The organism is Sphingomonas sanguinis (assembly GCF_019297835.1).
GTDB lineage: Bacteria > Pseudomonadota > Alphaproteobacteria > Sphingomonadales > Sphingomonadaceae > Sphingomonas > Sphingomonas sanguinis_D.
Genome location: NZ_CP079203.1, coordinates 3,919,115 through 4,085,000, shown reverse-complemented (window position 1 = coordinate 4,085,000; position 165,886 = coordinate 3,919,115). Strand labels below are relative to the sequence as shown.

The window sequence follows — 165,886 nt, the reverse complement described above, 5'->3', positions numbered from 1 at the left end:
CGGTCGAGCATATGATCGCCGATGCGCGCGCCGCCGCCGACCGGATCGGGGGATCGAATGCCAGCGACTTCACCGATGTCGTGCTGGCGAGCGAGCGGGCGGGGTTTGCGATCTCGCGGGGCTGGTCGCCGGCGGGGCACCTCCATTCGGTCGCCGACACACCCGAGCTGCGCGCCGCCTATGCCGAGGCGCAGGCGATGCTGGCGGAGTATGGCATGGAGGCCGGTCAGGACCCACGCCTGTTCGCCGCGTTCAACCGCGTCGATCTGGCGCCGCTGACCGAAGCCGAGGCGCGCGCGGTCGAATTGGCCCGGCGCGACTTCACCCTGTCGGGCGTCGGGCTGGACGACGCGGCAAAAGCGCGGTTCCGCGAGATCGGCGTCGAGCTGAATCGGCTGAGCACCGAATTCGGCAATGCCGTGCTCGATTCGACCGAAGCGTGGAGCGAGCATGTCACCGACGAGGCGTTGCTGTCCGGCCTGACTGACAATGCCAAGGCGATCCTCGCCGCCTATGCCGCCGAGAAGGAACTGGACGGCTGGCTCGTGACTTTGCGCGAACCGAGCGTGCAGGCGATCCTGACCCAGGCGGATAATCGTGAGCTGCGCGCGCGTGTGGCCAAGGCCTATGCCACACGCGCCTCCGATCAGGCGTCCGACCCCGCGCATGACAATAGCGCACGCATCGACCGGATCCTCGAGCTGCGCCACGAAGCGGCCAAGCTGCTCGGCTTTAACGATGCCGCCGCCCGCTCGGTCGAGACCAAGATGGCGCAGTCGGCGGACGAGGCGCTGGCCTTCCTCTCCGACCTTGCCGTGCGCGCCCGTCCGCTGGCGGAACGCGAACTGGCCGAGGCGAGCGCCTATGCCGCCGAGAAGTTCGGGATCGACAAGCTGGAGCCCTGGGACATGGGCTATGTCGCCGAGCATATGCGCCGTGAACGCTTCGGCGTCGATCGCGAGGCGATCCGTGCTTACTTCCCCCTGCCCCGCGTCATGGAGGGCACCGTCGCGCTGATCGAACGGCTGTACGGCATCCGCTTAGTCGAGCGGCAGGACGTGTCGGTGTGGAATGCCGATGTTCGCTATTATGATGTGCAGGACAAGAGCGGCGAGATCGTCGCGGGCGTCTATTGCGACTTCCATGCGCGCGCGGGCAAGCGTGGCGGGGCCTGGATGGACGTGTGCCGTCCGCGCTTCCGCGATGCCGATCGTTTCCACCGTCCGATCGCCTACCTCACCTGCAACTTCCCGCCCGCGACCGGCGACACCCCTGCGCTGTTGGCGCATGGCGATGTCGTCACGCTGCTGCACGAGTTCGGCCATGTGCTGCACCATCTGCTGACCGAGGTCGACCTGCCCTCGATCGGCGGCATTTCGGGTGTCGAGTGGGATGCGGTCGAACTGCCCAGCCAGTTCATGGAGAATTTCGCCTGGGACCGCGACACACTGACTGCGCTGTCGGCGCATGTCGAGACGGGCGAGCCGCTGCCCGAGGCGTTGTTCGCCAAGATGCTGGCGGCGCGGCGCTTCCAGGCGGGGCTGTTCCTGCTCCGTCAGGTCGAGTTCGCGACCTTCGACCTGCGGCTGCACCGCGATTACGATCCGGCGCTGGGCGGCCGCGTCATGGAGGTACTGAACGGCGTTCGCGACGAAGTGTCGGTGATTCGTCCGCCCGAGTGGAATCGCTTCCCGCACAGCTTCAGCCATATCTTCGCGGGCGGTTATGCGGCGGGCTATTACAGCTATCTTTGGGCAGAGTTGCTGTCGGCCGATGCCTTTTCCGCCTTTGCCGAGGAAGGCCAAGTGGCGGGCGACCGGTTCCGTCGCGAGGTGCTGGCACGCGGCGCAAGCCGCCCGGCGGCCGAGAATTTCCGCGCTTTCCGAGGGCGCGCGCCGGAGCCGGACGCGCTGCTCCGCCATCACGGGCTGGCCGCCTGAAACGAAAAGCCGGGGTCGTTTCGGCAGCCCCGGCCCCGTTCCCCTATTGTAATCTGGATCATACAGAAAAATTGCAGGCAATACCGCTTCTTAACCATCCCGGACCTAGCCATGACGGCAGGAGGATGTGCCGTGAGCGGATCGGAACATATTGATTTTGAACAGCGATTGGCCGCGTTCGACTATAGCGCGGGAAGCTATTCGACCTTCCCGACGATCAAGCGCGCGATCGAACGTCATGCGCCCGCCGCGCTGACCGCGCTGTACCGGCACATCGCCAACACCGTGCAGATCCGGGGCCTTTTCGCGTCGCAGGCGCGGATGGAACATGCCCGCGACAAGCAGATGGAACATTGGCAAAAGCTGTTCTCGGGACCGCTGGACCGCGACTATGCCGCGGCCTCGACCCATATTGGGCAAGTCCATGCGCGGATCGGGCTGGCGCCGACCTGGTATATCAGCGGCTATGCCCGGATGCTGGAATATGTCCTGCCCAAGCTGATCCTGGGGCGACTGTTCTGGCCGTTCGGCGCACGGCGCCGGGCACGGGCGGCGACCGCGCTGGTCAAGGCGTCGCTGATCGATATGGACATCGCGCTCGCCTCCTATTTCGAGGCCGAGCAGGCGGGGCGCCGGGCGGTGATCGAGCGGTGCGGCGCAGTCTTCGACCGGATGGCAAAGGGCGACCTGACCGCCTCGCTCGACGGCCTGCCGTCCGAATATCAGGCGCTGGCCGACAGTTTCGAGGCGATGCGCGCGCAAATGTGCGCGACGCTGGGCGTCGTCACCCAGTCGGGCGAGCATATCCGCGTCGGCTCGGGCGACATCCGCCAGGCGTCGGACGACCTGTCCGACCGCACCAAGCAGCAGGCCGCCTCGCTGGAGGAAACCGCCGCCGCCATGCAGCAGATCACCTCGACCGTCCGCCAGACCGCCGACGGCGCCTCGCGCGCCAACCGGATCGTCGGCGAGGCCCGGACCGAGGCCGAGGAATCGGGCCAGATCGTCCGCCGCGCGGTCGAGGCGATGGGCGGCATCGAACGCTCGTCATCCGAGATCAGCGAGATCATCAGCGTCATCGACGGCATCTCGTTCCAGACCAACCTGCTCGCGCTGAATGCGGGCGTCGAGGCCGCCCGGGCGGGTGAAGCGGGCAAGGGCTTCGCCGTCGTCGCCAGCGAAGTGCGCGCCCTGGCGCAGCGCTCGGCCGAAGCGGCCAAGGATGTGAAGACGCGCATCCTCGCCTCCTCCGACCAGGTCGGCGCAGGCGTCGAACTGGTCAACGAGGCGGGTGAGGCGCTTCAACGGATCATCGGCCGGATCGGCGAGATCAGCGACCTCGTGTCGCAGATCGCCGCCTCGGCCAGCCAGCAGTCGATCGGCCTGCAACAGGTCAACACCGCCGTCGCCGAGATGGACGGCGTGACCCAGCGCAATGCCGCCATGGTAGAACAGGCCACCGACGCCGCCCGCACCCTGGCGCAAGAAGCAGAGACGCTGGCCCGCGAAGTCGCCCGCTTTCGCTTGGCCGACATCACGGGCGACCCACGCAACCCGGTTCACCAGATGCAGCGACGACTCGCTACAGGCTGATCCTCAATCCCCCGAGGACAAACTGGGCTCCGGCGAAAGTCGGGGCCTTTTTCTTTGGGCGATCGGGATCGAGGCGAATTGTAGAACATGACCGATCCGGTACGATGCCTTTCATGCGCGCCCTTCTCATCGCCTTTGCCGCCCTATCCCTGATCGCCGCTGCGCCGAGCGCCAGGATCAAGCCCGTACATTATCGGCTCAAGCCTGAATTGGCGGGCAATATGCTGATCGGCTTGCGTGTTGAGATAGACTTCCAGGGCGATCCATCGGGTACCACCGATCTGCACTGGAACAGCAGTTGGGCGGGTGAAAAGCGGCTATGGCAATGGGCGCGCGACATGAAGGTAGAGGGCGCCACCGCGCTCAAGGCTGAAGCGGGAGGCCATTGGCGGATCATCGCGCCGCCGGGCGCTCGCCTGACCGCGACCTATCGCATCATTTCCGCTTATGACCATGACCCAACCGTAGAGGATAGCGAACAGGCGCGCCCGGTGATCCGTCCCGGCTGGTTCTACGCGGTCGGCAATGCCCTGTTCGCGCATCCTGGTACCCGAACGGATATTCCCGCAACCTTCGACTGGGTCGGCGCACCCGGCATCGGCTTTGCCTCCGATTTGGAGCATCTCGCGGGACAGCAGCGGAAAGCGAAGCGGCCGGGGACGATCGACGATATAGACGAGAGCATCGTGATCGGCGGCCGGGAGCTACGGCTGTCTCCGGCAACGGACGGATCGGGCGTCCGCATCGCCAGTGTCGGCCGTTATGCCTTTTCGTCCGAAGAACTCGCGGATTTGTCGCGCCGGATCATCGGCGTGGAGCGGGACTTCTGGAACACCGATCGCGGTGCCCCTTTTCTCGTCACGGCCGCACCGCTCGTCGCCAAGCCGATGACCAGCAGCTATGGCGGTACCGGCCGTGGCGATGCCTTTGCGCTGTGGATGGACCAAAGGATGTCCGCCGAAGACCTGAAATGGCTGCTGGCGCACGAATATTTCCATAGCTGGAACTCGCCGCGGCTGCGCAATGTCGACGATCGTGAGGAGCAGTCGCATCCGGAATATTGGTTCAGCGAAGGCTTCACCGACTATTACGCTCGCGCACTTCTCCTGCGCTCCGGGTTGATCACCCCGGAGCGATTCGCTGAAATGTGGAACACGATGTTCGCGCTCTACGCCGGATCGACGGCCAGGGGCATGACGGACGCCCAGACGACCGCTGCCTTCTGGAGCGATCAGGCGGCCGGAAAAATGCCGTATCAACGCGGCGCGATGCTGGCCGCACTATGGAACGCCCGGTTGCTCGCCGCGAGCGGCGGACGACGCAATCTGGACACGGTTCTGCACGATCAACTGGCCCGCGCTCGCACCGTCAAGGGAACGGCGGCCGCACTGTTCCGCCAGAGTGCGCAGGCAAGCGGCCTGGACATAACGACCGACGAGCGGCGCTATCTGAGGGAAGGACAGCCCATTCTCCTGCCCGCCGACGCGTTCGGTCCCTGCGCGACCATGGTTACCTCGCAGCGCCCGGTCTTCTCGCGCGGCTTCGATACCGAGGCAACCGCCGCATCAGGCAATATCGCGACCGGGGTGGATCCCGCCCTGCCTGCCTATGCGGCAGGACTTCGCAATGGCATGAAAATCCTGGAGCGGGTCGAGGGGGAACCGGGCAACGCCATGCGCTCCTATGCCCTGCTGGTCGACGATCACGGTACGCGGCGGACGATCCGCTATCTGCCGCAGGGGCTGACGCGCGAGACGGTGCAGCAGATGCGGTTGACGCAACCCGTCAACACCGACTGCCGTCGGACGCTCAGTGGAATGCGTGTCATTACGACCAACCCATAAAGGCCACCTACGGTGAAACCGGGATGGCGTCATGTTTGGGTTATGTCGGAAAAGATGGTGGAGCCGAGGGGGATCGAACCCCTGACCTCTGCAATGCCATTGCAGCGCTCTCCCAGCTGAGCTACGGCCCCATCGATTTCGGCGCGGGTCCGGCGGGATGCGGACTGGCCTGTCAGCGCATGGTCACATGCGGCTGTTTCGGCGGAATGGTGGAGCCGAGGGGGATCGAACCCCTGACCTCTGCAATGCCATTGCAGCGCTCTCCCAGCTGAGCTACGGCCCCGTTCCGCTGTGGAGGCAGCCCACTAGCGGGGCCGCCGTGGCTCGGCAAGCACTTTTTTCAAGCACCCGCCGAGCCCCTTCGGACAACTCAGTGTTCGTCGTCCTCGCTGGACGTTTCCACGCCCAGATCGTCGTCGCCGCCCAGATCGACTTCATCGTCGGGCGAGGGCTCTTCGTCCTCACCGGTGATGTCCAGATCTTCGTCGTCACCGCCCGCCAGATCGCTGTCGGCTTCCTTGTTCTCCGGCTTGGCCTGCTCGAACGGCAGGGGCTGCTTGGACTTCAGGATGGGCTCGGGCTCCCACTGCGTCCCGCAATTGATGCAGGTGACGGGGTCGTCCTTTTCGAGGTCGTAGAAACGCGTCGCGCATTTCGGGCACGTACGCTTCGTGCCCCATTCCGGCTTGATCATGCCGTTCATACCTTTCGGAATTGGGTTTTCCGCCGGAGCGAAAAGTGGGCGCGCCTTGCCACAGCGCAAGCCCCCTGTCAAAAGCCCGCGCCATCTATGGCGCACACCCTTCCCCAGCCTCGCACCGTTCGAGCCGCCGCCGCCCTTCGTGGCACCATCGCCGTTCCAGGCGACAAATCGATCAGCCACCGCTCGCTGATGCTCTCCGCGCTCGCGGTCGGTGAAAGCCGCGTCGAGGGCCTGCTGGAGGGCGAGGACGTGCTCGCCACCGCCGCCGCGATGCGCGCGATGGGCGCGGACATCGTCCGGCAGGATGACGGGGTGTGGGTGATCCACGGTGTCGGCGTCGGCGGGCTGCTCCAGCCCGAGACCGCGCTCGACATGGGCAATTCGGGCACCTCGACGCGGCTGCTGATGGGTCTGGTGGCCAGCCATCCGATCACCGCGACCTTCATCGGTGACGCCTCTTTGTCGAAGCGCCCGATGGGCCGCGTGATCGAGCCGCTGTCGCAGATGGGGGCGGAAGTGCAGGATACGCCGGGCGGTCGCCTGCCCCTGATGGTCCGGGGCACCAATCCGGCCGTGCCGATCCGCTACACCCTGCCCGTCGCCTCGGCGCAGGTGAAGTCGGCGATCCTGCTGGCGGGCCTCAACACACCGGGCGAGACGACGGTGATCGAACCGATCGCGACCCGCGACCATAGCGAGCGGATGCTGGCGGGCTTCGGCGCCGAGCTGACCGTCACCCCCTCGCCTGAGGGCCGGATCATCACGATTCGCGGGCAGGCGGAGTTGAAGCCGCAGAATATCGTCGTGCCGGGCGACCCGTCCTCGGCCGCCTTCTGGCTGGTCGCGGGATCGATCGTGCCGGGTGCCGACGTGACGATCACCAATGTCGGCATGAACCCGACCCGCACCGGCATCATCGAAGCGCTCAAGATGATGGGGGCCGACATCACCGAACTCGACGCGCGCATCGTTGGCGGCGAGCCGGTCGCGGACCTGCGTGTCCGTCATGCCCCCCTGTCGGCGATCGAGGTCCCGCCCGAACTGACGCCGAGCATGATCGACGAATATCCGGTGCTGTTCGTCGCCGCCGCCTTCGCGACCGGCACGACCATCGCGCGCGGCGCCGAGGAACTGCGCGTCAAGGAATCGGACCGCATCACCGCCATGGCGAACGCGCTCGGGGCATGCGGCGTCCGTTGCGAGGAATTCGAGGACGGCATGGCCGTCACCGGCACCGGCGGCGATCCGATCCCCGGCGGCGCGACCATCGCGACCTTGCTCGACCACCGGATCGCGATGAGCATGACCATCGCGGCGCTGAACGCCCGCGATCCCATCACGCTGGACGATGCCGCACCGGTCGCGACGAGCTATCCCGTGTTCTTCGACACGCTGGAAAAGCTGGGAGCCATGGCATGATCATCGCGGTCGACGGCCCCGCCGCCAGCGGCAAGGGCACCATCGCCCGCGCATTGGCCCGGCATTATGGCCTGCCGCATCTCGACACCGGCCTGCTCTACCGCGCGGTGGCGGCGACGGTGCGCGCGATGCATCTCGACCCGACCCGCGAGGCCGATGCCGTCGCGGCGTGCAGCTTCGACGATAGCCTGCTGGCCGATCCCACCCTGCGTGATGACGAGACGGGCAAGCTCGCCTCGGTCGTGTCGGCGCACCCGCTGGTCCGCGCCGCGCTGCTCCAGCGGCAGAAGCGCTTCGCCAACCAGCCGGGCGGCGCGATCCTCGACGGGCGCGACATCGGCACGGTCATCGCGCCGGACGCGGACGCCAAGCTGTTCGTCAAGGCCAGTTCCCAAGTCCGGGCACGGCGGCGGCATAACGAATTGGCGGCGAACGGCTCGGACGTGTCGTTCGAGCAGGTGCTGGCCGATATCCGCGCCCGCGACGAACGCGACAGCGGCCGCGCCACGGCTCCCCTCACCCAGGCGGCCGACGCGGCGGCGCTGGACACCTCCAGCCTGACGATCGAAGCCGCCGTCGCCCGCGCGATCCAGTTCGTCGACGCGCAAGTCGCCACGAAGGCGCGCTGACCCAATCCTCCCCAGCATGGGGAGGTGGCAGCGCGTGAGCGCTGGCGGAGGGGGGCCAGCCCCAAGCGATGTCATTCGCGGCAGGCCCGCTCCACCACCGCTTTGCGGCGATCCCCCCTCCCCGTGCCGGGGAGGATCTCCCTCACCTTGCGTAAAACCCCATTTTCCGCTAAGGCGCCCCCGCTCGCGGACCCTGTTCCGCGGAGAGGCTGACGCGGGGCCTTGCCCCAGCGTCCTTTCCGCATTTGTCGCGGACCGCCGCTTTTCCGTGTTTCAGCATCATCTTCGGGCCTGGTGGCGTCGACATGGGGTCGGCGCGGCCATCGTCGAAGACCGGGGCCGAATCCCCGACCGGAGACGAAAAACTCTCAGGAACCTAACCCTTTTATGGCAACCAACCCCCAGCCCACGCGCGACGATTTCGCGGCGATGCTCGATGACATGTTCGGCGGTGCCGACAGCTTCGAGGGTCGCGTCGTGCATGGCACCGTCACCGCGATCGAAAACGACATGGCCGTCATCGACGTCGGTCTGAAGTCGGAAGGCCGTGTGCCCCTCCGCGAATTCGCTGCCCCCGGCCAGAAGGCCGACCTGAAGGTCGGTGACGAAGTCGAGGTCTATGTCGACCGCGTCGAGAACATGCACGGCGAAGCAATGCTCAGCCGCGATCGCGCCCGCCGCGAAGCCGCCTGGGACAAGCTGGAACTCGAATTCTCGAAGTCGGCCCGCGTCGAAGGCGTGATCTTCGGCCGCGTGAAGGGTGGCTTCACCGTCGACCTGAACGGCGCCGTGGCGTTCCTGCCCGGCTCGCAGGTCGATATCCGCCCCGTCCGCGACGTCACCCCGCTGATGGACATCCCGCAGCCGTTCCAGATCCTGAAGATGGACCGCAAGCGCGGCAACATCGTCGTGTCGCGTCGCGCGGTCCTGGAAGAGACCCGCGCCGAGCAGCGTTCGGGCCTGATCCAGAGCCTGGCCGAGGGTCAGATCATCGACGGCGTCGTCAAGAACATCACCGATTACGGTGCGTTCGTCGACCTGGGCGGCATCGACGGCCTGCTGCACGTCACCGACCTGTCGTACAAGCGCGTCAATCATCCGTCGGAGATGATCGCGATCGGCGACACCGTGAAGGTGCAGATCATCCGCATCAACAAGGACACGCAGCGCATCTCGCTCGGCATGAAGCAGCTCGAGAGCGATCCGTGGGATGGCGCCGGCGCCAAGTACCCGGTCGGCGCGAAGCTGTCGGGCCGCGTCACGAACATCACCGAGTACGGTGCGTTCGTCGAGCTGGAGCCGGGCATCGAAGGCCTGGTTCACGTGTCGGAAATGTCCTGGACCAAGAAGAACGTCCATCCGGGCAAGATCGTGTCGACCTCGCAGGAAGTCGATGTGGTCGTCCTCGAGGTCGATCAGGAAAAGCGCCGCATCTCGCTCGGCCTCAAGCAGGCTCAGGCCAATCCGTGGGAAGCGTTCGCCGCCGCCCATCCGATCGGCTCGACCGTCGAGGGCGAAGTCAAGAACGCGACCGAGTTCGGCCTGTTCATCGGCCTGGACAACGATGTCGACGGCATGGTCCACATGTCCGACATCGCCTGGGGCGTGTCGGGTGAGGATGCCCTCAACCTGCACCGCAAGGGCGAAGTCGTTCAGGCCGTGGTTCTGGACATCGACCCCGAGAAGGAGCGTATCTCGCTCGGCATGAAGCAGCTCGAGCGCGGCGGCCCCGTCGCCGGCGGCGTGGCTGCGGCTGGCGATCGCCTGAACAAGAACCAGGTCGTCACCGTGACCGTCCTCGAAGTCCGCGATGCGGGCCTCGAAGTCCAGGCGGGCGACGATGGTGCGACCGGCTTCATCAAGCGGACCGATCTGGGTCGCGACCGTGACGAGCAGCGCCCCGAGCGCTTCCAGGTCGGCCAGAAGTTCGACGCGATGGTCACCGGCTTCGATCGTTCGAAGAAGCCGACCTTCTCGGTCAAGGCGATGCAGATCGCCGAAGAGAAGCAGGCCGTGGCGCAGTACGGCTCGTCCGACTCGGGCGCGTCGCTGGGCGACATTCTGGGCGAAGCGCTGAAGGCGCGTACCCAGAAGTAAGTAAGTTACTGGACCGGGGCGCGTTTTTCCAAAAACGTGTCCCGGTTTCGGGCAAACGACACCGCTGCGTCGTTTAATCGTATAATAAAAATACTTTCAGCAGCGAGAAACACAGGTTAGGAACGGTTCGTCTGAAGCTTGGGACTAGACGATGATCCGTTCGGAACTGGTGCAAAAAATCGGTCAGCGAAATCCGGGCCTGAACCCGCGTGAAATCGAGCTGATCGTCACGATTTTCTTCGATGAAATCACCAAGCGGCTGGCAGATGACGGTCGCGTCGAACTGCGCGGCTTCGGCGCCTTTTCGACCCGCGCGCGCGGTGCCCGCACCGGCCGCAACCCCCGCACCGGCGAAACCGTCGATGTCTGCGCCAAGCGCGTCCCCTATTTTAAACCCGGCAAGGAAATGCGCGCGCGCCTGAACGTCGAGGCGGAGTGATCGCATTGCGGTCCTGAGGCGATGAGGGCGCGGCGATTCCGGTTTTCCGACGGCTCCGCCCTTGACCTTCGCAGCATCCTGGTATCTTCGTGGGCCGGTGCGCGGACGTGGCGAAACCGGTAGACGCTGCCGACTTAAAATCGGCTTCCTATGGAGTGCGGGTTCGAGTCCCGCCGTCCGCACCATGGCGATGGGTGCCGTCCTGCTGGCGACGGCAGCCTGCGAGCGTCATGCCGATCATGGGGCCGTAATCGTCAGCACGGTCCAGTCCGGCCCATCCTCCGCTTCATCCCGAATGCTTGCCGCCACCGATGGCGATACGTCGCACCGCGTCCTGCGCGACGCGCTGGCGCAGGGGCTGGTCCGTTTCGACGCCAATGGCCAGATCGAGCCGGGGCTGGCCGAACGCTGGATCGTCATCGACGAGGGCGGCAGCTTCATCTTCCGCCTGCGTGAGGCCAAGTGGAATGATGGCTCGCCCGTCACCGCCGAACAGGTCGTGCCGATCCTGCGTCGCCTGGTGTCGCCTGGCTCGGGCAATCCGCTGGCCCCCTTTCTGACCGCGATAGACGAGATCGTCGTCATGACGCCGCAGGTGATCGAGATCCGCCTGTCGCGTCCCCGCCCCGACCTGCTCAAGCTGTTCGCACAGCCCGAAATGGCGATCATCGACCGGGGGCGTCGTGGCACCGGACCGTTCCGCATCATCCGGTCGGGACCGCCACCGCTGCTGCGTCCCATTCCCGATCCTCGCCGGGCTGAACCCGATGATGAGGCAACTCCCGCACCCGAGGATGATGTCCGCCTGATCGCCGAAAGCCCGGCGCGCGCCATCTTGCGGTTTGCGGGAGGGCAGTCGGACCTGCTGATCGGCGGCCGGTTCGAGACCTGGCCGCTGCTCGACGCGGTTCGGATCAACCAGGCCGCCGTCCGCATCGATCCGGCGGCGGGGCTGTTCGGCCTGGGTATCGTCAATCGCGACGGCTTCCTGGGCGATGCCGCCAATCGGCAGGCGCTATCCGCCGCTTTCGACCGGGGAGCCATGCTTGCGGCGATCGCACCCAATTGGGAAGCCACCGACCGGTTGCTGCCCGACGCGCTCGATTCCGATGCACCGCCGCAAATCCCCGGCTGGGCGCTGCTCAACCTGGACGAACGGCGCGGTGACGCGCGTGCGCGGGTCGCCGCCTGGGGGCAGCCGGTGCGACTGCGCATCGCCTTGCCGCAGGGACCGGGGGCGAACCTGCTCTATGGTCAGATCGGCGCGACGTTGCTGGCCGTGGGCATCACGCCGGAGCGGGTGGCGCTCGATGCCCCCGCCGACCTGCGCTTGATCGACGCGGTCGCACCCTATGACAGCGCGCGCTGGTATCTCGCGACGGCCTGCGCCCCCTGCGGCGAGGCGGCGATGGCGGCGATCGAGGAGGCGCGGCTCGCTCCCACGCTGGCGGGACGAAGCGCGGCGATCGCGGCGGCGGATGCGGCGGTGAATGCCGACACGCCCTTCATTCCACTCGCCCGCCCCTTGCGCTGGTCGCTCGCCACCCCGCGCCTGCGTCAGTTCCAGACGAACAGCCGCGCCTGGCATCCATTGAACCGATTGCGCGCCGTCACCAACTGAGGGACATGGCCCACACGTCCCGCATAGATCCCACGGCATTCGACGCTCTGCCGCTCGACAAGAGCATCGCCGCCAGCCGCCAGCGGATCGAGGCGATGGAGCGCCTGCTGGAACGTGTCGTCGTCCTTCCCGGCCTCAACCGCCCGATCGGGCTGGACGTGGTGCTGGGGCTGGTCCCCATTATCGGCGACATCGCCGCCGCCGCGCTGGGCAGTTATATCATTTGGGAAGCGCGAAATCTGGGCCTGTCCAAATTCCAGATGGCGCGGATGATGGGCAATGTCGGCTTCGACGCGCTGCTCGGCTTCGTGCCGCTGATCGGCGACGCAGCCGATATCATGTTCCGGTCGAACACCCGCAACCTGCGGATCATCCGCAAGCATCTCGACAAGCATCACCCCTCCAGCGTGGTGCTGGAGGGGTAGCCCCGCTCAGCGTGCGCCGCGCCAGATTTTCAGCGGCGCGTTGGGCGACAATCCCCCCTGATGCGCCGGGCATCGGGCGGGGCGGAACGCCTTGTTCAGACATATCCAGATTTCGTCCAGCCAGCCTTGCCGCGTGGCGGTGACGCGCATCATGTCGGCGGTCATGCCCCGATTGGCCGCGGCGAAGGCGCTCGCCAGATCGCCCGCCGTCAGCGCGTTGCGCCGCGACAGCCCGTCCATGTCGGGGAAGCGCAGCCCGTAATAGAGCGCGTTCGACCGTTGGAAATAACGTGCCGGGCTATATCCGCTCATGCAGGTGCCGTGCTTGGACCATTCATGCTGCATCAGCTGCGCCGAGGGGGTGGCGCAGATGTGGCGGCGGACCACCGCCTGCGGCAGGATCGCGGTCGGGCGACAATATTGCGGCCAGTCCTTGCCCACGCCATCGGGCCACAGCCCGTGCAGGGTAAAGCCGAAGCGGTTGGCGCCGCCGCACTGAAAGCTGCTGTCCCCCTTGGGATCGCGGCAATATTGCGGGCTCCAGGTGATCGCCAGCGTATAGCCGCCGATCGGCAGCACGCGGGTCGGCTGGCTCTGGCTGGGCAGATCGGGACGGATCGACTGCGGACCGCTCGGCGCGGTGCATTGCAGCGTCTGCGCCGACAGGACCTGCGGCGCGGCCAGCAGCGCCATGCCGATCATTGCGTATTTCATGCTTCGCTCACCTCTGCCATCGCACGATACCAGGCCAGGGCGTTGGGGCGCATCAGCATCACCACCGCGACCAGCGACGCCGCCGCCTGTACCGCCGTCAACACGCCGAACACGCCCTCGGCCAACGCACCCACCGAAACCTGATAGAGAAAGCCGAGCAGGTTCAGGATGGTCAGCACGACCAGCAAGCCCAGCCCGACCCGGCTGGCGAACCGGGTGGTCAGCAGCGTGCCGAGCAGGAATAACCCGATCAGCAGGCCATTGGCGATCAGCGCGATCGCGAGCCCGGCCTGCGCGACCGTATCGCCCCAGCCGATGACCGCGAGCACCACCAGCAGCAGGATGGCGAACAGCGACAGGCGCTCGCCCAATATCACCGACTTCGGTCGCACGATCTTCCCCTTCCAAGCCCGCCTCAGGCGGCGGCGAAATCCAGTCCGATATCGGCCGCCGGGGCCGATTGGGTCAAGCGACCCACGCTGACATAGGTGACACCCGATTCCGCCATGGCGCGAATGGTGTCGAGGCGTACGCCGCCCGACGCCTCGGTCGGCACCCGGCCCGCGACCAGCGCAACACCCTCGGCCAGCTGCGCCGGGTTCATGTTGTCGAGCAGCAAATGGGTCGCCCCCGCCGCCAGCGCCGGTTCGATCTGGTCGAGCGCGTCGACCTCGACGATGATCCGGGCGATCCCCGCCTCACGCGCCGCCGTCGCGGCCGGACCGATGCCGCCCGCGACCGCGACATGATTGTCCTTGATCATCGCCGCGTCCCACAGGCCCATGCGATGATTCTGTGCGCCGCCCATGCGGGTGGCGTATTTCTCGACCAGACGAAGGCCGGGAATGGTCTTGCGCGTGTCGAGCAGGGTGGCCCCCGTACCCGCGATCGCCGCGACATAGGCCGCCGTCATCGTCGCGATGCCCGACAGGTGCTGGACGGTGTTGAGCGCGGACCGCTCGGCGGTCAGCATCGCGCGCGCCTTGCCCGACAGGCGGAGCAGATCGGTGCCGGCGGACACGCTCGTGCCATCCTCGACCAGCCGCTCGATGACGACATCGGCGTCGAGGTGGCGGAAGAACGCCTCGGCGATGGGCAGCCCTGCGACGGTGATCGCATCGCGGCTGGCCATGGTGCCGAGGAAGCGCGCCTCCGCCGGGATGACCGCCGCCGAGGTGATGTCGCCGCCCGGCCCCAGATCCTCGGCCAACGTCGCCTTTACGAAAGCGTCGAGGTCGAAACCCTCTATTACGCCTTCGGTCACGGACGCGGACCCAGATCGCCCTTGCCGACCGTGCCGCTGGCGAGCGTCAGCATCGCGTCGAGGCTCTTCTTGGCCTGAAGCCGCAGCCCCTCCTCGATCTCGACGCGCGGGGTCAGGTCGCGCAGCGCGAGGTACAGCTTCTCCATGGTGTTGAGCGCCATATACGGGCAGATATTGCAGTTGCAGTTGCCGTCCGCACCCGGCGCACCGATGAAGGTCTTGCCCGGCATCGCCTTTTGCATCTGGTGGATGATGTGCGGCTCGGTCGCGACGATCAGCGTGTCGCTGGTGACGGTCTGCGCATATTCCAGGATGCCGCGCGTCGAGCCGACATAATCGGCGTGGTCGAGGATCACGGCCGGGCATTCGGGATGCGCGGCGATCGGCGCGTCGGGGTGTTCGGCCCGCAGCTTGAGCAGTTCGGTCTCGCTGAACGCCTCGTGCACGATGCACACGCCCGGCCACAGCAGCATGTCACGGCCGGTCTTGCGCGCCAGATAGCCGCCCAGATTGCGGTCGGGGCCGAAGATGATCTTCTGCGCAGGGTCGATCTGCGCCAGGATCTGCTCCGCCGACGAGGACGTCACGATGATGTCGGACAGCGCCTTCACCTCGGTCGAGCAGTTGATATAGGTCAGCGCGATGTGATCCGGGTGCTGCGCCCGGAACTCGGCGAATTGTTCGGGCGGGCAACTGTCCTCCAGGCTGCACCCGGCGGCCATGTCGGGCAGCACGACGATCTTGTCCGGCGACAGGATCTTGGCCGTCTCCGCCATGAAGCGCACGCCGCAAAAGGCGATGACGTCCGCGTCGGTCGCCTGCGCCTTGCGGCTGAGGTCCAGGCTGTCGCCGACGAAATCGGCCAGGTCCTGAATCTCGGGCTTCTGGTAATAATGGGCGAGGATGACGGCGTTGCGTTCCTTGCGGAGGCGATCGATCTCGGCGCGCAGGTCGAGGCCCGTCAGATTCGTCTGGATGGTCATGTCATTCCCCCTAGGCGCAAGGTGGTGCGGCGACAATCGGGCACGTCAGCCGGCGTTGCTGAGAACCTCTTGCACGGTCCGTGTCGTATCCCAGCGTTCGTCATTGGACGGCTCGTCCGAGAACCTGACCTTGACGCTGGCCTCCACGCCCGCCGCGCGCAGTGGCATGGCGAAGCTGCGCTCTACCGCGCGCCGGGTCGCGTCACGGGCCAGCTTCATCGGTGCGGGCGCCCGCGCCTGCCGCATCAGCTCGACTTGCCCCGCCGTGCGGTTGGCGGCGTCCAGACGCTGTTCGGCATCGGTGAAGGTGGTCAGCAGGCCGCCCGAGCCATATTCGCGGATCGCCGACAGATCGACCTGCGGCCCATCGATCTCGACCGGGGGCAGCGTCACCGACAGCACATGGTTGGTCGCGTCCCAGCGCACGTCCTGCTGGCGCAGCTTGCCCAGATCGACCTCGTAACGGACCATGCCCGGCATGATGAGCGTCCGCTCGGTCGAAAAGCCGAGCTGCGACTGGCGCGAGGTGACGACCGCGACATAGCGCGCGGCAAAGGCGGAGAGGCGGTTCTGTTCGCGCAGGCCGTCCAGGCTGGCACGGGCGATGGTCGTCGGATCGGGCGTCAGCCGATCCTCGACATAGCGCTGGACACCCCACACCACGATCAATCCGGCCAGGATCAGCAGAACCAAAACGCCCGCCACCTTGGTCAGGAACAGGCCGACGCCACCGCGCGCACGTGGTCGGGATGGCGGCGTTTCGACAGGCGGGGTCACGCCGCGCTGATCCATGATGCTCCTTCCTCGCGAACCAGCCCGCGGTTTCGCAGGTCATAAAGATGCGCCAGCACCGATCGTTCCGCCGCCGGAATCAATTTGGGGTTCAGCCCGACATACATGCGCTCGGTCATCGCCGTGATGGCAAGCCCCTCGCCCGCCGCCAGCAGCCGCAATATCTGCCCCTCGCGCTGCTTGCGATGGCCGAGCATCCCGCGCACCAGACGCTGCGGATTGTCCACCGCCTCACCATGCCCCGGATAATAGACGCGGTCCTCGCGTGCCATCAGCTTGTCGAGGCTCGCCATATAGGCCGCCATGTCGCCATCCGGCGGCGAGACGATACTGGTCGACCAGCCCATGACGTGATCGCCCGAAAACAGCGCCTTCGTCTCGGGCAGCGCGAAGGCGAGATGGTTAGAGGTATGGCCCGGCGTGGCGATCGCGCTCAGCGTCCAGCCATCGCCGTGCACCCCCTCGCCCTCCGCCAACACCCGGTCGGGGGCATATTCACGGTCGAACGCGGCGTCCGTCCGCCCGCCGTCATAATCGGCGGCGAAGGGCGCCGCGCCCATGATCGGCGCGCCGGTCAGCCGGGCGAGCGGGCGGCTGGCCGGGCTGTGGTCGCGGTGGTGATGGGTAATGAGGATTGCCACCACCGGCCGCCCGGCGATCGCACGGGTCAGGGCATCGATATGGGCGGGCTCGTCCGGCCCTGGATCGATGACCGCCACATCGCGGGCGCCCACGACATAGCTCTGCGTGCCCGTATAGGTGAAGGGCGACGGATTGGGGGCGAGCACGCGGGTAACCAGCGGCTCAAGCAGGATCGGAATGCCGGTCGGGTGCTCAGCCATTAGTTGTCATGTGGGCAAGCCGCTGAAAAAGAGCAAGCCCCGCACCTAGGAACCGGCGCGGGGCTTGCGGATCACAGGGTCAGTCGATGTCGGGATGCGCCATCTCGGCCTTCAACTCGGCGGTCGCCTCGTCCAGATCCTTCAGCGCCTCGCGACGGTCCTCGTCGGACAGGTGACGTTGCTGCATGATGGTCGTCCGCGCGATGGCGATGCTGGCCAGGCCGCTCGCCATTTGCTGCTTGGCGGTCTGCTTGGCGAACTGCGCCGACCGCATCGCCGCCGTGGCCTGCATCGACGCGGTGCGCGCGTCATTTTCGATCCGGTCGGTGCAGATCACCGTCACCTGGCGGCCGCTGTTGCGGTCGGTGGTGGTGAAGCTGGTGCGGCCATCGACGCCGCCGATGCCGCACAGGCGCGATTCGACGCGTGGCATGTTCTTGGCCACTGCACCCGCCTCCGCCGCGTCCCGGCGGATGCGGTCGGTGCAGATCACGGTCACGGAGCGCTGCGTCCGACCATCGGTGGTGGTGTAGCTCGTGCGCGTGTCGCTGCTCCCCGTGCCGCAATTGCGGGCCTGAACCAGCGGAATACTGGAGGCGGGGATCGCATAGGCACCGTCGGTGGTGATGACGCGCACACGCTGGCCGCTGCGCGTCGTGACGATATGCGTCCGGGGCGTGGCGGGGGTTTCCGGCGTTTCCGGCGTCTGGGCGACGGCAGCGGCGAGCGGGGCGACCGGTGCCGTGGTCGTCAGGATCTCCGGAGCCGTCGTCGTCAACGCTTCCGGAGCCTCCGGCGCGACAGGCGGATTGGGCATTTCGGGTGTCGTCTGGGGGACGGCGGGCAGCACCGCGACCGTGCTGGTCAGGTCGACGCCCAGCGTCCGCTCCACCTTCTTGGTCAGCGCCGCCGCCGCCGGGGTGCCGGAGGCGGTCGCCCCCAGCCCGGCCAGCACCAGCAGCGATACGGTCGCTCCTCCCATCGCCAGCTGGCGACGCGATTTCGGAGAAGTCGTCAACATCTTCAGCCTCCCTTTCAGATCATCGATGGTATGCAGATGACAGGCACCCGACAGCGCGCGGCCATGCGCGGCCTTCACGATGGCGCAGGCATAGACATGGCGATCGGCGCGACTGCGCCCCTTCAGGACGCGGGCGTCATTGGCGAGCTCCTGATCGGCACGGAAAGCGTGGAAAGCCCGCCACGCCAGCGGGTTGAACCAGTGGAGCGCCAGCACGGCGAGCGCGATCCAGTTGGCGATCAGGTCGCCGCGGGCATGGTGGCCCAGCTCATGCGCCAGCGCCAGATCGCGCTCGTCGGCGTCGTAGCGCTCGGCGAAATCGCGCGGGAAGGCGACGTAGCGCCGCCAGATCCCGAAGGCGAGCGGCCCCGGCGCGCCGTCGCTGGCGACCACGCGCACGCCCTCGACCGCATCCAGCGGCTCGGCATCGGCGAGCAACCGCGTGCGGAACCGCCAGTGCCGCAGCGCCTGGAACCCCAGAAACCCTGCCGCCCCGACGATCCAGAACAGCGCGATCCCCTGCTCCACCATCGGCCAGATGCTCGGCGCGTCGAGCGTGGCGGGCATCTGGGACGTCACCTGCGCCGTCATCGGCAGCACGACATAGGTGGTGAAGCGCTCGCTCGCGGCGGCCAGTGGCGGGGTCGCCTGCTCGGACAGGCCGCGCGGCAGCGGCGGCAGGATCAGCCGGAGCAGCGGTAAGGCCCAGAGCGCATAGGCGATCTGCGGCCCGAAGGCCTGACGGACATGGCGACGGGCCAGCAGGACCAGCGCCATCAGCAGGGTCGAGGCGATCATCGCCTCCACCGCCCAGCCAAGCTGCGCGCCGCTCACGCCTTCAACTCCTTGAGCAGCGCCTCGATCTCGGAAATGTCCTGCGCGGTCAGTTCGTCGCGCTCGGCCAGATGCGCAACCAGCGGGGTCAGGCGGCCGCCGAACAGCCGGTCGATCAGGCGACGGGACTCGCCGACGACATAATCGTCGCGCGCGACCAGCGGGCGGTACAGGTAACGCCGACCCTGTTCCTCATGTACGATGGCGCTTTTGGCGAGCAACCGGCCGAGCAGCGTCTTGACGGTGTTGGTGCTCCAGCCGCGTTCGGGATCGACCCGCTCCGCGACATCCTGCGCGGTCAGCGGAGCCTCCTCCCACAGGACCTCCATCACGGCATGTTCGGCATCGCTGATACGCTCGGCCATCGACTCGCCCTCTGATTGACTACAAGCGTAATCCTATTCCGATTACAGGCGTAGTCAATAGGCAGTCTTTATCCTCCCCGGTACGGGGAGGTGGCAGGCCGCAGGCCTGACGGAGGGGGGCTTCAACACAGGACGGCCCTTGGGGCGATCCCCCTCCACCATGCTGCGCATGGTCCCCCTCCCCTTGCAGGGGAGGAATGAAAAAGGGCCGGATTTTCATCCGGCCCTTCGTTACATCACGCGGTCTTCACGTCCTGGACCAGCTCGGCCAGTTCGCCGCTTTCGTACATCTCCATCATGATGTCCGATCCGCCGACGAATTCGCCCTTCACATAGAGCTGCGGGATGGTCGGCCAGTCCGAATAGGCCTTGATCCCCTGTCGGATGCCCTGATCCTGAAGCACGTCGACGCTTTCGAACGGCACTTCCAGATGGTTCAGGATCGCCACCGCACGGCTGGAGAAACCGCATTGCGGGAAGAGCGGTGTGCCCTTCATGAACAGGAGGACGGCATTGTCCTTCACCAGCGCGTCGATCCGCGCATTCGTATCGTCGGTCATATCAATCGTCCTTGAAGGAAACGGGTCAGGCGGCCGGAACCGCGGTGGTCAACTGCAGCGCGTGAAGCTCGCCCCCCATGCGTCCGCCGAGCGCGGCATAGACGGCGCGGGTGCGCGCGACGCGGCTCATGCCCGCAAAGCTGGCGGCCACGACATGCGCGGCATAATGGTCGCCGTCCCCGGCCAGGTCGGTGATCTGGACCTCGGCATCGGGAATGGCGGTGCGGATCATCGTGGCGATGTCGTCGGCGGCCATCGGCATGGTCAGCGGCTCTCCATCAACTGGCGGCGCGCCTCGACTTGCTGCTCGTCCAGCGCGCGGCGGACCTCGACCTCGTCCACGTCGATCCCGGCGGCGGTCAGGTCGCCGAGCAGCTTGCGAATGACATCCTCATCGCCCGCTTCCTCGAAATCGGCCTGCACGACCGCCTTGGCATAGGCGTCGGTCTCGGCGGGCGTCAGCTTCATCCGCTCGGCCGCCCATTGCGCGACCAGCCGGTTGCGCCGCGCGGTGATACGGAACAGCATGTCCTGATCGGCCACGAACTTGGCCTCCAGGCCCTTCCTGCGATCGTCGAAACTGGTCATCGGTTCGCCATCCCCCAACCCCTATGGGCCATTCCATCACTGCGACCGAGATAGGGGGCGGCGCGCCCGCGTGCAACCGATGCGCCGATCATGTGTTGACCACGCCCGCGAACACCGTTGCGCAGGCGTAACGAATGGAACCCGGGAGGCCAGTGGAGCGTAGTGTAAATGAAAGCAAAACGGGACGGATCCGGCCACTTCCGGACCGTCACCGACAACCTAGGAGAGTGTCATGCCTGATCCCCGCGTCATGCCACCGGATCGTCGGGGCAACCCGATGCTCGGCATCGTCAACGGCGTTATCGGATCGCTTGCCATGTGGGCGCTGATCGCGGGTGTGGTCGTCGTCGCGTCCTGATCGCGCTCAGGCGCTGGCCGCCGCCGCATCCAGCCGCTGCCGCCCGGCGATCCAGGGGCGTCCCTCGCCCATCTCGCCCTCGAAGCGGCCGATCGCTTCATCGCGCGCCAGGGTCAGCCCCACCTCGTCCAGCCCCTTCATCAGGCATTCGCGGCGGAACGGGTCCAGTTCGAACGCAAAGCGATCCTGGAACGGCGTCGTGACGGTCATCGTCTCCAGATCTACGGTGATCGGCTGGTCCTTCGCCACCTCGATCAGCCGGTCGACCGCATCTTGCGGCAGGACCACGGGCACAATGCCGTTCTTGAAGGCGTTGCCCGAAAAAATGTCCGAGAAGCTGGGCGCGATCACTGCCTGGATGCCCATATCGGCCAAGGCCCATGCGGCATGTTCACGGCTGGACCCGCAACCGAAATTGTCGCCCGCGATGAGGATCGGCGCGCCCGCATAGCGCGGATCGTCGAAGATATTGCCCGCCTGCGCACGTACCGTCTCGAACGCGCCGCGCCCCAGACCGGCGCGGGTGATCGTCTTCAGCCAGTGCGCCGGGATGATGACATCCGTATCGATATTCTTGGCACCCCAAGGGTAAGCGGTGCCGGAGACGGTCGTGACCGGATTCATTCCATCATCCCTGTATTCGAAAATTTCGGCGTCAGCCCGCGCGCGCCGGACGCTGCTCGGCCACCGCAGGGCGCGAGGCGATACCGGCCGCATAGGCGGCCGCGCCGCACAGAACCGCGCCGGTAACGAGCATGACCAATACGTGCTTCATGATGGCTTCCCCTATCGTCCCTGTCAGAGTCGTCGCTATCAAACGTCTTCACGATCGAAATCGTGCGTCTTCAACTCTCTAACATCGAAAAGGCGCCCGGTCACCGCCGCCGCCGCCGCCATGGCGGGGGAAACGAGATGGGTCCGCGCACCCGGCCCCTGCCGACCGACGAAATTGCGGTTCGAGGTCGAGGCGCAGCGTTCGCCCGCGGGCACCTTGTCCGGGTTCATCGCCAGGCACATCGAACAGCCCGGCTCACGCCATTCGAAGCCCGCCTGCACGAAGATGCGGTCGAGCCCCTCTTCCTCGGCCTGGCGCTTCACTAGGCCCGAGCCGGGGACGACCAGCGCGCGAACGCCGTCGGCCACCTTGCGGTCGCGCGCCACGGCGGCGGCGGCGCGCAAATCCTCGATCCGGCTATTGGTGCAGCTGCCGATAAAGACATGCTGAACGCCGATGTCCTGCATCGCGGTGCCGGGGGTCAGACCCATATAATCCAGCGACTTGCGCGCTGCTTCGCGCTTGGAGGGATCGGCGAAGCTGTCGGGGTCGGGCACGACGCCGGTGATCGGCACCACGTCCTCGGGGCTGGTGCCCCAGGTCAGGTTGGGCGCAATGTCGGCGGCGTCGAGCGTCACGACCTTGTCGTAGACCGCACCCCGATCGGTCGGCAGCGTCCGCCACCAGGCGACCGCCTTGTCCCAATCCGCGCCCTTGGGCGCCATCGGACGGTCCTTCAGATAGGCGAAGGTCGTCTCGTCCGGCGCGATCAGGCCCGCGCGGGCACCGCCCTCGATCGACATGTTGGCGATGGTCAGGCGACCTTCGACCGACAAGTTGCGGATGACGCTGCCGGTGAACTCGATGACATGGCCGGTCCCGCCGGCCGCGCCGATCTTGCCGATGATCGCCAGCACCACGTCCTTGGCCGATACGCCGTGGCCCAGCACGCCGTCGACGCGGACCTCCATCGTCTTGGACGGGGAGAGCAGCAACGTCTGGGTCGCCAGCACATGCTCGACCTCCGACGTGCCGATGCCGAAAGCCAGCGCGCCCAGCGCACCATGCGCCGAGGTATGGCTGTCGCCGCAGACCAGCGTCGTGCCCGGCAGGGTGAAGCCCTGTTCGGGACCTACGACATGGACGATGCCCTGCGCCGCCGCCGTCGCGTCGATATAGTCGACGCCGAACTCGGCCGTGTTGCGGCGAAGAGCCTCCAGCTGCTGCGCGCTTTCCGGGTCGGCGATGGGCAGGAGGTTGCCGTTCGCGTCCTTGCGCGGCGTGGTCGGCAGATTGTGATCGGGGACGGCCAGCGTCAGCTCGGGACGACGCACCTTGCGCCCGGCGGCACGTAGCCCCTCGAACGCCTGCGGACTCGTCACCTCGTGGACGAGGTGACGGTCGATATAGATGAGACAGGTGCCATCGGGCCGCCGTTCGACAACGTGCGCGGCCCAGATCTTCTCGTACAGAGTCTGGGGTCGTTGGGCCATGATGGGGGCGCTGTTATCCGAAAAGGCACGCGACGCAAAGGTGTGGCGCAATGTTATTTCGATTTCGGTGGGGATTCCCTTGGCCTTCGACTTCGCTCAGGCTGAACGGAGCGAGCGAGGCGGCCCTTCACAACCTCCGTTCAGCCTGAGCGAAGTCGAAGGCCACGCCCCGCCCTTACCCCTTGGCGCGATAGTCCGCCGTCACGCCGCCGCACTCCGCCAGTTCGATTTCATGATCCGGGTCGCGCCACGTCTCCGCCAGCGCCTGCGCTTCCCAATCCCGCATCGCTGGATGCGCCAGAACCGTCTCGACCCATGCTGCCCCCACCGGGCCGACATCGATGCCGTAGGTCCGCACCCGGAACGCGACCGGCGCGTAGAAGGCATCGACCGCCGAGAACCGATCACCCGCCAGCCAGGGCCCGCCAAATTGCGACAGCCCCTCGCCCCATAATTCCGCCAGCCGTGCGACATCGCGCTCCAGCCGGGGTGATGCTGGCTTGGCGTCCACCCGCACCCCGATATTCATCGTTCGCTCGGCCCGCAGCGCGCCGAAGCCGCCATGCATTTCCGCCACCGCGCACATCGCCCAGGCCCGCGCCGCTTCGTCCTCGGGCCAGACACCCGGATGCCGTTCGGCCAGATACAGCGTGATGCCCAGCGAGTCCCAAACGGTCCGCTCGCCATCGATCAGCACCGGCACCTGCCCCGTCGGCGAGAAGGCGCGGAACGCCTCGTAGTTCTCCGCCGCCGCGAACGGCTCGATCCGGTCGGTGAAGCCGATCCCCAGCGCCTTCATCAGCAACCAGGGGCGCAGCGACCAGCTCGAATAATTCCGGTTCGCGGTGACGAGCGTATAGGTCATCAGCGCTCGAACTTCGCCGTCGTCTTCGCCGCCACCTCATCGGCGGTGACGCCGGGCGCGCATTCGATCAGGCGGAAGGCGCTGTCGTGATCGGGGCGCTGGAAAACCGCCAGGTCGGTGACGATCATGTCGACGACGTTGCGGCCGGTCAGCGGCAGGGTGCATTCGGGGATGAATTTCGGGCTGCCGTCCTTGGCATTATGCTCCATGACGACGATGATCTTCTTGACGCCCGCGACCAGGTCCATCGCGCCGCCCATGCCCTTGATCATCTTGCCTGGGATCATCCAGTTGGCGATGTCGCCGCCCTCGGACACTTCCATCGCGCCCAGCACGGTCAGGTCGATATGCCCGCCCCGGATCATCGCGAAACTGTCGGCGGACGAGAAATAGACCGAGTGCGGCAGCTCGCTGATCGTCTGCTTGCCCGCGTTGATCAGGTCGGGATCGACCTCGTCGTCATAGGGAAACGGCCCGATGCCCAGCATCCCGTTTTCGGATTGCAGCGTGACTTCAACGCCTTGCGGGATATGGTTGGCCACCAGCGTCGGGATGCCGATGCCGAGATTGACGTAGAAACCGTCCTTCAGCTCCTTGGCCGCACGGGCGGCCATTTCGTCGCGGGTCCAGGCCATCGTTACTCTCCTGTCGGGTGCCACCGCCGGTCGGCGGGGAAGATGTCGTCGGCGCTGCCCTTCAGCGCCTTGCCATAGACGGGGTTCGGGAAGACGAACCAGCCGCGTCCCCACAGCGCGGCGATACGCGGGGCGTCCGCACGGCTCCGGCGCTGCGCCACCGTGGCAGAGGTGTTGAACAACTCGCTGAAATCGCCGAGCTGATCACCGCCCATCGCGATCACGCAGTAACGCTGCGCGATCTGCCAGCGGCGCGGGTCCTTGTTGTCGCCGCTGCCCGTGTCGGGCCGCACGAACAGCGTGTCGCCATGCACCGCCGGGCCAAGCCCCGCCGCCTCGATCACCCGCGCGGCCCCGGCGGGATCGTCGCGATTGGTGTTGAAGATCACCGTCACGCCCATCGCGCGCAGATCGGCGATCGCCTCCGCCGCGCCGGGGGTGGGCAGGACGGCATGGCCATCGCTCTGCTCCCAGGCGCGCCAGCGGGTCGGGAAGTCGCGGTCGGGACGGCCGGTCAGATCGTCATATTCGAAGCCGAGATTTTGAAGGACCGTCTCGTCGACGTCGAAGACGGCCGCCGGGCGCTTGCCCGTGCAGGAGGTGAAGCGCGGGTTTTCCAGGCTCGCGCCCTGGGCCAGCACGACGCTGTCGGCTTGCGGACGGCGTACCCGGTCGGCGGCATAGGTGACGAGCGCGTTCCAGGCCTGGCGCGAGATCGCGTCGGCTTCGGCCGAACCGTAGAGATATTGCATCCCTGCCAGCTTTTCTTTCCCGGTCGGGACGGAGGACGACGGGGCTGGACTGTTATTGCCGACCGCTACGACGCAGCCGGACAGGGTCAGGGCGGTGGCTAGCGCCATGCCTAGCCTCAGAACGGCGTTCCCTCCCTCGCCCCCCCCCGCCTGCGGGAGGGGAGAGGTTTTGCTGCTACCGTTTTGCTTCCATGACATGCGTTTCAGCCCCCTATGTCCGCCAAGCGCGCTCCCCCTCCCGCAGGCGGGAGGGGGTCGGGGGGAGGGCTGGCGCTCTCCGCATCCCCCTCCCCCAAAAAATCAGACCCGCTCGCGCACCGTGCGGAACTCGATCTTCTTCTCATACGGCGCGCCGACGATCATCCGCTTCACATAGATGCCCGGCAGATGGATCTGGTCGGGATCGAGCGAACCCACCGGCACCACCTCCTCCACCTCGGCCACGCAGATGCGCCCCGCCGTCGCCATGGGCTGGTTGAAGTTGCGCGCGGTCTTGCGGAAGATCAGGTTCCCGGCCTCGTCGGCCTTCCACCCCTTGATGATCGACAGATCGGCGCGGATGCCGCGTTCGAGAATATAGTCCTCGCCGTCGAAGCTCTTCACCTCCTTGCCCTCGGCGACCTTCGTGCCGACCCCGGTCTTGGTATAGAAGCCAGGAATGCCCGCGCCCCCGGCCCGGCAGCGTTCGGCGAGCGTCCCTTGCGGGCAGAACTCGACCTCCAACTCGCCGCTGAGATATTGCCGCTCGAACTCCTTGTTCTCGCCGACATAGGACGAGATCATCTTCTTCACCTGATGCGAGCGGAGCAGCTTGCCCAGACCCACGCCGTCGATCCCGGCATTGTTGCTGGCGATGGTCAGGTCCTTGACCCCGGCGGCCTCGATCGCGTCGATCAGCCGCTCCGGGATGCCGCACAGGCCGAAGCCCCCGGCGCAGATCGTCATGCCGTCATGGAGCAGGCCGTCGAGCGCGACGGCCGCGTCGGAATAGAGCTTCTGCATGGGCGTCCTCCCTATGATGGCGCAAGCGTTAGGCGGAGGCACGGAGCCGGGTCAAGCCAGGCTTTACGCTTTGCGCAGGCGAGCGTTTGCGCTTTGTCACGAAGCGGCGTTAGGCTGCCGTCCATGACTTTGAAAACCGGCGGACGCCTGCTTGTCGATGCGCTTCTCGAACAGGGGTGCGACCGTATCTTCACCGTGCCGGGCGAGAGTTTCTTGGCGGTGCTCGACGCGCTGCACGACACGCCCGCCATCGATCTGGTGACGTGTCGGCAGGAAGGCGGCGTGACCTTCATGGCTTGTGCCGACGGCAAGCTGAGCGGGCGGCCGGGGATCGCCTTCGTCACGCGCGGGCCGGGCGCGACCAACGCGGCGATCGGCGTGCATGTCGCGCGGCAGGATTCGCAACCGATGATCCTGTGCATCGGCGACGTCGACCGGGGCACGCGCGACCGCGAAGCCTTTCAGGAGGTCGACTTTCAGGCGATGTTCGCCCCGCTTGCCAAATGGGCAGCGCGAATCGACGATGCCGCGCGCATCCCCGAATATATCGCCCGCGCCTATGCCACCGCGATGAACGGGCGACCGGGACCGGTGGTGCTCGCCCTGCCCGAGGATATGTTGTGCGACTTGGTGGAAGGCATGCCCCGCCCCCGGATCGAGCGGCCTGCGCAGGACGTATTGATCTCCGACGCGCTGGAGGTCCAAGAGCTTATCAACGCCGCCGAGCGCCCGGTGGCGATTGTCGGCGGGGCTTATTGGAACGACGATGCGGTTCGCATGGTCGCGCAATGGGGCGAAACCTCCGGCATACCGCTCGTCGCCGCGTTTCGGCGCCAGGATGCGGTGCCGAGTTCATGCCCCGTCTATGCGGGCAATCTGGGCTATGGCCCCAACCCCGCTTTGGTCGCACGGGTTCGGGAGGCCGACCTCCTGATCGTGCTCGGCGCGCGGTTGGGCGAGGCGACGACGGACGGCTATGCGCTCATCACACCGGATCATCCGGGACAGAAGCTGGTCCATATCCACCCCGACCCGCAGGAACTGCACAGCGTCTATCGCACCGATCTGGCGCTCTGCTGCGACGTGTTCGAGGGCGCGGCGATGCTGGACGTGCTGGCGCGAGATCGCGGAGCGACTCACATGTCCGGCGCGAAGGCCCATGCCAACTATCTCGCCTGGTCAGAACCCGCGCCGCGCGAGGGCGTGACGCTCGACCTGGGGCAATGCGTCGCGGCGATGCGAGAGGCGCTTCCGGCTGACTCGATCCTGTGCAACGGCGCGGGCAATTATTCGGGCTGGTGGCATCGCTATTGGCGCTACGAGCCGGGGTGCCAGCTCGCCCCGACCTGCGGCGCGATGGGGTACGGCGTCCCCGCCGCCACCGCTGCCGCGCTGCGCCACCCGGACCGCATGGTCGTCGCGTTGGCGGGCGATGGCTGTTTCCTGATGAACGGGCAGGAGCTGGCGACCGCCGTACAGCACGGCGCGTCGATGCTGGTCATCGTCGTCGACAATGGCGGCTATGGCACCATCCGTATGCACCAGGAGCGTGAATATCCCGGCCGTGTCGCAGCGACGAGTCTCGCCAACCCCGATTTCGCCGCGCTGGCACGGGCTTATGGCTGCTGGAGCGAGACGGTGACGCAGACGCAAGACTTCGCCCCTGCCCTCGCCCGCGCCATGGCCGAAACGGGCGTCCGCTTACTGCATCTGAAAACCGACATCGAGGTGATTACCCCGGTGACGACCCTATCCCGCATCGCAGGGCGGTAAGGTCGATCGCACGTCGAGCGAACCCGCGCCATGTCGATGATGGTGCGGTTCAAATCACACGAGAAAGCAAAGATACCGCTACCATACAATCGATAGCAACCGTGATAAGCTACAACAGACAAAAGAAAACCGCCCCGGCATAACCGGGGCGGCGAGTTCGTTGCTGATTGCTTTAGTCAGAAAACGGCTAGCAGATTCAGATGTTGTCGCCAAGGGCGCCCTTGACCGAACCCTTCATCTGCTGGCCCTTGCCTTCGACCTGCTGGGCTTCGCCTTCGGCGACGAGCTTGTCGTTGCCGTTGTGCTCGCCAATCGCTTCCTTGGCCTTGCCAACCAGCTCGTTGACATTGCCCTTGATCTTGTCGGTCAGCTCACCCATTGCGGCCTCCATTTACTGGGGATTGACAAATCCCGTTGAACACTCGGAAGCAGAACGGTTCGTTACGCGGCAAGTTCCCTGAAATTAATGTCAGATGAGGCCTGCAAGCGGGCTGGAAGGGTCGGCGTAGCGCCGCATTCCCATGCGCCCGGCGCGGTAGGCCATGCGCCCCGCCTCGACCCCGGCCTTCATCGCGCGGGCCATCAGCACGGGGTCCTTGGCCTCGGCGATGGCGGTGTTCATCAACACGCCGTCGCAGCCCAGCTCCATGGCGACGGCCGCCTCTGACGCGGTGCCGACGCCCGCATCGACCAGCACGGGCACCTTCGCACCCTCGACGATCAGGCGAATCGTCACCTTGTTCTGAATGCCCAGCCCCGAGCCGATCGGCGCGCCCAGCGGCATGATCGCGACTGCCCCGACATCCTCCAGCCGCTTGGCCGCGATGGGATCGTCGACGCAGTAGACCATCGGCTTGAAGCCTTCCTTGGCCAGGATTTCGGTCGCGCGCAGCGTCTCATACATATCCGGGTAGAGCGTCTTGGCCTCGCCCAGCACCTCCAGCTTGACCAGCTCCCAGCCGCCCGCCTCGCGCGCCAGCCGCAGCGTGCGGATCGCATCCTCGGCGGTGAAGCAGCCCGCCGTGTTGGGCAGATAGGTGATTTTCTTCGGGTCGATATAGTCGGTCAGCATCGGCGCATTGCGGTCCGACACATTCACCCGGCGCACCGCCACGGTGACGATCTCCGCCCCCGCCGCCTCGACCGCCGCGGCGTTCTGCGCGAAGTCCTTGTACTTGCCGGTGCCGACGATCAGGCGTGAGCGGAAACGCTGTCCGGCGACTTCCCACGAATCATCGTCCAGGATCGGTGCGGCATGATCGCCGCCGCCGACGAAATGGACGATCTCGATCTCGTCGCCATCCTCGACCTGCACGTCCGCCAGCGTCGAGCGCGGCACGACCTCCAGATTGCGCTCCACCGCCACCTTTTCGGGCACCAGCCCCAGCTGGCTGGCCAGATCGGCGAGCGACAGTCCGGCGGCAACCCGCTTATGCTCGCCATTCACGGTGATCGTCACGGTTCCATCGGTATGGGGCATATGCGTCACTTACCATGCAAGTCGCTGCCCGCTCGACGTGGGATAGGGCATGCGGTTAAGGAAGGCCCTCGATCTAGGCCCGGCCATCCCGAGCCGCAACCATGGGAGTGCCGATGCCCGCGACCGTTTATGTCCTCAACGGGCCGAACCTGAACCTGCTCGGCCTGCGCGAGCCGCATATCTATGGCCATGACACGCTGGACGATATTGCGGGGCTGCTGGAGGACCGGGCACGCGAGCTCGATCTGGAGATCGACATGCGTCAGTCCAACCATGAAGGCCATCTGATCGACTGGCTGCACGAGGCCCAGGCTTATGAAGCGAAAGCCGTGCTGCTCAATGCCGGGGGCTTTACCCACACGTCGATCGCGATCCATGATGCGATCAAATCGGTGACGACCCCGGTGATCGAGGTTCACCTATCCAACCCTCATGCACGGGAGCCATTCCGTCATGAGAGCTTCATCGGGCGTGCCGCAAAAGGCACAATCGCGGGTTTTGGCGCGCATTCCTATCTGCTCGCGCTTGAAGCCGCCGCCCGGTTCTGACAGGAGCGCGTCCCATGACCGAAAAGACTGAACAAGCGATGAAGGTCGATGTCGACCTCGTCCGTCAGCTCGCCGAGCTGCTCGACGCCACCGCCCTGACCGAGATCGAGGTCGAGCATGGCGACCGCAAGATCCGCGTCGCGCGCAAGGCCGCTCCGGCCGCGCCGGTGGCCTATGCCCCGGCACCCGCCGCCGCGCCCGCTCCGGTGGCCGCCGCCCCGGTTGCAGCCGCTGCGCCTGCGGAAGCCGCAGCGCCGGCCGTCTCCGCCAATGCGGTGAAGTCGCCGATGGTCGGCACCGTCTATCTGTCGGCCGAGCCGGGCGCCAAGCCCTTCGCCTCGGTCGGGCAGAAGGTCGCCGCCGGTGACACGCTGCTGATCGTGGAAGCCATGAAAGTGATGAACCCGATCACCGCGACCGCAGCGGGCACCGTCACCGCCGTCTTGGTCGAGAACGGCCAGCCGGTCGAATTCGACCAGCCCCTGGTCGTCGTCGAGTAAGCCGCCTTGGCGCAGATCAAGAAACTCCTGATCGCCAATCGCGGTGAGATTGCGCTTCGCATCCACCGCGCCTGTCACGAGATGGGGATCGAGACGGTCGCCGTGCACTCCACGGCCGACGCCGATGCCATGCATGTGCGCCTCGCCGACCAAGCGGTGTGCATCGGCCCGCCCGCGGCCGCCGACAGCTATCTCAACATCCCGAACATCATCTCGGCGGCCGAGATTTCGGGCGCGGACGCGATCCATCCGGGTTACGGCTTCCTCTCGGAGAACGCCAAGTTCGCCGAGATCGTCGAGGCGCACGGCCTGATCTTCGTCGGCCCGAAGCCCGAACATATCCGGATCATGGGCGACAAGGTGGAGGCCAAGCGTACCGCCGGTGCGCTCGGCCTGCCGCTCGTCCCCGGTTCGGACGGCGCGATCTCGGATCTCGATGAGGCCAAGGCGCTGGCCACCAAGATCGGCTATCCGGTCATCATCAAGGCGGCCTCGGGCGGCGGCGGACGCGGCATGAAGGTCGTGTCCTCCGAGGACCAGCTCGAAACGCTGATGCAGCAGGCCGGTTCGGAGGCGAAGGCCGCGTTCGGTGACGCCACCGTCTACATGGAAAAATATCTGGGCAACCCCCGGCATATCGAATTCCAGGTGTTCGGCGACGGCAACGGCCAGGCGATCCATCTGGGCGAGCGCGACTGCTCGCTCCAGCGCCGCCACCAGAAGGTGCTGGAGGAAGCCCCCTCGCCGATCATCACGGCCGAGGAGCGCGCGCGCATGGGCGGCGTGGTCGCCAAGGCGATGGCCGACATGGGCTATCGCGGGGCGGGCACGATCGAATTCCTGTGGGAAGACGGCGAGTTCTATTTCATCGAGATGAACACGCGCCTGCAGGTCGAACATCCCGTCACCGAGATGATCACCGGCCTGGATCTGGTGCGCGAGCAGATCCGTATCGCCGAAGGCCATCCGCTGACCCTGCGCCAGCAGGACGTGCAGTTCCGGGGGCACGCGATCGAGTGCCGCATCAACGCGGAAGACCCGCGCACCTTCGCCCCCTCGCCGGGCACGGTGAAGATGTATCACGCGCCGGGCGGCATGCATGTCCGCGTCGATAGCGGCCTGTATCAGGGCTATAAGGTTCCGCCTTATTACGACAGCATGATCGCCAAGCTGATCGTCTACGGCACGACCCGCGAAGGCGCCTTGCGCCGTCTGCGCCGCGCGCTGGAGGAGTTCGTGATCGAGGGGATGAAGACCACCATCCCGCTCCACCAGGCGCTGCTCGACGATCCGGAGTTCCAGAAGGGCGACTATACGATCAAGTGGCTCGAGGAATGGCTCGCCAAGCAGGGCTGATCCGAACCCGGCCCGGGGATTAAAAAACGGACATGTGCGAACCACCGCACATGTCCGTTTTTTTTGAAAGCGTCGCTGATACAGACGGTTGCGTGGCGGGTCTTCCAGAGTCTACATCCGCCCCTCATGAAATCTATTTCATCCGTGGGAACGGCCTCTCACAGGGCGCATTTTCGCAATGCCTTTAAACGAGAGGGGTTTTTCAGATGAAAATGCTCAAGACTTTCGGTTTCGCCGCCGTGCTTTCGGTCGCTGCGGTTTCGTCCGGTGCTTTCGCCCAGAGCGTCTATGAACAGGCCCATGTGCCCGGCAAGAATGGCGTTCGGGTCATCGAAGTGCTGAAATCGGGCAAGAAGATGGAAACCGTCTCCTGCCACGATTTCGGGATGCTCGATGAGAGCTTCCGCCCGCAGGCCATCGTCTATGCTGCTAACTACGGCCCTAAGGGCAAGCCGCATCCGACCTACACCGTCGACGGCGTCGAAAAGATCGTCCCCGTCGTGGTTGATCAGTGCAAGGCACGGCCCGGCGATCACTTCGTGACGGCCGTCAAGCGCGCCATCAAGCAGCAGCCCTAATCGTCGCCGATAGAGCGGGACGGGTCGTGCGCCTGTCCCGCTCGCTGCGCGCATCTCGACCTTGGCTTTCGCCATCGCGGGGCGCATACATCGGTCATGGCCACCCAAGCGACCATCTATCACAATCCGCGCTGCGGCACCTCTCGCCAGACGCTGGCTCTGTTAAGCGATGCGGGCGTCGACCTGACGGTCATCGAATATTTGAAGACCCCGCCCGCTGCGGACGAGCTTCGCCGCCTCTATGCGAAGGCCGGGCTGTCGCCGCGAGACGGCTTACGCAAGACCGAGGCCGGGGCGGAAGCGCTGTTGTCTGCGGAGGATGATATCGTCCTGGCCGCCATGGTTGCGCAGCCGATCCTGATCCAGCGTCCACTGGTCGAGACGGAGAAGGGCGTCGTCATCGCCCGTCCGCCCGAAACCATACGGAGCATATTGTGAGCACTGCCCGTTATTTGGGCAGCGAGCAGGGATATGCCCGTTTTGCGGGCGCAATTCTTAGCATTTTACTACCCTCCTACGAGGGCGACGCAATTGGCACGGTCCATGCTACGCATGCGATCGGGCGAGGGTTCGAACACCAGCGGGGACAGCAAGGCTCGTGAAAAAGATTGAGGCGATCATCAAGCCCTTCAAGCTCGATGAGGTGAAGGAAGCGCTGCACGAAATCGGCGTGTCCGGCATCACCGTCACCGAGGCCAAGGGCTTCGGCCGCCAGAAGGGGCATACCGAGCTGTATCGCGGCGCCGAATATGTCGTCGACTTCCTTCCCAAGGTGAAGCTGGAAGTGGTGGTCGAGGACGGGCTAGCCGAACGCGTGGTGGAGGCGATCGCCGCCGCCGCGCAGACCGGCCGGATCGGCGACGGCAAGATTTTCGTGATCCCGGTCGAAACCGCCTTGCGCATCCGCACCGGCGAACGCGACGACGCGGCGATCTGACGCAACCCCACCCTCACCGTCATCGGACCGACATCCGGGCCGATTAAGGTTTTTCACCGGCCCCGGTCATCTCCGGGCGTCGGATCTAAGCAGAGAGAGAACGGCACATGGCGAATACGGCCAGCGACATCCTGAAGAAGATCAAGGACGAAGAGATCGAGTGGGTCGATCTGCGTTTCACCGATCCCAAGGGCAAGTGGCAGCACCTGACCATGGTCGCTTCGATCTTGGGCGAGGATGAGTTCACCGACGGCCTGATGTTCGACGGTTCGTCGATCGAAGGCTGGAAGGCGATCAACGAGTCGGACATGGTCCTGAAGCCGGACCTCGACGCCGTCTATACCGATCCGTTCTCGGCCACCCCGATGCTGATCGTGTTCTGCGACGTCGTCGAGCCGTCGACCGGCGAGCTGTACGCCCGCGATCCGCGCTCGACCGCCAAGCGCGCCGAGGCGTTCGTGAAGACCACCGGCATCGGCGACACCGTCTATGTCGGCCCGGAAGCCGAATTCTTCATGTTCGACGACGTGCAGTTCGACACGACCTATTCGTCGTCCTACTTCAAGATCGACGATATCGAGCTGCCGACCAACACCGGCCGCGAATATGAGGGTGGCAATCTCGGCCACCGTCCGCGCGCCAAGGGCGGTTACTTCCCCGTCGCGCCGGTCGACTCGGCGGTCGACATCCGCGGCGAGATGGTCACCACCATGCTCGAAATGGGCCTGCCCTGCGACAAGCACCACCACGAGGTTGCCGCCGCGCAGCATGAGCTGGGCCTGACCTTCGGCACGCTGACCCAGACCGCCGACCGCATGCAGATCTACAAGTATGTCGTGCATCAGGTCGCCCATGCCTATGGCAAGACCGCGACATTCATGCCCAAGCCGATCAAGGAAGATAACGGCTCGGGCATGCACACCCACTTCTCGATCTGGGAAGGCAAGACCCCGCTGTTCGCCGGCAACGGCTATGCGGGCCTGTCGGAAACCTGCCTGTACTTCATCGGCGGCATCATCAAGCATGCCAAGGCGATCAACGCTTTCACCAACCCGACCACCAACTCGTACAAGCGTCTGGTGCCGGGTTACGAAGCGCCGGTGCTGCTCGCTTACTCGGCGCGCAACCGCTCGGCTTCGTGCCGCATCCCGTACGGCACCGGCCCGAAGTCGAAGCGCGTCGAAGTGCGCTTCCCCGACGCGCTGGCCAACCCGTACCTTGCCTATGCGGCGCTGCTGATGGCAGGTCTGGACGGTATCCAGAACAAGATCCATCCGGGTGAGGCGATGGACAAGAACCTGTACGACCTGCCGCCCGCGGAGCTGGCCCAGGTCCCGACCGTCGCCGGTTCGCTCCGCGAAGCGCTCGACTCGCTGGCCGCCGACCACGACTTCCTGCTGAAGGGCGACGTGTTCACCAAGGACCAGATCGAAAGCTATATCGAGCTGAAGATGAGCGAAGTGATGCGCTGGGAAATGACCCCCAGCCCGGTCGAGTACGACATGTACTACAGCGGCTGATCCCTGCACGATGTCACTACGGGGAAAGGGGCCGCAAGGCCCCTTTCTTTTTGGGGGAGTGGAAGGTGCTTTTCAGCTTCGGCTTTTCCGCCCCGATCGACCTGTTGAGCTGGGTCGTCGCCCTCATGCTCGGTGCCAAGCTGATCGCCACGCTGGTGCTGCTGCTCCTGGGTAAAGAGGTCAGCGATCGGCCCGGGTGGGGACCGATATTGTGGTGGGTCACCAAGCTGACGCCCATCGTCGCGATCCCCTGCGCCATTGCCATCGCCCTGCTGCAACGACAATTCGACGCAGCTTTGCTCTTCGGTGCCATGGCTCTGTTCGTCGCCGTAGCCGTGCCGCTGAAGGTCAGGCAGCGACAAGCGCGCATCGCGGGGGACACGTTGAGCGAACAGCCTAAAACCATAATTCAGGTCATGCGCGGTTCGCCCACCTCGTAAACGACCAGCCGACGCTCGCCGATGCCCAGTTCCGGCCAAGCAGCCCGCCACTCGGCGATTTGCGACGAGGCGAAGTGCCGATCAAGCGCCCCCTGATCGGTCCACAATTCCTTCACATGGATAAGGCCGGGGTCGAGCACATCCTCGGCATAGCCATAGTCCAAGCATCCCGGCTCGGCGCGGCTGGCCTCCACCATGCGCCGCATGACCGGCCGTGCGTCATTAAGGTTTTCCGGCGGTAGACGCACGGTGCCGACGATCAACAGCATGTCACTTTGCCAGGGTCACCCGCTTGGCGGAAAGGATCTTCACCGGCGCGGCGAGCATCTCGCCCTTGAATGGTCCCTTGGCGGGGTCGGCGGGCTGGTCGAGGATTTTGTGGATCACGTCCATCCCCTCGACGACATGGCCGAAAGCGGCATAGCCCAGATTGTCGCCGGGCTTGGACGGATCGGCGTCGAGCGAGGGCTGGTCGCCGACCATGATCGTGAAGTCGCCGCGCGCCGATCCGGGGGCCAGGCGTGCGATCGAGATGGTGCCGTCCGTATGCTTGATGCCGGTCTTGGTCGTCGGCTCATGCGCGATCGGGGGCAGGATGCGCTTGGGCTCATTCTGGATACCGAACTGGACGAAACCGAAATCGGGCGCGACGCGGACGGAGCGATAGAAGGTTACGCCGTCCAGCCGATGCTGGTCGACATAGCGCAGGAAATTGGCGGTGGTGATCGGCGCATGGGTGCGGTCGAGGTCCAGCACGACGGGTCCGAGGCTGGTCTGCATCGCGATGCGGACCATGACGGGCTTGGGGGCCTCGGTGGTGGCGGGGGCTGGCGGGGTCGCGGGGGTGGTCTGAGCGGCAAGCAACGCGAGGGGCAGGAGCGCGATCATCTAGGTCTCCGGGTGCGGATTTCGGCGGCAGGTTAGCGGGGTTTTCGGGCGGGGTGTATCCGTTGGGCTTCGACTTCGCTCAGCCTGAACGGGGGTTTGGAAGATCACACCAAAACACCCGAAGTCGAAGCCCACGCGCCCACCCTCACGGAATAAGAATCGTACTCCCCACCGTCTCCCCCGCTTCGATCGCCCGGTGCGCCTCGGCCGCATCGGTCAGCGCGAAGGACTGGCCGATCTCCGGCGTGATCGCGCCCTTTTTCAGCATCGCGAAGACCCGCGCGATCAGGCTGCGCTTCTCATCCGCCGTCACCGCATAGTCGAACAGGGTCGGACGGGTCACGAACAGCGAGCCCTTCGCGGCCAGGATGCCCAGATTGACGCCGTCCACCGCGCCCGAGGCATTGCCGAAGCTGACCACCAGCCCGCGCCGCGCCGTGCTGTTCAGCGAGGCTTCCCAGGTCGCCTTGCCCACGCCGTCCAGCACCACGGGCACGCCCGCGCCGCCGGTGATCTCTCGCACGCGGGCCGCGACGTCTTCCTGCCGGTTGAGGATGACGTGATCGGCCCCCGCCGCGCGGGCCTTCTCCGCCTTGGCCTCGGACCCGACGGTCGCGATCACGGTCGTGCCGATCGCCTTCAACCAACCGACCGCGAGATGCCCGACCCCGCCCGCCGCCGCATGGACCAGCACGGTCCAGCCGGGTTGCACCTTCGCGCAATCCTCGATCAGGAAAGCGGTCGTCGCGCCCTTCAGCAGGATCGCGGCCGCCGTCCGGTCGTCGACATGATCGGGCAGCGGCACCAGCAGGTCGGCCGCGACGTTGCGCGCCGTGGCATAGGCCCCGCGCGCCGGGCCGAACACGCCCACCCGGTCGCCGACCGCGAAGTCGGTCACGCCCTCGCCCACCGCCTCGACCACGCCCGCCGCTTCGGAGCCGAGCTTGCCCGGCAGGTCGATCGGGTACAGCCCGCTGCGATGATAGGTGTCGATATAGTTCAGCCCGACCGCATGGTGGCGCATCCGCACCTCGCCTTTGGCCGGCGGGGGCAGTTCCTCGTCCCGCCATTGGATGACCTCTGGCCCGCCGGTCCGGTCGATATAGGCGGTCTTTTCCATCGGTTCGCTCCTCTTCGCATTCGCGCGGGCCAACGCCTCAATAGTCCTTGGATATCCGCACATTCAGATTCTGCCGCCCCAGCGTCGAGATGCTGGAGAGCAGCGATAGCCAGCGCGTCACCTGGAACTCGATCTGGGTCGCAGAATAGCCCTGCCCGTCGGTGATGATCTCGGCATAGAAACGCCGGGTGATATATTTGCCCGCCGCGACCGAGGTGCCGCGCCCGATCTGCACGTCGGCGGGCAGCACGCGAAGCCGGTCCAGCCCCGCCGCACGCCGCACCGCGTTGATCGGGTTCAGCCCGTTGCCACCATCCTGAAGCGCGGCCACGGCGGCGGCCAGCTGCAACGCCTCCGGTGCCGACAGGCTGGCGATCGAGGTGCCGAACAACAGGCGCGACAGCAGCTCGTCATTGGGCAGCGCGGGCGTGCTGGAAAAGCCGATCTCGGGCTTTAGCGCGGTGCCGGTCACGCGGATCGTCGCGCTCAGCCCCTGCACATTGGCGTTGGCGGCGATGTCGAGCGCGGGGTTGGCGGGCACTTCTCCGCCGAAGCGGATGATGCCGCGCGCCAGATCGAAATCGCGCCCCGCAAATTCGTAATCGCCGCGGATCAGCGTCGCCTGGCCGGTGATCGCGGGATTGTCGGGCGTGCCACCGATCTTCAGGTCCGCCGACCATTCGCTGTTCAGCCCCAGGCCGGACACGATCAGGCCGTTGGGCGCATGGGCCTTCACCGCCAGCGTCCAGGGCTTGCGCGGGACATCGTCCTCCTCGCCGCCGCCCGGGATATTGATCTCGCGGATGTTGAGCTGCGGCACGGCAGTCGCCGCCGTCGCGCGGCCCAGCCGATAGCGGCTGCGGTTGAGCACCACATCGCCGCCGATCGTGCCGCCCGCGCCGTCCGAATGGAAGGTCAGCGGCCCCGTCACGGTGGCGCCGATATCGTCGCGCGCGATCATCACCGCATTGCTGGCATTGAGCGCCAGGTCGAGGCCGACGCCCTTGGCGGCGGCGAAGTCGAACTGACCGGTGCCGCTCACCCGCCCGTCCTTGCCCGCCTGTGCGGCGAAGCGATCTATGACGAGACGCGATCCGCCGAACCGGCCGCTGGCCTGCACGTCGGTTAGGACGGTACCGGTGGTCGCACTTTCGATCCGCGCGCCGACCGCCTTCACCGCACCGCGAATGACCGGCTGGTTGAGCGATCCCGTCACGTCCGCGCCGATCGCGACCGGACCGGACAGGTCGAACATCTCGACACCGGTCAGCCGCCATAAGGTATCGGCAGGCCCGGCATAGCGAAGCTGCGCGATCAGCCGTCCTGCCTGCATCCGGCTGGCCCAGTCGCCTGCGCCGCCGGGCACGATCCCAGGTACGATCAAAGCCTGGCCGCGCCCGATGATCTTGCCGCCCGACGCCATGACGGCGCGCACGCCCAGACGGTCGGCGGACAGCACCCCCGCCACACCCATGTCGATCGGACGCGAGGTCAGGACGAGCCCGGCGCGGGTCAGCCCACGGATGGTCAGGTCCGCCTTGCCGGTCGGCGCGCCCGTCGCCTGCCGGATGGTCAGCGTGCCCGTCGCGGTGCCGCCCAGCCCCAGCCCCGGATAGCCGATGTCGAGCACGGCCAGCGGCATCCGCGTCAAGCTGGCTTGAATCTCGGTCGCATCCCGGTCGAACCGGCCCGCCAGCTTCGCCTCGCCGCCCGCAAAGCTCAGCCGGGTCGGCGCGAGGGCCCAGCCATCGCCGTCGCGGGTGACGATGGCGGGCGACAACAATTGCAGCGGCCGCCGGTCGAGCGTCCCTTGTGCGGTGGTCGAGAAACGATCGGGCGACACCTGCGTTACCGTCTGGATCGAGAAGGCACGGCCCCGTGATCCCGAAATGCCGACCCGCACCTCGCCATTGCCGCCGCGCATCCGCGCGGTGCCGGTCATCTGCGCGATGTTGAACGCGCCGCGCCGCAGCCCCTGCGCATTGGCCGTTCCCTCGACAGAGGCTCCGGCCGGATCGAGCAGCGCGATCAGGTCGACCCGGCCCTGGCGGACGATGACGCCCGAAAGCTGCGCCTGCCGCGCGGCCAGATGCGCCTCGATCCGCTGGACCTCACCGACCGGGCGGAACAGCAGCTCGCCCGACAGGCCGCCGCCGGTCACGTCCATCCGTCCGGCAAAGCCACCCTGCACGACGTTCAGCGCGCCGGTCGCACGCGCACCCGCCACCAGCAGCGGCTGGATCTGGATCACCGCATCCTGCCCGCGCGGCAACAGGATCGCGCCGCTTGCCTGGAACGGCCCCAGTCGCGAGTTGCCTGCCGCGCGATAGGCAAAGCCCTGATCGGTCGGGTCAAGATGCGCGCGCACATCGCTCAACCCCGTCGCGGCATTGGGCGAGGCGAGTATCAGGTCGAGCGTCGGTTTATCGATCCGCCCGTCCAGCACCATCTGGACCGGGCCGTAGCGCCGCTGCCGCCCGCCGCCGACGAAGTGGAAGCTACCGTCGCGCCGCCGGATCGCCTCGCCGGTCAGGCGGATGTCGGGACCGGTCAGAACCAGATGGTGGAAATGGAAGACGCCGTCCGTCCCCCGCTCCAGATCGGTGGTCAGATGCGGCAATCCGCCCGCCAGCGAACGCAGGAATGCGTTGTCGAGCCGCCGGACCTGGGCCTCCCCTCGCCCGACGACGCGCGTACCATGGCCATCCGGGCCGGGCACGGCGCTCAGCCGCGACTTCACATCGACGATGCCCAGACCGGGGATCAGATAACGCTGGAGCGCGCCGTCCAGCCCGACATCGTAGCGGCCGTTGGTCAGGTCGATGCGCAGGTTGAGCCGCCCCGCCAGCTTGTCGGAACGCAGCGCCAGCCCCTGCCCCATGATTTCGCGCGGGGTGATGCGCAGGTCGCCCGCTGCCGACAGCCGGTGTAATATGCCCCCCGCCGCCTCGCCCACGCCGGTCACGCGCGCGGCGGTGAAGCGTACCGGCAGGATCAGCGGCCAGCGTCCCTGCAACCGCCCCTTGCCCACCGCCGTCGCCTGCTCGAACCCCGTCCGGTCGAAGGCGAAGCGGGTCGCCGCCAGCCGATAGTCGAACGCCGCCCGGTCGAAGGCGCCATCGAGGCGCAGGGTCATCGCGATCGCCTGCCCGCTCATGTTGCGGAACAGCGCCTCGGGCCGGACGAGCTTGGCGTCTACCCGCAGCCCGTCGAAACGGTTCGCGCCCAGATCCACCACGCCCCGCGCGCGCACCCGCAGCACGGGCGAGTGGAGAACGAGCGCGCCGTTCAGCCGACGCTCGGCGAAATCGGCTTGCCCGGCGACGATAACGCGGGGCGCGGTGAGCCGCTGAAGCCGTCCGTGGAGCACCAGCGAGGGCGCGACCTGCCCCGACAGCGCATAGCGGCCCGCCCTTGCCGACAGGCGCAGATCGACCGCACGCTGGCCGCCGATCCGGCCCTTCGCCGTTCCGTCCCAACGCACCCAGCGGCCCGCGCCCGCAACGTTCAGCGTCACGGGTGCACGAACGCCCACCGCCTTGGCCAGCACGCCGTCCTTCGCGCCCCACGCCTCGACCGCCAGATCGAAACGGTCATAGTCGGGCCGGGCATCGAGATGCAGGCGGAGCCGGTCGCTGCCCGCCACCACGCCGTTCAGCGTGACGACCGCACGGCCATCGCGAATGTCCGCCCGCCCCTCGACCTTCGCCACCCGCTCGCGGCCCAGCACGCGCGGCGCGAGGACCAGCCGATCGAGCCGCAGCCGGTCGATGCGGATGTCGAAATTGGGCAGGATCGGGGTCTGCCGCCCGGTACTGCGGGTATGCGGCACATGGAACAGCGTCGCGGTCGCCGCCTCGACTCGGCGAATGTCGAGCGTACCGCGCGCCCAATTCAAGGGCCGCCAGTCGAGCCGCGCCTGCGGGACCTGCACCAGCAGTCCGTCCAGATCATAGACACGCAGATCGACCAGCCGCATGTCGGAATAGAGCGACCCGTCGATCCGCCCGACCGAGAAGCGAAGCCCCGTCGGCGTACGGATGGTCGCGATCCGGTCCGCGACCCAGCGATGCCCGATCGACGTATCCACGACGCCCAACGCTGCCAGTACGATGCCGACCAGCGCCGCCACCGCGATGGCGATCGCGCGTCCCCAACGAAATGGCGCGCGAACAGGCGGCGGAGCGTCCTTTTCCTCGGTCAAAAGGCCTGCCCCAGCGAGACATAGACCGCGACCCGGCTATCCCCCTTTTGCGGATTGAGCGGCGTGCCGACGTCGAGACGGATCGGCCCGAAATTGGAATAGTATCGCACGCCCAGCCCCGTGCCGAAGCGCAGGCCCGTCAGACGCGGCAGCGGCGAGGTCGAGATATTGCCCGCATCCAGAAAGGGCACGACGCCGAAATGGCCGAACGTCCTGACCCGTGCCTCGATCGAGAATTCGGCGAGACTGCGCCCGCCGATCGGATCGTTGTTCGCATCGCGCGGCCCGATCGCCTGAAAGCCATAGCCGCGCACAGAGGCACCACCGCCCGCATAGAAACGCCGCGACGGCGCGATCTGGTCGCGCGGCGCACCCAATATCGTGCCCAGCCGCGTCCGTGCCGCCAGCACCACCCGGTCGCCGAACGGATGGTAGAGGCTGGCGTCGATCTGCGTCCGCGTGTAGCCGAAAACGCTGCCCTGCAGCGACACTTCGGGGCTGATCCGCCCGCCCAGCCGGAAACCGCGCGTCGGGTTCAGCAGATCGTCCGAGCCGTCATAATTGAGGCTGGTCGGCAGCGCGCCGATGAAGAAGGTCCGCCTGCGCGGCTGGCCGGTGCTCTCGATCACGTCGCGCTCGTCGGAGGTCAGCAGCTCGGCGCCCAGCGACCATGTCCAGGTCTTCTGGAAGAAGATGTTGGTCTGGCGCTCCAGCCCGCCCGACAGCGACAGCGTCTTGGCCTCATAGGCGTCACGCAGGATGTGCGCGGCCGAGAATTGCGCGGTCAACACCCGGTCGCGACCCTGAAAATTGTTGCGCCGGAACACGACGGCGCCCAACTGCTCGCGGGTGCCGAGCACGCTGCGCAGGGTCAGCGCACCTTCGGGCGGGAAGAGGTTGCGGTCGGTCCAGTTCACCGTCGCGCTCGCGCCTTCGCCGGTGCCGTAACCCAGCTCGCCCGCGATGGTGTGCGGCGGCGCAGGCTCCAGCGCGACCGCGACGTTCACCGTCTCGGGCGCATCGCCGGGCACAGGCTTCACATCGACCGACGACACGAGGCCCGTCTGCACCAGCGCGCGGCGCAGATCGTCCAGCCCGGCGGAGTCATAGGGCTGGCCGGGTGAGAAGCGGGCAATCTCCTGAACGTGCCTGGCGTCGAACAGCTTGTCGTTGGCCATCACGATCCGGCCATAGCGGCGGGACGACCCCGGATCGACCGACAGATCCAGCGTCGCGGTACGCGCGGCGCGGTCGACCACGATCTGCGGATCACCGACCTTGGCGAAGGGGAAGCCCTCCTCGCCCACCACGGTCTTCAGCCGCGCCTCGCCCGCGACGATGGTGTCGGCATCGACCGGATCGCCTGGGCGAATCCCGAACGCCTTTTCCAGCGGGGCGGCCTTGTCGCCCGCCGCCTTCACCCCGTCCAGCGTCACGCCCGCAAAGCGATAGAGATTGCCCGGCACCGCTTCCAGCAGGACGGTCGGCTCGTTGCCCGGCTCGATCCGGGTCGTCACCTGCGCGTCGTAATAGCCTGCGCCGCGCAGCAAATTGGTCAGCAGCTGGGCGTCCTCGCGCGCGCGGCGGTCGAGCTGCGCGGCATTGGCCGGCTCGCCGTCATTGGCATCGAGCGTCGAGAGCTGCTCGAAACGCTGGCGGACCAGCGCGCCCGCACCGTCGATCCCCTCGACCCGCCAGCGATAGCGCCGCTCGGCAGCGGCATCGACGGTTGCGGTCATCGTCGCCATTGGATCCACCGGCGCCGTCGCCAGATCGGGCCAGGCGACGCCGATCTCCGACAGGGGCGCCAGCGGGGCCGAGGGGTCGAGCATGGTCGGATCGTCGGGCAGATCGCTGCCCGGTATCGTCTGCCCCATAGGCGTCGTGGACGTCGGCGGGGTAGCAGGGCTCGCAATCTGCGCAGCCGCGACGGCGGGCCAGCCCGCGCCGCCAAGACCCATTGCCAAGCATATGATGGCGGCCGAGCGGCGCGGCCGCCCGACGCGGACCATCATGCGCCAATCCCTAGCCGGGCGGATGCGACAGCGACACCCCAAAGCACCATCATCTTGACAGATTTGCCGATCCGGTCGTCGCGAAGCCAAGCGGGTCCGGCGCTCGCACCGATCAATGAACGGTGCCGACCGCCTCTTCGCTGGACAACAGGTCGATCAGCCGCTCTATCTGGCGCCAGCGGCAGAAATGGATGTGATTGCCCAGATCACGGCTGCGATCCGCCCGCGCCGCCGCTTCGCCGCCCGCTGCCAGGCCGAAGGTCTCCATCATCTCGGCGGCGTCCGCCACATCCCGATCGGTCAGGAACGGCGCGACATAGGCATCGCGAAAATCGCGCATGGAATCTCCCCCCGGAACCGCGCTGTGAAACTTCGGAGGGCACCCCTAGGCGCGGGTTATGAATTTAGCCACCCCCTGAAATGGTTAACCCGATTTCGACCATGGATGGCTGGTTTCGCGCCCGCGCATATGGCAGGACAGACGGCATGACCGACCCCCGAAGTCCGCGCCCGCCCCAGTCGTCCGCTCATGCCGGGGGCATCTTCATCGCACTGGGCGTGGTCGGCGGGATCGTCGCGGGGCTGGCGACCGGCGAGGTGACCATGGGGGTGCTGATCGGGCTGGCGATCGGGGTTGCCGTGGCACTGCTGGTCTGGTGGCGGGGTAGGTAAAAACATTCCTCCCCTGCAAGGGGAGGTGGCAGGGCGAAGCCCTGACGGAGGGGTGTAACCATCGGCGAGGATGGTCCCAACTCACGACCGGCGACACCCCTCCACCAGCTTCGCTGGTCCCCCTCCCCTTGCAGGGGAGGAATACATTCATCAGCTCGGCAAGCGCATCTGCCAGACGACCCGCCCGATCACCGCGATCGGACCGTCCGGCACCGGCGGCGCGGTGGGATTGTCGCTGGTGGCGATCAGCCCCCTTGGCCCAGCGCGTACCCGCTTGACCATCAGCGCATCGCCGACCCGGATCACGTAAAGCCCGCCGCGCGCGTTGGGCCGGACATCGCGCTGGTCGACCACCAGATGATCGCCGTCGAGCAGCCCCGGCGCCATCGAATCCCCCCGCACCCGGATCACCGAGGCCGCCCCATCGCTGAGGCCCAGCCGCCGGGCCAGCCCGCGATCGATCGCCTCGACCCCGATCATCACCTCGTCATCGACCGTCGCCCCCGGCCCCGCCGACGCCGCGACCGCCAGCCGGGGCACCAGCATCGGCCCCGTTTCGGGCAGGGCCCCCAGCCGCGTCTCGGCCACCCCGAAAAACTCCGCCAGCTGCCGCCGGTCGCCTTCCGCCAGCACGCGCGGCGTGCCGCGCTGCACGAATTGCTGGAGATAGGCATCGTTGCGCCCGATCATCCGCGACAGCGCCGCCAGGCTCACCCGGGCGTCCGCCGCAAGCGCCTGTAATGTCGCCCTGATATCCGCCTCCGCCATAGGACCGAATATAGGCATAGGATTTTTCCTAGACAAGTTGGAAATCGGAACAGATCATGAACAGAGGAACAGGAATCGGACTTTGGGAGAATGTCCATGGAATTGTTGCGCATGATCGACCGCTATCTGAAAGCCAGCCTCATGCCCGAGACGAAGTTCGGGCGGCTGGCGGTCAATGATCCCCGCTTGGTCAGCGACCTGCGCAAGGGGCGCGAGCCGGGGCCTGAGATGATCGCGCGCGTCACCGCCTTCATCAAGGGACAGACCGCATGACCGTCCATGCCCGGATCGAGCGTGCCATGCCGCCGCGCACCATCCCCTGCCGCCGCCCAGCCGATCGTGGCGAACGGCTGGCCCGCACGCTGGTCGCCCATGCGGCGCGCGCCGGATGCGTGGTGCGGTTGACCGTCGCCATGGTCGAACCCTGGTGCTCGGCGACGTTCAGCGGATCGGTGATCGCCCTGACACTCGACGCCATGCCCGGCCCCGCCCTGACCCGCTGGCTGGCCGCCCTGCCCGAGGCGGACATTCCGCTCGGCCGCGACCTGATCGCCGACATCGCGGTGGAGGCGGAGCCATGCCGGTTGCGTGTCCTGCTCTGTCAGGACGCGGCGAACGGATGACAGGCGCATGAAATTTTCCTTGATATGTTGTAACAAGACTGTAGTCGGCATGGCATCACAAATCGGAGCCGTCCCTTGTTCAAGCCCGTCCTCCTGTCCGGCCTGTCCGCCACCGCGCTTGCCAGCCTGCTGGCCGCTCCCGCCACCGCGCAGACCGCCAATGCCACGACTACCAATCGCGGCCGTGAGATCGTCGTGACCGCACCGGTCCAGCAGTCGGAGGCCGATGTGCTGTCGGGCACCTCGATCGTCACCGGCGCGGAGTTGGAACGCTCGATCCGCCCGACCATCGGCGAGACGCTGGCCCGCCAGCCGGGCGTGTCGGCGACGTCGTTCGGCCCCAACGCCTCGCGCCCCGTGCTGCGCGGTTTCCAGGGCGAGCGTATCCGCGTGCTGACCGACGGCATCGGCTCGATCGACGTGTCGAACACCAGCGTTGACCATGCCGTCGTCATCAACCCGCTGCTCGCCGAGCGGGTCGAGGTGCTGCGCGGTCCCTCCGCGCTGCTGTTCGGATCGTCGGCGGTGGGCGGCGTGGTCAACGTCATCGACACGCGCATCCCGCGCTCGGTACCGGAAAAGGGCTATCGCCTGTCGGGCATGGCGACCTATGGCTCGGCCGCGACCGAACGTTCGGTCGCGGGCGCGGCGGATGTGGCGGTGGGCAAGCAGTTCGTGCTGCACGCCGATGGATCGTACCTGAAGACCGACGATCTGAAGATCGGCGGCTACGTCCTGTCCCCGCGCGCCCGTGCCGAGGCGCAGGCCTCGGCGGCGCAGGCCCCCAACGATCCGCTCGACTTTGCGGGTGTCGCCAACCTGCGCGGCCGCCTGCCCAATACCGCCAGCGAGACCTGGACGGCGGGGGTCGGCGGGTCGCTGATCACCGACACCGGCTCGCTGGGCATCGCGTACAGCCATTATGACAGCCTGTACGGCGTGCCGATCCGCTACACGCTGACGCCCGGCGGCGAAGAGCCCGAGGCCCCGCGCCTCAGCCTGGTCCAGAACCGCCTCGACCTGCGCGGCGAGATCGAGACGGGCGGCGGCTTCCTCGACCGCATCCGCCTGCGCGCCGGGGCCGCCGAATATCGCCACTTCGAGCTGGAAGAGGATGGTGAGGTCGGCACCGCCTTCTACAACAAGGGCATCGAAAGCCGCCTGGAGCTGGTGCAGGCCAAGCGGAACGGCTGGCAGGGTGCGTCGGGCGTGCAGTTCTTCAACCGCGACTTCGATGTGCGCGGCGACGAAGCCTTCCTGCCGCGCAACAACACCGCGCAGGTCGGCCTGTTCACCCTGCAACAGCTGGATCGCGGCGCATTCAAGATGGAGGCGGGTGCGCGCTATGAGCACACCTCGCTGACTGCGCGGACGGCCGTCAGCGACGACCGCTTCTTCCGCGGCCAGCGCAGCTTCGACGCCTTTTCGGGCTCGATCGGCGCCAGCTACGGCTTCGCGCCCGACTGGCGGGCGGGCCTGAACCTGTCGCGCACCGAACGCGCGCCGTCCGCCGAGGAACTGTTCGCCAATGGGCCGCACGCCGGGACCGAAGCCTATGAGCTGGGCAATCCGGACTTCAAGAAGGAGTCGAGCTGGGGCATAGAGGCGACCGTCCACGGCCATGGCGAAGGCTACAGCTTCGACGCCTCGGCCTATTACAACCGCTTCTCCAACTATATCTATGACGCGCTGGTCCAGCAGGGTCCGTGCGAAGCCGCTGCCGCGCCCTCGGGTCGTGAGGTCGACCTGCCCTGCTTCACTTATGCCCAGGCCGACGCCCGTTATTACGGCATCGAGGCGGAGGGCTCGCTGCGACTCGCCACGATCGGCGGCTATGCGATCAATGCCGACCTGCTGGGCGATTATGTCCATGCCCAGATCATCGGCACTGGCCCCGCGCCCCGCATCCCGCCGCTTCGCCTGCTCGGCGGACTGGAAGCGCATTCCGACAGCGTGAACGCCCGCGTCGAGGTGGAACGTAGCTTCAAGCAGAGCCGCGTGCTGGGGCTGGAAACACCGACCGACGGCTTCACGCTGGTCAACGCCTCGGTCCAGCTGAAGCCCTGGGGTGCGGTCAATCCGACGACGCTGACCCTGTCGGCGAACAACATCTTCGACGTCGATGCCCGCCGCCACGCCAGCGTCCTGAAGGACTTCGCCCCGCTGGCCGGTCGCGACCTGCGCGCGACGCTCAGCTTCAAGCTCTGACGCTCCCTCAATCTGCGTTGGAGCACTGGCCCCTTCCCGCTCCAGCGGGCTGGGGCCTTTTCTTTGTCGATACGATTGCGAAACAGACCGGGGGTGATAGCGTGACGACGGTTTTGTAAGGGGGGAGGTAACGACATGCCACGCTGGTCATGGTTGGGGGCAGCATTGCTGCTCGGGTGCGCGGGGGCTGCTTCGGCCAAGGATAGCCAGCCCTGTGCGAAGGACATGATCTGCGCCAGTGCCCCGACCACGGTCGGCGGAGCCATGATCATGGCGGGCTATCAGGGGCTGATTGACACCGATGGCGAAGGCGATCCGATGATCGTCAGCTCGGCTGCGGGCTATAAATTCTACGTCTATTTCTATGATTGCGAGCAGCACAAGGAATGCGCCTCGCTGCAATTCTCGATGCGGCTGACCCCGTCGGCGCCGCGAGACCTCACCTTCGTCAACAAGTGGAACAGCGAAAAACGCTTCGCCCAGATGGCGCTGACCAAAGAGGGCGATCTGCGGCTGACCCATGACGTGTCGACGATCGGCGGCATCAACCGCGCGAATTTCACCGACATGGTCGAATGGTGGTCGACGATGATGGGCATGCTCGACACGTTCATGACGGCCAATCCTCCTGCGGCGGCCAATGCTACCGTGCCGACGCCGCCCGTCGCCAAACCCAAGACCTGACGTGGCGAAGGCCGGGGGTGGACAAAACTCCCGCCCTTCCCGAGAAGCGGCGGACATAAGGAGAGAAACCAATGTCCCCGATGGGCAAGTTCGACTGGGCGGACCCGTTCCTGCTCGACGACCAGCTGAGCGATGACGAGCATATGATCCGCGACACCGCGCGCGCCTATGCCGACGACCGGCTGGCCCCGCGCATCATCGACGCCTTTGCCAACGAACACACCGATCCCGACATCTTCCGCGAGATGGGTGAGCTGGGCCTGCTCGGCCCCACCATCCCGGAGGAGTTTGGCGGCGTCGGCGCATCCTATGTCGCTTACGGCCTGATCGCGCGCGAAGTGGAGCGGATCGACAGCGGATACCGCTCGATGATGAGCGTCCAGTCCAGCCTCGTCATGTATCCCATCCATGCCTACGGCTCGGACGAACAGAAGCATCGCTATCTACCCAAGCTGGCGAGTGGCGAGTGGATCGGCTGTTTCGGCCTGACCGAACCCGATGCGGGTTCGGACCCCGGCGGCATGCGGACCACCGCGAAGAAGGTAGAAGGCGGATACGTCCTGTCGGGTGCCAAGACCTGGATTTCCAACTCGCCCATCGCCGATGTCTTCGTCATCTGGGCCAAGTCGGAGGCGCATGGCGGCGCGGTCCGGGGCTTCGTGCTGGAAAAGGGCATGAAGGGGCTGTCCGCGCCCAAGATCGAGAACAAGCTCTCCTTGCGCGCCTCGATCACCGGCATGGTGATGATGGACGAGGTCGCGGTCGGCGACGACGCGCTGCTGCCGCATGTCGAGGGGCTGAAGGGGCCGTTCGGCTGTCTCAACCGTGCGCGCTACGGCATCAGTTGGGGCGCGCTGGGTGCGGCGGAATTCTGTTTCCACGCGGCGCGCCAATATGGCCTGGACCGCAAGCAGTTCGGCCGCCCGCTCGCCGCGACGCAGCTCTACCAGAAGAAGCTGGCCGATATGGAAACCGAGATCGCGCTGGGCCTGCAGGCCTCGCTTCGGGTCGGGCGGCTGATGGACGAAGGCCGGTTTGCGCCCGAGATGATCTCGATCGTGAAGCGCAACAATGTCGGCAAGGCGCTGGATATCGCCCGTGTCGCGCGCGACATGCATGGCGGCAACGGCATTTCGGGGGAATATCAGGTGATGCGCCACCTGATGAACCTGGAGACGGTCAACACCTATGAAGGCGCGCATGACGTCCACGCGCTGATCCTGGGCCGCGCCATCACCGGGATCGCGGCGTTTTGATCGCTACCCAAATCCTCCCCAAGCTATGCTTGGGGAGGGGGGCCATCGCCTCAGCGATGGTGGAGGGGCTTATGCCCCTACCCCTCCACCACGCCCTGCGGGCGCGGTCCCCCTCCCCATCTTGCGATGGGGAGGATTGAACGTGGCCAAGCCCGCCCCCCTAACCGGCCTGAAGGTCGTCGAACTCGCCCGCATCCTCGCCGGCCCCTGGGCGGGACAGGTGCTGGCCGACCTCGGCGCGGAGGTGGTGAAGGTCGAAAGTCCCGAGGGCGACGACACGCGCCGCTGGGGACCGCCCTTCATCCCCAACCCGGACGGCACGCAGGACGCCGCCTATTTCCACGCGGCCAATCGGGGCAAATCCTCGGTCGTCGCCGACTTCGCCACGCCCGAGGGGCAGGCGAAGGTCCGCGCACTGATCGCCGAGGCCGATGTCGTCATCGAGAATTTCAAGCTGGGCGGCCTCGCCCGTTATGGTCTGGATTACGAGAGCCTGTCGGCGATCAATCCGCGCCTGATCTATTGCTCGATCACCGGCTTCGGGCAGGACGGTCCCTATGCGCCGCGCGCCGGGTACGACTTCATCGTGCAGGGCATGAGCGGCATCATGGACCTGACCGGCGAACCCGGCGGGGCGCCGCAGAAGATCGGCGTGGCGCTGGCCGACATCATGACCGGGCTCTACGCCGTCATCGCGATCCAGGCGGCCCTTCATATGCGCGAGCGAACCGGGCGCGGCCAGCAGATCGACATGGCGCTGCTCGATACGATGACCGGCGTGCTGGCCAACCAGGCGATGAATTATCTCGCCTCGGGCCGGACGCCGACCCGGCTGGGCAATGCGCACCCCAATATCGTGCCCTATGCCGCCTTTCCGGCGAGCGACGGCTGGTTCATCCTGGCGGTCGGCAATGACGGTCAGTTCCGCCGCTTCGCCAGCGTGGTCGGGATTGACTGCGACGAGCCGCGCTATGCGACCAATGCGCTCCGTTGCGAACACCGCGCTGAACTGACCCCGGTGATCGAAGCCGCCACCGCCCGCTGGCCGCGCGACGCGCTGCTGGCGGCGCTGGAAGCAGCAGGCGTTCCGGCAGGGCCGATCAACACGGTCGAACAGGCCTTTGCCGACCCGCAAGTGCTCGCGCGCGGCCTCGCCATCCAGCCCGAGCGGCCGGACGGCTCGACCGTGCCCGGCGTCCGTACCCCGATCCGCTTCTCCGACGCCGACCTTTCGCTCGACCGCGCCGCGCCGATGCTGGGTCGGTAGCCCCCGCCCCGCGCATCGGCTAAGCGGGCGTTCGCGATGTCCAGCTTCACCGTCAACAACCAGCCCGTCCGCTATCGCCTGCCGCCCGACACGCCCTTGCTCTGGGCGCTCCGCGATGCCTCGAACCTGACCGGTACCAAATATGGCTGTGGCACGGGCGATTGCGGCGCGTGCACGGTCGACATAGACGGCCGCGCCGTCCGCAGCTGTCAGGTGCCGATCGGCCGGATCGAGGGCAGCGTCGTCACCACCATCGAGGGTCTGTCGCGCGACCGCACGCACCCCGTCCAGCAAGCGTTCCTCGCCGCCAATGTCGGCCAATGCGGATATTGCATCCCCGGCATGGTGATGGCCGCCGCCGCGCTGATCCACAAGAACCCCGACCCGTCCGAAGAGCTGATCCGCAGCCAGATCACCAATCTCTGCCGCTGCGGCATCTACCCCCGGCTGGTCGAGGCGATCCAGCGGGCCGCCCGCGCCGCACGGGGCGAGGAGACCATTCCCGCCGCGCCGATGCCCGGCACCGATCCGGCCGACGCCGCCCGCACCGTACCGGCGCTGGTCCCCGGCGCGATGCGCGAAGAATGACGCGGCCGCCACAATTCTTTCCCGTTGCTGACAGGCCAGTTCAGCAACCGCTCAACGCAGGTGTGGCAGAAACCGTCTCATGATCGGGGTCGGCTCGTGCGCCGACACATGGGACTGGGCGACGATGAACAGGCATTGGATGGCGGCTCTTCTGGCGGCGACCGCGATGGTGGCGGGGGCGATGCCCGGCATGGTGAGCGCGCAGGCGGTCATGGATCACGGCCCGCAAGGTCGCCGGGAAGGCGGCCCGCCGCGTGGCGATCCCGGCGGCCCCGCTGGTCGACTGGAGCGCAGCGAATCGCGTCCGGTCTTCAACAACCGCGAATCCTTCCCCGAAAACCGCCCGGCCTTCCGCCCGGATCATGCCGAGGCGCCGCGCCCGCCGCAGCCCGCTCCCCAACCCGGCCCGCGCGACGGCGGCGGACGCGGCGAGCGCTGGCGCGACCGGCCCGAGCCTTCGCCCGCCCCCGTCCCTGGCGAGGAGCGCGCCTGGGGCAATCGCGGCCGCTGGCGCGACCAGGCGCAGCCCGCGCCCATGCCCCGGCCCGATCCCGGCCCCAGCGGCGTGCGGGTCGACCGCCAGAATAGCGGCCCCGGCGGCTGGCGCGACAATCGCCAGTCCCGCTGGCAGGACGAGCGCCAATGGCAGGACCAACGCCAGTGGCAGGGGCAGGACGGGCGCTGGCGCGACGACGAACGTCGCCAGCGTGACGACCGTGACCGCTGGCGGCGCAGCTTCGGCGACTGGCGCGACCAGAGCAACCAGTCCTATGGCTTTGCCGAGCGTCGCGCCTGGGCGGACCAGTGGAACCGCAGCTGGCGGCGCGACCGGCGCTATGACTGGATGAGCTGGCGCTCGCTCAACCGCGGCGCCTATCACCTGCCCCGCTATTACGGGCCGAATGGCGGCTATAGCTATCAGCGTTTCTCCAGCGGGGTGATCCTGGAGCCGATGTTCTTCGGCCAGAATTACTGGCTGGACGATCCTTACGCCTATCGCCTGCCGCCCGCTTACGGCTCGTATCGGTGGGTGCGTTATTACAATGACGCGATCCTGGTCGACCTGCGCAGCGGGCTGGTGGTCGACGTGGTGTACGACATCTTCTGGTGATCGGGGCGGGAGGGGCGCGAAGAGCGTCCCTCCCCTCTTGTCTTTGGCCGCGCATCGTCGCACATCGGCGACCATGTCGTTCTTCCAGAGGAAGCCGAAGGGCCATCCCGCCGCCTCTCCGTTGCGCGCCCGTTTCGGAGTCACCGTCGCCGAGCATCTCGATGCGAACCCGGCCGTGACCCGCGTGGCGACCGATACGGCGCAAATCTATTATTATCCCGACTTCCTGACGCCCGCGCAGTGCGGCACGCTGATGGAGATGATCGACGCCAATCGGCGACCCTCGACCCTGCTCTCCGACCGGCCCGATTACGGGTTCCGCACCTCGGAAAGCTGCGACATGGCGCGCTGGTCCCCCGATGTTCAGCCGATCGACGAATCGATCGCCGCGCTGCTTGGCATCGCTCCCGAGCAGGGCGAGACGATGCAGGGACAGCGCTACGCCCCCGGCCAGCAGTTCCGCGCGCATCACGACTATTTCCACGAAAGCGAAAGCTATTGGGAAAAGGTGCGCGTCCATGGCGGACAGCGGACCTGGACCGCGATGATCTACCTGAACGACGTGCCCGAAGGCGGCGCGACCTGGTTCCCCCAGGCGGGCATCCGCGTCGCCCCGCGACAGGGCCTGCTGCTCGCCTGGAACAACATGAAGCTCGACGGCAGCCCGAACGAAATGACGCTGCACGAGGGCATGCCCGTCATCGAGGGCACCAAATACGTCATCACCAAATGGTTTCGCGAGGGCAACTGGGTCAGCTGATCGGGCTTCCCGGTCGCGACGTGCCCTTGTCGCGACTCTGCGCTCCGTGGCATGGCGTTCGCGTGACGTTCCCCCATTTCAAGTTCCGCCCATGACCGACGTTCTCGGCATCGCCCAATCGATCCTGGGCCAGCCCTGGCGCTGGCGTGCGCTCGCCGCCGATGCGCGCGATGGCTTGGGCCATGACGATCTGGTCGCTCAGCTGCTCCTCGCCCGAGGATGCCCGCCCGACGAGGTCGAAGCGCATCGCACGCCCTCGATCCGGGGTTTCATGCCCGATCCGTCGATCTTCCGCGACATGGACCGGGCCGCCGCCCGCCTCGCCGACGCCGTGATCGCGGGCGAGCCGGTCGCCATCTTCGGCGATTACGATGTCGACGGTGCGACCTCGGCCGCCGTGCTGGTACGCCTGCTCCGCGATCTGGGCCTGTCGCCGCGCGCCTATATTCCCGACCGCATGACCGAGGGCTATGGCCCGACCGAGGCGGCGCTGCTGCGCCTTCAGGCCGAGGGCGCGAACCTGATCGTCACCGTCGATTGCGGCGCCCAGGCGTTCGAGCCGCTGGCGGCCGCGCAAGACGCCGGGATCGAGATACTGGTCGTCGATCACCATAAATGCGCGACCGAATTACCCCGCGCGCATGCGGTCGTGAACCCCAACCGCCTGGACGAGGCCGAAGGCGCGGCGCACGGCCATCTGGCGGCGGTGGGCGTCTGCTTCCTGCTCGGCGCCGCGCTGATCCGCACCCTGCGGACGCGCGGCTTCTTCGCGGACCGGGCCGAGCCACGCCTGCTCGATCTGCTCGACCTCGTGGCGCTGGGCACCGTGGCGGACGTCGCCCAGCTCAAGGGCCTGAACCGCGCCTTCGTCGCCCAGGGCCTGAAGGTCATGGCGCAGCGACGCAATATCGGCCTCGCCGCACTGACCGACGCCGCCCGATTGACCCGCGCGCCGACCTGCTCCGACCTGGGCTTTGCGCTGGGGCCACGGATCAACGCAGGTGGCCGCGTCGGCCGTGCCGATCTGGGCGTGCGGTTGCTGACCACCGATGATCCCGCCGAGGCGCGCGCCATCGCCGAGGAACTCAACCACTTCAACGACGAACGCCGCGCGATCGAAGCGGGCATGCAGGCCACCGCTGAAACTACCGTAGACCGCAATCGACAGGTCGCGGTGGTTTCGGGCGAAGGCTGGCATCCCGGCGTCATCGGCATCGTCGCCGGTCGGCTGAAGGAAAAGCTGGACCGCCCCGCCATCGTCATCGCGGTGGACGAACATGGGATCGGAAAGGGCTCGGGCCGCTCCATCTCCGGCGTCGACCTGGGTGCGGCGATCCTGGCCGCCAAGGAGCACGGCCTGCTGATCGCGGGCGGCGGCCACGCCATGGCGGCGGGCCTGACGGTCGAGGCGCACCGTATCGCCGAACTCGCAGACTTCCTGGAGGAACGCCTCGCCGACACCGTCGTCCGCGCCAGCGCGGGCCGCGCGCTGCTGGTCGATGCGGTGCTGGCCCCCGGCGGGGTCAATCCCGGCCTGGTCGGCGCGATGGAGGCGGGCGGCCCCTATGGCATGGGCTGGCCCGCCCCGCGCATCGCCGCCGGACCGTTTCGCGTGATCCGCGCCGATCTGGTCGGCACGAATCACGTCCGCGCCATCGTCGCGGGCGCCGATGGCCGCAGCCTGAAAGCCATGGCCTTCCGCCAGGCCGACACCGCGCTGGGCCAGGCGCTGCTCGGTGCAGGCAGCACCCGCCGCCTGTGGCTGGTCGGCCGCGCCAAGGTCGACGACTGGTCCGGCCGCGACGTCGCCGAACTCCATGTCGAGGATGCCGCATGGGCCGACTAAAAAAAGCGCTTGACGGTTCTGGCACCCTCCCTTAGAGGCCCCTCCACGCCACCCGGCGGCCCCTTCGTCTAGCGGTTAGGACGCGGCCCTTTCACGGCTGAAACACGGGTTCGATTCCCGTAGGGGTCACCATTGTAAAGGCAAAAGCGACAGAAATCTGCGCTTTATGCCGACATGGTGCGATCGGCGACACTATCTCGCCCCCCCAAAACAATATGGCGGCACTGGTTCGCGATGAACCTTTGGATCGGACGTTGTCGATCCGCCCCTCCTATCGAAGCTGAGGGACCACCTTCAGCCTGACTACCGCCTCATCGCGTCGCATCCCCGCGCCTCGGACGATACCCGTTGACTCTTAAATCTACATATGTTGCCATGGGGCATGGCACGGAACAGGCAACCTTCGAAACAGATGCGCCTTATCCTGGCGGCCCTGTCCAGGCAGCGCAGCGAATGGCGGCATGGCTATGACCTGTTGAAAGACACGGGGCTGTCATCGGGTACGCTGTATCCGTTGTTGATGCGAATGAGCGACAATGGACTGGTCGAAGCGGAATGGCGTGAGCCTGCGCAGATCGGGCGTCCGCCCCGCCATGTCTATCAGCTGACCGCGAGCGGCTTCGCGCTGGCCGTGGAATTGGCCGGAGAGGACGGCGCGCTTTCGGGCAAGGAGATGCTGGCATGACGCTATCGTTGTCCCGCGCGATCATGGCGATCGCGACGGCGTGCATGGGGGAGGACCGGCGAAGCTGGTCACAGGCCATGAATGCCGAATATCATGTCGCCGCCGACGATGGCCAGGCGCTGTCCTTTGCGGCAGGCTGTCTCGTGGCGGCGTGGCGGGAAATGTTGGGCAGCGCGAAAGGACGGTTTGTCCTGACCAGCTATGCCCTGGCGCTGGGCATCATGGTGCCCATGGCCGCGATCGAAATCGGCTGCGCGGTCCTTGGCCTGCCCTATCTCTATCCCGATCAGCGCGGCCTTTCCGGGGCACTCCTCGTCGGGGCATCGCATGAGGCGTTGCTGCGTCCCACTTATCTGGGTGCCATTCCGGCGCTGGCTCTCCTTCAACTCGGCGCCGGAACCGGGCATTTGCGGCTGGCATGGTCGCTGCTGGACCGCGACTGGCCCGGCGCGCTTCGCTGGTCGCTATGGACACTCGCCGGGATGACCACGCTCGTCATCTTCATGAGTGTATTCTTCCTCGATAGCCGACAGGCCCTGATCCAGGGCTGCGTCGTCGGGATCGAACTGGCGATCCTTCTGGTCGTCATGCGTCGGCATGCCGAGCTTTACGGGATCGGTCCCACCGAGCAGCCGGGCTGATCCTTTCGACGGCGGACGACTGACGGATTTTTGCGAACCCTTCGGAATCATCATTCCGAAGACGGCGAGGACGTGCCCGCGCCGAGGCGGTGCCTTGGCCATGTATGGAGAGGTCACATGCTGCGTTTGCCATTACATCGACCGGCCTTCTTCCTGGCCGTTGCCGCGACCATATCAGGCGTGGCCAGCCGAGCCGCCGCCCGACAGGAAGTCGTACGACCGGAGGCCACAGCGCCATCGCCGTTCATGGGCCAATGGGAGTTGGACATGACACGAATGCCGAGCACCTACGGACCACCGCCCAAGCAGGTCGTCTACGGCTTTCAAGGCATCGGTGATGGCAAGTGGCGGATGGTCGTCGACATTACAGGGCGGGACGGGAGCGTTCGGCACATGGCGACATCCTTCCGTCCCGATGGAACGATGGCACCCAGCGAGGGAGAAACCAGCGAGGCGGACAGCGCCGCCATCATGACGCCGGCGCCCAACATACTCGTGCTCAATCTTGCCAGGGCCAAGATGCTCGGATCGGTACGGGTCTATATCGTGTCGGCGAACGGCCAGGAGATGACCGAGTCTGCGGCAGGACTCAACGGTCAGGGCGAGCCGTTCGTCCGCAATTTCCACTATAAGCGATTGCGGTGACAAACCGGCGGCTCCTTCCGCCGGATCGCTTAACAGGGCGGGCTTAGGGTGGTTCGGGAAGCCAATGAGGCGTTAGCGTCCCTCGCAAACATCTCAAAAAAACAATCCCCTACGCGGCGGAAAGCCAGCCGCCCGAGAACCCGGCGCGCTCCAGCCCGGTGCGGATATAGGGGTTCTTCTGCATCGTCTTCCAGATCAGCCCGCTGCGCCAGTTCTCGATCATGCAGGCGATCGGTCCCTGATCGATGCCCAGATAATCGTCCGCGACCCAGCCGATATACGGCACGACCTTGCCATGCTGCAGCTTGACGTCGGTTCGCGTCAGCGTCGGGTTGAAGCTGTCGCGAAAGCCGTAACGGTCATAGATCGCGGTGCCATAGGTCGAATACATCGCACGCGCGGCAGGCAGCACGATTTCCGGCGCGAAGGCCACCGATCCGAGCGCGGCGGTCGGTGCGATCGTCCCGTCGTCGCGGTCGCCCGGCCCCCGCGCCGAGTAGGAGAAGAATTCGCGGTTGCGACCGTCGATCTCGCGGACGAAGTCGCCCGGCCCGTCGCAGGCGGTCAGCCCCCAGACATTCTCGCCATAGCCGCGCCAGCGGCCGGGATTGTTGATCGCATAGCGGCGCTGCGCATAGGTCGCGCGGCGGCTATTCTCGAAATAGCCGAACCCACGCCGCTTGGAATAAGTGTCCATCAGGCCGCGAAAATCGATCCACACCTGGCTATATTGATGCCCGAACAAGGGCGGGAACGCGGTGAAGGGATCGTCATATTTCTCGTCCCAGGACGGGTCGAACTTGGCGGTCCAGGCGTCCCAGGTCGTGGGCGGCAGCGCGTGCGTCGGCGAGCCGAGCGCGAGGACGTAGAGGATCAGGCTCTCGTTATAGATGTTCCAGTCCGAGCCGATGAAGCCGCTCTCCGGGTGCCATCCCATCGAGACGAAAGGCTTGCGCGGCGTAATCCAGTCCCATTCGACTGCGCGGTAGAGCTGGTCGGCCAGCCCCCGGATTTCGCGCTCCGCCGGGTCGGCCTCGTCGTCGAACCAGGTCTGCGCAAAGAGGACACCGCCCAGCAGCAGTGCGGTGTCGATCGTCGACAGCTCGGTCTTGGCGAAGCGATGCCCCTTGGTGACGCCCAGGAAATGATAGAAGAAGCCCTTATAGCCGGTCATCCCCTCCTTGTCCGGCCCTTGCGGGGCGTTCGCGAAGAAACGCAGCGTGGCCAGCGTGCGTTGTGCTGCGGCGGCTCGGGTAATCCAGCCCCGAGTCGCCGCGATCGGATAGGTGGTCAGCGCAAAGCCGACCGCGGCGATCGAGGCGAAACTGGGCGTCGGCCAGCGATCGGGGGCGAGCCCCGTCACCTGGTCGGTGGTGTTCCAGAAATAGCTGACGGTACGCCGCTGGATATCATCCATCAGCGGGTCGCTGGCGCTCGCCGGGGTGGTGCCGATCTTGGGCAGCACGCCGGGGAAGGCCAGCTGCGGCGCGCGTCTGGGCGCGAGCGGCCCGGCGGTACACCCCGCCAGCCACCCCGCCCCGCCGAACGCGGCGGCGCGCAGGATATCGCGTCGGTCGAACGTCATGCGGTCAGGCATCCTCTCCTGTCATTTCAACCGTCTCTGCTGCCGGTCAGGCCGTCATCCCGGCACAAGGCCGGGATGACGATCAGGCATCAGAAGTTGAAACCGGCCGACAGCTTCACGGTGCGCGGCGGATTGCCGCCGATGCTGTAGGTCGACACTTCCCGGTAGATGCTCGGCGAGCCCGGGGTCCGCGTCGTATCGCTGGGGTCGTTGTTATAGTCGACATAGTTGCGGTCGTTCATCGCGTTGATGATGTCGACGCGGAAGCGGATGCGCGTCGCGTCGCTGATGAACTTGAGCGGCACATATTTGGTGAACGCCAGGTCGAGCTGGCGACGGCCCCAGCGATCGCCCAGCCCGAACACTTCCGAGCCGACCAGCGTCCGCTGATACGGGTTCGACGTGTCGAGCAACGCGCGCTGGAAGGTCGGGCTCTCGATCTGGAACTTCGCCGACATCGTCACGCCCAGCGGCGTGTCGACGCTGCCCGCCACCACGAAGCGGTGACGCGGCACCACGCCCGAGCGCAGCATCGGGTAATCCGACGCCTTCGGGAAATCGAGCAGGAAGTAGGACGACTGGTCGTTGTTCGGCCGGTTATCCACCGCCGCGGTAAAGGTATAGGTGGCGTCGATGCTCCACGGCGAGGCGGCCGAATAGGCCTTGGTCAGCTTGGCATAGGCCGAGTCCGCGCGCGTCTCGAGCCCGTTGTCGCCCAGGATGATCGCGCCGTAGCCGCTGGGCGCGAAGCTGGTGTTCGGCCCCTGCGGCGCGCCGGTGGTCGGCGACGGCGCGAAGAACGACCCGTCGGGGCGGCGCGTACCGAGCAAATAGACGAAGCCGTCCTTGCTGACGATCCGGGTATAGCCGACTTCCAGCTCGACCGGGTTGAACCGCCCGCGCACGCCCAGGCTGAACTGGTCCGAATAGGGGACCTTCAGATCGTTGTTGATGAAGCGGAACTCGCGCCCGCCCGGGCTGCCATTGCCGATCAGCTGCTGGCGACCGGCATCGGTCAGGTAGATCGGGTTCCAGGGAATGCAGTTCGGTCCGGGCGTGCACGGATTGATCGTGTCGGCACCCTGGAACAGGAACTCGCGGCGCTGGAAGCGGCCATTGGCCAGTTCCTGCTGCAGGAAGTCGAACTGGTTGCGATCGTAGGACCGGCCATAGCCGCCGAACACCGCGAACCGGCCCTGCTCGTCCAGGCGATAGGTGAAGCCGACGCGCGGCTGCCATGCGCCCTTGAACGCCTTCCGATTGCTGCCGGTCGAGATATAGTCGCCGATCTTGTAATCCGCGTTGACCAGGTTCGGATAATTGGCGGGCGACACCGCGTTGATGTTCTCGGCGGAGGTGACATAGTTCAGGAACGCCGGGGTCCGCTCATAATCCCAGCGCAGGCCGAGGTTCAGCGTCAGCCGGTCGGTCACGTCCCAGTCGTCCTGCGCATATAGGCCCAGCTGGAAGTTCTTCGAGCGGATGCGCGGATCGCCGAGACTCCCGTTCGCGCCGAATTGCAGGCTATACGGGATCTGGTCGTTGAACCCGCTCGCCGAGGGCAGGGTGGTGTCATAGAGATAGAGCGGGTTGATCAGGTTCTGCTCCAGCGAGTTGAGCGTCACCCATTTCGCCTTCGCGCCGACCTTGAACGTGTGGTTCTCGACCCCGGTCCAGGTGAAATCGTCCTGGACGGTCCAGCCCCGCTGCCCCTTGTCCTGGAAGCCCAGCCCAGCGCCGGTGCGGAACAGGTCGAAGGTCGACACGCTGCTGCCGTTGCGTGTCGTGGTGCGGAACTGCTGGCCGATGCCGTTCTCGGCGGGCTGCGGCGACCAGGCGACATCCTCATAAGAGACGCGCACGTCGTTGATCCACTGATCCTCGGTATGCTGCCAGCGCAGCATGCCGCGCTTCTCGTTCACCTTGCTCAGCGTGCGGGTGGAGAAGGCGGCATTGCCGTTGCCGATCTGCACGCCGGTCTCGTTGCGATATTTGCCGGTCAGTTCGACCAGGTCCTTGTCGGTCGGCTCGAGGTCGATCTTGCCGAAATACAGGTCCTGGCGGAAGCTAGAGTTGAACGACCCGAAAATGTCGCGATACTGGGCGGGCAGGCTCGACACCGCGACGCCGTTGGTCGGCAGGATGTCGATCGGCACCTGCCGCCGCTTGCCCTCATAGCTGACGAAGAAATGCGCGACGTCCTTGACGATCGGGCCGCCCAGCGCGACGCCGAACTGCTTGTCCTCCGAGGGGATCTTGGCGATCTTGGCGGGATAGATTTCGGTCGGGCGACGGTCGCGCAAATTCTGATTGGTGAAGTCGAAGAAGCCCTCGCCATGGAATTCGTTGGTGCCCGACTTGGTGCCCGCGATGATCGCGACCGAGCTGACCTGGTCCAGCTCCGCCTTGTAGTTGGACGACAGCACCTGATACTCGCCGATTGCGAGCTGCGGGAACGGGTTGCCGGGCGAGCTGTCCTGGCCGGTCAGGCCGCCGCGTAGCACGTAATCCTTCTGGCTGACGCCGTCGATGAAGACGTTGACCGAGTTGCTCCCTTGCGCACCGCCCTGGATGCGCGAGCTGCCGTCCGAGCTTTCGATGAAACGCACACCGGGCGCGAGATCGGCGAAGGCCAGGAAGTTGCGGCTGTTCTGCGGCAGCTGCTCGATCAGTCGCGGCGTGATGTTGATGCCGACCTGCCCGCCGGACAGCGAGCGGATGCGGCTGCCGGTGACGATGATGTCGCCCTGCTGCGCTTCGGCGGGGGGCGGCGCGGTCTCACCGGCGGTGTTGTCGCCCGGCGCGGGCTGTGCCGGCGCCGGGGGGGTGGTCAGGTCGAGGTCCAGCCCGGCATTCTGCCCGACGCGAAGCGTGAACTGATCGGAATTGCGCGTGCCCTGCTTGAGGCGGATCTCCAGCCGGTACGCCCCTGCCCGCAGCGACGGGAAGTTGTAGCTGCCGTCCGCGCCGGGCACGACGGTACGACGGAAGCCGGTATCGACCTCGATCAGGGTCACGTCCTGAACGGGATTGTCGGGCGCGCTGCGGATCACGCCGCGCAGCGCCGCCTGACCGGCCTGCGCCGCGGCGGGCGCGCTCCACATCGTCGCGGTTCCCAGCCCCGCCAGCATCGTCGCGCCCGCGAGCGCCAGCCTGAATGCGTTCCTCTTCATAACCCTATCCCCTGTCGGTTTCTCTTGTTGTTTCACGCACCATCAGATGCGGCACGATCACCTCGTCCGCCGTGGTCCCTCGGCCTTCCAAAGGCCGTTCGCGCTTGGCTGCGATCTGCTCGGCAAGATGCGCCACCGCGCGTGCACCCATCGCCGCGATGTCGACCGCGACGCTGGTCAGCGCGGGGCTGACCAGCCGGGCCAGCGGAATGTCGTCGAACCCGGCGACCGCCACCTGCTCCGGCACCGCGATATTACGGCGCTTCAGCGCCATCAGCGCGCCGATCGCCATCATGTCGTTGGCCGCGAAGATCGCATCGGCGTGCAGCGTTCCCGCCGCGACGCGTTCGCCGACCATGGTCCCGCTGGCCTCGTGAAAATCACCCTCGATCACGCTCAGCGCCACACCCGCCGCCGATGCCGCCGCCTCCGCGCCAGCGCGTCGTTGCTGCGCATCGAAATTGCTTGCGGGGCCGGAGATATGGACGATCCGCTTCGCCCCGCCCGCCGCCAGATGCGCGACCGCAGAGGCGGCTCCGCCATGGTTATCGATACGCAAATTGAGACTGCCGTCCTGCGGCGCGCACGCCAGGAACACGGCCGCCGGGCCGCGCGGCATATGCCGGGCCAGGACGGCCGGATCGAGTTCCGGCGCCATCACCACCAGCCCGTCGACCTGTCCGCGAAGCGCCGCCAGGGTGTCGACCCCGCGCCCCTCGTGGAGCACGGTGAGCAGCAGCCCCAATCCGCGCATACTCGCCTCACGGTCCATGCCGCGCAGCAGTTCCGAATAGAATTCGCCGTGCAGGTCGGGCAGGACCACACCGATCGCGCCGGTCCGCGCCATGCTGAGGCTGCGCGCCCCCGCATGGGGGACATAGCCGAGCTGCGCCGCCGCCTCCTCCACCCGCGCACGCATCTCGGCACGAACATGGTCGCGCCCGTTGAATACCCGCGATACCGACGCGACCGAGACACCCGCCACGCGCGCGACGTCATGGATCGTCGCATGCGCGCCGCGCGCCGCCGGGACGGCGGCAGCAACCGAATCGGGTCGGTCGGACGACATGGTCGACGAAGCATCCTCTCTGTTTCGCGGGCTTGTAACCGCTTACAGAAACCGCTTACATGAACCAGGAATGACAATCAATCGGCTGATTGTTCAGCTGAGCGCGGTCCCGACCATCGCCTGGAATGGGATCCAGGGTCCTGTTTCCTGCCGGCCGCAGCCATCGCGGTGAGGGGAAGCAGGAACCCGGATCGACTTCCCGGCCACGGCGTAGATGACGCGTCATGAAGACGAAAGGGAGCAGGATGAACGGTCAGGATCGGCGGATATCGCGGCGTGCGTGGCTGGCGGGTGCGGGTGCGGCGCTGGCATGGTCGGCCAGCCCGGCGCGGGCGCTGCTCGCCATTACAGGCGAACGCCCGCTTCCCGCGTCCGTCGAGGCGCTGATCTCGCGCATGACGCTCGTCGAAAAGGCAGGGCAGCTCAATCTGCTGGCCGCCGCCTGGGCCGGGGGTGCTGCCATCTCGCTGAACCCGGCGGGCGCGGCGTCGAGCTTCGATGCACAGTTGCGGATGGTTCGCCGGGGTGAGCTGACCGGCGTCTTCAACGGCAATGGCGCGGAGATGGCGCGGCGGATGCAGATCGAAGCGGTGCGCCGCTCGCGGCTGAAAATCCCGCTGCTGTTCGCCGCCGACGTCATCCACGGCCTGCGCACCGTCTTCCCGGTCCCGCTCGCCGAAGCCGCGAGCTTCGACCCCGATCTGGCGCGGCGCACGGCGCGCGCGGCGGCGGTGGAGGCGTCGGCCTCGGGGATCGACTGGACCTTCGCGCCGATGGTCGACATCGCGCGCGACGCCCGCTGGGGCCGGGGTGTCGAGGGATCGGGCGAGGACGTGCTGCTCGGTCGCGTGATGGCGGCGGCGCGCGTCGAGGGTTTCCAAGGCAGCGGGCTTGCCGCGCCGGACGCCGTCGCGGCCTGCGCCAAGCATTTCGTCGCCTATGGCGCGGGCGAGGCCGGGCTGGACTATAACAGCGTCGATGTGTCGGAGCGGACGCTGCGCGACATCTATTTCCCGCCCTTTCAGGCGGCGTTCGCGGCGGGCGCGCCGACCGTGATGGCGTCGTTCAACGACCTTTCCGGAATCCCCGCGACCGGGAATCCATGGCTGCTCGACACGGTCCTGCGCAAGGAATGGGGCTTTGGCGGGCTGGTCGTCTCCGACTATACGGGCGACGAGGAACTGATCGCGCATGGGTTCGCCAAGGACGGCCGCGATGCGGCGCGCCTTGCCTTTCTCGCGGGCGTCGACATGTCGATGCAAAGCGGGCTGTATCTCAAATATCTTCCCGATCTGGTCGAAAAGGGCGAGGTGCCACTGGCACGCCTCGACGAGGCGGTGCGACGCGTGTTGGCGCTGAAGGTCGCGCTCGGGCTGTTCGACGATCCCTTTCGCCGCATCGACCCGGCGCGCGAAAAGGCGCGGCTGCGCACGCCGGAGACACTCGTCCTTGCGCGCGAGGCGGGTGCGCGCAGCATCGTCATGCTCCGCAACGAGGGCGACCTGCTCCCCCTGCCCCGCTCGGGAACGAGGATCGCGCTGATCGGGCCATTCGCGGGCGGCGGGCATGACCTGATCGGACCATGGAATGTCTATGGCACCGATCGCGAGGCGGTGGACCTCGTCACCGCAGTACGTGAAACCGTGCCCGACGCGACCATGGACGACGGCAGCAACCTGGCGCGCGCGGTCGCCGCGGCGCGCGCCGCCGATATCGTCGTGCTCGCGATCGGCGAAACCCAGAATATGTCGGGCGAGGCGCAGTCGCGTACCGAGATCGTCGTGCCCGCAGAGCAACAGGCCCTTGCCGAGGCGATCGCCGCGACCGGCAAGCCCTATGTCGTACTGCTGCGCACCGGGCGGGCCCTCGCGCTGAGCGGCGCGGTGGCCAAAGCACCCGGCTTGCTAGTGACATGGTTCCTCGGCTCGCAGGACGGCCCGGCCATCGCCGATGTGTTGTTCGGCACAATGTCTCCCTCCGCGCGGCTGCCGGTGTCCTTCCCACGGGCCAGCGGGCAGGTCCCCTATTATTACGCGCATCGCAACACGGGCCGCCCCAATCCGCCCGGGGCGCTACAGCCCTATAAGGCGCATTTCCGCGACTATCCGAACAGTGCGTTGTTTCCGTTCGGCCATGGCCTGACCTATGGCGAGATGGTCTATTCGGACCTTCGCCTGAGCAGCAAGACGCTGGGCGACACCCCGCTGACGATCCGCGCGACCATCACCAATACCGGGCGCATGGCAGCGACCGAAGTCGTCCAGCTCTATATCCACGACGTCGTCGCCAGCGTCACCCAGCCGGTGCGGGTGCTGAAGGCCTTCACCCGCGTCACCCTGGCTCCGGGTGCGCGTCAGGAGGTGAGCTTCACCCTCACCCGCGCCGACCTGTCCTTTATCGGCCGCGAGCTGACGCCGACCACCGAACCCGGTGCCTTCCGCCTTTGGGTCGCGCCATCGGCGGAGGCCGAAGGCCTTGCGGGCACGTTTACGCTGACATGACCTGCGTCTGAGCCTTCGTCGCGCAATATCGGTTGATGAAGGCGAGGTGGTCCGGGATCAGCTGCAATTGTCGTAAAAGCTGCTGGTCCAAGGCATCGAGGGAATCGCGCAGCGCTTGGGGACTGAGCATCGCCGGAATGCGGTGATGGGCTTTGGGCATAAGCCCCTGCCCCAGCATGACCGAAACCCAGGAATCGATCTTGAACAGGTCGTCCTGTCCCTGCCAGGCGCCTGCGCTCTGGGTGAACAGTGCCACGCGTTCCGCCAGCGTCTCGGGCACCGACATCGTCGAGCGCCGTTGCCAGAACGCCGAGTCCGTCCGCCCGGTCTGCCCATAATGCAGGATGATGAAGTCGCGGATATGCTCCCACTCATGACGCGACTGGGCATTGAAGCGCGATCGGGGGGCCGCGCGATCATCGCCCTGGAACGGAAAACCCTGGATCAGGCGCATCACCGCGATCATGACCAGATGGATGCTGGTCGATTCCAGCGGCTCGATGAACCCGGCCGCGAGACCCAGCGCCACGCAATTGGCGCTCCAGGCCTGCCGACGCATCCCCGCGCGGAATTGCAGGGCGCGCGGCTCGAATAGCGGCGCTCCCTCGATCCCCGCCAGCAACGTTGCGGTCGCCTCGTCCTCGCTCATGTCGGCCGAGGAATAGACCAGCCCGTTGCCCACCCGCGTCTGAAGCGGGATGCGCCAGCGCCAGCCCGCCCAGTGCGCGATGGCGCGGGTATAGGGGACCGGGGAGGAGACGGCTTCGGTCTGGACCGCCAACGCCCGGTCGCAGGCCAGCCATTCACTCCAATCCTCGAAGCCCGTCTCCAGCGCACCCTCGATCAGCAACGCCCGAAAGCCGGTGCAGTCGAGGAACAGATCCCCCTCGATCCGGTTGCCCGATGCCAGATGCAATGCGGCGATGTCGCCGCCCTCGCCGTCCCGCTCGACCTTGGCGATGCGCCCCTCGACCCGGCGCACTCCGGCCGGTTCGGCAATACCGCGCAGGAAGCGGGCATAGGCCGTGGCATCGAGATGATAGGCATAGGCCAGGGTGCCAGCCTCGTCCCGCCCGAACCGGCTCGCCTCGGCCGCCCGCGTCTCAAGGGAATAGTCGGTATAGGCCCCGCCGAAGCCGTGGCGCTTCGCCTCCAGCCAGAAATGCTGGAAATCGGCGATCGCCACCGATCGTCCGACCGTTCCGAACGGATGGAAATAGCGCGCGCCCTCCGGCCCCCAATTCTCGAACGCGATGCCCAACTTGAAGGTCGCCTGGGTCGCCTTCATGAATTCGGCTTCGTCGATCCCTAGAAAGGCATGGAAGCTGCGCGCCGTGGGGATGGTGGACTCGCCGACGCCGACCGTACCAATCTCGTCGGATTCGATCAGCGTGACGTCGACCAGCGGCCCCAGTTGCCGCACCAGCGCCGTTGCCGCGAGCCACCCCGCCGTCCCGCCCCCGGCGATGACGACGCGGGTAGGCGGATAGGGATCGCTCATCGGTTCAGCCTTTGCAGAAGATAGGCGCGTAGCCGCCGCGCCATGGCCTCGTCGAGCGGCGCGAGCGGCCCGTGCGACGCAGGCGGCAGATGGCCGACGACCGCTTCGCCGTCGCCAAAGATATAATGGTCGAAGACCGCCCGCCAGGCCCGCTTCTCCGCAGCCGGTCGATCGCGCAGCGACAGCATCGCATGCATCACGCTATCCATCGGCGTGTCGAGATAGTCGGGCGTTGCGTTCCACCAATAATTGACGAGGATGTTGAACGCCTCCAGCGCCTCGACATGGTGCCACCACAGCGCCGGATAGACCAGCACGTCACCGGGTTCGAGTTCGGCCACCACCGCCTGATCCATGGCATCGGCAAAACGGGGATAGCGATCGAGGTCGGGCTTGGCGAAGTCGACCATGCTGACCACTTGCCCGCCCGGCGTCGGGGCGAGCGGACCGGGATAGAGATTGCCGATCTGATCGGGGGGAAACAGCGTGAAGCGGCGCCGACCGACGGCGCAGATGGCGGCGTTGTTCGCCATGTCGTAATGCGCCGAGGCGATGGTCCGGTTGCCGATCCAGATACTGGCCAGCGGCGGGTGACGGTCGAACAGCCCGTTGGACGGCACCAGATCGTTCTCGCCGCGAAAACCCGGCAGATAGGCGTCGAGATCAGTCGACCCCATATAGAGCGCAGGCGGCTCCCCCGGCCCGTCGGCTCCGTCCAGCAGCCGCGCCAGGAATTCGCGCAACGGCAGCGTCTCCGTCCGGAAATTCAGTCCGGTGGCGGTTTCGTCATAGTGAAAACGCCCGCCTATCGCCGCGTCCCCCACATAGCCGGTCACCGGTCGCCCACGATCGAAGCGTAGGAGATAATCGGCGGCCGCACGGGCGGAAACCTGTCCTGCCCGGACCAACGGCCAGTGCGCGGCATAGCCCCGCAGCACGACCGGCTCGTTATCTTCGATGAGCGCCGCCAGATCGGGCGCCCCCGTTTCCGTCAGCTCGCGGGCATGACGCGCGGCGGGCAACCGGTCAGCCATGCGCATCCCGGCTCAGCTTGCGGTCGATCAGATGGCGCAGATTGCCCAGCGAGGACGCGATCCAGAACGCCGGGCGCAGATAGTCGCGCGCATGGAGATCGCCCAGGGCACCGGCCTCCAGCGCCGCCAGCCGGGCCGTGTCGATCGTCAGGCAATCCGGCACATTGTACCGCCGCCCCTCGTCCAGATCGAGTTGCAGGACGGCGGGCGTCAGCAGGTCGAGCGCGGCCCAGGCCTCGTACATGGCCTTTTCGGTCTGCACGCCCTCATAAATGCGTTGCAGCATCACCGTGACATGGTCGAGCAGCGGCGCGTTGCCGCCATGTTCGCGAAAGACGGGCATGCCATCGGCGGTCAGTCGCGGATGCTCGGGGTCGATGAAGACCATGGGCTCGCCCGTGGCGTCGTGACCGATCGAAAACGGCCCGCGCGCTCGGGTCGCCGGGATGTAGCGGGCGTCCCATCGGTCGCCCGTCAGGTACAGGTTCTCGTCCGGGTCGAGGCCCAGCAGGACGGTCGCATAGAGCGCCCCGGCTTCGTCCCGCCGCAGCAATATGGCGTATTCGCGCTGAAGCTCCTCGAACTCCGCCGGGAACACACGGGTCTGGTTGATCGCATCGCCGAAGCGCGCGTGATGACCGATCGCGACCCGAAGGTCGCGATGGTCGATATTGTTGAGCAGGACAGGTGCGGCCATGATCGCCCCATGTACCCGGAAGGCCGCGGGGGGGACAGCGGCCTTCCGAGTTTCCACAATCAGAAGCGATACCGCGCGCCGATCAGATAGCGGGCGGAGCCTTCGGCCAGATACCAGGTGTTCATCCGGTCGCGGCCATAGGTCTGGACGCCCTCCTCGGTCAGGTTGATCGCCTCGAAGCCGAGCGCGAAGCGCGGCGTCAGGTCGAAGCTCATGGAGAGGTCTAGCTGGCCATAGGGCGCGGTGAAGACCGGATTGCGGTCGCCGCCACGGTTGATGTCGCTCAGGAACTTGTCGCGCCAGTTGTAGGACAGGCGCATCGAAATGCCGTTCTTGTCATAGATCAGCGTGGCGTTGGCGGTATCCGACAGGCCGACCAGCGCAAAGGTGTTCACGCTGGGATCGGCCGCGATGTCGATGCCGATATTACCGCGAACGAGCGTATAGCTGGCCGCAATGCCGAAGCCGGTCTCGCCCAGGAAATACTGACCTGCCAACTCGACGCCGTAGATATGCGCGTCGCGGTTGTTGATCGGCGTGTTCACCGCGAAGTTGAACAGCGGATCGCTGGCATTCGGACTGATGTCGACCTGGCTGAGGATCGAGTCGACGAACCCCTGGTTCAGCGCGCGGCTCTGCGTGTTGTAATTGGCCGCAAACTGCGCGTTCGCCGCCGCGACATTGCCGTTATTCTGCTGGAGCAGCGCGGTATAGGTGAACAGGTTGACGTCGGTGATGTCCGCCCCGAACGTGTTGGTCAGCTGCTGGCGGGCCGTGCCCGATCGGGTGCCCGCCTGCCCCGACGTCGCGTCGCGCAAGCCGAACAGGTTGCGGTTCACCACCGTGTTGCCGATGAAGTTGTGCACCCGCTTGTCGAAGAAGCCCGCCGACAGGAAGACGTCCTTGCGCGGATACCATTCGACCGACAGGTCGATATTGTCCGACGACAGCGGCAACAGGCCGGTATTGTTGGACGAGCCCGTCGCGATGCCGCCGATCGCGGTCGGCCGCCCCGGCGCACCGACACCGGTCGAGGCGAACAGGTTGCCGTAAGGCGCGCGCGAGATGGTCTTGCTGTACGAGGCGCGGGCGAACAGATTGTCCAGAACCTCGATCTTGGCGTCCACGGCGGGCAGCCAGTTGCTATAGGAGCCGCGCGCCGAGATCGCCTGCTGGTCGGTGCTGTTCTGGATCACGAAGTCGTTGTCCGCCGTCCACACGATCGCCAGCGGCACGGGTTGCAGCGACACCGCGCGCACCTTGGTATTTTCGTAGCGCAGGCCCGCCACGACTTGCGCGTTGCGGCCGAACACCTGCCCGTTCCAGCTGCCCTGGAGATAGCCCGACCAGATATTCTCGCGCACCGAATTGTCGCTGTTCGCGTCGATATTGTTGCGATGGTCGACGCCGTCGTTGGTCACGCCGGAATAATAGTTGAACAGCGTGTTGTAGAGCTTGGTCGCGTCTTCGGTGCGGAAGGCGATCTGGGTGTTCGGATCGGCGTTCGGGTTGTTATGCTCGAACTTGCAGGTGTTGCAGAACTGGAAAACCTGCCCCGGTGCCAGCCGCGCGATATCGGGCGGCAGCGAGTTGCCCCAGTCGCCCAGCACCTGGCGCGTGTTGAACTGGGTCTGGCGGGTCGTGGTGGTGCGATAATCGGCACCGGCATCGAACCGGATCTGGTCGGTGAAGTCCCAGGCCGCATCGGCGCGCAGCTCGCGGATCCGCTGCGTCTGGTTCGAGGCGAATTGGCGCTGCACCGCGCTCGCCAGATCGCCGACGTCCAGCACGCCGTTATTGTTGCCCTTGATGAAGGGCTGGCCGGTCGGGGTCGTGCTCTGCGTCCCGTCGTTGATCGCCAGAGTCTGCTGCGGGAAGCCGTTATCGGTCCAGCGCAGCGTATGGCCGGTCACGACCGGCGCGTTGATCGCGACGGTGGTCGATGTCTGGCCGTTGGGATTGTCGGGCAGGCTCTGCGCCTCGCCGATATGGCCGTCGATCGACAGGGTGAAACGGTCGCTTGGCTTCCATTCGATATTGCCGCCGACATCGTAGAGCCGGTTCTTCTGCGCGCGATAGGCCTGTTCGTACGCCGCGTCCTTCACGCCGTTGATCGTCTCGGCCAGGAATTGGGTGGTGGCGATGCCGTTGCTGGCGTCGTCGAACGTCACCTCGCTGAAGGGGCGGTTGAACCAGTTGGACTGGCTCGACCGGCGCTCCGACTGACGCAGCTGGGCATAAAGGCCGTCGGCGGTGAAGGTCAGCGTGTCGGTCGGGCGGAATTGCAGGATCGCCTGGCCGTTGATCCGCTCGCGGCTGGCCTCGGAGAAGTGATAGCGGAAGTCGTTGGGGACCGACACCAGCGGGTTGCCGGTCGGGCGGTTGTTGATCTTGGTCGCCCCGTTCACGAAACCGTTGGACGGGTTCAGGAAATCGTTGAGCGAGCGGATATTCCAGTTGTCCGGCGCGACGCTCGCGAAGCTGAAATTGCGCTTCTGATAGCTGCCGAACAGCGACACGCCGACGCGCTTCTCGCTGTCCGTCCAGCTGGCGGTGCCAGACGCCTCGGGCGTGACGCGCGCGCCGCAGTCGATGCAGTCGGCCGAGCTGTTGTCATAGCTGCCCTTGACGCCCAGCGACCCGACCAGCCCGGTTTCGGCATTGTCGAGCGGGCGGCGGCTGACCACGTTGACCGTCGCGCCGATACCGCCCGAGGGGATCGCGGCGCGCCCGGTCTTGTAGACCTCCAGTGTCTTCACCCCTTCCGAGGCGAGGTTGGAGAAGTCGAACGAGCGGCCGAAGCCCCCCGCGCCGTCACCACCCTGGTCGCCGCCGACCGCGACGATATTGGACGTCGCCAGCTGGCGGCCGTTGAGCGTGACGAGGTTGTACTGCGCGCCGAAGCCGCGGACCGTGACGGTCGAACCCTCACCGTTGCGCCGGTCGATCGAAACGCCGGTGATGCGCTGCAACGACTCGGCGAGGTTGGTGTTGGCGAACTTGCCGATATCCTCCGCGCTGATCGCATCGACGACACCGTTCGAGTCGCGCTTGATGGCGATCGAGCGCTCCAGCGAGGCGCGGACACCGGTGACGACGATATCGTCGGGCGTGGTTTCGGGCTGGGGGTTGGTGGGGCTTGCTTCGCCCGGCGGGGGTGTCTGGCTGCTGGTGTCCGCCTGGGGCGTGCCCTGTTGCGGGTCGATCGGTGCGGTCTGCGCCTGCCCCTGCGAGGCCAGCAACAAGCCCGCCGTCAGGCTTAGCACCGATGTCGAGCGCACGAGCACGCGCGCAAGCGTCTTCCCTTTCATCCCACCTCTCCCATTGCGGCTATTTTTGCGCCGCTTGTTTGCCGATGAATTCGGCTAATTATTTTCTTTATTGTTCATAGCTATACCGACCGACATCGGTGTCAATCAAAATGCCGTGAAGGCACGGCGCCCGGTCAATCAACCGGGCGACTGTGCTTCCGCCGCCACACTTACCTCGCCATTCGCGACGGGGCTCTGCGCATCGGTGGCGAGCGTCAGACGATAACGGCCCGGCGCGACCGCCCAACCACGGCCTGCCGTCCACCGCGCGAGAATCCGGGGATCGACGGGGATCGCCAGTGTCTTCGTCTCGCCCGGCGCCAGTGAAACCCGCTGGAACCCCGCCAGGCGCATGGGACCCTGCCCCGTGCCCGTCAGATAGAGCTGCGGCACGACCACGCCCTGGCGCTTGCCGATATTGGTCACGGCGACCTCCACGGCCGGAGCCGCACCGCCCGTGAACCGGGCGGTGCCGAAGCGGAAGCGCGTATAGCTGAGGCCATAGCCGAACGGATAAAGCGGCCGGTCGCCGCGCGCGGCGTACCAGCGGTACCCGACATTGCTTCCCTCCGAATAGTCGACCGGGAACGGGGCAAGATCGCCCGTATCAACGACGCCCGCGTTGCTGGACGCATCGGTCAGCGCGGTCACGCCAGCGGGCAGCACCGGCTTCGGCCGGGGCAGTTGCGCGGCGCTGACCGGAAAGCTGATCGGCAGACGGCCCGAGGCGTCGACCTTGCCGAACAGGACGCGGGCGATCGCCTCGCCGCCGCGTTGGCCCGGATACCAAGCCTGGACGATGCCTGCGACCTGATCCGCCCAAGGCATCAGGACCGGCCCGCCCGTCTCAAGTACTACGACGCTGCGTGGATTGGCCTTGGCGACCGCCGCGATCAGCGCGTCCTGGTTATCGGGCAGCGACAGCGAGACCGCATCCTGCGCTTCGGTCTGCCATTGGGTCGCGAACACGATCGCGATATCGGCCGCCTTGGCCGCCGCTGCCGCAGCCACGGGATCGCGCCCGTCGACGAAGCTGACCTGCGCACCGGGGGCCAGTGCCTGCATCGCCCGCAGCGGCGAGGAGGCGTGATAGGTGATCCGCGCGAACGAGGCCGCAGCACCCTTGGTCAGCGGAATTTCGATCGGCGCACCCCCGACCGAGCGAACCTGGCTCGATCCGCCGCCGGACAATACGCCGACATCGGCATGGCCGCCGATCAGCACGATCCGCCGCGCCGTCGCGGCCAGCGGCAGGACATCGCGGTCGTTCTTCAACAGCACGATGCCGGATTCTGCCGCGTGCTGCGCGACATCGGCATGGGCGGCATAGTCGATGGCCTGCGCGGTCGCTGGCGTCGGATCGTCGTACAGCCCGCTGGCGATGACGCCGGTCAGGATGCGCGTGACCATCTCATCCAGCCGCGCCTCGGGCACGCGACCGCTCGCGATCGCATCGGCCAGCGGTTTGCCGAAATAGATCTGCTTGTCGAGTTCCTGCCCGGATTCCTGGTCCAGCCCCGCCAGCGCCGCCTTCTCGGTCGAATGGACACCACCCCAGTCGCTCATGACGAAGCCCGGATAGCGCCATTCGTCGCGCAGGACCTGCGTCAGCAGGAAGCGGTTCTCGCACGAATAGTCGCCATTGACCTTGTTATAGGCGCACATGACCGATCCCGGGCGTCCCCCGTCGATGGCGATCTTGAAGGCGAGTAGATCGCTTTCGCGCAGCGCCTTCTCGTCGATGCGCGCGTCCAGGATGTTGCGCCCGGTTTCCTGCGCGTTCAGGGCATAATGCTTGACCGTCGACACGATATGCCGGGACTCGACACCGCGGATCGACGCGCCCGCCATGATCCCGGCCAGCAGCGGGTCTTCCCCCAGATATTCGAAGTTCCGCCCGTTCCATGCATCGCGCGTCAGATTGACGCCGCCTGCCAGTAGCACGTTGAAGGTCTTGGCGCGCGCCTCCGCCCCGATCATCGCGCCTCCGGCATAGGCAATGGCGGGATCGAAACTGGCCGCCGTCGCCAGGCTGGACGGCAAGGCGGTCGCGGTGTCGCCCTTGCGCTGTTCGACCTGATTGGCGACGCCCAGGCTCGCGTCGCTCTCCCGCAGCGTCGGAATGCCCAGGCGCGGCACGCCTGGGACATAGCCGGCCGACGGGATCATGTCGGCATGGCGTTCCTTGGTCATCGGCGGGAACAGGCCGTGGACATAGGCCAGCTTCTCGTCGCGGGTCATCGCCTTGACCAGAGCGCGGGCGCGGTCGACCGCCGGAGCACCCTTGTCCCGCCATGCGCCCTCTGTCGCCTGCGGCTGCGACGGAGCCTGCTGCGCCGACACGGCGACCGGCGCGGCCCCCGCAAGAAGCGCGACGATAAGGGCGTGACGATAGGACATGGCGGCGCTCCGAACAGGGGTTGGGAAACCGAATCGAGGCGCATGGGCCACGTGAACATGCGCGACGCGCATCGCCGACGTGATGATCCTCTCCCGATCTTCCCGTTTTCGACGACCGTTGTCGGCATGACTGACAACGATGTCAACGATCAATCGGCTACTACCCTTTTCAGCGGCCCCTACGCTCTGCAAGAAGCCCTGCACCCGATTGCAAAAGGCGACGGCGTGTGGGACGCTTTTGCGTGATGCGGCGCACCTCACCGGCGTGGCCGATCCGCCAGGCCGCTCTTTGTCTTTCGACCGGATGTTTCATGAAGGCGCTCACTATCAAGGACGTGGCCCGACAGGCCGGCGTTTCTCCCAAGACCGTTTCCCGCGTCATCAACGGTGAAGCGCATGTCCGCCCGGCCGTACGCGACGCCGTGGCGCGCGTCGTGGCGGAGATGAACTACCAGCCCAACGCCTTTGCCCGCAGCCTGTCGAGCGCGCGCTCCTTTCTGATCGGCCTGTTCTTCGACGATCCGGCCTGCAGCTATGCCAATGACGTGCTGCTCGGTGCGCTCGACCGCGCGCGATCGCTGGGCCGCCACGTCGTCATCGAAACCGTGGCGCTCCACCTGCCGGATTGGCAGGCACGGCTGGAGGAAAGCCTTGTCGGGTTGAAACTGGGCGGCGCGATCCTGACGCCGCCGATCTGCGATTGCGAGGAACTGATCGCCATTTTCGAGCGGCATGGTGTACCCCTGGTCCGGATCGCGCCGGGTAGCGATGTCGATCGCACCCCCCATGTCAGGATCGACGACCGCGCGGCGGCACGCACCATGACCGAGCATCTGATCCGGCTCGGCCACCGCGACATCGCCTTCATCAAGGGCAATCCCACCCATCATTCCGCCCATCGCCGTTGGCTCGGCTTTCAGGACGCCTTGAAAGCCGCCGATATGACGCTCGACGAGCGCCAGGTTTTTCAGGGCGACTTCACCTTCCGCTCCGGCATCGTCGCGGCCGAGGCTCTGCTTCAGGGCGCGCGCCCACCCAGCGCCATCTTCGCGAGCAACGACGAGATGGCGCTGGGCGTGCTGGTGGCGGCGATGCGGGCACAGATCGCCGTACCCCAGAAACTGGCCATTGCGGGGTTCGACGATGCCCAGCTGGCCCGCATGGCCTGGCCACAGCTGACGACGATCCGACAACCCAATAGCGAGATGGCGGCGGCGGCCGTCAGCCTGCTCGCGGAACGCAGCGACGGTCCCGATGGCGCGGGGTCCTCGATCGAACTTCCCTATGAACTGATGGTCAGGGCAAGCTCCTTCGGCGCGTGATGGCGCAGTGCGAACGCCAAGACCGGAAGGTAGCACAGGCCCGGCAGAAGCAAGGCCGGGATGAGGCCGAAGCGATCGGCCAATAGCCCGGTGAGCAGCGGGATGATGGCACCCCCCACCACGGCAATGCAGAGAACCATTCCCCCGACCGGCGCACGGTCGGCCTGCGGGGGGAGCGCAATGACGTAGATCGTCGGATACATGATCGAGTTGAACAGGCCGACCGACAGCAGCGCCCCCGCCGCCAACCAGCCATGTCCCATCATCGCGATCAGCACCAGACCCACGGCGCTCGCCGCCGCCCAGGCGAGCAAGCGTGCCGGGGATATATGCCGAAGCAGGGCGGCTCCGGCGAACCGCCCGACCATCGCCCCGCCCCAGTAAAGGGCTACCGACCGCGCCGCGACGACGGGTTGCCACGCCCCCGCATGCGACGTCATCAGATAGTCTGTCAGCAAGGCGCCGATCGTCACCTCGGCCCCGACATAGGCGAAGATGGCCATGGCACCGCCCTGAAGCCGTCGATCGCGAAGCGCCGACCGCCATCCATCGCTCAGGCTGGCCCCGGCATCCGGGCCGAGCCCGGACAACAGGTTCCTGTTCCGCAGAAAGGCAAAGGCCAGAACGGCCAGCACGAATGCCGCAAAGCCGAAGGACAGCGCGGGCAGGCTCGAACCCGTTCGCCCGCCGGGCGCGGTCGCGATCAAGGTCGACGCTCCGATCAGCGGCCCGACCACCGTACCCAACGAGTTGAAACCCTGGAGCAGATTCATCCGCACCGCCGCCCGCCGGGGATCGCCGACGACCGTCATCACATTGTTGCCCGCAATCTGCAGAAAGGTCGCACCGGTCGCGATACAGGTCAGCGACATCAGCACGCCCGAATATTGCCGCCCGCCCAGACCCGCGATCAGCAACACGCAGCCGATCGCCATGACGGCAAGGCCGACGCCATTCGCCCGCATATATCCGCGCCGGGCAACGAAAGCCGCCACCGGCGCGGCGAACAGGAGATAGCTGGAGAAGGAAGCGAATTGGATCGCCCCGGCCTCCGAATAATTCAGCCCCCAAGCCAACCGCAGCCGGGGAACCAGCAGGCTGACCGACGATGCCACGAAACCACCGATGAAGAAGACTCCGAGAGAAAGTCGGAACAATCTCGCCGCGATGTGGTCATGCGTGGCGCCGGAGGATATGGGGTGGCTCATGGCTCGACGCTATCAGCGCGAGGGGCAGCTTCGCCAGCCACGATAGCGTGTGTTTAGACAATGGGCCGTTCCAGATCAGCCGGAACCTGCATGCCGGGTGAGGTTGATCTGGCACTGGCCTCCCTCGAATCCGGGACCCGCTATTTGGTCAAATTCCGTTGCATGCCGCCGACCGCACGGTTGCTGGCGGCATCGACCTGTCCCGAGTCCGTCTTGGCCGCGATACGCTCGTGATGCGCATGGTGCTCATGGGTGTGACGGCCGGGTTGGTAGCAGGGCGTCGCATCGGCCATCGGAGCGGCCACGTCGAAACAGTCGTTGCTCATGTCGCGCTGGCCCTGCGCGGCCAAAGCGGGGGCGGCGATCAGGCCGAGCGGGAGGGCCATTTTCCAGAAACCGGGGCGGCGCATTCGAAAACCCTTTGATCCGAGTCGGTGAGACGGTTCTTCTGTCGCCCCAAATGGCCGCGCTTGCCGACTTAAATGAATTTAACCTGCGGCGATGCGCCTTGGCCGCCATGGGAATCTGAGGCTATGCCGACGCCATGGCAGCCATTCTGGTCATCGAAGACGACGACGCGACCGCCGCGGCGATCATCGCCGAGTTGGAGCGGCACGGACATGAGGCGCGCCGGGCCGCCGATGGCGATACCGGGCTGGACCTGGCCACGCGCGAGGCCTTCGATGCGATCACGCTCGACCGGATGCTGCCGGGACTGGACGGCCTGACCCTGGTCGCGCGGCTTCGCGAGCGGCATATCACCATCCCCGTGCTGATGCTGAGCGCGCTCAGCGATGTCGACGAGCGGATCGCGGGGCTGCGCGCGGGCGGCGACGACTATCTGACCAAGCCGTTCGACTTCGCCGAAATGGCGATGCGGGTCGAGGTGCTGCTCCGGCGGCGCGAACAGGCCGAGGCGGTCGTGCTGCGCGGCGGCGGGATCGAGTGCGATCTGGTCCGCCGCACGGTCAAGGTGGAGGGCGAGCCGGTCCGGCTGCTGCACATGGAGTTCCGCCTGCTCGAATTCCTGATGCGCAACCAGGGGGAGGTCATGACCCGGCGGATCATCTTCGAGCGGGTCTGGGGCTATTATTTCGATCCGGGCGCCAATCTCATCAGCGTCCATATCGCCCGGCTGCGCAAGAAGATCGACCGACCGGGCCGACCGTCGCCGATCGTGACGGTGAAGGGAGAGGGATATCTCTTCGAAGGCTGACGAGCCGCTGCGCTGGCGCGACATCATCCGGATTAGCACGTTCCGCCTCTCCGCCATGCTGGGGGCGGTGTTCGTCATCGGGCTGATCGCGATGCTGGGCGTCGTCTATGTCGCGACCGCGCGTGACCTGACCGCGCGCAGCGACCGCATCCTCCATGCCTCGGCACAGCGCCTGTTGCAGGTCCCGACCGACCAGCTGCCCGACCGCGTCCGGTACGAGCTGCGGCGGGACCGGGCCGGTTTCAACTATATGTCGCTGATCGCGGCGGACGGCACGCTGGTCGTCGGCAATGTCCGCCTGCTGCGCCCCCTGCCCCCCGGCCAGCCGGTCGATGTCGAGGATGGCGCACGCGGCCCCTTTCGCCTGATCGCGCTGCGCACCCGCGAGGGTGAAACCCTGCTGGTCGGACGCGACATCAGCCTGTTGCGCGACCTGCGGCTCACCATATTGGAGACGTTGATCGTCAGCGGCCTGTTGACCCTGGCCTGCGTCGCGACGGCGGCGATCGGGTTCAGCCGGGCGCCGCTGCGCCGGGTGCAGGCGCTGCAACGGGCCAGCCGCGAGATCGCGGCGGGCGACTTTTCGGTTCGGATGCCGATCGCGGGCCGTCATGACGAACTCGACCAGTTCGCGACGACGGTGAACGCGACGGTCGAGGAGGTCGGCCGCGTCGTCGCCCAGGTCAAGGGCGCGACCGACGCCATCGCCCATGACCTGCGCACCCCCCTCACCCGCGTCCGCGCCACCCTGAACGCCCTCCATCACCGGCCGCACGACGCGGCCGAGGTGAAGGCGGGCATTCGCCAGGCGACCGCCGATCTCGATCAGGTGCTGGAGCGGTTCGCCGCCCTGCTCCGCATCTCCGAGCTGGAGGCGGGGCGGCGGCGCGCCGGGTTTCGGAGGATCGACCTGGGCATCCTCGTCGCGCAGGTGGCCGAGCTGTACGAACCGCTGGCCGAGGACCGCGAGATCACGCTGTCGGTGGTCGCCCGGCCGTGGTCGGTCGAAGGCGACGACAAGCTGTTGTTCGAGGCGCTGAGCAACCTGCTCGACAATGCCATCAAGTTCGGTCGTCCCGGCGGCCGCGTCGCGATCGCCCTGACCGAGGACGCGCGCGGGCGGGCCATCGAAGTGCATGATGACGGCCCCGGCATCGCCGCGGAGGAACGCGATGCCGTCCTGCGCCGCTTCCACCGGGGACAGGGGGTGCAGGACATTGCGGGCAGCGGCCTGGGCCTCAGCCTCGTCGTCGCGATCCTGCACCTGCACGGCTTTCGCCTGGAACTGTCCGATGCGGAACCCGGCCTGTGCGTGCGGATCTCGCTGCCCCGCCCGGCGTGAAATTCATTTAAGTCGCCTGCGATCCCGAATGGCGCGATGACGCCCCCGTCGACGACGCGCTGCGGGTTCCCCACCCCCTTGATCCCCGCGCCGTCGCCGACGCCGCCTTTCCCTGACGGTCACCGGGACGCCCATGCTTCAGCTCGTCAAGCTCGCCCTAGCCAAGCCCTATACCTTCGTCGTTCTCGCGATCCTGATCGTGCTGGGCGGCGGCATCGCGGCGGTCGAGACGCCGACCGACATCTTTCCCGACATCCGTATTCCCGTGATCGCGGCGGTGTGGACCTATAAGGGCCTGCCCGCCAACGACATGTCGGGTCGCGTCATCTATTATTACGAGCGCTCGCTGTCGGCGACGGTCGGCGATATCGACCATATCGAGAGCCAGTCGCTGCAGGGCGTCGGCATCGTCAAAATCTTCTTCCGCCCCGGCGTCGACATCCGCACCGCCACCGCACAGGTGACCGCCGCCTCGCAGACCGTGCTGAAGCAGATGCCGCCGGGCATCACCCCGCCGCTGATCCTGAACTACAACGCCTCGACCGTGCCGATCCTGCAGCTCGCGCTGTCGGGCAAAGGACTGTCCGAGCAGAAGATCTACGACCTGGGCCAGAACATGATCCGCCCGGCGCTCGCCTCGGTGCAGGGCGCGGCCATCCCCTCGCCCTATGGCGGCAAGGAACGGCAGGTCCAGATCGACCTCGATCCCGCCGCGCTCCAGGCGCATGGCCTGTCCGCGACCGACGTCGCCAATGCGCTGGCCCAGCAGAACCAGATCATCCCGTCGGGCACCGCCAAGATCGGCGCCTATGAATATAATGTCCGACTGAACAACAGCCCCAGCGTCATCGACGACCTGAACGACCTGCCGATCAAGACGGTGGACGGGACGACCGTGCTGATGCGCGACGTGGCGCATGTCCGCGACGGATCGCCGCCGCAGCGCAACGAGGTCCGCGTCGACGGCGCGCGCTCGGTCCTGATGACGGTGCTGAAGAGCGGTTCGGCCTCGACCATCGCGATCGTCGATCAGGTCAAGGCGCTGATGCCGAAGCTGGAGGCGACGCTGCCACCGGGGCTGAACGTCAAGCTGCTATCCGACCAGTCGGTGTTCGTGAAGGCGGCGGTGTCGGGCGTGATGCGCGAGGGCGTGATCGCCGCCGTGCTGACCAGCCTGATGATCCTGCTGTTCCTCGGTTCGTGGCGTTCGACCGTCATCATCGCCGCCTCGATCCCGCTCGCCATCCTGGCCGCCATCGCCGGGCTGTCGGTGGCGGGGCAGACTCTGAACATCATGACGCTGGGCGGGCTGGCGCTGGCGGTCGGCATCCTGGTCGACGACGCCACCGTCACGATCGAGAATATCATCTGGCACCTGGAACAGGGTAAGCCGGTGCGTCAGGCGATCCTGGACGGCGCCAGGCAGATCGTCGGCCCCGCCTTCGTCTCGCTGCTGTGCATCTGCATCGCCTTCCTGCCGATGTTCTTCCTGCCGGGGGTTGCGGGCTTCCTGTTCGCGCCGATGGCGATGGCGGTGGTGTTCGCGATGATCGCCTCGTTCATCCTGTCGCGCACGCTGGTGCCGACCATGGGCAATTACCTGCTGCGGGATCATGCGGGGCCGCACACCGCCGAGGTGATGGTCGCCCATGACGCGCAGGCCGGGCGGCCGGAGAGCCGCAATCCCTTCCGCCGGTTCCAGCACGGCTTCGAACAGCGGTTCGAGGCGGTGCGTGGCTATTATACCGGCCTGCTCGCCTTCGCGCTCGCCCGGCGGCGGCCCTTCGTCATCGCCTTCATGATCGTGGTGCTGGCGTCGTTCGCCCTGGTGCCGATGCTGGGCCGCAACTTCTTCCCCGCGGTCGATGCTGGGCAGATCAGTCTTCACGTCCGCGCGCCGGTCGGCACCCGGATCGAGGAGACGGCGGCGCTGTTCGACCATATCGAGAACCGCATCCGCCAGATCGTGCCGCCCGACCAGCTCGACACCATCGTCGACAATATCGGCCTGCCGGTCAGCGGCATCAACCGCGCCTATTCCAACACCGGCGGCGTCGGCCCGCAGGACGGCGACATCCTGGTCACGCTGAAGGAGGGACATTCGCCCACCGCCGGGTTCGTGAAGACCGTGCGCGAACAATTGCCGCACGATTTTCCGGGTTCGTCCTTCGCCTTCCTGCCCGCCGATATCGTCAGCCAGATCCTGAACTTCGGCTCGCCCGCGCCGATCGACGTGCAGGTCGCGGGGTCGGACGTGAAGGGGAACGAAGCCTATGCACGAACGCTGATCGCCCGGCTGTCGCGCATTCCGGGGCTGGCCGATGTCCGCCTGCAACAGGCGTCCAACTATCCCGAATATGCGGTCGACGTGGACCGCGCGCAGGCCAGCCGCTTAGGAATCACCGAGAATGACGTGACGCGCAGCCTGACCGTCAATCTGGCGGGCAGCGCGCAGATCGCGCCGACCTTCTGGTTGAACCCCAAGAACGGCGTGTCCTATCCGATCGTTCTCCAGACTCCGCAATATCGCGCCAGCACCGTCGAACAGCTCGACAACATGCCGATCAGCGGCAGCACGCCGGGCCATGTCCAGATGCTGCGCGCGCTCAGCACGCTGCACCGCGAGCCCAGCCCGGCGCTCGTCTCCCACTATGCGGTGCAGCCGGTGTTCGACGTCTATGCCACGCCGCAGGGCCGCGATCTGGGCGCCGTCGCCGCCGACATCGACAAGGTGCTGGCCGAAACCAAAGGACAACTGCCCAAGGGCGCGACCGTCGCGATGCGCGGCCAGGTGGAGACGATGAACACCGCCTTCACCGGCCTGATCCTGGGGCTCGCCGGGGCGGTCGTCCTGATCTATCTGCTGATCGTCGTGAACTTCCAGAGCTGGATCGATCCGCTGGTGATCGTGTCGGCCCTGCCCGCCGCGCTGGCGGGGATCGTGTGGATGCTTTTCGCGACCCACACGCCGCTCAGCGTGCCAGCCCTTACCGGCGCGATCATGTGCATGGGCGTCGCCACCGCCAACAGCGTGCTGGTGGTCAGCTTCGCGCGCGAACGGCTGGCGGAGTGTGGCAACGCGATCCAGGCGGCGATGGAGGCGGGCGCCACCCGCTTCCGCCCGGTGCTGATGACCGCGCTGTCGATGATGATCGGCATGGCCCCCATGGCGCTGGGCCTGGGCGAAGGCGGCGAGCAGAATGCGCCGCTCGGCCGTGCGGTCATCGGCGGCCTGCTCTGCGCGACGCTCGCCACCCTCGTCTTCGTACCTGTCGTCTTCGCCATCGCGCATCGCCGCGAGAAGGCGCCCTCCCCCAAAAATACCATGCCCATCGGAGAAGCCATCCATGCATGACGCCGCCGCGTCCCCCGCTGTGTCGGCCGACACGCCTGCGCCCAAGGGACTGAAGATCGCCGGACTGACCGCCGCCGCGCTGGCGATCGCCGTGGTCGGGTTCGGCGCCCTGACGCGGTCCCAGGACGTGGCGGCGGCAGCCAACTGGTCGACCGCCAATGCCATCCCGACCGTCCACCTCGTCCCCGTCAAGAGCGGCGCGGCGAGCGAGACGCTCGACCTGCCCGCCACGCTGGAGGCGTGGGAGGCCGCACGGCTGTTCCCCCGCGTCGGCGGCTATGTGCGAAGCTGGTCGCAGGATATCGGCGCGCGCGTGGCGGCAGGACAGCCGCTGGGCGTGATCGACACGCCCGAACTCGACGAGCAGATCGATCAGGCCCGCGCCGCCCTCGCCAGTGCCATCGCGCATGAAAAGCTGGCGCGCAGTACGGCCGCGCGCTGGAGCGACCTGCTGACCACCGCCTCGGTATCCAGACAGGAGGTCGACGAGAAGAACGGCGATCTGGCGGTCAAGACGGCCGGTGTCGCCGAGGCGCGCGCCGCCCTGTCGCGGCTGGAGGCGATGAAGCGCTATGCCGTGATACGCGCGCCCTTTGCCGGGGTCGTGACCGCGCGCAATGCCGAGGTGGGCGATCTTGTCGGCCCCGGCGCGGCGGCGCAGGCACCGATGTTCGGCGTGGCCGACACGCATCGGATCCGGGTTTATGTCAGCGTACCGCAATCGCTGTCGGCGACGATCCGGCCGGGGATGACCGCCACGCTGACCGTCCCCGCCTTTCCGGGCCGCCGGTTCACCGCGACGGTCGCGGGCCTGTCGAGCGCCATCGATCCCAAGTCGGGCGCGTTCCGTGTCCAGCTTCTCGCGGACAATCCCGATGGCCTGTTGAAGCCCGGCGGCTATGCCCAGGCTCGCTTCGATCTGCCCGGACAGCAGGGGACGGCGCAGGTGCCGTCGAGCGCGATCCTGTTCGGCGCGGGCGGCGCTCAGGTCGCGACGGTCGACCCACACGGCCATGTCGTGATGCATCAGGTCCATATCGGGCAGGACAATGGCCCGACCGTACAGATCCTGTCGGGCGTGAAGCCCGGTGCGCAGATCGTCGACAATCCGCCGGACTCGCTGGCGCAGGGCGAACTGGTCCGCGTCGGGCAGAACCGTCATGGCTAAGCGTATGTCGCGCTGGATCGCCGGGGCGACGCTGGCGCTTCTCGGTGGGTGTTCGATGGCCCCCGCCTATCGTCCCCCGGTCATACCGCCGCCCGCCGCGTTCAAGGAGATGCCGACCGGCGCCGACCCGGTGTGGAAACCGGTCGATGCCGCGACCGCCATCCCGTCCGGCTGGTGGACCGGCTTCGGCGATCCGCTGCTGGACCAGCTGGAGGCGCGGATCGACCATGACAATCCGACGCTGGCGGGGGCGCTGGCCCGGTATGACATGGCCCGCGCCACCCTGGCGGGCGCACGCTCGGGGCTAGTCCCGCATGTCGAGCTGACGCCCAGCCTGATCCGCAACAGACAGTCCGACGAACGCCCACTGCGCGGCGGCGCGCAACCGGATTACTATAGCGCCGCGACCCTGGGCGGCGACCTGTCCTATGAGGCCGACCTTTGGGGGCGCGTGCGCAACTCGGTCGCCTCCGGCCGCGCGCTGGCCGAAGCGAGCCGCGACGATCTGGCGGCGGTCAAGCTGGCCCTGCAAGGCCAGTTGGCCAGCGACTTCGTGCAGTTGCGGGGGCAGGACCAACAGCTCGCGCTACTCGCCCAGACGATCGAAGCCTTCGCCAAGGCCGACGCACTGACCCGCAACCGGTTTCGCGGCGGCATCGCGAACGGCATGGATGTCGGCCGGGCGGGCGTGCTGCTGGGCGAAGCGCGGGCGCAATATGCCGAAGTGCAGGCCGAGCGCGCCGTGACCGAACATGCGATTGCCAGCCTGGTCGGGCAACCGGCGTCGACCTTCTCCATTCCACGACGCGACACCCCGCTCGCCCTGCCCGCGATCCCGGTCGGTGTCCCCTCGACCCTGCTCGCCAGGCGGCCCGACGTCGCGGCGGCGGAGCGGCGCATGGCGGCGGCCAATGCCCGGATCGGCGTCGCCAGGGCGGCATTTTTTCCGCAGATCACGCTGGGGGGAACGGGCGGCTTTCAGAGCACCGCACTGGCGGGGCTGGTCGCGGCGCCCAATCTCTTCTGGGCGATCGGACCCGGCGCGATCCTGAACCTGTTCGATGGCGGCAAGCGTCGCGCCGATGTTGCCGCCGCGCGCGCGGACTGGGATGCCGCCACCGCCGACTATCGCGCCCACGCTTTGGGGGCATTCCAGGACGTCGAGGATGCGCTCGCCACGCTGCGTCATCTGGGCGACGCCCAGGCCGCGCAGGACCAGGCGGTGGCGTCCGCCGCCAGCACCAGCCGGATCGCGCTGGATCGGTACATCAAGGGCGCGGCGACCTATCTCGACGTCGCGACCGCGCAGGAGAGCCTGTTGCGTGACCAACAAAGCGCCTTGTCGCTTCAAACCCGACGCCTGCTGGCCAGCGTCGCCCTGGCCCGCGCGCTGGGCGGTGGAGCACCGATCGTCGCCCGGTAGCGGTGCCGATCCGGTCCGCGCCTGCGGACGCGACCGGATGGCTTCATCGGTCAGGCTCCATGGTCGCATACCATTCGGCATAGTCGGTGTTGTGGACCATATGACGGTTGAGATCGGGGGTGCCGTCGTCCCACCATACCGGCCCCCGTTCGCCCAGTGCGACCTTAGCGGCCTGAACCTTGGCCCGCGCCCGGCCGAGGCTGGCCGCGTCACCTTGCGCCATCGCCGTCCGCACCATGCGCCGGGCCTGCATCAAGGCGTCGACCAGTGCCTGCCGTTCGTCCGGTGCCAAGGCGGGGTTGCTCTTGCGCCACAACCGCCCCCGCACGACGATATAGCGCCCATCGGGGGTGGTCGGCGGCGGGGCTTTCGGCATCGTCACGTCGGTCGCGCTTTTCACTTCGAATGGAAGCACCAAGGTCAGACGAATACAGCGTTCCGTCGTTCCGAACGGCTTTGCGGTTCGCCGTCGAAAGGACTAGGCTGACGGCATGGCCGCTTTTGACGACAGCTTCGATCCCGACCTTGGGGCAGCCTGCAATCGCTTGGCGTCATGGGTGGAGGCGTTGCCCGAGGGCGCGCTGATCGATGCCGCGTCCGATCTGACCGAAGACGATCTGGCGCTGATCCTGCGCCACCTCTACGTCACGCGGCATCTGGGGCAGGATGCAGAGGCCATCGGCCATGCTCCACCCCCGGCGGCACGGGCATCGGTTCCGGTGACGGCGAAAAGCTGACGCTCAGCCAATCGGAAATTTCTCGGCTCTTCAACGGCTCCGATGCCGTTGGACGGCGTTCTATCGGATGACCGGCGACGAAGCGTCGGCCGCGTTCGTGGAGCCGTCATGCCCGATCACCCTCCCGAGAATCCCGATCCAGAGCTGAACCGGCCCGGCGAGGATGACGCGGCGGAGGCTCCGTCCATCCGATCGGAGCCGCATCGGTCGGACGACAAGTCCGTGACCGAACGCGCGCAGGACGAAGCCGACACGCTCGGCGATTTCGCCTGACCGCGGCGCTCGACGCCAAGCTGTTTACAATTGGGAGTGCCCACCATGGATGATGAACGCCTCTGGAGCTTCGAGGAAAGCCTGTGGACCCAGGGTCCCGACAATTACCGGGAAAAGGTCGATGCCGAAGTGGTGATGGTCCTGCCCCACCCGCCCTTCGTCCTGACCGGCGAGTCGGCCATTGCGGCGGTGGCCGACACGCCCGTCTGGGATAGCGCCGAGCTGACCGAACGCCAGGTTTCGCGCCCGCAGGAGGGATTGATCGTCATCGGCTATCACGTCGCGGCCAGCCGGGGCGACGAGACGTACGAGGCGCATTGCACCTCCGTCATCCGGCGGCTGGAGCATGAGGTCTGGCGTGTCGTGCAGCATCAGCAGACGCCGAAGCTCAAACAACCCTTGACCGAGGGATGACATTGACGACGGGCCTGACGCACAGGTCAGGCCCGTCGATCGGTCAGTAGGTGTTGGCGCCGCTGATATGGATGGTGCCGTTTAGCCCGGCCGGGAAGAACCCGCCCGACGATACCGACGCGGCCGAGGTGTAGAGAATACCCATCGTCATTTCCGGCGTCTTGCGCGTGGGGATTTCGCCCCAGCCGACGACGCTGACATTGGACCAGTCGTTCCCGCCGATGCCTTGGTCATTGTCCTTCGGACCGTCGAACTGGTCGCGCCCTCTGGCCATGGTGTCGGCGCGCTCGAAGATGCTCTTCTGCCCCGCGACGGGGTTCTGGCGGAAGACATTGGCCGCGACGTACAGGATGTTGCGCACGATCGCATCGTCACCGGCGACGCCGCAGACCAGGGCGGCCATCATCGGCTTGTAGCTTGCGCCCATATACCAAGCCAGATCGTTGGTCGCCTGCGTGTTGAGCAGCGACAGGCCGGTCAGGCCGAGAATATAATCGGTCTCCGACGCCCAGGGATCGAAAGCGACGGCGGGCGCTGTGTCGCTGGCGCGCTGCGCGGTGGCGGCAAAGGCGCTTCCCTGACCACCGGCGATGTTGATCGCGGGCTGTGCGGTCGCCGCCGGACCCAGCGTCTGGCGTAGCAGTGCGATGCGCGCGTCGAACTGACTCGACACCTCGCGAAGCGCCTCCAGCGTCTGGGTGCTCAGCGACACCTGCCGCCCGCCCGACACGGTGCCCGCCTTGCCCGTGCCCGTGGCCAGATTGGCAGGCAGCGAGCCGCCATCGATCCCGCGATGCAGATAACCCGCGAGGAAATAGTGAAGCTGCAGCGCGAAGTTCATGCGATCGGCGTCGGTCGGCGTATAGGCCGGCGGCACGACGGCGGAGGCGGAACTGGCCGCAGGCACCGGTACCGACGTCGCGTCGACGATGCCATCGCTCTTGCACGCCGACAGGAAAGACAGCCCGCCCGCCACGGCCGATGCCCCGCCCACCAGCCGCAGGAAGCGGCGGCGTGTCGGCGCCCCCCCTTCAATCATTCGTGTTTCCATGATCCCGTCCCCTATAATCTGTCTCTTTGTCCGGCTCAGTTGGCCGCGCTCGTGACGATTCCGCCCTTGATCCCGGTCGGGAAGAACCCGCCCTGTTTCACCGCACCGCGGTTCATGAAGAACACGTTGAGCGCCTGTTGCGGCGTGCGCGTGCGGTACAGGCCGCTGCCGTCGGCCACGACCATCCGGCTCGTCGTGCGGCCATCGGCGGCGGCGATCGGGCTCAGCCCGCTGTCGGTGACGCTGCTGCCGTCAATTTCGTCGCGCCAGGCGGCCAGCCGGTCGACCATGATGAGCAGTTCGGGGCGATTCACCGCCAGTTCGCGGATCATGTACCGGATCGTGGTCGCACTGTTGGCCGAACCGGCGGAGAGTGACGAAATCTGCGCCATGACGCTTTCATTGGTCAGCGTCGGCAGCAAGCCCGCCAGATAGGTCGCCTGAACGGTCAAAAGGGTTTCCGCCGCCAACAGGCAGTTGGCCGCCGATGCCCAAGGGTCGAAACTGTCGTTCGGCCCGATCGCCCCGGCCATGCGGAACATCGCGGTGAAAGAGGCCGCCGACAGGTCGATCTTCGTCTGGGCGACGGCGTCGGCGCGCAGGACTTCGCGCAGCATGATGGTCCGCCACCAGAATTCGTCCGCCATCTCGCGGATGCGCCATTGGATGGTCTGTTCGGAGGTGGCGAACTTGACCCCCTGCCCGTCGGTCACCGGCACGCCCGGCTGGTCCAGAGTCTCGCCACCGCGGATCAGATAGGCGGGCAACGGGCCGTCCTTGGCCCCGTAGGTCACGACCCGAACGAAATTCGTCGTGACGTAATAGATGTTGAGCGCGAACTGCAATGGCACCGTGTCGGGCGACGTCGTCACCTGGGCCGAAGCGGGCTTCGCCATCGACGTGACCATGGCCCCGCCCAGCAGCGCCGCCAGCGCGGCACGCCTGCCGTTCAGCGGCGCCTCCGGCTCGGCGTCGTGCGGGTTTGTGGTCTGCTCGATCATCCTTCTCCCCTCCTTATGCATCCCGAAAACGTGCCGCCCGCCTCTTCTCGTCACCGGCCTATTGGCTCGTGTGGATCGGCTGGGCCGCCGTCGTCCCCCAATGTCACTTTCCGCGACGCTTTCATGATTGGACCAGATTTTATTGTTGGACAAGATTAAAAATGTCGGACAACATGTAATTGTCATTTAGCCTCCAACCCGGAGAAACCGTGTGGGGGCGACATCAGAGGGGGAGGTTAAATACATGTCATTGTTGCGCGGATTTGCCACCGGGGCGGCGACCACCACAATAGCCATGGTGCTGGGTTCTTCGGCTGCTGCGGCGCAAAAGACCGAAGATGCCACGGCAAAAGCACAGGAAGTCCTAACCGGTAAGGCGCCCAAGAAGCAGAACAACAAATCGCAGGGTGAGGGCGATTCGACGTCTGTTAGCACTAACAAGAAGTCTAAAGACAGCGACCCCAAGGTCTCCAACGAATCGGGCCGCCTGACGGGTGACATTGTTGTCACTGGACTTCGCGAAAACGTGAAGTCGGCGCGCGCCGCGAAGCGCCAGGCCGCCCAGATCGTCGACGTCGTGCTGGCCCAAGACATTGGTAAATTGCCAGACAAAAACATTTCCGAGGCGCTGGCGCGCGTCCCGGGCATCCAGATCGACCGTGAGCGTGGCGAGGGCGGCAAGGTCCGCATCCGTGGCCTCGAAGACGTCATGACGACCGTCAACGGCTCGCCGACCTTCTCGGGGACCGGCCGTAGTACCGCTCTCAACGACATTTCGTCGGACCTTGTCGCGGGTATCGAGGTGTACAAGACCCGCTCGGCCGATCAGGTCGAGGGCAGCCAGACCGGCGTCATCAACCTGACGCTGCGCCGTCCCACCGATTTCAAGGAAGGCGCCACCTACGCGTTCAACGCTCGCGCGGATTATGCCGATCAGGTGAAGCGGGTGAACCCGTACCTCAGCGCGCTGGTCGTCTACAACGCGAACACCGACATCGGCCAGATGGGGTTCATGGTCAACGGAACCTTCAACGACATCAACTATCGCGAATCGAATCGCTGGGTCGGCCCGCCATCCTGGATCTGGGACAGCCGCCAGAACGTCTCGCCCTCGACCACGCCCACCAACATCTATATCCCCAGCAACGTCGGCATCGACGGCTCGCAGGGCAAGGCGCGCCGCGCCGCGTTCCAGGCCTCGACGCAGTGGAAGCCGAACGAAAATCTGTCGTTCGTGCTGGAGGGTGGCTATGGTCACGAGCGGTCGCTGTGGGAGGACAGCAACTACGTCATTCCGCTCAACTATTCCGGAAGCCAGGCGCCGCCCCCGCGCCTCTATGACCTGGTCATGAGCCAGGACGGTCGCCTCGTCACCGCGCTGAAGGCAACGTCAATCGATCCGCAGGGGCCGGGGCGCCAGTCGCGACGGAACGAAACGTCCAATTTCAACGGCCGTTTCCAGATGAATTACACGACCGAGCGCGCCGTGCTGACCGCGACGGCCAACTATCAGCGGTCGGAGAAGAACTGGGACAATATCTTCCACTGGATTCGCTTCGCGCAGCAGCCAGGCTATGACATCGTCTTCAACGATCCCAACGACCCGAAGGGCGGTCTGAACATCAAGTTCACCGGCGTCGACCTGATGGATCCGAAGAACTATACCTATATCGACGGCTTCAATCAGGCGCGGTCGAACGAATTCAGCGACGAGATCGAACTGAAGACCGATCTTCGCCTGAATACGTTCGCCAACTTCATCGACTATTTCAAGACCGGCCTGCGTTTCACGAAGCGTCGGCTCGAAGGCAAATATGGTGATCGCGGCTATGGCGGCCTGCGCCTGCCGATTTCGTCGGTGTCGGGTTACGAGTTACAGGAAATCGGCAACCGCTTTCCGGGGTCGGCTGCGGGCGCGAACCTCAACTGGCTGATCGGCGATGCGCAGACGATCCGTGACCAATGGATGTCGATCATCAATCGCATCGCGCCGCTCTATGCCGACGACGAGAATTTCACCCAAACCTATTACCCCCAATATAATCCGTTCAGGGCTTTCTCCGGGCCGGAGTCTTCCGTCGCCGCTTACGCCCTGGCGCATTACAATGTGAAGCTGCTGTTCCCGATCGAAGGCGAGGTCGGCATCCGCGCGGTCAATCTGATCCGGTCGCTAAGCGCGCTCAACCGGACCGAAAGCCGTCAAACGATCAATGGCGAAACCGTGTTCGTGCGGAAGGACACCATCGTTTCGGCAAAGGGAAATTCGCTCGACCTGCTGCCCAACGTCAACGCGATCGTGCATTTCACGCCCAAGCTGCAGCTGCGCATGGCCTACACGCATGACGTCGGACGTCCCGGCGTCGGCGACCTCAATCCGCAGGTCTATCTGGATTTGCAGAATTCGTCGCGGCCGACGGGGCGAGGCGGCAACGCCAATCTGGGTCCGGTCACGACGACCAAATATGACGCGTCGCTGGAATGGTATTTCGGCAGCACGGGCCTGGCCAGCGTCGCGGTCTGGCAGTGGAACCAGCAGGGCTATGCGGCCCGCCGTAGCGTTTTGGAATTGCTACCTGAATCGCCGACGGTCCCCGTATTGGTCGAGCGCCCCTATGCACTCGGTATGGGGCGGCATCGCGGTATCGAAGGTCAGCTGACGACCTTCTTCACCTTCCTGCCAGGCGTCCTGAAGTCGTTCGGGGCCAGCGTGAACGGGACGCTCAACATCACGCGTCAGGCCTATCCGAATTACGACCGCGACGGCAATATGACCTTCTCTTATGGTCCGTATTTCTGGGTCTCGAAATATGTCTACAACGTCACCGGCTTCTTCGAGCGCGGCGGCCTGAACGTCCGTGTCGCCTATAACTGGCGGTCGCGGTACCAGCGCTGGATGAGCACGACGAACCCGTATCAGAACGAGTTCTATCAGCCGATCGAGCGGCTCGACGCCTCGATCAACTACGACATCACCAAGAACCTGACCGTTGCGTTGGAGGGATCGAACCTGACCCAGGCCGGAAACCGGAGCTACTGGGGCACCTATGAACTGCCGCAGGACGTCCGTTACTTCTCGCGCAACTTCTCCTTCTCGGTGCGCACCCGCTTCTGACGGCGGGCGATAGCGAGATGACCGGCGCGCCCGCCCTCCCCCGGCGGGCGCGCCTTTTTTTTAGGCAAGCCGAGGACCGGATTGTCCGGGCGCTCGCCGGACGATTCCATTGACCGCTATCGATCCGCTGTGCACCCTGATCCGAGTTGAGGCACCCAAATCCGGAAATCCGATGACGTTGCACACCTGGTGGCTGTTTACGGCGGCGGTCTTTCTGCTCGCCGCCACGCCCGGACCCAATATGCTCCACATCCTGTCGCGCAGCGTGGAGATTGGCTGGCGGCGCAGCGTCGCGGCCATGGCGGGCTGCCTCCTTGCTCTGGTTGTGGTCCTCACCGCGTCGGCCGCCGGTCTGACCACGCTCCTGCTCGCGCTGCCCGGTGCCTTCGAGGTGCTGCGCTATCTGGGCGTCGCCTATCTCTTCTATCTGGGGATCAAGGCATGGCGGAGCAGCCCGTCCGCCGCCGACGATACGGCCCCCCGCCTGCCGCCGCGCCGGTCCGCCTTCGCCATCTTCCGGGGCGGCTTCGCGATTGGGGCGAGCAACCCCAAGCTCATTCTGTTCGCGGCGGCCTTCCTGCCGCAATTCGTGGATCCGTCGCGACCGCAGGCCCCGCAATTCGCCATCCTGGTCGCCACCTTCGCCGTGATCGAAAGCTTCTGGTACGCGGTTTATGCGCTGGGTGGCCGATCGCTCGCGGGTCATCTCGCCCGGCCTTCGCTGCGACGCATATTCGATCGGGTCACGGGCACAATCTTCATCGGCTTCGGCCTGTTGCTGCTCCGGACCAAACCGGCCTGATCGAACGGACCGCGCCGCTCCAGCCAATCCCGATGACAAAAAGCCAGGCGGTCTATGTCCCGCACATGCCTCTTCACCATTTCGACCCTATCCCTGTCGGCCGTGTTCCTGCTGCTGGGCCTGTTGTTCGTCGCACGGCCTGACCTGGGCGCAGAAATCTACGGGGTGCAGGGGCATGATCCCGCCACGATCGTCTATCTCCGGGCGGTGGGTTTCCGCGATCTGGCGCTGGCGGCCTATCTGTTCGGACTGGCGGCGGCGGGACAGGTTCGGGCGCTGACGATCATCCTTGCCGCCACGATCGTCATTCCGGTGGGCGACATCGTCCTGCTTCTTCGGTCGGGAACGGGACATGCGGTCCATTATATGCTGCATGGGGCCAGCCTGTTCTGCTTTGCCGCTATGGCATTGTGGAGCCATGGAATTTCACGTCGGCGATCGCCCTGATCCGCGCCGCAACAGGCAAAATCGACGCCGGAGATGTCACAACCCCGGTTACCTTTGCGGGGGATGACGGTTACATCACCCTATGGAACAACAGGCCCTTGTTTTCGCGCTGATCGGTATTTTGGGTATCGGCGCACAGTGGATCGCCTGGCGGACGGGATGGCCCGCCATCGCATTGATGCTGGCGGCGGGCGTCATCGCCGGTCCGATCACCGGGCTGATCGTGCCCGAACACACATTCGGCGAGCTGCTCGAACCGATGATCTCGGTCGCCGTCGCCCTGATCCTGTTCGAAGGGGGCCTCAGCCTCAACTTCCGCGAGCTGCGCAAGACCGAGGGTGCAGTCACGCGGCTGATGATGGTCGGCATCCCGCTCGGCTGGGTGCTGGGGTCGCTGGCCTGCTATTATGTCGCCGGGCTGGTCTGGCCGGTGGCGATCCTTTTCGCGGGCATATTGGTCGTCACCGGGCCGACTGTGGTCATCCCCCTGCTCCGCCAGAGCAACATCGCCGCGCGGCCCCGCGCGATCCTGAAATGGGAAGCGATTGTCAACGATCCCTTCGGCGCGCTGTGTGCGGTCATCACCTATGAATATCTGCGCCGCGTCGATGAGGGCGGCACGCTGGTGTCGGTCGTCACCGCCCTGCTGGGGGCGGCGGTGGTGTCGGGGCTGATCGGCTATGCGATGGCGCGCGCGATCGCCTGGGCCTTTCCGCGCGGGCATGTGCCCGAATATCTGAAAGCGCCGGTGCTGCTCGTCGCGGTCATCGGCACCTTCGTCCTGTCCAACCTGATCCAGCAGGAAACCGGGCTGCTCGCGGTGACGGTGATGGGCGTCGCGGTCGCCAATATGCGGCTGGACTCGCTGCGCGACATTCATCCGTTCAAGGAGAATGTGACCGTCCTGCTCATCTCGGGCGTGTTCGTCCTGCTGTCCGCCTCGCTCGATTTCGAGGTGCTGCGCCTGTTCGAATGGCGCTTCGCCGCCTTCCTGGTCGCACTGCTGTTCCTGGTGCGCCCCGCGACCGTGCTGATCGCGCTGGCCTTCAGCAAGATCCCCTGGAACGAACGGCTGCTCGTCGCCTGGATCGCGCCGCGCGGCGTCGTCGCGGTGGCGGTGTCGGGCCTGTTCGCGCTGCGGCTCGACCAGCTCGGCTATGGCAATGGCAACATCCTCGTCACCCTGTCCTTTGCCGTCGTGGTGGCGACGATCATCGCCCATGGCTTCAGCATCCGCTTCGTCGCGCGCTGGCTGAACGTCACCGGGGCGACGCAAAAGGGTCTGCTGATTATCGGCAGCACCCCCTGGAGCCTGTCGCTCGCGCGCCAGCTCCAGTCGCTGGGCCTGCCGGTGATGATCGCCGACACCAGCTGGCAAAGACTGGCCAGCCCGCGCCAGGCGGGGATCGAGACCTATCATGGCGAAATCCTGGCCGAAACGACCGAGGAGCGGCTGGACCTCAGCCAGTTTCAGGTGATGGTCGCGACGACCGAGAACGAGGCCTATAACGCGCTGGTCTGCAACGAATTCGCCCATCATATCGGCCGCGATTCCGTGTACCAGCTGGGCGGCAGCGGCGATGACGAGGATCATCGCAGCCTGCCCGAGGCGTTGCGCGGCCGCGCCATGTTCACCGCCGGGCACGGCGTCGAGGACATCCTGCGGCGCGAGGCGTCGGGCTGGACCTTCCGCAAGACGCGGATCAGCGAGCAATTCAATTTCGACACCGCGCGCTCGACGCTGCCCGACGAGGCCGACATGCTCTTCGTGCTGCGCAAGGACGGCCGCATCCGCTTCTTCACCCATGCCGCGCGCCCGATGCCGCAAAATGGTGATATCGTCGTGTCCTATGGCCCGTCGCGCCACGCGGATGCGGAGGGCAGACAATTATTCCAGAACGGGGAGGCCATCGCATGACATCGAAGCGGACATATCGGGCGGCACGCGTCATCGTGGTGGCGACGATCGGCGTGGGTCTGGTGGCGTGCCAGCCCGGCGGCCGAAACGCGGCGAACGAGGCGGCGGAAGTCCCCGCCGACGCCAATGCGACCGCGATCGGGAACAATGCCGTGTCCGAGGCTCCGGCGGAAACCAAGTCGATCATCCGCCCGGACATCGAACCCGCGCCTACCCCTACCCCGACGCCGGAACCGGTCGAGCGCACCATCCCCTTCCCGGCCAAGGGGACGCAGCCGGATCAGGCGGGCCTGGCGTCGCTCGATGCGCTTCTGACCGACCCGACCTACAAGCTGGGCGGGCCCATCACGCTCTGGGGCCATAGCGACTCCAGCGGGTCCGACGCCGCCAACCTGCTCGCCTCCCGCCACCGCGCAGAGGCGGTCCGCGACTATCTGGTCAAGAACGGCACCGCGCCGGATCGCATCACCGTCATCGCCATGGGCGAGGCCAGCCCCGTCGTGCCGAACCGGAAACTCGACGGGACGGACGATCCCGCAGGCCGCGACAGGAATCGGCGGGTGGAGATCAAGGTGGACCTGCCCGCGTCGCGTCCGGCCGAAGCAGCGGATGCCACAGTCGAAACCCCCGCCCCCTCGCCGACGCCACGCTGACGCCGTTATTCCTCCCCGGCAAGGGGAGGACAGGGGGAGACGGCGCCAATGGCTTCCTTCTCCCTTACAGTTGCGCAGGCGTCACAAGTCGGTCATCCGTTATTCCCTCATCACCTCGACGCCAGGGCCGGATCATTGACGAACCGTAACGACAGCGACACGTGCGAGGGTCTTCGGCTGGCGGCCCTGGATCGCTACGACGTGATGGACACGCCGCGCGAGCCGAGTTTCGACGAGCTGGCTGCGCTGACCGCCAAGCTGTGCGACACGCCGATCGCTGTGGTGAACCTGGTCGGTCAGGGACGCCAGTTCTTCAAGGCTGAAGTCGGCCTGGGCGTGCGCGAGACGCCACTGCATAGCTCCTTCTGCGCCCATGCGCTACTGGAGGAGGATTTCCTGATCGTCCCGGACCTGCGCGAGGATGCGCGGTTCGCCTGCAATCCGCTGGTTACGGGCACGCCGCATATCCGTGCCTATGCGGGTGCCTTGCTGAAGACCGGGAACGGGCTGGCGATTGGCACGCTGTGCGTCCTCGACTATCGCCCGCGTGCGTTCACCGAAGTCCAGCAGGAAACGCTTCGGGTGCTCGCACGGCAGGTGATGGCGCAGCTCGACCTGCGCCGCACCGTGCAGGAGCTCGACCGGCAGAACGAGGCACTGCGCGTCGGTGAGGAGCGGATGCGCCTGATCCTCGACAGCGCGCGCGACTATGCGATCATCGCCACCGACACCAATCGGCGCATCACCAGCTGGTCGGCCGGTGCCCAGGCGATCTTCGACTGGACCGTCGCGGAAGCAATCGGCCGTCCGATCGACGAGATTTTCGTGGAGCAGGACCGCCTCGACGGCGTGCCAGCACGGGAGGTGGAACGGGCCGGCTGGGAAGGCTGTGCCCCGGATGTTCGCTGGCATCGCAAGCCCGACGGCGGGCTGGTGCTGCTCAACGGCACGACCCATCCCATCCGGGACGGCGACGACCGGATCATCGGCTATCTGAAGATCGGCCACAACGAGACGGAGGACCGCGCCCGCGCCGCCGAACTCGCCCGCGCCCGCGTCGAGCTGGTCGACAGCGAGGACCGGTTCCGCAACATGGCGGATCATGCGCCGGTCATGATGTGGGTTACCGATGCGGACGGCGTCTGCACCTATCTCAACCGGCGCTGGTACGAATATACCGGACAGACGCGCGAAGAGGCGCTGGGCCATGGCTGGCTGGACGCCACCCATCCCGACGACCGGGCGGAGGCGGAGCACATCTTCGCCCAGGCCAATACGACGCATACCTCCTTCCGCATCGACTATCGCCTGCGCCGCGCGGACGGGTCCTATGGCTGGGCGATCGATGCCGCCTCCCCCCGTTTCGGGCCGGACGGCGAGTTTCTAGGCTATATCGGCTCGGTCATCGACATCGCCGATCGGCGCGCGGCCGAGGATGCGCTGCGCCACGCCAATGCGTTGCTCGCCGCCGTGATGGAGGCGGTGCCGGGCGTCGTCTATGCCAAGGACAGCACCGGCCGGATGCTCGCCGCCAATCGCGGCACGGTGGATCTGGTCGGCAAGCCGATCGAGGCGATCATCGGGCGCACCGATCTGGAGTTCCTGGACGACAGGGGCCAGGCGGAAATCGTCATGGCCAATGACCGGCGCGTGATGACCGAGGGCCGGACCGAGGCGCTGGAGGAACAGGTCAGCTTCTCCGACGGCACCCATGCGACATGGCTGTCGACCAAGGCGCCGTTCCGCGATGCGGCGGGCCATGTCGTCGGGCTGGTCGGCTCGTCGATCGACATCACCGAGCGCAAGCGCGCGGAGGTAGCGCTTCAGCGGATGAACGAGACCCTGGAAGACGAGGTCGCCGAACGCACCGCCGAGCGCGACCGGATGTGGGATACCTCGCCCGACCTGATGCTGGTGATCGATTTCCACGGCGTCATCCGGCGGGTCAATCCGGCCTGGACGACGCTGCTCGGCTATGACCAGGCGGAATTGGTCGGCCGTCACGTCAACGACTTTATCGTGACCGAGGATCACGACGATACGATCCACGCCTATGAACTGGCCGCGAACGGCGGCAGGCCGAAGGTACAGAACCGCTATCGCCACAAGGACGGCTCGATCCGCTGGATTTCCTGGAATGCCGCACCGGCGGGCGACATGACCTATGCGACCGGCCGCGACGTGACGGCGCAGAAGGAACAGGCGCTGGCGCTGGCGCAGGCCGAGGAACAGCTTCGCCAGGCCCAGAAGATGGAGGCGGTCGGCCAGCTGACCGGCGGGCTGGCGCATGACTTCAACAACCTGCTGACGGCGGTGACGGGCGGCCTCGAACTGCTCGCCATGCGGATCGCCAAGGGTCAGTATGACCAGCTCGACCGCTATATCACCATGGCGCAGAACGGCGCGCATCGGGCCGCCGCGCTGACCCAGCGCCTGCTCGCCTTCTCGCGGCGGCAGACGCTGGCACCCAAGCCCACCGATGTCGATCGCCTGATCGCGGGCATGGAGGACATCATCGTCCGCACCATCGGCCCCCGGCCATCGATGTGACATTCGCCTCCGCAGCCGGTCTGTGGCCGATCCTGGTCGATGCGCCGCAGCTGGAGAGCGCGCTGCTGAACCTGTGCATCAACGCGCGCGACGCGATGCCGGAGGGCGGCAAGCTGGTGATCGAGGCCGCCAACAAGACGCTCGACGCGCGCGCGGCGGCGGCGCAGGATCTGCCCGCGGGCGACTATGTCTCGCTGTGCGTCACCGACACCGGCACCGGCATGACGCCCGAGGTGATGGAGCGCGTCTTCGACCCGTTCTTCACCACCAAGCCGATCGGCGAAGGCACCGGGCTGGGCCTGTCGATGATCTATGGTTTCGTCCGCCAGTCGGGCGGGCAGGTCCGCATCTATTCGGAGGTCGGCGCGGGCACCACGATGCGCCTCTACCTCCCCCGGCTGCCCGGCGAGCCGGAACTGGCGGACCCGAACGAAGCCTCCGCCGCCCGGCACCGCGCACATGAGGGGCAGGCGGTCCTGCTGGTCGAGGACGAAAACGCCATCCGAGATCTGGTCGCGGAAGTGCTGCGCGACGCCGGATACCATGTGCTGACGGCCAATAACGGCCCGATGGGGGTGCAGATGCTGCAATCGGACGAGCGGATCGACCTGCTCGTCACCGATGTCGGCCTGCCCGGCGGGTTGAACGGCCGTCAGGTCGCCGATGCGGGCCGCGCGGTCCGCCCTGCCCTCAAGATATTGTTCGTCACCGGCTATGCCGCCAACGCCGCCGTCGGCGCGGGCCATCTGGACGAGGGCATGGAGGTGCTGACCAAGCCGTTCAACGTGCTGGAACTGGAACGCCGCGTCGGCGAGATGCTGTCGGCCTAGAATCTGATCCAGCCAATCTGCAGCACCACCCCGGCGGAGGCCGGGGTCCAGTTGCAAAGGCTTTATTGATGGAGCACGCTGGAGCGTCACAACCGTACCCCCAACTGGCCCCTGACCTCCGCCGGGGTGGTAGGACACTCGTTCAGGTCAGGTGGATCAAACTCTATATTCCCGCCCTCATAGCCCGACCCGCTCGATCATCGTCGCGATCTCGACCGGCAGGGCGGTTTCGCCCTTGGGAAGCAACCGGTTGAGCGCGGTCTGCACCCGCTTGCGCGCGACCTTATAGGCCTTGTGCCGGATCGAGCGCGTCGCATTGGTGCGCCAGGATGGGCTTTCGCCGAGCAGCGCCTCCCACTTGGCCTCCTCCGCCTCCAGGATCGACAGCGCCAGCCTCAGGCCGTCGCGCCGTCCGCGTGCATAGTCGTCGGATTTCTCTGCTTTCTCCATCACCCCGCAAACTGGCCCCGATCCCGACCCGTGGCAAGTCGGCCGCTATGCCCGCCGCGAACGCGGGCGTGGCACCAGACGGTCGAGCGCATCGGCATTGTCGCGACCCCAGCCGTAAAGCAGCTCGACCGGCTCGACAAAGCGTCGGCCCAGATCGCTCAGCCGGTATTCGACCATCGGCGGCATGGTGCTCTGGACATGCCGGGTGATCAGCCCGCTGCCCTCCATGTCGCGGAGCGTCTGGGTCAGCATCTTCTGCGAGATGCCCGGCAGGCTGCGCTGGAGCACGCCTGTTCGCGCGATGCCGCCGTGACGGGCGTGCAGCGTGTGCAGCACCATGCTGGTCCATTTGGTCGCGAACAGTTCCAGCACGCGGCGCGGGGCGCAATCCTCGCGCCATTCTTCATCCGGCGTTCCCGGCTGCATCATCATCTCCCGGCCTGGGCACCAGATGGTGCCGTCTGGAACCGCTGTCCACCCGCCCCTAGCTAAAGTCCCTGATAAAGGAGGCTTTATGGCGAAGACGGCATTGGTGGTGGGCGCGAGCGGGATCGTCGGCAGCGCGACGGCGGCGCTGCTGGTGGAGCAGGGCTGGACGGTCCATGGCCTCGCCCGCCGACCGACCCCGCAGGAGGGCGTGCAGCCAGTCGCCGCCGATCTTCAGGACCGCAAAGCGACCGCATCGGCACTGCGCGACGTGAACCCCGATGCGGTGTTCATCACCACCTGGCTGCGTCAGGACAGCGAGGCGGAGAATATCCGCGTCAACGCTGCAATGGTCCGCAACCTGCTCGACGGACTGCCCAGACCCACCGCCCCGCGTCATGTCGCGCTGGTCACCGGCCTCAAACATTATCTCGGGCCATTCGAGGCCTATGGCAAAGGCACGCTGCCGCAGACGCCGTTCCGCGAGGAACAGGGGCGGCTGGACGTCGAGAATTTCTATTATGCGCAGGAAGACGAGGTGTTCGCCGCAGCCCAGCGCGACGGCTTCAGCTGGAGCGTGCACCGCCCGCATACGGTGATCGGGCTGGCGGTCGGCAACGCGATGAATATGGGCACGACGCTGGCGGTCTATGCGACCTTGTGCCGCGAGACGGGTCGGCCCTTCACCTTCCCCGGATCGGCCGCGCAATGGTCCGGGCTGACCGACATGACCGATGCGCGGCAGCTCGCGCGCCATCTCCTCTGGGCGGCGGAGACCGAGGCGGCGCATGACGAGGCGTTCAACGTCGTCAATGGCGACGTCTTCCGGTGGCAATGGATGTGGGGCCGCATCGCCGACTGGTTCGGCGTCGAAGCGGTGCCGTTCGACGGCACGGTGCGACTGCTGGAGCAGCAGATGGCGGACGATGCCGAGCTTTGGCGTCGGATCGCCACGCGTGAGGGGCTGGCCGAACCCGATCTCGGCCGCCTTGCCTCGCCCTGGCATACCGACGCCGACCTGGGCCGCCCGATCGAGGTCGTGACCGACATGTCCAAGAGCAGGCGGCTGGGCTTTACCGGCTATCAACCGACCGACGACGCGTTCTTCACGCTGTTCGAGCGGCTGCGCGCGGATCGCCTGATCCCGTAATAATATGGCATCCCTCGGTATCGAGAGCTTCGCTCAGCGAATGGCAGGTCCTCAATGCTTGAGAGTGACGTCACGAAGCGCTCGACCGGCCGATGCGGAACCGGGCAAAAAATTTTCCGACATCGCTACAGGCTGTAAAAAGGCTGTTTTTCGAGGCTCGTTCCATCATGACAAATGATATCGCTATCATTCGTCATGATGGAGCAGGGTGAAATTTTCGACCTGTTTTAACGCTTTAAACCAAATAAGGACCAATATAAGACCATAAAGGGGTTAGGCTGCTGGGCGTGGTTCGTGGCACACTGGTTTGCAAACGATCTCATGTCAAGACGTTCGGCTTCATAAACTATTAGAAAATTTCGTGTGACCCATGCCGTCCTTGACACAGGTCAATGTCGGAAACGGGAAAAACTCATGCGGGCCACGATCAAATTCAAGCTGGGCACGACGTTCGCGATAGTGCTCACATTGCTCCTGGGGATGGCAGTCCTTGCCGCCTCGAAGCTGAACGAGATGAACAGCGTTACGACGCAGATTGTCGATGGCCCCGTGGCTCGTTTGGATCGTGCGGAAACACTGAACGAGCGCATCAGCTACGCCGTCCGCATGGAAAAGAACCTGGCGCTTTCTTCCGACAGTCAACAAATGAATGTTTTCGACGGCGACCTGATGCGCGCCCGGTCGGACATGAAATCTCTGATCGAAACCGGACTGTCGACCGCAACGCCGTCGGGCCGACCGGTCTGGGCCGAAATCAACAATGACTACGCGGCGTGGCTGCCTGTCAACGACACGGTCCGCCGTCTGGGCCTGGCCAATCGGAACGAAGAGGCGGGCGCGCTGTCGATGACGAGGTCGCGCGAACTAGCTGGCAAGATCAGCGAGGGAACGCTGCAACTCGTCAAGAACGCCAAGGCCGACATGGAAACGGCCAAGCAGAATGCCGATGCCATCTACAAAAGTTCGCTCAACACGCTGATCGTCATTTCGGGACTGGCGCTGCTGATCGCGCTGGCGGGTGCGGTGTGGATCGCGCGCATCGTCTCGCAGGGCCTAAAGAAGGTGTCGTCCGCGATCGAGGCGGTGGCGATCGGCGATATCGAGCAGGAGGTCGCCGTCACGACCAATGACGAGATCAAGGATCTGGTCGACACGGTGAACCACATGACCGCCAATCTGCGCCAGAGCGCGCAACTGGCCGACACCATCGCCGAGGGTGATCTGAGCATCGATCACAAGGCACTGTCCGACAAGGACATGCTGGGCCACGCGCTGATCCGCATGACCAACAATCTGCGCAAGTCGGCGGAGCTGGCCGATACGATCGCGGCTGGCGACCTGACCGTCGACCATCAACCGCTGTCGGACCGGGACGTGCTGGGTCGCGCGCTGGTCCTGATGATCGAGCGTCTTCGCGGGGTCGTCAGCGATGCCACGCTGGCCGCGCAGAATGTCGCGGCGGGCAGCCAGCAGCTCTCTTCCTCCTCGGAACAGATGTCGCAGGGCGCCACCGAACAGGCGGCGGCGGCTGAGCAAGCCTCAGCCTCGATGGAAGAGATGGCAGCCAACATCAAACAAAATGCCGACAATGCCAGCCAGACCGAAAAGATCGCCCGCCAGTCCTCGCAGGATGCCGAGCATAGCGGCGAGGCGGTCCAGCAGGCCGTCGTCGCGATGCGCACCATCGCCGAGAAGATCGTCATCGTGCAGGAAATCGCGCGCCAGACCGATCTGCTCGCACTGAACGCGGCGGTCGAGGCGGCGCGCGCGGGCGAACATGGCCGCGGCTTCGCGGTCGTCGCGGCCGAGGTGCGCAAACTGGCCGAACGCAGCCAGACGGCGGCGGGCGAGATCAGCGGCATGTCGTCGGACACCGTATCGGCGGCGCAGGCGGCGGGCGAAATGCTCTCCAAGCTGGTCCCCGATATCCGCCGCACCGCCGAGCTGGTCGCCGAGATCAGCGCCGCATGCCGCGAACAGGATATTGGCGCCAGCCAGATCAACGCCGCGATCCAGCAGCTCGATCAGGTGACGCAGCAGAACGCCACGGCGTCCGAGCAAATCTCCTCGACCTCCGAGGAACTGGCCAGCCAGGCCGAGGAACTTCAAGAGAATATCGCCTTCTTCCGCGTCGAAAGCGCAGCCAGCCGGTCGCGCCATGCCCGCAAGCCCGCCCCGGCGCGCGCTTCCGTGGCCGACACGAAGAAGGCCAAGGTGACCGCAAAGTCGAACACGGTGGCCGGCCAGCAGGCCCGACTGCGTGGTTTCGCGCTCGACATGTCGACCGGCGGCCCGGACGGCGAAGACGACGATTTCGGCTGCGCGGCCTGACGGGACGGCCTTTCAGGCCACGCCTTACTGAATCGCGTCATACCATCCCGGCTTTGGCCGGGGTGGTAAGCGCTGGGTGTGGGAGCCATCTTTCCAACGCCTTATTAGTGCGGATCGACATCCTATTCCTCCCCTGCAAGGGGAGGTGGCAGGCCACAGGCCGGACGGAGGGGTGTCCCGGCTGGCGAAGTTGGCCCCCATCAACGAAGGGTGACACCCCTCCACCATCCTTCGTATGGTCCCTCTCCCCTTCCAAGGGAGGAAAGAAACTGGGACGACTGAATGTCGATCGGGCCCGGCGATAGCTCCCCCTGCCCCTACCCGGCCAGCAGCTTCTGCGCACAGCCCTGGACGTGGTCGGCGATCAGCTTGAACGCCGCGCTCATCGGGGACTGGCGGCGCCAGGCGATGGCGATCGATCGGTGCACGCGCCAGCCTTGGACGGGCAGGATCTTCAATCCCGCCGCCCCGCCCACTTCGGATCGCAGGTAAAGGCTGGGCAGCAGCGTCAGGCCCAGCCCGCTCGCGACCATCTGGTGCAGGCTTTCCAGACTGGTGCCATAATAGTCCGGCGCGATGGTCATGCCGTAATCGTCCGCGACCTCGGCCGCCTGCCGCGCCAGATGATGGCGCGGGTCGAGCGTCAGCAGCGGGCTGCCGGTCAGGATCTCGCGCGTCGCCTCGGTAGCGGCGTCGATCGGGTGGTCGAGCGCGGCGACCAGATGCAACGGCTCGCGGAATAGCGGCTCGACCGTCAAATCGTCGCCCGTCATGGGCAGCGGCCCCAGTACGACATCGATGTCGCCGCGCGAAAGCTCACGTATCTGTTCGTCGGGAATTCCCTCGCGCACATGCAGGCGCAGGCGCGGAGCCATGCGGTGCAGCTCGGCGATGATCGGCGACAACAGATACGGCCCCAACGTCGGCGTCGTCCCCAGTTTCAGCGTGCCGATCAGGCTGTCGGACGAGCCCGCCGCAAGCGCGGCGATATCGCGCGCATCGCTCAACATGCGCCGCGCCGTCGCGACGATGCTGCGCCCCACCGGCGTCAGGATCGCGCCGGTCGCACTCCGCTCCAGCAACCTGGCGCCCAACCGCTCCTCCAGCGTCCGGACCTGCTGGCTCAGCGTCGGTTGCGAGACATTGGCGACCCGCGCGGCCAGCGCGAAAGAGCCGGTATCCGCGATCGTGACCAGATATTCGAGCTGACGCAGGGTAAGCATAGGACGCTATAACCGCTTTCTATACCCCGGCCACGACAATTCCGATTGGTCATCGCCGTGATATGTCGTTACCCTGATTTCACAAGGATCAAGCCGAAGCGTACCTTCATGGAGGGGATCATGAAGGTGTCGCGGAGTGAAGGCGGCTTGTCGCCGCCCGCTCAGCTTTGTCCAACGTACGGAAAAGGGGTGCGTTTTGGCGGGACAACGATTGGGATTTCGAGATGCGGTCGGCTGGCTGTCGCAGACCATAGGGCCTGATTCGGCCTATATCCGCCTTGGTATCGTCTATACCATTGCGATCAGCCTGCTGGCGCTGGCCACCCCCATTTCGGTCCAGCTGCTCATCAACAGCGTCGCCAACACCGCGATGCCCGCCCCGCTCTGGGCGCTGTCCGGCGTGCTGCTGATGCTGCTGCTGATGGTCGCCGGGCTGAGCGCGCTTCGCGTCTGGATCATGGCGGCGTTCGAGCGCCGCCTGTTCTCGCGCGTCGTCGCCGAGGTCACGGTGCGAGCGGTCCATGCGCAGGACCCCTTCTTCGCCGACGGCAATCGCGGCGACCTGTTCAACCGCTATTTCGACCTGGTGGTCGTCCAGAAGTCGGTGCCCAGTCTGGTCATCGGCGCTTTCACCATCGTGTTGCAGGCGGTGATCGGATTGACGATCACCAGCTTCTACCACCCCGTCTTCCTCGCCTTCAATGCCGTGCTGGTGGCGGCGGTGGTGCTGATCTGGATGCTGTGGCGGCGCGGCGCGATCAGCGGCGCGGTGGCGCTGAGCCATGCCAAGCACAATGCCGCCCGCTGGCTGGAAAGCGTCGGCGGGTCGAACGGCTTCTACAAGTCGCTGCGCCATCTCGACTTCGCGATGAGCCGGTCGGAGACGATGACCGCCAACTACGTCAACATGCATCGCCGCTATTTCCGCTATCAGTTCGCGCAGACGGTCGCGTTCCTGCTGGTCTATGCCTTCGCCAGTGCCGGGCTGCTGCTGCTGGGCGGCATGTTGATCCTGCGCGGGCAATTGTCGCTGGGCCAACTGGTCGCCGCCGAGCTGATCCTGTCGGGCGTGTTCTACGGCATCTCGCAGCTCGGCAATTATCTCGACACCTTCTATGATCTGGTCGCCAGCGCCGAAGAGCTGTCGCTGCTCTTCGCCATTCCGCAGGAGCCGACGGTGCGCGGCGACAATGGTCCGCGCGACGGATCGGTCAAGCTGACCGACGTGGCCTTCAACGACGCGCATTACAATCTGACGCTGACGGCCGGGGAACAGCTCGTCACCGTGGCCGAGCCGGGCGCGGAGCGGCGGCTGGCCATGCTGCTGAAACGCCACGCTTTGCCCGATCGCGGGCTGGTGCGGATCGGCAATGCCGATCTGGGTTCGTTCGATATGTATCGTCTCCGCTCGGAGGTGACGGTGCTCGACCGCTCGACCATCGTCGAGGTGACGATCCGTGAGTATCTCCGTCTCGCCTCGGGCGACCTGGCCGAAAAGGCGATGGAGGCGCTGGCGCTGGTCGGGCTGGAACGGCGCCTCGCCAGCCTGCCGCAAGGTCTCGACACGCCGCTCGGCTCGACCGGCTATCCGCTCAGCGTCGGCGAGACCATGGCGCTGAAGCTCGCCAACGCGCTGCTCGTCGGCCCCAAGCTGCTGCTGCTCGGCCAGCTCTACGACCTGTTGCCGCCCGAGCGACTGCGCGCCGCGCTACGACTGTTGAAGCAGCATGGCACGACCGTCTTGCTGTGCACCGGCCGGCCCGAGGACATGGAGCTGGACGGCTATCTCTATCTCGGCCTGACCGAGCAGCGCCGCTTCGACCAGCTGGCCGAACTCCAGGCCGCCTATCGCCGGAAGGACGCCGATGTCGCCTGACCAGCTCGCGCATTTCCGCACCCTCTCCTCGCTGCGCCCGCCACGGGTCACGGTCGCGATCGCCTGGATCCTGACGGCCGGGATCGCGGCGGTCATCTTCATCTTGTTCTTCGTGCCGTGGTTGCAGACCGCGCAAGGGAGGGGGCAGGTCGTCTCGCTAGACCCGACCGACCGCGCGCAGGACGTGACCGCGCTGGTCCCCGGCCGGGTCGAGCGCTGGTATGTGCAGGACGGCCAGCATGTGAAGCGCGGCGACCCGATCGCGCGCATCATCGATCTCGACCCCAATCTGCTCTCTCGCCTCGCCGCCGAGCGCGCGCAGGTGGAGGCAGAGATCGCTTCGGTCCGCCAGTCGCAGGCGGTCGCGCAGATCGACGTCAACCGCACCCGCCAGCTCTATTCCGAAGGATTGGCCTCGCGTCGCGATTACGAACAGGCGCAGATCAAGGTCGCGGACTCCGGCGCCAAGCTGGCGGAATCGCGGGCCAAGCTCAACCGCATCGAGGTGCAACTGAACCGCCAGTCGGCGCAGCTGGTCCGCGCGCCCCGCGACGGCCGTATCCAGAATCTCAACGCGGCGGCGGGCGGTGCCTATGTCTCGGCGGGCACCGCGCTGGCGGTGGTGGCGCCGGAAGAGGTGCAGCGCGCGGTCGAGCTGCTGATCGACGGCCGCGACGTCCCCCTGCTGCGCCCCGGCCGCCCGGTGCGCCTGGAGTTCGAGGGGTGGCCCGCGATCCAGTTCAGCGGCTGGCCTTCGGTCGCCTACGGCTTTTTCGACGGCCGCGTCCGGACGATCGACCCCAATGCCAATGCGCAGGGGCTGTTCCGCATCCTAGTCGAACCGGCACCCGGCAAGCCCGCCTGGCCCGAACGCCGCTTCGTCCGGCTGGGCGGCAAGGTGCAGGGCTGGGTCCAGGGAGAGACGGTCACGGTCGGTTATGAACTCTGGCGTCAGCTCAACGACTTCCCGCTGGAATTCGGTCAGACCGTCAATGAAAAGCAGGACGGCAAGGAAGCGAAGGACGAAGACAAGAAGATCGCGGCCAAGGCGGGCAAGCCGAAATGATCCGGTTCATGCTGCTCATCTCCGCGCTGGTCGTCGCTCCCGCGCTGGCCGCGCCCGTCATGGCCCAGCGGATCGAGGCCAACCCGGTGCCCGCGCCTGCCGCGCCCAGCTCTGGGCCGTTGACCCTGGATGAAGTGTTGCGCGCCTCCGCCCGCGCCGCGCCGCAGATCGTCGAGGCACTGGCCAAGATCCGCTCCGCCGAGGGCAAGGCGATCACCGCCGACGGCGCCTTCGACACGGTGTTCGAGGCGGAGGGGCGCTCGCGCACGCTCGGCTATTATGACGGCACCGTCGCCGCGGCGAGCGCGAACCGGCCGCTGACCAACAATGGCGGCTATGTCTATGGCGGCTACCGCGTCAGCCGGGGCAGCTTCCCGGTCTATGAGGACCAGAATTACACCAACCGGCTGGGCGAGGTGAAGGTCGGCGCGCTCTACTCGCTGCTGCGCGACCGGCTGGTGGACGAACGCCGCACCCGCCGCACGCTGGCATCGGGCGACATCGACATCGCGAAATTCGAGCGCGAGGCGGTGGCGATCGGCGTTCAGCGGCGCGCGATCGATGCTTATCAGAACTGGGTCGCGGCGGGCCTGCGCCTGCGCGCCTATCGCGACCTTCTGGACCTGTCGCTCAACCGGCGCGGCGGGCTGGCGCGTCAGGTCGAGCTGGGCGCGCGGCCCGACATATTGCTGGCCGAGAACGACCAGAATCTCGTCCGCCGCCGCGCCCTGGTGGTCCGGGCCGAGGGAGACTTCCAGGCGGCGGCCAATGCCCTGTCGCTCTATTATCGCGACGGCCAGGGCGAACCGGTGATGGTCGGGCCAGAGCGCCTGCCCAGCGGAGCGGAGGCGCTGTCGGGCGTCACCGTCGTCGCCCGCCGCAATTTCGAGCAGCGCCGTCCCGACCTTCAGGTGCTGCTGGCGCGGATCGATCAGGGTTCGGCACGGCTGGCGCTGGCCCAGAACGACCTGCGCCCCCGGTTCGATCTGCGCGGCGAGATGGGCAAGGATGTCGGCCCCATCGGTCTGGGCGGCCCCAATCGCACGCCGTTGGAGGCAGCGGTTGGCTTCCGCTTCTCGATGCCGCTTCAAAACCGCGCGGCGAAGGGCAAGATCGTCGAGGCGCAGGCCGAGATGGACGCGCTGTCGGCGCGCAGCCGTTTCCTGCGCGACCAGATCACGGTCGAGGTGGAGGGCATCAGCATCGGCGTCGAGGCCGCCGAAAAGCTGGCCGTCATCGCCGAGCAGGAACGCCAGCTCGCCGAACGGCTGGCGGCGGCGGAGCGGCGGCGGTTCGAGCTGGGGTCGAGCGACTTCTTCCTGGTCAATCAGCGCGAGGAAACCGCGAACGACGCCCGCGTCCGCCTGATCGACGCCCAGGCCCGGATCGCCGCCGCCCGCGCCGAACTGGCCGCCGCGACCGCCGACCGCGCGGCTTTGGGGCTCGAGCCTTAGGACCGATCGATATTCAGACCGTCCCGCCCTCATTCCTCCCCTGCAAGGGCAGGGGTACCATCCGTAGGATGGTGGAGAGGTGCCCCGGTCGCGAAGTTTGACCAACCTCTCCGATCGGGACACCCCTCCGTCAGGCCTTCGGCCTGCCACCTCCCCTTCCAGGGGAGGAATAGAATGGATGCCGATCGGTCCCAAGGCGGAGGACTGGCGTTACGAACCAGCTACCCCGCCTCAGGCGACGAACAGCGCGCGGAATGCCGCTTCGTGCACCCGCCAGTCCAACCCGCGCGCGTCCAGCCACGCATCGTCATAATAGGTGCAACCGTAGCGCTCGCCACCATCGCACAGGATGGTGACGATCGAGCCGGCCTGTCCCTGACGCGCCATTTCCTCCACCAACCGGGCCACGGCGACGAGGTTGGTGCCGGTGGAACCGCCGACCCGCCGCCCCAGTCGTGCCGACAGCGCGCGCATCGCGCCGATGCTGGCGGCATCCTCGACCGCGATCATCCGGTCGATCACCGAGGGGATGAAGCTGGGCTCGACACGCGGCCGCCCGATCCCCTCGATACAGCTCGCACACCCCTCGGGCAGCGAGGATGCGCTGCGGTCGGCGAAGTGGCGGTGGAAGACCGAATGGACCGGATCGGCCACACACAGCTGCGTGGCATGGCGCTGATAGGCGATGAACCGCCCGATCGTCGCCGAGGTGCCGCCCGTTCCCGCCCCGCAGACGACCCAGCGGGGAATAGGATGCTCCTCCGCGGACATCTGGGCGAAGATGCTCTCGGCGATGTTGTTGTTGCCGCGCCAGTCGGTCGCGCGCTCGGCATAGGTGAACTGGTCGAGATAATGGCCGCCCGTCTCCGCCGCGAGGGCGTTGGACACGTCGTAGACGGTACGCGGATCGTCGACCGCATGGATTTCGCCGCCATGAAAGCGGATCGCGTCGAGCTTCGGCGCGGCGGTCGAGGCGGGGACCACCGCGATGAAGCGCAGGCCCAGCATCCTGGCGAAATAGGCCTCGCTCACCGCCGTCGAGCCGGACGAGGACTCGATCACGCAGGTATCCGGCCCGATCCAGCCATTGCACAGCGCATAGAGGAACAACGAGCGTGCCAGCCGGTGCTTGAGGCTGCCGGTCGGATGGCTGCTTTCATCCTTCAGATAGAGCGTGATGCCCGGATAGCGCGGCAGCTCGACGCGGATCAGGTGCGTGTCGGCCGAGCGGTTGAAATCCGCCTCGATCCGGTGAATCGCGTCCGCCCGCCAGGCGCGGATGGCGGCGGTGTCGCGCCTAGCGAGCATCGACGGCCAGTCCATGGCGCACCAGCATCGTTTGTGGATCGGCATCGCGCCCGCGAAAGGCGCGGAAGCTTGCCGCTGCTGGACGGCTCGCACCGCGTGCCAGCACCTCGTCGCGGAAGCGGGTGGCGGTGGCGCGGTCGATCAGCCCCGCGTCGGCAAAACCCCGGAAGCCGTCAGCGGCCAATACTTCGGCCCAGAGATAGCTGTAATAGCCCGATGCATAGCCCCCCGCGAAGATATGGGTGAAGGCGTGCGGGAAGCGGTGCCAGGCGGGCGGATGGACCACCGCCACCTCGTCGCGCACCGCCTCGATCACCTCCATCGGGTCGTCGCCCAGCGTGCCGAGATGGAGGAGCAGGTCGAACAGCGCGAATTCGACCTGCCGCACGATGAACATGCCCGACAGGAAGTGTCGCGCGGCGATCAGCTTGTCGAACAGCGCGTCCGACAGCGCCACGCCCGTTTCGTGATGGCCCGACATGCCCCGCAGCACGGCGCGGTCCCAGGCAAAATCCTCCATCAGCTGGCTGGGCAGCTCGATCGCATCCCATTCGAAGCCGTTGGTGCCCGCGATATTGGGCCGGTCGACGCGGGTGAACAGGTGATGCAGGCAATGCCCGGTCTCGTGCAGGAAGGTCACGACCTCCTTGTGGCTGAGCAGCGAGGGGCTGCCCGGCATCTTCGGCGCGAAGTTGCAGACCAGATAGGCCACCGGCACGCGCCGGACATTGCCGTCGTTCAGCCGGGGCCGCGCCTGTGCCATCCAGGCGCCGCCGCGCTTGCCCGCGCGGGCGTGAAGGTCGGAATAGACCCCCGCGAACACCGTGCCCGCTTCGTCCGCGACGTCGTAATAACAGGCGTCGGGATGATAGACGGCGATGTCGGGACGCGCGATCAGGCGGATGCCGAACAGCCGGTCGAGCAGATCCTGCCACCCCGCGATGACACGTTCGACCGGGAAATGCGCCCGCACCTCCTGCTCGTCGACCGCAAAACGCGCCTCGCGCAGCCGCTCGGCAACAAAGGTCACATCCCAGGGCTGGAGATCGGCGATCCCCAGATGGTCGGCGGCATAATCGGCGAGCGCGGCATATTCCTGCTCGGCCGCCGGTTTCGCCCGGCGCGCGAGATCGCGCAGGAAGGCCAGCACCTCGCCCGCGTTCGGCGCCATCTTGGTGGCGAGTGACCATTCCACCGGATCGGCAAAGCCCAGCAGCCGCGCCGCCTCTCGCCGCCGGTCGAGGATCGCCGCGATCCGGCCGGAATTGTCGAACCGCCCCGCCTGAGGCCCCTGATCGGAGGCGCGCGTGCCCGACGCGGTATAGACCCGCTGACGCAGTCCCCGATCCTCAGCGAAGGTCAGGACCGCATTGACGTGCGGCATCTGGAGCGTGACGAGCCAGCCGGACAGCCCCTTCGCCTTGGCGGCATCGGCAAACATCGCCTTGTCCGACGCCGACAGTCCGGCCAGCAGGGCTTCGTCCTCGACATGCTCGAACCACGCATCGGTCGCGTCCAGCACGGCGTTGCCGAACTCGGTCGAAAGCTGCGAAAGCTCCACCGACAGGGCGGCGAAGCGCGCGCGCTCCGCTGGCGCCAGCGCGACGCCCGACAGCCGGAAGTCGCGGATCATATGCTCGACCGCCGCGCGATCCGCCTCGCCCAGCGCGGCGAACTCCGCCGTCGCGGCCAGCGCGACGAGCACGTCGTAGAGCGCACGGTTCTGCATCACCTGCAGATGGTTCTCGACCAGACGCGCCTGCCCCGCCGCATGGGCCTGACGCAGCTCGGGCGTGTCGGCGACTGCCTTCAGATGCGACACCGCCGACCACAGGCTCGCGATCGCGGTGTCCGCGCGCTCCAGCGGCATCCATGCCTCGGCAAAGCCAGTAGGCCGGGTCTCCACGATATGCGTCACCGCCGCGCGATGATCGGCCAGCAATCGGTCGAGCGCGGGGGCGATCTGGTCGGGCCGGATTTCGCCGAAATGCGGCAGCGCCAGCGTGTCGAGCAACGGGTTCGTCATCATGCCTTCTTTCTCACACCAGCGCGCCGGAGTCCGTGCCTTCGGCCGCGATCGCATGGGCATTGTGCCCGGCCAGATAGCGTTCGGCCTCCAGCGCCGCCATGCAGCCCATGCCCGCCGAGGTGACGGCCTGGCGGAACAGCTTGTCCTGAACGTCGCCCGCCGCGAAGACGCCCGCCACGCTGGTCGCGGTCGAACCGGGCTTGACCAGGATATAGCCCTCCTCGTCCATCTGGAGCTGGCCCTTGAACAGCGACGTCGCCGGGTCATGGCCGATGGCGACGAACAGGCCATGCACCGCCAGTTCGGACACACTGCCGTCTCGCGTGTCGCGCAACGCGACCCCGGTCACGCCACCGGCATCGCCCAGTATCTCGGCCACCTCGGCGTTCCACACCATCTCGATCTTGGGATTGGCATGGAGCCGCGCCTGATTGGTGCGATCGGCGCGAAGGGTGTCGCGGCGGTGGATCAGATAGACCTTCTCGGCGAAATTGGTGAGGTACAGCGCCTCCTCGACCGCCGTATTGCCGCCGCCCACGACGGCACAGACGCGGCCGCGATAGAAGAAGCCGTCGCACGTCGCGCAGGCCGATACGCCGCGTCCGCGATATTCCGTCTCGCTGTCCAGCCCTAGCCAGCGTGCCGACGCGCCGGTCGCGACGACGATCGTGTCCGCCGTGTAGCGGGTACCACCGTCGCCGATCGCGAGGAATGGCGTGGCGGTCAGGTCCACCGCGACGATCAGGTCGCCGACGACATCGACGCCTGCTTTGCGCACCTGCTCGCCCATCCGCGTCATCAGGTTGGGGCCGAGCACGCTTTCATCGCCCGGCCAATTCTCGACCTCGGTGGTGATGGTCAGCTGGCCGCCCGGCTGCGGCCCCTCGATCAACCGGGGCGACAGCGCGGCGCGCGCGGCATAGACGCCCGCCGTATAGCCTGCCGGGCCGGAGCCGATGATGAGAACCCTGCTGTGCTTTACGTCCCCCTGCACCTCAGGCCTCCACCGCCTGGGTCGAGACGATCGGCGCCGCCTCCATCGCCTCGATCAGCTGCCAACCGGCGCTGACATAGGTTCCGGCCGAATTTTCCATCCGCTCGCACCGCTGGCGGAAGCGAACGGCCAATTCGGGATGGTCGGCGTCGAGGATCGCATACACGCGCGCCAACCCCTCGAACTCCGCCTTGTAGCCATCCTTCTCCGCCTGCTCGCGAAGCTGGTAGACGCGGCTCTCTTCCTCCGGCGTCCAGCCGATGTCGCCCAGCGATAGATGCAGGTACAAGGCGCCGCTGGCGTTGAGCGTATCGCGCAGGACCGTGCGCATGGTGCCGGGCCAGGCCGCGGACTCGATCACGGCACCGGCCTTGCGCGCCAGCGACTGGTCTTCCGCGATGGCATCGGTCGCCGCGACGGCCGCCAGCCGGGCGGCTTTCCATTGCTTACGGTCCGGTTCGTCGCCGTCGATCATGCGCTGGTGAAGCGCCATGATGGCCACACGGCTATCGTCCAGTGCCGGGTGACGACCGGTGATCGCGGACAGTTCGGCCTTGTCCATCAGCGACAGGATCGCCCGCGATACGACCGTGGAAAGATCGGCACCGACCGGCGTGCGCTCCAGCCAGGCATAGGCGAAGGCCGCCGCTTCGCTGCGGGGGCGGAAGCCGTTGATGAGCATGGGAAGCGTCTCGGCCAGGGCGATCGGATAGCCGAGCATGGCGGCATAGCCGGGCGTGTCGTCCGCCTCGACGATCGCGCCGATCGCATTGGCGTTGCCGTCCTGCCATGCCGGGAAATAGACGAACGTCCCCGCCGAGATGTGCGCGCGAAGTCGCTCCAGTGCCTGCGCCTTGACCGCCGGATCACCGTGAAAAGCGATCGTGTCGGCCATCACGCCTCCCCCACATGCGCATCGACGAACGCATCCAGGCGGCTGCGCGACATGGTACCGAAGGCGCGCGCCGCCTCCGCCCCGTCCTTGACGATCAGCAGCAGCGGGATGCCGCGCACCTCGAACCGTTCGGCCAGCTTCGGATTATCGTCGATGTTGACCTTCACGATCTCCATCTCATCGGCATATTCCTCCGCCATTTCGTCGAGCGTGGGGGCGAGCGCCTTGCACGGCGCGCACCAGGGCGCCCAGAAGTCGACCAGCACCGGCTTGTCGTTCTTCATGACGATGTCGTCGAAATCCTGCTCGGTCGCGTTACGCATGAAACTGTCCCTGTCTGGAAAATGGGGTCTGGAGATGGGAGATCAGCCGGCCTGTCCACCGACCATCATCCGGTCGATGCGAAGCGTGGGCTGGCCGACGGTGACATGGAGCGACTGGCCCTGCTTGCCGCAGGTCGCCATGCCCGTGTCGAAGGCCAGGTCGTTGCCGATCATGGAAATGTGGCGCAGCGCCTCGTGCCCGACGCCGATCAGCGTCGCGCCGCGCAACGGCGCGACCAGCTTGCCCTTCTCGACCAGCCACGCCTCGATCGTGGTGAAGTTGAAGCGGCCGGTGACGATGTCGACCTGCCCGCCGTCGAACTCGGTAGCGTAGATGCCGCGATCGATCGAGGCGATGATGTCCGCCGGATCGGCCGCGCCGTTCGCCAGGAAGGTGTTGGTCATGCGCGGCATCGGCAGATGCGCATAGGACTGGCGACGGCCATTGCCGGTCGAGCGCGCATTCATCAGCCCCGCGTTCAGCCGGTCCTGCATCAGCCCGGTCAGCACCCCGTCCTCGACCAGCACCGTGCGATCGGGCGCGGTGCCCTCGTCATCGATGCCCAGCGACCCCAGCCGCCCTTCCAGGCCGCCATCGTCGATCACCGTCACGCCGGGCGCGGCGATTTGCTCGCCGACCTTGCCGTCGAAGGCGGACAGATGCTTGCGGTGATGATCGCCCTCCAGTCCGTGGCCGACCGCCTCGTGGAACAGCACGCCTGGATAGCCCGGCCCCAGAACCACCGGCATCTCGCCCACCGGCGCGGGGATGGCGTCGAGATTGTTGAGCGCCATGTTGGCGGCGGTCGCGACCATCCGCTCGACCGACGCGACATCGAAGCCGCCCAGCCCGGCGCGGCGTCCCAGTCCCGCCTGCCCGCGCGCCCGGCGGCCGTCCTGCTCGGCGATGACGACCATCGACAGGATCGTCATCGGGCGCACATCGGCGGCCAGCAGACCATCGGCCTCGGCGACGAGGATGGTGGTGTCGGTTGCGCGGACATTGGCGTCGACGCGGACGATGCGCTTGTCCTGTGCGCGGGCGAGTTTGTCGATCCGCTCCAGCAGCGCGATCCACGCCGCCGCATCCTCGACCGAGACCGTGTCGATCGCAGGGTAAAGTTGATGGCTTCCCGCATCACGGGTCAGCGCGATCCCCTGCCCCAGCCTTCCCGCATCACCGTGGCGCGCCAGCGTTCGCACCGCGCGCACCGTGTCGCGCAGCGCCCCCTCGCGCATGTCGGCCGAATGGGCGAAGCTGACCTGCCCGCCATGCGCCGCACGGGCGCCGACGCCCTGCCGCATCGAGAAGCCCCCTTGCGTCACGCGGCCGTCCTGCAACTGCCAGCTGCGCGTCGTGGTCGTCTCGAAATACAGATCGGCCAGATCGGCGCCGCCGCCCGCCAGTTCGCCCAGCGCACGGCCGATCGCCGCCTCGTCCAGCCCCACCGGACCGAGCAGCGTCGTGCGCCCCAGCTCCAGAGCTACCGCGCCTCCGTTCATGCCGTTCCCCCCACCTGCATGTCATCGACCAGGATCGACCCGGTGCGGATCGCCCCCAACCGCTCGACATCGTGGCCGACCGCGCGAATGCCCTTCAGCATCGCGGGCAGATGCCCCGCCAGCGTCGCGTCGGTCACGGCATGGACGATCCGACCATCCTCGACCCACAGCCCCTTGACTGCCTGGGTCCAGTTGCCGGTGGCGGGGTCGGTCTTGCCCCCCTGAAATTCGGTGACGATCAGGCCGGTGCCCAGCCTGTGCAGCATCGCCGCGAAGTCGCCGCCCGGCGCATTGCTGGTCAGCCGCAGATTGTAGAAGCCATCGGCGTTGCCGGTCGACGCCATGCCCAGCTTGCGTCCCGAAAAGTTCGACAGGAACAGCCCCTCGACCACCCCGCCGCGCAGGATGTGCCGGGTCGAACCCGCAATACCCTCGCTGTCGAAGCCGCCGCTCGCCAGCCCCAGCGGCTCGAACGGGTCCTCGATCAAGTCGAGATGCGCGGCGGCGACGCTCTGGCCGAGCGGCTCGCGCAGGAAGCTCATGCCCCGAACCTGCGCCATGCCGGTCAGCGCGCCGCTCAGGTCGGACACCAGCGAGACGGCGGTGCGCGGATCGAACAGCACGGAGCAACGGCGACTGGTCACGGCACGCGCGCCCAGCCCCGCCCGCGCGCGATCGGCGGCGGTGCGCACCAGTCGTTCGGGCGGGGTCAGCGCCTCGACGCGGCGTTCCTGCGACTGGCAAAAGGCGGAGGTGCTGCCCCCCTCGTCCTGCGCCAGCATCACCGACCAGCGGGCATCGTTGGAGCGGCGGATGCTGCGGCAAAAGCCGTCGCTCGTCGCCAGCGCCCACAGCCCTTCGGTCGCCACCGCCACCGACTCGCCCGCCCGCAAGGCCGGGTCGCCACCCACCACATCGCTGGCCATCCGGTCGATCAGCGTCGCCGATGCCAGCAGCGTGTCCGGGTCGCGCGGACCGTCGGCGTAGATCTCCGGCAAGGGAGTGGAAAAGGCGAGCGCTTCGGCAGGGGGCAGGCCCGCATCCGGATCGGGCTGGACATGCGCCGCGATCATCATCGCCTCCTCGACCACCCGTTCAATCGCTGCGAACCCGAAGCTCGCGGTCGAGGCCATGCCGCGTCGTCCTTCGTGGAAGACGGTCAGGTTCAGCCCCTGCGTACCGCTGCGCTGCGCGGTTTCGACCTCGCCGCCGCGCACCGCGATCCGCGCCATGCCCTCATGCTGAGCCGAAGCCCGCGCCGTGGCCCCGCGCCGAACCGCCAGTTCGACCGCCAGCGCCGCCGCATCGCGCAAGGCCGCCTCGTCATGGGTCAGGAGCGCACTCATGCCTCGTCCGCCATGATGATCGCGGTCGTCGCGCGCCCATGATCCAGGCGCAAGCGATGGGTATGATAGGCGGCCAGCTTCTCGTTATGCACCACACTGACGATGGTCGCGCCGGGCATGGCGTCGAGCACGGCCTGGTAGAAGAACGCCGCATTGTCCGCATCGAGCGCGCTCGTCGCCTCGTCGACGATCAGCAGGGTCGGGCGCTGCAACAGGATCCGCGCCAGGGCAACTCGCTGCTGCTCGCCGGGCGACAGCTCGTCCTGCCACATGCGCAGTTCGTGCATATGGTCGACATGCGCGTCGAGGCCGACCTTCTCCAGCAGCGCCGCGATGGTCGCGTCGTCATGCTGTTCGGCCTTGTCGGGGAAGCAGACCGCGCCCTTCAGCGTGCCGAGCGGCAGGTACAGACGCTGCGGCACCAGCATCGCGCTGCCCGCGCGGGTCATCGCCACCTCGCCCGCGCCGTCCGGCCACAGCCCGGCGATCGCGCGCAACAGCGTGGTCTTGCCAGTGCCCGAAGGCCCCTCGATCACCCAACGCTCGCCGTCGCGCACCGTCCATTCGCTCACACCCAGCAGCGGCGCGCCATTCGGGCGACGGAGTTCCAACTGTGCAACGCTGATCGCGACGCCATCAGCGGTGCCACCCGGCGTGAAGGCGATGCCGCGCGGCCGCTCATAGTCGATCGCATCGTCCAGCGCCTTCAAGCGGTTGATATTGGCGATCTGCGCCGCAATCTGCGGATAGGCGGTCACGATGAAGGACAGGTTAGACGAGAATTGCGTAAAGGCATCGCGCGCCGACTGGACCTGGCCGAAGGTGATCGCACCGGCGAAATATTTGGGCACGGTCAGGAACAGCGGCACGACCGTCATGACCCGCTGATAGATATTCTGCCCCGCCGACAGCCCGGCGTTAGCGAGCATCAGCGGATACCAGTTGCGACGGATATTGGCGAAGGCGATGCGCAACCCCTCCCGCTCGGTCGCCTGAGCGCCTGCAAAGGCGATCTGCTCGCCATTGCGCCGGACGTGCAGCAGGGCGCTGCGATAATCGGCGTCATAATGCTGCTCGCGCATCTTGCGCCGGATGAACGGCTTGCCGATCCACGCGACGAAGACCGTGCCGAAGATAACATAGGCGATCGAGAACCAAATCAGGTCGCCGCCCGGCAGCGGGATACGATAGCCGAATAGCGGGATCGAAATGGGCGACGATGTCTCCAGCAGGATGGTCGCGAACACGACCGCCCGCACGGTGCTGAAGATCAGCGAGATCACGATCGCGAACAGCGACGTGCCATATTGCAGGCCGATCGACGTAAACGACCGGATATCCTCCGCGATCCGCTGATCCGGATTGTCGATCATACGCAGCCGCTCGATCTCGTAGAAGCGGTCGCGCGCGAACCAGCGGCCGAGATACCAGTCGTTCAACCAGCTGCGCCACCGGATCGACAGCGTCCAGTTGACGATGTTGTGGGCGAACATCGTGCCCACTTCCATGCCCGCGATCATCAGGAACATCACGACCAGCGACAGGAACCTCGCCCCCTGCCGCTGCTCGATCGCGTCATAGAATTGCCGCTGCCACTGGTTGGACCAGAAGAAGGCGTAGGTCGTGCCGATCTCGATCACACAATAGCACAGGATCAGGAACCACGCCCACTTCCAGTCGTCCGACACGAAGTACCGCGTGCCGATCCGCCACGCATGGCGCCACCGGTCACGGGCGGGCTGGGGCGGCTGGAGACCCGCTTCGCGGCGGGTCTCCTCGACATTGGCGGGGGGTGGCATCATGATCGGAAAAACCTATCAGAACAGGCGCTTGGAGATGGTGATGCGCACGTTTCGCGGCTCGGCGACCGGAACATAGGTAAAGACCGAAGCCGAGCCGTAATTGCGCCGGTCAAAGATATTGCGGATGCCAATATTGATGTCGAAGCCCCTGACGCTCAGGAAGCCGTTGACGTCGACCTGCCGCGATGGCGGCACGACATATTGGCCCAGCTGATTGGCATAGGAGCTGGACCGTCCGTAAAGGCCGCCCGAAAAGCCTCCGCTGACGCCATCCGCGATCCTCGACCGATAGACGGAGTAGAGGCTGTAGGTGTCGCGTGGCTGCTGCGCGACGACGGTCTGGAGCGCGTTGACCGTGAGCAATGAATATTTCGTACGGGTCAGCGAGCCGAGAACCGTCCAGCCCGGCATGAGTTGTCCGGCGATATTCAGGTCGATACCCCGACCACGCTGCCCCGGACCGGCGCGAAGATCGGTCGGGTCGAGCGGATTGCGGACGATGATATTGTCCTGCTGGATATCGAAATAGGATGCGTTGATCGTGGCGCGCTTGTCGAACAGGTCGAACTTGACGCCCGCTTCCTTGTTGGTCGTGATGATGTTCGGCAGGATGCTGCCATCCTTCGCCGCCGTGAACGTCGCCTGCTCTCCGCGCCCGTAATTGGCGAAGACCGAGAGATTATGCGTGGCATCGAAGATGACGCCGAGGGACGGCGACGTGCCATTCTTGCGCTGCAGGTTGACCTTGCTCGGCCCCGCGAAAAAGGTCTGGGTCGCCGTCTCGAACCAGTTTTTGCGAACGCCGCCCAGGATTTTCAGCTTCCAGAATTCCAGCAAACCCTGGCCATAGACGCCCTCCTGCTTGCCTGACGTCTGGATCTGCACGTTGCCGATCGGCGACCATTTCACAACGATCGGTGCGACGTCGAACGAAGGGAGCGTCGCCCGGTTATAGACCAGTCCGTTGCGCTGCGCGGTAAAGCCGTCGCTATAGTTGTAGCCGATATTGAAACTGGCCTTCAGCCAGTCACCGACATCGGATTTGACCCGCAGGAACCCGTCGATCGCATTGGCATCGCCGTTCTGCCGCCCTCCCTGGGTGTCGGCGATCGGAAGTCCGGCCCGACTATAGCCGACATTCGCGGCACGGGTCGTCAGCTCGGTCTGGTCGTGCATCCCCCGGACGACGAGTTCGACGCCCGGTACGATCTGTCGCGTCGCATCGAGGTAGAAGCGATGGGTGCTGATCCGAATACCGGAATTGGCCGCATAGATCGGTACCGACGGATCGCGATCGATGATCTGGCGCGTCTTGGGGTCGAACAGCGTGAAGGCGCCGATCCCGGCAATCGCCTCGTTGATACTCGCGCCCACGATGATATCGGTCAGGCGATCCTTGTACCGCAGCGACGGCGCGAACAGCCAATCCTTGTTGCCGGTATAGCCGCCGTAATTCCGGTCCATCGTCTGCGCACTGCCGATGACGCGCGCCGACAGCTTCTTGTCGGCAGTGATCGCGTTGTTCGCATCGATGACACCGCGCGCCAGTCCGTAGGAGCCGGTGTCGAAGCTGACGGCCAGCCGCTCCTCGGCACTTGGCTTCTTGGTCACGACGTTGATGTTGCCACCAAGATTGCCGAACCCCGCCAGCAAGGCGTCCGGCCCCTTCAGCACCTCGACACGCTCGATATTGGCGACGGGCTGATCCGCCCCGGCGCTGACGCCATATTGCGACGAGGTCGTCAGGCCGTTGACCAGGCCACCGGCCGAAAAGCCGCGAATGGTATAGGTGGCACCCGAATTGGGCGTATTGCCCAGGGCCGACACGCCGCCCGCATTGCGCAGAATGTCGGTGATGTTCAGCGCCTGCTGTTCCTCGATCGTCTTGGCGGTGATGACCTGGGTGTTGCGCGGCTGATTGCGCAGGCCCAAGCCGTTGCGGTCGGAGGTCGTCGCCTGGCGCACCAGCGCACTGGTCTCTGCTTCGTCACGCTGGGCGATGACCACGATGTCGTTGACCACCGTCAGTCCACCATTGGCGCCCGCGACCGTGGCGAGGGCCGACCCGCGCGTTGCTTGCTGTATCGCGGCCTCGGCCGTTCGAGCACCGCGCACGGAATGGGAGGTGCGGCCCTTCACCGCGTCGGGATCGTAATCGATCGGGATGCCGGACTGGACCGCGATCTGCTCGATCGCCTGCGCCATCGGCAGGCTCGGCACGTTGATCTCGCCGCTCCGAACGGCCTGTGCACTGACAGGCTGTGGCCCTGCCACCCCCAGTATCGCGAGCACACCCAGGCTCGCCGCACTCAACAGACACCGCGTATTTACAGCCACACCAAACATGCAACCCCTCCCCCCACGGCCACGCGCCACCCCGCGCGCAGCCATGGCCACACGCCCGATCAAGCGAAACCCTGTGAAAAAACGAACACGCCTCTCGGCGAACATGCGGCCGCTATCTCAGCGATCACGGCCACGGCCGTCCTCCTGCTGACGGGTATCCCCTGTCCGCGTGCCCGAGGGTGGCGGCGGGGATTTTTCCGTCACGTCACTTGCTATGCGTCACTCTCGTGACAGGCAAATTCGAAATGTTCATGGGCGCATGAATCAATTCGATGCTGCGACTCACACCTTATAGTGTTGCGCGAAATAGCCCTTAACTTGGCGAACGAACCAACTCAGCATCGGATCGTGGCGGTTGCGTGGCCATTGCGCGACGAGCACGATATCGCGCCGCGCAAAGGGTGCTTCCAACACCTTGAGGGGCATGATCGACGCATAGTTCTGAAACACCCAGGAACTCCCCGTGGCGACCAGATCGCTGCCGATCAGGATCGCGGGGAGAGTCGCCTGGGACGTGGTGCGGACGCAGATGCGTCGCGCGCGCAGCATATCGATGCCATTCTGGTCGAGCGCGAACGCCGTCGTTTCCCCTCCACGCGCCACGATATGGCGTGCCGCCCGGTACTGCGCCTCGGTAACGCCAAGGCGGTCCTGGAACTCGGGATGCCGGTCCCAGACCAGACAACTCACCCGGTCGGTCAGGATCGGCATCGTCTCCAGCCCTTCGACCGCCATATCCCCGGACAGGAGCAACAGGTCGGCGCCAAGTTCGAGCGATCGTGCGGGCCGCTCGATATCGAGGGGCATCACGCTCACTTGCAAACCGGGCGCGAGGGTCGACAGGCTGCGCAGCACCGGTCCGAGCAGCATCTGCTCGTTGGTATCGTTCGCCGCGATGGTGATCGTCTCGGTGGTGGTCAGGGGATCGAAGGCGATCGAATAGTTGAAGGCCCCCTCCACCTCGCGCATGATCCGGCGCACCTCGGGCCGCAATGCCTGCCCCAGCGGCGTCAGATGCGCCTCACCGGCACCATGGATCACCAGATCGTCGCTGAAATGGTCGCGCAGGCGGCGAAGCGCATGGCTCATCGCTGATTGGCTAAGGCTGACCCGACGCCCCGCCTCGGTCAGCGTCGGAGCGTGCAGAATGGCGTCGAGCGGATAGAGAAGGTTGAGGTTCAACCTGCGCACCGGCACGTCATCGGCCGGACCGGCACCTCCATTTTCCGACGCCGTCGATCGATCGTTGCTCGCCACGCTTTGCCTTTATGCCGGAATATCGACGCTTCGCCCTGCGCATGATGCCAGTTTTCCCGACAGGATAAAGCCCTCCGGCTGGCGCCAGTCCAGGCGCCGCCCGAATAGCTCAGCCCAGGGCCTTGCGCATCCGGGTCAACGGCACAACCACCCCGTCCACTTGCGCATCGGCATGCTCGACCATGTGATAGCCGCAGGCGGCGTAGAGCGGGACGCCGCCCGCCGTGCCCATCAGTTCGACGGAAGCAAAGCCTTCCGCCCGCGCCGCCTGTTCGCAGCGGTCCAGGATCATGCGGCCGATCCCGCGCCGGACATGATCGGGATGGGTATACATGGCACGGATGCGCGCGGCGTCGGTGGCGGGGTCGAGCAACGCCGGGTCGCGCAGCTTGGTGCTGTGATCGCCGCCATAGAGTGTCGCGCGGCGGCTCCATCCGCCGCAGCCGACCGGCACGCCCGCCTCCTCCACGACGAAATAGGTGCCGTCGCGCACCAGTTGCGTATCGAGCCCCATCACGGTCCGGCTGGCGACGACCTGCGCCGGGTTCAGCACCGCGGCCTGCCCGTGATCGATCGAGAGCGTCATCACATGGCGCAGCGCGTCCAGATCGCCCTCGGTCGCGAGGCGGATGGTCGGCCCGGCGCTCATGCCTCCAGCTCCAGCCGCCAGGTCTCGCCCTGGAGCGGGACGCCGAAATGCTCGTGCATCGCGGTTTCGATGCAGGTGAAACCATGGGCGGCATAGAGCCGCCGTGCGGGTTCCAGCACCGTATGAGTCCACAGGGTCAAGGCATGATAACCCGCGTCGCGCGCGAAACCGACGCAGCGGCCGACCAGCGCATCGCCGACCCCTCGGCGGCGGGCAAAGGGCTCGACATGCAACAGCCGCAACCGCGCCACCCCCTCGCCCTCATCGGTGACGAACACTGCCCCCGCCATCACGCCGTCGATCTCGGCCACCCAGCATTGCGAGCGGGCGGGATCGTAATCGCGCAGGAAGGCGGCGACCACCTCGCTCTGCATCGCTTCCAGTTCCCCGGTCCAGCCGTAGCTTTCGGCATAGAGCACCGACTGGCGTGCCGCGATCAGCGCAGGTTCGCCGGTGCGGAACGGTCGGATGACGAACGCCCCGCCCGACGACGGGTCGAGCAGCAGCCGCGCCCGCGTCAGCGCCTCGACCAGTTCGCGCCGCTCCGCCCCCTCGACCGTGGCGAGCAGATCGCCCACCGCGTTGCTCTGGCGCTGGTCGACGACGGCAAAGACCGCGCGCCCCGCCTCGGTCAGGCGCAGGTCGCGGGCGCGGGCATCATCGTCGCGGCGGACGCGGACGATCCAGCCGCGGTCCTCGAACCGCGCGACCAAGCGGCTGAGATAGCCCGCATCCATGCCCAGCGCCTCCTGCAACAGGCTGGCCGTCACCGGCTCGCGCGTCGCAATCTCGAACAACAGCCGCGCCTCGGGCAGGCTGGCCTCGGTACCCAGAAAGCGGGCGTCGAGCGCACCGATCGTCTGGGTATAGAAGCGGTTGAACCGGCGGACGGCGGTGACGTCTGGATGCTCCATACCGCCATGCTGGATCAGATTAGTTGACCGAGTCAAGTTTTCCCTGAATTCGCGGGACGGGATGGCTGTCGGTGATCGCTGCCAATGGGACCGGGTGGCCGTAGCGATAGCCCTGCCCCAGCCGACAGCCCAGCTCGCGCAGGCGCTCGGCCTGCCACTCGGTCTCGATCCCCTCGGCGACCACCACCTTGCCCAGGCCCACGCCCAGCCCGATGATCGCGCTGACAATCGGGAAGGTGCCGCCATCGGCCTCGTCCAGCCCGGCGACGAAGGACTGGTCGATCTTGATCCGGTCCACCGGCAGGTCGCGCAGATGGACGAGCGAGGCATAGCCGGTGCCGAAATCGTCGAGCGCGATGCACACGCCCGCCTCGTGCAGGATGCGCAGGCTGGACAGGATGCTGTCCGCCCCCCGGTCGAGCATCACGCCCTCGGTGACCTCGACGCACAGCCGTGCGGGCGCGACGCCGTGATGGGCCAAACGCTCCAGGACCGCCCGCGCCGAGCGCGGCCCGGCGAGTTGAGCCGAGGTGAAGTTGACGCACAGCACGCCCAGCCCCTCGCCCCCGTCGCGCAGCGCGATCAGCGCCAGCTCCAGCACATGGTCCTGGATACGCAGGCCGATCCGCTCGGCGACCAGCACGTCGGCGAAGCGATCCGGGCTCATCATGCCATGGACCGGATGGTTCCAGCGCAGCAACGCCTCGTGCCCGCACACCGCCTCGGTCTCCAGCGAGACGATGGGTTGCAGGCACAACAGGAACTCGCCCTGCTCCAGCGCCTGCTCGGCCTCTCCGGCAAAGGCCATCTGAAGATCCTGAAGGCTGCGCTGCAGCGGGTCGTACCGGACATAGCGCCCGCGCCCCAGCTTCTTGGCGGTGTAAAGCGCCAGATCGGCATCGTGATAGAGCAGGTCCAGCGCGTCGGCATCGTCGGGATAACGCGCCGACCCGATGCTGAGCGACATGGTCCGGCTGCGGTCGCGGGGATGCCATTGCTCGCCCTGCACGCTGGCGATCCGTTCGGCCAGATCGGCCTCGACATGCAGCGCGCCGGGGCAAAGGATCGCGAACTCGTCGCCACCGATCCGCGACACCCGCACATCGGCCATCGAGCGGACGACCCCGGCCAGCGCGTTCCCGACATGGCAGAGCAGCATGTCGCCGCTGGCATGGCCCAGTCGGTCGTTCACGTCCTTCAGATAATCGACGTCGATCAGGAACAGGCTGAACGGCATCGACGCCTTCATTAGCGCGTTGGCCTGCTGCTGATAGGCGGCGCGGTTGCCCAGCCCGGTCAGGAAGTCGGTCTGCGCGGCCAAGCGTAGTGTCTTGGTCTCGGCCAGGTCGATCTCGCGACGCTGGCGGGCATGGTCGAGTTCGCGCCGGATGCGGCGGAAACGGTCGGCGATGGCCAGCGACAGCACCAACGCCTCGAACGCCAGCGCCAGGAAGGTCGCCATGTCGACCGCGTCATTCTGCCGCACGAAGCCCAGGTTGCGCGCCAGCCGCAGGACGAACAGCGTGATGACCGGGCTCCAGCCGATCATGTAGAACCAGACCACCCGGCTGCCCCGCCGTGCCGCGACGAAGCAGGACCAAGCGATCAGGACCGAGGTTGCGGCAATGTCGTAATTGAGCAGCCGGTCGGTCAGCACCGGCGGCAGCAAGGTATCGGCGGCGGCCAGCGCGCCGAACACCGCGCCGCCGATCGCCAGCCAGCGCCCCGCCCGGATCAGGCCGGGCGGCAGCACCCCGTCCTCGATCACCGAGAAGAAGAACATGTTGCACGCCGCGACCATCAGCCCGACCAGCGCGAACCAGATGCGCACCGCGACCGGCCCGACCAGCCAGGGAATGACCAGCGCCGCCATATTGGTCCAGATCAGGCCATAGACCAGCGCGACCGCCACCCACAGCAGATACCAGCGCTGAAAGGCGGGCCGCCGCCCGGCATGGATTACCAGATTATAGAGGAACGCCGACAGCAGCGTGCCCGTGAACAGACCCATCAGCACCAGCCAGCCGACATCCGAGCCGTTCATGACGCTGCCGGGCCGGGCCACCACCTTGCGCATCAGCGACAGGTCGTCGATCTGCCGGAAACCGATATACAGCCCGCGCACGTCGCGACCCGGCGTGGGAACCACGAATTTCAGCAGCCCGCCGGGCGTCCAGTGATCCCGCAATTCGGCATAGGACAGCGACCGCCGGATCGTGCCGCCGCGCGTGACGACCAGCATGGCGATCCGGTCGAACCGGGCCTGGTCGATCAGCAAATCCCAATTGGCGGGCAGGAACCCCAGCTGCGACGTATCGAGGCGAAGCCACAGCCACTCCGCTCCTCGCGTCGGCGCCTGCGCCTCGCAGCGATAGGGGGCATCGACGATCCCGGCATTGGTGGCGTCGTCGGGCAGCGTGGCGCTACAGACCGTGCGGTGCAGATCGACGGATTCGGCCGATGCCATCCCCGGCATCAGGGCGGCCAGCAGCAACAGCCCGGCAAGGCACCACGCCCCGCATTTCGATAACAGCTTCCCGGCCTTCATGCCGCCCCGTCCCCAACCCCGTGTGATGTGATGGAAACAAGACGGCCAATCCCGCAGAGCTCCCCGCTCCCGCCGCTTACCCCGGCCGTGCCCTGCCCGTATTTCCGCGCCGTCGTCAATCTCCGTATTTCAGGCCCTTGAAACCATGATGACTTTTTTCCGGACGATCGAAAAAGCAGCCGCTTTCGCCGACGGAATCGCCACGTCTCTGGCGGTCGGAGCGGGCTTTGGGCATGGAGAGGTATGACGATGTTTCATCGGATCGCCCGATCGCTTCCCGCCTCGCTCTCGCTGCTGATCGCGGCCTGTTCGCCGCTGACCACCTTCGACAGGCTGGTGCCCAAGGATGGTGGCGGCAGGCGGGTGGCCGAAGCGCGACCCTATGGTTCCGACCCACGGCAGACGCTCGACATCTATGCGCCGCGTGCCCCCGCGCCGGGCCAGCGGCCGGTCGTGGTCTTCTTCTATGGCGGCAGCTGGAACAGCGGGACGCGCAGCGGCTATGCCTTTGTGGGCCGGGCGCTGGCGGCGCAGGGCTTCGTCGTGGTGATCCCCGATTACCGGCTGGTCCCCGCCGTGCGCTATCCCGCCTTTGTCGAGGACGGTGCGGCGGCGGTGCGCTGGACGGAGGGCCATATCGCCGGCTTCGGCGGCGATCCGGCGAAGCTGGTGCTGATGGGACATTCGGCGGGCGCCTATATCGCGGCGATGCTGGCGGTCGACGATCGGTGGCTGGGCCGCGACCGGCAGGCGGTGCGCGGGCTGGTCGGGCTGGCCGGTCCCTATGACTTCGCCCCCTTCGACGTGGATGTTGCCCGCGCGGCGTTCGGCACCTGGCCGCGCCCGGAGGAAACCCAGCCGGTCCATTGGGCCGGAGCGGGCGATCCCCCCGCGCTGCTGCTGGTCGGGGGCGAGGACAAGACGGTCCAGCCGCGCAACAGCGAAGCGCTGGCCGCCCGGCTGCGGGCGGGCGGCGTGCCGGTGACGCTGCGTTCCTACCCCAAGCTCGGCCATGTCGGACTGATCCTGTCGGTCGCCCGCCCCTTTCGCGGTCGCGCGCCGGTGGTGGCCGATGTCGCCACCTTCGTGCGACAGGTGACGCGTTAACGCGCGTCCGGGATCAGCCAGGTCTCCGCGACCTGCTTGCCGCGACCGCTGCCCCCCATGCCGGGCGGGCGGGTCCAGGCGAGATCGAGCGTACCCTTCGCCGTCGCTTCGCGCGGGATGGTGATCGTCACCTGCATCGGGTTGGCGGTGCGGACGAAATGCTCCTGCAACACGATATGCCCGTTGGCGACCAGCCGCATCGGCAGCGTATAGTCCTCGCCCGCATAGGTGATGGTCAGGCGATAGCCCCGGCGCGGGTCCAGCCCGTCATAATGCAGCCGGAGCGGGCTGTCGTAGAGCGTCTCGGCATAGTCCAGCTCGCCCGGCCACCAGCCGTCCGCCGGGATGCGGTCGGCGATGCCGTCGATGGCCGTGGTGAAGAATTGCGGATCGGCGAGGAAACCCGCCCCGCGCACCAGATGCGGCTCGGCATCCGGGCGGCCCAGATCGTCATAGAGCGCGCCTTCCGCCCGACGGCTGCGGTCGGGGATCGGCCAGCCCTTGGCCGTCTGCGCCTCGATCCAGGCACGGCCGGTCAGGTCGACATCGGCACGGTCGAGATTGGCGCCCCGCTCGATATTAGACGCGCCATAGCGCTTGACGCTGAGTTGCAGCCGCGCCTTCTGCCACAGACGTTCGGCCAGCGCATTGAGCCGGTCGAGCAAGGCCGCGACCTCCGGTCCGTCGCCGGTCGCCAGGATCGCGCGCGCCTGATCCGGGCTGGTCGCGGCCAGCGTCGCCGCGCGCCGCGCCCGCGCCGCGATGGTGCGACGGCGGACCAGCGCGTCATAGACCGCACGGTAGCGCAGCGCATCGATCCGCCAGTCGGCGAAAGCGGCGGGCCGGACCTGATCGGCCAGGCGCAGCGTCGCATCGATCGTCGCATTGGTCGCGGGGTCGCCAACCCAATTCGCCTCCAGCGCCGCCGGAAGCGCCGCCGCGCGGGGATCGCCGATGAACACGCGCGCATATCGCTGCGCGAATACCTGCGGATCGGTCTTCGGATTCCAGCCCATGCGGAACCACAGGAACTGGTTGAAATCGTCGTTCACCCCCTCGGAGTAGGTGATGAACCCGGCGGTCAGCGGGGCGAACCGGGCAAAGACATGGGCATAGGCGGAGGGGCGCGGATTGATCGGCTCGCGCCCCTCGGTCAGCGCGAACTCCGGCCACCAGCGCGGCACCGGGAATTGCGCGTGCATGGTATGCGCGATGTCGGGATAGAGGATCAGCGGATAGCGCGCCGGTATCCGCGCCCGCTCGACCGACAGCGGATCGCGGGTCTGCGGGCCGACGAACACGCCGGTCAGCCAGTCGGGCTGTTTGTCCAGCTCGCGGTAGAACGCCTCGAACCCGGCGGCGTCGAAGCCCTGCGACGAGATATAGACGGGCGCATTCGAATTGCGTGCGCGCAGCAAGGCCGCCTGCTGCGCGACCAGCGGGAACAGCCGCGCGGGCGCCGTATGCCCCGGATCGCCGCCGGGCACGTATAACGCATCCACATACGGAAGATCGGCGAGCACCCGCCGGAACGCCGCGACCTCCGCCGCCACCACGCCGGGCTTTTCGTAATCGCCCAGCTCGGGATAATAGAGCGCGACATCCAGCCCCAGCCGGTGGGTGATCGCGGAAATCCCCGCCAGTGTCTCGCGCGGCGGAGCGGGAAAGAGTGGCCCGGTCGCATCGTCGTCCGACACCGGGGCGATGATCTGCACCCCGCTGGCGCCCCAGAGCGCGAAATCCTCGATCCGCCGCTGAAACATGGGCAGCGTCCAGGCGTCGTAGCTGTTGTTCTTGGGCCGATAGCCGATCTGGGTCAGCCGCGTCGCATAAGTGGGCCGTTGATCGACCGGCTTCTTGACGGTCAGCCGCGCGGTTCCTCCCGCCACGTCGAGATGCCGCAACACCCATCCCGCGCCATAGACCAGCCCTCGGGTGGCATCGGCGGTGACCACCGTGACCGGCCCCACCCGCCGGATCGCAAAGCCTTCACGGCCCAGCCCCGTCGGCCGACGCCACCGGCTGCGCAGCTTCGCAGGCAACGCCGCCGCGACCGTCCCCGACGGCGCGACCAGTACCCGGACCTCGCCGCAATGCGCGACGCGCTCGGCGATCCGGCGGCCCAGCAGGTCGGCCGCCACCTCACCCCCCACCCCCGCCGTCACGCAGGATGCCGCAAATGCTGCTGCCATTACGATCATGGGCTTATCCGAAGGGCTGGAAGAAGTGAGTCTGCCGGTCCCTATGCCTGCTGGACGCCGCTTTCGATAGTCGATCCTTCCTCAATCGTGGCGCAAGGCCCAGGCGGGCGTGGCGCGGCTGGCGCGCAGCGACTGGCCCAGCACGGTCAGCACCGCGATGACGATCGCAAGCAGGCTGGCCCCGACGAAGAAGAGCGGCGACAGGCTGATCCGATCGTCGAACCCCGCCAGCCAAGTCCGCATCGCGACGAACGCCAAAGGCCAGGCGATGACGTTGGCGATCAAGACCGGCCGCAGGAACTGCCCGACCAGCAAGCGGACGATATCGGCCGATGAGGCGCCCAGCACCTTGCGGATGCCGATCTCCTTGACCCGCCGCGCCGTGTTGAACGACGCCAGGCCCCACAGGCCGACACAGCCGATCAGCACCGCCAGACCCGCGCCGATCCCGAACAGCCGCGTCGCCCGTTCATCGGCGTCATAATAGCTCTGGAGCAGTTGGACGCTCGTATCCCCCTTGAACGGCGCCTCTGGCGCGACCCGCTGCCACGCGGCCCGGACAGCGTTCATGACGGTACGCGGATCGCCGATGAAGCGGATCGTGACCGAGGGCCAACGCACGATCCCGCGCGTGTAGTAATAATAGGTCGGCTGGGGCGGAGTACGAGGCGAGAAGAAGCGCAGCGCGTCGATGACGCCGATGATGGTCAGCGGATGCTCCTGCCCGACGGTCTTGCCGATCGCCTGTTCGGGCGACGCAAAGCCCAGTGCCGTCACCGCCTCACGATTGATGACGATATTGCGCGGGTCGCCGCGTTTCCGGTCAGTGCCGTCGTCCGTCCGATGCGCATCGTCGAAGAAGCGCCCGGCCAGCAGCCGAGGGCCGTAGAGTCCGAAAAAGTCGCTGCCGACATTGATCTGGCGCAGCGAAGGACCCGGACCCGGCCGTCCGGGGACCGCGACATTCGCGGCATTGTTGTTGCCCAGCCTGCCCATGGCCGTGTCGGCGGTGGCGACCATCGTGACGCCGGGCACTGCCTTGAACGCCGCGATCAACGCGGGGCGCTTGGCGGCATCGACATAGCTGACCCATGGCAGGATCAGCATCCCGTCGCGGCGAAAGCCCAGATCGGCGGTGCGGAGATGCCGGGTCTGCGCGACCAGCACGCCGGTGCCGATCAGGAAGGCGATAACCAGGGTGAACTGGAAGACGACCAACGCCTCGCGCGCCCGTGCCCCCGCCCGGCCGCCGCCCGGCGTCCGCGCGGACGCGAGCACCGAGGCTGCGGGAAAGCCGGACAACAGAACCGCCGGGTAAAAACCCGCCGCCGTCCCGACCACCAGCGACACCAGCAACAGCACGGGCACGACGATGGCATAGGGCATGGCGAGCGACAGTCCGCCCGCCGCGTTGACCAGTGGCAGGCCGATCTCCGCCAGGATCAGGCCCAGCAGCCCGGCCACGCCGACCGCCAGGATCGCCTCGCCCAGGAATTGGCGGATCAACGTCGCGCGGTCGGCGCCCAGCACCTTGCGCATCGCCACTTCCCGCGCCCGCAAACCCGCCCGTGCGCTCGCCAGATTGATATAGTTCACCACCGCGATCAGCAGGGTGAGGACGCCGACCACGCCCAGCGTCACCACGGTCTGCTTGCGCCCGCCGCTTTCCCCGTTCGCCGGCTCCAGATGGACGCGCGTGATGGGCAACAGTGGCAGCCCGAATTTCGACGCGGCGTTCGGGCCCAGATCACGCGCTCCGCGACGATCGATAAAACCGGGTATCCGGTTCTCGAACGCCCTGGCTGCCGCCTCGTCGGGGAAGCGCAGATAGGTCAGCACCGATCCGCTACCCCAGCGGGTCCACCATTCCTCCGGATGATAGGTCGACAGGCGGGTCAGGATCGAGAACCGGAAATCGGTCGTCTTGGGCAGATCCTCGAACACGCCGGTCACGCGGCGCGTGGATTTGTCGTCCAGCATCAGGGTCAGGGTCCGCCCGATCGGATCGGCATCGCCGAAAAAGCGGCGTGCCGCCGAACGGCTGATGACCACGCTCGACGGATCGGCCAGCGCGGTCGCCTTGTCGCCTGCCACCATCGGCAGGTCGAAGACCTGGAAGAAGGAGGCGTCGACCTGTGCGACATCCTCCAACTGGGCGATACCGCCGCGCATGACGCTGCCGCCCTCCTCGCCGCCCATATACCGGGTGCCGACCAGGCCGGGGAAATCCTGTAGCATCTCGTCCAGCAGACCGCCCATCGAATCGGGTAACTTGCCAAAATAGGGCCCGTCACTGCGCTTCCAGTCGTTCTGGACCAGATAGATCTGATCATGATGCGGCAGCCATCGCTCGAAGCTCGTCTCGAACCGCACATAGAGGCCGAGCACGAAGAACACCGCGATCCCAACCGCCAGCCCGCCGATATTGAGCGCGGCATAGAGTTTGTGGCGGGTCAGCGAACGGTAGAGCGAGAGAAGGGCAAAGCTGTTCACGCGAAACGTCCCCCATGTCTGATCGCGCGCCGGACGACTGCTAGGCTGTGGTGGCCCGGCCTGTCTATGCGGCACTTGCGCGGATCGGTTGTTCGGTCATCATGGAGGAACTGTCCCTGCCCAGCTTCGGAAATGCCAACTTACTATGAAATCAGACTTATCTTCTTCGACGCGATCGGATGGCGGGACAGGTGCGGACATTGTGTCCGCGCACGGACACCCGACCGGACTGTCAAGCGGGTGGGAGATATTGCTGGTCGAGGACGATCCGGTCGTGGCACGGTCGACGGAAATCCTTTTTCGGCTGGCAGGCCATCGGCTCGACATCGCGAGCGATCCGGGTGCGGCCTATTCCCGGCTGGCGCGGCGGCGTTACGATGCGATCCTGCTCGACATGAATTTCTCGGCCGGATGCACCAACGGCCAGGAAGGACTGGGCTGCATCGCGCGGATGGTGGCGGACGACCCGGATGCACGGATCATCGTCATCACAGCGCATAGCGGCATACGCATCGCGGTCGCGGCGATGCAGGCGGGCGCACGCGACTTCGTGACGAAGCCCTGGCGCAAGGACGATCTGCTCACCAAATGCGCGACCGTCATCGGCGACCGCCCGGCCGGGGGGACGCCGCCGCCCCGCCCGATCGGTGGCACCATGCTGCTCGGCGAGTCCCCCGAGATGGCGGCGGTGCGCGCGGTCGTCCAGCGGGTCGGGCCGACCGTCGCCAACATCGCGGTCATCGGCCGGTCGGGGTCGGGACGGACGCTGACGGCGATGGCGGTTCATGCCGCCTCGACGGATGCCGCCGACCCGCCGATCCGGATCGACCTGCGCGATGCCGAGCAATGGCATGGATTGAGCGAGGCACGCGGAACGGTGCTGCTCCGCCATGCCGACCGGCTGGACATAGTCGCCCAGGCGCGGCTGCTCGACCGGCTGCCGATGAGGCTGCGCTGCATCAGCATCGCCGACAGCCTGGCGCCGCTGTCGCCAGCCCTGCGCCGCCGTCTCTGCACGCTGGAGATCGCGGTGCCGCCGCTCGCGATGCGCAAGGGCGATGCGGTGATCCTGGCGCGGCATTTCGCCCAGACGGCTGGAGAGAGTTTCGGCCGTCCTCGCGCCCGGCTGACCCCCGCCGCCGAGGCGATCGTCGCCGCGACCGAGTGGCCGGACGAGGTGCGCGGGCTGGCCGCCGCGATCGAGCGGGCTGTGCTGCTGTCCGATGACGGGGTGATCGACGCCGCCGCGATCCTGCCCGCCCCCGCGAGCACGACCCTGCCGGAAACCGGCCCGGCCGCTGCCTTCCGGCTCGACGATGCCGAGAAGCTGATGATCGAGGCCGCGTTGAAGGAGCATCGCCATAATATCTCCCGCGCCGCCGCCGCGCTGGGGCTCAGCCGGGGCACGCTATACCGGCGAATGGCGCAGCATGGGCTCTAGGCTGGCGCTAGCGATTATCGGGGCAGGGGCGGCGCTGGCCTGGGTGCATGGCCTCTGGCTGGCCCTGGCAGGCGGGGCGCTGGCGATCCTCGCCCTGTTACTGGCCGATCGGCTCACCGCCCGGCGTCCGGTCGCGATGGCGGTCGCGCCGGATGAACCCGATGCGGCCAGCCACCGCCTGTTACTCGACGCCTCGCCCACGCCGCTGTTGTTGATTGATGGATCAGTGGTCCGCGCGCTGAACCGGGCGGCGAGACAATTGTTCGCCACCGACGACCGCGTCCTGCCCGTACCGCCGCCGCTGATCGACCGCACGGCGACGCATCTGCGCCATGCCGGGCGAAGCTGGCGCGCCGACCGGGTCGATGTCGCCAGCCGGTCCGTCGTCGCGCTGATCGATGTGGAGAGCGAGGAACGCACCGCCGAGGCGCGGGCGAGTGCCGAGATGATCCAGGTGCTGGGACATGAAATGCTCAACGGCCTGGTCCCCATCGTCTCGCTGGCCGAATGCGGGCTGGCGGCGGCCGAGGCGCGTGACAGCGATCCGGCGCTGCTGCCCGAAATCCTCACGACCCTCGCCCGCCGGGCGGAGGGGTTGCAGCGCTTCACCGAAGCCTATCGCTCGCTCGCCCGGTTGCCTCCACCGATGCGGCAGGACACCGCGCTGGCGGAACTGATCGACGATCTGGCGCGGCTGTTCGCGGGGCGCTGGCCACAGGCCGTGCTGACCGTCGCCGTGCCACCGGACCTGATCGGCGCCATCGACCGCGATCAGCTCAGCCAGGCGCTATGGGCGCTGTTGCAGAACGCCGTCGAGGCGACGGGCGAAACGGGCCATGTCGACCTGTCCGTCATGGCTTCGGACAGACATTGGACCATCGAGGTCAGCGACGACGGCCCCGGCATTCCGGCGGACCGAACGGCGGCGATCTTCCGCCCCTTCGACACGACAAAACCGACGGGAAGCGGTATCGGCCTCAGCCTGGCACGCCGGATCGCGCAGGGGCATGGCGGCATGCTGGACCTGCTGCCGATCGCGCCCACGACGTTCCGTATGCGCCTGCCGTCCGACATAGGCGGCGACTCTGCGCAAACGCCCTATTGAGTGGCTCGGGGCTATGGCCGCCCAACCAGCCGCGCCAGGGCTTTCCGGCGCGCGGCGGGAGCGAGGCGGGACAGGTCGCGCCGCTCCCGCTCCGACAGGGCATGGCCATGCCAGCCATAGGTCGCCATGCACCCCGCGATCGTCTCGCCCGGCGGGTTTCCCGGTGCGCCATTGTCGAGCAGTGCCGCGCCATCCGGGCGCTCACCACCGGCCGCCGGGCCGGTGGTGACGAGCCGACACCGCCGCAGATCGGCCTCGACCTGCGCCACCGTCGCGCCCTGCCGCCGATAGATGGTCAGCGGCACCGGATCGGCCACCACCAGCAGCAGGGCCGCCATCATCAGAAGGACAGCTTCAGCCCGGCGCGATAGGACTGGTTGCGCACATCCTCGCGCCCTACCGTCGAGTCCGCCGCCAGCGAGACGGTCGCCCGACCCGAGCGATAGGCGATGCCTGCGCTGATCTCGCCCCAGTTGCGGTCCTGCGTCGCGGTCAGGAAGCGCGCCTCCGCCCGCGTGCCACCTGCGAAACCGGCGTTGAAATAGCCCGGACGTCCCTCGAAATCATGGACGTAATAGGCCGAGGCGAAGGGGCGGAAGCCGCCTTCGGTCGCGTCGATCTGAAGCCCCGCGCGGCCCTGAACGCTCAGGAAGCGCTCGCGACCGTACACCAGCGCCGGGCCGGTGCCCGTTTCGCCCGTGGGGGTGAAGTCGATGCTGCTGGTGCGGATCGCGACGCGCGGGCCGAAGCGTACCGCGCCGCTGCCCTTGGTGTAGCTCGCGCCCACCTCGCTCGACAGCGCTAGCGCATTGTCGCGCGAGCGCAGGTCGAACGCCGTGCCGACGAAGCTGCCCTGACGCCGGGTCGAGGACTGGTACACGCCCGCCCCGAACTGCGCATCGAGCGCCGGGCCGAGCGTGCCGCCGAGCCGCCCATAGAGCGTGCCCTGGATCAGCTCGCCCTTGGCCGACTGGCCGAAACGCTGGTCGCCGTCGATGTCCGAATAGGACAGGCCGAAGCCCAGCGCCGCCGTATCCGACACCCGCGCCTCGACACCGCCCGCGATATAGAAGCCGTCGAACGGATCGCGGCCGCCGATGGTGCCGGGCATGGCTGCGCCCGACCCGTCGACATAGCCTCCGGCCAGATAGGCGGAGACATTGTCGGGCAGCATGTTTTCGCGAACCATGCTGGTTGGCGTGTCGCTGACCGTCTGGGGGCGGCCGGGTGCGACGATGGCGTTGGCCGCGAATTCCAACGGCTTGCCGATCATCGCGACCGTGCCGCCCGCAAAGCCGTCCGGCGTCATTCCGTTCAGGCGGTCGCGATAGAAGCGCGCGATATTGTCCGTCGCGGTGGTGCCGATCGCCCGGCGCGTCGTCTCCGCCCGTGGCGCGATCGCCTCCAGATTGCCCCGGATCGTGCCGACATCCTGAAGGTCGAGCAGGTCGTAGGTGCCGCGCAAGTTCGCATAGGCCGAACGATTGGCGTCGAGCAGCCGCGCATAGGCGGTCTGCACCGGCGTCGCCGCCACGACGCTGGCATAGGGCCTGGCCCCCACCGCCGCCGTCACCCGACCGGCGCTGTAGCTCAGCTCGGGATAGAGGATCGCGCTGAACGCGGTCGCGCTGCCGAAGCTGCCCGTGATGCCGTTCGAGGCGGTCAGGATCGTATAGCTGTCGCCGTAGCGCGGCACATAATTGACCGGCCGCAGCGTCAGCGTGCCGCCGCCGAGCACGATGCTGCGCGCCGCCAGCCGGTCCGACGCCCCGGCGGGGCCGATATCGGCGACGAACTGGCTGCCCGAACCCAGGCTGGCGTTCCCCGCCACCGTCAGCGTGCCAAATGCGCCGGTGCTGCCGGGCGAGACGATGCCGCCCGATCCGGCGGTCAGCGACGCGACGCTACCGTTACCGGCGAGGATACCGCCGGACACCGCCGTCACCGCCGAGCGGGTCAGGCTGCCGTCCACGGTAAGCTGGCCCTGCTCGACGCGGGTCGGGCCGCTATAGCTGTTGGCGGCGGTCAGGATCAGCTCGCCGCCGCCCCGCTTGACCAGACCGCCGATGTCATTCGGGAAGCCCGCCAGCACCTCGGCCGAATAACGGTCGCGCGCGTCGGTGATCGGGTTGCTCCAGATATCGGTGGTGCCCGACGCCACCGTGACTTCGCGCGTGTCGCGCAGCGCGGTCGGCCCGCGCAGCGCCACCGCCATCTGCGGCGCCCCCCACCCTGAGCGCAGGTCGACGCCCGGCGTGTCGAGATCCTTGGAACTGGACACGAGAATGTCGGAGATCAGCCCGGTATTATATTCGGGGAAATACTCCATCAGCAGCGCCGCAAAGCCCGAAACGTTGGGCGCGGCCATCGACGTTCCGGTCAGCGCGGCATAGCCCGGCCCGGTGAAGGTGATGTACTTCTGAAGCTCGGCGGTGATGAGCGCATTGGCCTGGGTCAGCACCGAATAGGAGAAATCCCGGCCGACCAGCGCGACATTGCCGGGGATGGTCAGGATCTGCGCCAGACGGCTGGTATAGCCATCGGGATCGGGCGTCATGAACCGCGCGCCGTATGCCAGCGAGATGCCGACCGCCTGCTGCGCCACCTTGGTCCGCTCGGCCTCCCCGTCGAAGAAGCGCCCCGATGCCTTGGCCGCATCACGCCGGTTGAGATAGTCGTTCAGCACGCCCAGCCACGCATTGACCGCCGCATTCTGCAACTGGGTCAAGGTCGTCGCGGCATAAATGGCCGGGTACATGGCGCGGGTATATTTGGCGCGGATCGCGGTGCCGTCGACCAGATAGGTCGGTGCCGAGGACACGACCGAGCTGCCCGGCCCCGACACGCACCAGGTCGCGGTCTGGCCGCACAGACTGGTGCTGGCCGCCGCCGTGCCGTCCGCCAGATAATTGGTGACGGACAGCCAGTTGGAGCGCAGCCGCAGGTCATTGAGCGGCGTCACCGCATCGATGCTGGCATGGACGCCGCCGCCATTGCCCGCCGAAAACACGACCAGCACGTCATTCTTCAGGACCGGATCGTAAAAGCCGCCCAGCGTCTGCTGAAACGCGGCCCGCGCCTGGGACGGGGTCAGCGTATAAGGCTGGGTCGCGGTCGACCCCCAGCTGTTGTTGATGATCCGGACCCGCCCGGTATCGGCGAGCGCGGGGATATTCTCCTGCGCGGTCGCGACCATGACATTGTCCAGGATCTGGTCGCGCCACCACAGAAAGTCGCCCGCCGAGAAGTTGGTCGTCGCGGACAGGATATTCGCGCCGAACGCATTGCCGAACATCACGCCGTTCGCCAGCCGGTTGCCCGCCGCCGTGCCCGCGACATGGGTGCCGTGGATTTCCCAGGGCCGCCGGGGATTGACCATGCCGTCATTGCCATAGGTCGAGGGGATCGGCGTGCGCAGCCCCGAAATCTTGCCCGATCCGGCGAACAGCGGATGGTTCATCGCCACGCCCGCATCGTTGATGCCGATCGTCTGCCCCTTGCCCGACAGACCCAGGACATAGGCATATTCCAGCCCCAGATAGCCCTTGGTGTAATCGACCGAGAATTGCCTGTCCTGCCGCCAGGACGCCAGCGCCGCGTTATAGTCCGCCGTGCGCTGGCCATTAGCCATCACATAGCCCCCGGTCGGCGCGGGCGGCACATACTGGCTTTGCGCGGCGGCGGAGCCCGCCTGAACGAGACAAAATGCAGCGATCGCCAGCAACGATACGCGAGAAACGCCCACCCCCACGATAGTCCCCTTATTATCCATCGATATCATAGATTTAAGGATGACGGGGTTTTCATGGAGCCAGAGGACTGTCAACTCCGAAAATGGATTAATTACAAAGGTTTGCAAAGTTTTCTTGTTTCGACTCCGGAACGATGCCCGATGACGTAACGGAAAGGAAGCTGAAGGACTGTAGAGCGCCGGGCCGCACCGCACTTAGGCCCAAGTCGTCAGCGAGGCTGGCGAATCGCCTGACGCACGGCCACCAGCGCGTCGTCGCAGCGGGCCGCCAACTCTTGCGCCGACAGCTTCGCCAGATCGAAACGCAGCTCGTGCATGGTCATGCCGGATCGATAGCCGTCGGGCCAGACCGCCGTCTGCTCGAAGCCGCAGCGCAGGAAGAACGGCGCGACCTGCGGTGAGGTGTCGACCGTGACATAGCGCGTCGGCGGGTCGGCATGGACCGCGACATGATGCAACCGCGCCATCAGCAACAGCCGCCCCAGTCCGCAGCCATGCCAGGCCGGTGCCGCCATGCCCCAATAGAGCAAAGCCTTGTTGTAATGGTCCCAGACCTCGTAGCCGCCGAACGCCGCCGCGCGTCCGTCGATCGCGACGACGAAGGCGGGACCGTCCGGCTCGTCGAGCGTCTCGATCAGCCAGTCGCGGTCCCCCGCTCCGAAATAGTCGGCCCGATTGGCGTCGAAGATCGCCAGCACATCGTCACGGTCGGCCTCCACATAGGGGCGGACCTCGACATCGATCATGCCCATAACGCCACCGTCTCGATCGCCCCGCCCTCGTCGCGGGTCCAGCATTGCGAGGCACGCTCGCCTTCGCGATGCGCGGTCGATAAATGATCGTCGATCAGCCGCGTCTCGATCGTCTCGGCGGCGATGCGGCGGGGATCGCCGATCAGCTTGGCATGCGCTTCCTTGATCGTCCAACGCCGCATCCAAGCCCGAGGCGTATCGGCCGCGGCGCGCACGTCCCGCACCTCCGCCGGGGTCAGCATGTCCCAGAGCGGGGGCGCATCGTCCACCACTTCACGGTCCACCGCGATGGGCTGCCGCGCCGCCGCGATCAGGCAGGCCCCGCCGCGCCCGGCGATGCCGAGATACCAACCCGCCGGGGACGCGACCTGCGGCTGGCCGGTCGCACTCCGCACCAGCCGGACCGATCCCCCCGTCAGTCGGGCGAGCAACGCATCGGCCAGCGGAGCGCGCTTCCCTCGCCCCGGATCTGACGCACGCCACACGACGGGCGTGGCACCATCCCAGTCCAGCCGATCGAGCGGCCCGTCATGCCGCAGCGGAATCATGCCTCGGTGACGATCCGCGCCGGGCTGCCTTCCCAATTGGTGCCGTCGGGCAGCGTCTCGCCCTTCATGACGACCGACAGGTCGCCCAGCTGTGCGTCCGCCCCGATCTCGGCATCATACAGCACGATCGCCAGCGAGCCGATGGTGGCCCGGTCGCCGACCTTGATCGCCCCGACCTTCATCACCCGGTCCTCGAACAGATGCGTCTGCAGCCCGGCATAGTCGTTGAGCGCGACATCGTCGCCGATCGTCACCAGATCATGCTCAGTCAGGTCGGTGGTGTCGATATAGCAGCGCCTGCCGACCTTAGCCCCCATCAGCCGGAGATAGAGCCCGATCCAGGGCGTGCCGCGCAACGGCTCCAGCAAGTTGGCGACGGCGAGGTTCTCATAGGTCGCGGTGACCAGCTCGGTGCGCCAGACAAAGGTGCTCCACAAGGGCGCGGTTCGTGCCCGGTAGCGCCCGACCACCAGCCATTTCAGCGCCAGCACGAACACCCCGCACGCCAGGCAGAAACCGACATAGAGGAACGGGAAGGCCGAGATGATGACCAGTCCGCCCCGCTCCAAATCGTCCAGATCGCCGACGATCGACAGCAGCGCGCTGAAGAACACCAGGAACGCGGTCAGCGACAGGGTGGTGCGGATCGCCTCGATCGACAGCCGCGTGGCGATCAGGCCCTTGGACGGGTTGAAGCGGGCGCCTTCGTCGAACATCGTCGCGACCTGCCGCACCGGCAGCTTGATCGCGGGCGAACCGAACCAGGTGCTGCCCGCCTCGGTGGCCAGGGTCAGGTCCTCGGGCGGCTTGGAGAGGACGCCGATCAGCACCTCGTCGCCGATCTGCGCGCCGGTGGGCAGCAGCGCCGAATTGCCGATGAAGCTGCGGCGGCCGATCTTGGTATGCGCCAGCTCGATGGTGCCATGGCCGATCTTGGCCGCGCCGAAGATCACCGAGTCCGCGATGAAGCTCTCCGGCCCGATCTCGACCAGATCGGGGACAATGGCGCTGGCGGTCGAAATCTCCGCCCGCCGCCCGACCTTGACGCCCAGCGCGCGGTACCAGGGGATGACGTAGAGCGTCGCGAAGATCGGGTGCAGCAGCCGCAGCGCCAGGTCGTTGATCTGCCGGACCATCCAGTAACGGACATAGAACCAGCTATCGAGACGATAGACGCCCGGCTTCACCCTCCCAAGGATCAGCCGCTTGGCCAGCACCGTCAACACGCACATCATCACGATATAGGTCGCGGCGAGCAACGGCGAGACGAGCATATAGCCATAGCCGGTCGTCGCCCAGTCCAGCTCGATCAGCGCGATCAGGCCCGGCGCGATCGGCAGGATGGCGATGATCGGCAGCAGTAGCGCGCCGATGAAGATCGCCAGCGACGGCCCCGCCCGCTTGCCCGTCGTGATGACCTCGCCCGGCTCGACCATTCGGTCGAAGGCAGCGGGCGATCCGGTCCAGCGTTGCCCGGCCGGGATCACCGTCTCGGCGGGAAGCGCGGCCATGTCGTCGAGGATCGCATCATCCTCCAGAGCCGAATTGCGGCCGACCACCGACTGGCCGCCGACGAACGCGCGGTCGCCCAGCGTCACCGTGCCCAGCCGCAGCAACCCGCGCTCGACCGAGCTGGTTGCCATCACTGCCTGATCGCTGACGATGGCATCGTCGCCGCAGGCGAACAAGTCGGCGGTGTCGATGACGCCATTGCCGATATAGGCGCGCTTGCCGATCTTCGCGCCCAGCATCCGGTAATAGCCCCGGATCATCGGCGTGCCCGCCAGATAGGGCGTCGCCGTCACCGCGATGATCCGCCGCACCAGCCACCAGCGGAAATAGGTGCCGCCCCATAGCGGATAGTCCCCCGCCTTGAACCGCCCCGCGATCAGCCACTTGGCGGCAATCGAAAACAGCATCGAGGCGACCGGCACGATGGTAAAGAACAGCGCACTCAGGATCAGCGCGTCGATGCGCGGCATCCGCCCGGCCAGGTGGGTATAGGCGACATAGGGAAAGAACCATTGCAGCCCGGCGATGGTATAGACGGGCAGCAGCGCGACCGTCTGCGCGGCGACGCACAGCCAACGCTTCCATTCGGGAACGCGGTGGAAGCTCTCCTCGGTCTGAACCGCGACCGCCGCCGCGCCACCGATCCGGGTCGCGAGCGCACGGATGGTCGGCGCGGCATAAAGGTCTTCGAGCGACAGCCCCTCCAGCCCCACGACCTTGCGCGCCGCCGAGACCAATCGCGCGGCCTTGAGCGAATGGCCGCCCAGATCCTCGAACAGATCGTCGGTGACGGATACCGGCTGCGGCGCGAAGGCTTCGCTCCAGATGGCGTGGAGCTTTTCCTCCATCGGGGTGGCGGGCGGCTCGATCGTGCGGCCGGTGTCGACGGTGATCTCCGGCTTTACCAGCGCCTTGCGGTCGACTTTGCCCGAGGCGGGCAAGGTCGGCAGCGCCGCCAGCTGCTGATAGGCGGCGGGGCGCATATAATTGGGCAGGCGCTCGGTGACGCGTGCCTTGATGTCGGCAATGTCGATCGTCTCGCCGTTCCGTGCGACCAGGAAGGCGGCCAGAAACTCCGAACCATCGGCATCGGTGAACAGATGCACCACGGCCTGCGCGACGCCCGGCGCCTCGCCTATCACCGCCTCGATCTCAGCGAGTTCGACGCGGAAGCCGCGAATCTTCACCTGGGTGTCGATGCGCCCGACGAAATCGATGTCACCCGCCGCGTCGAGCCGAACCAGGTCGCCCGAGCGATAGATACGCTCCGACCCACCCGACACGGTGTCGAACGGGGTCATGGTGAATTTTTCGGCCGTCAGGTCGGGGCGGTTGACGTAACCGACCCCGACGCCGGGGCCACCGATGACCAGCTCGCCCTCCTGCCCCGCCTCGACCGGCTGCAACTGCTCGTCGACGATCCAGGCGGTATAGCCGGGCAGCGGCTTGCCGATGGTGATGCGCTTGCCCGGCTGCACCTCGGTCCAGGTCGCGGTCACCGAGGTTTCGGTCGGGCCATAGGTGTTGAGCAGCCGAAGGCCGGGCCGTGCCAGACGACGCGGCAGGTCGGCCGGGCATGCCTCGCCCCCCATGTTGATCAGGCGCAGGGTCGGCACCGGATGCTCGACCAGCGCGATCAGCGAGGGAACGACATGCCAGATCGTCGTCCTTTCCGCCGCCAGCGCGACGGCGACATCGGGGCCGCTCGCCGCCAGCGGCTCGGCCGCGACGAGCAGCTTGGCGCCGACGAAGAACGCGCTCCACATCGTCTCGACCGACATGTCGAAGGCCAGGCTGAACCCGCCGAACACGATGTCGTCGGGCTCTAGCGCCAGGATCGCGCTTTCGGAGCGGACCAGGTGACAGGCATTGGCATGGGTGATCATCACCCCCTTGGGCCGTCCGGTCGTGCCCGAGGTATAGATGATATAGGCGAGGTCGTGCGGGTCCGCCCCCGTCACGTCGCGGCCCATCGGCACCGGCGGCTCGGCGGCCAGGTCGCCCAGTTCGGCATCCAGCGCCAGCGTCGCCCCCGGTATCTCGCCCGCCCGCGCCCCGGTGGTGATGGTCAGCGCCGCGCCGCTATCCTCGATGATGAAGGCGATGCGGTCCTGCGGGTATCCCCAATCCACCGGCACATAGGCGGCGCCCGTCCGCAATACGCCCAGGATCGCCATATACTGGTCGAGCCCGCGCGGCAGGCACAAGACGACGCGGTCGCCCTTCCCCACGCCCTGCGCCCGCAGCCGATGCGCCAGCGACAGGCTGCGCTGGGCCAGCATGTCATAGGTCCATTCGGTCGAGCGGCCGAATTCCTCGTCCGCGCCGATCAGCTTCAGCGCGGTCGTCCAGCCGCGCGTCCGGCAGGTCGCGTCGAACAGCTCGTGCAGCAGCTCGTCTCGGGCATAGGGCCGGTCGGGGCGCAATGCCGGGGCCGGGGCGATCGAGGCGTGGATGCTCGGGGCGACGGGTGCTTCGAATTCTCCGAGCATCGACGGGCTTTCTTACGCTGGGAACAAGGACGGACGGCTCAACTGCGCCGGATCAACGCCCGCGACAATCGCCGATCTTCGAGCGAATAGTAAAGCCAGATGCCATCCTCCGCGACAACGACCGAGGCGGCGAAGGCGATATCGGTCGCGCCGCGATCATCGGCGGGCGGCGGCAGGATCAGCGGTTCGATCCCGCGCGCGACGACGCGGGTATAATGCTCGTCGAACGCGACCCAGCCGATCCGCCAGCGCGCATCGCGGGTCGCGCCATTGTAGAACATCACCGGGCAGTTCTTGTCGTCGGTCAGGAGCGGGCCGGTCGACAGATGCCAGTCGTCCCAGCTCTTCTCGCGCGGCATGAAGGGCGTCGGCTGCTCGGTCCACGGCCCCGCCACATCCTCGCCGATCGCCAGTCCGATGCGCGATGCCTCGTCGGCGGCATATTCGTAGAACAGCCGCCAGCGCCCGTCGGCCGTGCGGTCGACCGTCGCCTCCTTGGTATTGCCCTCCGACTTGGAGGACGCGAGCGCGACGCCGCTCTTCTCCAGCCGGTCGATCGACGGCCCGGCGGCATAGGACAGCTCGCCATGCGCGTGATCGGCCAGCACGCCGGAATAATAGACGATATAGCCATCGTCGGTGCGCACGACCGTCGGGTCCTCGACCCCGCCCGCATCATGCTCGCCGGGTCCGGGTGCGATGGACGGCGTGTCGAGCATCGTGAAATGCCGCCCGTTCTCGCTCCACCCGGCCCAGATCACGCCGGTATCGGTCAGCGTCTCGCCCTGCGGCACCACCGCGCGGACCATCATGCCCCAGCGGCCATCGGACTCGCGCCAGACATAGGGGCTCATCAGATCGCGGGCCATCAGCTCGGGCGGCCCTTCGAGCGTGACGTCCTCGATCCGCTTGACGTTGAAGTCGAGGTCGAGCGGCGCGTCGGCCACCTGGTCCTTGCGATGCGGATCGGCGACCGAGCTGTTCACATCGGCCCCCGTCATGCGCCGAGCGCCTGCATCAGCGACAGGCCGCCGTCGATGACGATCCGCGCGCCGGTGATGTAGCGTGCCTTGTCGGAGGCGAGGAAGACGGCGAGGTCCGCGACCTCCGACGCCTTGCCCGCGCGGCCCATCGGAATGTTCTTCTCCAAGCTCGCGCGATAGGCCGGATCGGCCTGCGCCTTGGCGTTCATCGGGGTCAGGATCATGCCAGGCTCGATCGCGTTCACCCGGACACCGCGCGGTGCCTCCTCGATGGCGAGCGTCTCGACCAGCGTGGTCAGCCCCCCCTTCGCCGCGCAATAATCCGCACCGCCCGCGCGCACCGCATAGGCGTGGATCGACGAGATCTGAAGGATCGCCGCATCCCCCTTCGCCTCGCCCCGCCCGGTCAGGAAGCGACGCGAGGTCAGGAAGGCACCGGTCAGGTCGGTGTCGATCATCCGCTGCCAATGCGCCAGCGTCATATCGCGGACGGCAACGCCCGCCATGTTGACCCCGGCGGAATTGACCAGCACGTCGGCCGCGCCCCATTCCTTCTCGACGGTGGCAAAGGCCCGGTCGACCGAGGCTTCGTCATCGACGCCGACCTGCACCGTCATCGCCTCGCCGCCTGCCTTGCGCACCGCCTCGGCGGAAATATCGGCGGCGCCCTGATCGCTGTGGAACAGGATCGCGACCCTCGCCCCAGTCGCGCCGAACGCCTCCGCACAGGCCGCGCCGATCCCGGACTCGGCTCCCGTCACGATTACCGTCTGCGCTGCCACCGGCCTTCTCCTATATGGGATGAACGCCGGTAACGATTTCTATGCTGGATCGTTGCTGAACGGGAATGACATTAAAAATCCGTCATTCATCGCTATCCCCATGTCCATGATGTCCGCTCATCGCCGCGCCCGCATCGGGGGCGAAGCGCCGGTTCCAGATGACCGCCGAGGCCGAGATGATCGCTACCACGATGAACGCCGCCGAGAAGCTGTTCAGCGTCGGCCCGCCCTTCCCCTCGACCAGCGAACCCAGTTCCAGCACGGTCGCGGCGGTGCAGATGCCCAGCGACAGGGTCAGCTGCTGGAAGGTCGCATAGAAGCTGGTCGCCGCACTCATCCGGTCCTTGTCCACATCGGCATAGGCGATGGCGTTGAAGCCCGTGAACTGGAACGAGGTGAAGAAGCCCGACAGTGCCAGGATGAAGGTGATGCGCGGGATCGACCAGTCGGGGCGGAAGAACGCACAGGTCGCATAGCCCGCACTGCTGGCCAGACCCGACACGATCAGGCTGCGGCGAAAGCCCCAGCGGCGCAGGACGCGCGGCGCGAGCGCCTTCATCGCCAGCGCACCGACCGCACCCGCCATGGTGATCGTGCCCGTCTTGGCGGCACTGAGGCCGAAGCCGAGCTGGAACATCAGCGGCAGCAGGAAGGGCTGCGCGCCCTGGGTGATCCGGGTCAGCGAGCCGCCGATCACCGACAAGCGAAAGGTCGGCACCCGCATCAGCGTGGGGTCGAGGATCGGGTCGGTCATATGCCGCGCATGGCGGATATAGAGCCATCCGAAGACCGCGCCGATCACCAACAGGCCAATCGCGACCAGGCCGGTGCCGGGGCGGCTGGCAAGTTCGAACCCGAACAACAGACAGCCGAGCGAGATGCCCGACAGGAAGAAGCCCGACACGTCGAACCGCAACCGCGCATCGCCGCGCACCTCGGGCACCAGCATCCACGCGCCGATCATGCCGATGATGCCGATCGGAATGTTGAGATAGAAGATCCAGCGCCAGTCGAGCCACGTCACGATGAACCCGCCCAGCGGCGGCCCCAGGATCGGCCCGATCAGCGCGGGCATGACCAGCCAGGACAGCGCCTGCACCATGTCCGCCTTGGCGACGCTGCGCAGCAGGACCAGCCGCCCGACCGGCACCATCATCGCGCCGCCGATGCCTTGCAGGAAACGCGCGGCGACCAATGTGGGTAGCGACCCCGACTGCGCGCACAGGATCGAACCGAGCAGGAACACCCCGATCGCCGAACAGAAGATGGTGCGCGACCCGAACTTGTCGGCCAGCGTCCCGCTGGCGGGAATGAACAGCGCCAGCGCGAGCAGATAGCTGGTCAGCGCCAGGCTGAGGCTGGTGGCGGGGGTCGCCAGATCGCGCGCCATGGTGGGCAGCGCGACGGTCAGGACGGTGCCGTCGAGTTGCTGCATGAAAAGCGCGGAGGCGACGACGAGCGCGATGACACGGTAGCCACGGGTCTGCACCGGCTCTTCCGAACGGGGGGCGCCGCTGGTCACCGCCTCGACACCGGGAGCCAGCCCGTCATTCACATCCGCACTCATCGAAGCCAGGTTACGCCGTCGCCACCGCATGTCATTCCATTCGTCAATCGCGCACCCCCAATGTCCTAAAACGCGATAGCGCCCCCTGCGATCAAGGCCCGTGACGAAGTTTTGCTGTCGGAACTTAAGATTCCCCCTTCCTCCCCTGGAAGGGGAGGTGGCAGGCCAAAGGCCTGACGGAGGGGTGTCACCCGTATCGATAGCGGGACACCCCACCGACGCGCTGCGCGCGCCACCTCCCCTTGCAGGGGAGGAATAGAAGACCGTCGGACCGTTGTTCATGAGCCACTGCCCGCCCCGCCCGCCGCCCGGATTGCCTCGGTCGCCAGGACACGAACGGAACGGTGCCAAATCACCTGAGTTTGGAAACGGTCCAAGCAAAGGGTCCTTTCCGCCGATGCCGACGATCACCACCGACCATCTTTCCATCGCCTGCGACCTGTACGGATCGGAAGGCGCGCCCGTCGTCCTGCTGCTCCACGGCTGGCCCGACGATGCGACGACCTGGGACCGGGTCGCGCCGCGTCTGGCACAGGCGGGCCTGCGCGTCGTCGTGCCCACCCTGCGCGGGTTCGGGGCGACGCGGTTCCGCCATGACCACACGCCCCGCACCGGCGACAGCGCGATCCTGGCGCTGGATGCGATCGCGCTGATGGATGCGCTCGGCATCGACCGGTTCATGGTCGCCGGCCATGACTGGGGCAGCAACATCGCCGAGGCGCTGGCCGTGGGCTGGCCCGAGCGGGTGCGCAGGCTGGCGATGCTCAGCACCCCGCCGCGCCTGGGGGGCATGCCGACCCCGTCCTTCGACCAGGCGCAGCGGCAATGGTATCACTGGTTCATGGCGACCCGGCGCGGCGCGCAGGCAGTGCGCGACGACCGGCGCGGCTTTGCCCATATCCACTGGCTCAACTGGTCGCCGCCCGGCTGGTTCGACGAGGCGACGTTCAACCGCGTCGCAAAGTCGTTCGACAATCCCGACTGGCCTGCCGTGACGATCCACAGCTATCGCGCCCGCTGGGACGAGGCGCAGCCCGACCCGCGTGGCACCTGGCTGGCCGACCGGGTAAAGGCGACGAAGACGCTGGCGCTGCCGACGCTCTACCTGCACGGAGAGGTCGACGGGGTGAACCCGCCCTCCACGGCGCGCGATGTGCCGGGCAAGTTCAGCGGGCCGTTCACGATGGTCGAACTGCCCGGCGTCGGCCATTTCCCGCAGCGCGAGAATCCCGAGGCGGTGACGCGGTACCTGATCGAGCTGTTCGTCGATGCCGAGGAGGATCAGGGCCATTGGAAAATCGCGGCCGGGGTCGCGGCGGCGGGGCTGTTGGCGGCGGCGATTGGCTTCGCCTGCACACGGCGCGGGGAGGACGAACAATCCTCCCCGGAACGGGGAGGTGGCAGCGCGGAGCGCTGACGGAGGGGGGCTTCCCCATGGGACGCCCCTAGCGGCACGCCCCCTCCACCAGCTTCGCTGGTCCCCCTCCCCGTACCGGGGAGGATTAATCTTGCCCCACTCCCTGCGTCATGCGACATCGCTCCCCAGGGTGTTCGTGGACAAGTCACGGGCAGGATGATCGTTGGTCGGGCCGCCAGCGAGGATCAGTCCTGCCGGAGCCATGGCCATGTCCCACCCGACGCGCATCAGCGCGATCCGTCGTTTCCTTGACTCCCAGACCTCGGCCGGACTGGTGCTGATGGCCGCCGCCGCCGTCGCGCTGGTCCTTGCCAATTCGCCGCTATCCGCCGGATATGCCGGACTGCTCCACCGGCATTGGGGGCCGCTGTCGGTCGAGCATTGGATCAATGACGGGCTGATGGCGGTGTTCTTCCTGCTGGTCGGGCTGGAGATCAAGCGCGAGGTGCTGGACGGGCAGCTGTCCACCTGGCCGCGCCGTATCCTGCCGGGGCTGGCCGCGCTGGGGGGCATGGTGGTGCCCGCGCTGATCTATCTCGCCTTCAATCGCGGCGACACCGCGTCCGGCTGGGCGATCCCGGCGGCAACCGACATCGCCTTTGCACTGGCCGTCATCCGGCTGGTCGGCGACCGGGTTCCGGCATCGCTCCGCGTCTTTCTCGCGGCGCTGGCGATCATCGACGATCTGGGCGCGGTCGCGGTGATCGCGGCCTTTTATTCCTCGTCGCTGTCGCTGGTCGATCTGGGCGGGGCCGCCGCGATGCTCGCGTTGCTGGCGGCGTTCAACCGGGTGGGCGTGAAACGGCTGTCGCCCTATCTGCTCGTCGGGCTGGTCCTGTGGGTCTTCATGATCCGGTCGGGCATCCACGCCACCATCGCGGGCGTCCTGCTGGCCTTCACCATCCCGATGACCCCTACCCCGGCCCGCCCCGATGGCGAGGATGATACGCGCGACAGCCCGCTCCACCGGCTGGAACATGCGCTGCACAAGCCCGTCGGTTTCCTGATCGTGCCGATCTTCGGGCTGGCCAATGCCGGAGTGCCGGTGCTGGGATTGCCGGTGAGCGCCTTTGCCGCGCCGGTCACTTTGGGTGTCGCGCTGGGGCTGTTGCTCGGCAAGGTCATCGGCGTGTTCGGCATGACGATGCTGGCGGTACGCATCGGAATCGCCGACGCACCCGCCCATGCCACGACGTCCCAGATGCTGGGCACCGCGCTCCTCTGCGGCATCGGCTTTACGATGAGCATCTTCATCACGCTGCTCGCCTTTCCCGGCGATCCGCTGCTCCAGGCGGAGGCCAAGCTGGGGGTGCTGGCGGGATCGCTGGTGGCGGGGCTGCTGGGTTATGGGGTTCTGCGCCGGGCCGCCCGATGACGCTTGCGTGATCGTGGCCGGGCCGCCATCCTGCCGACTTCTGGACAAGGGGGACGGCAATGCGGTGGCTGGCGGCAACGGGATTGATGGCGCTCGCGGTGGCGATGCCCGCCACGGCGCAACAGGCAACGCCGCCGGTCGCGGCCAAAAAACCCCATCAGGTCCCCTCGCCCAATGGCGCGCGGGAGGACGAATATTATTGGCTGCGCGACGACACCCGCAAGAACCCGGAGATGCTCGCCTATCTCAATGCCGAGAACGCCTATGCCGATGCGCAACTGGCCGCGCTGAAACCGCTGGAGGCGAAACTCTATGCAGAGACGGTCGCCCATATCAAACAGGACGATAGCAGCGTTCCGTACCGCAAGAACGGATATTGGTATTCGTCGCGCTTCGCGACCGGCGCCGACTATCCGCTGATCGAACGCCGCCAGGGCAGCGCCACCGCGCCCGCCGCCATCTTGTTCGACCAGCCCGCCATGGCGAAGGGCCACAATTTCTTCTCGCTGTCCGATTGGGCGGTCAGCCCAGACAACAGGCTGGTCGCCTGGGCCGAGGACACGGTCGGGCGGCGGCAATACGTGCTGAAGGTCAAGGACATCGCGACCGGGCGCATTTACGAAGACACGATCACGAATATCGAGCCGAACATCGTCTGGGCGGCGGACAATCGCACCATCCTCTACATCGCCAAGGACCCCACGACGCTGCGCGGCTATCGTGCGATGGCCCATGTGCTGGGCACGCCGGTCAGCGCCGACCGGATGCTGTACGAGGAGAAGGACGACACCTTCAGCATCGGCGTCGGCCGGACGACCGACGACAGCTATATCTGTATCGGCGTCCAGAGCACGGTCAGCGACGAGCAACGCTGTGCCCCCGCCGCCCGGCCGACCGCCTTCACCGTCATCGCGCCGCGTGAGCGCGAGTTCCGTTATAGCGCCGACCATCTGGGTCATCGCTGGATCATCCGCACCAATCGCGGCGCGAAGAACTACAAGCTGGTGACGCTGGCCGATGCCGACATGGCCAGGGGGGCCGCCGCCTGGCGCGACCTGGTGCCCGGCAGCGACGCCGTCTTCATCGAGGCGTTCAAGCCGTTCAACGGCTTCGTCGCGATCGACCAGCGCGAAGGCGGCAACCGCATGATCCGCCTGCTGACCGATGCGGGCAAGTCCGTGCCCGTCAAGGCGGACGAGCCCGCCTATCGCATGGGCCTGTCGATCAACGAAGAGCCGGACACGCCCTGGGTCCGCTATACCTATGGCTCGCTGGTCACGCCGACCACGACCTATGAGATCAACGCCCGCACCGGCGAGCGCCGGACGCTGAAGGTGACGCCGGTCCCCGGCTACGACCCGGCGCTCTATGTCACCGAACGGGTCTGGGCACCCGCGCGCGACGGCACGCGCATCCCGGTGTCGATCGTCTACCGCAAGGGCGTGAAGCGCGACGGCACCGCGCCGCTCTTCCAATATGCCTATGGCAGTTACGGCATCTCGACCGATCCCTCGGTCGATGCGGGGCGGATCGGGTTGCTCGACCGGGGCGTGGTCTATGCCATCGCGCATATCCGCGGCGGGCAGGAAATGGGGCGCGGCTGGTATGATGACGGCCATCTGCTGAACAAGAAGAACAGCTTCACCGACTTCATCGACGTCACCCGCTATCTGATTGCGCAGAAATATGCAGCACCCGGCCGGGTGGCCGCGATGGGCGGCAGCGCGGGCGGGCTGCTGATGGGTGGCGTCGCGAACATGGCGCCGCAGGATTACAAGCTGATCATCGCGCAGGTGCCGTTCGTCGATGTGGTCACGACGATGCTCGACGCCTCGATCCCGCTGACGACCTTCGAATATGACGAATGGGGCAATCCGGCGAACAAGCCCTATTACGACTATATGCTCAGCTACTCGCCCTACGACAATGTCGCGGCCAAGGCGTATCCGGCGCTCTATGTCGGCACCGGCCTGTGGGACAGCCAAGTGCAATATTACGAGCCGGCGAAGTGGGTCGCCCGGCTGCGCGCGAAGAAGACCGATGCCAATCCGCTGTTGTTCCGGGTCAACATGGAGGCCGGGCATGGCGGCAAGTCCGGGCGGTTCGAACGGATACGGCAGAATGCGGAGTGGCAGGCCTTCATGCTGTCGCAGCTGGGGGTGGCGGGGTCGTAATTTTGGAGGTTTCAGCCCTTGCGGCCTGCCCTCCCCCCATCCACCTCCCGCTTGCGGGAGGGGGTGCGCCTCGAACCACCCTTCCCCCCACCCCCACACCCCGCTACGCATCACATATGATACGGCTCGGCTGGCTCATCCTGGGGTGCCTGTTCGTCGCGCTCGGCGTGATCGGGGCGATCCTGCCGCTGATGCCGACGACGATCTTCCTGATCCTGGCGGCAGGCTGTTTCGCGCGCTCCTCGCCCCGGCTGGAGGCGTGGTTGCTCGACCATCCCCGCTTCGGCCCGACCCTGCGCGCGTGGCGGCAGGACGGCGCGATCGGGCGGCGGGGAAAGGCGATGGCGTGCGGGGGCATGACGCTGGGTTATGGCCTGTTCCTGCTGGGGGCACGGCCGCACTGGCCATTGGCGCTGCTGGTCGCCACCGTCATGGCGGGCTGCGCAACCTTCGTTCTGACCCGCCCGACCGCCTGATCCGGCTTGCGCTATCAATATACGGACCATATACACTTCATATATGGGTATCGTAAAAATCGACGACCAGCTTCACGAAGAAATCCGCCGCGCGAGCACGGTCATGTGCCGCTCGATCAACGCGCAGGCGGAATTCTGGATGAAGATGGGCATGCTGGCCGAGGCCAATCCGACGCTGACCTTCCACGAGATCGTAAAGGCGCAGATGGCCGCCGCCGATTTCCCCCTGCCGCAACCGCTGGTCGCCTGACATGGTGAAGACGGCAGAGGAACTGGCGCTGATGCGCGTCTCCGGGCGCTTGCTGGCGCAGGTGTTCGAGATGCTCGACGGGGTGAGCCTGTCCGGCATGTCGACGCTGGCGATCAACGATCTGGTCGAGCGTTATATCACCCACGACCTGTCCGCGCGGCCCGCGAGCAAGGGGCAGTACGGCTTTGCCTATGTGCTCAACAGCTCGATCAACCAGGTCGTCTGCCACGGCGTGCCGAGCGCGGAGGACGTGATCAGGGACGGGGATATCGTCAATCTGGACATCACGCTGGAAAAGAACGGCTTCATTGCGGATTCCAGTAAGACCTACATGGTCGGCGAAGTCTCACCGGGCGCAAGGCGGCTGGTCCGCGTGACGCAGGAAGCGATGTGGAAGGGCATCCGCCAGGTGCGACCCGGCGCGCGACTGGGCGATGTCGGCGCGGCGATCGAGAAACATGCCAAGGCGAACGGCTATTCGGTGGTCCGCGACTATTGCGGCCACGGCATCGGGCGCGAGATGCACGAGGCTCCGGATGTGATGCATTTCGGGCGGCCGCGCACGGGCGCGCCTCTGCGCGAGGGCATGACATTCACCATCGAGCCGATGATCAACCAGGGTACACGCAAGGTATCGACCAGCGATGACGGCTGGACGGTGGTGACCGATGACGGAAAGCTGTCGGCGCAGTTCGAGCATACGGTTGCGGTGACGAAGACCGGGGTCGAGGTGCTGACCCTGCGGACGGGGGAGAAAATAGGTTAAATCCGTTCCCCGGCGAAGGCCGGGGCCCAGTTTCGGCGGGTTTGATGGCGCGCGGGGCGATGCGTGGGAGGCATCCACCAAGCGCTTGCTATAGCCTCCCCCTCATCGTCCCGCGCGCTTCACGCATTATAGCAGCTGGGCCCCGGCCTTCGCCGGGGAACAAGGCGCTCTTACCCCTCCACCCGCAACCGATACCCCACACCCAGTTCGTTCGCGATGACGCTTCCCACCGGCTGCGGGGCTTCCAGCTTCTGGCGCAGGTTGCGCACCACGATGCGCAGATAATCAATGCGCGGGTCCTCGTCCCCGCCCCAGGCGGCGTCGATGATCTTGTCGTGCGTTACCACGCGGCCGGGATGGCGCGCCAGTACGGCCAGCACGTCATATTCCTTGCGCGTCAGATGCTGTTCCTCACCGCCGCGCGTCACGACGCGACGGTCGAGATCGATCGCCAGATCGGCGGTCCGCACTACGCTTGGTGCCGCTTCCGCCGCACGTCGGTGCCGCAACGCCACGCGCAGCCGCGCCAGCAATTCGTCCGTGTCGAACGGCTTGGTGACATAATCATCCGCGCCCAGATCGAGCGCGGCGACCTTTTCCTCGGTCGCCTCGCGCGCCGAGACGACCAGGATCACCCGCTCCGCCCCGCGCAACAGCGGGATCAGGCTCAGCCCGTCGCGGTCGGGCAGCCCCAAGTCGAGCAGCACCGCGTCGGGATGGTCCGCCGCCGCGCGCGCCAGCGCCTCGCGTCCGTCGCGCGCCTCGACCACCAAATGCCCCGCCTGCTCCAGCGTGTTGCGCAGCAGGCGACGGATCGCGACTTCATCGTCCACCACCAGGATCGTCGCGGGCATCAGGCCATTCCCTCCGGCGCGCCATCGCGCATGATATGATCGCGCGGGAAGCAGAGCGCGAAGGCCGCGCCCTCGCCATCCTCGCGGTTGCCCGCCTCTACGCCCAGACCCATGGCCTCGGCAAAGGCCTTAACGATGGCGAGGCCCAGGCCGGTGCCGCCCGCCACCCGGTCCGAGCCTTCCAACCGCCGGAAGGTCTCGAACACCTCCGCCTCGCGCCCCGGCGGCAGGCCGGGGCCATGGTCGAGGACCGACAGGCGCAAGGTGCCGTGCCGGTGCCGCCCCTCGATCACGATCTCGGTCCGCGGATCGCCGTAGCGCCCGGCATTGTCGAGCAGGTTGAGCAGGCAGTGGTGCAGCAGCTGCGGATCGGCACGGACCATCGGCAAGTCGGGCGGCACGTCGAGCCGCACCGCATGCCCCTCCAGCGCGCGGCGGGCGTCATGTGCCGCACCCGTCACCGCGTCGCTCAGGTCGATCGCCTCGATCTTCAGCTTCAGCGCCCCCGCCTCGACCCGCGCCATGTCGAGCAGATTGGCGACGAAGCGGTTGAGCCGCGACGCCTCCCCCTCGATGGTCGAAATCAGCTCGGGCGTCGCGCCCTGCCGCAGTTGCGCGGCGGCGGCCATGACGGCGGTCAGCGGCGTGCGCAGGTCATGGCTGACCGAAGACAACAGTGCCGCCCGGAGCCGGTCTCGGGTGCGCACCGCATCGACGTCGCGCACCTCCGCCTCCAGCCGGAGCCGTTCGAGGATCAACGCCGCCTGGTCGATCAATCCGGTCAATAGCGGCAGGCGGTCGGCGCGCACCGGCTCGCCCCCGGCCTCCCGCGCCAGCCCCAATACGGCGAGCGTCCGGTTGCCCGCCTTCAATGGCTGGAACAGCCATTCGGACGCGGCCAGCGTCGCCGATCCCTTGCCCGCAGGCGCACCGGTGTCGAACGCCCAGTGGGCGGCGGCCATCTCCATCGTCTCCAGCCGATAATCGGGCTTGGTCGCCGCCTGCACTGCCAGTCCGGCGGGCGACGGGGTGAGCAACACCGCCTGCACCTCGAACAGCCTGGCGATGTCTTCGCAAATGACACGCGACGCCTCCGCCGGGTCGGCCAGACCACTCAGGCGGTGGAGAAATCCCGCCAGCGTCGCATTGTCGCGTGCGCTGCTCGCCGCGAGATCGGCCTGCGCCCGCACGCGCGAGGTCAACTGGCTGGTCGCGACGGCGACGCCCAGCAGGACGAAGATCGAGATGACGTTTTCCGGATTGCTGACGCTCAGCGTGCCGACGGGGGGCAGGAAGAAGAAATTATAGGCCAGGCTCGATGCCAGTCCCGCGAACAGACCCGTGCGCAGGCCGTAGAGGCTCGCCGCCGCCATGACGGGCAACAGATAGAGCAAAGCGACATTGCCGAGGTTGAGGATGTGGAACAGCGCGCTCGCCAGCGCCGTCACCGCCACGACGCCGAGCAGCGTCAGCCCATAGCCGATGGGCGAGCCCCATTGCCCGCGCCGCCTAGTCCGCTCGCGCTCGACCGGCGCTTCGCCGACCGGCAGGACATGGACGGTGACGCCGGGCGTCTCGCGCACCAATCGGTCGACGACCGAGCCATGGCGCAACTCGAACCAGCGCGAGCGCTTGGCCTTGCCGACGACCAACTGGGTGGCGCGAGCGTCGGTCAGGAAGGCCTGTATGCCCTCGACGACGCTGGGCGCGGGCACGGTCGCCACCGCCGCGCCCAGTTGCGTCGCCAGCGTCATGGTCGCGGCCAGCCGCCGGTGCTGTGCCTCGCCCAAGGTGGCGGTGCGCGGCGTGTCGATGAACAGGGCGGTCCACGGCGCGCGCAAGGCATCGGCCGCGCGTTTTGCCGCACGGACCAGTTCGTCCGCACCGGGCAGTTCGCTCACCGCGACGACCAGCCGCTCGCCCGCCGCCCATTGCCCGCCGACGCCAAGCGACCGGACATGGTCCAGCATCTGCGCATCGACCGCCTGCGCCGCCCGCCGCAGCGCCAGTTCGCGCAGGGCCGACAGGTTGGACTTGGAGAAGAAATGCGACAGCGCTCGCGTCGCCTCCTGCGGCAGATAGACCTTGCCCGCCTTCAACCGCTCGATCAGTTCGTCGGGGGGGATGTCGACCACCTCGATCTCGGCGGCCTCCAATATACGGTCGGGCACCGTCTCGCGCACGCGGACGCGGGTGAAGCTGGCGACGACGTCGTTCAGGCTTTCGACGTGCTGGATGTTGACGGTGGAATAAACGTCTATCCCCGCCGCCAGAAGCTCCTCAACGTCCTGATAGCGTTTCGGATGGCGACTGCCCGGCGCATTGGTGTGGGCGAGTTCATCGACCAGGGCGAGGCGGGGGGCACGGGCGAGTACCGCATCCAAATCCATTTCATGAAGCGTGCGTCCTTCATAGGGCACGGCGCGGCGTGGCATCACCTCCTGACCGCGGACCAGCGCCTCGGTCTCGACCCGGCCATGGGTTTCTACGACCGCAACGATGACGTCGACGCCGTCGCGCCGTCGTGCGGCGCCCTCGGACAGCATCTCGAACGTCTTGCCGACGCCGGGCGCTGCCCCCAGGAAGATTTTCAGGCGGCCGCGCCCCTCGCGCTCGGCGGCGCGCAGCAGGGCATCGGGGTCGGGGCGCGGCTCGCCTGCCGTCATCGCTTGGAAGCAGCGTCCAGTGCGCGATTGAGGGCAAGGACGTTGACATGCGGGTCACCCAGCACCGAGTCCTCGGTCTTCGCGAGGACCAGCGCGCGAACCTGCTCGACACCCAGACCCCGGACGCGGGCGATGCGGGCAGCCTGCGCCAGCGCGGCTTCGGGCGACAGATCGGGGTCGAGGCCCGAGCCGCTGGCGGTGACGAGGTCGGCGGGCATCGCGCCCATCACGCCCTCGGCACGACGCTTGGCGACATCGGCCTTCACCCGGTCGGCCAAGCCTTGCGAGGTCGGCCCCAAATTCGAACCGGACGACGCCAGCCCGTCATAGCCCTTGCCCGCCGCAGAGGGGCGCGTCTGGAAATAGCGATCGCTGACGAACGCCTGTCCCACGACCTCGGAGCCGATCACCCGCCCACCGACCTGCACCAAACTGCCATTCGCCTGATGCGGGAAGATAGTCTGTCCGATCCCGGTCATCGCCAGAGGATAGGCGATGCCCAGAAGAGCCGCGAACAGGATCGTCATGACGATCGCAGGTCGCAAGGCGGAAGTGAAATCCTTACCCATGACAATGCTTCCTTATGCGAGGCCGAGGCCACCGACCACAAGGTCGATGATCTTGATGCCGACGAACGGCGCAATCAGGCCGCCCAGACCATAGACGGCGAGATTGCGGGCGAGCAGAGGCCCCGCCCCCATCGGCTTGTAGGCGACGCCCTTCAGCGCCAGCGGCACGAGCAGCGGGATGATGAGCGCGTTGAAGATGATCGCGCTCAGGATCGCCGATTGCGGCGTCGCCAGACCCATGACGTTCAGCACGCCGAGGCCCGGATAGAGCGCCACGAACATCGCCGGGATGATCGCGAAATACTTCGCCACGTCATTGGCGACCGAGAAGGTCGTCAACGCCCCGCGCGTCATCAGCAACTGCTTGCCGAGGCCGACGACCTCGATCAGCTTGGTCGGATCGCTGTCGAGGTCGACCATGTTGCCCGCTTCGCGCGCCGCCTGGGTGCCGGTGTTCATCGCGACGCCGACATCCGCCTGCGCCAGGGCTGGCGCATCGTTGGTGCCGTCGCCGCACATCGCGACCAGCTTGCCGCCCTGCTGCTCCTGACGGATCAGCGCCAGCTTGTCCTCCGGCGTGGCTTGGGCGAGGAAGTCGTCCACGCCCGCCTCGGCGGCGATGGCAGCGGCGGTCAGGGGGTTGTCGCCGGTGATCATCACCGTACGGATGCCCATGCGGCGCAGCTCGCCGAAGCGCTCGCGGATGCCCGCCTTGACCACGTCCTTCAGGAAAATGGCACCGAGCAACCGGCCATTTTCCGCCACCGCCAGCGGGGTGCCGCCCGCGCGCGCGATCTCGTCAGTGATGCGGCGCAGCTGGGTCGCCGCCGCCGTCTCACCCACGCCCGGATGGGCGCGCAGGATCGAGTCGACCGCGCCTTTCTGGATCAGCCGATCGCCGATCTTCACGCCGGAGATACGGGTCTGGGCCGTGAAGGGGATGATCTCCGCATCGGCAGGCAGACTGGCGATCGACACCTTGAACTGCTCGCGCGCCAGCACGACGATCGAGCGGCCCTCAGGCGTTTCGTCGGCGAGACTCGCCATCAGCGCCGCCTCGGCCAGCGCATCGGCATCCGAGCCACCGACGGCGCGGAACTCGCTCGCCTGACGGTCGCCGATGGTGATGGTGCCCGTCTTGTCGAGCAGCAGCACGTCGACGTCACCCGCCGCCTCGACCGCACGGCCCGACTTGGCGAGCACGTTGAAGCGGACCAGACGGTCCATGCCCGCGATACCGATCGCTGACAGCAACGCCGCGATGGTCGTCGGGATCAGGGTGATGAGCAACGCCGCCAGAATCGCCACCGGGATGCTGCCGCCCGCGAAGGATGCAAAGCCCGGAATGGTGCCGACCGCGATCAGGAAGATGATGGTCAGGCCGACGAGCAGGATGGTCAGCGCCACCTCGTTTGGGGTCTTCTGTCGTTCGGCCCCCTCGACCAGCGCGATCATGCGGTCGAGGAAACCCTGGCCCGGATTGACCGTCACCTTGACGCGGATTTCATCCGAGATGACGCGGGTGCCCGCCGTCACCGCCGAACGGTCGCCGCCCGCCTCGCGGATCACCGGCGCGCTCTCGCCGGTGATCGCGGCTTCGTTGACGCTCGCCACACCCGCCACGACTTCGCCGTCCGAGGGGATCAGGTCGCCGGTTTCGACCAGCACCACGTCACCGATCTTGAGCGCACTGGCGGGAACATTCTCCCATTCCTGGCCAGCGCCCTTCAACCGCTTGGCGGTGAGTTCGGCCTTGGCGGCGCGAAGCGAGGCCGCCTGCGCCTTGCCGCGACCTTCGGCCAGGGCTTCGGCAAAGGTGCCGAACAACACGGTCAGCCACAGCCAGACGACCAGTTGCAGCTTGAAGCCGGTGGTCAGCCCGTCATGCCCGACGACGAGCAGGACGGTCAGCAGGGCGGCGACCACGGCGGTCACGAACATCACCGGGTTGCGGATCAGCTCGCGGGGATTGAGTTTGACGAACGAGGCCTTGATCGCCGGGAGCACGAGCTCGGCGGTGAACAGGCTCTTGGTAGGGGAATTGGCCACGACTGGCGCTCCCGATCAGAAGAGTTGACCGCGGATCATCGCGAGATGATCGGCGATGGGACCAAGGGCGAGGCTCGGCAGGAAGGTCAGACCGCCCAGCACCAGCACGATGCCGACGAGCAGACCGACCCACAGCACGCCCGTGGTCGGGAAGGAGCCCGCAGAGGCCGGGACATGCTTCTTCGCGGCGAGGCTCCCGGCAATGGCGAGCATCGGCACGATGATGAAGAAGCGGCCCACCCACATGGCGACGCCCAGCAGACCGTCATACCAGGGAGTCGAGGCGGTCAGGCCTGCAAAGGCCGAACCGTTGTTCGCAACCGCGCTGGTGAAGGCATAGAGGATTTCGCCGAAACCATGCGGCCCCTTGTTGAGCGGCCCGGCCAGCCCCTGCCCCGTGACGCACGACAAGGCGGTCATCCCCAGGATGAACAGCGGCAGGACGGCGATGGCGAGGACGGCGAGCTTCACCTCGCGGCTCTCGATCTTCTTGCCGACATATTCGGGCGTGCGACCGACCATGAGCCCTGCGACGAACACGGCCAGGATGGCGAACAACAGGAAGCCGTAGATGCCAGCGCCGACGCCGCCGATGACGACCTCGCCCAGCTGCATGTTGAACAGCGGGATCATGCCGCCGAGCGCGGTGAAGCTGTCATGCATCGCATTGACCGCGCCGCACGACGCCGCCGTGGTGACGGCCGCGAACAGCGACGAGGCGGCGACGCCGAAGCGGACCTCCTTGCCCTCCATGTTCCCGCCCGCGACGCCCAGCTGGTGCAGCACGGGATTGCCCGCCGCTTCCGCCCAGTAGCAGACCGCCGCGCCGCCGAGGAACAGCAGGATCATCGCCGACAGGATCGCCCAGCCCTGGCGCGTGTTGCCGACCGCCTTGCCGAAGCACCAGGTCAGGCCGAAACCGATGACGAAGATCGACAGCATCTGGACGAAGTTGACCAGCGCGGTCGGGTTCTCGAACGGATGCGCGCTGTTGGCATTGAAGAAGCCGCCGCCATTGGTGCCGAGCATCTTGATCGCTTCCTGGCTGGCCACCGGGCCGAGCAGGATCGACTGGCGCACGCCCTCCAGCGTGTCGATGTTGACGACACCCGCCATGGTCTGCGGCACGCCGCTCGCGATCAGGAACAGGGTGTAGACGACGCAGATCGGCAGCAGCAGGTACAGGGTGATGCGCGTCACATCGGCCCAGAAATTGCCGAGATTCTTCGTCTCACGCCCCGCGAAACCCCGGAACAACGCAAAGGCGAGCGCGATGCCGGTCGCCGCCGACAGGAAATTGTGGATGGTCAGGCCCAGCATCTGGCTGAGGTTCGACATGGTCGACTCGCCGCCATAGCTTTGCCAGTTCGTGTTGGTCGTAAAGCTGATCGCGGTGTTGAACGCCAGATGCGGGGTCAGCCCGGCCAGCCCCTGCGGATTGCCCGGCAGGTAATATTGAACCCGCAGCACGATATAGGTCAGGACCATCAACGCGACGTTGAAGATCAGCATGTGCAGCGCATAGCGGCGCCAGCCCTGCTGAGCATTAGGGTCGATGCCCGCCATCTTGTAGAAACCGCGCTCGACCGGACCGAGAACGACATGCAGGGGCGTGCGCCGCCCCTCGTACAGCGCGAACAGCCACGCGCCGACCGGCTTGGTCAGCGCGAGCAGGATCGCGACGAAGCCCAGGATCAGGGCCCATCCTTGAAGCGTCATGATGCCGCCTCCTTCAGAAGCGTTCGGGGCGGATCAGCACCGCCACCAGATAGACGAGAAGGCCGAGCGCGGTCAGCGCCGCCAACCAGAGGTCGAGGGTCATGGCTCAGCCCTCCTCACGCATGGTCGCACAGGCGGGCATAGGCGAGCGTCGCCGCCACCAGCCCCGCCATGACCAGCAACCAGATCAGATCGTCCATGTGCGATGCTCCTCAGAAACCGGCGGTGAGGGTGGCGAGGAAGGTGCTGCCCGCGATATTGCCGGTGCCGTCCTGGCCCTTGCTGAAGCTCGGCCGCAGATAGGCGGCCTTGCGGTCGGAAATATTGGTGTCGACCCAGGACAGGCCCAGCGTCAGGTTATGCCAGCTTGTGTCCGCGCCCAGCGACCAGTCCCAATAATCGCCGGTCGGCGTCGGGGCGGTGGCGTTGGGGCCGAGGCCGTCCATGCCCCAGCTATGGCCGATATGCGCCTTGGCGGTGAACGGCGTGCCGGTGATCGCCGCCGCGCCGTCGCCCCAGACATAGAGGTTGTCGCTCTTCGCGCCGGGATTGTCATAGATACCGGCGGCGGCGCTGGCGCCGTTATTATACCACTTGCCGATCGCCTGCTGCTTGGGCGCATAGGCGACACCGGCGGTCAGCGAGACCGGGCCGGTCGTGCCCGAGAGCTTGGCGAAGGGCTCGGCATAGTCGGTCTTGTTCGCGCCGCCCGGATACATGTACCAGGTCAGCCCGACGTCCAGCGTGCCGGTTGGGCTGATCTTGGTCTTGTAGCCGCCGATCAGGTCCAGCTCCATGTTCGCGCCACCGAACGTGCCCCACCCCGCCAGGTTCGACGCCCAAGTGCCGACATAGACGCCGCTCTCATGGGTCGCCGTGATACCCGCCTGCACCGCCATATGCTCGTCCGACTGCGAGATGCCGCGCAGGCGATAGTCCGAGACGATCGCGGCCGAACCGCTGACGGTCACAGGCGACGGCGGCGCGGTTTCGGCGGTCTGCGCCGATGCGGCGGCCGGAAGCACGAACAGCGCCGTGGCGGCGCAAATGGTGATGGTCTTCATATATGCCCCTATGGACAGGCCGCCTTGTGAACCTGGCGACCTCCAGGGCCGAGCAATTAGGCCCGAGGGGCATAGCAATTCGAGGGCGATCCCCCGGTTTCGCATATAGACGGCGTATAGTGGGGGATCCTCCCCAGCATGGGGAGGGGGACCGCCGCGCAGCGGTGGTGGAGGGGGATCGCCGCTAGGGACGTCCTATGAGGAAGCCCCCCTCCGTCAGTGCTCCGCACTGCCACCTCCCCTTGCAGGGGAGGAACAGAAATGGCGTCACCAAAACGTCAACGATCTCGGCCATGGCGGGACATGGTCACCTTCTCCCGCCGCTCCCTCCTCTCCGCCGGTGCCGCCCTGACCGGTGCCGCCGCACTGCCCCCCGCGATCGCCCGCGCCGCCGCCATCGCACCCGACCGGCGGACCGGCACCATCCGCGACGTCGAGCATGTCGTCATCCTGATGCAGGAAAATCGCGGCTTCGATCATTATTTCGGCACGATGCGCGGCGTGCGCGGGTTCGGCGACCGCTTTCCCATGCCCGTAGCGTCGTCGGACGGCGAACCCCGCACCGTGTGGCAGCAGTTGGACCGCAAGGCCGAAGGCGGCCCCCGCTTCATCTCGCCCTTCCACCTCGACACCGACAAAGAATTCGCCCTGATGCGCATGGAGGGCACGCCGCACACCTGGCCCGACGCGCAGGCCGCCTGGGACGAGGGCCGCATGGCGCACTGGCCCGAAGCCAAGCATCAGCGCGCCATGGGTCATTATGCCCGTGCCGACCTTCCCTTCCAGTTCGCGCTGGCCGAGGCTTTCACCATTTGCGACGCCTATCACTGCGCGGTGCAGACGGGGACCAATACCAACCGGCTGTTCCTGTGGACCGGCACCAATGATCCTTCCGGCCAGGCGGGCGGCCCGGCGATCGGCAATTCGCATGACAGCTTCGTCGAGAATGTCGGCGCGGCCGATCCCTACCGCTGGACCACCGTGCCGGAACGGATGCAGGCGGCGGGCATCGACTGGCGCATCTATCAGGACATGGCCGACAATTTCACCGACAACCCGCTGGTCGGCTTCCACGCCTATCGCGAGGCGTATCATGGGCGCGGCGATCCGGCGCTGAAGGACCGGGCGCTGACCACGCGCGGGCTGGACGCGTTGAAGGCCGATGTGCTGGCCGGGCGCTTGCCACAGGTGTCCTATGTCATCGCCACCGCCGCCGGGTCGGAGCATCCCAACCCCTCCAGTCCGGCGCAAGGCGCGGCCTATACCGCCGAACTGCTCGACGCGCTGACCGCCGATCCGAAGGTCTGGGCGCGCACCGCGCTGTTCGTGATGTTCGACGAGAATGACGGCTTTTTTGATCACGTTCCCCCGCCCGCCCCGCCGTCGCGCGGACCCGATGGCAAAGCGCTGGGCGGGTCGACCGTCGATCTGGCAGGGGCCTACCATGACGTGGCCTCGACCGGAGATGCCGATGTCGACAAGCCCGCCTATCGCGGCCGCCCCTATGGCCTGGGTCCGCGCGTGCCCATGTATGTCGTGTCGCCGTGGAGCCGGGGCGGCTGGGTCAATTCGGAAACCTTCGACCATACGAGCGTCATCCGTTTTCTGGAGACGCGGTTCGGCTTCCACGAACCCAATATCGCACCCTGGCGACGCGCCGTGTGCGGCGACCTGACCAGCGCGTTCGACTTTGCCGGAAGCGATACCGCGACGCCCAGCCTGCCCGACCCGCGCGAGCAGGCGTTACGCGCCGCCGCGATCAAGGGGCAGGTCAGCCCGCAAGCCCCCGCCTCGCCCGGCGCGCCTGCCCAGGAACCCGGCATCCGCCGCGCCCGTCCCCTGCCCTATCGACTGGACGTGCAGCGTCTCGCCGATCCGGCGGGCGTTCGCCTGCGCTTTCGGGCGGAGGGCGCAGGCGCGGTCTTCCATGTTTATGACCGGAACGCGTTGGAGCGGGCACCGCGCCGCTATGTGCTGGCGGCGGGCACCCGGATCGAGGATGTCTGGCCCACCATCCATGACCTGTGGGTGCTCGGGCCGAACGGCTTCCACCGCCATTTCGCCGGGCGTGACGTGACGACAGAGGTGCAGCATGGGGTCGATGACGACGGCCTTACCCTGATC

139 protein-coding genes and 4 tRNA genes (2 of these 143 cut by a window edge) are annotated in these 165,886 nt (G+C 66.8%); 68 read left to right on the top strand and 75 right to left on the bottom strand.

Annotated elements, in window-relative coordinates; genetic code table 11:
* From KV697_RS18870 to KV697_RS18860, 3 genes are all read left to right on the top strand, one after another.
* Positions 1-1,940, top strand: the 3' portion of a protein-coding gene (locus KV697_RS18870; RefSeq protein ID WP_219019486.1) for a M3 family metallopeptidase. It extends 76 nt beyond the left edge of the window; 1,940 of the gene's 2,016 nt are visible here — the last part of the coding sequence; the start codon falls outside the window, past its left edge; its stop codon occupies positions 1,938-1,940.
* Between the two features lie 132 nt (positions 1,941-2,072).
* Complete coding sequence (locus tag KV697_RS18865; protein WP_219019485.1) at positions 2,073-3,533, top strand: globin-coupled sensor protein; 1,461 nt, start codon at positions 2,073-2,075, stop codon at positions 3,531-3,533.
* 113 nt (positions 3,534-3,646) lie between these two features.
* Positions 3,647-5,377 (top strand): M61 family metallopeptidase, encoded by a 1,731-nt coding sequence (locus KV697_RS18860; RefSeq protein WP_219019484.1) that lies wholly within the window; start codon positions 3,647-3,649, stop codon positions 5,375-5,377.
* A gap of 55 nt (positions 5,378-5,432) precedes the next feature.
* Here KV697_RS18860 and KV697_RS18855 read toward each other — a convergent pair.
* From KV697_RS18855 to KV697_RS18845, 3 genes are all read right to left on the bottom strand, one after another.
* Positions 5,433-5,508: transfer RNA gene (locus KV697_RS18855), tRNA-Ala, on the bottom strand.
* A gap of 76 nt (positions 5,509-5,584) precedes the next feature.
* Positions 5,585-5,660, bottom strand: a tRNA-Ala gene (locus KV697_RS18850).
* Positions 5,661-5,747: 87 nt separating this feature from the next.
* Entirely contained in the window at positions 5,748-6,071 is a 324-nt protein-coding gene (locus tag KV697_RS18845; protein WP_175310700.1) for a TIGR02300 family protein, read from the bottom strand.
* A gap of 96 nt (positions 6,072-6,167) precedes the next feature.
* On the opposite strand from KV697_RS18845, the gene aroA reads away from it, so the two are divergent.
* From aroA to KV697_RS18810, 7 genes are all read left to right on the top strand, one after another.
* Complete coding sequence (aroA, locus tag KV697_RS18840; protein WP_219019483.1) at positions 6,168-7,499, top strand: 3-phosphoshikimate 1-carboxyvinyltransferase; 1,332 nt, start codon at positions 6,168-6,170, stop codon at positions 7,497-7,499.
* A complete protein-coding gene (gene cmk, locus KV697_RS18835; protein ID WP_219019482.1) occupies positions 7,496-8,128 on the top strand; it encodes a (d)CMP kinase in 633 nt (210 codons plus the stop codon). The genes aroA and cmk overlap by 4 nt, the downstream gene beginning before the upstream one ends.
* Positions 8,129-8,515: 387 nt before the next feature.
* Positions 8,516-10,225: a 30S ribosomal protein S1 gene (gene rpsA, locus KV697_RS18830; RefSeq protein WP_056439406.1), complete on the top strand. Its 1,710-nt coding sequence runs from the start codon at positions 8,516-8,518 to the stop codon at positions 10,223-10,225.
* A 151-nt stretch (positions 10,226-10,376) separates the two neighbouring features.
* Positions 10,377-10,664, top strand: coding sequence for an integration host factor subunit beta (locus tag KV697_RS18825; protein ID WP_219019481.1), 288 nt, complete (start codon positions 10,377-10,379; stop codon positions 10,662-10,664).
* A 101-nt stretch (positions 10,665-10,765) separates the two neighbouring features.
* Positions 10,766-10,849, top strand: a tRNA-Leu gene (locus tag KV697_RS18820).
* Positions 10,849-12,285 (top strand): ABC transporter substrate-binding protein, encoded by a 1,437-nt coding sequence (locus tag KV697_RS18815; protein ID WP_219019480.1) that lies wholly within the window; start codon positions 10,849-10,851, stop codon positions 12,283-12,285. Before KV697_RS18820 ends, KV697_RS18815 begins: the two co-directional genes overlap by 1 nt.
* Positions 12,286-12,290: 5 nt before the next feature.
* Positions 12,291-12,710: a DUF4112 domain-containing protein gene (locus KV697_RS18810; protein ID WP_219019479.1), complete on the top strand. Its 420-nt coding sequence runs from the start codon at positions 12,291-12,293 to the stop codon at positions 12,708-12,710.
* 6 nt (positions 12,711-12,716) lie between these two features.
* Here KV697_RS18810 and KV697_RS18805 read toward each other — a convergent pair whose 3' ends face one another.
* The 11 genes from KV697_RS18805 to KV697_RS18755 form a co-directional block, all read right to left on the bottom strand.
* A complete protein-coding gene (locus KV697_RS18805; protein WP_219019478.1) occupies positions 12,717-13,424 on the bottom strand; it encodes a ribonuclease T2 family protein in 708 nt (235 codons plus the stop codon).
* Positions 13,421-13,816 (bottom strand): hypothetical protein, encoded by a 396-nt coding sequence (locus KV697_RS18800; protein WP_219019477.1) that lies wholly within the window; start codon positions 13,814-13,816, stop codon positions 13,421-13,423. The genes KV697_RS18805 and KV697_RS18800 overlap by 4 nt, the downstream gene beginning before the upstream one ends.
* Before the next feature lie 23 nt (positions 13,817-13,839).
* The gene (gene nadC, locus KV697_RS18795) at positions 13,840-14,688 is read right to left on the bottom strand and encodes a carboxylating nicotinate-nucleotide diphosphorylase (RefSeq protein WP_219019476.1); all 849 of its coding nucleotides are present in this window, start codon (positions 14,686-14,688) and stop codon (positions 13,840-13,842) included.
* On the bottom strand, positions 14,685-15,671 hold the full coding sequence (nadA, locus tag KV697_RS18790) for a quinolinate synthase NadA (RefSeq protein ID WP_219019475.1): 987 nt from the start codon (positions 15,669-15,671) through the stop codon (positions 14,685-14,687). The genes nadC and nadA overlap by 4 nt, the downstream gene beginning before the upstream one ends.
* Positions 15,672-15,716: 45 nt before the next feature.
* On the bottom strand, positions 15,717-16,463 hold the full coding sequence (locus KV697_RS18785; protein ID WP_219019474.1) for a DUF4230 domain-containing protein: 747 nt from the start codon (positions 16,461-16,463) through the stop codon (positions 15,717-15,719).
* Entirely contained in the window at positions 16,445-17,305 is an 861-nt protein-coding gene (locus KV697_RS18780; protein ID WP_219019473.1) for an MBL fold metallo-hydrolase, read from the bottom strand. The genes KV697_RS18785 and KV697_RS18780 overlap by 19 nt, the downstream gene beginning before the upstream one ends.
* Positions 17,306-17,384: 79 nt before the next feature.
* Positions 17,385-19,160, bottom strand: coding sequence for a M56 family metallopeptidase (locus KV697_RS18775; protein WP_257575447.1), 1,776 nt, complete (start codon positions 19,158-19,160; stop codon positions 17,385-17,387).
* Positions 19,157-19,525 carry a BlaI/MecI/CopY family transcriptional regulator gene (locus KV697_RS18770; protein ID WP_219019472.1) on the bottom strand — a complete coding sequence of 123 codons (369 nt, stop codon included), beginning with the start codon at positions 19,523-19,525 and terminating at the stop codon, positions 19,157-19,159. Before KV697_RS18770 ends, KV697_RS18775 begins: the two co-directional genes overlap by 4 nt.
* A 236-nt stretch (positions 19,526-19,761) precedes the next feature.
* Positions 19,762-20,085 carry a Grx4 family monothiol glutaredoxin gene (gene grxD / locus KV697_RS18765; RefSeq protein WP_219019471.1) on the bottom strand — a complete coding sequence of 108 codons (324 nt, stop codon included), beginning with the start codon at positions 20,083-20,085 and terminating at the stop codon, positions 19,762-19,764.
* Between the two features lie 25 nt (positions 20,086-20,110).
* Complete coding sequence (locus tag KV697_RS18760; protein ID WP_042490079.1) at positions 20,111-20,347, bottom strand: BolA/IbaG family iron-sulfur metabolism protein; 237 nt, start codon at positions 20,345-20,347, stop codon at positions 20,111-20,113.
* 2 nt (positions 20,348-20,349) lie between these two features.
* Complete coding sequence (locus tag KV697_RS18755) at positions 20,350-20,673, bottom strand: DUF1476 domain-containing protein (RefSeq protein ID WP_219019470.1); 324 nt, start codon at positions 20,671-20,673, stop codon at positions 20,350-20,352.
* 232 nt (positions 20,674-20,905) lie between these two features.
* On the opposite strand from KV697_RS18755, the gene KV697_RS20215 reads away from it, so the two are divergent.
* Complete coding sequence (locus KV697_RS20215) at positions 20,906-21,031, top strand: hypothetical protein (RefSeq protein WP_257575446.1); 126 nt, start codon at positions 20,906-20,908, stop codon at positions 21,029-21,031.
* A 6-nt stretch (positions 21,032-21,037) separates the two neighbouring features.
* Here the strand turns inward: KV697_RS20215 and leuD are convergent, their stop codons facing one another.
* From leuD to KV697_RS18725, 6 genes are all read right to left on the bottom strand, one after another.
* Complete coding sequence (leuD, locus tag KV697_RS18750) at positions 21,038-21,655, bottom strand: 3-isopropylmalate dehydratase small subunit (protein WP_219019469.1); 618 nt, start codon at positions 21,653-21,655, stop codon at positions 21,038-21,040.
* A 189-nt stretch (positions 21,656-21,844) separates the two neighbouring features.
* On the bottom strand, positions 21,845-23,299 hold the full coding sequence (gene leuC / locus KV697_RS18745) for a 3-isopropylmalate dehydratase large subunit (protein ID WP_219019468.1): 1,455 nt from the start codon (positions 23,297-23,299) through the stop codon (positions 21,845-21,847).
* A 175-nt stretch (positions 23,300-23,474) separates the two neighbouring features.
* Positions 23,475-24,164, bottom strand: coding sequence for a glutathione S-transferase family protein (locus KV697_RS18740; RefSeq protein ID WP_219019467.1), 690 nt, complete (start codon positions 24,162-24,164; stop codon positions 23,475-23,477).
* Positions 24,164-24,799 (bottom strand): CoA transferase subunit B, encoded by a 636-nt coding sequence (locus tag KV697_RS18735; RefSeq protein WP_042490199.1) that lies wholly within the window; start codon positions 24,797-24,799, stop codon positions 24,164-24,166. The genes KV697_RS18740 and KV697_RS18735 overlap by 1 nt, the downstream gene beginning before the upstream one ends.
* 2 nt (positions 24,800-24,801) lie before the next feature.
* Entirely contained in the window at positions 24,802-25,659 is an 858-nt protein-coding gene (locus tag KV697_RS18730; protein WP_219019466.1) for an HAD family acid phosphatase, read from the bottom strand.
* A 192-nt stretch (positions 25,660-25,851) separates the two neighbouring features.
* A complete protein-coding gene (locus tag KV697_RS18725; protein ID WP_219019465.1) occupies positions 25,852-26,553 on the bottom strand; it encodes a CoA transferase subunit A in 702 nt (233 codons plus the stop codon).
* A gap of 123 nt (positions 26,554-26,676) precedes the next feature.
* Between KV697_RS18725 and KV697_RS18720 the strand changes: the two genes are divergently transcribed.
* Positions 26,677-28,326 (top strand): thiamine pyrophosphate-binding protein, encoded by a 1,650-nt coding sequence (locus tag KV697_RS18720; RefSeq protein WP_219019464.1) that lies wholly within the window; start codon positions 26,677-26,679, stop codon positions 28,324-28,326.
* Between the two features lie 196 nt (positions 28,327-28,522).
* Here the strand turns inward: KV697_RS18720 and KV697_RS18715 are convergent, their stop codons facing one another.
* Positions 28,523-28,705: a CsbD family protein gene (locus KV697_RS18715; protein ID WP_219019463.1), complete on the bottom strand. Its 183-nt coding sequence runs from the start codon at positions 28,703-28,705 to the stop codon at positions 28,523-28,525.
* Positions 28,706-28,795: 90 nt separating this feature from the next.
* Positions 28,796-29,806: a sulfur carrier protein ThiS gene (gene thiS, locus KV697_RS18710; RefSeq protein WP_219021511.1), complete on the bottom strand. Its 1,011-nt coding sequence runs from the start codon at positions 29,804-29,806 to the stop codon at positions 28,796-28,798.
* Positions 29,807-29,919: 113 nt separating this feature from the next.
* Between thiS and aroQ the strand changes: the two genes are divergently transcribed.
* The 8 genes from aroQ to KV697_RS18670 all read left to right on the top strand — a co-directional run bounded on the left by aroQ (position 29,920) and on the right by KV697_RS18670 (position 35,685).
* A complete protein-coding gene (gene aroQ / locus KV697_RS18705) occupies positions 29,920-30,354 on the top strand; it encodes a type II 3-dehydroquinate dehydratase (protein WP_219019462.1) in 435 nt (144 codons plus the stop codon).
* 14 nt (positions 30,355-30,368) lie between these two features.
* Positions 30,369-30,854, top strand: coding sequence for an acetyl-CoA carboxylase biotin carboxyl carrier protein (accB, locus tag KV697_RS18700; protein WP_219019461.1), 486 nt, complete (start codon positions 30,369-30,371; stop codon positions 30,852-30,854).
* 6 nt (positions 30,855-30,860) lie between these two features.
* On the top strand, positions 30,861-32,210 hold the full coding sequence (accC, locus tag KV697_RS18695) for an acetyl-CoA carboxylase biotin carboxylase subunit (protein ID WP_219019460.1): 1,350 nt from the start codon (positions 30,861-30,863) through the stop codon (positions 32,208-32,210).
* A 206-nt stretch (positions 32,211-32,416) separates the two neighbouring features.
* Entirely contained in the window at positions 32,417-32,788 is a 372-nt protein-coding gene (locus tag KV697_RS18690; protein ID WP_257575445.1) for an HdeA/HdeB family chaperone, read from the top strand.
* Positions 32,789-32,884: 96 nt separating this feature from the next.
* Positions 32,885-33,226 carry an arsenate reductase (glutaredoxin) gene (gene arsC / locus KV697_RS18685; RefSeq protein WP_219019459.1) on the top strand — a complete coding sequence of 114 codons (342 nt, stop codon included), beginning with the start codon at positions 32,885-32,887 and terminating at the stop codon, positions 33,224-33,226.
* Between the two features lie 160 nt (positions 33,227-33,386).
* Complete coding sequence (locus KV697_RS18680; protein ID WP_007405799.1) at positions 33,387-33,725, top strand: P-II family nitrogen regulator; 339 nt, start codon at positions 33,387-33,389, stop codon at positions 33,723-33,725.
* A 107-nt stretch (positions 33,726-33,832) separates the two neighbouring features.
* Positions 33,833-35,245 carry a type I glutamate--ammonia ligase gene (glnA, locus tag KV697_RS18675; protein WP_219019458.1) on the top strand — a complete coding sequence of 471 codons (1,413 nt, stop codon included), beginning with the start codon at positions 33,833-33,835 and terminating at the stop codon, positions 35,243-35,245.
* Between the two features lie 65 nt (positions 35,246-35,310).
* Positions 35,311-35,685 (top strand): hypothetical protein, encoded by a 375-nt coding sequence (locus tag KV697_RS18670; RefSeq protein WP_257575444.1) that lies wholly within the window; start codon positions 35,311-35,313, stop codon positions 35,683-35,685.
* On the opposite strand, the gene KV697_RS18665 is transcribed toward KV697_RS18670, so the two are convergent.
* From KV697_RS18665 to KV697_RS18640, 6 genes are all read right to left on the bottom strand, one after another.
* Positions 35,655-35,954, bottom strand: coding sequence for a putative quinol monooxygenase (locus KV697_RS18665; protein ID WP_219019457.1), 300 nt, complete (start codon positions 35,952-35,954; stop codon positions 35,655-35,657). The two genes, KV697_RS18670 and KV697_RS18665, sit on opposite strands and share 31 nt — an antisense overlap.
* 1 nt (position 35,955) lies before the next feature.
* Entirely contained in the window at positions 35,956-36,573 is a 618-nt protein-coding gene (locus tag KV697_RS18660) for a peptidylprolyl isomerase (protein WP_219019456.1), read from the bottom strand.
* 145 nt (positions 36,574-36,718) lie between these two features.
* Entirely contained in the window at positions 36,719-37,693 is a 975-nt protein-coding gene (locus KV697_RS18655; RefSeq protein ID WP_219019455.1) for a quinone oxidoreductase family protein, read from the bottom strand.
* A gap of 37 nt (positions 37,694-37,730) precedes the next feature.
* Positions 37,731-41,897, bottom strand: a complete 4,167-nt coding sequence (locus KV697_RS18650; protein WP_219019454.1) for a translocation/assembly module TamB domain-containing protein — start codon at positions 41,895-41,897, stop codon at positions 37,731-37,733.
* A complete protein-coding gene (locus tag KV697_RS18645) occupies positions 41,894-43,912 on the bottom strand; it encodes an autotransporter assembly complex protein TamA (RefSeq protein WP_257575443.1) in 2,019 nt (672 codons plus the stop codon). The genes KV697_RS18650 and KV697_RS18645 overlap by 4 nt, the downstream gene beginning before the upstream one ends.
* A gap of 112 nt (positions 43,913-44,024) precedes the next feature.
* Positions 44,025-44,252 (bottom strand): hypothetical protein, encoded by a 228-nt coding sequence (locus KV697_RS18640; protein WP_219019453.1) that lies wholly within the window; start codon positions 44,250-44,252, stop codon positions 44,025-44,027.
* A 146-nt stretch (positions 44,253-44,398) separates the two neighbouring features.
* On the opposite strand from KV697_RS18640, the gene KV697_RS18635 reads away from it, so the two are divergent.
* Complete coding sequence (locus KV697_RS18635) at positions 44,399-44,584, top strand: hypothetical protein (RefSeq protein WP_219019452.1); 186 nt, start codon at positions 44,399-44,401, stop codon at positions 44,582-44,584.
* Positions 44,585-44,734: 150 nt separating this feature from the next.
* On the opposite strand, the gene KV697_RS18630 is transcribed toward KV697_RS18635, so the two are convergent.
* Positions 44,735-45,352 (bottom strand): S24 family peptidase, encoded by a 618-nt coding sequence (locus KV697_RS18630; RefSeq protein ID WP_219021507.1) that lies wholly within the window; start codon positions 45,350-45,352, stop codon positions 44,735-44,737.
* A 96-nt stretch (positions 45,353-45,448) separates the two neighbouring features.
* Between KV697_RS18630 and KV697_RS18625 the strand changes: the two genes are divergently transcribed.
* From KV697_RS18625 to KV697_RS18560, 14 genes are all read left to right on the top strand, one after another.
* Entirely contained in the window at positions 45,449-45,625 is a 177-nt protein-coding gene (locus tag KV697_RS18625; protein ID WP_168371576.1) for a hypothetical protein, read from the top strand.
* Positions 45,622-45,975 carry a hypothetical protein gene (locus KV697_RS18620; RefSeq protein WP_219019451.1) on the top strand — a complete coding sequence of 118 codons (354 nt, stop codon included), beginning with the start codon at positions 45,622-45,624 and terminating at the stop codon, positions 45,973-45,975. Before KV697_RS18625 ends, KV697_RS18620 begins: the two co-directional genes overlap by 4 nt.
* 75 nt (positions 45,976-46,050) lie before the next feature.
* Positions 46,051-48,183, top strand: a complete 2,133-nt coding sequence (locus tag KV697_RS18615) for a TonB-dependent receptor (RefSeq protein WP_219019450.1) — start codon at positions 46,051-46,053, stop codon at positions 48,181-48,183.
* 135 nt (positions 48,184-48,318) lie between these two features.
* Positions 48,319-48,867, top strand: coding sequence for a YbjN domain-containing protein (locus KV697_RS18610; RefSeq protein WP_219019449.1), 549 nt, complete (start codon positions 48,319-48,321; stop codon positions 48,865-48,867).
* Between the two features lie 71 nt (positions 48,868-48,938).
* Positions 48,939-50,123 carry an acyl-CoA dehydrogenase gene (locus KV697_RS18605; protein ID WP_219019448.1) on the top strand — a complete coding sequence of 395 codons (1,185 nt, stop codon included), beginning with the start codon at positions 48,939-48,941 and terminating at the stop codon, positions 50,121-50,123.
* Positions 50,124-50,265: 142 nt separating this feature from the next.
* Positions 50,266-51,390 carry a CaiB/BaiF CoA transferase family protein gene (locus KV697_RS18600; protein ID WP_219019447.1) on the top strand — a complete coding sequence of 375 codons (1,125 nt, stop codon included), beginning with the start codon at positions 50,266-50,268 and terminating at the stop codon, positions 51,388-51,390.
* A gap of 36 nt (positions 51,391-51,426) precedes the next feature.
* Positions 51,427-51,978, top strand: a complete 552-nt coding sequence (locus tag KV697_RS18595; RefSeq protein ID WP_219019446.1) for a (2Fe-2S)-binding protein — start codon at positions 51,427-51,429, stop codon at positions 51,976-51,978.
* A 139-nt stretch (positions 51,979-52,117) separates the two neighbouring features.
* Positions 52,118-53,089 carry an RcnB family protein gene (locus KV697_RS20205; protein WP_257575442.1) on the top strand — a complete coding sequence of 324 codons (972 nt, stop codon included), beginning with the start codon at positions 52,118-52,120 and terminating at the stop codon, positions 53,087-53,089.
* A gap of 73 nt (positions 53,090-53,162) precedes the next feature.
* Entirely contained in the window at positions 53,163-53,849 is a 687-nt protein-coding gene (locus tag KV697_RS18585; RefSeq protein WP_219019445.1) for a prolyl hydroxylase family protein, read from the top strand.
* A 91-nt stretch (positions 53,850-53,940) separates the two neighbouring features.
* Positions 53,941-55,695, top strand: a complete 1,755-nt coding sequence (gene recJ / locus KV697_RS18580; protein WP_219019444.1) for a single-stranded-DNA-specific exonuclease RecJ — start codon at positions 53,941-53,943, stop codon at positions 55,693-55,695.
* A gap of 57 nt (positions 55,696-55,752) precedes the next feature.
* Positions 55,753-55,827 (top strand) — tRNA-Glu (locus KV697_RS18575).
* Between the two features lie 280 nt (positions 55,828-56,107).
* A complete protein-coding gene (locus KV697_RS18570) occupies positions 56,108-56,380 on the top strand; it encodes a PadR family transcriptional regulator (protein WP_219019443.1) in 273 nt (90 codons plus the stop codon).
* Positions 56,377-57,021 carry a hypothetical protein gene (locus KV697_RS18565; protein ID WP_219019442.1) on the top strand — a complete coding sequence of 215 codons (645 nt, stop codon included), beginning with the start codon at positions 56,377-56,379 and terminating at the stop codon, positions 57,019-57,021. The genes KV697_RS18570 and KV697_RS18565 overlap by 4 nt, the downstream gene beginning before the upstream one ends.
* A gap of 117 nt (positions 57,022-57,138) precedes the next feature.
* Positions 57,139-57,666 carry a hypothetical protein gene (locus KV697_RS18560; protein WP_257575441.1) on the top strand — a complete coding sequence of 176 codons (528 nt, stop codon included), beginning with the start codon at positions 57,139-57,141 and terminating at the stop codon, positions 57,664-57,666.
* A gap of 109 nt (positions 57,667-57,775) precedes the next feature.
* Here KV697_RS18560 and KV697_RS18555 read toward each other — a convergent pair whose 3' ends face one another.
* The 3 genes from KV697_RS18555 to KV697_RS18545 form a co-directional block, all read right to left on the bottom strand.
* Positions 57,776-59,251 carry a glucoamylase family protein gene (locus KV697_RS18555; RefSeq protein WP_219019441.1) on the bottom strand — a complete coding sequence of 492 codons (1,476 nt, stop codon included), beginning with the start codon at positions 59,249-59,251 and terminating at the stop codon, positions 57,776-57,778.
* Positions 59,252-59,340: 89 nt separating this feature from the next.
* Complete coding sequence (locus tag KV697_RS18550; RefSeq protein WP_257575440.1) at positions 59,341-62,424, bottom strand: TonB-dependent receptor; 3,084 nt, start codon at positions 62,422-62,424, stop codon at positions 59,341-59,343.
* Between the two features lie 4 nt (positions 62,425-62,428).
* Entirely contained in the window at positions 62,429-63,493 is a 1,065-nt protein-coding gene (locus KV697_RS18545) for a LacI family DNA-binding transcriptional regulator (RefSeq protein ID WP_219019440.1), read from the bottom strand.
* 245 nt (positions 63,494-63,738) lie between these two features.
* Here KV697_RS18545 and KV697_RS18540 point away from each other — a divergent pair, with 245 nt between their 5' ends.
* A complete protein-coding gene (locus KV697_RS18540) occupies positions 63,739-65,994 on the top strand; it encodes a glycoside hydrolase family 3 N-terminal domain-containing protein (protein ID WP_219019439.1) in 2,256 nt (751 codons plus the stop codon).
* Here KV697_RS18540 and KV697_RS18535 read toward each other — a convergent pair.
* The 5 genes from KV697_RS18535 to KV697_RS18515 all read right to left on the bottom strand — a co-directional run bounded on the left by KV697_RS18535 (position 65,981) and on the right by KV697_RS18515 (position 74,937).
* Positions 65,981-67,495, bottom strand: a complete 1,515-nt coding sequence (locus KV697_RS18535) for a tryptophan halogenase family protein (RefSeq protein ID WP_219019438.1) — start codon at positions 67,493-67,495, stop codon at positions 65,981-65,983. The genes KV697_RS18540 and KV697_RS18535 overlap by 14 nt on opposite strands.
* Entirely contained in the window at positions 67,492-68,529 is a 1,038-nt protein-coding gene (locus KV697_RS18530) for a cupin-like domain-containing protein (RefSeq protein ID WP_219019437.1), read from the bottom strand. The genes KV697_RS18535 and KV697_RS18530 overlap by 4 nt, the downstream gene beginning before the upstream one ends.
* Positions 68,522-69,226 carry a SapC family protein gene (locus KV697_RS18525; protein WP_219019436.1) on the bottom strand — a complete coding sequence of 235 codons (705 nt, stop codon included), beginning with the start codon at positions 69,224-69,226 and terminating at the stop codon, positions 68,522-68,524. Before KV697_RS18525 ends, KV697_RS18530 begins: the two co-directional genes overlap by 8 nt.
* 59 nt (positions 69,227-69,285) lie before the next feature.
* On the bottom strand, positions 69,286-72,537 hold the full coding sequence (locus tag KV697_RS18520) for a TonB-dependent receptor (protein WP_219019435.1): 3,252 nt from the start codon (positions 72,535-72,537) through the stop codon (positions 69,286-69,288).
* A gap of 138 nt (positions 72,538-72,675) precedes the next feature.
* On the bottom strand, positions 72,676-74,937 hold the full coding sequence (locus tag KV697_RS18515; protein WP_219019434.1) for a beta-glucosidase family protein: 2,262 nt from the start codon (positions 74,935-74,937) through the stop codon (positions 72,676-72,678).
* A gap of 57 nt (positions 74,938-74,994) precedes the next feature.
* Here KV697_RS18515 and KV697_RS18510 point away from each other — a divergent pair, with 57 nt between their 5' ends.
* Positions 74,995-75,183, top strand: a complete 189-nt coding sequence (locus KV697_RS18510) for a hypothetical protein (protein WP_219019433.1) — start codon at positions 74,995-74,997, stop codon at positions 75,181-75,183.
* Between the two features lie 65 nt (positions 75,184-75,248).
* A complete protein-coding gene (locus tag KV697_RS18505) occupies positions 75,249-76,259 on the top strand; it encodes a LacI family DNA-binding transcriptional regulator (RefSeq protein WP_219019432.1) in 1,011 nt (336 codons plus the stop codon).
* On the opposite strand, the gene KV697_RS18500 is transcribed toward KV697_RS18505, so the two are convergent.
* Complete coding sequence (locus KV697_RS18500) at positions 76,220-77,467, bottom strand: MFS transporter (RefSeq protein WP_219019431.1); 1,248 nt, start codon at positions 77,465-77,467, stop codon at positions 76,220-76,222. The genes KV697_RS18505 and KV697_RS18500 overlap by 40 nt on opposite strands.
* A gap of 140 nt (positions 77,468-77,607) precedes the next feature.
* On the bottom strand, positions 77,608-77,853 hold the full coding sequence (locus tag KV697_RS18495; protein WP_219019430.1) for a hypothetical protein: 246 nt from the start codon (positions 77,851-77,853) through the stop codon (positions 77,608-77,610).
* A 158-nt stretch (positions 77,854-78,011) separates the two neighbouring features.
* Between KV697_RS18495 and KV697_RS18490 the strand changes: the two genes are divergently transcribed.
* The 5 genes from KV697_RS18490 (at position 78,012) to KV697_RS18470 (ending at position 85,971) form a co-directional block, all read left to right on the top strand.
* Positions 78,012-78,683 carry a response regulator transcription factor gene (locus KV697_RS18490; protein WP_219019429.1) on the top strand — a complete coding sequence of 224 codons (672 nt, stop codon included), beginning with the start codon at positions 78,012-78,014 and terminating at the stop codon, positions 78,681-78,683.
* 55 nt (positions 78,684-78,738) lie between these two features.
* Positions 78,739-80,025, top strand: coding sequence for a sensor histidine kinase (locus tag KV697_RS18485; protein WP_219019428.1), 1,287 nt, complete (start codon positions 78,739-78,741; stop codon positions 80,023-80,025).
* Positions 80,026-80,158: 133 nt separating this feature from the next.
* Positions 80,159-83,380, top strand: a complete 3,222-nt coding sequence (locus KV697_RS18480; RefSeq protein ID WP_219019427.1) for an efflux RND transporter permease subunit — start codon at positions 80,159-80,161, stop codon at positions 83,378-83,380.
* A complete protein-coding gene (locus KV697_RS18475; RefSeq protein WP_219019426.1) occupies positions 83,373-84,548 on the top strand; it encodes an efflux RND transporter periplasmic adaptor subunit in 1,176 nt (391 codons plus the stop codon). The genes KV697_RS18480 and KV697_RS18475 overlap by 8 nt, the downstream gene beginning before the upstream one ends.
* Positions 84,541-85,971: an efflux transporter outer membrane subunit gene (locus KV697_RS18470; RefSeq protein WP_219019425.1), complete on the top strand. Its 1,431-nt coding sequence runs from the start codon at positions 84,541-84,543 to the stop codon at positions 85,969-85,971. Before KV697_RS18475 ends, KV697_RS18470 begins: the two co-directional genes overlap by 8 nt.
* Positions 85,972-86,014: 43 nt before the next feature.
* Here the strand turns inward: KV697_RS18470 and KV697_RS18465 are convergent, their stop codons facing one another.
* A complete protein-coding gene (locus tag KV697_RS18465; RefSeq protein ID WP_306822663.1) occupies positions 86,015-86,371 on the bottom strand; it encodes a hypothetical protein in 357 nt (118 codons plus the stop codon).
* 91 nt (positions 86,372-86,462) lie between these two features.
* Here KV697_RS18465 and KV697_RS18460 point away from each other — a divergent pair, with 91 nt between their 5' ends.
* The 3 genes from KV697_RS18460 to KV697_RS18450 all read left to right on the top strand — a co-directional run bounded on the left by KV697_RS18460 (position 86,463) and on the right by KV697_RS18450 (position 87,395).
* Positions 86,463-86,708 (top strand): hypothetical protein, encoded by a 246-nt coding sequence (locus tag KV697_RS18460; RefSeq protein WP_219019424.1) that lies wholly within the window; start codon positions 86,463-86,465, stop codon positions 86,706-86,708.
* 108 nt (positions 86,709-86,816) lie between these two features.
* Positions 86,817-86,981 carry a hypothetical protein gene (locus tag KV697_RS18455; protein WP_219019423.1) on the top strand — a complete coding sequence of 55 codons (165 nt, stop codon included), beginning with the start codon at positions 86,817-86,819 and terminating at the stop codon, positions 86,979-86,981.
* A 45-nt stretch (positions 86,982-87,026) separates the two neighbouring features.
* Positions 87,027-87,395, top strand: coding sequence for a DUF4440 domain-containing protein (locus KV697_RS18450; RefSeq protein WP_219019422.1), 369 nt, complete (start codon positions 87,027-87,029; stop codon positions 87,393-87,395).
* A gap of 43 nt (positions 87,396-87,438) precedes the next feature.
* On the opposite strand, the gene KV697_RS18445 is transcribed toward KV697_RS18450, so the two are convergent.
* Positions 87,439-88,434 carry a ferritin-like domain-containing protein gene (locus KV697_RS18445; RefSeq protein WP_219019421.1) on the bottom strand — a complete coding sequence of 332 codons (996 nt, stop codon included), beginning with the start codon at positions 88,432-88,434 and terminating at the stop codon, positions 87,439-87,441.
* A 47-nt stretch (positions 88,435-88,481) separates the two neighbouring features.
* Complete coding sequence (locus KV697_RS18440) at positions 88,482-89,447, bottom strand: ferritin-like domain-containing protein (RefSeq protein ID WP_219019420.1); 966 nt, start codon at positions 89,445-89,447, stop codon at positions 88,482-88,484.
* A 526-nt stretch (positions 89,448-89,973) separates the two neighbouring features.
* Between KV697_RS18440 and KV697_RS18435 the strand changes: the two genes are divergently transcribed.
* The 7 genes from KV697_RS18435 to KV697_RS18405 all read left to right on the top strand — a co-directional run bounded on the left by KV697_RS18435 (position 89,974) and on the right by KV697_RS18405 (position 99,759).
* A complete protein-coding gene (locus KV697_RS18435; RefSeq protein WP_219019419.1) occupies positions 89,974-92,559 on the top strand; it encodes a TonB-dependent receptor in 2,586 nt (861 codons plus the stop codon).
* Positions 92,560-92,731: 172 nt separating this feature from the next.
* A complete protein-coding gene (locus KV697_RS18430) occupies positions 92,732-93,361 on the top strand; it encodes a LysE family translocator (RefSeq protein WP_219019418.1) in 630 nt (209 codons plus the stop codon).
* Between the two features lie 54 nt (positions 93,362-93,415).
* The gene (locus KV697_RS18425; protein WP_219019417.1) at positions 93,416-93,808 is read left to right on the top strand and encodes a DUF4267 domain-containing protein; all 393 of its coding nucleotides are present in this window, start codon (positions 93,416-93,418) and stop codon (positions 93,806-93,808) included.
* 82 nt (positions 93,809-93,890) lie between these two features.
* Complete coding sequence (locus tag KV697_RS18420; RefSeq protein ID WP_219019416.1) at positions 93,891-95,726, top strand: cation:proton antiporter; 1,836 nt, start codon at positions 93,891-93,893, stop codon at positions 95,724-95,726.
* On the top strand, positions 95,723-96,379 hold the full coding sequence (locus KV697_RS18415; RefSeq protein WP_219019415.1) for an OmpA family protein: 657 nt from the start codon (positions 95,723-95,725) through the stop codon (positions 96,377-96,379). The genes KV697_RS18420 and KV697_RS18415 overlap by 4 nt, the downstream gene beginning before the upstream one ends.
* A gap of 135 nt (positions 96,380-96,514) precedes the next feature.
* Positions 96,515-98,929: a PAS domain S-box protein gene (locus KV697_RS18410; RefSeq protein ID WP_257575439.1), complete on the top strand. Its 2,415-nt coding sequence runs from the start codon at positions 96,515-96,517 to the stop codon at positions 98,927-98,929.
* Entirely contained in the window at positions 98,926-99,759 is an 834-nt protein-coding gene (locus tag KV697_RS18405; RefSeq protein WP_219019413.1) for an ATP-binding protein, read from the top strand. The genes KV697_RS18410 and KV697_RS18405 overlap by 4 nt, the downstream gene beginning before the upstream one ends.
* Before the next feature lie 177 nt (positions 99,760-99,936).
* On the opposite strand, the gene KV697_RS18400 is transcribed toward KV697_RS18405, so the two are convergent.
* Positions 99,937-100,209 (bottom strand): hypothetical protein, encoded by a 273-nt coding sequence (locus KV697_RS18400; protein WP_219019412.1) that lies wholly within the window; start codon positions 100,207-100,209, stop codon positions 99,937-99,939.
* 45 nt (positions 100,210-100,254) lie between these two features.
* Positions 100,255-100,635 carry a winged helix-turn-helix transcriptional regulator gene (locus KV697_RS18395; protein ID WP_219019411.1) on the bottom strand — a complete coding sequence of 127 codons (381 nt, stop codon included), beginning with the start codon at positions 100,633-100,635 and terminating at the stop codon, positions 100,255-100,257.
* A gap of 88 nt (positions 100,636-100,723) precedes the next feature.
* On the opposite strand from KV697_RS18395, the gene KV697_RS18390 reads away from it, so the two are divergent.
* Positions 100,724-101,785 carry an SDR family oxidoreductase gene (locus KV697_RS18390; protein ID WP_219019410.1) on the top strand — a complete coding sequence of 354 codons (1,062 nt, stop codon included), beginning with the start codon at positions 100,724-100,726 and terminating at the stop codon, positions 101,783-101,785.
* A 414-nt stretch (positions 101,786-102,199) separates the two neighbouring features.
* Complete coding sequence (locus KV697_RS18385) at positions 102,200-104,116, top strand: HAMP domain-containing methyl-accepting chemotaxis protein (protein WP_219019409.1); 1,917 nt, start codon at positions 102,200-102,202, stop codon at positions 104,114-104,116.
* Between the two features lie 317 nt (positions 104,117-104,433).
* On the opposite strand, the gene KV697_RS18380 is transcribed toward KV697_RS18385, so the two are convergent.
* Positions 104,434-105,339: a LysR family transcriptional regulator gene (locus KV697_RS18380; RefSeq protein ID WP_219019408.1), complete on the bottom strand. Its 906-nt coding sequence runs from the start codon at positions 105,337-105,339 to the stop codon at positions 104,434-104,436.
* A 196-nt stretch (positions 105,340-105,535) separates the two neighbouring features.
* Between KV697_RS18380 and KV697_RS18375 the strand changes: the two genes are divergently transcribed.
* From KV697_RS18375 to KV697_RS20200, 3 genes are read left to right on the top strand one after another with little or no spacing between them, the layout of a single operon-like run.
* Complete coding sequence (locus KV697_RS18375; RefSeq protein ID WP_219019407.1) at positions 105,536-107,215, top strand: ABC transporter ATP-binding protein; 1,680 nt, start codon at positions 105,536-105,538, stop codon at positions 107,213-107,215.
* Positions 107,205-108,281 carry an efflux RND transporter periplasmic adaptor subunit gene (locus KV697_RS18370; RefSeq protein ID WP_219019406.1) on the top strand — a complete coding sequence of 359 codons (1,077 nt, stop codon included), beginning with the start codon at positions 107,205-107,207 and terminating at the stop codon, positions 108,279-108,281. Before KV697_RS18375 ends, KV697_RS18370 begins: the two co-directional genes overlap by 11 nt.
* On the top strand, positions 108,278-109,735 hold the full coding sequence (locus KV697_RS20200; RefSeq protein ID WP_257575438.1) for a TolC family protein: 1,458 nt from the start codon (positions 108,278-108,280) through the stop codon (positions 109,733-109,735). The genes KV697_RS18370 and KV697_RS20200 overlap by 4 nt, the downstream gene beginning before the upstream one ends.
* A gap of 231 nt (positions 109,736-109,966) precedes the next feature.
* Here KV697_RS20200 and KV697_RS18360 read toward each other — a convergent pair whose 3' ends face one another.
* From KV697_RS18360 to KV697_RS18300, 13 genes are all read right to left on the bottom strand, one after another.
* Positions 109,967-111,058, bottom strand: coding sequence for a PLP-dependent cysteine synthase family protein (locus KV697_RS18360; protein ID WP_306822662.1), 1,092 nt, complete (start codon positions 111,056-111,058; stop codon positions 109,967-109,969).
* Positions 111,033-113,069 (bottom strand): M3 family metallopeptidase, encoded by a 2,037-nt coding sequence (locus tag KV697_RS18355; RefSeq protein ID WP_219021500.1) that lies wholly within the window; start codon positions 113,067-113,069, stop codon positions 111,033-111,035. Before KV697_RS18355 ends, KV697_RS18360 begins: the two co-directional genes overlap by 26 nt.
* 13 nt (positions 113,070-113,082) lie before the next feature.
* Positions 113,083-114,066 carry a thioredoxin-disulfide reductase gene (gene trxB / locus KV697_RS18350; protein ID WP_219019405.1) on the bottom strand — a complete coding sequence of 328 codons (984 nt, stop codon included), beginning with the start codon at positions 114,064-114,066 and terminating at the stop codon, positions 113,083-113,085.
* A 1-nt stretch (position 114,067) separates the two neighbouring features.
* Positions 114,068-114,961, bottom strand: coding sequence for a hypothetical protein (locus tag KV697_RS18345; RefSeq protein ID WP_219019404.1), 894 nt, complete (start codon positions 114,959-114,961; stop codon positions 114,068-114,070).
* Positions 114,961-115,284 carry a thioredoxin gene (trxA, locus tag KV697_RS18340; protein ID WP_219019403.1) on the bottom strand — a complete coding sequence of 108 codons (324 nt, stop codon included), beginning with the start codon at positions 115,282-115,284 and terminating at the stop codon, positions 114,961-114,963. Before trxA ends, KV697_RS18345 begins: the two co-directional genes overlap by 1 nt.
* A 42-nt stretch (positions 115,285-115,326) precedes the next feature.
* Complete coding sequence (locus KV697_RS18335) at positions 115,327-116,787, bottom strand: TldD/PmbA family protein (RefSeq protein WP_219019402.1); 1,461 nt, start codon at positions 116,785-116,787, stop codon at positions 115,327-115,329.
* Positions 116,784-118,133 carry a TldD/PmbA family protein gene (locus KV697_RS18330; protein WP_219019401.1) on the bottom strand — a complete coding sequence of 450 codons (1,350 nt, stop codon included), beginning with the start codon at positions 118,131-118,133 and terminating at the stop codon, positions 116,784-116,786. Before KV697_RS18330 ends, KV697_RS18335 begins: the two co-directional genes overlap by 4 nt.
* Positions 118,130-119,935: an ABC transporter ATP-binding protein/permease gene (locus tag KV697_RS18325; RefSeq protein WP_257575437.1), complete on the bottom strand. Its 1,806-nt coding sequence runs from the start codon at positions 119,933-119,935 to the stop codon at positions 118,130-118,132. Before KV697_RS18325 ends, KV697_RS18330 begins: the two co-directional genes overlap by 4 nt.
* Before the next feature lie 15 nt (positions 119,936-119,950).
* Positions 119,951-122,248, bottom strand: a complete 2,298-nt coding sequence (locus tag KV697_RS18320; RefSeq protein WP_219019400.1) for a TonB-dependent siderophore receptor — start codon at positions 122,246-122,248, stop codon at positions 119,951-119,953.
* 315 nt (positions 122,249-122,563) lie between these two features.
* On the bottom strand, positions 122,564-123,538 hold the full coding sequence (locus KV697_RS18315) for a LysR family transcriptional regulator (protein WP_219019399.1): 975 nt from the start codon (positions 123,536-123,538) through the stop codon (positions 122,564-122,566).
* 109 nt (positions 123,539-123,647) lie between these two features.
* Positions 123,648-124,187 carry a GNAT family N-acetyltransferase gene (locus KV697_RS18310; protein ID WP_219019398.1) on the bottom strand — a complete coding sequence of 180 codons (540 nt, stop codon included), beginning with the start codon at positions 124,185-124,187 and terminating at the stop codon, positions 123,648-123,650.
* The gene (locus KV697_RS18305) at positions 124,184-125,101 is read right to left on the bottom strand and encodes a bifunctional helix-turn-helix transcriptional regulator/GNAT family N-acetyltransferase (protein ID WP_219021498.1); all 918 of its coding nucleotides are present in this window, start codon (positions 125,099-125,101) and stop codon (positions 124,184-124,186) included. The genes KV697_RS18310 and KV697_RS18305 overlap by 4 nt, the downstream gene beginning before the upstream one ends.
* 19 nt (positions 125,102-125,120) lie before the next feature.
* Positions 125,121-127,649: a putative bifunctional diguanylate cyclase/phosphodiesterase gene (locus KV697_RS18300; protein WP_219019397.1), complete on the bottom strand. Its 2,529-nt coding sequence runs from the start codon at positions 127,647-127,649 to the stop codon at positions 125,121-125,123.
* 243 nt (positions 127,650-127,892) lie between these two features.
* Between KV697_RS18300 and KV697_RS18295 the strand changes: the two genes are divergently transcribed.
* Complete coding sequence (locus tag KV697_RS18295; RefSeq protein WP_257575436.1) at positions 127,893-128,756, top strand: alpha/beta hydrolase; 864 nt, start codon at positions 127,893-127,895, stop codon at positions 128,754-128,756.
* On the opposite strand, the gene KV697_RS18290 is transcribed toward KV697_RS18295, so the two are convergent.
* Complete coding sequence (locus tag KV697_RS18290) at positions 128,753-130,957, bottom strand: hypothetical protein (protein ID WP_257575435.1); 2,205 nt, start codon at positions 130,955-130,957, stop codon at positions 128,753-128,755. The genes KV697_RS18295 and KV697_RS18290 overlap by 4 nt on opposite strands.
* Before the next feature lie 81 nt (positions 130,958-131,038).
* The gene (locus KV697_RS18285; RefSeq protein WP_219019396.1) at positions 131,039-133,450 is read right to left on the bottom strand and encodes an ABC transporter permease; all 2,412 of its coding nucleotides are present in this window, start codon (positions 133,448-133,450) and stop codon (positions 131,039-131,041) included.
* 202 nt (positions 133,451-133,652) lie between these two features.
* Between KV697_RS18285 and KV697_RS18280 the strand changes: the two genes are divergently transcribed.
* Positions 133,653-134,891, top strand: a complete 1,239-nt coding sequence (locus KV697_RS18280) for a sigma-54-dependent transcriptional regulator (RefSeq protein WP_257575434.1) — start codon at positions 133,653-133,655, stop codon at positions 134,889-134,891.
* Positions 134,881-135,996 carry a sensor histidine kinase gene (locus KV697_RS18275; protein WP_219019394.1) on the top strand — a complete coding sequence of 372 codons (1,116 nt, stop codon included), beginning with the start codon at positions 134,881-134,883 and terminating at the stop codon, positions 135,994-135,996. The genes KV697_RS18280 and KV697_RS18275 overlap by 11 nt, the downstream gene beginning before the upstream one ends.
* Positions 135,997-136,007: 11 nt before the next feature.
* Here KV697_RS18275 and KV697_RS18270 read toward each other — a convergent pair whose 3' ends face one another.
* From KV697_RS18270 to KV697_RS18235, 8 genes are all read right to left on the bottom strand, one after another.
* Complete coding sequence (locus tag KV697_RS18270) at positions 136,008-136,337, bottom strand: hypothetical protein (RefSeq protein ID WP_219019393.1); 330 nt, start codon at positions 136,335-136,337, stop codon at positions 136,008-136,010.
* Positions 136,337-139,768 carry a S8 family serine peptidase gene (locus KV697_RS18265; protein ID WP_219019392.1) on the bottom strand — a complete coding sequence of 1,144 codons (3,432 nt, stop codon included), beginning with the start codon at positions 139,766-139,768 and terminating at the stop codon, positions 136,337-136,339. The genes KV697_RS18270 and KV697_RS18265 overlap by 1 nt, the downstream gene beginning before the upstream one ends.
* A 188-nt stretch (positions 139,769-139,956) precedes the next feature.
* Positions 139,957-140,493: a GNAT family N-acetyltransferase gene (locus KV697_RS18260; protein WP_219019391.1), complete on the bottom strand. Its 537-nt coding sequence runs from the start codon at positions 140,491-140,493 to the stop codon at positions 139,957-139,959.
* Entirely contained in the window at positions 140,490-141,047 is a 558-nt protein-coding gene (locus KV697_RS18255) for a 4'-phosphopantetheinyl transferase superfamily protein (RefSeq protein WP_219019390.1), read from the bottom strand. The genes KV697_RS18260 and KV697_RS18255 overlap by 4 nt, the downstream gene beginning before the upstream one ends.
* Complete coding sequence (locus KV697_RS18250) at positions 141,044-145,051, bottom strand: Pls/PosA family non-ribosomal peptide synthetase (RefSeq protein ID WP_219019389.1); 4,008 nt, start codon at positions 145,049-145,051, stop codon at positions 141,044-141,046. Before KV697_RS18250 ends, KV697_RS18255 begins: the two co-directional genes overlap by 4 nt.
* 38 nt (positions 145,052-145,089) lie before the next feature.
* A complete protein-coding gene (locus tag KV697_RS18245; protein ID WP_219019388.1) occupies positions 145,090-146,052 on the bottom strand; it encodes a glycoside hydrolase family 130 protein in 963 nt (320 codons plus the stop codon).
* Positions 146,049-146,816 (bottom strand): SDR family oxidoreductase, encoded by a 768-nt coding sequence (locus KV697_RS18240; protein WP_257575433.1) that lies wholly within the window; start codon positions 146,814-146,816, stop codon positions 146,049-146,051. The genes KV697_RS18245 and KV697_RS18240 overlap by 4 nt, the downstream gene beginning before the upstream one ends.
* An 82-nt stretch (positions 146,817-146,898) precedes the next feature.
* A complete protein-coding gene (locus tag KV697_RS18235; protein WP_257575432.1) occupies positions 146,899-148,383 on the bottom strand; it encodes an MFS transporter in 1,485 nt (494 codons plus the stop codon).
* A gap of 397 nt (positions 148,384-148,780) precedes the next feature.
* Here KV697_RS18235 and KV697_RS18230 point away from each other — a divergent pair, with 397 nt between their 5' ends.
* The 6 genes from KV697_RS18230 (at position 148,781) to map (ending at position 154,841) form a co-directional block, all read left to right on the top strand.
* A complete protein-coding gene (locus KV697_RS18230) occupies positions 148,781-149,800 on the top strand; it encodes an alpha/beta fold hydrolase (protein ID WP_219019386.1) in 1,020 nt (339 codons plus the stop codon).
* Between the two features lie 208 nt (positions 149,801-150,008).
* A complete protein-coding gene (gene nhaA, locus KV697_RS18225; protein WP_219019385.1) occupies positions 150,009-151,175 on the top strand; it encodes a Na+/H+ antiporter NhaA in 1,167 nt (388 codons plus the stop codon).
* A gap of 59 nt (positions 151,176-151,234) precedes the next feature.
* Positions 151,235-153,349, top strand: a complete 2,115-nt coding sequence (locus tag KV697_RS18220) for a S9 family peptidase (protein ID WP_219019384.1) — start codon at positions 151,235-151,237, stop codon at positions 153,347-153,349.
* Between the two features lie 116 nt (positions 153,350-153,465).
* Positions 153,466-153,825, top strand: a complete 360-nt coding sequence (locus KV697_RS18215) for a YbaN family protein (protein WP_219019383.1) — start codon at positions 153,466-153,468, stop codon at positions 153,823-153,825.
* A 43-nt stretch (positions 153,826-153,868) separates the two neighbouring features.
* Complete coding sequence (locus KV697_RS18210; RefSeq protein ID WP_056439147.1) at positions 153,869-154,075, top strand: ParD-like family protein; 207 nt, start codon at positions 153,869-153,871, stop codon at positions 154,073-154,075.
* Between the two features lies 1 nt (position 154,076).
* Positions 154,077-154,841 (top strand): type I methionyl aminopeptidase, encoded by a 765-nt coding sequence (gene map / locus KV697_RS18205; RefSeq protein WP_219019382.1) that lies wholly within the window; start codon positions 154,077-154,079, stop codon positions 154,839-154,841.
* Between the two features lie 170 nt (positions 154,842-155,011).
* Here map and KV697_RS18200 read toward each other — a convergent pair whose 3' ends face one another.
* The 7 genes from KV697_RS18200 to KV697_RS18170 form a co-directional block, all read right to left on the bottom strand.
* Positions 155,012-155,695, bottom strand: a complete 684-nt coding sequence (locus KV697_RS18200) for a response regulator transcription factor (RefSeq protein ID WP_219019381.1) — start codon at positions 155,693-155,695, stop codon at positions 155,012-155,014.
* Positions 155,695-158,361, bottom strand: a complete 2,667-nt coding sequence (locus KV697_RS18195; RefSeq protein ID WP_219019380.1) for a sensor histidine kinase — start codon at positions 158,359-158,361, stop codon at positions 155,695-155,697. The genes KV697_RS18200 and KV697_RS18195 overlap by 1 nt, the downstream gene beginning before the upstream one ends.
* A complete protein-coding gene (kdpC, locus tag KV697_RS18190) occupies positions 158,358-158,930 on the bottom strand; it encodes a potassium-transporting ATPase subunit KdpC (protein WP_219019379.1) in 573 nt (190 codons plus the stop codon). Before kdpC ends, KV697_RS18195 begins: the two co-directional genes overlap by 4 nt.
* Positions 158,931-158,942: 12 nt before the next feature.
* Complete coding sequence (gene kdpB / locus KV697_RS18185) at positions 158,943-160,979, bottom strand: potassium-transporting ATPase subunit KdpB (RefSeq protein ID WP_219019378.1); 2,037 nt, start codon at positions 160,977-160,979, stop codon at positions 158,943-158,945.
* 15 nt (positions 160,980-160,994) lie between these two features.
* The gene (gene kdpA, locus KV697_RS18180) at positions 160,995-162,698 is read right to left on the bottom strand and encodes a potassium-transporting ATPase subunit KdpA (RefSeq protein ID WP_219019377.1); all 1,704 of its coding nucleotides are present in this window, start codon (positions 162,696-162,698) and stop codon (positions 160,995-160,997) included.
* 13 nt (positions 162,699-162,711) lie between these two features.
* Entirely contained in the window at positions 162,712-162,801 is a 90-nt protein-coding gene (kdpF, locus tag KV697_RS18175) for a K(+)-transporting ATPase subunit F (protein WP_037531783.1), read from the bottom strand.
* Between the two features lie 109 nt (positions 162,802-162,910).
* On the bottom strand, positions 162,911-163,762 hold the full coding sequence (locus tag KV697_RS18170; RefSeq protein WP_219019376.1) for a TorF family putative porin: 852 nt from the start codon (positions 163,760-163,762) through the stop codon (positions 162,911-162,913).
* A gap of 303 nt (positions 163,763-164,065) precedes the next feature.
* Here KV697_RS18170 and KV697_RS18165 point away from each other — a divergent pair, with 303 nt between their 5' ends.
* Positions 164,066-165,886: the 5' portion of a phosphocholine-specific phospholipase C gene (locus tag KV697_RS18165; RefSeq protein WP_219019375.1), read on the top strand. The gene runs 228 nt beyond the window's last position; the window shows 1,821 of its 2,049 coding nt (coding positions 1-1,821); its start codon is at positions 164,066-164,068; the stop codon falls past the right edge of the window.

Coding starts and splice junctions, on each gene's coding strand:
- KV697_RS18860 (WP_219019484.1), top strand. CDS start 3,647: ATGCGCGCCCTTCTCATCGCCTTTGCCGCCCTATCCCTGATCGCCGCT.
- KV697_RS18845 (WP_175310700.1), bottom strand. CDS start 6,071: ATGATCAAGCCGGAATGGGGCACGAAGCGTACGTGCCCGAAATGCGCG.
- aroA (WP_219019483.1), top strand. CDS start 6,168: ATGGCGCACACCCTTCCCCAGCCTCGCACCGTTCGAGCCGCCGCCGCC.
- cmk (WP_219019482.1), top strand. CDS start 7,496: ATGATCATCGCGGTCGACGGCCCCGCCGCCAGCGGCAAGGGCACCATC.
- rpsA (WP_056439406.1), top strand. CDS start 8,516: ATGGCAACCAACCCCCAGCCCACGCGCGACGATTTCGCGGCGATGCTC.
- KV697_RS18825 (WP_219019481.1), top strand. CDS start 10,377: ATGATCCGTTCGGAACTGGTGCAAAAAATCGGTCAGCGAAATCCGGGC.
- KV697_RS18815 (WP_219019480.1), top strand. CDS start 10,849: ATGGCGATGGGTGCCGTCCTGCTGGCGACGGCAGCCTGCGAGCGTCAT.
- KV697_RS18810 (WP_219019479.1), top strand. CDS start 12,291: ATGGCCCACACGTCCCGCATAGATCCCACGGCATTCGACGCTCTGCCG.
- KV697_RS18805 (WP_219019478.1), bottom strand. CDS start 13,424: ATGAAATACGCAATGATCGGCATGGCGCTGCTGGCCGCGCCGCAGGTC.
- nadA (WP_219019475.1), bottom strand. CDS start 15,671: ATGACCATCCAGACGAATCTGACGGGCCTCGACCTGCGCGCCGAGATC.
- KV697_RS18785 (WP_219019474.1), bottom strand. CDS start 16,463: ATGGATCAGCGCGGCGTGACCCCGCCTGTCGAAACGCCGCCATCCCGA.
- KV697_RS18780 (WP_219019473.1), bottom strand. CDS start 17,305: ATGGCTGAGCACCCGACCGGCATTCCGATCCTGCTTGAGCCGCTGGTT.
- KV697_RS18770 (WP_219019472.1), bottom strand. CDS start 19,525: ATGGCCGAGCGTATCAGCGATGCCGAACATGCCGTGATGGAGGTCCTG.
- grxD (WP_219019471.1), bottom strand. CDS start 20,085: ATGACCGACGATACGAATGCGCGGATCGACGCGCTGGTGAAGGACAAT.
- KV697_RS18760 (WP_042490079.1), bottom strand. CDS start 20,347: ATGCCGATGGCCGCCGACGACATCGCCACGATGATCCGCACCGCCATT.
- KV697_RS18755 (WP_219019470.1), bottom strand. CDS start 20,673: ATGACCAGTTTCGACGATCGCAGGAAGGGCCTGGAGGCCAAGTTCGTG.
- KV697_RS20215 (WP_257575446.1), top strand. CDS start 20,906: ATGCCTGATCCCCGCGTCATGCCACCGGATCGTCGGGGCAACCCGATG.
- leuD (WP_219019469.1), bottom strand. CDS start 21,655: ATGAATCCGGTCACGACCGTCTCCGGCACCGCTTACCCTTGGGGTGCC.
- leuC (WP_219019468.1), bottom strand. CDS start 23,299: ATGGCCCAACGACCCCAGACTCTGTACGAGAAGATCTGGGCCGCGCAC.
- KV697_RS18740 (WP_219019467.1), bottom strand. CDS start 24,164: ATGACCTATACGCTCGTCACCGCGAACCGGAATTATTCGAGCTGGTCG.
- KV697_RS18735 (WP_042490199.1), bottom strand. CDS start 24,799: ATGGCCTGGACCCGCGACGAAATGGCCGCCCGTGCGGCCAAGGAGCTG.
- KV697_RS18730 (WP_219019466.1), bottom strand. CDS start 25,659: ATGGCGCTAGCCACCGCCCTGACCCTGTCCGGCTGCGTCGTAGCGGTC.
- KV697_RS18725 (WP_219019465.1), bottom strand. CDS start 26,553: ATGCAGAAGCTCTATTCCGACGCGGCCGTCGCGCTCGACGGCCTGCTC.
- KV697_RS18720 (WP_219019464.1), top strand. CDS start 26,677: ATGACTTTGAAAACCGGCGGACGCCTGCTTGTCGATGCGCTTCTCGAA.
- KV697_RS18715 (WP_219019463.1), bottom strand. CDS start 28,705: ATGGGTGAGCTGACCGACAAGATCAAGGGCAATGTCAACGAGCTGGTT.
- thiS (WP_219021511.1), bottom strand. CDS start 29,806: ATGCCCCATACCGATGGAACCGTGACGATCACCGTGAATGGCGAGCAT.
- aroQ (WP_219019462.1), top strand. CDS start 29,920: ATGCCCGCGACCGTTTATGTCCTCAACGGGCCGAACCTGAACCTGCTC.
- accB (WP_219019461.1), top strand. CDS start 30,369: ATGACCGAAAAGACTGAACAAGCGATGAAGGTCGATGTCGACCTCGTC.
- KV697_RS18690 (WP_257575445.1), top strand. CDS start 32,417: ATGAAAATGCTCAAGACTTTCGGTTTCGCCGCCGTGCTTTCGGTCGCT.
- arsC (WP_219019459.1), top strand. CDS start 32,885: ATGGCCACCCAAGCGACCATCTATCACAATCCGCGCTGCGGCACCTCT.
- glnA (WP_219019458.1), top strand. CDS start 33,833: ATGGCGAATACGGCCAGCGACATCCTGAAGAAGATCAAGGACGAAGAG.
- KV697_RS18665 (WP_219019457.1), bottom strand. CDS start 35,954: ATGCTGTTGATCGTCGGCACCGTGCGTCTACCGCCGGAAAACCTTAAT.
- KV697_RS18660 (WP_219019456.1), bottom strand. CDS start 36,573: ATGATCGCGCTCCTGCCCCTCGCGTTGCTTGCCGCTCAGACCACCCCC.
- KV697_RS18655 (WP_219019455.1), bottom strand. CDS start 37,693: ATGGAAAAGACCGCCTATATCGACCGGACCGGCGGGCCAGAGGTCATC.
- KV697_RS18645 (WP_257575443.1), bottom strand. CDS start 43,912: ATGATGGTCCGCGTCGGGCGGCCGCGCCGCTCGGCCGCCATCATATGC.
- KV697_RS18640 (WP_219019453.1), bottom strand. CDS start 44,252: ATGCGCGATTTTCGCGATGCCTATGTCGCGCCGTTCCTGACCGATCGG.
- KV697_RS18635 (WP_219019452.1), top strand. CDS start 44,399: ATGACCGACCCCCGAAGTCCGCGCCCGCCCCAGTCGTCCGCTCATGCC.
- KV697_RS18630 (WP_219021507.1), bottom strand. CDS start 45,352: ATGGCGGAGGCGGATATCAGGGCGACATTACAGGCGCTTGCGGCGGAC.
- KV697_RS18625 (WP_168371576.1), top strand. CDS start 45,449: ATGGAATTGTTGCGCATGATCGACCGCTATCTGAAAGCCAGCCTCATG.
- KV697_RS18620 (WP_219019451.1), top strand. CDS start 45,622: ATGACCGTCCATGCCCGGATCGAGCGTGCCATGCCGCCGCGCACCATC.
- KV697_RS18610 (WP_219019449.1), top strand. CDS start 48,319: ATGCCACGCTGGTCATGGTTGGGGGCAGCATTGCTGCTCGGGTGCGCG.
- KV697_RS18605 (WP_219019448.1), top strand. CDS start 48,939: ATGTCCCCGATGGGCAAGTTCGACTGGGCGGACCCGTTCCTGCTCGAC.
- KV697_RS18595 (WP_219019446.1), top strand. CDS start 51,427: ATGTCCAGCTTCACCGTCAACAACCAGCCCGTCCGCTATCGCCTGCCG.
- KV697_RS20205 (WP_257575442.1), top strand. CDS start 52,118: ATGGCGGCTCTTCTGGCGGCGACCGCGATGGTGGCGGGGGCGATGCCC.
- KV697_RS18585 (WP_219019445.1), top strand. CDS start 53,163: ATGTCGTTCTTCCAGAGGAAGCCGAAGGGCCATCCCGCCGCCTCTCCG.
- recJ (WP_219019444.1), top strand. CDS start 53,941: ATGACCGACGTTCTCGGCATCGCCCAATCGATCCTGGGCCAGCCCTGG.
- KV697_RS18570 (WP_219019443.1), top strand. CDS start 56,108: ATGCGCCTTATCCTGGCGGCCCTGTCCAGGCAGCGCAGCGAATGGCGG.
- KV697_RS18565 (WP_219019442.1), top strand. CDS start 56,377: ATGACGCTATCGTTGTCCCGCGCGATCATGGCGATCGCGACGGCGTGC.
- KV697_RS18560 (WP_257575441.1), top strand. CDS start 57,139: ATGCTGCGTTTGCCATTACATCGACCGGCCTTCTTCCTGGCCGTTGCC.
- KV697_RS18555 (WP_219019441.1), bottom strand. CDS start 59,251: ATGACGTTCGACCGACGCGATATCCTGCGCGCCGCCGCGTTCGGCGGG.
- KV697_RS18550 (WP_257575440.1), bottom strand. CDS start 62,424: ATGAAGAGGAACGCATTCAGGCTGGCGCTCGCGGGCGCGACGATGCTG.
- KV697_RS18545 (WP_219019440.1), bottom strand. CDS start 63,493: ATGTCGTCCGACCGACCCGATTCGGTTGCTGCCGCCGTCCCGGCGGCG.
- KV697_RS18540 (WP_219019439.1), top strand. CDS start 63,739: ATGAACGGTCAGGATCGGCGGATATCGCGGCGTGCGTGGCTGGCGGGT.
- KV697_RS18535 (WP_219019438.1), bottom strand. CDS start 67,495: ATGAGCGATCCCTATCCGCCTACCCGCGTCGTCATCGCCGGGGGCGGG.
- KV697_RS18530 (WP_219019437.1), bottom strand. CDS start 68,529: ATGGCTGACCGGTTGCCCGCCGCGCGTCATGCCCGCGAGCTGACGGAA.
- KV697_RS18525 (WP_219019436.1), bottom strand. CDS start 69,226: ATGGCCGCACCTGTCCTGCTCAACAATATCGACCATCGCGACCTTCGG.
- KV697_RS18520 (WP_219019435.1), bottom strand. CDS start 72,537: ATGAAAGGGAAGACGCTTGCGCGCGTGCTCGTGCGCTCGACATCGGTG.
- KV697_RS18515 (WP_219019434.1), bottom strand. CDS start 74,937: ATGTCCTATCGTCACGCCCTTATCGTCGCGCTTCTTGCGGGGGCCGCG.
- KV697_RS18510 (WP_219019433.1), top strand. CDS start 74,995: ATGCGCGACGCGCATCGCCGACGTGATGATCCTCTCCCGATCTTCCCG.
- KV697_RS18505 (WP_219019432.1), top strand. CDS start 75,249: ATGAAGGCGCTCACTATCAAGGACGTGGCCCGACAGGCCGGCGTTTCT.
- KV697_RS18500 (WP_219019431.1), bottom strand. CDS start 77,467: ATGAGCCACCCCATATCCTCCGGCGCCACGCATGACCACATCGCGGCG.
- KV697_RS18495 (WP_219019430.1), bottom strand. CDS start 77,853: ATGGCCCTCCCGCTCGGCCTGATCGCCGCCCCCGCTTTGGCCGCGCAG.
- KV697_RS18490 (WP_219019429.1), top strand. CDS start 78,012: ATGGCAGCCATTCTGGTCATCGAAGACGACGACGCGACCGCCGCGGCG.
- KV697_RS18485 (WP_219019428.1), top strand. CDS start 78,739: ATGCTGGGGGCGGTGTTCGTCATCGGGCTGATCGCGATGCTGGGCGTC.
- KV697_RS18480 (WP_219019427.1), top strand. CDS start 80,159: ATGCTTCAGCTCGTCAAGCTCGCCCTAGCCAAGCCCTATACCTTCGTC.
- KV697_RS18475 (WP_219019426.1), top strand. CDS start 83,373: ATGCATGACGCCGCCGCGTCCCCCGCTGTGTCGGCCGACACGCCTGCG.
- KV697_RS18470 (WP_219019425.1), top strand. CDS start 84,541: ATGGCTAAGCGTATGTCGCGCTGGATCGCCGGGGCGACGCTGGCGCTT.
- KV697_RS18460 (WP_219019424.1), top strand. CDS start 86,463: ATGGCCGCTTTTGACGACAGCTTCGATCCCGACCTTGGGGCAGCCTGC.
- KV697_RS18455 (WP_219019423.1), top strand. CDS start 86,817: ATGCCCGATCACCCTCCCGAGAATCCCGATCCAGAGCTGAACCGGCCC.
- KV697_RS18450 (WP_219019422.1), top strand. CDS start 87,027: ATGGATGATGAACGCCTCTGGAGCTTCGAGGAAAGCCTGTGGACCCAG.
- KV697_RS18445 (WP_219019421.1), bottom strand. CDS start 88,434: ATGATTGAAGGGGGGGCGCCGACACGCCGCCGCTTCCTGCGGCTGGTG.
- KV697_RS18440 (WP_219019420.1), bottom strand. CDS start 89,447: ATGATCGAGCAGACCACAAACCCGCACGACGCCGAGCCGGAGGCGCCG.
- KV697_RS18430 (WP_219019418.1), top strand. CDS start 92,732: ATGACGTTGCACACCTGGTGGCTGTTTACGGCGGCGGTCTTTCTGCTC.
- KV697_RS18425 (WP_219019417.1), top strand. CDS start 93,416: ATGTCCCGCACATGCCTCTTCACCATTTCGACCCTATCCCTGTCGGCC.
- KV697_RS18420 (WP_219019416.1), top strand. CDS start 93,891: ATGGAACAACAGGCCCTTGTTTTCGCGCTGATCGGTATTTTGGGTATC.
- KV697_RS18415 (WP_219019415.1), top strand. CDS start 95,723: ATGACATCGAAGCGGACATATCGGGCGGCACGCGTCATCGTGGTGGCG.
- KV697_RS18400 (WP_219019412.1), bottom strand. CDS start 100,209: ATGGAGAAAGCAGAGAAATCCGACGACTATGCACGCGGACGGCGCGAC.
- KV697_RS18395 (WP_219019411.1), bottom strand. CDS start 100,635: ATGCAGCCGGGAACGCCGGATGAAGAATGGCGCGAGGATTGCGCCCCG.
- KV697_RS18390 (WP_219019410.1), top strand. CDS start 100,724: ATGGCGAAGACGGCATTGGTGGTGGGCGCGAGCGGGATCGTCGGCAGC.
- KV697_RS18385 (WP_219019409.1), top strand. CDS start 102,200: ATGCGGGCCACGATCAAATTCAAGCTGGGCACGACGTTCGCGATAGTG.
- KV697_RS18380 (WP_219019408.1), bottom strand. CDS start 105,339: ATGCTTACCCTGCGTCAGCTCGAATATCTGGTCACGATCGCGGATACC.
- KV697_RS18370 (WP_219019406.1), top strand. CDS start 107,205: ATGTCGCCTGACCAGCTCGCGCATTTCCGCACCCTCTCCTCGCTGCGC.
- KV697_RS20200 (WP_257575438.1), top strand. CDS start 108,278: ATGATCCGGTTCATGCTGCTCATCTCCGCGCTGGTCGTCGCTCCCGCG.
- KV697_RS18360 (WP_306822662.1), bottom strand. CDS start 111,058: ATGGACTGGCCGTCGATGCTCGCTAGGCGCGACACCGCCGCCATCCGC.
- KV697_RS18355 (WP_219021500.1), bottom strand. CDS start 113,069: ATGACGAACCCGTTGCTCGACACGCTGGCGCTGCCGCATTTCGGCGAA.
- KV697_RS18345 (WP_219019404.1), bottom strand. CDS start 114,961: ATGGCCGACACGATCGCTTTTCACGGTGATCCGGCGGTCAAGGCGCAG.
- trxA (WP_219019403.1), bottom strand. CDS start 115,284: ATGCGTAACGCGACCGAGCAGGATTTCGACGACATCGTCATGAAGAAC.
- KV697_RS18335 (WP_219019402.1), bottom strand. CDS start 116,787: ATGAACGGAGGCGCGGTAGCTCTGGAGCTGGGGCGCACGACGCTGCTC.
- KV697_RS18330 (WP_219019401.1), bottom strand. CDS start 118,133: ATGAGTGCGCTCCTGACCCATGACGAGGCGGCCTTGCGCGATGCGGCG.
- KV697_RS18325 (WP_257575437.1), bottom strand. CDS start 119,935: ATGATGCCACCCCCCGCCAATGTCGAGGAGACCCGCCGCGAAGCGGGT.
- KV697_RS18310 (WP_219019398.1), bottom strand. CDS start 124,187: ATGAGCGCCGGGCCGACCATCCGCCTCGCGACCGAGGGCGATCTGGAC.
- KV697_RS18305 (WP_219021498.1), bottom strand. CDS start 125,101: ATGGAGCATCCAGACGTCACCGCCGTCCGCCGGTTCAACCGCTTCTAT.
- KV697_RS18300 (WP_219019397.1), bottom strand. CDS start 127,649: ATGAAGGCCGGGAAGCTGTTATCGAAATGCGGGGCGTGGTGCCTTGCC.
- KV697_RS18295 (WP_257575436.1), top strand. CDS start 127,893: ATGACGATGTTTCATCGGATCGCCCGATCGCTTCCCGCCTCGCTCTCG.
- KV697_RS18290 (WP_257575435.1), bottom strand. CDS start 130,957: ATGATCGTAATGGCAGCAGCATTTGCGGCATCCTGCGTGACGGCGGGG.
- KV697_RS18275 (WP_219019394.1), top strand. CDS start 134,881: ATGGGCTCTAGGCTGGCGCTAGCGATTATCGGGGCAGGGGCGGCGCTG.
- KV697_RS18270 (WP_219019393.1), bottom strand. CDS start 136,337: ATGATGGCGGCCCTGCTGCTGGTGGTGGCCGATCCGGTGCCGCTGACC.
- KV697_RS18265 (WP_219019392.1), bottom strand. CDS start 139,768: ATGGATAATAAGGGGACTATCGTGGGGGTGGGCGTTTCTCGCGTATCG.
- KV697_RS18260 (WP_219019391.1), bottom strand. CDS start 140,493: ATGATCGATGTCGAGGTCCGCCCCTATGTGGAGGCCGACCGTGACGAT.
- KV697_RS18255 (WP_219019390.1), bottom strand. CDS start 141,047: ATGATTCCGCTGCGGCATGACGGGCCGCTCGATCGGCTGGACTGGGAT.
- KV697_RS18250 (WP_219019389.1), bottom strand. CDS start 145,051: ATGCTCGGAGAATTCGAAGCACCCGTCGCCCCGAGCATCCACGCCTCG.
- KV697_RS18245 (WP_219019388.1), bottom strand. CDS start 146,052: ATGACGGGGGCCGATGTGAACAGCTCGGTCGCCGATCCGCATCGCAAG.
- KV697_RS18235 (WP_257575432.1), bottom strand. CDS start 148,383: ATGAGTGCGGATGTGAATGACGGGCTGGCTCCCGGTGTCGAGGCGGTG.
- KV697_RS18230 (WP_219019386.1), top strand. CDS start 148,781: ATGCCGACGATCACCACCGACCATCTTTCCATCGCCTGCGACCTGTAC.
- nhaA (WP_219019385.1), top strand. CDS start 150,009: ATGTCCCACCCGACGCGCATCAGCGCGATCCGTCGTTTCCTTGACTCC.
- KV697_RS18220 (WP_219019384.1), top strand. CDS start 151,235: ATGCGGTGGCTGGCGGCAACGGGATTGATGGCGCTCGCGGTGGCGATG.
- KV697_RS18215 (WP_219019383.1), top strand. CDS start 153,466: ATGATACGGCTCGGCTGGCTCATCCTGGGGTGCCTGTTCGTCGCGCTC.
- KV697_RS18210 (WP_056439147.1), top strand. CDS start 153,869: ATGGGTATCGTAAAAATCGACGACCAGCTTCACGAAGAAATCCGCCGC.
- map (WP_219019382.1), top strand. CDS start 154,077: ATGGTGAAGACGGCAGAGGAACTGGCGCTGATGCGCGTCTCCGGGCGC.
- KV697_RS18200 (WP_219019381.1), bottom strand. CDS start 155,695: ATGCCCGCGACGATCCTGGTGGTGGACGATGAAGTCGCGATCCGTCGC.
- KV697_RS18195 (WP_219019380.1), bottom strand. CDS start 158,361: ATGACGGCAGGCGAGCCGCGCCCCGACCCCGATGCCCTGCTGCGCGCC.
- kdpC (WP_219019379.1), bottom strand. CDS start 158,930: ATGGGTAAGGATTTCACTTCCGCCTTGCGACCTGCGATCGTCATGACG.
- kdpA (WP_219019377.1), bottom strand. CDS start 162,698: ATGACGCTTCAAGGATGGGCCCTGATCCTGGGCTTCGTCGCGATCCTG.
- kdpF (WP_037531783.1), bottom strand. CDS start 162,801: ATGACCCTCGACCTCTGGTTGGCGGCGCTGACCGCGCTCGGCCTTCTC.
- KV697_RS18170 (WP_219019376.1), bottom strand. CDS start 163,762: ATGAAGACCATCACCATTTGCGCCGCCACGGCGCTGTTCGTGCTTCCG.